Annotated in this window: 144 protein-coding genes, 4 tRNA genes, 4 pseudogenes and 1 riboswitch; of the genes and pseudogenes, 96 read left to right on the top strand and 56 right to left on the bottom strand. The window is 65.5% G+C overall.

The window, feature by feature from the left end; all coding sequences use genetic code 11:
• Positions 1–430 precede the first annotated feature (430 nt).
• Positions 431–934 (top strand): GNAT family N-acetyltransferase, encoded by a 504-nt coding sequence (locus tag EWV37_RS06210; RefSeq protein WP_129700496.1) that lies wholly within the window; start codon positions 431–433, stop codon positions 932–934.
• 24 nt (positions 935–958) lie between these two features.
• Here EWV37_RS06210 and EWV37_RS06215 read toward each other — a convergent pair whose 3' ends face one another.
• Complete coding sequence (locus EWV37_RS06215) at positions 959–1,387, bottom strand: arsenate reductase ArsC (protein ID WP_274543001.1); 429 nt, start codon at positions 1,385–1,387, stop codon at positions 959–961.
• A gap of 50 nt (positions 1,388–1,437) precedes the next feature.
• Between EWV37_RS06215 and EWV37_RS06220 the strand changes: the two genes are divergently transcribed.
• From EWV37_RS06220 to EWV37_RS06230, 3 genes are all read left to right on the top strand, one after another.
• Positions 1,438–1,815 carry an ArsR/SmtB family transcription factor gene (locus tag EWV37_RS06220; protein ID WP_238663098.1) on the top strand — a complete coding sequence of 126 codons (378 nt, stop codon included), beginning with the start codon at positions 1,438–1,440 and terminating at the stop codon, positions 1,813–1,815.
• Positions 1,816–1,880: 65 nt separating this feature from the next.
• Entirely contained in the window at positions 1,881–3,635 is a 1,755-nt protein-coding gene (locus EWV37_RS06225; RefSeq protein ID WP_095797306.1) for a dynamin family protein, read from the top strand.
• Positions 3,632–5,299 carry a GTPase gene (locus tag EWV37_RS06230; RefSeq protein ID WP_165189306.1) on the top strand — a complete coding sequence of 556 codons (1,668 nt, stop codon included), beginning with the start codon at positions 3,632–3,634 and terminating at the stop codon, positions 5,297–5,299. The genes EWV37_RS06225 and EWV37_RS06230 overlap by 4 nt, the downstream gene beginning before the upstream one ends.
• Positions 5,300–5,328: 29 nt before the next feature.
• Here the strand turns inward: EWV37_RS06230 and EWV37_RS06235 are convergent, their stop codons facing one another.
• Positions 5,329–6,027 carry a helix-turn-helix transcriptional regulator gene (locus EWV37_RS06235; protein ID WP_129700500.1) on the bottom strand — a complete coding sequence of 233 codons (699 nt, stop codon included), beginning with the start codon at positions 6,025–6,027 and terminating at the stop codon, positions 5,329–5,331.
• A gap of 73 nt (positions 6,028–6,100) precedes the next feature.
• Between EWV37_RS06235 and EWV37_RS06240 the strand changes: the two genes are divergently transcribed.
• Both EWV37_RS06240 and EWV37_RS15670 read left to right on the top strand, forming a co-directional pair.
• Positions 6,101–6,832 carry an alpha/beta fold hydrolase gene (locus EWV37_RS06240; protein ID WP_129700502.1) on the top strand — a complete coding sequence of 244 codons (732 nt, stop codon included), beginning with the start codon at positions 6,101–6,103 and terminating at the stop codon, positions 6,830–6,832.
• Positions 6,833–6,886: 54 nt separating this feature from the next.
• Positions 6,887–7,012, top strand: a pseudogene (locus tag EWV37_RS15670) (IS481 family transposase); the annotation flags it as partial.
• Here the strand turns inward: EWV37_RS15670 and EWV37_RS06245 are convergent.
• Positions 7,009–7,743 carry an IclR family transcriptional regulator gene (locus tag EWV37_RS06245; RefSeq protein ID WP_158222947.1) on the bottom strand — a complete coding sequence of 245 codons (735 nt, stop codon included), beginning with the start codon at positions 7,741–7,743 and terminating at the stop codon, positions 7,009–7,011. The pseudogene EWV37_RS15670 and the gene EWV37_RS06245 sit on opposite strands and share 4 nt — an antisense overlap.
• A gap of 235 nt (positions 7,744–7,978) precedes the next feature.
• Between EWV37_RS06245 and leuC the strand changes: the two genes are divergently transcribed.
• The 6 genes from leuC to EWV37_RS06275 all read left to right on the top strand — a co-directional run bounded on the left by leuC (position 7,979) and on the right by EWV37_RS06275 (position 14,628).
• Positions 7,979–9,445 (top strand): 3-isopropylmalate dehydratase large subunit, encoded by a 1,467-nt coding sequence (leuC, locus tag EWV37_RS06250; RefSeq protein ID WP_129700504.1) that lies wholly within the window; start codon positions 7,979–7,981, stop codon positions 9,443–9,445.
• A 62-nt stretch (positions 9,446–9,507) separates the two neighbouring features.
• Complete coding sequence (gene leuD, locus EWV37_RS06255; protein ID WP_129700506.1) at positions 9,508–10,107, top strand: 3-isopropylmalate dehydratase small subunit; 600 nt, start codon at positions 9,508–9,510, stop codon at positions 10,105–10,107.
• Between the two features lie 99 nt (positions 10,108–10,206).
• Complete coding sequence (gene murA, locus EWV37_RS06260) at positions 10,207–11,526, top strand: UDP-N-acetylglucosamine 1-carboxyvinyltransferase (protein ID WP_095798293.1); 1,320 nt, start codon at positions 10,207–10,209, stop codon at positions 11,524–11,526.
• Positions 11,527–11,582: 56 nt separating this feature from the next.
• Positions 11,583–12,326 carry a lysophospholipid acyltransferase family protein gene (locus tag EWV37_RS06265; RefSeq protein ID WP_129700508.1) on the top strand — a complete coding sequence of 248 codons (744 nt, stop codon included), beginning with the start codon at positions 11,583–11,585 and terminating at the stop codon, positions 12,324–12,326.
• Positions 12,323–13,468, top strand: a complete 1,146-nt coding sequence (locus tag EWV37_RS06270) for an NAD(P)H-dependent glycerol-3-phosphate dehydrogenase (protein ID WP_129700510.1) — start codon at positions 12,323–12,325, stop codon at positions 13,466–13,468. Before EWV37_RS06265 ends, EWV37_RS06270 begins: the two co-directional genes overlap by 4 nt.
• Entirely contained in the window at positions 13,468–14,628 is a 1,161-nt protein-coding gene (locus EWV37_RS06275) for a D-alanine--D-alanine ligase family protein (protein WP_129700670.1), read from the top strand. The genes EWV37_RS06270 and EWV37_RS06275 overlap by 1 nt, the downstream gene beginning before the upstream one ends.
• 38 nt (positions 14,629–14,666) lie before the next feature.
• On the opposite strand, the gene EWV37_RS06280 is transcribed toward EWV37_RS06275, so the two are convergent.
• Positions 14,667–15,203, bottom strand: coding sequence for a DUF3515 domain-containing protein (locus tag EWV37_RS06280; protein WP_095798290.1), 537 nt, complete (start codon positions 15,201–15,203; stop codon positions 14,667–14,669).
• Between the two features lie 71 nt (positions 15,204–15,274).
• Here EWV37_RS06280 and thiL point away from each other — a divergent pair, with 71 nt between their 5' ends.
• Genes thiL through rsmD form a run of 4 tightly spaced genes read left to right on the top strand, consistent with a single transcriptional unit; the run spans position 15,275 to position 20,169 of the window.
• Complete coding sequence (thiL, locus tag EWV37_RS06285; RefSeq protein WP_095798289.1) at positions 15,275–16,348, top strand: thiamine-phosphate kinase; 1,074 nt, start codon at positions 15,275–15,277, stop codon at positions 16,346–16,348.
• A 22-nt stretch (positions 16,349–16,370) separates the two neighbouring features.
• Positions 16,371–17,297, top strand: a complete 927-nt coding sequence (locus EWV37_RS06290) for a DAK2 domain-containing protein (RefSeq protein ID WP_129700512.1) — start codon at positions 16,371–16,373, stop codon at positions 17,295–17,297.
• Positions 17,294–19,561 carry an ATP-dependent DNA helicase RecG gene (locus EWV37_RS06295; RefSeq protein ID WP_193554303.1) on the top strand — a complete coding sequence of 756 codons (2,268 nt, stop codon included), beginning with the start codon at positions 17,294–17,296 and terminating at the stop codon, positions 19,559–19,561. Before EWV37_RS06290 ends, EWV37_RS06295 begins: the two co-directional genes overlap by 4 nt.
• Positions 19,558–20,169: a 16S rRNA (guanine(966)-N(2))-methyltransferase RsmD gene (gene rsmD, locus EWV37_RS06300; RefSeq protein WP_095798287.1), complete on the top strand. Its 612-nt coding sequence runs from the start codon at positions 19,558–19,560 to the stop codon at positions 20,167–20,169. Before EWV37_RS06295 ends, rsmD begins: the two co-directional genes overlap by 4 nt.
• Before the next feature lie 75 nt (positions 20,170–20,244).
• Here the strand turns inward: rsmD and EWV37_RS06305 are convergent, their stop codons facing one another.
• Complete coding sequence (locus EWV37_RS06305; protein WP_095798286.1) at positions 20,245–21,489, bottom strand: aminotransferase class I/II-fold pyridoxal phosphate-dependent enzyme; 1,245 nt, start codon at positions 21,487–21,489, stop codon at positions 20,245–20,247.
• Between the two features lie 145 nt (positions 21,490–21,634).
• Here EWV37_RS06305 and coaD point away from each other — a divergent pair, with 145 nt between their 5' ends.
• The 7 genes from coaD (at position 21,635) to EWV37_RS06340 (ending at position 26,295) form a co-directional block, all read left to right on the top strand.
• Complete coding sequence (gene coaD, locus EWV37_RS06310; protein WP_095798285.1) at positions 21,635–22,117, top strand: pantetheine-phosphate adenylyltransferase; 483 nt, start codon at positions 21,635–21,637, stop codon at positions 22,115–22,117.
• A gap of 153 nt (positions 22,118–22,270) precedes the next feature.
• Complete coding sequence (locus EWV37_RS06315; protein ID WP_129700514.1) at positions 22,271–22,864, top strand: YceD family protein; 594 nt, start codon at positions 22,271–22,273, stop codon at positions 22,862–22,864.
• Between the two features lie 2 nt (positions 22,865–22,866).
• Positions 22,867–23,070, top strand: coding sequence for a 50S ribosomal protein L32 (gene rpmF, locus EWV37_RS06320; RefSeq protein ID WP_031273047.1), 204 nt, complete (start codon positions 22,867–22,869; stop codon positions 23,068–23,070).
• A 2-nt stretch (positions 23,071–23,072) separates the two neighbouring features.
• Entirely contained in the window at positions 23,073–23,777 is a 705-nt protein-coding gene (gene rnc / locus EWV37_RS06325) for a ribonuclease III (RefSeq protein WP_095798283.1), read from the top strand.
• A 4-nt stretch (positions 23,778–23,781) separates the two neighbouring features.
• A complete protein-coding gene (mutM, locus tag EWV37_RS06330; protein ID WP_129700516.1) occupies positions 23,782–24,684 on the top strand; it encodes a bifunctional DNA-formamidopyrimidine glycosylase/DNA-(apurinic or apyrimidinic site) lyase in 903 nt (300 codons plus the stop codon).
• Between the two features lie 91 nt (positions 24,685–24,775).
• Positions 24,776–25,063 (top strand): helix-turn-helix domain-containing protein, encoded by a 288-nt coding sequence (locus EWV37_RS06335; protein ID WP_031273046.1) that lies wholly within the window; start codon positions 24,776–24,778, stop codon positions 25,061–25,063.
• Positions 25,060–26,295, top strand: coding sequence for a type II toxin-antitoxin system HipA family toxin (locus EWV37_RS06340; protein WP_129700518.1), 1,236 nt, complete (start codon positions 25,060–25,062; stop codon positions 26,293–26,295). Before EWV37_RS06335 ends, EWV37_RS06340 begins: the two co-directional genes overlap by 4 nt.
• 70 nt (positions 26,296–26,365) lie before the next feature.
• Here the strand turns inward: EWV37_RS06340 and EWV37_RS06345 are convergent, their stop codons facing one another.
• The 3 genes from EWV37_RS06345 to EWV37_RS06355 all read right to left on the bottom strand — a co-directional run bounded on the left by EWV37_RS06345 (position 26,366) and on the right by EWV37_RS06355 (position 31,500).
• Positions 26,366–27,553, bottom strand: coding sequence for an NAD-dependent epimerase/dehydratase family protein (locus tag EWV37_RS06345; RefSeq protein ID WP_256382231.1), 1,188 nt, complete (start codon positions 27,551–27,553; stop codon positions 26,366–26,368).
• 152 nt (positions 27,554–27,705) lie between these two features.
• A complete protein-coding gene (locus tag EWV37_RS06350) occupies positions 27,706–30,399 on the bottom strand; it encodes an alpha/beta fold hydrolase (RefSeq protein WP_095798281.1) in 2,694 nt (897 codons plus the stop codon).
• 75 nt (positions 30,400–30,474) lie between these two features.
• Entirely contained in the window at positions 30,475–31,500 is a 1,026-nt protein-coding gene (locus EWV37_RS06355; protein WP_095798280.1) for a 3-oxoacyl-ACP synthase III, read from the bottom strand.
• A 279-nt stretch (positions 31,501–31,779) separates the two neighbouring features.
• Between EWV37_RS06355 and smc the strand changes: the two genes are divergently transcribed.
• Positions 31,780–35,433, top strand: coding sequence for a chromosome segregation protein SMC (gene smc / locus EWV37_RS06360; protein ID WP_129700520.1), 3,654 nt, complete (start codon positions 31,780–31,782; stop codon positions 35,431–35,433).
• Between the two features lie 119 nt (positions 35,434–35,552).
• Here the strand turns inward: smc and EWV37_RS06365 are convergent, their stop codons facing one another.
• On the bottom strand, positions 35,553–36,884 hold the full coding sequence (locus tag EWV37_RS06365) for an MFS transporter (RefSeq protein WP_274543002.1): 1,332 nt from the start codon (positions 36,882–36,884) through the stop codon (positions 35,553–35,555).
• Positions 36,885–36,969: 85 nt separating this feature from the next.
• On the opposite strand from EWV37_RS06365, the gene ftsY reads away from it, so the two are divergent.
• From ftsY to EWV37_RS06485, 24 genes are all read left to right on the top strand, one after another.
• Positions 36,970–38,037, top strand: coding sequence for a signal recognition particle-docking protein FtsY (gene ftsY / locus EWV37_RS06370; protein ID WP_129700674.1), 1,068 nt, complete (start codon positions 36,970–36,972; stop codon positions 38,035–38,037).
• A gap of 273 nt (positions 38,038–38,310) precedes the next feature.
• On the top strand, positions 38,311–39,627 hold the full coding sequence (locus EWV37_RS06375; RefSeq protein WP_129700524.1) for an ammonium transporter: 1,317 nt from the start codon (positions 38,311–38,313) through the stop codon (positions 39,625–39,627).
• Positions 39,624–39,962, top strand: coding sequence for a P-II family nitrogen regulator (locus EWV37_RS06380; protein ID WP_095798276.1), 339 nt, complete (start codon positions 39,624–39,626; stop codon positions 39,960–39,962). Before EWV37_RS06375 ends, EWV37_RS06380 begins: the two co-directional genes overlap by 4 nt.
• Positions 39,963–40,117: 155 nt before the next feature.
• Positions 40,118–41,701: a signal recognition particle protein gene (gene ffh / locus EWV37_RS06385; RefSeq protein ID WP_129700526.1), complete on the top strand. Its 1,584-nt coding sequence runs from the start codon at positions 40,118–40,120 to the stop codon at positions 41,699–41,701.
• A gap of 7 nt (positions 41,702–41,708) precedes the next feature.
• Positions 41,709–42,203, top strand: coding sequence for an NUDIX domain-containing protein (locus tag EWV37_RS06390; protein WP_129700528.1), 495 nt, complete (start codon positions 41,709–41,711; stop codon positions 42,201–42,203).
• On the top strand, positions 42,200–43,081 hold the full coding sequence (locus tag EWV37_RS06395; RefSeq protein ID WP_095798273.1) for a hypothetical protein: 882 nt from the start codon (positions 42,200–42,202) through the stop codon (positions 43,079–43,081). Before EWV37_RS06390 ends, EWV37_RS06395 begins: the two co-directional genes overlap by 4 nt.
• Positions 43,081–44,466: a sensor histidine kinase gene (locus EWV37_RS06400; protein WP_129700529.1), complete on the top strand. Its 1,386-nt coding sequence runs from the start codon at positions 43,081–43,083 to the stop codon at positions 44,464–44,466. The genes EWV37_RS06395 and EWV37_RS06400 overlap by 1 nt, the downstream gene beginning before the upstream one ends.
• Complete coding sequence (locus EWV37_RS06405) at positions 44,463–45,182, top strand: response regulator transcription factor (RefSeq protein ID WP_129700531.1); 720 nt, start codon at positions 44,463–44,465, stop codon at positions 45,180–45,182. The genes EWV37_RS06400 and EWV37_RS06405 overlap by 4 nt, the downstream gene beginning before the upstream one ends.
• A gap of 235 nt (positions 45,183–45,417) precedes the next feature.
• Complete coding sequence (locus EWV37_RS06410; RefSeq protein WP_129700533.1) at positions 45,418–46,362, top strand: ABC transporter ATP-binding protein; 945 nt, start codon at positions 45,418–45,420, stop codon at positions 46,360–46,362.
• Positions 46,359–47,567 carry an ABC transporter permease gene (locus EWV37_RS06415; RefSeq protein WP_129700535.1) on the top strand — a complete coding sequence of 403 codons (1,209 nt, stop codon included), beginning with the start codon at positions 46,359–46,361 and terminating at the stop codon, positions 47,565–47,567. The genes EWV37_RS06410 and EWV37_RS06415 overlap by 4 nt, the downstream gene beginning before the upstream one ends.
• Positions 47,568–47,745: 178 nt before the next feature.
• Positions 47,746–48,210, top strand: coding sequence for a 30S ribosomal protein S16 (rpsP, locus tag EWV37_RS06420; RefSeq protein WP_129700537.1), 465 nt, complete (start codon positions 47,746–47,748; stop codon positions 48,208–48,210).
• Positions 48,211–48,212: 2 nt separating this feature from the next.
• The gene (locus EWV37_RS06425) at positions 48,213–48,458 is read left to right on the top strand and encodes an RNA-binding protein (protein ID WP_129700676.1); all 246 of its coding nucleotides are present in this window, start codon (positions 48,213–48,215) and stop codon (positions 48,456–48,458) included.
• 108 nt (positions 48,459–48,566) lie between these two features.
• On the top strand, positions 48,567–49,118 hold the full coding sequence (rimM, locus tag EWV37_RS06430; RefSeq protein WP_129700539.1) for a ribosome maturation factor RimM: 552 nt from the start codon (positions 48,567–48,569) through the stop codon (positions 49,116–49,118).
• A gap of 4 nt (positions 49,119–49,122) precedes the next feature.
• Positions 49,123–49,935, top strand: a complete 813-nt coding sequence (trmD, locus tag EWV37_RS06435) for a tRNA (guanosine(37)-N1)-methyltransferase TrmD (protein WP_129700541.1) — start codon at positions 49,123–49,125, stop codon at positions 49,933–49,935.
• Between the two features lie 199 nt (positions 49,936–50,134).
• Positions 50,135–50,497 (top strand): 50S ribosomal protein L19, encoded by a 363-nt coding sequence (gene rplS, locus EWV37_RS06440; protein ID WP_095798265.1) that lies wholly within the window; start codon positions 50,135–50,137, stop codon positions 50,495–50,497.
• Between the two features lie 11 nt (positions 50,498–50,508).
• Complete coding sequence (gene lepB / locus EWV37_RS06445) at positions 50,509–51,192, top strand: signal peptidase I (protein ID WP_129700543.1); 684 nt, start codon at positions 50,509–50,511, stop codon at positions 51,190–51,192.
• A 49-nt stretch (positions 51,193–51,241) separates the two neighbouring features.
• Positions 51,242–52,036 (top strand): signal peptidase I, encoded by a 795-nt coding sequence (lepB, locus tag EWV37_RS06450; protein WP_238663099.1) that lies wholly within the window; start codon positions 51,242–51,244, stop codon positions 52,034–52,036.
• 2 nt (positions 52,037–52,038) lie between these two features.
• On the top strand, positions 52,039–52,725 hold the full coding sequence (locus EWV37_RS06455; RefSeq protein ID WP_238663100.1) for a ribonuclease HII: 687 nt from the start codon (positions 52,039–52,041) through the stop codon (positions 52,723–52,725).
• Positions 52,726–52,827: 102 nt separating this feature from the next.
• Positions 52,828–53,244, top strand: coding sequence for a YraN family protein (locus EWV37_RS06460; RefSeq protein WP_238663101.1), 417 nt, complete (start codon positions 52,828–52,830; stop codon positions 53,242–53,244).
• Between the two features lie 155 nt (positions 53,245–53,399).
• Positions 53,400–54,347 (top strand): hypothetical protein, encoded by a 948-nt coding sequence (locus EWV37_RS06465; protein WP_129700545.1) that lies wholly within the window; start codon positions 53,400–53,402, stop codon positions 54,345–54,347.
• A 266-nt stretch (positions 54,348–54,613) separates the two neighbouring features.
• Positions 54,614–56,158, top strand: a complete 1,545-nt coding sequence (locus EWV37_RS06470; protein WP_129700547.1) for a YifB family Mg chelatase-like AAA ATPase — start codon at positions 54,614–54,616, stop codon at positions 56,156–56,158.
• A complete protein-coding gene (gene dprA / locus EWV37_RS06475; RefSeq protein ID WP_095798258.1) occupies positions 56,155–57,417 on the top strand; it encodes a DNA-processing protein DprA in 1,263 nt (420 codons plus the stop codon). The genes EWV37_RS06470 and dprA overlap by 4 nt, the downstream gene beginning before the upstream one ends.
• On the top strand, positions 57,392–58,363 hold the full coding sequence (locus EWV37_RS06480; RefSeq protein WP_129700549.1) for a tyrosine recombinase XerC: 972 nt from the start codon (positions 57,392–57,394) through the stop codon (positions 58,361–58,363). Before dprA ends, EWV37_RS06480 begins: the two co-directional genes overlap by 26 nt.
• A 211-nt stretch (positions 58,364–58,574) precedes the next feature.
• Positions 58,575–59,078 carry a DUF3145 domain-containing protein gene (locus EWV37_RS06485; RefSeq protein ID WP_129700551.1) on the top strand — a complete coding sequence of 168 codons (504 nt, stop codon included), beginning with the start codon at positions 58,575–58,577 and terminating at the stop codon, positions 59,076–59,078.
• 189 nt (positions 59,079–59,267) lie between these two features.
• On the opposite strand, the gene EWV37_RS06490 is transcribed toward EWV37_RS06485, so the two are convergent.
• The 6 genes from EWV37_RS06490 to aceE all read right to left on the bottom strand — a co-directional run bounded on the left by EWV37_RS06490 (position 59,268) and on the right by aceE (position 67,295).
• A complete protein-coding gene (locus tag EWV37_RS06490; protein ID WP_129700553.1) occupies positions 59,268–60,530 on the bottom strand; it encodes a beta-ketoacyl-[acyl-carrier-protein] synthase family protein in 1,263 nt (420 codons plus the stop codon).
• A 131-nt stretch (positions 60,531–60,661) separates the two neighbouring features.
• Positions 60,662–60,907 carry an acyl carrier protein gene (locus EWV37_RS06495; protein WP_016996935.1) on the bottom strand — a complete coding sequence of 82 codons (246 nt, stop codon included), beginning with the start codon at positions 60,905–60,907 and terminating at the stop codon, positions 60,662–60,664.
• Between the two features lie 152 nt (positions 60,908–61,059).
• On the bottom strand, positions 61,060–62,127 hold the full coding sequence (locus EWV37_RS06500; protein WP_129700555.1) for a beta-ketoacyl-ACP synthase III: 1,068 nt from the start codon (positions 62,125–62,127) through the stop codon (positions 61,060–61,062).
• A 63-nt stretch (positions 62,128–62,190) separates the two neighbouring features.
• Positions 62,191–63,102, bottom strand: a complete 912-nt coding sequence (locus EWV37_RS06505; protein ID WP_173674318.1) for an ACP S-malonyltransferase — start codon at positions 63,100–63,102, stop codon at positions 62,191–62,193.
• Positions 63,103–63,193: 91 nt separating this feature from the next.
• Positions 63,194–64,429, bottom strand: a complete 1,236-nt coding sequence (locus tag EWV37_RS06510) for a PucR family transcriptional regulator (RefSeq protein WP_129700557.1) — start codon at positions 64,427–64,429, stop codon at positions 63,194–63,196.
• 127 nt (positions 64,430–64,556) lie between these two features.
• A complete protein-coding gene (gene aceE, locus EWV37_RS06515) occupies positions 64,557–67,295 on the bottom strand; it encodes a pyruvate dehydrogenase (acetyl-transferring), homodimeric type (RefSeq protein WP_129700559.1) in 2,739 nt (912 codons plus the stop codon).
• Positions 67,296–67,628: 333 nt separating this feature from the next.
• On the opposite strand from aceE, the gene EWV37_RS06520 reads away from it, so the two are divergent.
• The 3 genes from EWV37_RS06520 to EWV37_RS06530 are packed head-to-tail and all read left to right on the top strand — an operon-like array spanning position 67,629 to position 69,464.
• Entirely contained in the window at positions 67,629–68,045 is a 417-nt protein-coding gene (locus EWV37_RS06520; RefSeq protein WP_095798250.1) for a DUF3052 domain-containing protein, read from the top strand.
• Between the two features lie 43 nt (positions 68,046–68,088).
• The gene (locus EWV37_RS06525) at positions 68,089–68,550 is read left to right on the top strand and encodes a peroxiredoxin (protein ID WP_129700560.1); all 462 of its coding nucleotides are present in this window, start codon (positions 68,089–68,091) and stop codon (positions 68,548–68,550) included.
• Positions 68,550–69,464 carry a Sir2 family NAD-dependent protein deacetylase gene (locus EWV37_RS06530; protein WP_095798248.1) on the top strand — a complete coding sequence of 305 codons (915 nt, stop codon included), beginning with the start codon at positions 68,550–68,552 and terminating at the stop codon, positions 69,462–69,464. The genes EWV37_RS06525 and EWV37_RS06530 overlap by 1 nt, the downstream gene beginning before the upstream one ends.
• 97 nt (positions 69,465–69,561) lie before the next feature.
• On the opposite strand, the gene ppgK is transcribed toward EWV37_RS06530, so the two are convergent.
• Entirely contained in the window at positions 69,562–70,398 is an 837-nt protein-coding gene (ppgK, locus tag EWV37_RS06535) for a polyphosphate--glucose phosphotransferase (RefSeq protein WP_129700562.1), read from the bottom strand.
• Positions 70,399–70,470: 72 nt separating this feature from the next.
• Positions 70,471–71,367, bottom strand: a complete 897-nt coding sequence (map, locus tag EWV37_RS06540) for a type I methionyl aminopeptidase (protein ID WP_129700564.1) — start codon at positions 71,365–71,367, stop codon at positions 70,471–70,473.
• A gap of 188 nt (positions 71,368–71,555) precedes the next feature.
• On the opposite strand from map, the gene EWV37_RS06545 reads away from it, so the two are divergent.
• Complete coding sequence (locus EWV37_RS06545; RefSeq protein WP_129700566.1) at positions 71,556–71,732, top strand: SPOR domain-containing protein; 177 nt, start codon at positions 71,556–71,558, stop codon at positions 71,730–71,732.
• Between the two features lie 65 nt (positions 71,733–71,797).
• On the opposite strand, the gene panB is transcribed toward EWV37_RS06545, so the two are convergent.
• A complete protein-coding gene (gene panB, locus EWV37_RS06550; RefSeq protein WP_129700568.1) occupies positions 71,798–72,652 on the bottom strand; it encodes a 3-methyl-2-oxobutanoate hydroxymethyltransferase in 855 nt (284 codons plus the stop codon).
• A gap of 166 nt (positions 72,653–72,818) precedes the next feature.
• Here panB and glnA point away from each other — a divergent pair, with 166 nt between their 5' ends.
• On the top strand, positions 72,819–74,162 hold the full coding sequence (gene glnA / locus EWV37_RS06555; RefSeq protein ID WP_095798244.1) for a type I glutamate--ammonia ligase: 1,344 nt from the start codon (positions 72,819–72,821) through the stop codon (positions 74,160–74,162).
• A gap of 11 nt (positions 74,163–74,173) precedes the next feature.
• The gene (locus EWV37_RS06560; protein WP_129700570.1) at positions 74,174–77,245 is read left to right on the top strand and encodes a bifunctional [glutamine synthetase] adenylyltransferase/[glutamine synthetase]-adenylyl-L-tyrosine phosphorylase; all 3,072 of its coding nucleotides are present in this window, start codon (positions 74,174–74,176) and stop codon (positions 77,243–77,245) included.
• Between the two features lie 789 nt (positions 77,246–78,034).
• Here EWV37_RS06560 and EWV37_RS06565 read toward each other — a convergent pair.
• Positions 78,035–78,110: transfer RNA gene (locus EWV37_RS06565), tRNA-Arg, on the bottom strand.
• Positions 78,111–78,409: 299 nt separating this feature from the next.
• On the opposite strand from EWV37_RS06565, the gene EWV37_RS06570 reads away from it, so the two are divergent.
• A complete protein-coding gene (locus EWV37_RS06570; RefSeq protein WP_095798243.1) occupies positions 78,410–79,015 on the top strand; it encodes a single-stranded DNA-binding protein in 606 nt (201 codons plus the stop codon).
• 146 nt (positions 79,016–79,161) lie between these two features.
• Complete coding sequence (ettA, locus tag EWV37_RS06575; protein ID WP_129700572.1) at positions 79,162–80,844, top strand: energy-dependent translational throttle protein EttA; 1,683 nt, start codon at positions 79,162–79,164, stop codon at positions 80,842–80,844.
• Between the two features lie 83 nt (positions 80,845–80,927).
• On the opposite strand, the gene EWV37_RS06580 is transcribed toward ettA, so the two are convergent.
• Genes EWV37_RS06580 through EWV37_RS06595 form a run of 4 tightly spaced genes read right to left on the bottom strand, consistent with a single transcriptional unit; the run spans position 80,928 to position 89,070 of the window.
• The gene (locus EWV37_RS06580; RefSeq protein WP_129700574.1) at positions 80,928–83,741 is read right to left on the bottom strand and encodes a GNAT family N-acetyltransferase; all 2,814 of its coding nucleotides are present in this window, start codon (positions 83,739–83,741) and stop codon (positions 80,928–80,930) included.
• Entirely contained in the window at positions 83,738–85,561 is a 1,824-nt protein-coding gene (locus EWV37_RS06585; protein ID WP_129700576.1) for an IucA/IucC family protein, read from the bottom strand. Before EWV37_RS06585 ends, EWV37_RS06580 begins: the two co-directional genes overlap by 4 nt.
• 36 nt (positions 85,562–85,597) lie before the next feature.
• The gene (locus EWV37_RS06590; RefSeq protein ID WP_129700578.1) at positions 85,598–87,604 is read right to left on the bottom strand and encodes a GNAT family N-acetyltransferase; all 2,007 of its coding nucleotides are present in this window, start codon (positions 87,602–87,604) and stop codon (positions 85,598–85,600) included.
• Positions 87,601–89,070, bottom strand: coding sequence for a pyridoxal phosphate-dependent decarboxylase family protein (locus EWV37_RS06595; RefSeq protein ID WP_129700580.1), 1,470 nt, complete (start codon positions 89,068–89,070; stop codon positions 87,601–87,603). The genes EWV37_RS06590 and EWV37_RS06595 overlap by 4 nt, the downstream gene beginning before the upstream one ends.
• Positions 89,071–89,200: 130 nt before the next feature.
• On the opposite strand from EWV37_RS06595, the gene EWV37_RS06600 reads away from it, so the two are divergent.
• Positions 89,201–89,986 (top strand): siderophore-interacting protein, encoded by a 786-nt coding sequence (locus tag EWV37_RS06600; RefSeq protein ID WP_129700582.1) that lies wholly within the window; start codon positions 89,201–89,203, stop codon positions 89,984–89,986.
• Entirely contained in the window at positions 89,983–91,239 is a 1,257-nt protein-coding gene (locus tag EWV37_RS06605) for an MFS transporter (protein WP_129700584.1), read from the top strand. Before EWV37_RS06600 ends, EWV37_RS06605 begins: the two co-directional genes overlap by 4 nt.
• A 75-nt stretch (positions 91,240–91,314) precedes the next feature.
• Here the strand turns inward: EWV37_RS06605 and EWV37_RS06610 are convergent, their stop codons facing one another.
• The gene (locus tag EWV37_RS06610) at positions 91,315–92,211 is read right to left on the bottom strand and encodes an acyl-CoA thioesterase (protein WP_129700586.1); all 897 of its coding nucleotides are present in this window, start codon (positions 92,209–92,211) and stop codon (positions 91,315–91,317) included.
• A 43-nt stretch (positions 92,212–92,254) separates the two neighbouring features.
• On the opposite strand from EWV37_RS06610, the gene EWV37_RS06615 reads away from it, so the two are divergent.
• Complete coding sequence (locus EWV37_RS06615) at positions 92,255–92,722, top strand: acyl-CoA thioesterase (protein WP_129700588.1); 468 nt, start codon at positions 92,255–92,257, stop codon at positions 92,720–92,722.
• Entirely contained in the window at positions 92,719–93,432 is a 714-nt protein-coding gene (locus tag EWV37_RS06620) for a DUF8185 domain-containing protein (RefSeq protein ID WP_129700590.1), read from the top strand. Before EWV37_RS06615 ends, EWV37_RS06620 begins: the two co-directional genes overlap by 4 nt.
• An 81-nt stretch (positions 93,433–93,513) precedes the next feature.
• On the opposite strand, the gene EWV37_RS06625 is transcribed toward EWV37_RS06620, so the two are convergent.
• Together EWV37_RS06625 and pepN are read right to left on the bottom strand one after the other, a co-directional pair.
• Entirely contained in the window at positions 93,514–93,945 is a 432-nt protein-coding gene (locus tag EWV37_RS06625) for a globin (protein ID WP_095798315.1), read from the bottom strand.
• A 101-nt stretch (positions 93,946–94,046) separates the two neighbouring features.
• Positions 94,047–96,623 (bottom strand): aminopeptidase N, encoded by a 2,577-nt coding sequence (pepN, locus tag EWV37_RS06630; protein ID WP_129700592.1) that lies wholly within the window; start codon positions 96,621–96,623, stop codon positions 94,047–94,049.
• A 228-nt stretch (positions 96,624–96,851) separates the two neighbouring features.
• Here pepN and EWV37_RS06635 point away from each other — a divergent pair, with 228 nt between their 5' ends.
• Both EWV37_RS06635 and EWV37_RS06640 read left to right on the top strand, forming a co-directional pair.
• Positions 96,852–97,364 (top strand): ribose-5-phosphate isomerase, encoded by a 513-nt coding sequence (locus EWV37_RS06635; protein WP_129700594.1) that lies wholly within the window; start codon positions 96,852–96,854, stop codon positions 97,362–97,364.
• Positions 97,365–97,366: 2 nt separating this feature from the next.
• A complete protein-coding gene (locus EWV37_RS06640; RefSeq protein ID WP_129700596.1) occupies positions 97,367–98,290 on the top strand; it encodes an Fpg/Nei family DNA glycosylase in 924 nt (307 codons plus the stop codon).
• A gap of 918 nt (positions 98,291–99,208) precedes the next feature.
• On the opposite strand, the gene EWV37_RS06645 is transcribed toward EWV37_RS06640, so the two are convergent.
• Positions 99,209–99,279: transfer RNA gene (locus EWV37_RS06645), tRNA-Gly, on the bottom strand.
• A gap of 181 nt (positions 99,280–99,460) precedes the next feature.
• Between EWV37_RS06645 and EWV37_RS06650 the strand changes: the two genes are divergently transcribed.
• From EWV37_RS06650 to EWV37_RS06675, 6 genes are all read left to right on the top strand, one after another.
• A tRNA-Pro gene (locus EWV37_RS06650) sits at positions 99,461–99,533 on the top strand.
• Between the two features lie 109 nt (positions 99,534–99,642).
• Complete coding sequence (gene tig / locus EWV37_RS06655; RefSeq protein WP_095798230.1) at positions 99,643–100,989, top strand: trigger factor; 1,347 nt, start codon at positions 99,643–99,645, stop codon at positions 100,987–100,989.
• A 290-nt stretch (positions 100,990–101,279) separates the two neighbouring features.
• A complete protein-coding gene (locus EWV37_RS06660; protein WP_095798314.1) occupies positions 101,280–101,882 on the top strand; it encodes an ATP-dependent Clp protease proteolytic subunit in 603 nt (200 codons plus the stop codon).
• Positions 101,883–101,929: 47 nt separating this feature from the next.
• Positions 101,930–102,589, top strand: a complete 660-nt coding sequence (locus EWV37_RS06665; protein WP_016996481.1) for an ATP-dependent Clp protease proteolytic subunit — start codon at positions 101,930–101,932, stop codon at positions 102,587–102,589.
• Between the two features lie 147 nt (positions 102,590–102,736).
• Positions 102,737–104,032, top strand: a complete 1,296-nt coding sequence (clpX, locus tag EWV37_RS06670) for an ATP-dependent Clp protease ATP-binding subunit ClpX (protein WP_095798228.1) — start codon at positions 102,737–102,739, stop codon at positions 104,030–104,032.
• 51 nt (positions 104,033–104,083) lie between these two features.
• On the top strand, positions 104,084–104,686 hold the full coding sequence (locus EWV37_RS06675; protein WP_129700598.1) for a mycothiol-dependent nitroreductase Rv2466c family protein: 603 nt from the start codon (positions 104,084–104,086) through the stop codon (positions 104,684–104,686).
• A gap of 190 nt (positions 104,687–104,876) precedes the next feature.
• Here the strand turns inward: EWV37_RS06675 and valS are convergent, their stop codons facing one another.
• Entirely contained in the window at positions 104,877–107,528 is a 2,652-nt protein-coding gene (gene valS, locus EWV37_RS06680) for a valine--tRNA ligase (protein WP_129700600.1), read from the bottom strand.
• Between the two features lie 50 nt (positions 107,529–107,578).
• On the opposite strand from valS, the gene EWV37_RS06685 reads away from it, so the two are divergent.
• From EWV37_RS06685 to ndk, 14 genes are all read left to right on the top strand, one after another.
• Complete coding sequence (locus EWV37_RS06685) at positions 107,579–107,947, top strand: DUF488 domain-containing protein (protein WP_095798225.1); 369 nt, start codon at positions 107,579–107,581, stop codon at positions 107,945–107,947.
• 64 nt (positions 107,948–108,011) lie between these two features.
• Positions 108,012–108,812 carry an SDR family oxidoreductase gene (locus tag EWV37_RS06690; protein ID WP_095798224.1) on the top strand — a complete coding sequence of 267 codons (801 nt, stop codon included), beginning with the start codon at positions 108,012–108,014 and terminating at the stop codon, positions 108,810–108,812.
• Between the two features lie 129 nt (positions 108,813–108,941).
• Positions 108,942–110,012, top strand: a complete 1,071-nt coding sequence (locus tag EWV37_RS06695) for an iron-siderophore ABC transporter substrate-binding protein (RefSeq protein WP_238663102.1) — start codon at positions 108,942–108,944, stop codon at positions 110,010–110,012.
• Between the two features lie 2 nt (positions 110,013–110,014).
• Positions 110,015–111,076 (top strand): FecCD family ABC transporter permease, encoded by a 1,062-nt coding sequence (locus EWV37_RS06700; RefSeq protein ID WP_238663104.1) that lies wholly within the window; start codon positions 110,015–110,017, stop codon positions 111,074–111,076.
• The gene (locus tag EWV37_RS06705; RefSeq protein WP_238663105.1) at positions 111,073–112,140 is read left to right on the top strand and encodes a FecCD family ABC transporter permease; all 1,068 of its coding nucleotides are present in this window, start codon (positions 111,073–111,075) and stop codon (positions 112,138–112,140) included. The genes EWV37_RS06700 and EWV37_RS06705 overlap by 4 nt, the downstream gene beginning before the upstream one ends.
• Positions 112,137–113,090 (top strand): ABC transporter ATP-binding protein, encoded by a 954-nt coding sequence (locus EWV37_RS06710; protein ID WP_129700602.1) that lies wholly within the window; start codon positions 112,137–112,139, stop codon positions 113,088–113,090. The genes EWV37_RS06705 and EWV37_RS06710 overlap by 4 nt, the downstream gene beginning before the upstream one ends.
• Positions 113,083–114,135 carry a siderophore-interacting protein gene (locus tag EWV37_RS06715; RefSeq protein ID WP_129700604.1) on the top strand — a complete coding sequence of 351 codons (1,053 nt, stop codon included), beginning with the start codon at positions 113,083–113,085 and terminating at the stop codon, positions 114,133–114,135. The genes EWV37_RS06710 and EWV37_RS06715 overlap by 8 nt, the downstream gene beginning before the upstream one ends.
• A 58-nt stretch (positions 114,136–114,193) precedes the next feature.
• Positions 114,194–115,651: a sensor histidine kinase gene (locus EWV37_RS06720; protein ID WP_095798221.1), complete on the top strand. Its 1,458-nt coding sequence runs from the start codon at positions 114,194–114,196 to the stop codon at positions 115,649–115,651.
• Between the two features lies 1 nt (position 115,652).
• On the top strand, positions 115,653–116,345 hold the full coding sequence (locus EWV37_RS06725) for a response regulator transcription factor (protein WP_129700606.1): 693 nt from the start codon (positions 115,653–115,655) through the stop codon (positions 116,343–116,345).
• An 86-nt stretch (positions 116,346–116,431) separates the two neighbouring features.
• The gene (locus tag EWV37_RS06730; RefSeq protein ID WP_129700608.1) at positions 116,432–116,917 is read left to right on the top strand and encodes a hypothetical protein; all 486 of its coding nucleotides are present in this window, start codon (positions 116,432–116,434) and stop codon (positions 116,915–116,917) included.
• A 285-nt stretch (positions 116,918–117,202) separates the two neighbouring features.
• A complete protein-coding gene (gene ileS / locus EWV37_RS06735) occupies positions 117,203–120,616 on the top strand; it encodes an isoleucine--tRNA ligase (protein ID WP_129700610.1) in 3,414 nt (1,137 codons plus the stop codon).
• Positions 120,616–121,986: a bifunctional folylpolyglutamate synthase/dihydrofolate synthase gene (locus tag EWV37_RS06740; protein WP_129700612.1), complete on the top strand. Its 1,371-nt coding sequence runs from the start codon at positions 120,616–120,618 to the stop codon at positions 121,984–121,986. The genes ileS and EWV37_RS06740 overlap by 1 nt, the downstream gene beginning before the upstream one ends.
• Positions 121,987–122,016: 30 nt before the next feature.
• Positions 122,017–122,466, top strand: coding sequence for a DUF4233 domain-containing protein (locus EWV37_RS06745; RefSeq protein ID WP_129700614.1), 450 nt, complete (start codon positions 122,017–122,019; stop codon positions 122,464–122,466).
• A 74-nt stretch (positions 122,467–122,540) separates the two neighbouring features.
• Positions 122,541–122,954, top strand: a complete 414-nt coding sequence (gene ndk / locus EWV37_RS06750; RefSeq protein WP_095798216.1) for a nucleoside-diphosphate kinase — start codon at positions 122,541–122,543, stop codon at positions 122,952–122,954.
• 1,042 nt (positions 122,955–123,996) lie between these two features.
• Here ndk and EWV37_RS06755 read toward each other — a convergent pair.
• Positions 123,997–124,605, bottom strand: coding sequence for a vitamin K epoxide reductase family protein (locus tag EWV37_RS06755; protein ID WP_238663106.1), 609 nt, complete (start codon positions 124,603–124,605; stop codon positions 123,997–123,999).
• 387 nt (positions 124,606–124,992) lie between these two features.
• Here EWV37_RS06755 and EWV37_RS06760 point away from each other — a divergent pair, with 387 nt between their 5' ends.
• From EWV37_RS06760 to EWV37_RS15675, 13 genes are all read left to right on the top strand, one after another.
• On the top strand, positions 124,993–128,469 hold the full coding sequence (locus EWV37_RS06760) for an Rne/Rng family ribonuclease (protein ID WP_129700616.1): 3,477 nt from the start codon (positions 124,993–124,995) through the stop codon (positions 128,467–128,469).
• Between the two features lie 79 nt (positions 128,470–128,548).
• Positions 128,549–128,643, top strand: a riboswitch (TPP riboswitch).
• Positions 128,631–130,169 carry a bifunctional hydroxymethylpyrimidine kinase/phosphomethylpyrimidine kinase gene (locus tag EWV37_RS06765; protein ID WP_129700618.1) on the top strand — a complete coding sequence of 513 codons (1,539 nt, stop codon included), beginning with the start codon at positions 128,631–128,633 and terminating at the stop codon, positions 130,167–130,169. Its footprint overlaps the riboswitch before it by 13 nt.
• Positions 130,170–130,380: 211 nt before the next feature.
• Positions 130,381–130,692, top strand: coding sequence for a 50S ribosomal protein L21 (gene rplU / locus EWV37_RS06770; protein ID WP_095798212.1), 312 nt, complete (start codon positions 130,381–130,383; stop codon positions 130,690–130,692).
• Between the two features lie 44 nt (positions 130,693–130,736).
• Positions 130,737–130,991 (top strand): 50S ribosomal protein L27, encoded by a 255-nt coding sequence (gene rpmA, locus EWV37_RS06775; protein WP_095798211.1) that lies wholly within the window; start codon positions 130,737–130,739, stop codon positions 130,989–130,991.
• Positions 130,992–131,154: 163 nt separating this feature from the next.
• On the top strand, positions 131,155–132,753 hold the full coding sequence (gene obgE / locus EWV37_RS06780; RefSeq protein ID WP_095798210.1) for a GTPase ObgE: 1,599 nt from the start codon (positions 131,155–131,157) through the stop codon (positions 132,751–132,753).
• Complete coding sequence (proB, locus tag EWV37_RS06785) at positions 132,746–134,017, top strand: glutamate 5-kinase (RefSeq protein ID WP_095798209.1); 1,272 nt, start codon at positions 132,746–132,748, stop codon at positions 134,015–134,017. The genes obgE and proB overlap by 8 nt, the downstream gene beginning before the upstream one ends.
• A 155-nt stretch (positions 134,018–134,172) precedes the next feature.
• Positions 134,173–135,405, top strand: coding sequence for a glutamate-5-semialdehyde dehydrogenase (locus EWV37_RS06790; RefSeq protein ID WP_371514752.1), 1,233 nt, complete (start codon positions 134,173–134,175; stop codon positions 135,403–135,405).
• 85 nt (positions 135,406–135,490) lie between these two features.
• Complete coding sequence (locus EWV37_RS06795) at positions 135,491–135,742, top strand: hypothetical protein (RefSeq protein WP_095798207.1); 252 nt, start codon at positions 135,491–135,493, stop codon at positions 135,740–135,742.
• A gap of 63 nt (positions 135,743–135,805) precedes the next feature.
• Positions 135,806–136,492 (top strand): nicotinate-nucleotide adenylyltransferase, encoded by a 687-nt coding sequence (gene nadD, locus EWV37_RS06800; RefSeq protein WP_380098535.1) that lies wholly within the window; start codon positions 135,806–135,808, stop codon positions 136,490–136,492.
• Positions 136,489–137,502 (top strand): hypothetical protein, encoded by a 1,014-nt coding sequence (locus EWV37_RS06805; protein ID WP_129700622.1) that lies wholly within the window; start codon positions 136,489–136,491, stop codon positions 137,500–137,502. The genes nadD and EWV37_RS06805 overlap by 4 nt, the downstream gene beginning before the upstream one ends.
• A gap of 31 nt (positions 137,503–137,533) precedes the next feature.
• Positions 137,534–137,950: a ribosome silencing factor gene (gene rsfS / locus EWV37_RS06810; RefSeq protein ID WP_129700624.1), complete on the top strand. Its 417-nt coding sequence runs from the start codon at positions 137,534–137,536 to the stop codon at positions 137,948–137,950.
• Positions 137,951–138,115: 165 nt separating this feature from the next.
• Positions 138,116–138,188 (top strand) — tRNA-Ala (locus EWV37_RS06815).
• Positions 138,189–138,222: 34 nt separating this feature from the next.
• Entirely contained in the window at positions 138,223–138,882 is a 660-nt protein-coding gene (locus EWV37_RS15675; RefSeq protein WP_238663108.1) for a hypothetical protein, read from the top strand.
• Here the strand turns inward: EWV37_RS15675 and EWV37_RS15850 are convergent.
• From EWV37_RS15850 to EWV37_RS06940, 24 genes and pseudogenes are all read right to left on the bottom strand, one after another.
• Positions 138,793–139,881, bottom strand: a pseudogene (locus EWV37_RS15850) (recombinase family protein); the annotation flags it as partial. The gene EWV37_RS15675 and the pseudogene EWV37_RS15850 sit on opposite strands and share 90 nt — an antisense overlap.
• Positions 139,882–140,241: 360 nt before the next feature.
• Positions 140,242–140,886, bottom strand: coding sequence for a hypothetical protein (locus EWV37_RS06830; protein WP_238663109.1), 645 nt, complete (start codon positions 140,884–140,886; stop codon positions 140,242–140,244).
• Positions 140,887–140,905: 19 nt separating this feature from the next.
• Complete coding sequence (locus tag EWV37_RS06835; RefSeq protein ID WP_129700626.1) at positions 140,906–141,373, bottom strand: single-stranded DNA-binding protein; 468 nt, start codon at positions 141,371–141,373, stop codon at positions 140,906–140,908.
• Positions 141,374–141,460: 87 nt separating this feature from the next.
• Positions 141,461–143,164, bottom strand: a pseudogene (locus tag EWV37_RS06840) (type IV secretory system conjugative DNA transfer family protein).
• 74 nt (positions 143,165–143,238) lie between these two features.
• Positions 143,239–143,807 (bottom strand): annotated as a pseudogene (locus EWV37_RS06845) (hypothetical protein).
• Positions 143,807–145,294, bottom strand: coding sequence for an ATP-binding protein (locus EWV37_RS06850; RefSeq protein ID WP_129700628.1), 1,488 nt, complete (start codon positions 145,292–145,294; stop codon positions 143,807–143,809). The pseudogene EWV37_RS06845 and the gene EWV37_RS06850 overlap by 1 nt, the downstream one beginning before the upstream one ends.
• On the bottom strand, positions 145,291–146,151 hold the full coding sequence (locus tag EWV37_RS06855) for a hypothetical protein (RefSeq protein ID WP_129700630.1): 861 nt from the start codon (positions 146,149–146,151) through the stop codon (positions 145,291–145,293). The genes EWV37_RS06850 and EWV37_RS06855 overlap by 4 nt, the downstream gene beginning before the upstream one ends.
• Before the next feature lie 104 nt (positions 146,152–146,255).
• Entirely contained in the window at positions 146,256–147,719 is a 1,464-nt protein-coding gene (locus EWV37_RS06860) for an SCO6880 family protein (RefSeq protein WP_129700632.1), read from the bottom strand.
• A gap of 7 nt (positions 147,720–147,726) precedes the next feature.
• A complete protein-coding gene (locus EWV37_RS06865; RefSeq protein WP_129700634.1) occupies positions 147,727–149,196 on the bottom strand; it encodes a conjugal transfer protein TrbL in 1,470 nt (489 codons plus the stop codon).
• Positions 149,197–149,233: 37 nt separating this feature from the next.
• On the bottom strand, positions 149,234–149,554 hold the full coding sequence (locus EWV37_RS06870) for a DUF6112 family protein (protein ID WP_129700636.1): 321 nt from the start codon (positions 149,552–149,554) through the stop codon (positions 149,234–149,236).
• Between the two features lie 134 nt (positions 149,555–149,688).
• On the bottom strand, positions 149,689–149,955 hold the full coding sequence (locus EWV37_RS06875) for a DUF6112 family protein (RefSeq protein WP_129700638.1): 267 nt from the start codon (positions 149,953–149,955) through the stop codon (positions 149,689–149,691).
• Between the two features lie 5 nt (positions 149,956–149,960).
• Positions 149,961–151,613 carry a M23 family metallopeptidase gene (locus EWV37_RS06880; protein ID WP_129700640.1) on the bottom strand — a complete coding sequence of 551 codons (1,653 nt, stop codon included), beginning with the start codon at positions 151,611–151,613 and terminating at the stop codon, positions 149,961–149,963.
• 19 nt (positions 151,614–151,632) lie between these two features.
• A complete protein-coding gene (locus tag EWV37_RS06885) occupies positions 151,633–152,325 on the bottom strand; it encodes a hypothetical protein (RefSeq protein ID WP_129700642.1) in 693 nt (230 codons plus the stop codon).
• 42 nt (positions 152,326–152,367) lie between these two features.
• On the bottom strand, positions 152,368–153,375 hold the full coding sequence (locus EWV37_RS06890; protein WP_129700644.1) for a ParB N-terminal domain-containing protein: 1,008 nt from the start codon (positions 153,373–153,375) through the stop codon (positions 152,368–152,370).
• Complete coding sequence (locus EWV37_RS06895; RefSeq protein ID WP_129700646.1) at positions 153,372–154,295, bottom strand: hypothetical protein; 924 nt, start codon at positions 154,293–154,295, stop codon at positions 153,372–153,374. The genes EWV37_RS06890 and EWV37_RS06895 overlap by 4 nt, the downstream gene beginning before the upstream one ends.
• 94 nt (positions 154,296–154,389) lie before the next feature.
• Positions 154,390–154,809, bottom strand: a complete 420-nt coding sequence (locus tag EWV37_RS06900; protein ID WP_129700648.1) for a hypothetical protein — start codon at positions 154,807–154,809, stop codon at positions 154,390–154,392.
• Positions 154,806–155,603, bottom strand: coding sequence for a DUF2637 domain-containing protein (locus EWV37_RS06905; RefSeq protein WP_129700650.1), 798 nt, complete (start codon positions 155,601–155,603; stop codon positions 154,806–154,808). Before EWV37_RS06905 ends, EWV37_RS06900 begins: the two co-directional genes overlap by 4 nt.
• Before the next feature lie 41 nt (positions 155,604–155,644).
• Entirely contained in the window at positions 155,645–156,592 is a 948-nt protein-coding gene (locus tag EWV37_RS06910; RefSeq protein WP_129700652.1) for a bifunctional DNA primase/polymerase, read from the bottom strand.
• Positions 156,589–157,683: an ArdC-like ssDNA-binding domain-containing protein gene (locus EWV37_RS06915; protein WP_129700654.1), complete on the bottom strand. Its 1,095-nt coding sequence runs from the start codon at positions 157,681–157,683 to the stop codon at positions 156,589–156,591. Before EWV37_RS06915 ends, EWV37_RS06910 begins: the two co-directional genes overlap by 4 nt.
• A gap of 205 nt (positions 157,684–157,888) precedes the next feature.
• Positions 157,889–158,779 carry a helix-turn-helix domain-containing protein gene (locus EWV37_RS06920; RefSeq protein WP_238663111.1) on the bottom strand — a complete coding sequence of 297 codons (891 nt, stop codon included), beginning with the start codon at positions 158,777–158,779 and terminating at the stop codon, positions 157,889–157,891.
• A gap of 242 nt (positions 158,780–159,021) precedes the next feature.
• On the bottom strand, positions 159,022–159,930 hold the full coding sequence (locus tag EWV37_RS06925) for an NADP-dependent oxidoreductase (RefSeq protein ID WP_129700658.1): 909 nt from the start codon (positions 159,928–159,930) through the stop codon (positions 159,022–159,024).
• 64 nt (positions 159,931–159,994) lie between these two features.
• A complete protein-coding gene (locus EWV37_RS06930) occupies positions 159,995–160,420 on the bottom strand; it encodes a cupin domain-containing protein (protein ID WP_123575383.1) in 426 nt (141 codons plus the stop codon).
• 126 nt (positions 160,421–160,546) lie between these two features.
• Positions 160,547–162,547 (bottom strand): heavy metal translocating P-type ATPase, encoded by a 2,001-nt coding sequence (locus EWV37_RS06935; RefSeq protein ID WP_129700660.1) that lies wholly within the window; start codon positions 162,545–162,547, stop codon positions 160,547–160,549.
• 88 nt (positions 162,548–162,635) lie between these two features.
• Positions 162,636–162,869 (bottom strand): heavy-metal-associated domain-containing protein, encoded by a 234-nt coding sequence (locus tag EWV37_RS06940; protein ID WP_071644956.1) that lies wholly within the window; start codon positions 162,867–162,869, stop codon positions 162,636–162,638.
• 161 nt (positions 162,870–163,030) lie between these two features.
• On the opposite strand from EWV37_RS06940, the gene EWV37_RS06945 reads away from it, so the two are divergent.
• Positions 163,031–163,714 (top strand): Crp/Fnr family transcriptional regulator, encoded by a 684-nt coding sequence (locus tag EWV37_RS06945; protein ID WP_094764235.1) that lies wholly within the window; start codon positions 163,031–163,033, stop codon positions 163,712–163,714.
• Between the two features lie 148 nt (positions 163,715–163,862).
• Here the strand turns inward: EWV37_RS06945 and fdxA are convergent, their stop codons facing one another.
• Genes fdxA through EWV37_RS06960 form a run of 3 tightly spaced genes read right to left on the bottom strand, consistent with a single transcriptional unit; the run spans position 163,863 to position 165,141 of the window.
• Positions 163,863–164,195 (bottom strand): ferredoxin, encoded by a 333-nt coding sequence (fdxA, locus tag EWV37_RS06950; protein ID WP_129700662.1) that lies wholly within the window; start codon positions 164,193–164,195, stop codon positions 163,863–163,865.
• Positions 164,196–164,230: 35 nt separating this feature from the next.
• On the bottom strand, positions 164,231–164,692 hold the full coding sequence (locus tag EWV37_RS06955) for a pyridoxamine 5'-phosphate oxidase family protein (RefSeq protein ID WP_129700664.1): 462 nt from the start codon (positions 164,690–164,692) through the stop codon (positions 164,231–164,233).
• Positions 164,692–165,141 carry a hypothetical protein gene (locus EWV37_RS06960; RefSeq protein ID WP_129700666.1) on the bottom strand — a complete coding sequence of 150 codons (450 nt, stop codon included), beginning with the start codon at positions 165,139–165,141 and terminating at the stop codon, positions 164,692–164,694. Before EWV37_RS06960 ends, EWV37_RS06955 begins: the two co-directional genes overlap by 1 nt.
• Positions 165,142–165,313: the final 172 nt, after the last annotated feature.

The following is a 165,313-nucleotide window of genomic DNA, read 5'->3' on the forward strand; positions in this document are numbered from 1 at the left end:
TGGGGATCGATCCTCTTCGGCATACTGTCCATCCTTCCGGACTCAAACAGTAGCGGCATCAAACCCGGGCCGGTTCAGGGTGTGTCATGGGTGGTTTCGGCCGCCCCAGCCGTGTTGGATGCGGGTTATAGGCCAGAAACGGGGTTATAGGCCAGAAACGTGGTGCTGGTTCGGGTGTGTCATGGGTTCTGCCCACATCTGAGGGGCCGTTGGAACCCTCTACAACACTTCAGGCGTCGTTAGAGCCTTTTTCGGCGACCGGGAGGGTTCTTACAGTGCACCAGGTGGGTCGGAGGGTTCTCGCGGCCCCCGGGATGTGGGTGACGCTGCCCGAGGAGGCGAGGAGGCGAGGAGGCGAGGAGGCGAGGAGGCGAGGAGCCGGCGTCGTCGGCTGGATGTACGATTTTCGGTCGGTTCATAGACTGATGGCATGATCTTTCGCGTTTCCGACCTCACCTCCGATGACCTCGAGGCGCTCACCGGCCTGATCATGGACGACGACGGGTACTCCATGCGCGTGTTCGGGCGGCCACCCAAGGCCGACGCCGCTCGAGACGTTCTCCACGCTCGGCCACCTAGTCTTGGCCCCGAGTCCAAGATCACCCTGGGGTTGTGGGACGATGACCGACTTATTGGGGTGGCAGATGCTGTGCGCGACTACCCGCAAGCACATGTCATGTACGTGGGTCTGCTTCAGGTGGCCCCCGACAGCCACGGCAAGGGGGCCGGGCGAGCCCTTCATGATGCTCTGGTGGACCAGGCACGGAACTCTTCCGGGATCGCCACACTCCGGCTGTCGATCGTGGCGACCAATGCGGAGGCCGCGGAAGGGTTTTGGCGCCGGCTCGGATACGAACCCACGCGTGAGGCCAAGGAATGGGTGCGTGAGGACGGCGTGATCACCACCGCCCACATCTATGAAAAGGCGGTGTGACTCGACCCGGCCATGATCAAACCGCTACGAAGATTCCGTACCAGTCGGCACCAGTTCGTCGATCAAGTGCTCGACCCGTGCCCGGATCTCATCACGAATGGGCCGGACGGCGTTGATGCCCTGACCTGCGGGATCGTCGAGCTGCCAGTCCTCATAGCGTTTGCCGGGGAAGATCGGGCAGGCATCTCCGCAGCCCATGGTGATGACCACGTCGGACTCCTTGACGGCTTCCGTGGTGAGGATTTTCGGCTGAGCCGCGCTCATGTCGATGCCTTCTTCCGCCATGGCGTCGACGGCAACAGGATTGACCGAATCTCCCGGTGCTGATCCGGCGGAGCGAACCTCCACTCTGCCTTGAGAGAGGTGTGACAGGTACGCGGCCGCCATCTGGGAGCGACCCGCGTTGTGGACGCACACGAACAGGACGCTGGGTTTCGAGGATTCAGTGCTCACGATCCCGAGATTACGGATCACATCGACACTCGTCAATGTAAGATGGACGAATGACCGCCACATCAGAGCCCTTGGACGTCGCCTCCTCTGCGTGCTGCACACCCACCCCGGAGAGCAGCGAATGCTGCTCGCTGTCCCAGGGCGTTTTGAGCGCCCAGGATGCTCAGCGAGTGGCCGGGGTGCTCAAGGCGCTCGCGGATCCCATGCGTTTGCGGCTGCTGTCCCACATGGCGGCGCAGGGTTGCGACAGCGTGTGCTCGTGCAACTTCACGGATGAGCTGGGCATCAGCCAGCCCACGGTCAGTCACCACATGAAAAAACTCGTGGACGCGGGGTTGATCACGCGCGAGCAACGGGGGAAATGGGCGCATTACAGTGTGGTCCCGCAAGCGTTTGCGGAGGTTCGCACGCTGCTCGACCTGCGCTGAGCCACGGTGCGTGGCGTTTCCCGTGATACGCCGCGCAAGCGCCTGAACACTGGCACAATGGCGGCGTGAGCACCGAAAACGCATCTGCCACTCCGCTGATCGAAGCGCTTGAGCAGACCCGAGACCTGTTGAGCTCCACCACGTTGCCCCTCGCCACGGCCAGTGCGCCGCAGCAGCGCGAGACCGTCGGCCGGGCCGTTGCCCAGCTTGACGACTACGTGCTGCCGCGCGTTCGTTCCCTGGACGCCCCGCTGCTCGCGGTGGTCGGCGGCTCCACCGGCGCGGGTAAATCCACGCTGGTCAACGCACTCGTGGGGCATCCGGTGACCCGTTCCGGTGCCATCCGCCCCACCACGCGCCGACCGCTCCTGATCCATCATCCCAACGACGCCGCTGCGTTCACTTCCCAGCGCGTCCTCCCGCACCTGGCGCGCGTCCGCGGCAAGCTCATGGATCCCACCGTCACGGCTCCTGCCCCCAACGACGGTGATCGTCCGGTCGAGGACACCGGCTCCCTGGTGTTGCTCGCTGACGAGAAGATCCCGCAGGGCCTCGCGGTGCTCGATGCTCCGGACGTCGACTCCGTCTCGGACGACAACCGGGCGCTTGCCGCTCAACTGCTCTCCGCGGCTGACCTGTGGCTGTTCGTCACGACCGCCAATCGCTATGCGGATGCGGTGCCGTGGCAATTGCTGCGCAATGCGGCCGGCCGCGACATCACCGTGGCCGTGGTGCTGGATCGTGTGCAGGCGGCGTCGGCGGTGGAAATCCAGGATGACCTGCGCCGGATGCTGAACCAGGAAGGCCTGTCGCACGCGCCCATTTTCGTGGTGGAGGAATCTCCGCTCAACGAACTGGGCATGCTGCCGCCACACGTGGTGGCACCGTTGCGGGGCTGGCTCGAAGAGCTCGGGGCCGACGCCCAAGCACGCTCGGATATTGCCGCGCGCACCCTGGGTGGAGCCGTGCGCGAACTCGCGGACACCACCGATCGCACCGCGGACGCGGTGGAGGGCCAACAGCGCACGGAGGATCATTTGCGCCGTGAGGTGACCACCGCCTTCGATGATGCGCTGGAGGCCATTATCGACTCGACCCGTGACGGCACTCTGCTGCGCGGGGAGGTGCTCGCGCGCTGGCAGGACTTCGTGGGAACCGGCGAGTTCTTCCGCAACCTGGAGGCCGGGATCGGGCGGGTGCGCGACCGGATCACCGCGTTCTTCAAGGGCGAGCCCGCCCCGGAGGTTCAGGTCGAAGAAGCCATTGAAACCGGACTCCAGGCGGTGATCGTCGAGCATACGGCCCGGGCATCGGAGCTGGCCGAGCGGCGCTGGCGTGATGAAACCTCGGGGCAGGTTTTGCTTGCGGGTCGCGACTTGTCCGCACTGCCGGAGAACTATCCCGAGACCGCGGCCGAACACATCCGTGCGTGGCAGTCGGATGTCATGCTCATGATCCAGCAAGAAGGTGCGGGTAAGCGCACGCAGGCCCGTGCCATGTCCCTGGGCGTCAACGCGCTGGCCGTGATCCTGATGATCGGCGTGTTCTCCATGACGGGTGGCCTCACGGGCCTGGAAGTCGGCATTGCCGGTGGCTCCGGCGTGGTCGGCACCAAGCTGCTCGAGGCGGTTTTCGGCGAGGACGCCGTACGACGCATGAGCCAGAAGGCCCGCGAGAACCTGGAAACCCGCATCAAGCACCTGTTGGATCAGCGGGCCAAAGCGTTCCTGGACCGCGTGGACGAACTGGGCGAACACCCCACCGCGGGCGAGTTGCGCTCCGCTGCCCAGCACATTCGCACGGCCGGTGAAGCCCTGTGAAACTTCGCAACAAACAACCCGAGATCACACTGTCCGACCGGATCAAGGGTCTCGCGGAAGCCACGGAATTGGCCGGGGGTCGCCTCGATCAGGATGCCGTGACGGCAGCCCGTGACGCACTGGATCGTGCGGGGGAGCGGCGGGCCCTGTCCGCCGATCACACCGTGGTCGGTTTCTTCGGGGCCACCGGTTCCGGCAAATCCACGCTGTTCAACGCGGTGGTTGGACAGGAGTTGGCGCGCACCGCTGCGCGCCGACCGACGACCTCTCAACCGCTCGCCGCCATTTGGGGTGACGAGGGTAGCGAAGCCCTGCTCGACTGGTTGGACGTCAGCGATCGCCACGTCGTGGGGCCGGCGCTGAGCATCAGCACCGGTAAGGGTCGCAAGGCCAGCACCACGAGTGGCGGACTGGTCCTGCTGGATCTGCCCGACTTCGACTCGGTCACTCGAGAACATCGGGAGATCGTGGACCGCATGGTCGGCCTGGTCGATGTGGTCGTCTGGGTGGTCGACCCGCAGAAGTACGCGGACGCCGTACTGCACCAGGATTTCGTGCAACCGCTGTCCCGCCACGGAGCGGTGACCATGGTGGTGCTCAACCAAGCCGACCGTTTGGCGCCGTCGGACCTGCCCAATGTGTTGGCCTCGCTGCGAGAACTGCTCGCCCAGGACGGACTGCCCACCTCGGGGCCCAGCACCCCGGTGGCCGTGTCCGCACTGGCCGGTGACGGTGTTCCCGAATTGCGTGAGCGCATCCACGGGATCGCCGCGCACCGGGCGGCCGCGGGACAGCGGCTCGAAGCGGACGTGGTTCACGCCGGGCAAATGCTCGCGGAAGCAGCCGGTGAAGGCGATCCGCGTGGCATCACGCGCGAGGCGAGTGAGCGTTTAACCGCGGGCCTCGTTCGGGCCGCCGGCGTGGACCTCATTGCCGACGCCGCCGCACGCTCCTATCGCTTGCGCGCGGGCAAACACACCGGCTGGATCGCCACGCGCTGGCTCGCGAAGTTCCGCAAGGACCCGCTCAAGCGGCTGCACATCGAAAGCCATGACAAGGGCTCGGACCCCTCGGTCCACCGCACCTCACTGCCTCCCATGAACGCCGCGCAGAAGGCCGCAGCGGATTCGGCGGTCCGTAACTACGCGGACGCCGTGTCCGAGGGCGCCGGGGCACCGTGGCGACGCAGCGTGCGCGTGGCCGCCCGCTCCCACGAATCGCGTCTTCCGGATGCGCTCGACCAGGCTGTGGCCCGCACCAAGTTCTCCGCACGCTCCGCGTCCTGGTGGTGGATCATTTTCGACGTGCTGCAGTGGATTGCGATGGCGATGACCGTTCTGGGACTGCTCTGGCTGCTGGGCCTGTTCGCCGCCGAATATTTCCAGATTCCGCTGCCCCCGCCACCCACGGTCGAAGGCTTCCCGCTTCCGGTGCCCACGCTCATGGTCATCACGGGCGTGGTGGTTGCGATCTTCTTGGCCATCACGGGCGGGGTGGTCGCCTCGATCGCCTCCCGCATGCGGGCCTCCCGACTACGACGCCGCCTGGGCGAGTCGGTGCGCGAGACCGCGCGCGAGCTCGTGGAGACCCCGGTGGAACGCGAACTCGAAGCGCATCGCCGCTTTGGAGACTCACTGGCCACGACCACGAGTCCCGTGGCCTAGGTGCTCATCGGAGAGGGGGACCGAGGCAGTCACTCGTCTCCGCCGTGCACTGGCCTGGTGTTCTCTGGAGGCTCTCCGACCTCGTGGACGGCATGGCCATTGCTGGCCGTCTTGGTGTCGCTTGCCCGTTCGATGCGTGATACGGCGAACCATCGCATCGCGTCGCGCAAACGGCACCACCCGACCAGGTACCACCTCCCACTCGCCGAAGCGAACAGCACCGGCTCGACGTCACGAATCGTCGTGTTGCCGTCTCGTGATGTGTAGCGGATACGAATCACCCGTTGCTCGGCCATCGCCTCCTCCACCGCTGACCTGACGGCGCGAGAGGAGGCGGGAAGCGCGTCGACCCAGATTCGGTTGGCCAGCTCGTATGCATGCGCTCGGGTCCTGGAGTCGAGGACGTCCATGATCTTCCGGATGCCGGCCGCAGCCAGATCCGCGTAGGGAGCGTCGGGCGCGGCAGACACAGCCGCCATGAGCGCCACGGCCTGAGACGAGGACAGGGTGACGGGAGGCAGCGACCCGCTTTTGGCCAGCCCATACCCACCGCCCGGGCCCGGACGAGACCAGATCGGCTCACCACTGTTCTCCAGGGCACTGAGGTCTCGTTTGACAGTCCGCACCGACACCTCGAACTCTCGCGCCAACCGCTCAGCGGTGACGCCCCGCGCGCCGCTGCGACGCAACATCTCGGACAGGGCATGAAGACGTTCGGATCGCCTCACAGCTCAGGCCTTGGCCAATTCATGCCATAAATAGTGACACACTCTTGTCCATCTGGGCTGGGAGGGTAGCCACATGACAACTACTAAGAGCAGTCCAACCATCGTTCTCATCGCCGGCCATTGGCTGGGAGCGTGGGCATGGGACGAAACCCTTGAACACCTCGAAGCCGCCGACATTCGTGCAGTCGCGATGACTCTGCCTGGTCTCGACGGAGACGACAACAACCGTGCGGCTAAGACTCTCGAGGACCAAGCAGCAGCGATCCGGGACGTCATCACTCGGCGAGGCGATCAGCCTGCGATTCTCGTCGCTCACAGCGGCGCCAACGCCCCCGTCAGCCTCGTCCTTGACCGGCACCCCGAGCTCGTCGCCCGGGTGATGTGGGTTGATTCCGGCCCCGTGGCGGACGGCACCGTCTTTGCCCCTGACTTCCCGGCTGAGCTCGATGAGCTACCTCTGCCGTCGTTCGATGCCCTCGGACAGCAGGCGAGTCTCGAAGGCTTGAGCGCCGAGGCCCTTGAGCGATTCCGGACGAGGGCTGTCCCGGAGCCTGCCTCAGTGCTCCGTCAACCCGTCGAGCTGGTGAACGAGTCCCGCCACGGCGTCCCCACGACCTTAGTGTGCTGCTCAATCTCGGGCGAGCAGGTAACGGAACTGGTCCAGGCAGGTCACCCCATGTTTGCCGAGGTCGCGAATCTCGAACACGTCGACATCATCGACCTCCCCACGGGACACTGGCCCATGTGGAGCCGACCGCGCGACCTCGCCGAAATCATCCGATCCGCGGCATCGCAGACCAGCTGAATTGCACTCGCGACCTGATGGGACCAGCCGATTCGGCTGGTCCCTTTTCGTTTCGAGGCCGAGCGCCGCGGTGAACTCGAGGGGCGGCTGCACTATGACAACCATCACCACCGCGATACTGCCTGCGAGAATCTGCCGCCGTACTCACGATTGACCAAAGCGTCCGGTGAGTACACCTAGGCGGCGCTCACCCGCACCGCCTCGGTTAGCTGACGGGCGGCCTGCACGACTACTTCCGCGTGCTTCTGTCCAGGCTGCTTGGACAGCCGTTCAATGGGACCGGAAATCGACACGGCCGCGATGACCCGCCCGGAAGGCCCGCGCACCGGCGCCGAGACCGAGGCGATGCCCGGCTCGCGCTCGCCGATCGACTGGGCCCAGCCGCGGCGTCGTACGCCGGCCAAGGTGGTGGCCGAGAAGCGAGCGTGCGCGAGGCCCTCGATCAATCGGGCGTGGTCCTCCCATGCGATCAGAACCTGCGCGGCGGAACCGGCCTTCATGGACAGTTGAGTGCCCACAGGAATCGTGTCGCGCAGGCCGATGGGGCGTTCGGCGGAGGCCACGCACACGCGCCATTCACCCTGACGACGGAACACCTGCGACGACTCCCCGGTGGCATCGCGCAGTTGGAGCAACACCGGTGCCGAGGCGGAGATGAGACGGTCCTCGCCCGCGGCCGATGCAAGCTCGACGACGCGCGAGCCCAGGACGAACCGGCCTTGGACATCACGTCCGACGAATCGGTGATGGGCCAAGGCCACCGCCAGTCGATGCACGGTGGGGCGGGCCAGACCCGTGGCCTCCACGAGATCCGCGAGCGAAGCGGGTCCGGCTTCGAGCGCGTCCAGAATGAGAGACGCCTTGTCGATGACACCCACCCCCGACGGCGAGAAGGACGACTCCACGGGCATGCCCGCACCCGTGCCCCGTCCGCCGAGCGGAGTTCCGAGGAGTGCGCCGGTGGGATCCATCGCATCAAGATTGTCCATGCTCTAAGACTGCCGTCTCACAATGCGAGAAGCAAGCGAGTACACTGGAACTGCTCGGCGTGTCCCGTGGACCATAGAGAAAACACGGTGCCGAGCGATCCACGCGAGGTACCCCGCGACCGGTTCACCGGCGCAGCCATGATCAGGAGAGGTTTAGATGTCAGAAACCACCGGAGCCCGCACCACTGCGCAGGATTCCAGCGCCACTCCGCGCACGCTCGCCGAGAAGGTCTGGACGGATCACCTGGTGCGCCAGGGCGAGAACGGCCAGCCCGACCTGATCTACATCGATCTTCACCTCGTCCACGAGGTCACCAGCCCCCAGGCCTTCGAGGGTCTGCGCCTGGCCGGCCGTGGCCTGCGTCGCCCCGATCTGACGATTGCAACCGAGGACCACAACACGCCCACCGAAGATATTTTCTCGACCATCAAGGACGAGACTTCCCGCAAGCAGATCGACACCCTGCGTGCCAACTGTGAAGAATTCGGTGTTCGACTGCACTCCCTGGGAGACGCGGAACAGGGCATCGTGCACGTGGTGGGACCGCAGCTGGGTCTGACCCAACCGGGCATGACCGTGGTGTGCGGTGACTCCCACACCTCGACCCACGGTGCGTTCGGCGCGCTGGCTTTCGGTATCGGCACCTCCGAGGTCGAGCACGTCATGGCCACCCAGACTCTGTCGTTGGCTCCGTTCAAGACCATGGCCATCACGGTGGAAGGCACGCTCAAGCCGGGCGTGACCTCCAAGGACATCATCCTGGCGGTGATTGCCAAGATCGGCACCGGTGGTGGTCAGGGTTACGTGCTGGAATTCCGGGGCTCGGCCATTCGGTCGCTGTCGATGGAAGCCCGCATGACCATTTGCAACATGTCGATCGAGGCCGGTGCCCGCGCGGGCATGATCGCTCCGGACCAGACCACGTTCGATTACGTCCAGGGCCGACCGCATGCGCCGCAGGGCGAGGACTGGGATGCCGCGGTCGAGTACTGGAAGACCCTGCACACCGATGAGGGCGCCGAGTTCGACAACGAGGTGTTCATCGACGCGGACGAGCTGGAACCGTTCGTCACGTGGGGCACCAACCCCGGCCAGGGTGTGCCGCTGTCCGAGCCCGTGCCCAACCCGGAGGACGCGGGGGACGACAACGCCAAGGACGCCGCCCGCCGCGCCCTGGAGTACATGGGCCTGGAAGCCGGGACTCCGATGAAGGAGATCCCCGTGGACACCGTATTCCTGGGGTCGTGCACCAACTCACGCATCGAGGACCTGCGGATCGCCGCGGACATTGTGAAGGGCCGGACCAAGGCCGAGAACGTGCGCATGATGGTGGTCCCCGGTTCCGCCAAGGTCCGCTTGCAGGCCGAGGCCGAGGGCCTGGATCAGGTGTTCAGGGACTTCGGTGCGGACTGGCGCTTTGCTGGTTGCTCCATGTGCCTGGGCATGAACCCGGATCAGCTGGCACCGGGGGAGCGCTGCGCCTCGACCTCCAACCGCAACTTCGAAGGACGCCAGGGTAAGGGTGGTCGCACCCACTTGGTCTCGCCCGTGGTCGCCGCCGCGACCGCCGTGCGCGGAACCCTCAGCGCGCCGTCGGACCTGGAATCCGTGCCCGCCGTCTAAATCGATTCTCGGCGCCCGGCCGGACCGGCAGGCGGCCCAGTAACTGTAGTAAGGACCTCACCATGGAGAAATTCATTACCCACCGCGGCACGGGTGTGCCGCTCAAGCAGTCGAACGTGGACACGGACCAGATCATCCCGGCCGTCTACCTCAAGCGCATCACCAAGACCGGCTTCGACGACGCGCTCTTCGCCGGTTGGCGGAAGAACCCTGACTTCGTGCTCAGCCAGGACGTCTACAAGGACGGTTCCGTGCTGGTCGCTGGGTCTGACTTCGGCACGGGTTCCTCCCGTGAGCACGCCGTGTGGGCGCTGCGCGACTACGGCTTCAACGTGGTGATTTCCTCCCGTTTCGCCGACATTTTCCGCGGTAACTCCGGCAAGCAGGGTCTGCTGGCGGCGCAGGTGGACCAGTCGGACGTGGAACTGCTGTGGAAGCTCATGGACGAACAGCCCGGCATCGAGATCGAGGTGGACCTCGAGTCCAAAACCATCACGTGCGACACCGTCACGGTCCCGTTCCAGATCGACGACTACACCCGGTGGCGTCTGATGGAAGGACTGGATGACATTGGTCTCACTCTTCAGCATGACGAAGACGTCAAGGCCTACGAAGACGGCCGACCGGCGTTCAAGCCCGTCACGCTCCCGGCAAAAAGCTGAGAACTCAGTGCGCTGATAAGTCTGTCGACTCGTTAGAATAGCCAGGTTCCGTACTGCGCTATGCGATGGAATGTTAGCTTCCCCCGAGATCGGTAGGTCATGAGTTCTTTACGAATCACCGGCGGAGTTCCGCTGTCAGGTCAGGTAACCGTCCGCGGAGCCAAGAACCTGGTTCCCAAGGCCATGGTCGCTGCGCTGCTCGGTTCCACACCGTCAGTTCTCGGCAACGTCCCCGAGATCAAGGACGTGTCCGTGGTGACCAACCTCCTTGGTCTGCACGGGGTCTCGGTCACTCGTGATGGCGCCGACGGCGTTCTCACCCTCGATCCGTCCAACGTCACCCAGGCGCGCCACGCGGACATCGACGCGCACGCGGGGGATTCTCGAATCCCGATCCTTTTGTGCGGCCCGCTGCTGCACGCGTTGGGTGAGGCGTTCATTCCCGACCTGGGTGGCTGCCGCATCGGTGACCGACCCATCAACTACCACCTGGAAGTGCTGCGCAACTTCGGTGCGCGTGTCGAGAAGCTGGAATCCGGCATCCGCATGAGTGCACCACACGGGTTGCAGGGCGCCAAGATCGATCTGCCCTACCCGTCCGTGGGCGCCACCGAACAGGTCCTGCTCACCGCGACCCGCGCCGAGGGTCACACCGAACTGCGGGGGGCCGCGACCGAACCCGAGATCATGGACCTGATCGCCATTCTGCAGAAGATGGGCGCGATCATCACGGTCCAGACCGACCGCGTGATCCGCATCGAGGGTGTTCCTGAGCTGCGCGGCTACAAGCACCGTGCCCTGCCGGACCGTATCGAGGCGGCGTCGTGGGGTTCCGCGGCACTGTCCACCGGCGGTGACATCTTTGTGGCCGGGGCCAAGCAGGCGGACATGATGGCCTTCCTCAACACCTACCGCAAGCTCGGTGGCGGCCTGGACATACAGGACGAGGGCATCCGCTTCTACCACCCGGGTGGCGATCTGAACCCGCTCATCGTGGAAACCAACGTGCACCCCGGATTCATGACCGACTGGCAGCAGCCCCTGGTGGTCGCTCTGACCCAGGCCAAGGGCGTGTCGATCGTGCACGAGACGGTCTACGAGAATCGTTTCGGTTTCACCCGCGCGCTCAACCGCATGGGTGCCGGAATCCAACTGCACCGCGAGTGCCTGGGGTCCGTGCCGTGCCGCTTCGGTCAACGCAACTTCCTGCACTCCGCCGTAATTTCCGGCCCCACGCCTCTGAAGGCCACGGACATCAACATCCCCGACTTGCGCGGTGGCTTCTCGCACCTGATCGCGGCCATGGCGGCGGACGGCGTTTCACACGTGACCGGTATCGAACTGATCAAACGAGGCTACGAGCACTTCACCGATAAGCTGGCGGGACTGGGCGCGGACTTCGATCTCGAAGAACGCTGAGCACCTGTCGGCCCAGCGAGTGTCTGTCACGAGCGGTGTAGGGAGAGAATGCTCGAGTGAGTAGAACGTCGCAGCGGTCCACGTACCGGGTCTTGGCGGGGATCGCCATTCCCCTCTACCGTTTGGTCGCCAAGATCTCCTGGAGGGGGACCGAGAACTTTCCGGACTCCGGGGGGTTCGTGGTCGCGGCCAATCACCTCACCGAGATCGACCCCATCACGGTGGCGTACCCGGTCTACAAGTCGGGCATCATGCCCAGGTTTCTGGCCAAGGAGTCCTTGTTCCGGGTCCCCGTCATTGGTCGGCTGCTCACCCACATCCGCATGGTTCCCGTGTATCGCGGGACCACGCGCGCCAAGGATTCGTTGGAAGCCGCGTTCATTGAGCTCAATGACGGTGGTGCCATCCTGGTGTATCCGGAAGGCACCGTGACTCGTGACCCCCGCATGTGGCCCATGCGCGCCCACACGGGAGCGTCGCGGCTGTCGCTGCAGGGCCAAGTTCCCGTGGTGCCCATGGCCCACTGGGGCGACCAGGAGGTGCTGTACCGGGACCCGCAGGGGAAACGGACCTTCAACCTGTTCCCGCCCAAGAAGGTCCGCGTGCTCATTGGGGAACCCCTCCTTCCGCAGGACCTCATGCGTCCCGGGAAACACTCCACGGATCAACCCACCGCGGATGACCTCAATTACGCGACCACCGTGATCATGGATCGCATCACCGATCTCCTGGCCGAGTTGCGTGCTGAAGTAGCGCCCGCGGACCGCTTCAACCCTCGCGTTCGCAAGGAATCCCGATGAACGCCTCTGCCGGCCGCCCGATCGACCGCGAGGCACCCCCGGAAGCCGCCGCGGCGTCGTCGTTGATCGCCCTGGCCGAGGAACCCAACGGGCCGAGCAAAGTCGCCGTGCTGGGCGCGGGTTCGTGGGGCACCACGTTCGCCAAGGTCCTCGCCGACGCCGCTCGCGACGCCGGTGCCGAACGCACCGTCCACTTGTGGGGCCGCAATCCCGAATCGATGGAGCGGATCCGCGAGACCGGCCGCAACGAGCGCTACGTGCCCGACATCCATCTGCCGAACCAGATTCATTTCTCCTCCGATCTGCGCGACACCCTGAGGGGGGCGCGTTTGGTCGTGGCCGCGATCCCGGCGCAGTCACTGCGCGCGCAACTGGCTGCGGTGGCCGAGCTGATCGACCCGGACGCTGTGGTGTTGTCACTGGCCAAGGGCCTGGAATCCGCGACCGGACTGCGCATGACCGAGGTGATTGCGCAGGCTCTGGCCGAGCACACCGAGAGCAGTCATGACGATTGGGCGCGCCGCTCGTGCGTGCTCTCGGGTCCGAACCTGGCCATGGAAATCGCGCGGGAAGAGCCCACCGCATCCGTGGTGGCGGCCCCGGAACTGACCACCGCCGCGTGGGTGGCCCGTTGCTGCGCCGCCCCGTACTTCCGTCCGTACACGAATACCGATGTCACCGGCACAGAGATCGGCGGCCTGGTGAAGAACGTGATCGCCCTGTGCGTCGGCATCTGTGACGGCCGCGGCTACGGCGACAATTCCAAGGCCTCCGTGATGACCCGTGGGCTGGCCGAAACCACCCGCCTGGCCCTGGCGCTGGGCGGTGACCTGACCACGCTGTCCGGGCTGTCCGGCATGGGAGACCTGGTCGCCACGTGTTCGTCTTCGCTGTCCAGGAACCACACGGCGGGTAAGCTGCTGGGTTCGGGACTGAGTATCGCTCAGGTCCAGGACGCCATGACCCAAACCGCGGAGGCCATCAGGTCGGCCCCCGCCGTGTTGGCTCTGGCCCAAGAACACGACGTGGAAATGCCCATCACGGAGGCTGTGGTGGGTGTGCTGCGCGGCGACATTCCGGTAGATCAGCTGGCACCCAAGCTGCTCGGCCGCGATCTCAAATCCGAAGGGAACAGCGCATGATGAACAGTGCGGACAACGCTCAAGCGACCGCGGAGGGGGCCGGTTCGGCCACGAAACCCTGCGTCGCCGTGGTGTTCGGGGGCCGTTCCTCCGAGCACTCGGTGTCCTTGATCACCGCGCGTTCGGTGCTGCGTGCCATTAACCGCGACCGGTGGGACGTGGTGAGCGTGGGCATCTCCACGGACGGCGCCTGGTTCCTGTACTCCCAGGACGAGTTGGAAGCACTTCTGGATCATCAGCCCCTGGCCACGTTGCCCGTGGGTGATCAGCGCGTCACCTTGCCGCTGCAGGTGGGGGAGAACGAGCTACTCGTCCACGACCTCAATTCCGAAGGCGGCACCATCACCCGGGGCCGCCACATCGACGCCGTGTTCCCGCTGCTGCACGGGCCCTTCGGTGAGGACGGAACCCTGCAGGGTCTGTTGGAGTTGGCCGACCTGCCGTACGTGGGCTGCGGTGTCTCGGCCTCTGCCATTGGCATGGACAAGCACTTCATGAAGGTCGCCTTCGAGGCCGCCGGACTGGAGGTCGGCCCGTACACGGTGGTGCACAACCGCGACTGGCTGACCAACTCGGAGCAGGTCCGGGAGAACGTGGCCGCGCTCGGGTTCCCGGTGTTCGTCAAACCCGCCCGCGCGGGTTCATCGTTCGGAATCACCCGCGTCGACAGGGCAGAGGACCTCGACGTCGCCATCGAGACAGCCCGCGAGCACGACCTCAAGCTCGTGATCGAGGCGGGGATCGAGGGCCGCGAAATCGAGTGTGCCGTGCTGGGCGGCCATGAGTGGTCCGCGCCGCGCGCGTCCCTGCCCGGCGAGATCGAGGTCCAGGGCCACGACTTCTACGACTTCGAGGCCAAGTACGTCGAGGACGACGGCGCTCGGCTGTCCTGCCCCGCGAATCTCCCGGGCGACGTGATCGAGACTCTGCGGGAGAAGGCCGTTCAGGCGTTCGATGCCATCGACGGTGAAGGTCTGTCGCGCTGCGATTTCTTCGTGACGCCCGATCACGGGGTGGTTATCAACGAGATCAACACGATGCCCGGCTTCACGCCCATTTCCATGTACCCGCGGATGTGGGCGGCGTCCGGACTGGAGTACCCGGACCTGATCGACGAGCTGATTTCGCTGGCTCTCGAACGTCCCGTGGGACTGCGCTAACTAGTCGTCGATTCGAACACCCCCTGGCCCGACTCGGGTTAGGGGGTGTTCTGCAAGTCCAGAGTGTCGGAGACGGACAGGCACGTGCTCTCCTGCGGGATCTGTGCCACGGCGCTGCCGGCCTCCACGATTGCGGTGGATGAGGGGACGCGACCGGTGTCGAAGAGCATTTCCACCGCGGGGGAGCGACCGTAACTGACGGCTCGCCACTGGTTTTCCTGGCCCTCGACCTCGGAGATGAGCCAGTCGACGCCGTTGACGTTGGTGCACGGGTCGGTGGTGGGTGCGGGCGGTTCCACACCGCAGCGCACGATCACGCCCGAGGGTTCGCCGTAGGCGGTGGTGCCCTGGCTCGTGGTGGCCCGCTGATCCAGGTCACCCATGGTCTCGGGCATGGCCAGCATGGCGGACGCGCACGCGGGGTCCGTATTGTGCGGTGCGCCTTCGACCGAGACGGGGGAGCCGCAACCGGTGAGCAACAATCCGCTCAGTGCCATGGTCGCCAGGGCCGCGCGGCGGGTGGAGATGTGGAGTCCGTGAGATCCGTCCTGGGAGCGCGCGCGGGAGAAGAACATGACCTCCACTGTAGACGTGCTGACCGGGTGGCTTCTGCGAACCAGGGTGTGCCGCTCGTTACGCTGAACCCATGACCGTTTCCCCCACACCGACCCCCGCAGCCACGGTGGAGCAGGTCTCCGAATCCGAGCTGCTGTCAGTGTTCCTGCCGCTGTCCAAAACCGCGTCCTCGTATGTCGAGGTGGGGCCTGGGGACGATTGCGCTGTGGTGGCGGTTCCGCAAGGGCGAGTCGTCATCACGACCGACACACAAGTGGTTGACCAGGATTTCCGGGTGCGCTGGCCCAACGGCTACGAAACCACGGGAGCGGATACCGCCCACAAATGCGCGGCGCAAAACCTTGCGGACATCGCCGCGATGGGCGCGGTTCCAACCTCCATGGTCGTGTCGATGACCTTGCCCGGGAACACCCCGGTGCAGTGGGTGCAGGACTTCGCCACCGGGCTGGCAGAAGCGTTCGACAGACTCGGTGCCACCGATTGTGCCCTGGTGGGCGGTGATTTGGGTCGCGGCCGTGAGTTGTCCGTGACCGCAACGGTGCTGGGCGTCATGGAGGATGGAAACCCAGTGCTGCGGTCGGGGGCCGGTGCCGGTGGGACGTTGGTGCACGTCGGCGCTCTCGGACTTGCTGCCGCGGGGCTCAGCGCTCTGGAGGCCCCGCCCGGCAGCGGCTGGGACCGGGTACCCGAGCACAATCGACGAGAACTCGAGCGCGCACAGTTGCGTCCCCTTGCACCGATTCTTACTGGGCCGAAAGCTGCCCGCGCCGGCGTGAGCGCCATGATCGACATCTCGGACGGACTGTTACGTGATGCGGGCCGTGTGGCGCGAGCGAGCGGCGTCGTCGTCGACCTGGACCCGGCTGCCCTGGAAGAGGCCGTGGCGCAGCTGGCGGAGGCCGGCAATGCCGCCGGTGTGGACCCGTGGCGCTGGGTGCTGACCGGGGGAGAGGACCACGGTTTGCTCGCTGTGCTTCCGCCCGGTGTTCAGGTTCCCCCGGGGATGCGTGCGATAGGCTCGTGTGCGCCCGCAGACCGCCGACCGGCGGATATCGGGGACACCGCCGTCACCATTGCCGGGCAGGATCCGGGCCAATGGCTCGGCTACGACGTGGGTGAAGGATGGGATCATTTTGAGCCATAAAGGAGGCTCTACGGTATCGGCCGTGCGCGATTGGTTGGACTGCGCGCACCGTGCTCTGGTCGAGCACACGGACGTCCTCAATGATCTCAATGTCTTTCCCGTGGCCGATTCCGATACCGGCGTCAATCTCAGCACCACGGTGGGCTACGCGACCGAGGCGGCCCAGCTGATCGAGGGCAACGACATTGGCGAGCTGCTGCAGCATGCCGGCCGTGCCGCCCTGGAACAGGCTCGAGGGAACTCCGGTGTGCTCGTGGCCCTGACGCTCACCGCCATGGGAACATCCCTCGAAGGTTCCACGCGCATGACGGCCGGTGAACTCCGAGATGCGTTTTCCGCCGCGCAGGTGCGTTGTTGGTCGGCACTCACCGATCCGGTGGACGGCACGTTGATTTCCGTCCTTGAGGCCGTGAGCAAGGTGTCTCTCCCGGAGAATTCCCAGGACGGCTCCAACCAACAACTCTCCGACTGGATGGACCTGGTCATCGCCCGCGGCAGCCACGCCGTGATCGAGACCGTGGACCAACTTCCGGTACTGCACGAACGCGGCACCGTGGATTCGGGTGCGCTCGGCATGTTGATCGTACTGGTCGAACTCAGGGCGGCCCTGACCGGTGACCTGACCCGGCACAATCCGGTCCCGGACATCATTCGCGACTACTCCGACCACACCGGGCACAAGGACAAACACGATTCCGTTGGCTTCGAGGTCATGTGCACGGTGGAGCTTTCCGCCCTGGACGCCGCCGAACTGCGCCACGAACTGGACAGTGCCGGGGACAGCGTCTTGGTCAGTGCAGTGAGTGAAACGGACAACGGCTACACGTGGCGCGTGCACGTGCACGTGGAAGATCCCGAGGAAGCACTGGAACTCATGCGCGCACGCGGCCAGGCGGTCAACGTGAGCGTGACGTCACTCGGTTCTGACGAGCCCCAGGTTTCTCCGTGACCACCGCGGCTCAGCCGGTCTCGGCCTTCGCCGGACTTCTGTACCAGCCACTGACCCGTTACATCCCGGGTAATTCCCCCACGAGCACGGTCAAGCTGCTCGAGAAGGATCTGGGCGTCACCACGGTGGGCGAGTTATTGGACTACGCGCCGCGCCGCTACATCCGTCGCGGCCACCTGCAACTGCTGGGCGACCTGGTCGCCGGGGAGCGCACGTCGTTCGTGGCCCGCGTGGAATCTTCGTCCACGCGGCGCATGCAGCGAGATCCGCGCCGCAGCCTGACGGACGTGATCGTTTCGGACGGCACCGGAGCCAGCCTCAAGATCACGTTCTTCAACGCGTACACGGCGCAAAAGGAACTGCCCGTGGGCACGCACGCCCTGTTCACCGGAAAACCCGAGCTCTACCGCGGGAACCTGTCCATGACGGGTGCAGACTACGCGGTGGTGGACACCCCGGACTCCGTCACGGACTTCACGTCCCAGTCCGGCGAGGTCTATCCGATCCCGGTGTATCCGGAGAGCGGCAAGCTCACCACCCCGCGCATCACGCGCGCCGTCCAGCAACTGCTGCTGACCGCGGATCTGGACTCACTGACCGATCCGATCCCGCACCACATCCTGGAACGCGAAAAACTCGTTGGCCTCGCACAGGCTTATCGTGACCTGCACCGCCCGGAGTCAGTGGACGCGTTCCAAAAGGCACAGGAGCGGTTCCGCTACCAAGAGGCCTTCGTACTCCAAACGGAACTCGCGCGGCGTCGTCATGAACACGCATCCCAACCCGTCGAGGAGCGCCCCGCCCGCGCGGACGGCCTGCTGTCCCGCTACGACGCCGCCCTGCCGTTCACCCTGACGGACGGCCAGCGAACGGTGGGCGAGCAGATCCAGGCCGAGCTGGCAGGCACCGCGCCCATGAACCGGCTGCTCCAGGGCGACGTGGGTTCCGGTAAGACCGTGGTGGCCCTGCGTGCGATGCTGCAGATCGTGGACACTGGCGGACAGGCGGCCATGCTGGCGCCCACCGAGGTGCTCGCCCAGCAGCACTACGACAAGATCGTGGCCTCACTCGGCCCTCTCGCCCGACCCGATCAGCTGGACGGCGATCCGGACGGCACCAAGGTCGTGTTGCTGACCGGCTCACTGCCCACCGCGGCCAAACGCGCCGCGTTGTTGGACATCGCGAGCGGTGCTGCCGGCATCGTGGTGGGCACACACGCGCTGATTCAGGAGAAGGTCCAGTTCGCCGATCTCGGCCTGGCGGTCGTGGACGAACAGCACCGTTTTGGCGTGGAACAGCGCGACGCCCTGCGTGACAAGGCAGGACACACGCCCCACACCCTGGTCATGACCGCGACGCCCATCCCGCGCACGGTGGCCATGACGGTCTTCGGCGACCTGGACGTCAGCACCCTGCGCGAGCTGCCCGGCGGCCGCCGCCCCATCCACACGCACGTGGTGGGCCTGGCCGAACACGGTCCCTCCTGGGAACGGCGCGTGTGGGCGCTCGCGGGCGAGCACATTTCGCGCGGCCGTCAGGTCTACGTGGTGGCGCCCAAGATCGGCGACGACGCCGCCCTCCCGCCCTTCGATTCCCTGCGAGACTCGTTGCTCGCGGCCCAGGAACAAGGCGCTGACGGGGACGGCCCCGAGCCGGCCACGGTCCAGTGGCTCGAGCGCCTGATCAGTGCGCAACCGGAGCTGCGGGATGCTCGGATCGCCGTGCTGCATGGCCGACAGGATCCGCTCGTGAAGACCGAAACGATGAACCGGTTCGCGGCTGGTGAGATCGACGTGCTGATCTCCACCACCGTAATTGAAGTGGGCGTGGACGTTGCCAACGCGTCACTCATGATCATGGTGGATCCCGAGCGGTTCGGAATTTCCCAGTTGCATCAGCTGCGCGGACGCATCGGCCGTGGCGAGCACGAAAGCACGTGCTTGTTGGTCACGCGCAGCCGTCCGGATCATCCGGGCCGGGAACGACTGGCCGCGGTCGCCTCCACCACGGACGGTTTCGAACTTGCAGAAGTGGACCTCAAACTGCGCCGCGAAGGCAACATCCTGGGGGCCTCGCAATCCGGGCGGAAGTCCGGCCTGCGCTGGATCAGCGCGCTACGCGATGAAGCCCTGGTCACCCGTGCCCGAGAGGACGCCGAAGTCGTCATTTCCGAAGACCCGCAATTGGCCCAGCACACAGAACTGCTCGCTGCCATCGGACGAGTGGTGGACGAGAACAGCCAAGCATTTTTGGAGCGCGGATGACACGCATCATTTCCGGGACCGCGGGCGGACTGCGCATCAAGTCAGTGCCCGGTTCGGCCACCCGCCCCACGACCGATCGCGTCAAGGAATCGCTGTTCGCACGCTTGGAGGCGTGGGGCATGTGCGAAGACTCCCGCGTGCTCGACCTCTTCGCCGGTTCCGGAGCCCTCGGTCTGGAGGCCGCGAGCCGGGGAGCACGAGAGGTGACCCTGGTGGAAAAGGCGGCCGGAGCGGCGTCGGTGTGCCGAGCGAACGCGCAAGTGCTTGCCGGTGCCCGACCGGATATCGAGATCACCACGGTGCAGTCCCCGGTGGCCACCTTTCTGGCCCGGCAGGGAAATCATCGTTGGGATCTGGTGTTGGTCGATCCGCCGTACCCGCTGCCCAACGAGGACCTGACCGCGCTACTGGCGCGACTGGTGGGGCACCTCGGCCCGGGGGCGGTCATTGTGGTGGAACGCTCCGCGCGCACCGAGGAACCGGTGTGGCCGGAGGGGCTGCAGCGGTTTGAACGCAGCGCCCACGGCGAGACCGTCCTGTGGTACGTGGAGGAGACCCCAAGTGAGGAGTCCGCCGCCGAGCATCCCGAGGACGCGGAATCCGCTTAGAGGCCGGTTGAGCAGTGCTCGTGGGGCGGAGGGTTCTCGTTTCCGAGCTTCCTCAGGGCTACATGGTTCTGGACCTCAGAGCGACAACGTGAGATCGGCCATCGCCTTGCGCAGCACGTCGGTGCGCTTGCAGAAAGCCAAACGAAGCCAGTCCGTGTAGAGATCCCGGTTGGCTTCACCCACGAACGCGGAGACGGGAATCCCGACCACGCCGGCGTTCTCGGCCCAGTGCTCGCCCAACTCACGGGCGTTACTCACGCCCGCCAGGGGGTAAAGATCGCTCACGTCGGTCACGGCGAAGAACGTGCCCTGCGGTTCCGGCGGGTTCAGCCCGGCCTCGCGCAGGCCGTTGATCAGGACGTCGCGGCGCGCGCGGTAATTGTCCAGCAGGTGCTCGTAGAACTCGGGCGGGAAGCCGACGGCCTCCGCAACGGCGTGCTGCAGGGGAGCGGCGGCGCTGTGGGACATGTAGGACTTCACCGCGGTCACGCCGCGGATCAGGTGCTCCGGACCGCTGACCCAGCCCACGCGCCAACCCGTGGCGGAGAACGTCTTGCCCGCCGATGACACGGTCAGGGTGCGCTCGAAGGCACCGGGCAGGGTGGCGATCGGGATGTGTTGCCCGTTGAAGCGCAAGTGTTCGTAGACCTCGTCGGTGACGATCACGGCGTCGAACTCGGTGGCCAACTCGACCAGCTGCGTGAGGAACTCGCGCGACGCCACGGTGCCCGTGGGGTTGTGCGGATCGTTGAGGATCACGGCGCGGGTGCGGGGCGAGAAGGCGGCGCGAACGTCGTCGGGATCGGGTGTGAACGCGGGCGGCAGCAGCGGAACCGGGACCGCCGTGGCGCCGGCGAAACGGACCACCGCGCCGTAGAGGTCGTAGTGGGGTTCGAACACGACCACCTCGTCTCCGGGCTCCAGGAAGGACAACAGGCTGGCCGTTAGTCCCTCGGTGGCACCGGCACTGACGATGATCTGGGACTCGGTGTCCAGCTCCTGGGCATAGAAGTGACGCTGGTGCTCGGCAATGGCGGTACGGAGCGCCGGGATGCCCTTGATGGGCGCGTACTGGTTGTGGCCGGCGGCCAGCGCCTCGGAGGCGGCGTCGACCATGCGTTCGGGTGCGGGGAAATCCGGGAAGCCCTGGCCAAGGTTCACGGCACCGGTGCGTTGGGCCAGCGCCGTCATTTCCTCGAAGACCGTGGAACGCAGCTGTCCGGACGCATCCAGGAGTCCGCCGCCGGCGGCCATGCGCTGCCAGGGTGTTTCGGCCGAGCCGGTGGTGGGGGACTGGGAACCAGAGGTGTGCGCTGTCATGGACTCAGTCTAGGGAAGGCACCTCGCCTGGCCGAGCTGCGCCGTCACGATTGCTGTGCGGCACGATGGCCGGGCGGTGGGGCTGCGGCGGGGCTGGTTGGTGCGCGAGCGCCGTCGGTGTGCTTCCGGCGGTTAGGGTGGAGGAATGCGACGCGCAATCTGCCCCGGCTCCTTCGACCCGATCCACCTGGGCCACGTGGCCGTGATCCGCCGCGCTTGTCGGCTCTTCGACGAGGTGATCGTGGCGGTGTCCACGAACCCCAACAAGAAGCACCGGTTCGACGAGCAAACGCGACTGCGGCTCGTGCGCGAGGTCTTCGCGGATGAACCGTCGGTGGTCGTGGAGCCGCTGGAATCCGGTTTGATCGCAGATTATGCAGCGAGCCGTAAGGCCGTGGCGCTGGTCAAGGGGCTGCGCAACGGTGCGGACTACGACTACGAACTGCCCATGGCCACCATGAATCGCACCCTCACCGGCGTGGAGACCGTGTTCATCCCGGGGGAGCCGTCGCTGTTGCATTTATCCTCTACGCTCGTGATGGAAGTCCACGGCCTGGACGGGGACGTCAGCGGGTTCGTCTCGCCCCAGGTATTGGACGCCATCAAGGAACGCGACCGAGCGTCATAGCCGCGTTCCGCCCCACCATTCATCGGCTCGCACCGAGCTTCGTCAGTCACCGCCCAACTTGGCGACGACGTCGCTCGGCGGGCCCCGCGTGGCCCGTCACCTTGGGTGCGTGCTACCATGATCTGTCGGCCCATGTCGTCAGCCAGGAGTTTCGTGAATAACCGCAATAGTTCAGCCCTTACGCACAGCGTCCGGGATCTCGAACACCGTCCGGGGACCATGCGAAACCTGGAGATTGAGGTTCCCGCGCCAAAGGACTTTGGCACGGAGGTCATAGGTTCGCCAGAAGGCGCGCCCATGGATCTGCAGCTTCGACTCGAATCCGTGCACGACGGTATTCTGGTATCCGGAACCGTCATAGTCAGTATTCACGGTGAGTGCAGCAGATGTCTCGATCCGATTGACTATGATTTACCGGTCGACGTACAAGAACTTTTCGTGTTCGATGCCTCTCCCGAAGGTGACGAGGACATCGAGGACGAGCAAGTGTATGAAGTGCGGGACGAGGAAATCGATCTCGAACCCATGCTTCGGGACGCAGTGATCATTCAGCTGCCGTTCCAACCGGTGTGCCGGGCTGACTGCCCGGGTCTGTGTGCCCAGTGCGGTGCGCGACTCGAGAAAGACCCGGATCACCACCACGAAGTGCTTGACCCACGTTGGTCCGCTCTGGGAGGGCTGTTGAGCAGCACTGACCAGGGTTCTGACACTTCGGACCAGACAACCGAGACGAGAGAAGAGAGATAGCCGTGGCTGTTCCCAAGCGGAAACTTTCCCGTGCGAATACCCGGATGCGCCGCTCCCAGTGGAAGGCTAACGCCCCCAAACTGGTGAAGACTGTCGAAAACGGCAAGGTGAGCTACAGCCTGCCGCACCAGGCTAAGGTCGTTTCCGATTCCGCCGGTACCCCCTTGTTCTACGAATACAAGGGACGCAAGGTAGCTGACGCGTAAGCGTGACTACCATGCCGGATCCCGGTGCATTGCTTGAGCGTCTCGGTGTCGATATCGACACCGAGACGCTTCGCATTGCGCTGACACATCGCTCCTACGCGTACGAACACGAGGGCGAGAAGCACAACGAACGTCTCGAGTTCCTGGGGGACGCGGTCCTTCAGCTGGCTGTGACGGACGAAATCTTTCACCGCTACGGCGACTGGAGTGAGAGCCAACTGGCCAAACTCCGTGCCTCCGTGGTTTCCTCACGCACTCTCGCGGACATTGCACGGTCCCTGGACCTCGGTCCGCACATTCGCCTGGGCAAGGGGGAGATCCGAACTCGGGGCAGCGAAAAGCCCTCGATCCTCGCGGACACCATGGAAGCCCTGATCGGTGCCACTTACGAGTCCGCCGGTGACAAACCAGCCCGGAACTTGGTGCTCCGCCTCATCATTCCGCTACTCGAAGACTCCCACGTGCTCCATGAGGGCCGTGACTGGAAGACCGAGATCAGCGAGCTCGCCGCCCACCACGGGCTGGGCCCCGTCCGCTACGACGTCGCTGGCACCGGTCCCGATCACGCGCGCCACTTCGAGGCGTCGGTGTCCCTGAACGGCAAGGTCATGGGCCACGGCGAAGGTACCTCTAAGAAGGCCTCCGAACGCTCGGCCGCTGCTGCGGCTTGCCAGGCCATCTACGACCGTTACGGACGCAAGGCCTAAGAACGTGCCCGAACTTCCCGAGGTCGAAGTAGTACGACGCGGCGTGGCCAACTGGGTGGTCGGCCGCACCATCGAACACGTCACCGTCAACGATGAGCGCTCCCTGCGCCGTCATGTGGCCGGGCCCCAGGACTTCATGGACCGGGTGACCGGTCTGACCGTCACGGACGCCCAGCGCCGCGGAAAATTCCTGTGGCTGCCAGTTAGAACTTCTGACGAAACCGAAGCGTCCCGAGCGCTGCTCGTGCATCTGGGGATGAGCGGTCAGCTCTTGGTGGCCTCCAGCGGCCAGCCCGCACCCCGCCACGAGCGGTTGCGCTTCGAACTGTCTTCGGCTGTGTCCGACGAGACGGGGGAATCTCTGCCGGAGCAGCTACGCTTCGTGGATCAGCGTATCTTCGGCGGCATGCTCCTCGACCCGCTGGTGCCCAGCCCACAGGGCGGGGACCCAGTGCCCGAACATGCTGCCCACATCGCGCTGGACCCCTTGGACCCCGCCTTCGATCCAGCTGTCTTCCACGCTTCTCTGCGGCGCAAGAAGACCGGTATCAAGCGCGCCCTGCTGGACCAGGGACTGATCTCCGGGATCGGCAATATCTACGCGGACGAAACCCTGTGGGCGGCTCAGGTGCACTGGGCTACCCGCACGGAGACTATTAGCGCTGCCACAACCGAGCGGCTGGTCCAGGCGTGCAAGGACGTGATGCGTCGCGCCCTGGACGCGGGCGGGACGAGTTTTGATTCTCTCTACGTCAACGTGAACGGTGAGTCCGGGTACTTCGCTCGCTCACTGAATGCCTACGGGCGGGCGGGGGAACCGTGCGACAGGTGTGGCGCGCCCATCGAGCGGGTCAAGTTCATGAACAGGTCGAGTTACTTCTGCCCGGAGTGCCAGCGTCAACAATAGTTGAAGGTGGTATGAAAAAAGTGTGACGATAGTGCTCGCCATAACGTTCAGATAAGCCTGTTAGGCTCGCCATAGCGAAGGGGTGGCCACCATGAACGGATATCGGATCGAACGCGAGTTGACCGAGTTCGGACAGCATGTGCGTGGCTGGCGCATGGTGCTCGGTCTTACCGCGCAGCAGGTCGCCGAGCGCGCCGGAATAACACGGGACACCCTGCGGAAGATCGAGGCCGGAGACCCCGGTGTGGGATTCGGCAATGTTGCACAGGTGCTGCGCGCCCTCGGTGTTCTCGATCAGGTCGTCAATGCCATCGACCCGCTCGGCAGTGACATTGGTCGTCTGCGCGCCGGCAACCTATCGAAGAAGCGTGCACGATGACCACCGTCGAGGTTTTTATGGACCGAGACGGGGACCCGATCCTGGTGGGGCAGGCGCACTTCACTCGACACCGCAGTCAGATTTCCACAACGTTCCTCTATGATCCGACGTATTTGGTCCATGGCGGGACCAGTATCGACCCCGCGCTGCCCCTTGTCTCTGGGGCCCAACATCAGGTCGGTCTCGTGCGGGCCTTTGCCGATAGCGCACCCGATCGCTGGGGTAGGAATCTCATCGAGAAGGCGGAGCGCGTTCGTGCCCGCAGGGAGCACCGATCGCTGCGCAGGCTGGACGATTTGGACTTCCTCCTGGGGGTCAGCGACGACACCCGCCAGGGTGCCCTGCGGTACCGGATTGACGGCGACGGATCATTTGTCGGTGAGCCGTCGCGCGTTCCTCAACTGATCGCCCTCCCAGAGCTGCTGAGTGCCTCTGACCGGCTCTCATCGGAGGACGATCCCAGTGCGGCGGTGAAGCAACTGCTCGAGACCGGTACAACCGGCTTGGGAGGCGCACGGCCCAAGGCATCCGTGCGTCTCGAAGACGGTGCGCTGGCTATTGCCAAATTTCCTCACTCAAGTGACCGGTGGGATATGATGGCCTGGGAAATGACAGCGCTCGATTTGTTGGAAGCCGTCGGAATTCGAACGCCCGCTCGGCGTCTGACTGCGGTGGGGGATCGAAACGTGCTTATTCTGCGACGGTTCGACCGCACTGACCATGGGCACAGGATTGGGTACATCAGTGCCATGACGGCACTTGGTGCCAATGACGGCGATCATCGCGATTACGCAGAGATCGCCGAGGCCATCCGAGATCTTTCACTCTCCCCGAAGAGTGACCACCGAGAGCTCTTCGACCGCGTCGTTGCATCGGTTGTTCTGGGCAACACGGACGATCATCTCCGCAACCACGGTTTTCTTGCCGATCACGGGTCTTGGACGCTCAGCCCCGCCTTCGACGTGAACCCTAACCCTGACCCGTGGCGGCCACGCGCAACGTCGATCATGGGGGCCGAGGCGCTCACCGATGAAGCCGATGCATTGCTACCGCTGGCCGAAGAGTGTGGCATACGCGTTCACCAGGCCCGGGAGCGGATTAGAAGTATGTTGTTGGTGATGACCGACTGGCGCGATGTTGCACGTAGGCATGACATTCGCGAGCAGGAAATCGGAACAATGGAAGAGTCTATCGACTCGCGCATCGCCGCGGTGTCTGCGGCGATGCGCTGAGCCTGACTACAGGGCTGGATCCGGGGGTCCCGCCTGACGCTGGCCCTGGGGCCGCTCAACCAGCCCCGGTCTATTCCGAACGAACGTTTTGCAAATCGTTCATCGTATCGCTGCGACCGCTGCCGGCGGCGTCCGCGGCGCGCTCGGCCCTGACGCGCTGATCGTCGGCAACCTCCAGGACCCGTTCCGCCGCCACCGAGCCGGTGTTGCGTTCCGGGCGCGGGTGGTCCTTGTAATGCTGGGACAGACGCTGCATGCCGTCGTCCAGGCTCACGGACGGCTTCCAATTGAGCAGCTCGTGAGTCTCCTTCTGATCGAACCAGTGCGCGGTAGACATCTGCTCGGCCAGGAATTCGGTCATGGGCGGCTCGGAATCGTGTCCGCGCAGCTTGGCCGGAATGTGGGGCCAGACCTTCTCGATGACCTTGCCCGCGACACGGGCGACCTTGCCGGGAACGGAGCGCGTGGGGGCATCCACTCCGGCGGCGGCGCACATGCGCGCGACCAGCTCACCCACGGGGCGGGGCTCACCGTTGGTCACCACAATGGCCTTGCCGTGGGTGAAGTCGATGCGCTCCAGGCAACGAGCAATCGCCTCGGAAGCGTTGTCGATGTAGGTCGTGTCGATCATGGCCGCACCGTGATCCAAGTTGGGCAGTCGACCAGCGGCTGCACGGTCCACGATCCGCTCCACGAGCTGGGTGTCACCCGGTCCCCACACGATGTGCGGGCGAATGGCTGCGACGCGCAGGCCGCGGCCATCGGTTTCAAGGGCGAGCAGCTCGGCGGCCGCCTTGGATCGGGCATAGTTGCCGCGGGCGGTGCGAGGGTTGGCGGGCTCCGCGCCCACACCCTCGATCGAGGTGCCGGCGTGCGCCACGGACGGCGAGGAGACGAACACGACGTTCTGCACGCCGAGTTCCTGCGCGACGGTCAGCAGCACGCGGGTGCCCGTGATGTTCACGTGCACGAAGTCTTCCCAGTCACCGGCGAACGAGACCTTGGCGGCCAGGTGCACCACGTCGTCCACGCCTTCGAGGGCCTTGGCCACGGCGTCAGGGTCGGTCACGGAGCCAAGTACCTCGTCCACGCCCTCGCGATTGGCCACGGCGGCGTGTCCGCGCTGGAACACGCGCACGCGCCAGCCCTTTTCGAGCAGGGTGCGAGCAACCTCGCCGCCCAGCATGCCGGAAGCACCGGTCACCAGAACGGTGCGGCCCTTGCCGGTCAGTTCGCCTTCGGTCGCGGTGGAGCCGATCTCGTCGCGGCGGGACGTGTTCGTCGATCCCGGGCCCGACGACGTCGCTGTCGTCGCCTTGGTCTCGCGGTCGCCCGTGACGTCCGCGGGGGTGTCCGCGCGGTGGCGGCCGGTGCGGGATACGGGGTCGGGGGTGATGTCTGGGGATTTGCTCACAGTGCGCTCATCTTTCCGCCGGAAAGTACGCGCTCAGCCCACTGGCTCAACGCGGCCCGATCAATCTTGGAATTGTGTCGGATATCGGTGGGGTGTTCGGGAATCACCATAACCGCGCTCGGGCGGATTCCGGTGGCGAATTCCACTGTGGATCGCACCCGATCCGCGAGGTCAGCCGGGGCAAGACCTGGTTTCTGGGGTGCGGGGTCGGTTTCGATCACGGCCACGGTGGTCTGCGAACCCTGCGGGCCCACTCCGACCAGTGCCGTGCGGCCCACACCCGGAACCGATTCGGCCGCGTGTTCGGCGGCCACCGGGGTGACCGGTCCGCGGGAGGTGTTGATCACGTGTGCCAGACGGCCCTCGACCCACAAACGTTCTTTGGCGTCGAAATGTCCGACGTCCCCGGTGCGGTGCCAGCCGGGTGTCTGGTCCGAGACTCGCTCGGTGATCCACAGCCGGTCGTAGTGATCCTTGGCGTGGGGAGCCCGGGCCACGATCTCACCGGTCACACCCGGTTCCGTGGTGATCTCTTCGGTCACATCACCGGCCGCGTTGAGCGGTAGGACGCCCAACTGAGCACCGTGCACGGGAGTACCCACGCACACACCGTTACCGGCACCGGGGAGGCTCATTTGGGCGTCCTCCCGTGCGGCTCGGATGACATCCAGGCTGACATCGGTGAGCGGCAGGGCCTCGGTCATACCGTACGGCGTGTGCAACTCGGCGGCGGGGAGCAATGTCTGGAGGCGCTCCAACAGTGCCTCCGGAATCGGGGCGCCGGCCGAGAGCATCAAGTTCACGCGGGACAGCGCATCGCGCTGCGCCGGCGCGAGTTCATCCGCCGTGGCCAGCACGTTGGAGATGGCCGCCGGTGAAGCGAAGATCGCGGTGGCGTCGATGGCCATGACGGCTTCGGCCAGTGCGCGTGCCGTGAGCGTCTTGGGCTGGGTCACGTCCATGTCCGGGGTGACCGAAGCGGCTCCCAGTGCGGGGCCCAGCAACGCGAACGGAGCGAATCCAGCCACTAGACCGGTCCCGGCCCGCAGCCCGTAGGTCACGCGAATGGCGTCGCGCATGCCCGCCATCTGACGGTGGGTGTACACCACACCCTTGGCGGGACCGGTGGAACCGGAAGTGAACAGCACGGCGGCCTCTGCATCGGGATCCACGAGCGGCAGTTCGCCGGTGTTCACGGTGGTGACAGAGTCCAAGAGTTCCGGAATGGTGTGCTCGACTCCTAGTGCCTTCTTGGTCACGGGGTCCAGGTTCGCGGCGGAGATCTTGCGTCCGGGCCAGCCGAGGGCCTTGGCTCCGACCAGGGCCTTGCGGATACCGATGAACCAGTCCGGGGAGGAACCCTTGAGCGCGCGGGTCAGACCCTTGCGTCCAAGCCCCTGGTCCGCGACCACGATGACGGCACCGATGCGCAGACACGAGTAGATCAGGGTGGTCAGCAGCGAACCCGGGGGAACCATGAGGTTCACACGATCACCGGGGCGCACACCGGTGCGCAACAGGGCGGCACCCAAGCGGTCGACCGCGGAGCTCAATTGCGCCCAGGACACCGTGCGTTCCACGTTCAGCTCGGGAGCGGTGCCGTCCACGGTTCCCGCAACGGGTCCCATGTCCACCACGGCTGGGGAATCGTCGCTGCGCCGGGCCTCGAGCTCGGCGAAGAACGGGGAGAAGTTGTCGGACGCATTCGCGCGCTTTTCGCGGTGCTGCTGGGTGATCGGGAGACCATCGCCGAAGTGCTCGTTGAGCCACGTGATGATGGGCGTTGCGATGTCGCGGGATTCACCGACCAGGTGCTTGGCACCCTCGAATCGGTGCACGTCCGCGTGGGGAGCTCGACGCAACAGGTCGTCCAGGTAGCGCTGCTGGAATACCGGGTCATTGGTGCCCCACAAAAGCAGCGTGGGAACCTCGCGCGCACTCATGCGACCGGCAATGCGCTCGTAGGCCGCGTGTGAGGGGTGATCCTCCGGTGCGGGGATATCCGCCACGAAATTGGCAATGGCCTGGCGGCGCTCGCGGGAACGGTACGGAGCTTTGAAAGCCTTCTTGACGTCGCTGCTCGGAGCGGGTTCGGCCAAGGCGAGCGTGGTGTCCAGGAAGGCGGTGGTCTGCTTGGTGAGCGGTTCATGCAACGCGGAGTTGAGGGCCACCTGCAGGGCGGTGGGGATGGGCTCCGAGTTGTCGTGGTGAACCGCGGTGTTGGTCAGGATGGTGGCCGCGTGGATGCCCGGATGTTCCTGCGCCCACCCCTGGGAAATCAATCCGCCCCAGTCGTGAGCCAGGGTGACCACGGGGACGTCCGCGGAATCAACGCCGAGTTCGGCGGTGAGGTCGCTCAGGTCCTGGACCCGGTCCTCCAAACGGCGGAACAACCCGGTGCGTTCGGAGAAACCCATGTCCAACTGGTCCACGGCAATTACGCGCCACGGCTGGTCGGAATCGGTCGCGGCTTCAAGCACGCTGCGCCACAGGTAGGACCACGTGGGATTACCGTGCACCGCCAGGATGATGCCGCGCGGTGACTTTGCGGCCTTCTCCAGGACGGGACCGTTATCCAACAGGTGCCAGCGGCGCTTGCGACCGGGCACGGGTTCCACGGCCGCGGTGGAAGCAACCGTGACGGTGGTGGACCATGCCGGATCGACACCCGGAAGGGACACGTCACTCATTGGCAAACGAGGGCCGGTCTGGATCGATCGAGAGGTTTTCTTGCTCACGGTTGAACTCCACTTTCTCTCAGGCGTTTACCAGGCCAATTCCATCAGGGTCGTGTTCAGACCGGACCCCACACCCAAACACAGCACACGGTCACCGCGCTGCAATTTCTCGGCTTCGAGAGCCAGGGTCATGGGCAGAGCGGCCGCCGCAACGTTGCCCCAGTAAGGGAACGTCAACGGCACACGATCGGGGTCGAGTCCCATGTCCGCAATGAGCTTGTTGGTGTGCGAATTGGACACCTGGTGGGTCACGTAGCTGTCCATGTTGAGCCAGTCCCAGCCGTCCCGTTCGGCTTCCTGCATGGCCGCGACCACGAGGCCCACACCGTGGTTGAGCAGCCCGGTGGCGTTGGTGAACATACCCTCGTCACCGCCGATGCACAGTTCGTGGAACTGGGTTCCGGCGCGCGTCACGGAGCCCACGATGCGGTGGGCGTCCGGGTGCTTGTCGGCCGGCCCCACCACGGCAGCGGCAGCACCGGAGCCCAGTGTCAGGGTGGCAAATTCCTCCACGACCTGCTCGCGGGTGATGCCGGGCTTCTTCAAACGCTCGATGGCTGCGCGGTGCCAGGGGGAGGGATCCTCACCATTGACGATCAAGGCGTACTCGATGGCTCCGGAGTCGATCATCGACGAGGCCACGGTCAGCGCATTGATGAAGCCCAGGCACGCGTTGGTGATGTCGAAGTTCAAAGCGGAGCTGGGCATGCCGAGCCGATGGTGAATGCCCACGGCCACGGCGGGTTCAAAATTGTCCCGGGTCACGGACGAGTTGATGAACAACCCGATCTGTTCGGGCTTGATACCGGACTGTTCCAGCGCTGCCTGCCCGGCTTCGGTGGCGCCGTCCGAGAAGTGGCGGCCCGGGGCCCACATGCGACGTTCTTGAATTCCAGCCAGGCGTTCGAGGAGTCCGCGCGGCAAGCGCAGGCGCTTGAACGTATCGGCGAGCTCATCATCGAACCGCGTTGAGGGGACCACCTCGTCTGCTTCCACCTTGGTAATGGACAGCACGGCTGCATTGCGGTTTCTAATGGTTGAGTTTCCGATCAACGTGGCGCTTTCGAGACAGGGCTCTCCCTGCGCCGTGACGAACCGAAAGGTGATTCATCGCCGTGGGCGCTCGAGCGAGCAGGCGGGCTGGACCGACTTAGTCTATCGACCAGGTTGAACCTTGCAGCCAGCGGTTCTCGGCCGTTTCTCTGCAGGCTGACTATTGACGAGTCCCAGAACCGCAGGCCCGCACGGGTACAGTGGTGTGGTTGCGCGGGCCCGCTCACCCCCGGACGAGGGCCGCGCGGTGGTGAACATCTCACGCTAGGAGCCGTAAACGTGCACTTGAAGACCCTCACCGTGCGCGGTTTCAAGTCTTTCGCTTCGGCAACCACCTTTAATTTCGAGCCCGGTGTGACCGCGGTGGTGGGCCCCAACGGCTCCGGCAAATCCAACGTGGTGGACGCACTCTCGTGGGTCATGGGCGAGCAGGGAGCCAAGTCACTGCGCGGCGGCAAGATGGAAGACGTCATCTTCGCCGGGACCTCGGGTCGTTCCGCACTCGGGCGCGCACACGTATCGCTGACCATCGACAACGCCGACGGCGCCCTGCCGATCGAATACAGCGAAGTCACCATTTCTCGCACGCTCTTCAGGACGGGCGGTTCCGAATACGCAATCAACGGCCGCTCGTGCCGCCTGCTGGACATCCAGGAACTACTCTCCGACTCGGGTCTGGGCCGCGAGATGCATGTGATCGTGGGGCAGGGTCAGCTGGACCGGATCCTGCAGGCCACTCCCGAGGACCGCCGAGGCTTCATCGAAGAGGCCTCGGGCATTCTGAAACACCGCCGCCGCAAGGAGAAGACGCTCCGCAAACTCGATTCCCTGCAGTCCAATTTGGACCGCCTGGAGGACCTGGTGGGGGAGATCCAGCGGCAGTTGACGCCCCTCGGACGGCAGGCACGCACCGCGCGCAAGGCCCAGCGCATCCAGTACGACGTGCGCGACGCCAAATCCCGTTTGCTCGCCGATGACGTGGTGCAGGCTCGCGCCGCGCTACAGACCGACAGTGCTTCCAGCGAGAGGACGCGAACCGAAAAGCAACGCCTGGAACAACTGGTGGACCAGATTGCGGCACGCTTGCAGGAGACCGAGGCCCAGGCCGCCCGCACGGCTCCAGTCCTCAATGCCGCCCGCTCGAGCTGGTATGAACTCAGTACCGTGCGTGATCAGTTCCGTGCGCTGTCCTCGCTGGCGGGGGAGCGGCGTCGGCTCCTGGGGTCCGCCGAACCGGAACAGGACACGGGCAAGGACGCGAATCGGCTGGAGGAACAGGCCGAGCGCAGCCGGGCTGAAGCCGCCGGGCTCGAAGAACGCGTTGTCGAATCCCGGGAGCACCTGGCGTCGGTGGAGACCGCCCGGCAGGAGGCCGAGGAGGTTGCACGGGCCGCCGAGCAGCGCACCGCTCAACTTGTGCGCGAGGCCGCAGACCGCCGCGCTGGGCAAGCCAAGTTGGCCGCCGCAGTGTCATCGGCGCGGTCCGGTTTGTCCTCCGCGGAAGCCGACATCGAGCGGCTGCGCGTTGAAATCAACGATGTCATTACCCGCTCCGAAGGCGCTCGCGGCGAGCACGCCCAACTCCACGAACGAGCCGAAACACTCCGCGCGGCCGCCGCGCGCAGTGCGGAACTCGCGGAACAGGCCCGCGAGAACGCCGATCAGGCGGAAACAGCGGCTCGCCAGGCCGAGGCCGAACGCCAGCGCGTGCTGCGCGAACACCATTCCGTGACCGTTCGCTTGGACACCCTGCAGCAGTCGATGCCGCAACCCGACGGTTCGCAGGCCGTCTCGGCGAGCCACGGAGATTCCGTGCTGGGTGCGGTCTCGGACGCGGTGCGCGTGGCCGAAGGCTGGGAACGTGCGGTGGGCGCCGCGTTGGGGCCGTGGTCCGAGGCGCTCGCGGTCCGTTCCCACACCCGTGCTGCGGACATCTTTTCCTCCCTGCGCTCCGAGGACCTCGGTCGCGTCAATGTCCTGGTCGCCTCCGGGGCCGACGGCGCTGGGGAGCCGACCGCATTGAACCTGCCTGACGGGGCGGTGCGGGCGGTCGAGGTGCTCTCCGGATCGCCTGACACCTCGAGCGATTCTGCGGCGCAAGCCATTCTCACCGCGGTGCGCGGATTGCTCGCCACCACGATCCTGGTTCCCGACGCCGCCGCGGCCGTCGCCGTGTTGGACGCGGCCTCGGAGGCGGGGACCACCGGCATTCGAGCGGTCACCACCAACGGTGACGTCTTCGGCGCTCATCGGGCCCAGGGCGGTGCCGCGGAGGCAGCCGGCAGTCTGGAGATTCACGCGCAGATCGACAAGGCCCGCACGGAATCCGCGCGCTGGTCACGTGAACTGGACACCGTCTCGGCCGCGGCGAAGTATGCCGAAGCCCTGCGGGTAGAGGCAACCACGAAGGCTCGCGAGGCCGGTGGCGTGGCACGTGATCAGCAGAAGGCCGCCTCGGAGGCCGCGAATGCGTTGAGCCGTGCTGAAGCTGTCTTGGCGTCCGCGGATGCGGAACTGCAGCGCCGTCGTGAGGCCGTGGCAACCGCGGAGCAGCGGCTGGGTGAGCGCGAGGCGCAACTTCAGGACGCGGTGGCCCGCGCCGAGGCCGTGGAGAGCGGCGATGAGGAAACCCTCGAGCGAGATCAGTTGGAAGCGGCGTCGGCGAAGGATCGTGCCGAGCGCGCGGCCCGTGAGGCGCGCGAAACCGAGACCCAAGCCCGACTGGCCCTGCGCGGGTTGGAAGAACAACACCGATCGGTCCAGTCCCGGGCACAGTCCCAGGCACGCGCCGCTCAGGCAGAGCGGGTAGCCCAGGCCGAGGCCGCGCGGCGCGCCGAACGGCGCCGCGTACAGGCCACCATTGCGCAGGCCGTGGTGCAGGCTTCGGACTACCTGCGGCTGCGCGCCGACGAGTCCGTGACCGAAGCTGCCCGGATCAGGGACGCGGCGGACGTGGAACGAGCCGGACTGGACGAGGCCGCCGGACGGCTGCGTGCGGAACGGGACGAGCTGGCCAAACAGCTCAACACCGTGACCGAACAACTGCACCGGGAAGAGCTCGACCTGGCCCAGCGGCAGGCCAAGCTGGAAGCGCTAGAGAAGTCCTCCCTCGAGGAACTCGGTATGACGCTCGACTACCTGGTGGACCGTTACGGCCCGCACCTGCCCGTGCCGGACGCCGATGACGTGTTGGAAGCCGCCCAGGACGCGGAGGAACGTGACGAGGTCCAAAACGTGGATCGCATGCCGACCATGACGGACCCGGGCGCACCGTTCCGTCGCGAGGAGCAAGAGACCCGGCTACGCCGCGCGGAGAAACAGCTCAAGGCACTGGGCAAGGTCAACCCGCTGGCGCTCGAAGAATTCGCCGCGCTGGAAGAACGCCACAGCTTCCTGGTCGAGCAGCTCGAGGACGTCAAGAACTCCCGCGCGGATCTGCGCAACATCATTCGGCAAGTCGACGAACACGTGGAACGCGTGTTCACCGAGGCCTACCAGGACACCGCCGAGCAATTCGTACAGGTCTTCGCGACCCTGTTCCCCGGAGGCGAGGGACGGCTGCGACTCACGGACCCGGACGACATGCTCACCACCGGCGTGGACGTGGAGGCACGACCGGCGGGCAAGAAGATCAAGCGGTTGTCCCTGCTGTCCGGTGGCGAGCGCTCGCTGACCGCACTGGCGTTGCTCGTGGCCATTTTCAAGGCCCGGCCCTCACCGTTCTACGTGATGGACGAGGTCGAGGCCGCCCTGGACGACCGCAACCTTGGCCGCCTGCTGACCATCTTCCAGCAGCTGCAGGAGAGCTCGCAGCTGATCATCGTGACGCACCAGAAGCGCACCATGGAGATCGCGGACGCCCTCTACGGAGTGTCGATGCGAGGGGACGGCGTCAGTCTGGTCGTGGGGCAGAAGCTCGCGGAACTGCGCTGACCCGCGGTGAACTGAAACGCGGTGGACTGGACCTTGTTACCCGAACTAGGCTCACCCACCTGCACTGGACCGACCTGGAGTCACCAGACCTGGGCGGAACCGACTCCCGCTGTCCCGGATCAGGCTCGCTGGTCCTGGCTGCCCGGGTTTTTGTTCTCGGGATTCTCTTCCGGGGGCAGGGTCTCTTTGGCGGGCAACCACGCGAGCGCGGCCAGCAGCATGAGGCCACCAGAGACACCGAAAGCCCACCCGAACCCGGCGGCGTCTGCCAACGCTCCGGCCAGGATGGGGCCCAGGATCTGACCGGCGTCCGCGCTCATCTGGTAGCGCGAGAGCACCTTGCCGCCGGCGCACTCCGGACCGATCACGTCCGCCACCGCGGCCTGCTGACCGGGGTTGAGGGTGCCGGACCCCATCCCGGAGATCAGGGACAGGATCACGAACAGGGGCACGGAAGACACCAGTCCCACACCGATGGTCGCCAGGGCACACACGACCAAACCGGTGAGGATGAGCGGTTTGCGGCCCAGCTTGTCGGTGAGTCGCCCGGTGAAAGTCAGAGCCAGTGCGTTGCCGGCCGCGAACACGGCCAGCGCCAGACCGGCGACCTGCGGACCCTCGCCCACCAACTGCACGGCCAACAGCGGGATCAGCGCAACGCGCACGCCGTAGGCGGTCCAGCCTGTCGCGAAACTGGAAACCAGGGCGGAACGGTAGGCACCGACCTCGAAGGCCTCGCGGAATTTCATGGGAGGCTGCGGATTCTTGGCCTTGCGGGCCGCCAAGGTTTCGTCCTTGAGCCGGAAATACACCACGGCGGAGGCAATCAACAGCGCCACGGCGTACACGATGAAGGGGGCCTGCATTCCGAATCCGGCCAACAGGCCGCCCACGACCGGTCCCAGAATGCCACCCAGCAGGAACGCGGTGGCGTAGTAACCAGAGATCCGCCCGCGCATCCTGGGCGGCGCCAATCGAACGATCAAGCCCATGGCCGAGACGGTGAACATGGTGGAACCGATACCGCCCAAGCCGCGGAACAGCAACAGCTGCCAATAGGTCTCGGCGAACGCCGTGGCCGCAGAGGACACAGCCACGACCAACAGGCCGATCAAATAGGTGGGCCGCTCACCCAGTTTGTTCACGACCGCGCCACTGGCCGGAGCGAACAGCAACCGGCACAGCGCGAAAGCACTCACCACGGCAGAGGCAGCGGCAACACCCACGCCGAAGCTCGAGGCGAACTGCGGCAGCACCGGAGCCACGATTCCGTATCCGATGGCGATCACGAACGCCGCCGCGATCAACACCTTGATCTGTGACGGAACCTTCTCTTTGGTGCGGTCCGAGCCACCGCCCGTGGAGTCGGCCGGGGGGACCGTGGGTTGTGGTCCGGTGGCGGGCAGATCGGAGGGATCGGTGGGCGTCGGATCTTCGTATGGGCGGGACACGTCGAACAGTTTATGGAACATTAGAAGAGTGACCACGACTCAATGGATTTGGATACTCGTTATAGCCGTCGTAGCGGTGGCGCTCATGGTGATCTTCGGCACCATGCTGCTCCGCAAGCCCAAGGCACCCAAGGGCGGCTACCAACAAACCAGGGACGTGGATGACGTCCCACCGGGCGAAGGCGACGTGCTCGTCGAGGAGCGCCCCACCACCACGCTGGAACGGCCCGAATCGGCCATGGGGCGTCTCGCCCGGTTGCGCGGTCGCCTGTCCAAGTCGAACAACGTGCTGGGCAAGGGGCTATTGGCTCTGCTGACCCGTGAGCGCATCGACCAGGACGTGTGGGACGAGATCGAGGACACGCTGCTGATGGCGGACCTCGGTACGGATGCATCCCTCGAACTGGTCGAGAACCTGCAGAAGCGCGTGCGCATCGAAGGCACTCAGGACCCTGCACACGTCAAGGCCATGCTGCGCGAAGAGCTGCTCAAGCTCGTGGATCCCACCATGGACCGCTCCATCAACTCGGTGGGCGCCCCGGGCAAGCCCGCGGTGGTTCTGGTCGTGGGAGTCAACGGGGTGGGCAAGACCACCACTGTGGGCAAGCTCGCTCGCGTTCTGGTGGCCGAGGACAAAGACGTGCTGTTAGGTGCAGCGGATACGTTCCGCGCAGCGGCTGCCGATCAGCTCGAGACCTGGGGCGCCCGGGTGGGCGTTGCCACGGTGCGTTCCGAACAGGAAGGCGCGGACCCGGCGTCGGTCGCCTTCGACGCGGTGCAGGCCGGTGTCGATCAGGAATCGGACGTGGTGCTCATCGACACCGCCGGTCGCCTGCAGAACAAGGCCGGTCTGATGGACCAGCTGGGCAAGATCAAGCGTGTGGTGACCAAGGCCGCCGAGGTGGACGAGGTCCTGCTCGTGATCGACGCGACCACCGGTCAGAACGGGATGACCCAGGCCAAGGTCTTCGCCGAGGCCGTGAACATCACCGGCATCGTGTTGACCAAGCTCGACGGCACCGCCAAGGGCGGCATCGTGGTCGCCATTCAGCGTGCGCTGGGCGTGCCGGTCAAGCTCATCGGCTTGGGCGAGGGTCCCGATGATCTCGCTCCCTTCGATGCCGAGCAGTTCGTGGACGCGCTGCTCGACTGAGGACGACGCCGCTGCGGTAGTTCTCGGCGCCCGCCCCGTTTCGGGGTGGGCGCCTTTTCGTGCCCGCGCTTGTCACGCGGATGTTCGTTCGGGCGGCGCCGCGTAACCGCGGGAGTTTGAACCGTGATCTGTAACACGGTTGTCACGAACCGTGGACAAATGAAACACGTGCGAAACCAACCCTGAACCACAACCGAAACACGCGCGCTCTTTACTCATTACCAACGGACAACCGTTGTACGGAACTTTGAGATTGAGACGAGGTGAGCTCGCGTGGAATTAACGGCGGGACACGTGTGGACTTTTGTGGCGGCGGGGCTGGTGTTCTTCATGACACCGGGGCTCGCGCTTTTCTACGGAGGCATGACCCGGGCCAAGGGTGTGCTGAACATGATGATGATGAGCTTCATCTCCATTGCGATCGTGGCCGTGGTGTGGGTGTTGTGGGGAGCGTCCATGTCTTCCGGAGACGCGATCCTGGGCGGACTGGTGGCTGATCCCACCGCCAGCTTCGGCCTGAACGGCCTGGTCGGATCCGAAGACCTGCTGGGCAGTGCCTTCGGCATCACCTTCGCGATCATCACCGTGGCGCTGATCTCCGGTGCGATTGCCGACCGCACCAAGTTCGGCAGCTGGGTCGTGTTCACCCTGGTGTGGATCACCGCGGTGTACTTCCCCCTGTCCTTCATGGTGTGGGGCGGTGGCCTGTGGTCCGAGGGCGGCGCCCTGGCGGAGATGTTCGGCGAACCCATCGACTTCGCGGGTGGCTTGGTGGTGCACATCAACGCCGGCGTGGCAGCACTCGTGCTGATCCTGCTCATCGGGGCCCGCAAGGGCTTCGGCCAGGACTCCGGCCAGCGACCCCACAATCTGCCCCTGGTGATGCTGGGCGCGGCGATCCTGTGGTTCGGGTGGTTCGGCTTCAACGTGGGTGCGGCTGCAACCGCTGAACAAGCGGCGTTGATCTGGACCAACACCCTGGTCGCACCTGCTGCCGCCATGCTGACCTGGTTGCTGACCGAGAAGATTCGCGATGGTCACGCGACCTCCCTGGGCGCAGCCTCCGGCGTGGTGGCCGGTCTGGTGGCCATCACGCCCGCGTGCGCCAACGTCTCACCACTGGGTGCGATCGCCCTGGCCGCGGTGGCCGGTGTGCTGTCCGCGCTCGCGGTCGGCATGAAGTACAAGATCGGCTTGGACGACTCACTGGACGTGATCGGCGTACACCTGGTCTCGGGCATCGTCGGTACCGTGGCGCTCGGTTTCCTGGCGATTCCGTCCGAGGGCGAGGCCGGACTGTTCTACGGTGGCGGCTGGGCGCTCATGGGTGCCCAAGTGACCTCCACCGTGTTCGCTGTGCTCTACACGGGTGTGCTCACGCTGATCATCGGAATGCTCATCAAGGTCACGATGGGTCTGCGTATCTCCAGCCAGGACGAAGTGGACGGCATCGACGTCACCCAGCACGCGGAATCCGCGTACTCCCTCAAGGACGAAGCGACCGGCTACTTCGCCGGAACCTCCCCGGCGCGCCCCCTCCCGGGTACCGCTGAGGCCCCCGTCCACGCCAAGGAAGGATCTTCCCTGTGAAACTCATCACCGCCGTTGTACGGCCCGACAAGTTCAGCGACGTCAAGGACGCACTGGAGGCCTTCGGAATCCAAGGAATGACAGTGCTGACCGTGCACGGCTACGGCAGGCAGCGCGGCCACACCGAGGTCTACCGCGGAGCCGAGTACACCGTGGACCTGTTGGAGAAGGTGCGCATCGAAACACTCGTGGCGGACGACATCGCCGCGGACGTGGTCAACGTGATCGTCTCTTCCGCCCACTCCGGATCCGCCGGTGACGGCAAGGTGTGGGTCACCTCGGTGGACGAGATGGTGCGCGTGCGCACCGGCGAACGTGGGGAGTCCGCGCTCTAGCGGCGCGGCGGCGTCGACAACCGAAGAAGAGCGAACGCACCGCGGGGCAAGCAAGGAGCCCCGCGGTGCGTTCGCCTCGTTCCGGGGACCGGGCTCGGCTTGATAACCTGGGACACTGACCCCATCCGTTGACCGACGAAAGCAGCGACTGCCCCGTGTTCAACTCACTGTCCGACCGGCTTACAGCGACCTTCAAGAACCTGCGCGGCAAGGGTAGGTTGTCCGAAGCGGATGTGGACGCCACCGTTCGGGAAATCCGGCGCGCCCTTCTCGAAGCGGACGTCGCCGTTCCCGTGGTCCGGGAATTCACGGCCATCATCAAGGAACGCGCTCTGGGTTCCGAGGTCTCCGAGGCGCTGAACCCCGGCCAGCAAGTGGTCAAGATCGTCAACGAGGAACTTCAGAACGTTCTGGGTGGCGAAACCCGTCGCATCAACCTGGCCAAATCCGGTCCCACCGTGATCATGCTGGCCGGTCTGCAGGGTGCCGGTAAGACCACCTTGGCGGGCAAGCTCGGTAAGTGGCTCACGGACCAGGGGCACAAGCCCGTTCTCGTGGCCTCTGACCTTCAGCGCCCCAACGCCGTGACCCAGCTCCAGGTGGTCGGTCAGCGCGCGGGCGTTCCGGTGTTCGCCCCCGAGCCCGGTGCCACCTCGGAATTCGACGACCCCACCGGTGATCCCGTGGCGGTTGCCCGCGACGGCGTGGCGCACGCGCGCGCCAAGCTCTACGACGTGGTCATCGTTGACACCGCCGGCCGCCTGGGCATCGATGAAGCCCTCATGCGCCAGGCCCGAGACATCCGCAACGCCGTGAACCCGGACGAAGTCCTTTTCGTCATCGACGCCATGGTCGGCCAGGACGCTGTCAACACCGCCAAGGCCTTCGACGACGGCGTGGACTTCACCGGCGTGGTGCTCTCCAAGCTCGACGGCGACGCCCGCGGCGGTGCCGCACTCTCCGTTCGCTCGGTCACGGGCAAGCCCATCATGTTCGCCTCCACGGGCGAGGGCGTGCGCGACTTCGAGCAGTTCCACCCGGACCGCATGGCCTCGCGCATCCTGGACATGGGTGACGTCCTCACGCTGATCGAGCAGGCAGAGAAGCAGTGGGACAAGACCGAGGCCGAGCGCATGGCCAAGAAGTTCACCGATCAGGAGGACTTCACCTTCGAGGACTTCCTCGCGCAAATGCAGCAGCTGCGCAAGATGGGCTCGATGAAGAAGATGCTGTCCATGATGCCCGGCGCAGCCGGTATGCGTGAGCAGCTCGAGAACTTCGACGAGCGCGAGATCGACCGTGTAGAAGCCATCGTGCGGTCCATGACCCCGCACGAGCGTGTGGCACCCAAGATCATCAACGGCTCACGCCGCGCCCGTATCGCCCGCGGTTCCGGCGTGTCCGTGTCCGAGGTCAACCAGCTCATGGAGCGTTTCGCCCAGGCACAGAAGATGATGAAGCGCCTGGCCCAGGGCAAGGGAGTTCCCGGTATGCCCGGGGGTATCCCCGGTATGGGTGGCGGCGCCGGAGGCGGCGCGGGTAAGAAGAGCAAGGCCAAGAAGAAGGGGGCCAAGGGCTCGCGTTCGGGTAACCCCGCCAAGCGCGCTCAGGAGAATGCCGCGATTGCCAGCGGTCAGAAGCCCGCGGCCAAGGGCAGTGCCTTTGGGGCACAGCAGGATCAGCCGGATCTGGAGTCCTTGAACCTTCCCAAGGGCTTTGAAAAATTCCTCAGAAAGTGAGTCGGTAGTGGGTTCATACCTTTCAGACCAAGAACTGCGAGAGTTCATCGGCACGCTCCCCATGCGACGGCTAGCGGCGTCGGCCGTCATTCGTGACGAGAACGGTCGCGTGCTCACGGTGGAACCCAACTACAAGTCCGAGTGGACCCTGCCCGGCGGCACGGTAGAGGCGGGGGAGGACCCCCGCAGCGCGTGCTTCCGCGAAGTGGTCGAGGAAGTAGGGCTGCACCTGCCCGAGGGTCGCATGCTGTTGATCATGCACGGACTCAACATGGGCATGTGGGGGGACTCGGTCGCATTCCTCTACGACGGCGGTCAGATTCCCTCCGACTCGCAGATCACGGTCCAGGAGGAAGAACTGCTGTCCTACCGCTGGGTTGCTCCGCAGGATCTGGAGACCGTGCTCTCGGCCGGCATGGCACAGCGAATCCGCGACGCACTGGAGGCCCTGGAGCAGGGCACCGTGGTCGAACACGTAATTGACGGAGGAAAGCGTTCATGACAGACCAACAACTCAATCGGGTGGCGGTCCTGGTGCACGCTGACGCGCCCGAATTGCCGTTCCTGGCCAACCTCCTGGACGCGAGTTTCACCGCGGTCACCCGCAACGGGTGGGCAGTGGTGCTGCCGGACGAGAACACCGATCCCGCATTCATCGCAGCCGTCCACCCGGGCGAGATGTGCATTGCGATCTCCTCAGACGGTGCCGAGCGCAGCCTCACCGTGTACTCGCGTACGGATCCTGACCGTGACGAAGAGGCAGAGCTCAACCATCAGATCGAGATGGGACGCATTGCGACGCTGCGCTGGGAAGCCGAGCACAGTGACATCGCCGACATCCTGGGCGGCGAGGGCGATTCTGCGTCGCAACCGCAGGTGAGCACGGACGTCGAACGGGACACCAAGGTCGCCGTGGAGGCCATCGCCTCGATCTGCTCCCTGGACGCCGCAGCAACCGCTCGTCTGGAAAACTACGCAGCCACGCCCAGCTCGGGCTTGCTGTTGGAATCGGTTCTGCAGCTGCTGGGCGTGCCGGTGGTGGCCGCGAAGCTGGTGGAATCCGAACGTTCCGTGGAAGACATGGACGACGCCCACCATTACGAGCCCAAGTCCCTCGGGTTGTCCTTGGTGGATGCCATGACCACCGAGCCCTCCGGCAATGATGTGGTCTCTCGGGTTCAGCGTGCGTACTTCCGCCACCCCGAGATCCTGTTGGCAGTGGGCGGTGCCGAACTGGTCGCGGGCTCCACGTTGGCCGCCCTCGCCCGTCGTGGTGGTCGAGGTTCGCGGGTTCTCGGAACGGCATCCGCGGTGCTGCTGGCCGACGCCGCGGGGCAGGCCGCACTGTGGGCGGCGGTGCGGGCGCGTAAGAAATCCTAGTGGCTCGGTTCCCCTGGGCCCGCGGGTGGGTTGCGGCGCTGTCGGATCCGGACGAACCGGATTGGCAGCGGCCGCGTCCCACATCCCACGAACTCGTCCGGGACGTGTGGTTGGCGGCGGCGGTGGCCGCCGCCTCCGTGCTTTCCTTGGCGCTGATCGAAAGCTACACGTCGTTCTCCTCAGACCAGCCCTGGTGGCTGGGCTATCTCGTGTCGGTCCTGATCGCTGTGCCGCTGGCCTTCCGGCGCCGCTACCCGGTGGCCGGGGTCTTGGCGGCCACGGCCGTGTTCGTGTGGGCCTATTACGTTGCGCCCCACGTCAACATTCAGTTGTTCTTCCAGATCGCGTCTTTCGCGAGCCTGTACTCGATGGTCGCTTGGGCCCGTTCCCGGCAGCTCGTGACCCTCATGGTGGTGGCGATCGCGGTCTTCACCGTGGGATGGCTCATGATCGACTGGACGATCACGAACTCCTACGCTGAACTTCTGGACGACATCGAGGAGACTTCCGGTCCGTTCTCACCCGCAGTGGGCATCATGGGGTACTCCGTGATCATGAACGTCGTCTACTTCGGCGGCGCCGTCATCATGGGCAGGGCCTCGTGGCGTCGTGCACTGGACCGCCGCAGGCTCCGCGAGCAGGCCTGGCGGATCGCCCAGCAGTCCGAGCAGCTGGCCAATCGTGCGGTGGTCGAGGAGCGGTTGCGCATTGCGCGCGAACTCCACGACGTGGTCGCTCATCACGTCTCCGCGATCGGAATCCAGGCCGGTGCTGCTCGCACCGTGATGACCAAGAACCCGGAGGCCGCGGCGGCCGCGCTGACGACCGTGGAAGCCTCCAGCAGGCAAGCTGTGACGGAAATGCGTGAGTTGTTAGGCGTGTTGCGCGCCGAGGACGGCAGCGTGCTGCCCTCCCAGTCCCGCACACCCGAACCGGGATTGAGTGAGCTGGACGATCTGGTGGCTTCCCACGCCAAACATGGACTGGCGGTCACGTTCAACACTTCACTGGAACAACCCGACGATCTCACCCAGCTGCCCGGCTCTCTTCAGCTGACCGTTTACCGGTGCCTGCAGGAGGCCCTGGCCAACGTCACGCGACACTCCACAGCCCGTGAAGCAACGGCCGTGGTCCGCACCGGATCCACAACGGTCGATGCCGAGGAACCTCGAACCGAAGCTTGGGTTGAACTGGAAGTCACCGATCACGGGCAGTCCAAGCCGGGCACGGAGGGTTCGGGGTTCGGACTCAAAGGCATCACCGAGCGTGCGCGGCTGTACAACGGCGTTACCGAGATCGGCCCACGCACGCCCGGCCCGGGCTGGCGCGTTCGCGTGCGCATTCCCCGTCCCCTCACCCGCGCTACCCAGGAGGTCACCCCGTGATCCAAGTTCTGTTGGCCGACGATCACGAGCTGGTGCGATCCGGTTTCGCGCTCATGCTCACCGTCGAAGAGAACGTTGAGGTGGTCGGGCAGGTCGCCAACGGCAAGGACGCCGTGGCCCAAGTGCTCGCCGAACCGGTGGACGTGGTGCTCATGGACGTCCAGATGCCCGTGATGGACGGCATTGAAGCCACGCGCTTGATCACTGAAGCCACGGACACCAAGGTCATCATCCTCACGACCTTCGACCGCGACGACTACCTCTTCGACGCGTTGCGCGCCGGGGCCAGCGGTTTCCTGCTCAAGAACGCCTCGCCGGAGGACCTTGTCGCGGCGGTCCTCGCGGTGGTCGATGGCCACGCACTCCTCGCGCCCGAGGCCACCCTGCGAGTGGTCCAGCAACTCGCCCAGCACGACGCCGTTCGGGGACCACGCGCGGAACCGGCCGGGCCCGCGGGCGGACTGACAGCGGCGTCGTCAACCGGAACTCCCGAGCGAACAGGAGAGCAACAGCGCATCATCGACTCGCTCACGGCTCGCGAGCGAGAGGTACTCACCCTCGCGGCGGAGGGGCTGTCCAACGGGGAGATCTGCGACACGTTGGTCGTGGGACAGGCCACGGTCAAGACCCACATCTCCAATGTGCTGGCCAAGGTGGGTGCCCGGGACCGCGTGCAAGCGGTGGTTTTCGCCTATCGATCAGGCATGGTGTCCTGACCCGTCACTGGTCCCACTGCGCCACGTCTGCCACGAGTCGACTGGCCCCCAAGCCGGCTCTCGTCCGGACGACAACCGGGACAGCGACACCCCACATACACCGCAGGGTGGAGCTCAAGTTCCGCCGCCGGGCTGATCTCTTCGACTGCCGGTCCTCCTAGGCTGGAATCAGCCAGCCGCGCCGCGTCGCGCACACGCTATGGCTGCGCGAACGGCATAGATCCGAGGAGGCAGCATGAGGTTGAAAGAACCGGGGGCCGCGTACAGCTCCGTCCACTACTCACCACCGCGCGCCGGCGGCACGCTGGAGGCGCTGAACCTGACGCGACGGTTCGGGGACCGGACAGTGGTGGACGAGGTGTCGTTTCGCGTGGAGCCCGGGCAGATGACGGGGTTCGTGGGCGCCAATGGTGCGGGCAAGACCACCACCATGCGAATGATTATGGGCGTACTCAACCAGCACGGCGGCACCGTGCTGTGGAACGGCCGACCGATTGACGCCCGCGCGCGCTCGCGGTTCGGGTACATGCCCGAGGAGCGAGGTCTGTACCCCAAGCAACGGATTGCCGATCAGCTGGGTTACCTGGGGCAACTCCACGGCATGGAACGCTCCCGGGCCCTCACGGAGGCCCACCGACTGCTGGACCGCTTCGGCCTGGGGGAGCGAGCCAAGGACCGGCTCGAGACACTGTCGCTGGGTAATCAGCAGCGCGTCCAGGTCGCCGCGGCCCTGCTTCACGATCCCGTGGCCCTGGTCCTGGACGAACCGTTCTCCGGGCTGGACCCGACCGCTGTCGATGCCACGGTGGGGCTGCTGCGCGAATACATGGCTCGCGGGGTACCGGTGCTGTTTTCCTCCCACCAACTGGATTTGATCGACCGACTGTGCGACGCGCTGGTGGTCCTGGACAGTGGCACGGTGCGCCTGGCCGGGCCCGTCGAGCAATTACGCGGTGCGCGGCCCGAACAATATCGGTTGGTGTGCACCGCTGATGCGGGCTGGACCCGTGGCCAACCCGGGGTGGAGGTCGTGGACCTCGACGGCAATACGGCCATCGTTACGCCGGCGGACGCGGAAGCCCGCAATCAGCTGACCAGACAAGCGGCGGACCGCGGAATGGTGGAATTCGCTCGGCTGCGTCCTTCGCTGGGAGATCTCTATCGGGAGGCCATCTCATGAGCCACGACACGACCACCACAGCGGCCGCAGAAGAGGAACAGACCACACAGGTGTCCGCCCCGTGGCTCACCGTCATGAATCGCGAGATCGGCGTCAAACTGCGGGACCGCGCTTTCGTGCTGTCCACTGTGCTCACGGTCCTGGGCATCATCGGACTCACCGCGTTCATGTTCTTCATGGGTGAGCGCACCACCAGCTACACCGTGGCCGCCACGGACCCGCAATCGGTCACGGTGGCGGAGGCGGCCCGGGACTCGGCCGAGGACAAGACCACGCTCGAGGTGCAATCCGCCTCGCCCGAGGAGGCTCGTGAGCTCCTGCAGAACGAAGACATCGATGCCGCCGTGTCGCGCAGTGACAACGAATGGGTCCTGACGGCCCGCAACTCCATGGATGCTTCCCTGAGCGGAATGCTCTCGGACGCAGCCAAGGACGTGACCGCGCAGCAGAACGCGGCGGACGCCGGAACCACCACGGAACAGCTGACGGCCGGTTCAGAGGTGCAGACGCGCACCCTCTCGGACGAACCGGATCGCGGCGTGGCGGCCAATGTACTGGGCTTCGTCTTCGCCATGCTGTTCTACACCGCCGCCATCATCTTCGGCATGGCCATTGCCAACTCGGTGCTCGAGGAGAAGCAGAACCGGGTCGTGGAGATCCTGGCCACCGCCATCCCGGTGCGCCACATCCTCTACGGCAAGGTGGCCGGTAACTGCCTGCTGGCATACGCGCAGATCATTCTGTACGGGGCCGTGGGGTTACTGGGCGTGAATCTGCTCGGCCGGGCGGAATCGATCGGGTGGATCCTGCAAGCCTCCGGATGGTTCATCGGGTTCTTCGTGGTGGGCTTTGCCGCCCAGGCGAGCATCTGGGCGGTGCTGGGTTCGCTGGCCTCTCGCACGGAGGACCTGCAGTCCAACACCGGCCCCATCATGTCCGTGTTGATCGCGGCCCTGCTCGTGGGGTTGTTCGCCAAGGGAACCTGGCTCACCGTGGCCTCCTACGTTCCGCTGGTTTCATCGGTGGCCATGCCCGTGCGGATGTTGACCGATACCGTGCAGTGGTGGGAACCGTGGCTCGCCCTGGGGCTGTGCGCCGTGTTCGGACTGATCATGTTCCGTGTGGGGGAGCGGGTCTACCAGCGCGCGGTGTTCCAGGGTGGTCAGGCGCTCACGTGGCGCAAGGCTCTCAGGCTCGAGAGGTAGACCACGTTCCATCTGCACTCACAGGTTTGACACGTGTGGCACAATAGACGGGTACTCGAACCGTGCGGACCCTCTCACCGCACGTGTGTCGCGTCCACAGGAAATCCCACCAAGGCCCGCCCCACGGGTGCAAGTGTGTGCATTTCCGACCACATTCGAAACAGGAGTAACCACTCAAGTGGCAGTTAAGATTCGTCTCAAGCGCATGGGTAAAATGCGCGATCCCCGTTACCGCGTTGTCATCGTCGACTCCCGCAAGAAGCGCGATGGTCGTGTCATCGAGGAGGTCGGCGTCTACCAGCCGACCGAGCACCCCTCTTACATCAACCTGGTTTCCGACCGGATCCAGTACTGGCTCGGCGTGGGCGCACAGCCCTCTGACGCCGTTGCAGCACTGCTGAAGATCACCGGTGACTGGCAGAAGTTCAAGGGTGAGCCCGGTGCCGAGGGTACCTATAAGGCCCCCGAGACCAAGGCTGAGTTCGTGGCACCCGACAAGGGTTCCGTGATCATCCCCGAGGCCATCACCCCCAAGGCTGACAAGGCCGAGGCTTCCGAGCAGGCCGAAGCGCCCGCCGAGGAAGCTTCCACCGAGGGTGCGGCTGAGGACTCCACGGAGGACAACGCCGAGAAGGCAGAGTGAGCATGCTCGCCGAGGCTCTGGAACACCTGGTTCGCGGCATTGTGGACAGCCCCGAGGACGTCACCGTTCGCTCACGCGAAGGACGCCGCGGGCAGATCCTCGAGGTTCGGGTTCACCCCGATGACCTCGGCCGCGTGATCGGGCGTTCCGGACGCACCGCCAAGGCCTTGCGCACCGTCGTGACGGCCCTGGCACCCGGCGAAATTGTGCGCGTAGACGTGGTCGATACCGACCGTCGTCGTCGCTAAAGACCGCGCGTACGTGAACGGCCCCTGTTTCCTGCAGTCGCGGGAGACGGGGGCCGTCATCATTTGGTAAAAACATCACACTGGTCCAGATCCGGCAAAGGAGATCTCATGAGCGTTCGGATTGCACGCATCGGAAAGCCCCACGGCGTGCGCGGGGAAGTCACGGTGCAACTGTTCACCGACGATCCCGAGTCGCGTTTCGCGCCCGGGTCGAGCCTGAGCGTCCAGTGGCCTCAGGGGCAGGCCGACGCCGCCGCGGGACTTCCCGAGACCCTCACGACCGCGGGTTTTCGCTGGAACAAAAAAGTGCTGATTGCCCGCTTCGAGGAGATCACCGACCGCAACCGTGCAGAAGAGATGCGCGGGGCACAGCTGTATGCCGAGGCCCACGAGGTGGAGCTCGAGGACGACGAATGGCACCAGGACGATCTGCTCGGTCTCATGGCCGTGGACACCACCCGGGACGATCGCGAGGTCGGAAAGGTCACCGCACTGATCTCCGGAGCGGCTCAGGACCTGTTGGAAATCGAAATCGTGGGGGAGCGGCGTCGTATTCTGATCCCGTTCGTCGAAGAAATCGTGCCGGAGGTGGATCTGGAAACCGGCCGCGTGCTGTTGACCCCGCCCGCCGGTCTGCTGGACCTGGGCTCGGAGGAGTAGCACCGTGCGCATCGATGTGCTGAGCATCTTCCCCGAGTACCTGGCGCCGTTGGAACTGTCATTGATCGGTAAGGCCATGACGGACGGCGTGTTGGACCTGTCCGTGACGGATCCACGGACCTTTGCCACGGACCGGCACCGCACCGTGGACGACACCCCGTACGGCGGTGGTGCCGGAATGGTGATGAAACCCGAACCGTGGGCACAGGCGCTCGAGTCCGTGACCGCGGCGTCGCCGTCGTCCCGGAAGCCCGTGCTGGTCGTGCCCTCGCCGGCCGGCGAAGTCTTCACCCAGGACGTCGCGTACGAACTGGCCGACGAGAAGCACCTGGTGTTCGCGTGCGGCCGCTATGAAGGAATCGACGAACGCTTCATCGACTGGGCCTCCGAACACGCCGTGGTGCGTCCCATGAGCCTGGGTGACTACGTGCTCAACGGGGGAGAAGTGGCCGTGCTGGCCATGGTCGAGGCCGTGACCCGGCTGATCCCCGGGGTGATCGGCAACCCGGAATCCCTCGCCGAAGAATCCCACACCGGCGGGCTGCTCGAATACCCCGTATACACCAAGCCGGCCATGTGGCGAGAGCGCGCCATCCCGGACATGCTGTTGTCCGGACACCACGGGAACATTGCCCGCTGGCGCCGTGACCAGCAACTGCACCGCACTGCTCAGCGCCGCCCGGACATGATCGAACAGCTCAACCCGGCGGACCTGAACAAGGCCGAACTGGCCATCCTGCGGGAGCACGGATTCCAGGTGGTCAACGGTTCGTTCCAGGTCTGTGCCCCTGCCCCCGCTGACGGTGCACAGGGCTAGCCGAAATATGGCATAATGGGTCGCTGTGCGTGAGTTGGGCACGCCCCTGCCGCAGGGGGGAGAGCGACCAACAACCACGCATTCGAAATCACCACACCGGCCCGATTTCGACATACTTCTGCGCGTTGGCTCAAACCTTCATGGCTGAGCCGCGCGGACCACACGCGATCGACCTGCGGCAGTCGCGAGGAGAAAAAGCATGAACCTTATCGATCAGCTTGATGCCAAGTCCCTGCGTAACGACATTCCGGATTTCCGCCCCGGCGACACCCTGAATGTCCACGTGAACATCATTGAAGGTAGCCGTTCGCGTGTTCAGGTCTTCAAGGGTTACGTCATGGGCCGCCAGGGCTCCGGCGTGCGCGAGACCTTCACCGTTCGCAAGGTCAGCTTCGGTGTTGGCGTGGAGCGTACCTTCCCGGTGCACTCCCCGATCATCGACAAGATCGAGCTCGTGAGCCGCGGTGATGTGCGTCGTGCCAAGCTCTACTACATGCGCGATCGCCACGGTAAGGCCGCTCGTATCCGCGAGAAGCGTGACTCGAGCGCTTCGAGCAAGTAAGCATTTTCCACGTGCATCTGCACTCGGAACGCACGGAGGGCCCGGCATCTGCCGGGTCCTCCGCTGTACGTGCACCCCTTTCTCCGCGGCGCTGGTGGCTGCGGGTCGTCACCCTTGCCGTACTGTCGGCTCTGCTCATCGCCGCCGTGGTACGTGCTTTCGTGGTGGATGTCTACTGGGTGGGTTCCAACTCGATGGAGCCCACGCTGCAGGGCGGGGATCGGGTGCTGGTCAGCAAGCTCGCCGACACGGATGAGCTGCAGCGCGGAGAACTCGTGGTTTTCGACGGCCGCGGTTCCCTGGACCCGTTGCATTCCACGGACCCCTGGTACACCCAGGCGGTCAACGGTGTGGGTCGCTGGCTGGGTCTGAACGGATCGTCCACCGCGTACGTGAAGCGTGTGATGGCGGTGCCCGGAGACTCCATCGAATGCTGTGATGCTCAGGGCAAGATCACGGTCGACGGCCAGCCTCTCGAGGAGGAGTATCTGTACGCTGACGTCCGGCCCTCGGACATTCCCTTTGCCGTGCACGTTCCCGCTGATCGCGTTTGGCTCATGGGGGACCACCGCAGTGAATCTGTGGATTCGCGTTCTCTGTTGGGTGCACCCGGCGGTGGGCTGATCCGCACGGAACGCATCATCGGAACCGCAGAACGGGTGTTGTGGCCCCTGGACCGAGCCCGGGACTTGTAGTCTGCCCATGGGTGCAGACACCCACCATGTCAGGAAGGAACACGGCGTAGTGACTGAAGAACGTCCATCAGATTCCGCGGGGGAGCAGCCGGAGCAGGAGCCGTTGCGGCCCCGCCGGTCCTCGCGTTCGTCCCGTTCCTTGGCCTCGCGGAGCGCCAAGAAGGCCAATTCGGCCTGGAGCTCCGTCAAGGAAATCCTGATCGTGGTGGTCCTGGCCATCCTGATCGCCTTCATCGTCAAGACCCTGTTCGTGCGGGGTTTCTACATTCCTTCCGGCTCCATGGAGAACACTCTGGAGTTGGATGACCGAATCTTCGTGAACGTCATGAGCGCCAATCTGGGGAACATCGACCGCGGCGACATCGTGGTCTTCGATGACACCAAGAACTGGCTCCCCTCCCAGCCGCAGGGTAGCGAGGGCCTGGGCGGAGCCATCCAGAGCGCCCTGTCCTTCGTGGGAATCCTCCCGGACAGCGGTGATCAGGCCCTCGTCAAACGCGTGATCGGTCAGGGCGGTGACCATGTGGTCTGCTGCGACGCTGACGGCAAGATCAGCGTGAACGGCACGCCGCTGGACGAGACCTACGTGTACCCGGGTGCCGTGCCGTCCGAGATCCCGTTCGACGTGATCGTTCCGGACAATCATTTCTTCGTGCTCGGCGATCATCGCAACGCCTCCGCCGACTCCCGCGTGCACCTGGCCAACAACAACGCGTTCATCCACAAGGAAGACATCATTGGCACCGCGTTCGTGATCGCATGGCCGCTGGATCGCTTCCAGATCTTGCACCACCCGGAACAGGTCTTCGCGGACGTTCCGGCCACCGGCTCTTCCGACGACTGATCGTGGGCTCACGAGTCACGAGTGATCCCGGCATCGATCTGGAGCGCGAACTCGCCGCGCAGGGTCTGCGGTACGTGGGCGGCATGGACGAGGTGGGTCGCGGCGCATTGGCCGGTCCCGCGAGCGTCGGGCTCGTGGTGTTCGACGCCGCCGCCCTCGATAGCGCCGATCCTTCCGTTTGGCACGGGGTACGGGATTCCAAGGCACTGACGGCCAAGCGCCGCGAAGCACTGGCCCCGGCCATCGATTCGTGGGCCGCAGCCTGCACCGTGGGCCACGCTCAACCCTTCGAAATCGACCGACTGGGAATCAGCGCCGCCCTTCGACTGGCCGGACTCAGGGCACTGGCCCAAGCGGCGTCGTCGGGGATCAGCGTGGACGGGCTGATCCTGGACGGGTCCTACAACTGGTTGCGCACCGAACCAGTGCTGGGCCAGGAAACCGACCCGTGGGGCGTGCCCGCGGTGGTGCGCACCCTGGTCAAGGCCGACGCCCACTGCGTCTCTGTGGCGGCCGCATCGATTGCCGCCAAGGTGGAGCGCGACGCAATCATGCGCAACTACGCGGGGGAGTACCCGGCGTACGGCTGGGAGTCGAACAAGGGCTACGGGAGTGCGGTCCACCGGGCCGCGATAGTGGAGCACGGCGCGACCCCGCTGCATCGGGTGAGTTGGAACTTGGGCATTTAGCTCCGTTCGGGTCGTGGCAATGTCCGGGTCAATCGAGCATGCGCACTCCACAGGCACACGTTAGCCATGTTCATGGGAGCGCTGGATCGTCACGATGGTTCCATGAGTATTTCTCGCGTGTCCCCAGCCGCTCCGGATCCGCCCGCGACCCACATCAGTACGGGCCGCTCCGGGGAAGATCTGATTGCCGATCTGCTGACCCGCGCCGGATGGCATGTGTTGGATCGCAACTGGCGAGCCACCCCAGCAGATCACCCGGTGCGCGGTGAATTGGACATCGTGGCGGAACGCGCGGGCGCGGTCACGATCTTCGAGGTCAAGACCCGAACAGGGTCCGGCTTCGGTCACCCGGCTGAGGCCGTGGGACCCGAGAAGCTGCAACGTCTCCATCGGTTGGCCCGCGCATGGGCTCGGGAACACGGTTGGTCAGAGATCCCCAGTGTGGACGTGGTGTCGGTGCACTGGCCGGCCGGGGATGCCCCGCGCGTCGAACACATGGGGTCGCTGAGCTGGCACTGATATCCAAAGGTCACAATTTGATGGACTCCCGGCGTGCTGAGTGACATCCGCAGCCCAACGTGCCACGGTAGGTCGGGGGTCGAGAACGGCACCCTGAACAGTCGATGATCAGTGGGGGTCGCTTGGTGACATTCTTTCTGCCACGCAGGCGCGCCATGGGTGTGTTGATAGCCGCGGGACTTTCCGTGTCCCTCCTGACCGGCTGTAACGACGGGGACGAGCAAGTCCCGGAGGAATCGCCGTCGGTCTCGGCCGAAACGTCGAGCGCCGGTCTGCGTGGCGGAACGTTCAATGCCCGTTTGCCCTCGGGCGCATCCGTGCGGATCACCCTCCCCGCAACGCCGCCGCCCGACGAGGATGTCGACAAGCTCCGCAAGGACGCCGGGGTAGAGCGAGCGTTGTACGCGAAAATCAGCATCGACAATCGGAACGGCCGTCAGCCGGTCTCCGTGAGCAGGCTGGTGTTGACCGCCGAGGACGGTTCCATTTACCGACTCGACGCTCTTCCCAAGGTAGCGCCCGAATGGACATCCGAGCGGGGCGATAACGGGGAATGGACGAATGCCGGTGGTGATCGGGTCTCCGAAGAAAAGGCACGGGACATCGACCGTCGCGCGGATGACACCGTGGCCAAGTACACCGGCGACGTGCCGGTGGGTGGCCGAGGCGATGAAATTCTGGTGGGAGACCTGAGTCGTTTGCCGGCGACGTTCGCGAGCATGGAACTGATTCCGTCCATGGGCGACTCCGAGGAACGAGCTGTCAGACCCAGCCCGGACAGCCGCAACGAACCTGCCGCGCCGCGCCCCGCGTCCCCGGCGGATCCAGCCGAACCGGAAGCTCCGGAGGAAGACCCCCCTCCGGGGGATCCGGGGGATGAGCCCACGGAAGAGGAACCTCCCGCCGATGGCGGCGGTTCCGAGTCGACCACCGATCCCGTTCCCGAAGAGCCCACGGATGCCCCTGCGCCGCCGCAGGAACCGGTGCCATCCGAACCCGGTACTCAGCCCACCACCGCGCCCGAGGCGGGAGCATCGGTGCCCCCTGTCGCGCCATCTGTTCCCGCTCAGGCGGTGGGGGAGCAGCAACCTGTGCAGCCGTGACGGCCTGAACTCCACTCACTGATGGACCTTTTAGTCGGCGGCTCACTGAGCTGGGCCTGTGGGCCATGGCTCGTTATCCATGGATTGCTGATTGCGTTCTCCGGTCGCCGTGCGGAGCCCACTCCAGAACTGCACAGCGGGCGGTAGGCTCTGTGCCGTGTGGGCCCGCGCCGTCATGGTGGTGTCATGCCCAGACACTCGCATTCACAGCTTGTTCGTCGCCCCCAGCGACACGTCCGCCGCCCGTACCTGCGAAGTGATGCGCGATGACCGGCTTCGCACGGACCAAGTCCGTGGCGTTGGTCGGGTTGGACGGTCACGTGGTTGACGTTGAGGCTGATATCGGCCAATCGTTGCCAGCCTTCAGCATCATCGGGCTCCCGGACCAGGCGGTGAACGAGTCACGGGAGCGTATTCGTGCGGCCGCGCGCAATGCCGGGATCAAGCTTCCCGCGCGGAAGATCACCGTCAACCTGTCGCCGGCCACGCTTCCCAAGCGCGGTTCACATTTCGACGTCGCTGTGGTCATGGCGGTGCTCACGGCGCACGGTGCCATTCGGGCTGCTTCAGACACTGTGTACCTCGCCGAACTGGGTTTGGACGGGTCATTGCGTCCCGTGCGGGGCGTGTTGCCCGCGGTGCACGCGGCGGTACTGCACGGGCATTCCACGGTTGTCGTAGCCAGGGAAAATTACGAAGAGGCGCGGCTGGTGTCCGGTGCCGAGGTCACCGCCGTCTCGCATTTGGCGGAACTGCTCGTGATGCACGGCGCCGACCCGCAGCTGTTGAACAGGGTGCCCGGGGGTAGCAAGTCACCGGACGGCTGCACGGACACGGCTGAGAATACGGAAGCTCCGGATCTTCGGGATGTGGTGGGGCAGATCGAAGGGCGGCAGGCGTTGGAAATCGCAGCCGCCGGGGGCCATCACCTGATGATGGTGGGACCACCGGGTGCCGGGAAGACAATGCTCGCCGAACGGCTGCCCGGAATCCTCCCGGATCTGGACGACCACCAGTCACTCGAGGTGACCTCGATCCATTCCCTGCGCGGTGACTCGCGCTGTTCCGAACTGATCCGCAGGCCACCCTTGCAGGCCCCCCACCACAGCATTACGACGCCCGCACTGTGTGGCGGGGGCAGTGGAATCCCTAGACCGGGCGCCATCTCACTGGCCCACCGGGGTGTGTTGTTCCTGGACGAAGCACCGGAGTTTGAACGGCGGGTGTTGGACACGCTCCGTCAGCCCCTCGAGTCCGGAACAGTGACCATTGCGCGCTCGCAGAACGTGTCCCGATATCCCGCCAAGTTCCAACTGGTTCTCGCTGCGAATCCGTGCCCGTGTGGTCAAGCAGAGGGAGTCGGGAATCGATGTACCTGTACCGCTCACCAAAGGCACCGGTATTTCAACAAGCTGTCCGGGCCACTTATCGACCGCGTGGACCTACAACTGCGGGTGCCCGCCGTGACCTATCACGAGCTGAACTCCGCGCGGGGTGAGCCTCCGGAGGACAGCGCGAGTGTGGCCGAACGGGTCGGTGCGGCAAGGGCTGCGCAACGCGAACGGTTAGCTCGCTACGGACTGCAGCTCAACAGCGATGTCCCCGGTTCTCTTCTGCGCAAAGCGTTGTCTCCCGAACGGCACACTGTTCAGTCACTGAAGAAAGCCATGGACAACCACACCCTGACCGCGCGCGGCTACATCCGGGTGCTCCGTGTCGCATGGACCCTCGCTGACTTGGCCGGTGCCGGATCTCCCAGCTCAGAGCACGTGCAACTCGCACTCTTCTTCAAGACCACGGTGACCTCATGAACCAGCCAATGGCAGACCACGAATCCCCCGCGACGTACAGCGATGAACTGCGCGGAGCCAGAACCCAACTCGCCCGCATGATCGAACCGGCCGATCGCGCGGGCATGGCCCTGTTGCACTGTCTGGGGCCCATCACCCTGCGGGACACCATCACCTCTCATCAGAGGCCGCCGGGGTGGCTGCTCCAAAAAGTCCAGACCGCAATGGCCACGTGGGGACTTCGCAGTAAGCCCGCCGACCTGGGGGACCGTTTCGAGGCCTGGCGCTCCCGACTGCCGGTGGTCGACCCTGACACGGATGCTCGCCATGCTCACTCCCTGGGCGCATGGGTGGTGATTCCGGAGGATCCTGACTGGCCCGAACCACTCGATGACCTGGGTCTGAACAGACCCATTGCGCTCTGGGGGCGCGGGGATCGCAGCAAACTCCCCGGTCTCGCGCACAGCGTGGCCGTGGTCGGATCTCGTAATGCTAGTGCTTACGGCGCGGCCGTAACTCGGGACATCACGCATCACGTCAGTGGCGAGGGGTGGTGCGTGATCTCGGGCGGGGCCTACGGGATCGATGCCGCCGCGCACTCCGCGGCGCTCACCGCGGGCACTGCGGAGCCACCCACGGTCGCAGTCCTAGCCTGCGGGGTGGACAGGTTCTATCCGAGCGCCAACGCGGGCCTGCTGAGTCGTATCGAGGAACACGGGATGCTGCTCAGCGAAGTTCCACTGGGTTGCTCACCCACGCGATATCGGTTTCTGCAACGTAATCGGCTCATCGCTGCGCTGTCCCGGGCCACGGTGGTCACGGAGGCCGCCTGGCGGTCCGGATCACTCAACACCGCTCACCACGCCGAATCCCTGTCGCGGGAGGTCGCGGCCGTACCCGGTGATGTCCTGAGCGGGGGTTCGGCCGGTTGTCACAAACTGATCAGAGAAGATCACGCCATCCTGGTCAACAACGGTGCCGAAGTCTTGGAACTGCTCGGCCCCCTCGGCAATGACGCAGCCCTGGGCATCCAGGCCGAGCAGGACGACGTGGCGCAGCGGCCCGAGGATTCGCTGGAGCCGCATTTGCTACGCCTCTACGACGCCCTGCCGCTGAGACAGGATGCCGATCCGTCCAATCTGTGCCGAGTGTCCGGGCTGTCACCGACGGAAGTCATGACCGGCTTGTCCACGTTGCGATCCCGGGGACTGGCAGCAGACTCCCTGTTGGGATGGCGCCGAGTAGGCTCGAAGAATGCCCCAGGAACATCCCGCGCATGAACCGGAACAGGACCACGAGACGGCAACGGCCCTCTCGGAGGAGATCGCGTTGTTTGCCCGGCACCTGCGACATGAGAAAGCCAGGAGCGAACACACCATCCGCTCGTACGTGGGGGACCTGGAGGAGTTGTCCGCATGGATGACGGCCCGCCGGCTCAAGGGACTCGAGGATCTTGACCGTGAATCCCTCCGAGGCTGGCTCGCGCAGCGGCATCAACGGGGATTGGCCCGCAGTTCGGTGTCACGGGGGATCGCTTCGGTTCACACGTTCTGTCGGTGGGCGGTGGACAACGGTCGGCTGGACCATGACCCGGCCGCGTCCGTGAAAGGGCCCAAAACAGGTCAACACCTCCCCGAGGTGGTCAACTCGACCGCGTTGTCCGACATGCTCGACGGCTTGGCCGCCGCGGCAGAACAACCCGCTGAGGATGATCGCTCCGCGGCTCTGGCGGCCCGGGATTGGGCGCTCGTCGAACTGCTTTACGCCACGGGGGCCCGCATCAGCGAAGTCGTCAACCTCAACGATTCGGACGTAGATCGAAGCATCAAAGTGATCACCGTGACCGGCAAGGGAAACAAGCAACGGAGAGTGCCCTTCGGCGACCGGGCAGAGCAGGCTCTGGAGGTGTGGCGGCGTCGTCGTGAGGTCGTGGCCACGGAGAAGTCGGGTGCCGCAATGTTCCTGGGTGCACGCGGCGGAAGAATCGACGCCCGGGTTGCGCGACGGGTGGTCGCCGATGCCCTGCAGGCCGTGCCGGACACGCACGCGAGCGGTCCGCACAGCCTCCGGCACAGCGCGGCCACGCACCTTCTGGACGGGGGAGCGGACCTGCGGAGCGTGCAGGAACTCCTGGGACATTCCACCGTGGCCACCACCCAGATCTACACCCACGTCTCGGTCGAACGTCTCAAGAATGCCTATGCTCAGGCGCATCCCAGAGCCTGACATGTTGGCGGCGCAACGGCTTTAGGTTGACCCGCACACGTCCCTCCTGAACAATGGGTGCCAGCAGCCACGCGAGTTGATCCACCGGCCTCGAATCCGCGAGAAGGACTCATGGTGGCTGTGAAACAACTAAATGTGTCTGCGGTGGTGAACCGAAGAACTCCGTGCAGGGCGTTGGGGAAGACGTACCTACATGACGGAGGAACAGGCTATGTCTTCACCAACCACCCGCGGTGTGCTGTATGTGCACTCCGCACCCCAGGCGCTGTGCCCCCACATCCAGTGGGCTCTGGAGTCCGTTTCGCGACAGCGAACGGATCTTGAGTGGACCCCTCAGAACGCCGAACCCGGTGCCATGCGCACCGAACTCGAGTGGTCCGGGGTCGCCGGTACAGGTGCCCTCTTGGCTTCCGCCCTGCGCACCCTGGGCCGCGTGCGCTTCGAGGTCACCGAGAACCCCAGCCGCGGCAACGATGGCTCGCGTTGGTCGTTCACGCCCGATTTGGGAATTTTCCATGCCACCACGGACGTAGCCGGCAATATCGTGGTCTGCGAGGACAGAATCCGCTACGCCTACGAGGCCGCCGCCGGAGATCCCACCCTGCTCCTCACGGAACTGTCGGTGGCCCTGGGTGAAGCCTGGGACGAGGAACTCGAACCGTTCCGCCACGCGGCCGAGGGCGCTCCCGTTCGCTGGTTGCACCGCGTCAGCTAGGACACGTTCACAGGAAACACGTCCCGCAGCGCCCGGAGACAACGCCTGAGTCGATGATGCTCGGGAGTTCCCGATGGTGCCCGCACCAGTAACGTACGTCAACGCCCCACGACAAAGAGCCCCGGCTCGCACCGCTTTCCGTCAGCGGTGCGAGCCGGGGCTCTTTGTTTCTCAGTCGGTAGCCGACTCCTAGACGGAGCGGAAGGCCGCCACGGAGTTGTGACCGCCAAAACCGAACGAGTTGGAAATGGCCACCATGTCACCCGAGGGCAAATCGCGGGCCGTGGTCACCACGTCCAGATCGATCTTCGGGTCCTGGTTGTCCAGGTTGATGGTGCACGGCGCAATCCGGTTCTTGAGCGCCAGGATGGTGAGCACACCTTCCACGGCACCGGAGCCACCCAGCAGGTGACCGGTCATGGACTTGGTGGCCGAGACAGCCATGCTGTCCACCTCGGAGCCGAACGCGGCGCGGAGGGCACCGGCCTCCGGGATGTCACCCACGGGCGTGGAGGTCGCGTGTGCGTTGACGTGCTTGATCTCGGAGGGCTCGAAACCACCTGAGACCATGGACTCCCGCAGTGCGCGCGCGGGGCCACCTTCGTCGCCGATGGCCGGGGAGGTGATGTGGTGCGCGTCCGCGCTGAGACCTGCACCGGCAAGCTCGGCATAGATCTTGGCGCCGCGGGCCTTGGCATGTTCCTCTGATTCCAGGATGCATGCTCCGGCGCCCTCGCCCATGACGAAGCCGTCACGGTCGAGGTCGAAGGGGCGCGATGCAGCCTGCGGATCGTCGTTGCGACGAGACAGGGCCTGCATCGAGTTGAAGGCCGCGATGGTCACGGGGTGGATCGCACTTTCTGCGCCGCCCACGATGACCACGTCCGCCTTGCCCTCGCGGATCAAGTTGAGACCCTGGTAGAAGGCCTCGGTGCCTGAGGCGCACGCCGACACCGGGGTGATGGCGCACGCACGGGCCTTGAACTCCATACTCACGGACGAGGCATTGCCGTTGGGCATGAGCATGGGAACGGTCATGGGCTTGACGCGGCGCGCACCCTTGGCCTGCATGGTGTCCCAAGCATCCAAGAGGGTCCACACGCCACCGATACCTGTGCCGAAGGCCACGCCCACGCGGGTGGGATCCAGTTCGTCGCTGGTGTCCGCGGTGTCGCCGGAGAAACCGGCATCGTTCCAGGCTTCACGTGCGGCAGCCACGGAAAACTGTCCTGAGGGGTCCAGACGTTTGGCCTGGACGCGGGAAACCACGTCTTCCGACGGGGCGGGGGCGGTCGCGCCGATGCGGACCGCCAAGTCGTATTGTTCGACCCAGTCATTTTCCAGGGCGTGAACACCGGAGACGCCCTTGAGAGCGTTGGCCCAGGTTTCCTGGACGTTTTCACCGATGGGGGTGATGGCTCCCAAGCCGGTGACAACTACTTTGCGGGACATTATCTGCACTTCCTCGTGTCCGGGATCGCATGGGTTCCGGAGGCTGGCGGTGGCCAGGGGTCCGGTAGACGAAGCGCGGCGTGCGGATGACCCGTGAAGGGCCGCCCAGCACGCCGCGCTTCATCGAAGGCTCAGGCCTGAGCGTTGTCGATGAAGTTGACGGCGTCCTCGACGGTCTTGAGGTTCTTGACCTCTTCGTCAGGAATGGTCACGTCGAACTTCTCCTCGGCGTTGACCACGATGGTCATCATCGAGATCGAGTCGATGTCGAGATCGTCGGTGAAGGACTTGTCGAGCTGGACAGCTTCGGTCTCCAGGCCGGTCTCTTCGTTCACGATTTCTGCCAGGCCGGCCAGGATTTCGTCTTTGCTCGCCATGGTGGCTTCCTTTCTCTGGGGTCGCATCACGCGACCTTGCTATTGAACGACGACGCTCTGGTGAGCTGTCGCTGTGGTTCGCACCGATTCAACCGGAACGATCCAAGAACATAAGGTGTGCGGTCTAACCCTACGACACCTCACTGGCGGGTTTAGGGCAGCAGCACCACTTGGGCGCCGTAAACCAGACCCGCACCGAAACCGATTTGCAACGAGGGCTTTCCGGACAGTTCCGGGTGCTCCGCGAGCAGGCGGTGTGTGGCCAAGGGGATGGATGCGGCAGAGGTGTTACCCGCGTCCGCAATGTCGCGGGCGATGATGACCGACTCGGGCAGCTTGAGCACCTTGGCCATCTGATCGATGATCCGCATGTTCGCCTGGTGGGGCACGAAAGCGGCCAATTCCTCGGGAGCCAAACCTGCGGCGTCGAGCGCTTCCTGAGCGACGCGCGCGCCTTCCCACGAGGCCCAACGGAAGACCGTCTGGCCGTCCTGGCGCAGCGTGGGCCACAGGGTGGCGTCCGGGCGCATTTCGCCGGTCTCCGGGTCCGTGAGGTCCTTGGAGAAGGTGCGTTCGCCGCCCTGCTCCACCGTCAGGATGTCGGTGAGCGGGTGAGTCATGCGAATGGCGTCCCACTTGGAACCGTCCGAACCCCAGACGGAGGGACCAATGCCGGGCTCGTCCGAGGGGCCAATGACCGCAGCTCCGGCGCCGTCGCCGAGCAGGAACGAAATGGAACGCTCACCGTTATCGATCACGTCCGAGAGCTTCTCGGCACCGATCACCAGAACGTTGGTGGCCGCACCGGAACGCACGAGCGCGTCCGCCTGGGCGATGCCGTAGCAGTAACCGGCGCAGGCCGCCGAGACGTCGTAGGCAGCCGCCGGGGTCGCACCAATGCGATCCGCGAGCTTGGCCGCCAACGAGGGCGTCATGTACGGGAACGTCACGGTCGAGACGATGATCGTGCTCAACTGCTCGCCCGTGAGGCCGGCGTTCTCCAGGGCTTCACGCGCGGCGTGCTCGGCCATCTCCAGCACGGAGACTTCCTTGGGAGCACGCTTTCGGGTGTGAATACCGGTGCGCTTGACGATCCACTCGTCCGAGGACTCGATCCACTTGCACACGTCGTCATTGGTGACCGTCACGGAAGGACGGTAGGCACCCATACCCAAGATCTTGGAATGGGCGTTCGGGGTGTTCTGCTTAATGGTCGCCACGAGAGGCTGACTCCTTACTTGGTGCAAATCCGTTGCGTGCTGCGCGATGGCGAGGCACCGTTGTCAGCTCAGAATACTCCGGACCGCTTCAAGATCTTCGGGTGTGTTAACCGCGGTTGCTTGTGCAGATTTCAGGCCACGCTTGGCCAGCCCCGCCAGAGTGCCGGCCGGCGGAAGCTCGATGAGCTGCTCCACGTCCAGCTCGGCCATGGTGTCCATGCAGGCGTCCCAGCGCACGGGGCGACAGACCTGCTCCACGAGGGATTCGAGAACGTCGGTTCCCGAGGCGATGACCGAGCCGTCGAAGTTGGTCAACAACGTGTGGGCGGGGTCCTGCGGGGACAGCTGCGGAGCCAGCTCACGCAGCGGTTCCAGCGCGGGAGCCATGTGCTCGGTGTGGAAGGCCCCGGCCACCTTGAGGGGGATCACCTTGGCGCGGGCCGGGGGATTCTCCTTCAACGCAGCCAACTGCTCCAGGGTGCCGGCCGCAACGACCTGGCCACCACCATTGGCGTTGGCGGGGGAGGTGCCGGCTGCTGCGATGGCCTCGGCGACGTCGTCGGCCTTGCCGCCGAGAACTGCGGCCATGCCCGTGGGCGTTGCCGCGGCGGCCTTGGCCATTTCGGTGGCGCGAACCCGGACGAATCGCATGGCGTCCGCCTCGCTCAGTACGCCCGACAGAGCGGCGGCGGTTATCTCGCCCACGGAGTGACCCGCGAAGACGATGTCATCGCGGTCCTTGTAGGAGCTGGCCAGCAGCCGTCCGGCGATGAGTCCTGCCGCCACGATGAGCGGCTGTGCGACGGCAGTGTCCTTGATCGTTTCCTCGTCCGCTTTGGTGCCGTAATGGGCGAGATCCAGCCCGGCGGCCTCGGACAGTTGCGCTACATGCTCTGGCACACCGTCCACGGTCAGCCATTCGCGGAGGAAACCTGGTTTCTGGGAGCCCTGACCCGGGCAAACTACGGCAATCACCATCCTATTTCACCAAATCGTGACCGGATCGGGGGTGTTCTCGGCCACCAAGTGGTGTGTGCTGCTTTGTGCGAGTCCTACAAACCCACCCCTATTGGGGCGAGTTCAGGCGACCCGCGACCATGGCACAGTGCAGCACGAAGGCATCTCTGGGGATCAAGGGGTCCCACCCGGTGATGTCGCAGACCCTGCGCAGCCGATAGCGCACGGTGTTGGCGTGGACGAACAGTTCGCGAGACGTGGCCTCGAGAGAATTACCCACACTGAAGTAGGTGCTGAGGGTGTCCACCAGTCCGGTAGAGGAGCTGGACAGCGGTTCCCACACGGCGTCGACCATCGCTCGCAGGGCCAGTGGATCGCCGGACATGGCGCGTTCGGGCCACACGTCCTCGGAGTCCACCGGCCTCGGGGCCTGGGGCCACGCCGACGTCGCTCGGAACCCTGCCGACGCGCGGTCGGCGGAGTATTTCGCATCGAACACCGTGTCGACGGCGGGGCCGAAGACCACGGTCCCCTCACCGAACACGGACGCGAGTCTGGGAAGAGCGCGTCGGGGGTCCTCGACGTCACCCAGGACGAGCACCAGGCGATCGGTCTGGATCGAGACCAAGCACTCCGCGGCATGGCGGGTCGCGGAACGGCGGATCTTGTCCACACTGCCCGGCCCGGTGGTGGCCGGTGCCGTACCCACCATGACTGTGACCTGACCCTGATCCGTCCACCCGAGCGCGGCGACCCGGGAACGAAGGGAGTCGGAGCGGTCCCCGCGCAGGATCCCGTCCACCACGAGTGACTCCAACCGGGCGTCCCACGAGCCGCGGTTCTCGGCGGCCTTGGCATAGACGTCCGCGGCGGCAAAGGCGACTTCACGCGAGAAGCGCAGCACGGCCTCGCGCAATGCGCTCTCGTCACTGGGCTGCGCGAGCTCGGGAACTTTTTCCTCCACGACGTCCACCACAATGCGCAGGACCTGCAGCGCGTTCTGCAGGGAAATGGAACGGGTGAGTTCGGTGGGCGCCTGCTTGAAGACTTCCGTGAGCACCCAGACCGGCTCTTGCGGGTCCTCGTACCAGCGCACGAAGGAGGAGATACCGCGCTGAGCCAGGAGCCCGAGCTCGGAGCGTTCATCGGCGCGCAGCTGGGAGAACCACGGCAACGTAGTGCTCAGCCGTTGGACGGCCACGGTGGAAACCTGGCCCAGATTGGCCTTGAGATTGTCCAGGGTGCGCGGATGGGGGCTTCCGGCAGGTCGATTACGCAGGGGCCACGTCACACGTCGAGAGGAGCGTTGTCGTGCGGGAGCCGTGCCCTTGGAATCGGAAGCCATGGAATGAGGTTAGTGCATCCAAAACCCTGACGCCCGCCCACGGTTTCGTGAGCGGGCGTCAGGGTCGATTCCGGGTGACGGTTACCGGGAGCGTGTCCCGGGAACCGTCACCGTGCGGTCGGCGAGATCAGGCCTCGCCGCCGGCGTTGCCGGAGGTACCGGCGTTCGGGTTGAGCAGGTCGTACTTGTCGATCGCCTGGGCCGGAGCGGACCAGTCGACCTCACCGCGCTTGGCCAGCATCTCCAGAGTGCGCACCACCATCGAGTGAGCGTCGATGTTGAAGAAGCGACGAGCGCCGGCGCGGGTGTCAGAGAATCCGAACCCGTCCGCACCCAGGGATGCCCAGTCGTTGGGCACGTACTGCCGGATCATGTCCGGCAGGTCCGAGGCGAAGTCGCTCGTGGCGACGACGGGACCGGTGGCACCCGCCAGAGCCTGGGCCACGTACGGGGTGCGGGCACCCTCGTTGGGGTTGAGGAACGCTTCTTCCTCGGCGGCCTGCGCGTCGCGACGCAGGTTGATCCACGAGGTTACCGACCACACATCGGCGGAAACACCCCAGTCCTCCGCGAGGATCTTCTGAGCTTCGATGGCCCACGGCACACCCACACCGGAGGCGAGCAACTGCGCACGGGGACCCTCGTTCTCGGCCGGCTTGAGCAGGTAGATGCCCTTGACGATGCCCTCGACATCCACGTTCTCCGGCTCGGCAGGCTGGTGGATGGGCTCGTTGTACACCGTGAGGTAGTACATGACGTTGTGGTCCTCGTCGGCCGTGCCGTACATCTGCTCGATGCCGCGCTTGATGATGTGCGCGATTTCGTAGCCGTAGGCGGGGTCGTAGTGGATCACGGCGGGGTTGGTCGCGGCCAACAAGGGCGAGTGGCCGTCCATGTGCTGGAGACCTTCACCGGCCAGCGTGGTGCGACCGGCGGTCGCGCCGATGATGAAGCCACGCGCCAACTGGTCCGCTGCGGCCCAGAACACGTCACCGGTGCGCTGAAAGCCGAACATCGAGTAGAAGATGTAGAACGGGATCATCGGTTCGCCCTGGGTGGCGTAGGAGGTGCCCGCCGCGGTGAACGCGGCCACTGCGCCGTCCTCGTTGATACCCGGGTGCAGGATGACGCCCTGCTCGGACTCCTTGTAGGCCAGCATCAGTTCGCGGTCCACGGACAGGTAGTTCTGCCCGTTCGGGTTGTAGATCTTGGACGTCGGGAAGAACGAGTCCATACCGAACGTACGGGCTTCGTCGGGCACGATCGGCACGATGCGCTGACCGAAGTCCTTCTCACGCATCAGATCCTTGAGGATGCGCACGAACGCCATGGTGGTCGCGGCGAGCTGCTTACCGGAGCCCTTCTTCGCGGACTTGAACGCCTTGTCCGAGGGAAGGGTGATCTCCTTCTGCTCGTGCGGGCGGTCGGGGGTGAAGCCACCCAGTTCCTTACGCCGCTCGAGCATGTACTTGATCTCCGGCGAATCGGCACCCGGGTGGTAGTACGGCGCCCCGTACAGATCCTTTTCGAGCTCTTCGTCGCTGATCGGGATGCGCATGCGATCGCGGAAGGCCTTGAGGTCGTCCAGGGTCAACTTCTTCATCTGGTGCGTTGCGTTACGCGCCTCGAAGTGCGATCCCAGTCCGTAACCCTTGATGGCCTGGGCCAGAATCACCGTGGGCTGGCCCTTGTGCTCCAGTGCTGCCTTATACGCGGCATAGACCTTGTTGTAGTCGTGAGCGCCGCGCTTCAGGTTCCAGATCTCGTCATCGGAGAGATCGGCCACCAATTCCTTGGTCTCCGGGGACTTGCCGAAGAAGTGATCGCGCACGAATCCACCGGACTCGGCCTTGTACGTCTGGTAATCACCATCGAGCGTTTCGTTCATGATCCGAACGAGGTCGCCGGTCTTGTCCTTCTCAAGCAGGGAATCCCACTCGCGGCCCCACACGACCTTGATGACGTTCCAGCCCGCGCCACGGAAGAACGCTTCGAGCTCCTGGATGATCTTGCCGTTACCGCGCACCGGGCCGTCGAGTCGCTGCAGGTTGCAGTTGACCACGAACGTGAGATTGTCCAACTTGTCGTTGGCGGCCACCTGCAGCAGACCGCGGCTCTCTGGCTCGTCCATCTCGCCGTCGCCCAAGAAGGCCCACACGTGCTGGTCGGAGGTGTCCTTGATGCCGCGGTTGTGCAGGTAGCGGTTGAACTGCGCCTGATAAATGGCGTTCATCGGACCGATACCCATGGATACGGTGGGGAACTGCCAGAAATCGGGGAGGCACCGCGGGTGCGGGTACGAGGGCAGCCCCTCGGGAGCCTTGGTCTTCTCCTGGCGGAAGGCATCCAGCTGTTCCTCGGTCAGGCGCCCTTCCAAGTAGGCGCGAGCGTAGTTACCGGGGGAGGAGTGGCCCTGCCAGAAGATCTGGTCACCACCACCCGGGTGCTCGGGTCCGCGGAAGAAGTGGTTCAAGCCCACTTCGTAGAGGGTGGCCACGCCGGCGTAGGAGGAAATATGGCCACCCACCCCGATTTCGGGGCGCTGCGCGCGGTGGACCATCACGGCGGCGTTCCAGCGAATGAACGCGCGGTACCGGCGCTCGATCTCCTCGTCGCCGGGGAATTCCGGTTCCTGGTCCACGGGAATGGTGTTCACGTAGTCCGAGGTAGTCACCATGGGCACACCGACCGAATGCGCACCCGCGTACTGCAACATGGCGCGCATGATGTACTGCGCGCGTTCGGTGCCCTGAGTCTCGATCAGACCCTTGAAGGATTCGATCCACTCTTGGGTTTCCTCGGAGTTGGCGTCCTCCAGATTATTGGTCAAGCCACTGAGAATGTGGTGGTTGCTGGATGAAGACACTTCAACCTCTCTATCATCGGCTCCGTGAATCGGGGGTGGCCCGGCGAGGAGCGTCATCGGTGCCCGCTGTGGGACGTACCGCTTTGCTCTATATCGTGTCATAAATGGTCAGTGATCATACCGGCAGGCTCTGGTTCCGCGCGTCACATAGAAGTCGTCACAACAATTTGAATCCGCGCTTTCCATGCGGTGGAGCTTGAACGAGACTCGAATCCGGTGTTGTCTTGTATCGCACCGTTTATATGTTCGGTCCGGCACCCGTCGGCCACGACATCCGTCAGTGCATCGGCACTGTGGGCGGTTGCACGTCTACATCGAGAAGGAGTATATACGGTGAGCGAGGCAAAGGCCCCCGACGAGTCCGCGGTGGACCAGCTCAATTTTAAGGACGGCGACTACGTCCAGGAGTTCGGTTACGACGACGACGTCGACGCTCAGTTGCGGGACCAGATCGAAGCCACCATCGGCTCTGAGCTGTTCGATGACGAGGCCCAGGAAGTGGTGGACGCCGTCATTCTGTGGTGGCGCGACGGCGACGGAGACCTGGTGGACGAACTCGTGGACGTCCAGACGACCCTTGACGAGGGCGGTGTGGTCTGGCTGCTGACCCCCAAGGCCGGCCGCGAAGGCCACGTTTCCCCGGCCGACGTGCAAGATGCTGCCCCCACCGCGGGGTTGCACGTGACCACCACCGCGCGGGTTTCCGCGGACTGGTCCGTCACCCGGTTGGCACCCAAGCGCAATTTCTGACCATGTGCGCGATCACCCACCAGCCACGCCAGGAGCTGCTCCCATGATCTCCGTCGGGTCTTCCGCACCGGATTTCACCCTGCCCAACCAGCGCGGCACCGCGGTGACGCTCTCACAGCTGCGCGGCAACCCCGCGGTGTTGATCTTCTTCCCGTTCGCGTTCTCACCCGTGTGCACCAGTGAGCTGTGCTATCTGCAGGACCACCCCGAAGTGTTCGAGATGAGCAACGCCAAGGTGCTGGGGATCTCCACCGACAGTTCTTTCACCCTGGACGCTTTCGCACGCCAGGAATCCTATGACTTCGAGTTGCTGTCGGATTTCTGGCCCCACGGTGATGTCAGCCGGCGCTTCGGCGTTCTGTCCGAGGACGGCGGTTACGCCAAGCGGCAGACGTTTGTCCTTGATTCCCAGGGCGTGATCGTGGACGCTTTCGAGTCCGAGGTCACGGAACCCCGGCAATTGGAGCGCCTCGAACAGGCGCTGGCCCAACTCGAGCAGCACTGATGCCCGTTCGGGTGATTCGCGCCGGCTACGGGGCGCCCCTGGACGCGACACAGTTTCCGGATCCTCATGCCCTCGATGCCGCCGCTGGACTGCCAGCGGCGGTTTCCGCGTTGTCGGGACGGCGGTTGGCGGTCCTCACGGGCGCGGGCGTCAGCACCGATTCCGGTATCCCGGACTATCGGGGCCCCGGGGCGAAACCACGAACGCCCATGACCTACCAGCAATTTATGGGCTCGAAACGGATGCGTCGTCATTACTGGGCGCGTAACCAGTTCGGATGGCACTTCGTCGCCCAGGCTAAACCTTCCGAGGCGCACGCGGCCCTGGCGGAATTGGAACACCGGGGCTCGCTCTGCGGAATCATCACCCAGAACATCGACCGGTTGCATCAAAAAGCCGGATGTATCGACGTCCTGGACCTGCACGGCACCCATCAACGGGTGATCTGCACCCGTTGCCGCTCCACCATTCCCCGTGCGGTGTTGTCGGATCGCTTGGATGCGTTGAATCCCGGGTTCTACGACGACGTCGCCACGCGCCACGACATCGAATACGCGCCGGACGCGGACGCCACCATTGAACACACCGAGCACTTCAACATCCTGGACTGCCCGGTGTGCAGCGGGATCCTCAAACCCGACGTGGTGTTCTTCGGCGAGAACGCGCCGGCGGAGCGGGTGCGTTACGCAAAACTGGTGGTCGACAGGGCCGAGGCACTTCTTGTCGCGGGCACGTCATTGACAGTCAATTCCGGCAAACGGTATGTGCGTCGGGCGGTGAGCAACGGGATTCCCGTGGTCATCGTCAATCACGGGGTCACGGGCTCCGATCACCTGGCCACGGTCAAGGTGGACGCGTTCGTGGGCGGGTTCCTGCGATCGCTCACAGATGAACTGCTCCGTGGTGTTGATTGAATCGCCAGAGCTACATAAACTAGAACACGAAGATCCCGTTGGGACTGCGGAGGGGAAGCCGCGGTACCAACGGGATTCTTTGCGTTCGGGGTTCGTGCTACTTCTTCTCGGGGTCGATCACTGCCTTGGCCGCCTGTGCATCACGGCACTGCTGGGCCCACAGGGCAGCACCCACGATTCCCGCGTTATTGCGCAGTGAGGCAATCTCTACCGGGGTCTTCAGGTCCAGGTACGGCACGAACTTCTCGGAGTTCTTGGACACACCGCCGCCAATGATGAACAGGGACGGGGAGAACAGGAACTCCACGTGGGAGAAATACCGCTGCAGTCGCTTCTTGGCCCATTTCTTCCATGGTAGATCCTCGCGTTCGCGAGCCGCCGCCGATGCCTGGGTCTCGGCGTCGTGGCCGTCGATTTCCAGGTGGCCTAGCTCGGCGTTGGGAACCAGCTGGCCGTTGAGGATCATTGCGGATCCGACGCCGGTGCCCAGGGTGATGACCATGACCAAACCGGTCTTGTCGCGGCCCGCGCCGTAGTACGCCTCCGCCAACCCGGCGCCGTCGGCGTCATTGAGAGCCTCCACTTCACGGCCCAGGGTTTCGGTCATGAGCGCATCCACGTTGGTGTTGATCCATGACTTGTCCACGTTGGCGGCCGAGAGCGCCACGCCGTCCTTGATGATGGCCGGGAACACGATGCCCACGTGCGAGTCCGGAGCCGGGGCGTCGGGGCGGGACTGCAGTTCGTCCACGATCTGCTTGACCACGGTGGCCACGGCCTCCGGGGTGGCCGGCTTGGGCGTGGGGATGCGGAACCGGTCGCCCACGAGCTCCCCGGTCCTGAGATCGACGATCCCGCCCTTGGTGCCGGTACCGCCGATATCAACTCCGATGCCGAGCGTCGAAGGGGCCTTCGAAGGGTTGGTGGGGCTCATGAACGGTCCTCTCGGTTCACGGTGAAACCAGGTGGTCAGGGGCAGTGTTCTACCCCCGAATGTGCGGTTAGTTTACGGCAGGGTGAGTACGTCCACGCCGTCTTCTGTCACAGCCATGGTGTGTTCGAACTGGGCGGTGCGACGCTTGTCGGAAGTGGTGATGGTCCAATCGTCGTCCCACTGGTCCCACGCGATCGATCCGAGGGTCAGCATGGGCTCGATCGTGAAGATCATGCCCGGCTTCATCTCGGTGCTGTAGCCGGGGGCGGCGTCGTAATGCGGGATGATCAGCCCGGAGTGGAACTCGCGCCCTACGCCGTGACCGGTGAAGTCGCGGACCACGCCGTAGTTGAAACGCTTGGCGTACTTCTCGATGACCCGACCGATCACGTTGATCTCGCGACCCGGGCGAACGGCCTTGATCGCGCGGTTGGTGGCTTCGCGGGTGCGTTCCACCAGGAGCCGGGAGTCCTCGTCCACGTCGCCCACCAGGAAGGTTGCGTTGGTGTCGCCGTGCATTCCGTTCTTGTACGCGGTGACATCCAGGTTCACGATGTCCCCGTCCTCGAGCACGGTGGAGTCGGGGATCCCGTGACAGATGACCTCGTTGAGGGACGTGCAGATGGACTTGCGGAAACCGCGATAGTCCAGGCACGACGGGTAGGCGCCGTGATCGCACATGTACTCGTGGGCGATGCTGTCGAGTTCATCGGTGGTGACACCGGGTTGTGCCGCGGCACCGGCCAGTTCGAGGGCGCGGGCCGCAATGCGACCGGCTTCGCGGACCAGCTCGATCTCCTCCGGGGTGTACATGTTGGAGTCATTGCCTTCATTGGCATCCATACGGCCCACATATTCGGGGCGAGTGATCGAGGCGGGGACCGTCCGTGAGGGTCCGATGATCCCCGGTTTGAGGTCCCCGACGGGAGCGGTGGATCCGGGAGCTGGGGCCAGGTTGTGCGATGTCACGGTGGGTCGTTGCCTCCAACGGGTTGAAACGAAGGGCAGCTGCCGGGCGGTATGCGGGCACTGCGCGGGTCTTGGCACTAGCCTAATCCTTAGACGCTCGGAGCAGAGCCGGGCAGAGGTCCAGGGTTTCACGTCCCGTGGATTGAACCGTCGAAGGGCGCGCAGCGCCGTGAGAGTGAGGGAATGTCATGGCTGAGTACTGGTACAACCTGTACACCAAGCAGGTCGAGGAGGGGCCCAAGGACGACTATCGCAAGCTCATGGGGCCGTATGCCACTCGTGAGGAAGCTTCGCGTGCGCTGAAGACTGCCGCGGAGAACACCAAGCGCTGGGACGATGAGGACGCCGCCTACAAGGGCGAGTAAGACACCTCGAACATGCACATGGCCCGGACGTCAACGTCCGGGCCATTGCCGTGTCTGGATCGAGGTCAGCCGCGGAAGCTGTGCTCCTCAGCGGGGAACGTGCCGGACTTCACCTCGGCCACGTAGCTGCCCACGGCGTCACCGATGGTCTCGGACAGCTGAGCGTACTGCTTGACGAATCGCGGCATGCGTCCGGTCCTCAGCCCCAACATGTCTTGCCACACGAGCACCTGACCCGTGGTGGAGTTGCCGGCACCGATGCCCACGGTGGGAATCGAGAGGATGTCCTCGACCTCCTCCGCGGCGTCCGCGGAGACCATTTCCAGGACCACGGCGAAGGCCCCGGCCGCCTGCACGGCTTGAGCATCGGCAATCAGCTTGGCGGCGGCGTCGCCCTTGCCCTGGACCCGGTAGCCCCCCAGCGCGTGTTCGGACTGGGGCGTGAATCCCACGTGGCCCATCACGGGAATGCCCGCCCGCACCACCGCGGCCACGTGGTGGGCCAGTTCCTCACCGGCCTCAAGTTTCACGGCGTGGGCGCCGGTTTCCTTCATGATGCGCACCGAGGTGCGAACCGCTTGTTCGGGGGATTCCTCGTAGGAACCGAAGGGCAGATCCACGACCACAAGAGCGCGCTGAGCTGCGCGAGCCACGGCGGCGGCCAAGGGGATCATCTGGTCGACGGTGACCGGGATGGTGGTTTCGTAACCCAGCACGTTGTTACCTGCGGAGTCTCCCACGAGCAGGACGTCCACGCCGGCGCCGTCGAAAATGGCTGCCGTCAGGGAGTCGTAGCTGGTGAGCATTGCGAATTTCTCACCCTGCGCCTTGGCACGCTGCAAATGCACCGTGCGCACGCGGGTCACCTCACTCAGCGAGGGGGTCGTCGAGGCCTGGTCTGACTGGGGCGTAGCGGTCATTGCTCCAGGGTACCGCCGACGACGCCGCACGCCCCGGGAGCCCGTGCGTCGCGTCTGCGTGTGGGTACCTGCCGTTAGAGTTGGGGTAGCGGCTCACCTGTGACGGGGACGTCACGGTGCCGCGACCACATCCGCAACACGGTCGAGATACCCGAGGTGGCTCCACATGGATCGGCAGCAAGAATTCGTTTTGCGAACCATTGAGGATCGTGACGTGCGATTCGTGCGTCTGTGGTTCACGGATGTCGTGGGAACGTTGAAGTCTGTCGCGCTGGCCCCCGCCGAGGTCGAAGCCGCGTTCGATGAGGGCTTGGGTTTCGACGGCTCGTCGATCGAGGGACTCTCACGCGTCTACGAATCCGACATGCTGCTGCAGCCGGACCCCTCCACGTTCCAGTTGCTGCCGTGGCGCGGGGACGATGAACCCACCTCCCGTATGTTCTGCGACCTCAAGACCCCTGACGGTGAGCCCTCCGCCTCCGATCCGCGTGGCGTGCTCCGGCGAGTCCTGAACAAGGCCGCGGACATGGGCTTCACGTGTTACACCGCCCCGGAGATCGAGTTCTACCTGCTGCGATCCTCGGAGCTGGATCCCAAGACCGGTGAACCCACCCCCGTGGACTACGAAGGCTATTTCGATCACGTTCCCGGCGGCGTTGTACAGGATTTCCGCCGCACCGCGGTGAATATGCTCGAGTCCGTGGGGATCTCTGTGGAGTTCTCCCACCACGAGGCCGGGCCCGGCCAGAACGAAATCGACCTGCGCTACGCGGATGCGCTGCAGACCGCGGACAACATCATGACGTTCCGCACGATCGTCAAAGAAGTGGCGTTGTCCCAGGGCATCTACGCGACCTTCATGCCTAAACCGTTCTCCCGCCAGCCCGGTTCGGGCATGCACACCCACTTCTCCCTCTTCGAGGGTGACACCAACGCGTTCTACGAGGCCGGCGCGGAGTTCCGACTGTCCAAGACCGGCCGGCACTTCATCGCCGGCTTGTTACGCCACGCACCCGAGTTCACCTCCGTGACCAACCAGTTCGTGAACTCCTACAAGCGACTCTGGGCCGGTGACGAAGCACCGTCCTACATGTCCTGGGGACACAACAACCGCTCGGCCCTGGTGCGCGTACCGCTGTACAAGCCGGACAAGGTGCAGTCCTCCCGCATCGAGTACCGCGGCATCGACTCCGCGACCAACCCGTACCTGTCTTACGCCGCGCTACTGGGTGCCGGTCTCAAAGGCATCGAGAACGAGTACGAGCTGCCGCCGGTTGAAATGGACGACGTCTTCGCCATGAGCAGTGCCGAACGCCGTGCAGTGGGCCACCAGCCGTTGCCCACGAGCCTGCACGAAGCCATCCGCCAGACCGAGGAATCGGAATTCATGGCGGAGCTGCTGGGCGAGCAGGTCTTCGACTACTTCCTGCGGAACAAGCGCCGGGATTGGGACAACTACCGGGTGGAGGTCAGCCCCTACGAGCTGCGTACCAACCTAGGAATCCTGTAGGCGTGGGGGCCATGGGGGCAACGGAAGGAACTGCCAAGGAACGCGCGGAGAAGATCTCGGCCAAGCGGCTGATCTCCATCGGGTTCGCGGACGTCACCAACGCCAGGCGCTGGCTGGGCTTCCGTGAACTCGACGACGTCGATCTGGAGCTGCTGCTCGACGGGCTGGCCCATGCCGCGTCACCGGATGCGGCGTTGCAGTTGATCGTGCGTTTGATCGAACAGCATCCGGAGATCGTCAAGCGGGTTAACGGTGATCCGCGGAAGTCCGAAACCATGTTCCGGCTGTTGGGTGCCTCCGAAGCCCTCGGTGAATTCTTGCTGCGGGCCCCGCACAACCTGGATCTGCTGGATATCGAACCCCAGGACAAACCCGGTCATGACAACGCGGACGTCTTCCGGGACGCCCTACTGGAATCGGTCGGCGCGGATCCCGAGTCCGAAATTCCCACCGCCACCGAAACCGGCGCAGAAGCCTACAAGGCGCTGCGGGTCGCGTACCGGCGGGGCATCACCAAGGTGACCATTCGCGACGTCGGCGCGCTGGATCCCGTGGACTACATGCCGTCCGTGGGCCGACAGCTCGCAGATCTGGCCGGAGCCGCCATAGAGGCGGGTTTGGCCGTGGCCCGCGCGGAGGCCAATGAACAATGGGATCAATCCCTGGTTGATCAGGTGCGCTTGGCCGTGATCGGAATGGGCAAGTGTGGTGCCCGCGAGCTGAACTATATTTCCGACGTGGACGTGGTGTACGTCGTCGACGTCAAGGCCGCTGACCAGGGCGAGGCGCCGGACGAACAGCTGGCTACGGAGATTGCCACGAGTCTGGCCTCCGGCATGGCACGCGCAATCATGACGTCCGGTCCGGAGCCGGCGCTGTGGGAAGTGGACGCCAACCTCCGGCCCGAGGGCAAGGACGGGCCACTCGTCCGCACGCTGGATTCGCACGTGCGCTACTACAAGCGCTGGGCCAAGTCGTGGGAGTTCCAAGCATTACTCAAGGCCCGAGCCATTGCCGGCGACAGCGAGCTGGGGGACCGCTACGAGGACGCCATTGCACCGTTCGTGTGGTCCTCTGCCGAGCGCGAGGGATTCGTGGAATCCGTCCAAGCCATGAGGCGCAGGGTCACGGACAATATCCCGGAAGCGGATCGGGACCGCCAGATCAAGCTTGGCCCGGGTGGTTTGCGCGATGTCGAATTCACCGTGCAGTTGCTGCAGCTCGTGCACGGTCGCAGCGATGAAACCGTGCGCACCAAGGCCACCACCGATTCGCTCGTGGCGCTCTCCGCCGGTGGGTACATTTCCCGCAGCGACGGTGAGGAATTCCACCGCAGCTACCGGTGGCTGCGCCTGCTCGAGCATCGCATCCAACTGTTCCGGATGCGCCGTACCCACCTCATGCCGCGGGACGAACGGGAACTGTCCGTGGTCGCGCGCTCCGTGGATGGCGCGGGGGAGAACCGTCACCCGACGGGCAAGGTACTCACGGAGGACTGGACCAAGGTCAAACGCACCGTGCGCACCATGCACGAGCGGATTTTCTACCGCCCCATGCTGGCTGCGCTGGCCAACGCACCCACGGATACGACGCTCACCACCGAATCCGCGCTGGACCGCTTGGCGGCCCTGGGTTATCAGGACACCAAGGCGGCCATGCGTCACATCGAGGCGCTGTCCCGTGGGGTCAGCCGACGTGCGGAGATCCTACGAACTCTGCTGCCGGTGTTGTTGGACTGGATCGCGCAGGGTGTGGACCCGGACGCCGGTCTGCTCAACTTCCGGAAAATCTCCGAGGCCATGGGCAACACCCCATGGTTCCTGCGCCTGCTGCGCGACTCGAACGCCGCAGCCGAGCGACTGTGCCAGATCCTGTCCAGCTCCCGGTACGTCTCGGACCTGCTGGAAACCTCGCCGCAGGCAATTGCCTGGCTGGGTGATGATCCGCAGTTGCGACCGCGCGCCCTGGATGAACTCGCCAAGGAAATGCGCACCCAGTTGCAACGGCACCCCGAGCCCGAGGAGGCCATTCGCGCCATCCGGCAAATTCGACGCCGCGAACAGTTGCGCATTGCGCTCGCGGACACCAGCGGTTTGGCTTCGGTCGAATCGGTCGTGACCGGGCTGTCCAACGTGGATCAGGCCACCGTGATGGGGGCTCTGTACATTGCGCAGCGAGAGCTCTGCGAGGGCGATGACAAGGAGAACCTGGCCGATCTGATGGTCGTGGCCATGGGTCGTCAAGGTGGCCGGGAGATCGGATACGGGTCGGATGCGGACGTGATGTACGCCTTCGAGCCGCGCGACGGAGCCGAATCCAGCGATGCACGTTCCCAGGCCGAGAAGATTTTCGCGCGCATGGTGCAGCTGCTCAAGATGCCGTGCAAGCCGCCCATCATTGCCGAGCGCACGTTGGAGATCGACAACGATCTGCGGCCCGAGGGCAAGCAGGGTCCCATGGCTCGCTCGGTGGAGTCCTTCGCCCAGTACTACGACCGGTGGGGTCAGACCTGGGAGTTCCAGGCGCTCACGCGGGCTCGATACATGGCGGGCAACGAGGACGTCGCCACGGCGCTCGTTCGAGTGTTCGACCGTTTCCGGTATCCGGCGGATTTCACCGACCGTCAGCTCATCGACGTGCGCCGCATGAAGGCCCGCGTGGAGAGTGAACGCATGCCGCGCGGTGCAGACCCCAATCGCCAGCTGAAGCTCGGTCGTGGCGGGCTCTCGGATGTCGAGTGGCTGGTTCAACTGCTGCAGTTGCAGCACGGTCACAAGGTCGAGGGCCTGCGCACCACATCGACCCTGGCTGCGCTGGAAGCTGCGGTCGAGGCCGATCTCTTGGCACCCCAGGACGCCCAGGTGCTCAAGAGCGCGTGGACACTGGCGACGGCCATCAGAAACGGCAACGTATTGCGCTCGGGCCGTTCCTCGGACTCCGTGCCGTCGCGTCGTGTGGACCTGGAAGCCGTGGCCCGGTGGATCGGGTACGAACCCGGTTCGGCATCACAGCTGGAAGAGGATTACCTACGGATCACCCGGCAGTCCCGCACCGTGTTCGAGCGGGTGTTCTACGGGCACTAGGCGTGTGCTCTCTTGGCATTGCGATTGCGATTGCCATTGACGTTGGGATTGGCATGGGCAGTCGCATTGGCAATAGGCGTGGACACTCGCAGAGGCAAGAGGCAAGAGGCAAGAGGCAAGAGGCAAGAGGCAAGAGGCGATGAGGTCTGTGGCAACGTAGCGCGCGCACGCCGGGGGCTGATAGAACCATCTGCAACACCTGAGGGGCCGGTGGAACCCTTCCCACTGGGAAAAAGGGTTCCACCGGCCCCTCAGACGTATCTGCAGGATTTTTCGGCGCTTGGCGGCCGGAGGTGCCGACACGAGTCGACGGTGAGACCCTGGCCCGGGCAGCCGGTGCATTTCGGTCGACGGTAGGACCCGGGCCGAAGACATCGGTGCAAACTGATCGACAATAAAGCCTCAACTCTTTCGATTCTTGGCTCCACGGTCAATCAGAATGCGTGGGATCAGTCATCGTGGTTTCGGCGTCGATCAGAATGCGGGGGATCAGTCATCGTGGTCCCGACGTCGATCAGAATGCAGACACGCGGCTCGGGCAGCGGAATCGCAGGGTGGGTGACACCCGGGGGACCTGGACCCAGATAGCTGGCAAAAGACAGAAGACACAAGACAAAGGACAGAGTCCGAAACGCACTGGGCACTGAGCACGAGGTGCGAGGCATTGGGCTCGGGTCCGGACGCACGCTAGGCGTTACCAGGACCGCCAACCACATCTGGGGGGCCGTTGGAACCCTTCCCACTGGGAAAAAAGGTTCCAACGGCCCCTCAGATGTATCGGCAGGTTTTTGGCGCCCCGAGAGGGAATCGAACCCCCGACCAAGAGATTAGAAGGCTCCTGCTCTATCCACTGAGCTACCGAGGCGGAGCGCGTGAAGCGCCAATACAGTGTAGCAACGCTTGGGCCGCTGGCTCACGTCAGAGACCGGCTCGGACCATGTCGTTGGGCGGTTATGTCCTGGCCTGGGGACATCAGCCACGGCGCTTGCACTGCACAGCTGGCGCCCAAGAGCTCCATCACCCCGTTCATCCACATTTGGGGGATCTGCTGGATCGGCAGCGCATCACGAGAGGCACGGTGGAGACACCCCTCATTTCTGGGGCACCGGTTCCGTCCTCGCCGTTCCACGAGCCGCGGGGATGGCTCACCCGAAGGAGCATCCCATGCCTGAGCACATCACCCTCCGAGGATTCGTCGGCAAAGACCCCGAGTCCCATCTGTTCGACGACGGCACCGTTGCCGCGCGCTTCCGCTTGGCCACCACCACACGCCGTTTCGACGCGGAGAAGAACACGTGGGTGGATATCAGCACCAACTGGTATTCCGTACGGTGCTTCCGCGGATTGGCCATGCACGTGATGAACAGCGTGCGCTGCGGGCAACCGGTCATCGTGACCGGAAAGCTTCAGATTCAGGAATGGATGTCGGACAACGGCCCGCGCACCACCGTGCAGGTCGACGCCACAGCCATCGGCCATGACCTCAACTTCGGTACGGCCAACTTCTCCCGCATTGGTGGTCAGGGCCAACGTCCGCATAATGCAGCCGGCGGAGCAGATGAAGCCACCCAGGATGAAATCGGCGCCAAGATCGCGGGACTCGAGGACAACGAGCGACTGGACGCGCACGGTCACGGAGAAATCATCCAATCCGATCCCGACGACACCTTCACACCCTTGAGTGATCTGACCCAGGGCCTGGACGCCGATGAGGACTCCGTGGAGGAGGATTCCGAGGAGCGCACCCCGGTCGGAGTGGGGAGCGACTGAAAACGAACCACCCAAGACATCCGCCGCGCGTTACCGGGGCCCACGTGTGACCCCGGTAACGCAACGGAGCGGCGTCGTCGGGGGAGCTGCGCGCTGGGAGCTGAACGTGGCTGGAAGAGGCGCGCGGGCGCGGTAGCCTGGAGGGTATGGCGGAATTCATTTACACCATGTCCAAAGCCCGCAAGAAAGTGGGCGACAAAGTCATTCTGGACGATGTCACCATGTCGTTCTACCCCGGCGCCAAGATCGGCGTTGTGGGTCCCAACGGTGCTGGTAAATCGACCATCCTGAAGATCATGGCTGGCATCGACCAGCCCTCCAACGGCGAGGCGCGGCTGACCCCCGGTTACTCCGTGGGCATCCTGCTGCAGGAGCCGCCGCTGAACGAAGAGAAGACCGTTCTGGGCAACGTCGAGGAAGGCGTTGGCGAGATCAAGGGCAAGCTCGATCGCTTCAACGAGATCTCCGCCGAAATGGCCGAGCCCGACGCTGACTTCGACGCGCTCATGGAAGAAATGGGCAAGCTCCAGGAAGAGATCGACGCCGCGAACGCGTGGGACCTCGACTCCCAGCTCGAGCAGGCCATGGATGCGCTGCGCTGCCCGCCGCCCGAAACGGACGTGAAGGTCCTTTCCGGTGGTGAGCGTCGTCGTGTCGCGCTGTGCAAGCTGCTGCTGCAGAAGCCCGACCTGCTGCTCCTCGATGAGCCCACCAACCACCTGGACGCAGAGTCCGTGCTGTGGCTCGAGCAGCACCTGGCTGCTTACCACGGTGCCGTCCTGGCCGTGACCCACGACCGGTACTTCCTGGATCACGTGGCCGAGTGGATCTGTGAGGTCGACCGCGGTCGCCTGTACCCCTACGAGGGCAACTACTCCACCTACCTGGACACCAAGGCCAAGCGCATGGAAGTCCAGGGCAAGAAGGACGCCAAGCAGGCCAAGCGTCTGAAGGAAGAACTCGACTGGGTGCGCTCCAACGCCAAGGGTCGTCAGGCCAAGTCCAAGGCGCGTCTGGCGCGCTACGAGGAAATGGCCTCGGAAGCCGAGAAGACCCGCAAGTTGGACTTCGAGGAAATCCAGATCCCGCCGGGACCCCGCCTGGGCAACCTGGTGATCGAGGCCGAGGACCTGGAGAAGGGCTTCGGCGATCGATCGCTCATCAAGGATCTCTCGTTCTCCCTGCCGCGCAACGGCATCGTGGGTGTGATCGGCCCCAACGGTGTCGGTAAGTCCACGCTGTTCAAGACCATCGTGGGCCTGGAACCGCTCGACGACGGCGATCTCAAGGTGGGCGACTCGGTCCAGATCTCCTACGTTGACCAGAACCGCGAGAATCTCGACCCGGAGAAGACCCTGTGGGAGGTCGTGTCGGACGGCCTGGACTACATCAACGTGGGCAAGGTCGAAATGCCGTCCCGCGCGTACGTCTCCGCGTTCGGCTTCAAGGGCCCGGATCAGCAGAAGAAGGCCGGTGTGCTCTCCGGTGGTGAGCGCAACCGCCTCAACCTGGCGCTGACCCTCAAGCAGGGCGGCAACCTGTTGCTGCTGGATGAGCCCACCAACGACCTGGATGTGGAAACCCTCGGTTCCCTGGAGAACGCGTTGCTGGAATTCCCCGGCTGCGCCGTGGTGGTCTCTCACGATCGTTGGTTCCTGGACCGCGTGGCCACTCACATCCTCGCCTGGGAAGGTACCGAGGAGAACCCGGACAACTGGTACTGGTTCGAGGGCAACTTCGAATCCTACGAGGAGAACAAGATGGAGCGTCTCGGCCCGGAGGCCGCACGTCCCCGTCGCCTCACCCACCGTCGCCTCACTCGCGACTAAGGGCGAGCACCAGTTCGACGACGCCGCCCCGGCACCTTTCGCACGAAAGGTGCCGGGGCGGCGTCGTCGTTCTTGCGGGTGTTCTAGGGCAGCGTGAAGAACGCGAGCCGCCCGGACTTGTGGGGAAGGTCGATGACCGGGCCGAGGGTGAATCCGATGGCCTGCAGTCGCGCGAGCGCGAGGTCGTTGGACGCATCGGGTTCCGCCACGATCCGGCGCGTGCGGCCCTGCTTGATGATTTCGCATTGGATCAGTGCGCTGATCGCGTCGGTCATGCCGGGGACCCGGTTCCGGACCGGCGCCAGGAGCACGTGAATTCCCAGATCTCCCGGCTCCACCGTGTAGAACGCGCCGGTGATGTCAGCGTGCGGTTCGTAGGTCTGGAACAGTCCGAGCGGTCGTTGGTTGAGTTCGATGAGCCACGCGTGGTGCGTGGTCGTGGTGGAAAGGAACGCGTAGAGGTCGCGGACCTGCTCGAACGTGAGATCGTTCATGCCCCAGAACCGGGCACGTTCCTCCTGGACCCATGAGTAGATCAATTCGCAGTCCCGGGCGGCATCCACCGGGCGCAGCGAGAGGTGACCGCTCACCACATCGTTCACATCCTGGGCGGAACCGACCACGGGCACGAAGGGCCGCCCCACCGCCGCGAGACCGTCCGACAGCCTTCCGAGGTGCAGGGGCGCATCGGTCGGCTCGAGTCCGCCGGCGGGAACCCAGGGAAGGGCGTGGTCCATTTCGCCCGCGGCCCAGCGAAGTACCGGCGCGGACCCGAGTGAGCCACGATCCACGGGGTCCGGTGTGATCCACCACGACGCCGCCGGGTCGGCCAGATCCCACAACACCCTGGCCGCCGGGACACGGGCACACGCCGGACCCCAGCCGGGGATGGTTCCCGCGGACAGTAGACAATCGGTGTCTCCACCGACCGGAACAGCAGTGAAGGGTGGAAGGTCCGGGTGGGCGCGGTGGGGTGCGAAGGCGTGCAAAAGACCCCAACTCGGCTGGTTCTCAACCGAGCGACTACCGGCGGTGTCCATTGCTTCGGGGTGTTCGGCCGCCACACTGTCCAAGGCCCTGACGGCCGCGACTCGCGGATCAAAGCCAACCCGTTGACCGCGCACCACGATGCTCTCCAGCGCCAGTCCCACCCGAGCCACCGGGTCGAGGAACGGTTGCCACAGGGCGGGTAGTCGGCTGGAGGCAAGCAGCGGTGTGAGGACCTCCGAGGCGGCCAGTTCCCGGGCGAAGGTATCACGCCACCGAGCAAACAGCGCCGCGACTTCGGAATCGGCGGACATGTCGCCGTCCCAGGCCAATAACCAGTCGCGGAGAGTCTTCGCGACAGGTCCGCGGTCTCCCAAAAGCTGCGCCAACAGCCCCGGCCAAGTGCCCAGGTGGGTGTCCACTTGCGCGGCCAGCAGATCCTCATGGCTCACGACGCCACGCTCCGCAATGGCTTGCTCGAGCAGCTGGGTTGCCCGTCGCGCTCGGTGCGGGGGAGCGCAGCCGAGCCTCGCCGCGGACTCATGCTCATCGGCCGGCCGCTGATTGGCCCTGACCATAACGTGGTCGAGATGCTCGCCACGAGAGCCACGAGAGCCACGAGAGCCACGAGAGCCACGAGAGCCACAAGAGCCACGTGCATGAGTGGCCCCGGACGGCTCCCGGGATCCAACGGAACCAAAGGCACCCACAGGCGCGGCGGCGTCGTCGTTGCACGGCGCAGGCAGGTAGCTGCCCGCGACCGTGTGTAGGCACGCGCCGGTGCGGTCGGCGGCGATCACATCGTTGACGGGGACCACCCAGCCCTGCCACGCGGCCGCAACGTCCGCCACGGATATCGCGCCCAATAGTTCCCGACATGCAGAAACGGCTCGTTCGGGCGCGCACGGTACAGCCGGGCGAACTACGAGAACCCGGGCGCACTCGCCCTCGGCAAGCGCGAGAAGCCGTTGCTCGGCGCCGGCGTCCCCGGGGAGCACAAACCCGCCCGAGCACCGGCGCACCCAGCGCGTCTGGGTGCCGCAATGCGCTGACCTCAGATCGACGGCGCGCTCATCCAAAGACTCGCCGGTATCCACCGCGACGAGCCCGTCGGTACGGCGTTGCACCGTCACCTCACACAGGGTTTCGGTGGTGGTCATGGCCGCGGTGATCGCCCAGGCGGCGGACTCGGTGCGTCCGAAATGCGGCACGCCGGGCAGTCCCACGAGCGCCAGGCCGCGGACCCGCAGACCGGGAGCCGAGAAACACACGGGCTGGTACGGTCCGGATTCCTCGACCACGCGGTGGGGATCCGCGGCGATCAACGGCGCTCCTGACACCGAGAGGTCCGCGGGCACGAGCCACGCATTGGAACCGGAACCGCGTGGAGTTTCCGCATCGAGCACGGGCCCCCACTCGTCACCCAGCGTGGTTCGTACCCGGTGCCGCCATACCTGCTCCGGCAGTGAACCGGACAGCAGATGCGCATCAAGGTGCACGGCCAGAGGCGTCCACGGCTGCCACGGTCGCGGTTCCAGATCGGCCAACCCGAGCTCCAGCGCTTCCGGGCACTCGGCCCATGCGGACCCGATCGAGCCGTTGACCCCGTCCGCGTAGGCCGCGAGAAATTGCTGGTCCTCCGTGCCAGCGGCCTTCCACCACCGCAGTGCCGTGAGCTCGATCTCCATGGCCAGGGACAGGTGATCGGCGTCCACCTGATCGGGGCCCAACAGTTCCGCCGATCGCCCTTCCGCCCGACGCCGCAGTACCTCCAGCTGCCACGGCCGATCCACCGCTGTGATCGCCCCGTGGCCCGTGGCCAAGCTCTTGAGGTCCGAACCTTGGACGTGGGGCACACCGGCCGGGTCGCGGAACACCCGCCACCCGGCTCCTGACAGTTCTGGTGTCATGGGGTGCCACCCACTCGGGCCGTCCGGTAGCGCGCCAAGGGGTTCTCCAAACGACCCGCGAGGGCCAATGACCCGGCCGGATCCGTGAGGTCCACCATGTGCTGCGGATTGCGAAGCTGCAACCGGTTGAGGCACGAATGCACAAAGCGGTCTCGGAACAAGTCCAGCTCACGCCAGTGGCCGGGAAAACGATCGCGGTGCTCATCCAGGACCTCTGCGGCCAGTGACCAGAACTCGGGTTCTGGCAGCAGCCCGTGGCCATCCAGGAGCACGGCCAGGTGACGCAACACGCCGTCGACGACGTCCGTATGAATGGACAACTCGCGCGTCTCGGGCGGAACCACCGTGCGAATCCGCTCAAGCTCCTCGGGCACCGGGCGGTCACTGAGCACGGCGAGTTCCTCGCCCAGGTCCTTCCAGAACACTCCGACCGGGAATCCGTTGCGTAGCCGCAGAATCACGTTCTCGCCGTGTGGCATGAGCGCTATGTCGTGGGCCAGCAGCAGGTGCGAGACCGGCACGAGGTACACGTTCAGGAGGGCTCGAACCCAGTCGTGAGCGGTGGCCCCCGAACGCTCGATCCAGGCCCCGATCAACGTGCCACCGAACGGATCGGTGTGCAGCACCCCGGCCAGGCTGGCCGCGTGTTCGTCGATGCGCAGCAGCGAAATCGTCGATTCCCGCCACAGCGCCGCGAGCTGTTTCGTGTGATCGGAAGAGACTCCCGATCGGTGATGCGCATCCCCGGTCCACCCGACCGACGATCGTTCTCGCAGCACCCGGATCCCGGATTCCATCAGAAACGGGTCCGAGGTCACGGTCTGGTGCAGCCAGTCGCTGATCGCGGGCATGGTGCGCATGTACGCAGGGGAGAGCCCGCGCAAAAACCCCATGCTGTGCACGCCCAGCGCGGTCTTGGCGTAGTCCCGAGAGGGGTCGTCCACGTCCAGGAACGTGCGCAACGATTGCTGGGCCCGCCAGCCGTGCGCGCTCGGACCGGCCAGGATCAGGTCGTGCCGCAGTACGTCGGGAAGCATTCCCGGCAGGATGCGATGTTCCCACTGCCACGGGTGCACGGGGATCGGCGTGTACTCACGGGGATTTTCACCCGCGGCGCGCACCGCGCGGTCGACCTGTTCCTGTTCGGTCGGCAGCAGGTGCAGATCGAGGTGTTCGCGCTCGGTCAGTTCGCTCGACAGGGACACGGTGCACAAGGATTTACGAGCCGCGAGCCACACGAGCCGCGTGGGGTTTGCAGCCTCTGGGGACCACGCCTCCTGTTCGTTCGCGCCCATGCCCACGCGCCCGGAACTGGCGACGAAACCTGGGTGTCCCCGGTCCAGGTACCGCTCCACCTCGGCCAGCGGGCTATGAGCCAGTTCCCACGACGACGGCGCCAGGCCGGCCCGTCGGCGGGCCATCGTGAGCATGGTGGCCGAGAGATCCTCCAGGTACAGCGGAAGAACGGCGTCCGCGATACCCAGCGTGCTGCGCAGGTCCAGGATGGCCTGCTGCGGGTCCCGGTTCTCACCGGCGGGCAGCCGCCGAATCGATTCCGGTTCAACCTCCCAGTGGTTCAGGGGATGTCGAGTTGCCCGGAACCACCACCGGATGCGCCCACTGTCATCGCTGACGGACCAGCCGTCGCCATCGGGTTGGGGGCTGAGCATGCGTTCGTGGGTGAATTCGGAGAACAATTTGGCCAGCACGGCTCGGTGCAGAGCGTCCGTTGCCGCAGCGGTGAGTTCCGGCGGGGCCGTGGGCGTGACCCACGGATCGACAGGTGACGTAATGCTGTCGGTTGTGTGATCGAAAGTCATGAGAATCCTTGGTGTGTCGAGGTCAGTACGACGGGTTCAGATCGATGAGTCCAGGACGGCGGGCCGCTGCTCGGCGGGTTCCCATCGCGTGGTGTTCGCTCCGCCGACGTCGCGCCAAGAGTTTTGGGACGCAAGCGGCCGTTCCAGCACGGACAGACACGCTGTCTTGTCCGGGAGGACCACGTGCTCCAGCTCCCGGAATCCCGCTTTGCGGTTGACCGCTCGCACCGCGTGATTGTGTACATCGGGTTCCACGAGCACTCGCTGAACCACCGGGTCCGCCCACAGCAGGTCCAGGGCGGCGGCCATGACCGCGCCGGTCGTGCCACTCACCGGTTCGGAGGTGGGTGCCAGGAACAGGTGCAGTCCGGCGTCTCCGTCGCGCACGGGGAACACCTCAGTCAACGGACTGCATGCCGGGTCGTAGGTTTCTACGAGCGCCAACGGGTGACCATTTTCGTGGACCAACCACGCTGTTTCCGAGGGGGCTTCGGCCATGCGGCGATACTCGGTGGCCACTGCTTGCTGCGATGCGTCCACCAGGTGCCACGCGGCCGCGCGCGGCTGGCTCAACCAGTCATGCAGCACCGGAAGGTCACGGTCGACGGCCACATGCCGGAACTCGAAGCGCCGCCACTGGCACTCGGTCGTGAACCGAATATCGTCACCATTACCGACGGCACCGGGCGCCCCGTCCAGACACGGCACTGGTCGCGCTTGGGGGAGCCTCCCGAAGCTCTGGAAGGTGGTGCGCTCCTCGGTTCTGTACTGCTTCGAGCCAACGATGCGATTGAGGATGTGGGCGTTGCGCAGCGGTCCCATTCCCAGGTCGGGAGCGGTGAGAGCGTGAGTGTGTTCACCGTGGTTGAGCACGTGCACGGTGCCGTCCGCGCTGGCGCGGTGGTAGCGGTCCGGCGAAATGCGACCTGCAGAATCCAGGAACAGCTGGTCCCGCGCCTCTTCCAGCCACGGCAGTGAGGACGGGGCGTACCCGGTGCCGGCCACCACGGCGTCCGTGATCGTCTCCCGCTCGTGGCCGTTCTCGGTGTTCCGCCAGGACAGCAGCACTCTGCCATCGTGGGATTGTGACCGGGTCAGTTCCGTGGCGGCGAGCAACCGAACCGGAGCGTGCGAACCGGAGTTACGGCGCACGTACAACGCCTCGTGCAACTCACTGATGGTCTCGTCGGAAATGCCCCGGTGCAGTTGTGGTTGGCAGGCATTGACACGATCGCGCGTCTGCTCCGGCAGGGCGCGGAAATGATCCAGGTACTCGGGCGAGGTGAGTTCCAAGCTCAGCTTGGAGTACTCCATGGGGAAGAAACGCGGAGACCGAGTGATCCAGTCGACCGCGGGTCCGTCCTCGGTGTTGAGAAGGTCCAGCACGACCTCCGCCGCCGACTGACCGGAACCCACGACGGTCACGTGGTTCTCGGCGGCCAGGCGCTCGCGATGGGTCAGGTACTCGCCGGCGTGCACGGCAGCCCGGCCGACGCCGTCGAGCTGAGGAGGCACCGTGGCACTGGTTCCGGTGCCGATCACCAGGTGACGGGTCCACCACGTGGTGGGCCCGTCCGGCCCATCAGAAGTCACTCGCCACGGGTCCCCGGTGGCAGATCGGGTGACGGCCACGACGTTCTGGCCCCAGTGCAGTCCGCGCACGTTATGGGCGGCCCAGCGGCAGTAGTCGTTGTACTCGCGGCGCAATGGGTAGAAGGATTCGCGCACGTAGAACGGGTAGAGCTTGCCCGTCTCCTTGAGCCAGGCCAAGAACGAGAACCGCGAAGTGGGGTCCGCCATGGTGACCAGGTCGGCAAGGAACGGAACCTGCAGGGTCGCTCGGTCGAAGAGCAGACCGGGGTGCCAGTTGAATTCTGGTGCCCGGTCCAGGAACGCGACCGACAGGTTGTCGAGTGGGTCCGCGAGACACGCGAGACCCAGGCCGAACGGCCCGATACCAACGCACAGCATATCGAGCGGTTCGTCTTCCGCTCCGTGAGTCGTCGCAGTCGGTGTGGCGGGAGAACAATGCTGCGAAGTCATACCGCGGCCTCCCGGTAGGTGGCGGAGGGTGCGAGCAGGGATTGGCCGGCGCGGTGGATGAGTGTCATGACGCTCATGACGTCCGCATGGGTTGCCTCAGGATTGAGCAGCGTGATCTTCAGGCACGGGCGGCCCTCGATCACGGTTTCGGCAATCGTGGCGTGGCCCGATTCCCACACCCGGCGCCTGATCGCGCGGACCAGGTCGTCCGGCGGGGTGCCGTCCGATGGGAGCCAGCGGAACAACACGGTGCTCAATGAAGGACGGCACACGAGTTCGAAGCGCGGGTCTTGTTCCAAGGTGTCCGCGACCTGCTGGGCCAACTCGATGACCTGATCGAGCATGTCCCCGATCACCTCGGCACCCAGAGTGCGCAGGGTGAGCCAGATCTTGAGCGCGTCGAAGCGGCGCGTGGTCTGCAGCGAACGGTCCACCTGATTGGGCTCGGGGGTGTCCGCGGGGTTGAGATATGCCGCGTGGTGGGTGCAGTGCCGCAGCGTACGGCCCTCCCGAACCATCACCACCGAGCAGCTCACCGGTTGGAACCACGTCTTGTGGAAGTCGATGGTCACCGAATCCGCGTGCTGGATGCCCGCGAGCTTTCCGCGATGACGGGTACTGGCGAGCAACCCTCCGCCGTAGGCCCCGTCCACGTGCAACCACACCTTGTGGGTGCGGCACAGCGCGGCAATCTCATCGAGCGGATCCACCACACCGCGGTCCGTGGTACCGGCCGTGGCGACCACGGCCAGCGCAGTGAGACCTTGCTGTTCGAGACCGTTGACCAACTCGTTCAGCGCGGCAACGCACATGCGGCCGTCCGCGTCGACGGGAACGGTGACCACGGCGTCGTCGTCGAGACCCAGGATGCGCGCGGCCGTGACCACCGAGAAATGACTCTCGGCGCTCGCCAGGATCCGCAGCCGGGCCGCGCGGACGGGGCGGGGAGCCGCTCCGGGAATCCGCCCGCTCGCCTCCAGCGATTCGTCCCGGGCCAGCATGAGCGCCTGCAAATTGGACGTGGTGCCGCCGGGGGTGAACATTCCGTCCGCCTCGCGGGGGAATCCGATCTGCTCTGCGGTCCACGCCAGAATTTTTCGTTCGATCAACGTTGCTCCCTTGGACTGGTCCCACGTATCCATCGAGGTGTTGACGGTCGCGGCCAGTGCGTCGGCAGCGACGGCCGGAAGGGCCACGGGACAGTTCAGGTGGGCGATGGCCTGGGGGTGGTGGAACCACACGGCGTGCTGCAACCACAACCGGTCGATCTCGTCGATGGCGGAATCCAAATCGCGCAGGTGTTCGTTGAGGTCAACCCGGTCGAACATGCTGCGCAGCTGGTCATGGTCGGCCGGACTGTGGGGGATGTCGGCTGCGGCCAACCGGGCGGCGCCGGCGGCGGTGGCCGTGGTGACGGCCCGCATGAGGTGAGGGACGGTTGAGCCATTCAGCAACGGTGAGCTCATGAAAGTGCGTCTTCCCGTAGGGGTCAAAAACATGAATTAGGGCATACGACTATGCTCTAATATCGAGTAGGTTAGGCTAACCTAACATTGCTTGTGTGATCCGTCGAACACGAACTAAAGGAGTCCACGAATGCCCGAATGGGAGCATTTGGTGATTCGAGCCCTGGGCTCAACGGAGACGGAACTGACCGTCCTGCGCCGCCGTCACGTCAGTCCCACTTACGTCCGGATCCAGGTGGCCGACGGTGGCTTACTCACCCGCTGGCCACCGTTTCCCTCCATGTGGCTGCGGTTGTGGTTCGACGACAACGGCCGCTCGCACCAACGGGCCTTCACGGTCGTGGACCCGGAACCGGCGGAGGGTAAATTCTGGCTCGAATTCGCGCTGCACGAGGGTGTGGCCTCGGACTGGGCCCGAACGTGCGTGGCCGGTGACACCATCGGCGCGTCCTTGCTCGGCAGTGCGCCACCGTGGGAACTGAAGAAGCGCGCTCGACGTCGCGCGGCGCCGTCGTCCACCGCGGCCGCTCCGGCCATGACGCTGGACGCACCGTGGCCGGGACGCACGATCATCGTGGGTGACCCCGCGAGCCTGCCGGCGGTCAATTCCATGCTCGAACACCTGGGCGACCAATCGGCCGAGGTGTGGCTCGAACACATGGATCCCAGGGATCACTTGCTGCCCGTGACCAGCGGCCCGCAGCACCGGGTGCGCTGGGTACACCGGGACGACAACGGTCCCGGAATTGCGGAAGCTCTCACCGAACACTGGGATCAGGAGCCTCCCACGGAACGGGACCGCGTGTGGATCGCGGTCGAGGCGGCCGCGAACCGCCAGCTGACGTCGACTCTGCGAACCCGCTTCGAGCTCCCCAAGAACAATGTTTGCGCTACCGCCTATTGGAGGCACGCATGAGCACAGCTCTCTCGGGTGACCGCACGGCACCCGCTTCGACCGCGCACCGGAGTTTTTGGATCCTGCTGTGGGCCCTGTACACGACCCAGTTCATCGGGGCGTCGTTCCTGTCCACCGGATTGACGGGCATCCTGCGCGACGGGGGAGCGGACCTCTCGACGCTCGGCTTGTTACAACTGCTCGGACTGGTCTGGCCCCTCAAATTCCTCTGGGCTCCGCTGCTGGACCGCTGGTCACCGCGCGCGGCGTCCGGTCACTACCGCACGTGGTTACTGATCCTGCAGTCGCTCATGGTGTTGAGTCTGCTGGGGCTCGCCCTGGTCGCCGATCCGGTGCAGGGCCTGGGCACCGTGGTGATTCTGGCCGGTGCCTTCGTGCTGTTCTCCGCCACCCAGGACATTGCCGCGGACGCGCTGTCCGTGCGGGGGCTGGATTCGGCCCAGCACGACAAGGGTGCGGGCATTCAAGTTGCCGCCAGTTATCTGGGAACCCTTGTGGGCGGTGGCCTTGCGCTGCTCGTGTACGACCTGTGGGGATGGCGCGCGGCAGTCCTGACCCTCGTATTCTTCACCGCGCTGGCCCTGGCCACGGTGGCGCGCTATGTGGAGCCGCCGCGCGCACCGAGGTCCAGCTCGCGGATCACGTTCAAGGACATGTTCGGTGTCCTGTCCCAGCCGGGTGCGCGCACCTGGGCTCTCGTGGCCGTTCCCTTGATCGCCCTAGGGTCTGGTGCACTGTGGTCCCTGGTCACTCCCGCCCTTGTGGATGCGGGCTGGTCGCTGACCCGGATCGGCGTGGTCACCTCGGTCGTGGCCTCGGTGCCCGCGCTGGCCGCGGCCCTTGCGGGCGGGCGCATGTGCCGCCGCTGGGGTAGGGCCACAACCATGCTCCTGGGTGCGGGTATCCAGCTCATCGGCGGACTCAGTTTCATCCCGGTCATCACCACACTGTGGCCCGTGGGCGGTGGGTTGGAACTGGTCTTCGGCGTACTGGGAACCTCGTGCGTTCTGGCCGGCTACACGATCATGAACACGGGGATCTATGCGGTTAATCTCGGCCTGGCGCGCACCGAGAATCCCGGCGGTGACTTCACGTTGCTGACCTCCATCAGCATGCTCGGTGGCACCGTGGGAGCGTGGGCCGGGCTCACCATCGCGGCCTACAGCAACTACGGGGTCGCCCTCGCGGTCGGTCTTGCCTGCGCCGGCCTGGGGATCGCGGTGAGTCGCCGCGGCGTGCGGCTCGCACGCTGAGCACACGTTCCCTGCCCGGCACCAACGCCGACGGCGCCCGCTCACGCGAGCGGGCGCCGTCGGCGTGTGTGGTCGCTACTCCGAGTGGAACTCGGGAAGGCGCATCATGCCTTCCTGGGCGGTCGTGGCGATCAGCATGCCGTCCTGGGTGAACATGCGGCCCACGCCCAGCCCGCGAGCCGAGGACGCGCTCGGGGAGGCCTGGACGTAGAGGATCCATTCGTCCGCGCGGGCGTCACGGTGCCACCACATCGCGTGGTCCAGAGACGCCACGTTGAGGCCGGGTTCGACCCAGGACTTGCCGTGACGACGCAGCACGGGTTCGAGCATCGTGTAGTCCGAGGCGTAGGCCAGGGCCGCGCGATGGATGTTGGGGTCGTCGGGCAAGGGCGCGAGAGCCTTGATCCACACCGCGTTGTACGCCTCGTTGGTGCCGCGCCACGGCAGGAACAGCGGCTCGGTCACGTATCGCATGTCGAAGGGCCGCTCGAACGCGGTGGCCCGGGCCTCCGGAAGGTCGATGCTGCCCAGCAGGTCGCGCAGCGTGGGCAGCGTCTCCGGATCCGGCACGTTGAGCGGCATCTCGTCCTGGTGGTCCAGGCCGCCGGAGGTGGCTTGGAACGACGCAATCATGGACAGGATCGTCTTACCGTCCTGATACGCGTGGATTCGGCGAGCGGAGAACGAACGCCCGTCGCGAACCCGCTCCACACCAAAGGTGATCGGGAAGTTCACGTCCCCGGGGCGCAGAAAGTACGCGTGCATCGAGTGGATCGCGCGGTCCTCGGGAACCGTGCGGATCGCCGCCATCGCGGCCTGGGCCAGCACCTGCCCGCCATAGACACGGTTACGCATGCTGGTGATCGTCTGACCGACGAAAATGTCCTCGAGGGTTCTTGCCCCTCCACCGTCCGCCAGGTCCAACATCTGGAGCAGGGCTTTCACGGGTTCCTTCTGGGGATCAACACTCATGGCCACCACTCTAGTGCTGACGCTGATGTGATCTGATGGGGACATGACTTCCATAACCATCCCCATTCAAATGCGTTTCTCGGACATGGACGCCTACGGTCACATCAACAACGTGATCATGGTGCGTTTCTTCGAGGACGCCCGCGTGCGCTTGACCTCCTCACCGATCAAGGCGGACGCCGATCACGGCATCCCGGAGGACACTACGTTCCGTGAGTCGATCGGTGAGATCCGCACCGTGGTGGTGCACCAGAACATCGACTACAAGGAACAGCTGTTCTACCGTCACGAACCTGTGTACGTGAAGACCTGGATCTCCAAGGTGGGCGGCTCGTCCTTCACGATTTCTTACCGTTTGCAGGAAGAGGACGGCTCTTCTGTTTACGCGGAGGGTGAATCCGTGATGGTCTTAATGGACCCGGAGACGGGCAAAAGTCAGAAACTGTCGGAGGATCACAAGGCTCTCTTGGACGCCCTGGCAGATGAGGTCAAGGAGCTCGACGAACGATGACACACCCTGGGGGCGCTCAGACTCCCGGTATTTCACTGGCCGGGCCCGCGGAAGCTTCCGATCTGGCCACCCTGCTGAGCCGTGCGCGCAGCCTTGACGCCAACGCCGCCGTGCGACTCCAAGGCTTCGGCCATGCCCTGGCCACGTGGGTTCCGGTGATTTACCCCACCACCATTCTGGACCCTTCACCCGTGGTGCTCGGGCTGCGTGCCGTGTCTCTGGCTCATCCCACGGACCTCGACCTCACGGTTCCGGCATCGGCCATCCTCGACCGGTTGGCGCGCTTCTCGCTCTCCGATCCCGCGCTCAAGAGTGAACCGGTACATATCAGCGCGCCGCCGCAGGAAGTCGCAGCGCCGTGGGCCGGGATGGTGGCCCCGCGCGGTGGCTGGACCAAGCGCGGTGTGGTCTCCGCCCATCACGTGCGCGATGTTGCGCGCGCCGGAATCCAGAAGGTCGCGGACGCCGTCCCCACCGATTCGGGGGCCGCGGTCGTGACCAAGGTGCGGTCCCAGATCTGGGGTGCCAGTTCCGGTTGGGGTCCCATGGAGGTCCCGGACATCCCGGACGGTGCCGCTTTCGGGTTGGACGTGCTCGGTTTCATTCCACCCTCGGAGTTCGAGGTGGCCGTGGCCGCCGAAGAATCCGGGCAGTGGCTCCGACTCAGCACGGACGCAGGCCACGTGGTGGTCAAGAACGGTCAGCGCTGAATACTTTCGCGGACACAACAGCAGGGCCGGTGTACGTGCACCGGCCCTGCTGTTGTGGTCCGTTCAGCTAGCTCGACGCGCTCAGCCCGGTCGGTTCACCATGGCGTGAGCCGCGCGGTCGAAGTAGTCCCACATGATGCCGTCGTGCAGCGGGGACAACTCCAGCGTGTCCATCGCCGCGCGCATGTGCTTGAGCCACGTCTCGCGCGCCCACGTGTCGACCGGGAACGGCGCGTGCCGCATGCGCAGGCGGGGATGCCCCCGTTCCTCCGAGTAGGTTGTAGGCCCGCCCCAGTACTGCTCCAGGAACATCCGCAGGCGGCGCTCGGCCGGCCCCAGATCCTCCTCCGGGTACAGGGCCTTGAAATCCTCGTCCTCCGCCACGCGCAGGTAGAACTCGTGTGTGAGTTTTGCGAACGTTTCGTGCCCGCCCACCTGGGCGTAGAACGAGTCCGACGACGCCGCCTCGGCCGCCTCGCGCGCGTCGCCCACCTGCTGCGGGGGTTGCGTCATGGGCTCCGCCGCGGACCTCGAACCCACAGCGCCCAGGGTGAACGTGCGGCGACCTTCGGGCGGGCCGGCCTGGGGGTTCAGGTGAGGTTGTTCGGGTGTGCTCATGCGGTGGTGTTCTCCTGTCCTGCTGCGGCGGCGTCCACGGCCTGGGCCTCCACGGCGCGGCGGATGGCGTCTTGACGTTCCAGGACGATACGGCGCAGGCCGTTGTGCTGACCGGCCAACTGATCGAGGAAGCGCTGAGCGTCGTCGACGGTTGCCTGTGCGGCCAGGCGCGGGAACAGGCCGGCCGCGATCTGTTGGGACAACTCGTGCGTGCGGGTGATCCACACGTCGGTGACCGATTCGAAATACTTGTCCGCGTATGGAGCCACGAGTTCCTGATCATGCACACGGAAGAACCCCGCGATGGCCGCTTGTTGTTGCGAGTTGGGTAGCGAGCCGTCCACCACGATCTGCTGCCACGCGGCGGCCTTGGCCTCGGGCGTGGGGATCGCGGCGCGCGCGGTGGCCGCGGCAATCGCGCCGGTCTCCGTGTTGTCCTCAGCCAGGGCGGCGTCGATCTCGGTCTCACCGCGGCGACCTGCGGCCACCAGAGCGGTCAGCACGACCCAGCGGGTGTCGGTGTCCATGTCCACGCCGGAGGGGATGTTCTCGCCGCGGTCGAAGGCTTCGAGCTGATCGAACTGTGCCGCCGCGACAGCCCGGCGGGCGAAGGCACGGAAGAACTGCCACTGGTGATCCGAACCCGGGGCAGAGGCCTCGACCAGGTCCCAGATCGTGGCTGCGGCGGCGGCGCGGATCTCGTCCGCGTCCTTCGGAGCCAGGTAGTAGTCGAGCACGGTGTCGAGCTGACGGAGCTGAACTTGCACAGCGGTGGAATCCGTCTCGCGGCCGATGTTGGCCAACACCAACTGGACGTACGCGCGGGCGGGGGACACGCCGTCGTGCACGGCATCCCAGGCCGCACCCCACACGAGCGAGCGGGGCAGAGACTCTTCGAAGTCACCCAGGTGATTGGTCGCAGTGTCCTGCGAGCACTCGTCCAGGCGGATCTTGGCGTAGGCCAGATCGTCGTCGTTGAGCAGCACGAGGTCCGGGCGTTCGCGGCCCACGAGCTCGGGCACCTCGGTGCGCTCGCCGTCCACGTCCAGTTCCACACGGTGGGTGCGCACCAGACTGTTGGCGGCGTCGTCGTGATCGTAGAAGCCGACCGCCAAACGGTGCGGGCGGAGGGTGGGGTGGCCCTCCTGGCCGATCTGCTCGATCGCGAAGGAGGTAATCACACCGTCCTGGTCCGCCTCAACGTGCGGAATCAAGGTGTTGACGCCGGCCGTCTCGAGCCAGCGTTCGGTCCAGTCGGTGAGGTCGCGACCGCTCGCGGCCTCGAGCTCAACCATGAGGTCCGAGAGCTCGGTATTGGCCCACGCGTGCTTGCCGAAGTAGGCGTTGAGGCCGGCCATGAATTCTTCCTGACCCACCCACGCGACCAGCTGCTTGAGCACGGACGCGCCCTTGGCGTAGGTGATGCCGTCGAAGTTGACCAGCACGTCTTCGAGATCGCGGATCTCCGCCTTGATGGGGTGTGTGGTGGGCAACTGATCCTGCTCGTAACCCCAGGACTTCTCACCGGCCACGAACGTGGTCCACGCGTTGGTGTACTTGGTGTTCTGGGCGCACGCGAGCGTGGACATGTATTCCGCGAAGGATTCGTTGAGCCACAGGTCGTTCCACCAGCGCATGGTTACCAGGTCGCCGAACCACATGTGGGCGAGCTCGTGGAGCACGGTGATCGCGCGGCGTTCCACGCGCGCCTGGGACGGCTTGGAGCGGAAGATGTACTGCTCCACGAACGTCACTGCGCCGGCATTCTCCATGGCACCGGCATTGAACTGCGGGACGAACAGTTGGTCGTACTTCTCGAACGGGTACGGCACACCGAACTGCGCCTCGAAGAACTCGAAGCCCTGCTTAGTGACTTCGAACATCTCGTCCGCGTCCACGAACTCGGACAGAGACTTGCGCGAGTACAGGCCCAGGTCAATGGTGCGGCCGTCCGACGAGGTCAGTGAATCGGTGATCGATTCGTACGGACCAGCGATCAACGCGGTGATGTAGCAGGACATCACGGGAGTGGGGGAGAACTCCCACCGTGCCACACCCTCGCGGACTGGTGTGGGCTCCGGGGTGGGCTGATTGGAAACCACGGCCCAGTGATCCGGGGCAGTCACGTCAAAGCGGAACGTGGCCTTCAGATCCGGCTGCTCGAATACAGGGAACATGCGGCGGGCATCGGCCACCTCGAACTGGGAGTAGAGGTACACCTCGCCGTCCACCGGGTCCACGAAGCGGTGCAGGCCCTCGCCGGTGTTCATGTAAAACATGCGAGATTCCACGACCAGCTCGTTGGCTTCCGCGAGATCGGGCAGCTGGATGCGCACGCCGTCACTGACCTCGGCGGGGTCCAGCTGCTTCCCGTTGAGCGTGACCGACTCGACGGACGCGGTGATCGCATCGATGAACGTGCTCGCCCCGGGAGTGGCCGAAAAGCGGACCGTGGTGCGGGCTGCGAATGTCTCCGGATTATCGGTGAGATCCAGGACCACTTCATAGGAATCGACCGAAACAGTCTCCGCCCGTTGGACGGCTTCTTCTCGGGTTAAATTGATTCCGGGCACGTGAGTGATCCTCTCCTCGACTGCTGGGGGTAGGCGCGCTCCTGGCGCGCGAGCATTTAGCCATTATGGCAGTCTGCGGCCAGGATCACACCGGAACTAGCTATGATCCCTCTGATCAGCGGGTTCTGGGGGCGCTCACGGTACGGTGGTGGATGTCAGATTGCCCTCCGCGGTCACCCGGGAAAACACCCGTTCGGTGCCGCACCTGATCCAGGAGAATCCCCGCTCATGCGCGTGCACATCGCCACCGACCACGCCGGTCTCGAACTGTCCCAGTACTTCATCGAGCAGTTGTCCGCCGCCGGTTACGACATGGTCGATCACGGTCCCGAAGAGTACGACGCCGCGGATGACTACCCCGCCTTCTGCATCCACGCCGCCCGCGCCGTGAAGGAAGACCGTAATCAGGGTCTGGATTCCCTGGGCATCGTGCTCGGCGGTTCCGGCAACGGCGAGCAGATGGCCGCCAACAAGGTCGAGGGCATTCGCGCGGCACTGGCCTGGAACCTGGACACCGCCAAGCTCGCCCGCGACCACAACAACGCGCAGGTCGTGGCCATCGGTGGTCGTCAGCACTCCAAGGAAGAAGCACTCGACATCGTCAAGGCCTTCCTCGCGGAGGAATTCACCGGTGAAGACCGTCACGAACGCCGCATCGCTCAGCTGGGCGAATACGAGACCACCGGTGACATCAAGGGCAAGCTCGACCAGGTCACCGCCCGCCCCGTCGCCCAGAACTGACCGTGCCCGAAGGTCATTCCATTCATCGACTGGCTCGCCAGCTCGACGACGTTTTCGCGGGACAGTCCCTGCGTGTCTCCAGCCCGCAGGGACGTTTCGCGCAGGGCGCGGCACAGCTCGACGGCCGTGTCCTCACGGGTTCCCGGGCGCACGGCAAGCACCTCTTCATGAGTTTTGCCGCGCCGTCCGACGCCGCCGACCTTCTCATTCTGCGCTCGCACCTCGGCATTTACGGCGCGTGGAGTTTCGCCGGCGACGAGACGTTTCAAGCGGCGTCGTCGATCGGTGCGCCCCGCAAGGTGGGGGAGCAGGAAGCCAGGTCCTCGGCCGAGACATCCGTCCAGTACGACGACGCCGGGCTGGTCGTTCCCGACGCCCCCGTCGGTGCCGTGCGCGCCCGGTTGGTGGGGAAACACGGGTGGGCCGATCTGCGCGGTCCTGCACTGTGCACCGTGGAAACTCCCGAGGAAGCCGCGGTCGCGGAGGCCAAGTTGGGTCCGGACCCGCTCGACCCCGAGGCGGACCCCGAGCCGTTCATCGCCAAGGCGGGGAAGAGCAAACGTCCCATCGCCGTGTTGCTCATGGAGCAGAACGTGGTGGCAGGGATCGGCAACATCTTTCGCGCGGAGTCTCTGTTCCGCCGCGGGGTTGATCCGTTCCTTCCGGGTGCCTCCCTGAGCCGCGAAGACCTCCTGGGATTGTGGGATGAAAATGTTGCCCTCATGAACATCGGTGCGCGAGTGGGTCGCATCATCACCACCGACCCCGTGGACCGCCCCGGCATCTCCGAGGCCGAAGCCTGGCCCCACCACGGCAATTACGTGTACCACCGTCACGGCCAACCGTGCCTGCACTGCGGCACCACGATTCTGCGGCAGGACCTCAACGGCCGCGCCCTTTACTGGTGCCCGGAGTGCCAGAAGTAGCGGATTCCCCGCATTCTGAGCGCCGACCGGCATCCTTTGTGTGGCGCTAGGGTCATCCTGAGCACCCCGAAAGTACTGGCTCCGCCTCTGGTGCGCCGGTAGAACTCTCCTGTGCACCCTGGAAGGTCGGGCTCCGCCTCCGGCGCGCCGGTAGAACCTTCCTGTGCACCTCAGGCGCCGTTAGAACCTTTCTCGGGCCCGCCGAGGGTTCTAACAACCCCTCACGTGTGCGCCGTGGTCCGAGTGCCACCTCAGAAGAGGAGTTTGGTTGGAGATGGGCCGCCCGATGTGGCGAGGTCCGGGGCAGGCGTCAGGCGAAGACGGCCAGGGGTGGTTTTTCGTGGGGCGCCCTAGCCCATGGCACCCGGTGACATTTGGGGCAGAGGATCGCGGCAAAACCCGCCCTCCAGGTGTTTGCCTCTACCCCTAATGTTCTGGCCCGCAGAACTCTGCCTCAGAATGTTCTGGCCCGCAGAACTCTGCCTCAGAATGTTCTGGCCCGCAGAACTCTGCCTCAGATATTGGCAGCTCGAGACGTAGGGGTGAGGGATACGCACTCGGAGGCCCCAACACGCGGTCTTGCGCGTGAATCACCTCGGCACCCCGACACTTCGCCCCCTCGACCGCCGACGACGCTGTCTCACGTTGGTTTCGGCGGGTCGCCGCACGTTCTGTGGGCCGGTAAAACCCGCGTGTGCACCTAGTGTTTCGTTGGAACCCTTTCTGGTCCCGCCAAGGGTTCTAACGACCCCTCACGCGTGCCCTGCGGTTCTAACGGCGCTTCATGTGCGGTGGCGAGAGTGCCCTTCCACGGCGGGGTTTTGTAGGCCAAAGGTGGGTGGCGCAGAGAGCAGAGACTGTTGCGGGAACGCACAGCGGCCCTGCACTGAATCAGTGCGGGGCCGCTGTGGATATCTGAGGGGGTGACGGGAATCGAACCCGCGTAGCCAGTTTGGAAGACTGGGGCTCTACCATTGAGCTACACCCCCGGGGACACCGAAAGATTACACGAGGCGTTCGGTGCTCGCCAATTGAGAGTCAATTCAGCGGCAGCACAGGCGGAATTTCAGCTCAGCGGCATATGGCACGCTAGACTTGCACGATGTTGGTGTGTCCAAGGTCTTTTCTATGCCCGCGGACGGACATCAATGCACGGATATACACCGACAACGGGGTGTAGCGCAGTGGCTAGCGCGCCTGCTTTGGGAGCAGGAGATCGCAGGTTCGAGTCCTGTCACCCCGACGTCTGAGCGCCAACCCGCCATCAAATGGCAGGGGAGCGCTCGTTGACCGACCGGGCCAAACCTGGCCCGTGAGAACTGTTCATCCACGACCCCAGGAGTACAACGGAAGTGAAGAGCGCCGTCGAGAAACTCAACCCCACCGAGGCGAAGATCACCGTTGAGATCCCTTACGCCGATCTCAAGCCGTTTGTCGCAGAGACGTACAAGCAGCTGGCCGATCAGATTCAGATCCCCGGATTCCGCAAGGGTAAGGTCCCCTCGAAGCTCATCGACCAGCGCGTTGGCTTCGACTTCGTGATCGAGAACGCCCTGAACGAGGGCCTCAATGACTTCTACCAGCAGGCACTCGCCGAGAACGAGCTGACCCCGCTGTCCCAGCCGCAGGTTGAGGTCCTGGCCAAGCCGGAGTCCGACAACCGCGAAGCTGACACCAAGGTCGAGATCAACGTGGCCATCCGCCCCGAGATCGAGCTGCCCGACTACAAGGGCCTCAAGGTCGAGGTCGAGGCCCGTGAGGCAACGACCGAGGACGAGCAGAAGGCACTGGACGAGCTGCGTGCCCGTTTCGGCACCCTCAAGTCCGTGGACCGCCCCGCTGCCGAGGGTGACCACGTGACCCTGGACCTGCAGGCTCTGGTCGACGGCGAAGAGGTAGACGCCGCCAACGACCTGTCCTACGAGGTGGGCTCCGGAACCATGCTCGAGGGCATGGACGAGGCCGTCACCGGTCTCTCCGCAGACGAGGACGCCACCTTCGAGACCAAGTTGGCCGGCGGCGAGCACTCCGGTGCAGACGCCACCGTCAAGGTGAAGGTCACCGCCGTCAAGGAGCGCGAGCTGCCCGAGGCCGACGACGAGTTCGCTCAGTTGGCTTCCGAGTTCGACACCATTGACGAGCTCAAGGAAGACCTCAAGAAGCAGGCTTCCGAGTCCGCCGTGGTCGAACAGGGCATCGAGGCCCGTGACAAGGTCCTGGACAAGCTCGTTGAGCTCATCGAGGTCCCGGTTCCCGAAAAGGTCATCGAGGACCAACTGTCACAGCACTTCGATTCGCCGGAGGCCCAGGCTTCCGCCGAGCCCGATCACGACACCGAAGAGCACCGCGCCGAGGTTCGCGCGAACGCCGAGACCGCTTTCCGCAACGAGATCATCCTCGATGCCGTGGCCGAGGCCGAAGAGGTCGGCGTGGAGCAGTCCGAGCTGATCGACTACATCATCAACATGTCCCAGCAGTACGGCATGGATCCCAACCAGTTCGCTCAGATGCTGGACGGTTCCGGCCAGGCCGGCATGATGGTGGGCGAGGTTCGCCGCCGTAAGGCTCTCGCCAAGGTTCTCGAGTACGCGACGGTCACCGACTCCAAGGGCAACGAGGTGGACCTGTCCGCTTTCGTCGGCTCCGACGACGAGGACGAGGCTGCCACCGAAGAAGCAGTCGAGACCGAAGCCAAGTAAGCATCCATGAGCCCGCTATTCGCGGGCACACAGTGGCTCAGAACGACGCCGCAGGGGGCCTTCCACGCGAAGGTTGCCTGCGGCGTCGTCGTGCGTCGTGGACCATGCGCCAGCAGCGAACAATGGGCCTGAGCCCGCGAAACGGCGCGGGTACGGCACTACGCTGCTGAGACAGAAAGTGTTCATGGGTTGCTGTGCGCCCGGCGCGCGCAACCCCGCCCAGAAGAAAGAGGCATTCCATGACCTCCACTCCCATCCAGCCGTACGGTGCCGCACCGGTCACTCCGCGCATGGAGGACGGGGCGCCCAACGGCCAGGACGATTACGTCTACAACCGTTTGCTCAAGGAACGCATCATCTGGCTCGGTTCCGAGGTGCGTGACACCAACGCCAACCTGATCTGCTCGCAGATGCTGTTGCTCTCCGCGGAGGATCCCGAGGCGGACATCTTCCTGTACATCAACTCCCCGGGTGGCTCCGTAACTGCGGGCATGGCCATTTACGACACCATGCAGTTGATCCCCAATGACGTAGTCACCGTGGCCACCGGCCTGGCAGCCTCCATGGGCCAGTTCCTGCTGTCCTCCGGCACCAAGGGCAAGCGCTACGCGACCCCGAACGCCCGCATCCTCATGCACCAGCCCTCCGGCGGCATGGGCGGCACCGCATCCGACATCCGCGTGCAGGCCGAGCTCATCCTGTCCATGAAGAAGCGCCTGGCGGAGTTGACCGCAGAGCAGACCGGCCAGGACCTCGAGACCATCCTTCGCGACAACGACCGCGACAACTGGTTCGACGCCGAGCGCGCCCTGGAATACGGATTCTTCGACCACATCGCGCAGTCCGCCGGCAACGTGACCGGTGGCGGCGGAACCATGCGGGAATCCAAGTAACCAGCCGTAGCTGTCACGAACCACTTCAAGAATTTCAGGACGGACCAATGAATTTGCCTCACGCCACTGCACCGCAGTTGCCCACCAGCCGCTACGTGATTCCGGATTTCGAAGAGCGCACGCCTTACGGCTACCGCCGTCAGAACCCGTACACCAAGCTGTTCGAAGACCGCATCATCTTCCTGGGTGTTCAAGTGGACGACACTTCCGCTGACGACATCATGTCGCAGCTGCTGGTGCTCGAGTCCCAGGACCCGGATCGCGACATCACCATGTACATCAACTCCCCGGGCGGATCGTTCACGGCTATGACGGCCATTTACGACACCATGCAGTACATCCGCCCCGAGATCCAGACCGTGTGCCTGGGCCAGGCCGCGTCCGCAGCCTCCGTGCTGCTGGCCGGTGGCACCCCGGGTAAGCGGCTGGCACTGCCCAACGCTCGCGTGCTGATCCACCAGCCCGCGATGGAGGGTCAGGGCGGCGGTCAGGCTTCGGACATCGAGATCCAGGCCAACGAGATCATGCGCATGCGTACCTGGTTGGAAGAGACCATGGCGCTGCACACCAACAAGTCCGCCGAGGAGATCAATCGCGACATCGAGCGCGACAAGATTCTCACCGCTAAGGATGCGCTGGAGTACGGCATCATTGACCAGGTCTTGGAATCTCGTAAGATCAACAAGCCTGTCACCGTCACCCAGTAAGACGAGTAGGCTGAGCGGCGTCGCGGGAGAGTTTTTTCCGGCGACGCCGCTGCGCGTCACGTACCGGTGTCGAGCTTTGGTGCACCTTCCGCCCTCGCCTAAAGTGGTGCCGAGGGCAAACGTCTAGATGAACTGTGAGGATTGGCTATGGCGCGCATCGGAGAGAGCGTTGACCTGCTCAAATGCTCCTTCTGCGGTAAGAGCCAGAAGCAGGTGCGCAAGCTCATTGCCGGGCCCCGCGTGTACATCTGCGACGAGTGCATCGAGCTGTGCAACGAAATCATCGAAGAAGAGCTCACCGAGGTCGAAGAAACCGACCAGGTGGAACTTCCGCGCCCGCAGCAGATCCACGATCACTTGCAGGAGTACGTGATCGGTCAGGACACCGCGAAGCGCGCGTTGTCGGTGGCCGTGTACAACCATTACAAGCGCATTCGCGCAGGGGTCTCCGGGCAGACCCTCTCGATTGCTGGTTCTGACGGCAACGAAGAAGACATCGAAGTGGCCAAGTCCAATATTTTGTTGGTGGGTCCCACCGGATCCGGCAAGACCTATCTGGCACAGTCTTTGGCTCGTAAGCTGGATGTACCGTTCGCCGTGGCCGATGCCACTTCCCTCACCGAGGCCGGATACGTAGGTGAAGACGTTGAAAATATTCTCCTCAAACTTATTCAAGCTGCCGATTTCGATATCAAGAAAGCGGAGCAAGGGATTATTTACATCGACGAGATCGACAAGATTTCGCGTAAATCTGAGAACCCCTCGATCACGCGGGACGTATCGGGTGAAGGGGTCCAGCAAGCGCTCCTGAAGATCCTCGAAGGGACCGTGGCATCGGTTCCCCCGCAGGGCGGGCGCAAGCACCCCCAGCAGGAGTTCTTGCACATCGACACCACCAATGTGCTGTTCATCGTGGCCGGTGCCTTTGCCGGGCTCGACGAGATCGTTCAGCAGCGCACGGGCAAGAAGGGCATCGGCTTCGGTGCCGCTATCCGCGACACCTCCGATGTCGATCTCACCGGTCAGGTGCGCCCGGAGGACCTGCTGAAGTTCGGTCTGATCCCCGAGTTCATCGGCCGCCTCCCGGTCGTGACCACACTGTCCAAACTGTCGGTTTCGGACATGGTCCGGATCCTTACCGAGCCCAAGAATGCCTTGGTCAAGCAGTACCGCAAGCTCTTCCAGCTCGACGGCGTGGAACTCACCTTCGATCCGCAGGCCCTGGAAGCCATTGCCGAACTGGCGATCGAGCGGGGCACGGGCGCCCGCGGTCTGCGCGCCATCCTGGAAGACATCCTCATGCCGGTCATGTTCGACCTGCCCAGCCGTGACGACGTCGCGGCGGTACTGGTCACCGCGGATTCCGTGGCGAAACTGAGCGACCCCGAGGTCTTTACGCACGAGATGATCGAAGCGGAGCGGCGTCGTCATAAGTCCGCGTGACGCGTGAGCACCCCCTGAAAGCAACGCACCCGTCTGTCGAAAGGTAACCGTATGTCTGAGAAGCAGCACGTCGATTTCTGGTTCGATCCGTTGTGCCCGTGGGCCTGGATGACCTCCCGCTGGATGGAAGAGGTCACCAAGATCCGCGACGTTGAGGTGAACTGGCGCATTATCTCGCTGGGTATTCTCAACGAGAACAACCCGGACAATCACCACCAGGGCCACATCGAGTCCATGTGGATGGTGCGCGTGATCGAGGCGGCGGCGCAGAAGCACGGTGACGAATACTACAAGAAGCTCTACGACGCCATGGGCACCCGCCGTCACCCGGGCGGCATGGAGGACGAGCTGGAGATCATCCAGGAGTCCCTCGCGGAGGTCGGCCTGCCCGCTGAGCTGGCCGACGCCAAGGACTCCGAGGATTACGACGCCGCGATCCGCGCCTCAACCGAGGCCGCCCAGGCCGTGGCCGGCCAAGACATCGGCACCCCGTGCATCGCAGTGAACGGAGTGGGCTTCTTCGGCCCCGTGTTCACCCCGGCACCCAAGGGTGAGGAAGCCGGTAAGGTCTGGGACGGTGCACTCGCACTGGCCTCGTACCCCGGTTTCTACGAGATCAAGCGCGGCCGCGAGAAGGGCCCGGACTTCAGCTGAGTCAGCTCGGTCGCTGAGAGGGCTCCAGCTGATGCGCGGACCTCGGACATTCCAGTCCGCAAAAGTGCACCTAGCAGGTCCAGAACTGCACTTTCACGGACCAGGATGTTGGCCTCATATCCCATAGCTGATTAGACAACGGCGGGTGCTCCCCTAGGGGAGCACCCGCCGTTGTCATATAACCGTGCGGCTACACCTCGACCGCAGCTTCCAGCTCCACATCGCTGACGGTCAACTCACCGTCGGCATCCGTGAGCGTGAGGTCTGCGGCGTTGCCTGCGGCCTTGAGGTCGTCCAGACCCGCGCGCAGCTGCTCGAGCTGGGCGGCAGGACCGGAGACGGTGGCCGAGGTGACGGCCGTGCGCTGCTTGACCTTGGCCTCGGACTTGGACTTACGCAGACCGGACAGGGCCTCGCCCACCACGGTGAGCACCTCCGGATCGCCCTGCTGGGCCAGTCCGGCGAAACCGTCGGTCACGGGCCAGGACGCACGGTGCACCGAATCGGAACGCCACCAGGACCAGACCTCTTCGGTGGCGAAGGGGATGAACGGTGCGAACAGGCGCAACATGGTGTCCAGCGTGGTGGCCAGGGCCGCGTGCACGGACGCCTGGGCCGCTTCACCGCGCGAACCGTAGGCGCGGTCCTTGACCAGCTCCACGTAGTCGTCGGTGAAGGTCCAGAAGAAGGACTCGATGAGCTGCAACGCGCGGGCGTACTCGTATTCCTGGAACGCGGTGGTCGCACGGGTGACCACGTCCGCCAGCTGAGCGAGCAGCGATCGGTCCAGGCCGTTGATGACCACGGACTCATCCGTGCCGGAACCCAGGACGGAAGCCTCGGTGACGCCCTGCGCCAACACGAACTTGGACGCGTTGAGCAGCTTGATCGCCAAGCGGCGGCCGATCTTCATTTGGCCTTCGTCGTACGCGGTGTCCGCACCCAGACGGGCCGATGCCGCCCAGTAACGGACCGCATCCGAACCGTACTTCTCGAGCACGTCGGTCGGGACCACCACGTTGCCCTTGGACTTGGACATCTTCTTGCGGTCCGGGTCCAGGATCCAGCCGGACAGCGCCGTGTGCTGCCACGGCACGGTCTGGGCCAGGGTCTCGGCGCGCACCACGGTCGAGAACAGCCAGGTGCGGATGATGTCGTGGCCCTGCGGACGCAGATCCATGGGGAACGTGTTGGCGTGCAGCTTCTCGTCAACGGCCCAACCGGTTGCAATCTGAGGCGTGAGCGATGAGGTGGCCCAGGTGTCCAGGACATCCGGGTCAGCCATGAAGCCGCCGGGCTGATCGCGCTGTTCCTCGGTGTAGCCGGGAGCGACATCGGCCGTGGGATCCACGGGCAGCTGATCCTCGGACGGCAGCACGGGGTTGTCGTAGTCCGGCTCGCCGGACTCGTCCAGCGGGTACCAGACCGGGAACGGCACACCGAAGAAGCGTTGGCGGGAGATCAGCCAGTCACCGTTGAGGCCCTCGATCCAGTTCTCGTAGCGAGAGCGCATGAAGGTGGGGTGCCACGAGATCTCACGGCCACGTTCGATCAGCACCTCGCGGCGCTCCGCATCACGACCACCGTTGCGGATGTACCACTGGCGGGACGTGACGACCTCGAGGGGCTTGTCACCCTTCTCGTAGAAGTTCACCGGGTGCATGATCTTCTTGGGCTCACCCTCCAGGTCACCGGAGGCCTCGAGCAGTTCCACCACGGCCTTCTGCGCGGAGAACACGGTCTTGCCGGCGACCTGCGCGTAGTTCTCGGCCGGGGCGCCGTCGGCGATCCATTCCGGCTGCTCCGCGAGGAAACGGCCGTCGCGGCCGATCAGCGCACGCGTGGGGAGATTGAGTTCGCGCCACCAGGTGACGTCGGTGAGGTCACCGAACGTACAGATCATGGCGATACCCGAACCCTTGTCCGGCTTGGCGAGCGGGTGGGCCTTGACCTCGACCTCCACGTCGAACAGGGGAGAGCGCACGGTGGTGCCGAACAGCGGCTGGTAACGCTCGTCGTCCGGGTGGGCCACCAGGGCCACGCACGCGGGCAGCAGCTCGGGACGGGTGGTCTCGATGAAGACCTTCTCGCCGTCCGGTCGGTGGAAGGAGACGCGGTGGTAGGCGCCCTCGCGTTCGCGGTCCTCGAGTTCGGCCTGGGCAACCGCGGTGCGGAAGGTGACGTCCCACATGGTGGGAGCCTCGGCCATGTAGGCGTTACCGGCTTCGAAGTCCTTCAGGAATGCGAGCTGGGAGACCTTGCGGGAGTGAGCGTCAATGGTGCGGTAGGTACGGTTCCAGTCCACGGACAGACCCAGTGTGGAGAAGAGGTGCTCGAAGACCTTCTCGTCCTCCACAGCGAGCTCTTCACACAGTTCGATGAAGTTCTGGCGGGAGACCACGTCCCAGTCGCGCTGGTTCTTGGCCGGCTTTTCCGGGGGGCGGTAACCCTCGATGTAGGGCTTGCCGGGTTCGCAGCGCACGCCGTAGTAGTTCTGCACGCGGCGCTCGGTGGGCAAGCCGTTGTCGTCCCAGCCCAGCGGGTAGAACACGTTCTTGCCGCTCATCCGCTGGTAGCGGGCGATCACGTCCGTCTGCGTGTAGGAGAACATGTGTCCCACGTGCAGGGAGCCGGAGGCCGTGGGAGGGGGAGTGTCGATCGAGTAGACGGACTCACGAGTGGTGTCCTCGTCGAAGGCGTAGGTGCCGTTCTCGCGCCACTGCGCGGAGTACTTGTCCTCCAGACCCTCCAGGGCCGGCTTGTCGGGAACGTTCACCGCGGTGGTGGACGCAGCGCTGTCACTGAAATTGGGCGTGTCTGTACCCTCAAGATTTTGTGCCATGTGCCCCAGTCTCTCATGCAATCCGGCCCCAACCGGCCTAGCGTGGGGTCATGGCACAGTTGCAGATCAAGCGCGTTCGTGAGGACAGGTCCCCGGACGACGGCGCTCGCATCCTGGTCGACAGATTGTGGCCTCGCGGGGTGAGCAAGGACCACGCGGCCCTGGATCACTGGTTCAAGGAGCTCGCACCCACGGACGACCTCAGGAAGTGGTTCGGCCACGATCCCGAGAAGTTCGAGGAGTTCACCAAGCGGTACCGGAAAGCACTGGATGAGGACGCGTCCGGTCAGGTGGCGGAACTTCAGCAGGCACTGAGAGGCGTGGAGAAAGCGACCCTGCTCTATGACGCCCACGACGAGGAACACAACAACGCCGTGGTGCTCCTGGGGTGGTTGCGCGACCACCGCAGCGGCTTCTGAAACATACTAATCAAGTTCGATTAGGTATTTATCTTGAAACAATAAGTTGACTACGGTGGTGAGTATGACTCAGAACACAGACACCACTTACGCAAACCCCAAGCCCGCAGGCAATGGCAAGGTTGCCGTGGTGACCGGCGCCTCGACCGGTATCGGTGAGGCCACCGTGGAACGGCTGCGCAACAGCGGCTGGACCGTCTATGCCGTGGCACGCCGTGCGGACCGCCTCGAGGATCTCGCCCAGCGCACCGGTGCTATCGCTGCGCCGACCGATATCACTGACGCCGCTCAGGTCGATGCCCTGCGCGACAAGGTGCTCTCCGAGCAGAAAACCGTGGATGCCGTACTCAATATTTCCGGCGGTGCCCGCGGCACCGACAAGATTCTTGACGCCAAGGATGAGGACTGGGACTGGATGTTCCAGGTCAACGTGATGGGCACCCTGCGCGTGACTCGCGCATTCCTGCCCGCCCTGCGCGAGAACGGTGAGGGCACCGTGGTCAACCTGACCTCGTTGGCCGCCTTCCGTGCCTACGAGGGCGGTGCCGGTTACAACGCAGCCAAGTACGCGGAGCGCTCCATGACCGAAGCCCTGCGCCTTGAAGAGGCCGAGCACAATGTGCGCGTGGTCGAGGTGGCACCGGGCCTGGTGCACACTCCAGAGTTCTCCCTCATGCGTCTCGGCGGCGACCAAGAAGCCGCGGACAAGGTCTACGCCGGTGTGGAGAAGCCGCTCACGGGCGCGGATGTGGCTGAGGTGCTCGCCTTCGCTGTTGAGCTGCCGCACCACGTGAACATCGACACGCTCACCGTGAAGCCGGTCGCCCAGGCGGCCATTCACAAGATGATTCGCAAGGAATCCTGACACTCATCGAGTACTGAGCGGGCCCCGCCGAAAAATTTTTCGGCGGGGCCCGCACTCATCTTGTCAGAAGCCGCTCGAATAAATTAGGTTAGCCTAACCTGATCTAATTGGACTGTTCGAGGAGCCACAGTGCCCGCATCTTCACCTTCATCTCCCACACCCGCCGTGACCCGACGCCGCCTGCTCGGCTCCGGTCTGGCGCTCGCCTCGCTCGTTGGCCTGGCCGCGTGTTCCACCGGTTCACGCGGTGGGGAGGGCGAGAATACCGGCGGCGCAGCGGCGCAGTCGAGTGCTACCGACAGCTTCCCCGTGGAGGTGAAGCACGCCCTGGGCACCACCACAGTGGACGCCGAACCCCAGCGCGTGGTGGCCATCGGCGGCAGCAACAACCAGGACTTCGTGACTGCGCTGGGCGTGGTGCCCGTGGGCGTGGCCACGGTGGCCTGGGGTGGTAACGCCAACGGTTCGACCGATTGGTTCGACCAGGCTGTGACCGACCTGGGCGGCGAGAAGCCCCAGCAGTTCGATGAGGCGGACGGAACCAACTTCACCGCCGTGGCCGAGCTGACCCCGGACCTGATCGTGGCCGTGAACTCGGGCATTACGCAGGAGGACTACGAGCGCCTCTCCAAGATCGCCCCCGTGGTCGCGTATCCCACGGGCCCGTGGGTGAGTTCGTGGCAGGACCAGCAGCGCGCGGTGGCCAAGGCGCTGGGTCGTTCCCAGGCCGGCGACGACCTGATCAAGGAGACCGAAGATCTGCTGTCGCAGCGCGGTGAGGATCTGGGCGACGCTGCCGGCAAGACCTTCATCTACGGTGACACCACGCAGAAGCTCGGCTTCTACGGCCCGGGCGATGCCCGCCCCCGTTTCTTCGAGGCGATCGGCCTGGAACTGGCACCCGTGGTCAAGGAGAACGTGACCGAGGACGAGTTCTGGCGCGAGTGGCCCGAGGAGCGCGCGGACGAACTCAAGAGCGACCTGTACATCAGCGTGGCCGAGGACGAGGCCGCCGCCGAGAAGTTCAAGAACGACCCCATGCTGCGCACCATTCCCGCGGTCGCTGCGGGTCACTCGATCTTCACGACCAACAAAACTGACGTCGTCTCCACCCTGGCGCCTTCACCGCTGTCCTTGCCCCACGCCGTGGACGTTTACGTTCCCGCCGTTCGTGACGCCCTGGGGTCGCAGTCCTCGTGAACGTGAGCGCCACCCGGACCGAGGCGGTGCCTCGCACGGTCACGATGCGACGACGACACTTGTCGTGGCCGGTCCTGCTCGGCTGTCTACTGGTGGCGCTCGCGGTGTCCGTGGCCGTGGGGACCCGCCCGGTGGACCTGGCCGTCACGTGGTCGGTGCTGCCGCACGCCGTGATGGGAGATACCCAGTCGGTCTCCGGAGTACCCGCGCTCGACGCCGCCGTGGTCGAGTCCCGTGTATGGCGCACCGCGGCCGGCGTGCTCACGGGCGCGGCGCTCGCCGTGGCCGGAGCGCTCCTGCAGGGTGCCACGCGCAACCCGCTGGGCGATCCCGGAATCCTGGGACTCACCGCGGGTGCCGCGTGCGCCGTGGTCACGGGTGCCGTGCTGGGCGGACTCGTTTCGCCCGGTTCTCAGCTGTGGCTGGCGGCCCTCGGTTCCGCGGTGGCCATGCTGCTCGTGTATGGGCTGGCCACGGCGGCCAAGGGTGGCGCCCGTCCCGTAACCCTTGCGCTGACGGGTGCCGCGATCTCCGCGGGGTTGGGGGCGCTCACGAGCGCCATGCTGCTCACAGACCAGGCGACTTTCAACTCGTTCCGCACGTGGCAGGTGGGTGACCTGTCCCGGCCGGACGGCACGTTCCTACTGTTGGCGGCGCCCGTGATTCTGGTGGGTCTGGTCTTGGCCTGGCCGCTGGGCGGCTCCCTGGATACCCTCAGTCTGGGCGACGCGCTGGGTCGCGGCCTGGGCGCCCATCCCGCGCTGATTCGTTTGCTCGCCGGTGTGGCGGTGGTGCTGTTGGCCGGCACCGCCACCGCGTTGGCCGGCCCGCTCGTGTTCTGCGGTTTGCTCGTGCCCCACGCCGTGCGCGCGTTCGTCGGGGTGTCCTATCGCCGCGTGATTCCCGCGTGCATACTGGCCGGTCCCGTGGTGGTCCTGCTCGCTGACACCGTAGCGCGCGTTGCGCTCCCGGATCGTGAACTGCAGGTGGGTATCGCCCTGGTGATCATCGGTGCGCCCGCGCTCGTGGCCATCGTGCGCCGCAAGGGGGTGGTGACGGCGTGAGCCAGACACTGACCACCCGCCCCGTTGCAGCTCAGCCCGCCCGGACCACGGTCGAGAAGGTCCACGACGGACGACGCCGCACTAATCGCAAGCTGCGCAGGGTCACCCTCGGGTTGTGCATGGCTCTACTGGTGTGTTCTTTCGCCCGCATCGCCCTGGGCAAGTACGTGGTGGCGGTTCCGGATCTGATCTCGGTGCTCGCCGGAAGCTACGACGGTCCCGCCAATTACATCGTGTGGGACGTGACCCTGCCGCGCACCGTGCTGGGCATCCTCACGGGTGTCTGTTTCGGACTCGGTGGACACCTGTTTCAACGGGTACTGCGCAACCCGCTGGCCTCCCCGGACATCATGGGCGTCTCCTTCGGGGCGGGTCTGGCCGCGGTCGTGGCCATCACCTTGGGCGGCCTTTCGGGTGCCGCCGTGACGGTCAGTTCCCTGGCCGGAGCCTTCCTGCTCATGGCCGCGGTGATCCTCGCCGCCGGTGGCACCCGGGCAAATATCGGACGCTTGGTGCTCACCGGTGTTGCCGCCGGATCACTGACCACGGCCGGTATCAACGGCGTGCTCACGCGTTCCGATATCTACGCGGCCCAAGACGCTCTGCAGTGGCTGACCGGCTCGTTGAACTCCGCGCGGTGGAGCGACATCGCCCTCGTGGGAATTTCGCTGCTCGTTCTGCTGCCACTGTGCGCACTGTTGGCACCCTCCGTGGATGCCATGGGCACAGGCGATCAACTGGCCTCCGGGCTCGGTGTCCGTGTGCTCCCGGTACGACTCACCGCCCTCGCCCTCGCCGTGGTGTTCGTGGCCGTGGCCGCATCCGTGGTGGGACCGGTGGCCTTCGTTGCCTTCATGGCCGCGCCCATCGCCCGGGGCCTCACCGGCGGTGCCGGTCTGGCTCACCATGCGGCCCTCGTGGGGGCACTGCTGATGGTTGTCTCCGACTACATCGCCGCCGAGGCCCTGCCCGGGATCGCCCTACCCGTGGGCGTTGTGACGGCCGCCGCCGGCGCACCCGTTCTGTTGTGGCTGCTGACCGGTCGCGGAAAGGCTGAATCATGAAACTCTCCGAGCACTCGTCGATCGACGCGCCGGATTTGACCGAAGGGGCACCCTTGACCGCACGGCCCACCTCTTCCACGGCGCAGGGCACGGCCGCGCCGGAGGCAATGTCGTTGCGGATCCGTAACCTCACGGCGGACTACGGTGCGGGGCCCGTCCTGAGCGAGATCTCCCTGGACATCCCACGCGGCGCCATCACCGTTCTGGTCGGTGCCAACGGCTGTGGCAAGTCCACGCTCCTCAAGACCATTGCGCGCCAGCTCAAGCCCACCCACGGCGAGGTGCTGCTGGACGGCGAGGACACAGGAACCTGGTCGCGCACCCAGTTCGCCCGGCGCGTCGGCTTCCTCCCGCAGGATCCGGTGGCCCCGGAGGGCGTCACCGTGCTCGACCTGATCTCGCGTGGTCGTCACCCGCACCGGGGTGCGTTCGGGCGTTGGCGTCCCACTGATGATCAGGCCATCGCGGAAGCGGTGGAACTGACCGGATTGGAGAGCTATCTGGACCGTCAGGTCACCGAGCTCTCGGGCGGCCAACGCCAGCGCGTGTGGATTGCCCTGGCCTTGGCTCAACAGACGAACGTGCTGCTGTTGGACGAACCCACCACATACTTGGACATCGCCCATCAGGTGGAGGTCCTGGACATCCTGTCGGACCTGCAACGACAGCGCGGGATCACCCTGGTCATGGTGCTGCACGAACTGAACATGGCCGCCCGCTACGCGGACCAGTTGGTGGCCATCAAAGATGGGGTAGTGCTGGCCGCGGGTACCGCGGAGGAGGTCATGACCGATCACACCGTCAGCGAGGTCTTCGGAATGCCCGCCCGGGTCCTGCACGATCCCGAATCCGACGCCCGACTGGTGGTTCCGTCGCGAACCCGCCGAGCGGCGTCGTCGACACCCGAGATCCACGAACCGAACGCAACCGAGAAAGGGACGAATGACTGAGATCCAAGCCGTCATGACCCGCGTGACCCGCACCGAGATGGTGGGGGAGCACCTGGTCCGGGTGAGTGTGGCCGGGGACGAACTCTGGACCCTGCCGTGGGGCGAATCCGGTCCCGGGCCTCGGGCGGACGCGTACTTCAAGTTGCTGATCCCCGCGCCGGGACGTGACCACGAGCGCATTGACACGTCGGACATGTCCCGGTGGCGGCAGGAGTTCCTGTCACGCCCCGAGGACGAGCGCGGCTGGATCCGCACCTATACCCTCCGGGACGCACGCGTGCTGACCGGCGGGCACGGGGATGTCGCGGAAGCCGTTCCCGAGATGGACATCGACGTGGTGGTGCACGAGGACGAAGTGCACGGAGGACTGGGCCCCGGCGCGCGCTGGGGCTCCGAACTGGCCCCCGGCGACACGGTGCAATTGATGGTGCCCTCGGCCAGTGGTGCGTGGTGGGCCGGCTGGGACGAGCACCGAGCGCGGAACAATCGGGTGGTCATAGCCGCAGACGAAACGGCGCTACCGGCGGCCGCCGCCATCGTCGACTGCGTGGATCGGTCCATCTCGCTGCGAGATGATTCCGTGCACGCGACCGGTGCAGCACAATCCCTGCACGTAGCCGTGGAAGTCCCCGTGCACGGTGACGCGACAATGCCCGCCGGACCGGCCGCGTTGTCACGCGGGGTAATGACCGACGGGGACATCCGGGTCACCCTCGAGAGCGGCACCGAATTGACCTGGACGTGGCTTGCTCGCGGTGAAACAGCTGCTCGCAACGAGCTCCTGGAGTCCTGGCTCAGCCGACAACTCGAGGGCCGGGAAGGAACGGCGCGCCACGCGGCGTCGTCGGCGGTCGACGAACGAGAGGATGACACCGGCGACTTCGTGTGGGCCACCGCGGATGCCACCGGGGCCGGTCCGTACTGGTTCTTGGCCGCGGAATCCTCCGCCGTGAAATCGTTGCGGCGCATGTGTGTGGCACACGGGGTTCAGAAAACTGACATATCGTTCATGGGGTACTGGAAACGGGGACGCGCCACGGAGTAACCGCTGTCCGGCGGTCGGATGCGCCCTGCCCTCGGCATCGATGCATCGGAAGGTGACAGTGAACGGCCCATTCAGCAAGGACCTGTCTGCGCGGTCCGTGCGCGTTCGCATCCTGTCCACGATGCTCGCGTTCATGGCCGGTGGGCTGTTGATCGCCGGATTCGTCAGCTACTACGTGCAGTTCACCGTCCTGGAGGACCGGGTGAACACCGAGCTGTTGCAAGAGGTCGACGAGTTCCAACGGATTGCCGAACTGCGCCAGTCGGACGTGGGCGATGAGGAAAGCACCGAGGACCTGATGCGCGCCGCCATCCAGAGCGCGGTGCCCGGCGAACACGAGGCATTCCTCGCGTTCCTCGACGACAAGCCCCAGTTCAAACCCCAGGAACAGGCCTTCGAACTCGGTAACCCGGAGACGGTTGAGCAGATCTTGGCCGCGCACGAACCCGGGCAGACGATCTTCACTGAGGTCATGGTGGACGGGGAGGCGGTTCCTGCGGCCATCGCCTCCGTGGAACTGTACAGCGACGAGACACCCGGCATCTTCGTGGCAGCGAACAAGATTCAGAGCCAGCGAGAACAGATCTGGATCTCGGCCATCACCTACACGGTCGTCAGCCTGGCCACGTTGCTCGCCTCCGCGCTGGTGGGCCTGGTCGTGACGGGCAAGCTCATGCGCCCCATTGGCGACCTGCGCGATGCCACCCGCGAGATCACGATCTACGACCTCGAGCGTCGCGTTCCCGACCCCGGCACCCGGGACGACGTCGCCGCGCTCGCTCAGAACTTCAATCGCATGCTCGAACGCATCCAAGAGGGTTACGCGCATCAGCGCCAGTTCATGTCCGACGTCTCCCATGAATTGCGGACACCCCTGACCATTGTTCGGGGCACGCTGGAAACCACCGACCCCGAAGATCCCGCCGATGTGACGGAGGGGCACGAGATCGCCTTGGACGAGCTCGATCGGATGAACAGCTTGGTGACGGACCTGTCCACGCTGGCGAAGACCGGGCGGCCGGACTTCGTGAAGTTCAAGGACGTCAACATGGCGGAGTTCGCCCGCAATGCGTTCTCCCGCATCGAGCACCTGGGCCCGCGGGAGTGGTTGCTCGATTCCGGTACGGACGTGGTGGCCCAAGCGGACGAGGATCGTTTGACGCAGGCCGTGGTGCAGCTGGCCGCCAATGCGGTGCGCTACAGCGAACCCGACACCAAGATCGAGCTCAAGGTCCAGCACATGACGCTGTCCGGTCAATCCATGATCATGGTGGGAGTCCGTGACGAAGGAATCGGCATTGCCGGGGCGGATCAGGCCCGGATCTTCGAACGGTTCGCCCGGGTCTCCGAGAGCGGCGGTGAATCCGGTTCCGGTCTGGGACTGGCCATCGTCAAGGCCATTGCCGAGGCCCACGGCGGCTCGGTCAGTCTCACGTCCAGGCCGGGTCACGGTTCGACGTTCACCATGATTTTCCCTCAGGACAACACCCACGTGACCGATCCCAAGGAGCGCTGACATGCGAATTCTGATTGCCGAGGACGAGCCCCGGATCTCGCGTTTCGTGGCCCGCGGCCTCAAGGCCCACGGTTACACACCCACGGTGGTGGAGGACGGCATCACCGCCCTGGACTACGCGAGCAGCGGGGAGTTCGACCTCTTGGTCCTGGACGTGGGACTGCCGCGCATGGACGGTTTCGCGGTGCTGAGGGCATTGCGGGACATGGGCGCGGAGATCCCCGTGCTCATGTGCACCGCCCGCGATTCGGTCGAGGACACCGTGCACGGCCTGGAAGGCGGTGCCGACGATTACCTGGCCAAACCCTTCCGCTTCGAGGAACTGCTGGCCCGCATCAAATTGCGAGCGCGTGAACGCACCGGTGGCACCACACAGCCCACGCAGGAAATCCTTGAACTCGGTGATCTGAGTTTGAACCTCCGCACGCGTGTGGCCACGGTGGGCACCGGCGCGCAGAAGCGTGAAGTGGAGCTGTCCAGCCGCGAGTACGCTCTGTTGGCGCTGTTCCTGGAGCACCCGAATCAGGTCTTGACCCAGGAGATCATCCTGTCGCGGGTGTGGGGTTACGACTACGACGGTGCGTCGAACGTGGTGGTGGTCTACCTGCGCTACCTGCGGAAGAAGATGGGTGCGGATCGGTTCATCACCGTGCGCGGCGCGGGCTACAAGCTGGTGGACCCGCGCGAATCATAGGCCTGTGCGCCCCAATCGGGGTGATTATGAGAGTTTCCTCATATCCGGTTCACGGTGGTTTCATCGACCCGCGTCAGACTTGAAGCATGAAAACGCTTCGGAACGCCGCAATCCTGACGGCACTTGGGGCAACGGCCACCGCCATCGTCATCATGCCCATGGACTCCAACGAGGCCACGCCCGTTCCCGGTGTTGTGGTGACCCCGCAGACCGCGCCCAACGCTTCACCGACCTCGACGGGGAGTCAGAGCGCGGCGCCGTCGGCCTCGCCCTCGGACACGGCCGCTCCCGACCGTTCCGACAAGGCTGACAAGGCCGCCGAGGACAAGAAGAAGGACGACGACGCCGCTCCCGCGCCCGAGCGCGCGGCCCCGGCCCAAGCGCCCGCCCCCGCGCCTCCCGCGCCGATCGAGCGCCCGGCGGCACCCGCGCCGCCTCCGGCTCCCGTGGCTCCCGCTCCCGCCCCGGCACCGCAGGCTCCCGTGTCCGTGCCCCAGGCGCCGGCTCTGAGCAGTGTGTGCGAATGGGATGACGACGAATGGGAGTGCGACGACGATTGGGATGACGACTGAGTCCCCGGTGGGGTTAGAATGGCGCGGTGCACTGTGTGTACACGGACTGTGAACCGGCCATCACCGGGGAGTCTTCGGAAGAACGGATCAAGCCTTCGGGTGGGTCTCAGTAGAACCGAGCGGGTGGGCCCGTGACAGCCTGCGAATGAGCGGCTCGCGGCGTCGTCGTCCCCGGCAAGGGACGAACCGACGCGAGTAAGCGAGGTGGTACCGCGCCACCGGCGTACTCCGTACGCCCGAGCGTCCTCGCATCCTGAATTTACTGACGTCTCAGGATGGAGCACCGTGACTGATTCACCCGTTTACCCCAAGGTAAGCACCGACCCCACCGCCCTAGGCGTGCCGTCCGCCCCGCGTTTCCCGCAGGTCGAGGAACGCGTTCTCGACTACTGGAAGACCGACGACACCTTCCAGGCGAGCATCGACCAGCGCGAACGGGGCCAGGACGGTTCCAACGAATTCGTTTTCTACGACGGCCCTCCCTTCGCCAACGGACTGCCCCACTACGGGCACCTGCTGACCGGCTACGTCAAGGACCTCGTCGCCCGCTACCAGACCCAGCAGGGTCGCCGCGTGGAACGCCGGTTCGGCTGGGACACCCACGGTCTGCCGGCCGAACTCGAGGCAATGAAGCAGTTGGGTATGACCGATAAGCAAGAAATCGAAACGATGGGCGTCGACAAGTTCAACGATGCCTGCCGCGCCTCCGTCATGAAGTACGCCACCGAGTGGCAGGACTACGTGACGCGCCAGGCCCGCTGGGTCGATTTCGACAACGACTACAAGACGCTCAACGTCGAGTACATGGAATCGGTCATGGCCGCGTTCAAGTCCCTCAGCGACAAGGGACTGATCTACTCCGGTTACCGGGTGCTGCCGTACTGCTGGAAGGACGAGACGCCCCTGTCCAACCACGAGTTGCGCATGGACGACGACGTCTACAAGGACCGCCAGGACACCACGGTCACCGTGGGCTTCGAGATCCTCGACGACGCCGCGTGGGCCGTCCAGCCCGACGTCGTCTCCCAGCTCGCAGGGGCCCGCGCCCTGGCCTGGACCACCACGCCCTGGACCCTGCCCACCAACGAAGCGCTCGCCGTCGGCCCGGACATCGACTACGTGCTGGTCAACGGCGGGGGAGACCTGGCCGGGCGTCGCTACCTGATCGCCTCCGACCTGCTCGCCGGTTATGCCAAGGACCTGGGCTTCGGAGACGCCGAGGACCCGGCAGCGGCCGCCCACGATGCCGTGACCGCCCACTTCACCGGATCCCAGCTGGAAGGTGTGCGCTACCGCCCGTTGTGGGACTACTTCACGGACGCCGAGCGCTTCGGCACCGGCACCGCGTGGCAGATCCTCGTGGCCGATTACGTCACCACCACCGACGGCACCGGACTGGTCCACCAGTCCCCGGCCTACGGTGAGGACGACCAGAACGTGTGCGCCCGCTACGACATCCCCGTGGTGCTCTCGGTGGATGAGGCCGGCGTGTTCTACGACTTCTTCCAGGACGAGTCCTTGGCCGCCGGGGCACCCCTGGCCGGTATCGCCGGGCACAACGTGTTCGACAAGGAAGTGGCCCGCACCGTGATCCGGGACCTGCGTGCCCAGGACGCGCTCGTGCGCGAATCCAGCTACGTGCACTCCTACCCGCACTGCTGGCGCTGCCGCAACCCCTTGATCTACCGTGCGGTGTCCTCGTGGTTCGTCAAGGTCACGGACATCAAGGACCGCATGGTCGAGCTCAACCAGGAGATCAACTGGATCCCGGACAACGTCAAGGACGGCCAGTTCGGAAAGTGGCTCGAGAACGCTCGCGACTGGTCGATCTCGCGCAACCGTTACTGGGGTTCGCCCATCCCGGTGTGGGAGTCCAGCGACCCCAATTACCCGCGCCGCGACGTCTACGGCTCGCTAGCGGAGATCGAGCGGGACTTCGGCACGCTTCCGCGCAACGCCGAGGGTGAGGTGGACCTGCACCGCCCGTGGGTCGACGATCTCACCCGCCCCAACCCGGACGACCCCACCGGCCAGTCCGTGATGCGTCGCGTTCCCGAGATCCTGGACGTGTGGTTCGACTCCGGTTCCATGCCCTACGCCCAGGTGCACTACCCCATGGAGAACCGGGAGTGGTTCGAGACCCACAACCCGGCCGATTTCATCGTGGAGTACATCGGTCAGACCCGCGGCTGGTTCTACCTGCTCCACGTGCTGGCCACCGCGCTGTTCGACCGCCCGGCCTTCCGCAACGTGATCTCGCACGGCATCGTGCTGGGCTCGGACGGGCAGAAGATGTCCAAGTCCCTGCGCAACTACCCTGACGTCAACGAGGTCTTCGACCGCGACGGCGCGGACGCTATGCGCTGGTTCCTGATGTCCTCACCCATCCTGCGCGGCGGCAACCTGGTCGTGACCGAGCAGGGTATCCGCGAGGGCGTGCGTCAGATGATGTTGCCACTGTGGAACGTCTACCACTTCTTCGGTCTGTACACGAACGCCGCCAAGGGTGGCTCCGGGTACGAGGCGCAGCTGCGCTACCAGGCCGAGAACGTCATGGACCGCTACATCCTGGCCGAGACCGGACGGTTGGTCTCCGAGACCAAGCAGCAATTCGACGATTATGACATCTGGTCCGCCGCCGAAACCCTGCGCTCCTACATGGACACGCTCACCAACTGGTACGTGCGCCGTTCCCGCGAGCGGTTCTTCGACGAGGACACCCAGGCCTTCGACGTGCTCTACACCTGTCTGGAGACCGTGTGCCGCGTGGCCGCGCCCCTGTTGCCCCTGGTCACTGAGGAAATCTGGCGTGGCTTGACCGGCGGCCGTTCGGTGCACCTGACGGACTGGCCGGACGCGTCCCTGTTCCCACAGGACGAGGACCTCATGACGCTCATGAACCGCACGCGCGCCATCTGTTCGTCCGGTTCCGCGTTGCGTAAGGCCCACAACTTGCGCGTGCGCCAGCCGCTGGCCGGTCTTACCGTGGCGGTTCCCGAGGGCCAACGCCTCACCGGAACGTTCGAGTCCATCATTGCGGACGAGCTCAACCTCAAGTCCGTCACGCTGCTCGACTCCGCAGAGGTTTCGCCCGCGGACTTCGGCATTTCGCAGCAGCTCAAGGTCAACGCCCGCGCCGCGGGCCCGCGCCTGGGCAAGCAGGTCCAGCAGGTCATCAAGGCCGCCAAGTCCGGTGACTGGTCGGTCTCCGAGGACGGCGCCGTCACGGCCGGCTCGATTCTCTTGGAAACGGGCGAGTACGAATTGGCCACGGTCGTCGACGACGCCGCGGAAACCTCGGCGCGCGCCGTCACCGTGCCGCCCGAGGGCGGTTTCCTGGTGCTCGACACCGAACTGACCGACGAGCTGCGCGGTGAGGGGATTGCTCGTGATCTGATTCGAGAGGTTCAACAATTTCGGCGAATCAGAAAATTCAATGTTTCTGACCGAATAATCTTGCGATTGGGGGCCACCTCGGAATTCCAGAACCTGATTGAGCCGCATCTCGGATTGATAGGCAAGTCCACCCTCGCTCGCGACATTGAGTTTGGACCCGCGCCGACCCAAGAAGATATTGGGCTGCACTCATCTGAAATTTCCGGAGATAATGCTGCCGCGACGGCCCTATCGACCACTGGCCATGCCGTCAAACTTGCCTCCGGGGACCATGTAAATATCTATGCATCGGTGGTCAGCTGATGACTGAAGCCTGGAACCTGTCCACTCCTCAGAGTGTGGAGGAGGTCTACGCGGAACTCCTGGACCGTGCGCCGGAGAACAAGATGGAGCCGCGCCTGGATGCGGTGCAGCGCGCCGTCGACATTCTGGGTAATCCCGAGAAGAGCGCGCCGGTCATCCATATCACCGGGACCAACGGCAAGACCTCGACCGCGCGCATGGTCGAGTCCCTCCTGCTCGCTCACGATCTCCGGGTGGGCCGCTACACGAGCCCGCATCTCGAGAAGGTCACCGAGCGCATCAGCCTGGACGGCCAGCCCGTTACGGACGAAACGTTCGTGCGCATCTACGGGGAGATCGCCCCGTACCTTCAGCTCGTGGACACCGAGCTTTCGGAACGAGGGGAACCGAGGCTTACGTTCTTCGAGGTACTGACCGTTCTGGCATTCGCGGTCTTCGCGGATGAGCCCGTGGACGTCATGGTCCTGGAAGTGGGAATCGGTGGCAGCTGGGACGCGACCAACGTGGCGGACGCGGCGGTCTCCATCGTGACGCCCGTGGACCTGGACCACACCGAAATGCTGGGGGACACCCTGCAGGACATCGCCTTGGAGAAGGCAGGCATCATCAAGCCGGGTGGCTTCCTGATCTCCGCTGCACAGGATCCTGTGGTGGCCCAGATCCTGCTGGAACGCGCTCAAGAAATTGGGGCACAGTTCCGCTTCGAGGGTGTCGAGTTCGGCGTGCGCGGTCGCACCATCGCCGTGGGCGGACAGATCATTGCCGTCCAGGGCTTGGCGGCGGAGTACATCGACCTGATGCTGCCCTTGTTCGGCGAGCACCAGGCGGAGAACGCTGCGCTGGCCATTGCCGCGGTGGAGGCACTGCTGGGCGGGGGAGACAAGCCCCTCAACCAGGAGTTGTTGGTCACGGGGTTGGGTGCAGTGACGTCGCCCGGCAGGCTGGAGTTGGCCCGCAAGGCACCCCCGGTGTTGCTGGACGCCGCCCACAACCCGCACGGACTGAAGGCCTCGGCCCGGGCCGTCCGGGAATCGTTCACGTTCGCCAAACTCAACCTGGTGGTCGGGATCCTGCGCGAGAAGGATGTGGAGACCATGTTGCGCACGCTCGCCGAGGAGTACAGCGAGTACGAGCTGGAACTGTGGTGCAGCCACTCCCGGTCCCCGCGGGCCATCGCGCCCGAAGAACTGGCCGAGATTGCGGCGGACATGGGTTTCGACGAGGACATGGTGCACGCCCAGGACCGCCTGGACGACGCCATCGCCTCCGCCATCCAGGACGCCGCCGACCGTCAGGAGTTCGACGGCGCGGTACTGATCACCGGCTCCGTCACCGTGGTGGGTGAAGCCCGTGCGCTGCTCGGACTCTGACAACCGCCGGAACCTGGGGAGGGACTGAGCATGGCAAAAATGACCAAGGCCCAGCGCGAATGGCGCCCGGGACAGAAGAAACCGCGCCGTTCGATTAAGGCGATGTTCGCCGTGTCCGTCCTGTCGATCGAGGCGTTCATCGTCTTCTTCGCGACCTTGGCGGCCTTCGGAATTCTGGCCCGTGATTGGGGCACCACTCAGCAGTGGCTGCTGGTGGGCGGCGGGGTGCTCCTCACGCTCGTGTTCCTGCTCGCGTGCGGCATGGTGCGCCGACCGGGCGGTTACGTGCTCGGTTGGGTGCTGCAACTGGTGCTCATCGCCACGGGCTTCCTGCTTCCCGCCATGTTCGTGATCGGTGCGCTGTGCGCCCTGGCCTGGTGGTACGCGGTGGCCAAGGGCACCACCATCGACCGTGAGAACCGGGAGCGCGATCGGCTCCAGGAACAGTGGGAAGCCGAGCATCCGCAAGATCGTGCGTGAGTACCCGGGCCATGGTGCCCGGCCGGTAGGCTGGTCGCGGTACCTCTGACGAGAACAATTTCAAGGAGATGTAGATGACGGAACGCACCCTGGTGCTGGTGAAGCCGGACGGCGTCGAGCGCGGCCTGACCGGACAGATCCTGGCCCGTATCGAGGCCAAGGGCTACAAGATCGTGGAGCTCAAGCTCGTGCAGGCCACGCGTGACATCCTCGAAAAGCACTACGAGGAACACCAGGGCAAGCCCTTCTTCGAACCGCTGGTCGAGTTCATGGGATCCGGTCCCGTGGTCGCCGCTGTGGTCGAGGGCAACCGTGTGATCGAAGGTTTCCGCAGCCTGGCCGGTTCCACCGAACCCACCACTGCGCCTCCCGGCACCATCCGAGGCGACCTCGGCCGCGACTGGGGCGAGAAGGTGCAGAAGAACCTCGTGCACGGCTCGGATTCTCCCGAGTCGGCTGACCGCGAGATCGGCATCTGGTTCGCCTGATCGGGTGACCTGCTGAACCGACGACGGCGGGGTGGGACTGGAAATCCAGTCTCACCCCGCCGTCGTCGTCATTGGGCGAGCCGACCCGCCAGCCAGTAGTGGGTGGGTTGCGGGGTCGTGGGCCATGGATCTCACCGTAATTGTGGCCGGACCCGGTTAGCGGGGATCGGGGTGGGCCGCGCTCTGGGCGATCCAATGCACTCGAGTGCCGCCGGGACATATCTGGCAGAGTGTCACGCCGTGAAGTGCGCTTTCGAAACGGACTTCTACCCGGATTGTCACCGGGTACGATCCTCCGCCCGAGATGTAACTCCCATTACGAACCTGCGCCACCAATGTCGACCGAGCGCGAACCTGTGCCTTGAGTGTCACCCCGGGTACGAAATTCCGCACGAGGTATGGCACTCGTTACGAACCCGTGCCCCTAATGTCGATAGGGTGCCAGCCTGTGCCTTGAGTGTCACCCGGTGGACGAACCCGTGCCCCTAATGTGCACGGAGGGTTGCCGTGATCAAACCCGCCAGCGGCGCCGCTGAGTCATCACGGGCCTCAGGATCGGCGCCAAATGATGACGGCGCCTTTCAAGACCCTCAGAATGACCCGCATGCTGTGTTTGGTTGGAGCCCTAGATCGCACCTGGTGTGTCGGTGGAGCCCTTGAAGGCCTTCTACGAGGTCCCATCGGCACCTGAGATGACATGGCTGGTCCTAAAGGCGCCTCACGTGTCCGCCGATGGCGCAATCGGTGCGAAGTTCAGCAGGGACGCGGCTCTCGCAATCACCCACATGCTGTGTTTGGTTAGAGCCCTAGAGTGCACCTGGTGTGCCGGTGGAGCCCTTGAAGGCCTTCTACGAGGTCCCATCGGCACCTGAGATGACATGGCTGGTCCTAAAGGCGCCTCACATGTCCGCCAATGACGCAATCGGTGCGAAGTTCCACGGGGTCACAACTGTCTTCCTCAAGGGGCACCGGGATGGGCACGGTCCGATCGGTAACCCTTGACCACCACTGCCGAAAGCTCACGGGTTCAGGCAGATCACGGTTAGACGAAAATTACCGTGGAGAAGCGGATGGCAATGATGCCGAAAGCAATCACCAGGAGGCCGATGGCGATCAGCCAGGCCCATGCGGTCGAGTGACCCGCATTGATCATGCGGGCGCCGAACATCCCAGCGCGGGCATTCCGGGCCGTGGTGTGAACCAACAGGATGGTTTGTGCGCACCACACGATCATGCAGTACAGGCACAGGGTGTTGATCTCGAACGTGGTCTGCCACCACAACCACAGGGTGAACACCGAACCGGCGAGGATTCCCACCCAGATGAGCCACCAGTACCAGTTGGCAAAGCGGGCCCCGGCCAACACCGCCAAAGCGAGGGCAATTACAACCGCGTAGGCCACGATGCCGATGAACGGATTGGGGAAGCCGAACAGCTCGGCCTGCGGGGTGCGCATCACGGTGCCACATGAGAGCCACGCGTTGATGTCACAGCTGGTGCGGTGGCCGGCGTCGGCATAGATGGCCAGGCGTTCCATCACCAGGGTCGCGGAGGCCCCGAAGCCGATGATCGACAGGATCAGGGCGAGGATTCCCCAACCTCGGTCCGAGGAAGTGCTGGGCTGACGGTCCATGGTGTTTGTTGAGCTCACAGGCCGATGCTAATCGACCCGACACCTTGGGCGATGTGGTCTGCCGCACACGTCAATCCTGGGGTGCGTGTACGTCCTGTGAGATACTTGGCAACGGTCGGTTCCCAGCCGTACACGGGAACCGGTCCGGCAGGACCTCCGATAAAAAATGGATGGACCCGCGGCTCTCAACAGATCGAGCGCGTCCGTCCGAAAAAAGTTCGCGACCCTGAAGGGTCAAGCGACTCGGACATCCGCCGGCTTGCCAGTAGCGCTCTAGTCAGTCAGCGCACTCGGTAAGTACCACAATGACTTCCGGCGGCCGCGTGGATTTTCCACCGGTTCGACCGACCGAGCACACCTCGGACCCGAGTGCGGACGGTGTTCCGAGCAGGAGTACAACCTCACATGGAATCCGAACAGGACAACGCGGAACAGACGACACAGGACCAGGCAGCTACCGCGGAACAGCAGACCCCCGCCGAAACTTCGGTGGCGGAAACCCCCGCGGAACAGCCCGTTCTTGAGCAAACCCCGACCGAACCCCAGGTAGACACCCAGGTTGACGACGAGCCCGAAATGCTCCCGCAGCCCGCCGGCACTGACGTGGCCGACGACTCGGCCGACTCCCAGGCTGACGCGCCGTCGCAGACTGAGACGCCTCAGACCGAAACGCCGGATGCCGAAACGGTAGCCCCCGAGACGGATCAACCTGCTGACGCAAGCGAGAACACCTCGGTCGAGTCGACCGATGCGCAGCAGGCCTTGACGGACGAATCAGCGGAATCGCAGGTCGAGTCCGAGACAATCGAGGAGTCGGCTGCCGACACGTCGCCCAGCAGCGAGACCACTGGGCCGGAAAACTCAAAGGTTGAGACCACTGAGTCGGAAAACTCACAGGCTGAGACCACCGAGGCTGACGCCACTGACGCCATTGAGGCTCAGACCCCGGGTACTCAGGACGCCGAGGTCACCGAAGCCGCCGGCCAAGAAACCTCCGAGCAGACCAACAACCACGAGACCGAAACCGAGACCTCCGAATCCGAGGCCTCTGAAACCGAACCGTCCTTCGGTCTGGGCGCCGGCCTGATGTTCCACGCACCGGATCCGGATGAGATCCGCGCTGCCGCGGAGGCCGCGGCCGCTCGTCAGCGCGAGGCCGCCAAGGAACGCGATAACCAGCGTCGCCAGTCGCGCCAGCAGGACGACGATGATGCGGACGAGGACGATTCTTCGGGCAATGTGACGAGCCGTCGCAGGCGCCGTCGTCGCCGCGGTGACGTGGACATGGAACTCGTGGACGAGGCCGACGGCACCGTCACCCGCGTCCGGGCCCCGCGCGTGTCCGAGAGCGGTGCCGGTGAGGTGACCGGTCTGAAGGGTTCCACGCGGCTGGAAGCCAAGAAGCAGCGGCGTCGTGAATCGCGCCAGTCCGGGCGTCGCCGCCACGTGATCACCGAGGCAGAGTTCCTGGCACGGCGCGAATCGGTCGAGCGCAAGATGCTCGTGCGTCAGAAGGAGGACCGGATCCAGATCGGTGTCCTTGAGGACGGCGTGCTGGCCGAGCACTTCGTGTCCCATACCCAGCAGGATTCGCTGATCGGCAACGTGTACGTGGGCAAGGTGCAGAACGTGCTGCCTTCCATGGAAGCGGCGTTCGTCGACATCGGCCGGGGCCGCAACGCCGTGCTGTATGCGGGCGAGGTCGACTGGGACGCTGCCGAGCTGGGCAACAAGCCCCGCAAGATCGAGAACGCACTCAAGTCCGGAGACTCCGTCCTGGTGCAGGTCACCAAGGACCCCGTGGGCCACAAGGGCGCTCGCCTGACCAGCCAGGTCTCCCTGCCGGGCCGCTACCTCGTGTACGTGCCGGGTGGTTCCATGACCGGTATTTCCCGCAAGCTCCCGGACGTGGAGCGACAGCGCCTCAAGAAGATTCTGAAGGACCGCTTACCCGAGGGTGCGGGCGTGATCGTGCGCACCGCAGCGGAAGGCGCGTCCGAAGAGGAACTCACCAACGACATCAACCGGTTGCGCTCGCAGTGGGAACAAATTCAGGAGAAGGCAGGGTCCACCAAGACCCTGGCCCCGGAGATGCTCTACGCGGAGCCGGATCTGACCATCAAGACCGTGCGCGACGTCTTCAACGAGGACTTCACCGCCATGGTCGTCCAGGGCGAGCAGGCCTGGGACAACATCGAGGCCTACGTGACCTACGTGGCCCCGGACCTGTTGGACCGCCTGCAGCAATGGACCGAGGATACGGACCTGTTCGAATCCTTCCGCGTGGAGGAGCAGATCCAGAAGGCCCTGGACCGCAAGGTCTATCTGCCCTCCGGCGGTTCCCTGGTGATCGACCGCACCGAGGCCATGACCGTGGTGGACGTCAACACCGGTAAGTTCACCGGCTCCGGCGGCAACCTGGAGGAGACGGTCACCAAGAACAACCTGGAAGCTGCCGAGGAGATCGTCCGCCAGCTGCGGTTGCGCGATATCGGCGGCATCATCGTGGTCGACTTCATCGACATGGTGCTCGAGTCCAACCGCGAACTCGTGCTGCGTCGCCTGGTCGAGTGCCTGGGCCGAGACCGCACCAAGCATCAGGTCGCCGAGGTGACCTCCTTGGGTCTCGTGCAGATGACGCGTAAGCGCATGGGCACCGGCCTACTCGAGGTCTTCTCGGAGCCCTGCGAGGCGTGCGCCGGCCGCGGCGCGATCGTGCACGACCACCCGCTCAAGGGTCGCGCGGGGGATTCCGCCCCGGATCACCGTAATAACCGCAACGAGCGCAAGCGCTCCAAGCACAAGCAGCAGCACCAGGGTGGCCAGCAGAGCAACCAGCAGGACAAGCCCAAGAACTCCGGTAACGGCGGCAACAACGGATCGGACAACGGCAACGAGGGCAACGACCAGGAGTCCAAGGCCCGCGCGGAAGCCGCACGCAACGCGCTGGCCAGTATCGCTGCAGCTTCCCAGCACGACGACGACGCCGCCTCGGGTCACCAGGGCGGCGACCAGTCCGGCGAACGCTCCGGTGGTAAGGAACAGACGCCGGATCAGGGCAAGGATCAGTCTGGTTCCCAGGACCACGGTGATCAGGACGGCGATCGTCGCCGCAAGAAGCGTCGCGGCAAGCGCAGCCGCGGCCGCGCTCAGTCGGGCCAGGACAGCCAGGGCAACGATTCGCAGTCGAAGGATGCCTCGGATTCGGACGGCCAGGATCGTGACCGGGGTTCGGAGGACAAGGGCGAGAACCAGTCCTCGAGCCTGACCATTCACGGTGAGGTCATCGAGCTGCCGCACGGCGGTGGTTCCCCGGAGGACCAGCCGGAGAGCGGTCAGCAGTCGCTGACGCTGGACTCGTTGACGGCAGCGTTCACGGAAGCGCCCGCGCAGGACTCTTCCCAGGAACAGCCCACGCGAGGTAATCGCCGGAGCCGTTCCCGCCGTGCCCAGCGCGGAGCTACGCATGAATCCCGACAGAGGAGCGAGCAGTCCACGGCGGAATCCGCTGAGACTGCAGACTCCTCCAAGCAGTCCGGCTCAGAGCAGAAGTCCGGTGCGCCTGCACAGTCTTCGTCAGGACAGTCAGCGGGGGCTTCTGCTCCGAAGCAGGCGGCGTCACGTCAGGGCGCGGCACCCGCCGCCACCACGGAGACCAAGCCGGCCACGCGGCGTCGTTCGCGCCGTGCTTCCGCACCCACGGCCGCACCGGGAACGGCGAGCGTGCAGAAGCACGAGCCGGTCAGCTCCACGGGCACCGTGAAGCGGTTCACCGCCGACGCGTCCAAGCAGGACGCGCCCAAGTCCTCCTCGCAACCCACCGTGGTGGGCGTGGGCGTGAAGGCCGCGAACATGAAGATGACCGGCGGTTCCAAGGACTGACACCGGGCACCAGCTCCGGGATATGACATGCCACAGGGCCGCGGGGGATGAGAACCCGCGGCCCTGTGGCATGATGTGTATCACTGACACGGGGTGCCGCACGAGCGGCTGAGATGACACCCGTTGAACCTGATCTAGCTCGTACTAGCGAAGGGAATGTCGTGACTACTGCGCATTCTGATTCTTTGACCGTGCCCCGCGTGCTCACGATTGCCGGGACGGATCCGACCGGTGGTGCCGGCCAGGCCGCCGATCTGAAATCCATTGCCGCGATGGGCGGTTACGGCATGAATGTGATCACCGCGGTGGTCGCCCAGAACACCACCGGCGTGATCGACATCCACACCCCGCCCGTGCACATCCTGCGTTCCCAGCTAGAAGCCGTCAGCTCCGACGTCACCCTGGATGCCGTCAAGGTGGGCATGCTCGGATCGGTCGAGGTGATCGACACCGTCCGCGACTGGTTGGCCGCTGTGAAACCTCCGGTGACCGTGGTGGACCCCGTGATGGTGGCCACCGCCGGCGGCCGCTTGCTGCGGGCTGAGGCCGAGACGGCACTCATGTCATTGTTGCCCCTGGCCGATCTGATCACCCCCAACCTCCTGGAGCTCGCGGTGCTGGCCGATGCCCCCACCGCAACCACGTGGAGTGAGGCGCTAGAACAAGGACGATTCGTAGCCGAGAGGTTCGGCGCACGTGTGCTCGTCAAGGGCGGTCACCTGCCCGGGTCACGAACTCCCGACGCGCTGCTCGAACCGGGCCGCACCGAGCCGGTCGTGACGTTCGACGATCCTCGGGTGGCGACCTCCAACACTCATGGCACCGGGTGTTCGCTGTCCTCCGCCATTGCCACGGTGGTGGCCCGCACGGGGGGCTGGGCGGGGGCGGTGCGTACGGCACGCGCGTGGCTGCGCGGTGCGCTGGCACACGCGGACAGCCTGCACGTGGGGCACGGCAACGGTCCGGTGCACCACTTCCATCACGTCCAGGCCACCTTGCAGGACAGCCAGTCCTGTGAACGCTTCACGGATTCCCTGTGGCGCGACTGCGCGGGTGTGCGTGGTGACATCAACGAGTTGGAGTTCATCACCCAATTGGCGGACGGTTCGCTGCCGTTCGAGACGTTCGAGTGGTACATGGATCAGGACATGCAGTACCTGGACGTGTACTCCCGGGCCCTGGCTGCGTTGGCCGCCGCGGCGCCGTCGGAGACCGAACGAGAATTCTTCGCCGGGGGAGCGGCCGAGGTCGTCACCGTGGAGTCCGCCCTCCACCGCGCTCGACTGGGTGACGCCGAGCCCCTGCCGCCCTCCGAGGTGACCCGCACCTACACGGACTTCCTGTTGGCGGCCACGGGCAGTGAGCCCTACGCCGTGGGTGCTGCCGCAGTACTCCCGTGTTACTGGCTCTACGCGGCCGTGGGGAGCGCGCTCACCCAGAAGGCTCGTGTTGCCGGGCTGGACCCGCACCCGTACGGGGATTGGCTGGCCACCTACGACGCCCCCGATTTCCAACTGGCCACCGAACGCGCCCGCGATATCGTGGATCGTGCCGCCAGCGCCGCGGATCCTGTGACCCGGCAGCGCATGCGGGACGCGTTCATGCGTGCGTGCGAGCTGGAACTGCGGTTCTTCGCGGAGCCCGTTCGACGCGCCGAGACGCGCCCGTTTGCCGTAGCTTCCACGCATCGGGTAGTCTAGATTTTCGGTGCCGGGTACCGACGTGCGTGTGGTCAGTTAATTCCACCCCGTCAGGCGGCACATTCGGGTTCACCTCCTGTTCGATGCGAAAGCCACGCGAGGCGCGGTCAGTTCTGACCGCCGCGACGTGATGTCTCGACATTCGTGGTCCTCCAGGTGTGTTCCCGTCCTTACACGTAGTCCATAGATGTCGAGAGAAGTGAGTTCCCAAGTGGTGTACGCGATTGTCCGCGCAGGCGGCCGCCAGGAGAAGGTTTCCGTTGGAGACCTCGTGACCCTTGACCGCGTCGCCGGCGAGGCAGGCAGCACCATTCAGCTTCCTGCACTGCTGCTGGTCGATGGGGACAAGGTCACCTCCGATGCCAAGACCCTGGCCAACGTCAAGGTCACTGCCGAGATCATTGAAGACCTTCGCGGTCCCAAGATCTCGATCATGAAGTACAAGAACAAGACCGGGTACAAGAAGCGTCAGGGCTTCCGCGCCGAGCTGACGACCGTCAAGGTCACCGGCATCGACGCCTGAGTCACCCCGTCCCGTCAATTTTTAAACGAAGGTAGGCACACACCATGGCACATAAGAAGGGCGCGAGCTCCACTCGCAACGGTCGTGACTCGAACGCTCAGTACCTGGGCGTGAAGCGTTTCGGCGGTCAGACCGTCAGCGCCGGTGAGATCCTGGTTCGCCAGCGCGGCACCCACTTCCACCCGGGCCTGAACGTCGGCCGCGGCAAGGACGACACCCTGTTCGCCCTGTCCGCCGGTGCCGTCGAGTTCGGCACCCGCCGCGGTCGTCGCGTGGTCAACATCCAGATCGCCGAGTAATTATCTTTCGGACCCCAGGGTCCACCCGCTTTCCACTGGTATCCCGTGGACGGCGACCACTAAAGGGTGGGCGCGATACGCGCTCACCCTTTAGTCTTTACAACTAGAGGTGTTCGCTGTGCATTCGCGGCAGCGTAGGCACCGAGGACTTTAAAGGAGCCCCGTGGCCAGTTTTGTCGATCGAGTCATCGTGCACGCTACTGGCGGCAATGGCGGTCACGGTTGCGTGTCCATTCGCCGTGAGAAGTTCAAGCCGCTCGGTGGACCTGACGGCGGCAACGGTGGAGATGGCGGTTCCGTGATTCTTCGCGTGGACGGCCAGTCCACCACGCTGCTGGGTTTCCACCATTCACCCCACCAGAAGGCTCCCAATGGTGAGCCCGGCAAGGGTGATCTTCGCCACGGGTTCAAGGGGCAGGATTTGATTCTGTCCGTTCCCGATGGAACGGTGGTGAAGGATCGCCAGGGGAACGTGCTGGCGGACCTGCTGGGCGAAGGTACAGAGTACGTGATCGCCAGCGGTGGTCACGGCGGTCTGGGAAACGCCGCACTGTCGTCCCAGAAGCGCAAGGCTCCCGGCTTCGCTCTGCTGGGTACACCCGGTGCGGAGCAAGAGGTCGAACTCGAGCTGAAGTCCATTGCGGACATCGCGCTGGTGGGTTTCCCCTCCGCCGGTAAGTCGAGTTTGATCGCCGCCATGAGCGCGGCCCGTCCCAAGATCGCGGACTACCCCTTCACCACATTGGTTCCCAACTTGGGTGTGGTGCAGGCCGGTGACACGCGGTTCACCGTGGCGGACGTTCCCGGTCTGATTCCCGGAGCCTCCCAGGGTAAGGGATTGGGACTGGAATTCCTGCGCCATGTGGAGCGCTGCGCGGCACTCGTGCACGTGATCGACTGCGCCACGCTGGAGCCCGGACGTGATCCGCTCACGGACCTGGACGCGTTGGAGGCCGAGCTGGCCCACTACGCCCAGGACATTCAGGACGACGCCCAGGACACCGTGCCGTTGACCGAGCGCCCCCGCATGGTGGTACTGAACAAGATCGACGTACCGGAGGCCCGTGAGCTCGCGGACTTCATCCGCCCGGATCTCGAGAAGCGCGGTTACCGCGTGTTCGAGGTCTCCACGGCTTCCCACGAGGGCTTGCGGCAATTGGCCTTCGCGATGGCGGAGCTCGTGGCGGAGTCCCGCACGGAGAATGCACCCGAGGACGCCGACGAGCAGACCCGAGTGGTCCGTCCCGAACCGGTGCGCAACCGCCGTGGAGAGCATCGCAAGGGCTTCAGCATCTCCCGCGATGATCGCGGCGGAGAGCCGCTGTGGCACGTGCGCGGTGAGAAGCCCGAACGTTGGGTGCAGCAGACAGATTTCAACAATGACGAAGCCGTGGGGTATCTCGCGGACCGTTTCGCCAAGCTGGGTATCGAGGACGAACTGTTCCGTACCGGTGCCCGTCCCGGTGATGCAGTGTTGATTGGCCCTGAAGACAATGGCGTGGTCTTCGATTGGGAACCCACCATGGTGGGAGGCGCGGAGCTGTTGGGCGGCCCGCGCGGTACGGACTTGCGGTTGGACGAAACGAACCGTCCCACGCGTCGTGAGAAGCGCGAACAGTTCTACGACCGCATGGACGCGAAGGCGGAGGCTCGCGCCGAGCTCGAAGCCGAACGCAAGGCAGGTGTCTGGACCGAGTCCGTGGACCAGGCACGCAGCCGCCAAACTGATCAGCGTCGAAAGGATCTCCCCGAGCATGAGTGAAAAAACGACCACCGAAAAGATTGACGTCGCAGCTGTCGAACAGGATGCGGCCAAGTCGGCCATGCAGTTGAGCACGGAGAACCGCGGAAAGAACCGCCGGTCTCCGATCACCGAACGCGCCCAGCTGCCCCAGGCACGACGCGTGGTAGTCAAGGTGGGATCGTCTTCGCTGACCTCAGTCGAGAACTCCATTGACGAGAACGCGCTCCGCAGCATTGTGGACGCACTCGGCGGCGCGAAGGCTCGCGGCACGGACGTCATTTTCGTGTCCTCGGGTGCCATCACCGCCGGCCTGTCACCATTGGGCCTCGCCAAGCGCCCCAAGGATCTCTCCACCAAGCAGGCCGCGGCCTCCGTGGGTCAGGGCCTGTTGATCTCGCGCTACACCGATTACTTTGCCCGTTACGGCATCACTGTGGGCCAGGTGCTCGTGACGGCGGAAGACCTCATGCGTCATTCGCAGTACAAGAACGCGCACCGCCAGATAGAGCGTCTGCTGGACCTGGGCATTCTGCCCATCGTCAACGAGAACGACGCCGTGGCCACTCACGAGATCAAGTTCGGTGACAACGACCGCATAGCAGCGCTGGTGGCGCACCTGATCAAGGCCGATGCGCTGTTGCTGCTCTCCGACGTGGACGCCCTCTACACCAAGCCGCCCAAGGACGGCGGCGAACGCATCGCACGCATCGACGACCCGATCGCTGACCTCGAGGGCGTGGAGATCGGTTCCGTGGGTCGCGTGGGCGTTGGCTCCGGCGGCATGGTGACCAAGGTGCAGGCGGCGCGTATCGCGGCGGCGTCGGGCATCCCCGCCCTGGTGACCTCGGCGGGCAACATCAACGAGGCGCTGGCCGGCGAAGACGTGGGAACCTGGTTCTCCACCACCGGCGGTCGTCGCAACGTGCGTTTGCTCTGGCTGGCGCACCTCGCCGACATCAAGGGCACGCTGACTCTCGACGACGGCGCTGTGGAAGCCATCCGCGGTCGCCGCTCCTTGCTGGCCGCGGGCGTCAACGCCGTCACCGGCAAGTTCACGGCGGGTGACCCCGTGTCCATGGTCGACAAGGAGGGCGACGAGGTTGCCCACGGTCTGATCAACTACGGCTCGGACGAAGTGCCCGGCATGCTGGGTAAGCGCACCGATGAGCTGGGAGACGAGTTCGGTGAGGAATTCGCCCGCGAGTTGATCCACGTGGACAACCTGGTCACGCTGCGTCCGCGTTCCGCCAAGACCAAGCTCAAGCAGAACCCCGCAAAGTAACCCGGGCAGAAATTTACGAGAAGTACGCTGATGCAGGCGCCTCCCAAGGGCGCCGCACCGACCAACATCCAGGAGGACTCTTGGCCGAGAAAGACACTTCAGGACTGACCGCACAAGAAACGTTTGGCGAAGACCCCGTGGTGGGCGTCGGCCTCATGGCCGACGACGCGCGCCAGGCTGCTCGAGGACTCGCACGAGCTCCCCGAGCGTGGAAGGACCGTGCGCTGCTGCTCATGGCTCAGCGCATCGAAGAGCGATCCGACGTCATTCTCGAGGCGAACGGCAAGGATCTGGAGCGCGGACGAAAGAACGACACGTCGCCGGCGCTCCTGGACCGTCTCAAGCTCGATGCCGCCCGCATCAAGGGACTCGCCGACTCGCTGCGTGAACTGGCTGCGTTGCCCGATCCGGTGGGTACGATCGTGCGCGGCCAAATCCTGCCCAACGGCCTGCGGATGCGTCAGATGCGCGTGCCCATGGGCGTGGTCGGCGTCATTTACGAGGCTCGCCCCAACGTGACCGTGGACATTGCAGGCATCGCCGTGAAGTCCGGCAATGCCGCCATGCTGCGCGGTGGCTCCGCCGCACTCGAGTCCAACCGTGCACTCGTTGGTATCCTGCGCGACGCACTGACCGATGCTAAGCTCCCCGTGGACAGCGTGCAGACCGTGGATGACTACGGTCGCGACGGCGCCAACGCTCTGATGGGTGCTCGCGGCAAGGTGGACGTGTTGATCCCGCGCGGCGGTCGAGGACTGATCCAGTCCGTGGTCAAGAACGCCACCGTGCCGGTCATCGAAACCGGTGAGGGCAACGTGCACGTGTTCATCGACGAGTCCGCCACCCCGCAGATGGCCGAGAAGATCGCCGTGAACTCCAAGACGCACCGCACCTCCACGTGCAACTCCGCGGAGACCCTGCTGCTGCACTCCAAGGCTGAAGCCAGCAAGCAGGTACTGGCGGCCCTCGACAAGGCCGGCGTGAAACTACACGTGGACGAGCGTGCGGCACAGTTGCTGCCCCCGGGTTCGGACCACCTGCAGGCCACGGAGGAGGACTGGGAAACCGAGTACCTGGGCATGGAAATGGCCGTGAATGTCGTGGACTCCCTGGACGAGGCGCTTGAGCACATCGCCAAATACTCGACCGGTCACACCGAGTGCATCGTGACCAACGATCTGACCAACTCGGAGCGCTTTGTCGCGGAAATCGAGTCGGCGGCCGTGATGGTCAACGCCTCGACGCGATTCACCGACGGTGGTCAGCTGGGTCTGGGAGCCGAGATCGGCATCTCGACTCAGAAGATGCACGCGCGCGGCCCCATGGGCTTGGAAGAGCTGACCACCACCAAGTGGGTTGTCCAGGGTGACGGCCACGTGCGCTCCTGACAAGTACCATGTAATCAACCGCCCCCGGGCGGATCGCACTGTTGACACCGGAACCGCCCGGTAGCAGAAGGGAAACCGCACAGACATGTTGCACCTGTTGAACAACGCCGCTCTGTCCGCCGAAGAAGGCGGACACCATGTGGTGAACGAACTGCCCATCCCCACGGAGATGTTCGGCGTGATCGCGTTCATCTTGTTCATCCTCATGTTGATCGCCACGGTTTCCTTCTCTCCTCGCGGCAAGAGCCCGGAGATCGGCCAATACGAGGACCCGTCGGAACTGCCCGCCAACGAGCGTGCAATGATCAACGACCTCAATTCACCGCGTCAGCACTGAGCCGTCGGTAATTCTGACTGCGTGAATCCGATCGATTCTTCAGCCGTGGCTGAAGGCACCGAATTGCACATCCCACCGCGCCAGCCGGGTAAAACCCGGCTGGGCGTGATGGGTGGCACCTTCGACCCCATCCACCACGGTCACCTTGTGGCGGCGTCCGAGGTCGCTTCGGTCTTCGACCTGGACGAAGTGGTCTTCGTGCCCACCGGTCAGCCGTGGCAGAAGGCCGGTAAACAGGTCTCGGACGCCGAACACCGCTATTTGATGACGGTGGTCGCGACCGCCTCCAACCCTCGCTTTACGGTGTCCCGTGTGGACATCGACCGCGATGGCCCCACGTACACCATTGACACGCTGCGCGATCTGTCGCGGCAACGGCCGGATGCGCAACTGTTCTTCATCACCGGTGCGGATGTCATGGGGGAGATCCTCACATGGAAGGGCACGGACGAGCTCTGGAACCTGGCGCACTTCGTGGGTGTCACTCGCCCGGGGCATGAACTGGCCGCGCCGGTGGGATCATCCAGCGTGTCCCTGTTGAACGTTCCCGCCATGGCGATCTCGTCCACGGACTGCCGCGCTCGTGTCGAAGAGGGTAGCCCCGTGTGGTACCTGGTGCCGGACGGTGTGGTGCAGTACATCAACAAGTACGGTCTCTATGTCCAGGAGAAGCACACTTCGACCACCTCGCTGGCGGTCGAACGCGACGCCCCGAACGGACATCAGGAAACCAGCAGGAGCATGTCGTGAGTGAGCCTCGTTCCGAGAAGAACAATCCCGAGACTTCCGGGGATCCGCAGGAGCCAGTCTCGTCCGGGGCGGAGCACTCCGAGTCCAGCAACAACCAGGAGGATTCCACGGTCGCGCCGTGGACGTCCGAGGTTCCTCAAGTTCCCGGTCCTGCGCCCATGATCGAGTTGGACGGCCCCGTAGACTCGGGCCCCGTCAAGCCTCTGGGGCCCCGTCGACTGGCCAGGTTGCAACGTGAAATGGCCGCTCACGCCCAGGAGATTCAGGAAGCGGAGCAGGCCAACGCGGGTGAAGTGGACCAGGACCTGCTCATGAAGCAGCAACGGTTCGCGGAACTTGCTCTGCGCGCCGCGGCGGCCAACGAACAGGATCGGAAGGACGCTGAGGCGGCCCTGCGAGCCGCTGAATCCGAGTCTGCAGTCGGTGCCGACGGGGAAACCTCTCGGTCTGCCGAACAGGACACCATTACGGTCTCGTTCCCGCAGTCTTCGCCCACGGGATCATCCCTGGCCGCAAACCCCTTGACGGTGGACCCGGGTCAGTTCCCGAGCTCGCCGCTCGCTGCGACCTCCGGACCGCACACCGTGTCGATCAATCTGGTTCCGGCTGCTCCTACCCGGGCCCACGACAAAACTGCCGCCGTCACCGACGAGCCCTCCGAGGAATGGACCGCGAACCGACCTGAGGAACGGCACGAACCCGCACGAACGGCGTCGTCCTCTCAGAACCGTGGGACCGTCCGTACAACCGCAGCCGAACCCAAGACCGAGGCCCAGCGCGAGTCTGACGTCGAGGTGCCGTCCACAGCCACTCCCGGGGCACCCGAACCGGTGCCCGCGGAGACCGTCAGTGCGCCCGGCACACCGGTTCGCGCCGTGGACTCTGAAGGTTTGAACCTGCTGGACCCCAAGGACTACAAGCAGCGATCCGGAGCTCTGGTTCCGCTGCTCGTGTTGCTATTCCTGGTCATTGCCGCACTCATCGCGGTGCTCATTATCTTTGTGCTCTAAATCTTTAGTCTCTGAAAGGACTCACCCCTCTGTGACTGCATTTCCCGAATCTGTCGAGATCATTCGCACTGCGGCCCTGGCCGCGGATGAGAAGAAGGCCGAGAACATCGTGGCGTTCGACGTCAGCGATTCCCTGGCCATTACCGACGCGTTCATGGTCGCCTCTGCCCCGAACGAGCGACAGGTCTCGGCCGTGGTCGATGCCATTGAGGACAAGCTCATCGTGGAGCACAAGGTCAAGCCGCTGCGCCGCGAAGGCCGGGGAGAAGGCCGCTGGGTGCTCCTGGATTTCGGTGACATCGTGATCCACGTGCTCCACGACGAGGACCGCGCTTTCTACGCTCTCGAGCGGCTCTGGGGGGACAGCCCCAAGATCTCGCTGAACCTTCCCGAGCGGGTTTCCGCACCTGACGCCGACGCCGCTCAAGGAACCTCCCACGCCGAATAACGGCACGGTTTCCGGGCGGCCACACGTATGCAAACTCGATTTGCACGGCGGCTAAATGACTGTCTAGGATAAATGCGTTGCCCACGGGGAACACCGCGGAAAACGGACGAACAACCGGCAACGGTTGGGTGTACGGACTGTGGTAAAGTCTTCGAGGTAAAGCACGGGGCTATGGCGCAGCTGGTAGCGCACCTGCATGGCATGCAGGGGGTCAGGGGTTCGAGTCCCCTTAGCTCCACATAAGTTGAGAAGATCGAAACCTGCCCCGTCTGATGACGGGGCAGTTTCGTGTTCGGGCCGGGATCGTCTGCGGTGCTGCTGCTGCCGGACGCGAGGACGCTGGCGGCAGGCTCTACCGGGACAAACGTGGTGTTCTCGTCCTCGTCCACGATGATCTGCTTGAACAGGGCACGGTTCAGGATGCGGCGTTCAGAAGGTTCGCACTTGCTGTAGAGGTCGCCGAGATCGGTGAGGATGTCGGTGATCTGGTCGAGGCCTCCGCGAGCGCTAGTGTACGTGGTGGCAAGGCTGTCGAGCCTTTTGGTTATCTGATCGAGGCTGGCGCGGATGCGGTCTTGTTCGCTCTTGAGCAGGTCAAGCGGGATCGCGTCGGCGTAGTGGGCTTGGACGAGCTTGAGTCGTTCGGCTTCGAGCTTGTCGCGCTGGTTGGTCAGCAGGGCGCGTTCGTCGTCGCTGCAGGCTTCGAGCTGGTCGAACACCTGGTGCAGCACCGCCCGGACGTGCTTTGCCTCATCCTCGGTGAGGCCGTTGCTGCTGTATGTTGTTTCGATGCGCTTTTCGAGTCGGCTGGCAAGGATCGCCGAGCGGGTGCAGCCGTTCCTTTTCCGGCGCCGGCCAGAGCAGGTGAAGTATTCGTAGCGGTCGCCTTGCTTGTCCCGGGGCCGTTCGATCATGAGCTTGGCGCCGCATGAGCAGTACAGGCTGCCCTTGAGGTAGTGGTCGTACTTCTGCGGTCGTTCCCTAACGGCATTCTTCGCGCCGAGCTGGGTCTGCACTCGTAGCCAGGTCTCGGGGTCGACGAGCGGGGTGTGCGCACCGTCGTAGGTGATGCCGCGGAAGGTGACGGTGCCCTGGTAGTAGAGGTTGGTCAGGATCTTGTGCAGCCCGGTCGTCGTGACCGGCTTGGCCGGCTGGGCAGGTGTGGGCCGGGTGGTCAGGCCGCGGGCCTCCAGTTCGCGCGCGAGGGATGAAAGTGACCAATCGCCGGTGGCGTAAGCGGTGAACGCGAACCGGATCAGGTCCGTCCGCCCGGGGTCGAGTTCGACGTCTCGGACCTCGCGGCCTTTGGCATCGGTGCTGCGCACGTTGAGGTAGCCCAGCGGGACCTTGGTCGGGGTACCGCCGATGGTGGCCTTTTGGACCATGCCCTTGACGACTTCCTGGGCGAGGTTGAGGGAGTAGAACTCGGCCATCGAGGCGAGGATGCCGTGCATGAGCATCCCGGAGGGGGACTCGTCGATGTTCTCGGTGACCGAGACGAGGGTGATGTTCGCCCCGCGCAGCGTGGTGTGGATGATCGCGTCATCGAGCCGGTTGCGGGCCAGCCGGTCGACCTTGTTGATGATGCAGTACCGCACCGGGTTCGCGGCGATGTAGTCAAGCATCTCCTGTAACGCCCGCCGATGGGCGGTCTTGGCGGACTCGCCGGGTTCGATGAACTCCTTGACGATGACCGCGCCGAGCTGCTCGGCCTTACGCTCGGCGGCTTCGCGCTGTGCAGGGATGGACAGGCCTTCTTCGAGGCCGTTGCGGGTGGCTTGGTCCTTGGTGGGGACCCGCAGGTAGGAGATCGCCGGAACCAGCCCGCCCGGTAGCTCCTCGCCGGCCGGAGCCGGCTTCCGAGTTGCCCCCGCGGCGAGGGTTCGCAGCGCTGCGAGGTCGATGCCGGAGGGTAGGTCGATGAGTGTCATCGGGGTGACCGCCTTTCAGGTGCCCAACCCCGTGGGGGTGGGCGTCTGGGGCGTCGGGTGGCGGTCACGTCAGGATGCGAGAAGAACACCCCCGGATCAGGGGCTTAGGGATTGGGTGCCAGCGACGCCATGATCGTCGTGTTCAGTATCGATTCTACCGCTGTGGGTGAGTAGACCGCGAAGGTAGTCGCCGGTACGGCCGGTCCCGGTGTCCTCGCCGGCTGCGCGCAGGGCGAGGCGGATGAGGACTTCCGCGAGTTTCTCCGCGTCGACCTCCTCGTGCCGTTCATAGCGGACCCGGACTGGCCGGTCTGCGTCCGGTCGGTCGGCCTTGCGGTGGTAGGAGCGCACCATCACCGTTCACCGTTCCCGCTGCTGGTTCCCGCGGGGGTCTCGGAGTTCGCCGGTGGCCTGGTCGATGGTGGCGAAGAATGCGTCCTCGGCGTCCTGGCGTTGCCGGACCTGGTCTACGACGAAGTCGACGAACTCCTGGTCCCGGTCTTCGATGAGGACGTCTTCGACCGGTGGGGCGGGCTCTTCGCCGGGCCAGGTGGTCTGCCGTGTGGGGCGGTCGCGGTCCAGGCGGGTACCGCAAGCGGCGACCCAGTCCCGCAGCCGCTGACGGGCGTCGGCGAAGTCGCGGTGCCAGCCGATGGGTGCGGAGCCGTTCTGTTCGGGGTCGTAAGCGCATAGCCAGTGCAGGTGCAGTGCAGATAGTTCCCAGAGCAGTTCCGGGTGGTGGTGCCAGAACGGCGGGATCACTGCAGCGGCTAGCCCGTAGGTGTGACGCAGCCAGTCAACCCACCGGTTCAGTTCCAGCCATTCCTGCTCCAGGTCGTGGGCGGAGAGCAGGTTCCAGTTGATCGGGTGCGGCGGCCCGCCCAGGGCCACACCGCCGAGGTCGTCGTCCAGGTCGTCCAGGCCGTCCAGGCCGTCCAGGTCGTCGAGGTCGAGTTCGTCGGGGTCGACGTCGCCAGGATCAGGTCGTGATGTCTGCTCGTTCATCGTCTGGGGCCTCTCCGGTTCAGTGGCCCAGGACCGGCGTGTCGGCGGCCGGTCGGGTTTGTGGAGCGTCGAAGGGGTGGTTCTGTTCGCGGGTCGGGCCCTCGCGCTCTGCGGTGACGCCGGCGCGGCGGGGCGTGCGGTCGACGTCGTACCGGGTGCGGGCGGTGTCGTGGCCGATCTTCTTGGCGACGAACTCTTCGCCGTCGATGTGCTGTCCGGCTCGTTCGTAGCTGTAGTCGTGGGCGTAGCCTTCGGCGACGAAGTTGTCGCCTTTGGCGAACCGCTCGTGGGCGCGTTCGGCGGTGGCCCGGTACATGACGAGGTTGCCGAAGGTCGGCTCCCCCTTGGTGAAAGATCCGTCCTGTTCGCGCCGGTAGTTCTCCTGCCCGAAACGGGCGTACAAGCGTGCCTCGCCGCGCTCGGTGTAGGTCAGCTGTGGGTCGGTGGCGATGAACCCGGAGATGGACTGTTGTGTGCGGATAGCCATCGGACTATTCCTTCCTGACATGGGCCGCGTCCCCGTGAGTCGGGGCCGCTCCTGTCAGGCAGGTGCACACACCACCCCAGCACCGGATCAGGAAGCAGGGCGTTGGAGGAGGGCTTCGATCCCGGCCCGGTCGGCCTTCAACCTGGCCGCGTCTGTCCGGGACGGCCAGGCGCGTAGATCGGTCACGATCGGGGGTGCCGAGCGCAGCAGAGTGACGCCGGTGCCGAACGGCAATGTCCTGATCCGGTCCGGTGGCAGGATCGCGACGCGGCGGATGGAGCGTTGGTTGGATCGGGTGCCGTGATCGCCGAGGGTTACGGAGTCGGTGTACTCGTCGCGTTCGCCGATGAGAGTCGAGAGGTCTTGGAGGTCTCGGGAGTTGGAGGCGCCGCCGAGGATGATCTTCACGATGCTGGCGTCCCAGATCGCTCCGGCGGCGTTGTCATTCCACTTGTTCCGTGCCTGCGCCAACGACTGCAACACTGGGAGGGTGGTGATGCCGGTGCCGCCGCCCTCGGCCATCAGGGTCGGCAGGCTCGGGAGGGGTGCGAGGTTGCCGATCTCGTCCAGTGCGAGCAGCAGGGGCGGGTCGAGTCGTGCGCCGGGTGAGCGTGCGGCGATGCGGCGGGCGGTTTCGATGAGGTCTTCGACGAACGCGGCGACCAGGGCGGCGGATGCTCCGGCGCCGGCACCGGTGGCGAGTAGGTAGAGGGTTCCGCGCTCGTGGATGAAACGCTCGGGGTCGAAGCCCTCACCCGGTCCTGGTGAGACGGCGTCGAGGACGCGCGGGTCTGCCAGCGCTCCGAGGGCCAGCGCTACGCCCTGCCAGATCGAATCCCTCGTTTTGGGGTCGGAGTCAATCATTGCCCCGAGCGAGTCCGCCCACCCGGTCGACGCCTGCGCCGAGTTCGACAGGATGGCCACGGCTTCGGCGGCCGCGGAGGGGTCGAGGGTCCACCGGAATAGCTCTGCCGGCGGCCGCTAGTCGAGGGCGGCGGCGTGCAGGAGGGCTTGGAGTGCGGTGCGGGTTTTGCCTTCCCAGAATCCGCCGGATTCGACCCCGCCCGCGGACAGGCCAGTGGCCCCGGCGAGGCCGGTGGCGCGGATCATCGCCGTCAGCGGGTTTTCACAGCCGCGTACCGGTGACCAGCGCAGTCCGGCGGGGATGCCTTCGGCGAGGTGTTGGGGGTCGAACACCGCCACCGGGCCGAGACGCTGGCGGGCGCGGAGGGTGGCGGTGAGGTTGTCCGGGCGGGTACTGGTGGTGACGACGGCGCCGGGTGCGTCGAGGATCGCCGGGATCACGATGTGCAGGCCCTTGCCGGAGCGGGGTGGGCCGATGAGCAGGATCGAGTCCTCCACGCTCGCCCACACTTGCCGGCCCTTGGAGGTGCCGATCCGGTAGCCGACATCCGCCGGCTCTGGGTTCTCCAGTGATGGGCGCAGTGTTCCGGCGCGGCGCAGGAGCGCCTTGGCTGAGGCGGTCTGGGTGACGTCGTGGCTGGTGGCGGTGCCGGCCAGGCGGCGCGGGTCGGTCTCGGCCGTATGGGCATGTCGGCGCAGCCGGACCCACACCCACCCGATGCCGGTGGCGAGGCCAGCGAGCAGGGCCACGGTGATACTCCAGTACGCCACCGGGTTCAGTGCGTCGGCGTCGAGGGCTGCCGCCGGGTCGGCAGGGTTGAACAACACCCCGAGCCCGGCGGCTGGGCCAGCCTCGGGCTGGGGGGTGCCGGTGAGGAGCGCGGCGACGGACCCGGAGGCGCGCAGGAGGAGCGCGACGCCGAACATGCCAATCAGGCCGATGAGGGCGGCGTTGGTCAGCTCATCGCCGAAGGAGCCGGCCTGCCGCTGCTGGGAAGCATTCACGGTAGCCGCCGCACGTGCGTGGTGCCGGAGACACGACCGAACAGCACACGACCTCGCCCGTTCCCGTGCGCAGCAGGGACGCGAGCTGGCTCGTGTCGAGAAGAGTGCGGGCCGATCCGGTGCCGGTGGCGTCGGTGTGGGAGACGATGACCGCGATGGCCACGTCCTCGCCGGGCACGAATCCGTCTGCGGTGATCTCGGCCAGTACCGGTCTCTGGGTGCCCTTGTCCTTGGCGTGCTTGCCGCGCGGGTCCTCAGGTTCGGTCTCCGGCGGTTCAGGTGGGGGGCGGCGCCGGCCGCGGACGATGTCGGTGAAGACACTCCCATCGGCCTCGCGGACCTCGATACGCACCGTGATCGTCCGGTCGGCGGTGATGGCATCGAGCAGAGTGCCGAAGGTGTCCCGGGTCCACGCCTGGCCCTGCGATGGTGGAGGGAAGTCGGTGCCGTCGACGGTGACGTCCAGGACGCCGGTCTCGGTGACGGTGATGATCACGTGCGGCAGCAGGACCGGGGTGTCTTCCGGTCCCTGCCCGGCGGCACGGTGTGGGGGTTTGCGGGTCATTACTTCACCCCCGAGGTGAGCCGGGAGCTGGTGTCAAACAGCTCCAGCTCGGCCGGATGCAGCTGGTGCTGGGTGACGAAGGCCCGGTCTTTGATCCGCCAGAGCCCCTGCCCGACACCCAGGGTCGGCAGGAGTTTCTGCTCGGTACCGGTCAGCCCGAGTGCTTGGGCGGTGAGGCCGAGCTGATCGGACTCTTGGCGGTAGACGATCCGAGTCTCGGCGTTCGCGAGGAGGCTGTTGGCCAGGGAGCGCATGGCGGAACCGGCGTCGCCGACGTTGTCCAAGTCGGAGAGCTTGTGGAAGATCAGCATGTTCGCGATCCCGTAATGCCGCGCCAATCTCCAGTGGGCGTCCATCCGCCTGAGCAGGGCCGGGTGGGACAACAGCCGCCAGGCTTCGTCGTAGATCACCCACCGTTGGCCACCGGCCGGGTCCAGCAGCTCGGACTCCATCCATGCACTGGAGCAGGTCATCAGCACCGAGATGAGCGTGGAGTTCTCCGTCACCCGGGACAGGTCCAGGGAGATCATTGGCAACGACGGGTCGAAGGTCACCGTGGAGGGTCCGTCGAAGAGGCCTTGGAGATCGCCGGCGACCAGGCGGCGCAGGGCGTGGCCGACGAGCCTGCCGTCCTCGGCCAACCGTCCGTCCGCGTTTTCGTTGGGGGTGAGGATGCGCTCGACGACCGTCGGCAGGATCGGCACGCTGTTCTCCCGTACCGTCTCGGTCAGCGCGATGTCGATCGCCGTGTGCTCCAACGGCGTCAACCCGCGGGCCAGGACGGTCTCGGCCAGCGCGCCGATGAGATCCCGGCGCCGCGAGGCGACCGTGATGGCCCATTGCGCATCCGAGAGCCCCGATGGGCGGTGGCCCTCATCGAGCGGGTTGAGTCTTGTGTTGAGGCCGTGGCCCAGGACGATGGCGCGTCCGCCGACCGCCTCCGCGACGGCAGTATGCTCACCCTTCGGGTCGCCGGGGACGTAGACCCTTCTGCCGAAGGGCAAGCTGCGCGTGTAGAAGGACTTCGCCAAGGAGGACTTGCCGGAGCCGACGATCCCGGCGAGGACGACGTTGGGGGCGGTGATGACCCCACGGGCGTAGAGGACCCAGGGGTCGTAGACGAAGCTTCCGCCGGAGTAGAGGTCTTGGCCGACGAATACCCCGTCGGCGCCGAGCCCGCCTTCGGCGACGAACGGATACGCCCCGGCGAGGGTCGCGGACGTGTCCTGATGCTGGACCAGCCGGAACCTGCCTGGGGTGCGCAGCGTCGCCGGCCCGGGTTCACCCGCGGCGGGTAGGTACCTGGTGGCTTTGCGTTCGGCGCGTTCGGCATCGGCTTTGGCCTTCGCCGCAGTCTGCTCGGCGCGGCGCTGTTCGGCTTGGAGACGGGCGGCCGCAGCGCGGCGCTGCTTGCGCAGCCGGCGTCTCTCCGTCGCGGGTGCGACCAGCACCGAGGTGTGCAGCTGTTCGGGCTCGCGCGCGTTCACAGCGACAGCCCCCGCCCGGCCGATTCCGACGATCGGGCAGGGCTGGCGAACCAGTCCTGCTCCGCCACGAGAGATGTCCGCAGCGACCGCTCCGGCGTGGATTTCCTCGTGGGACGGACGGTGTTCGTGTCGAGAGGACCGACGCCCGCGGTGGTCTCGCGGGCGGACACCACGTCGGCATCGTCCAATGCCAGCTCGGGTGGGACTGTGTGCTGGCGGAGCAGGCTGACATGCCCCATTGCCGGGTTGTAGGTCAACGCGTAGTCACCCTCGGTCACGACCCGGTCCAGTGCACCGGCCGGGGGCGCATCGTAGACGTAGCCGTTCTCCAGCGCGGCGTCGGTGGTCTCGTCCCCGAAATCCCATTGGGCGAGGTGGGTGATGGCGGAGTCGGGGCCGTCGCGGTCGATCAGGTCCAGCACCTGGTCGGCCTCCACGCCATGTAAGAACAGCACGGAGACCCACCGCCGTGCGGCGCCCTCAGTGAGCGGCTCGTGGGAGATGGCGGGTTCAGGGTGCCAGGCGATCCGTCCCGAATGGGAGAACGCGGCGTCGAGGCGGTCATGGACCTGATCGAGCAGGATGCCGGCCTGATGTAATTCGTCGGCGGCAGCCAAGGCGTTTTGTGAGCCGGCGACGTGATTGCCGTCGTCATCGTGAGCCCGGTCGCGATGGGTCAGGTGTGTGTTCGCGAGCTGGTCGAGTACCTGCCGCAGCGAGCGGACTCCGGCGGCCAGGTCACCGAACACCTGGTACGTGTCGGCCGGGTCGTCGAAGACCCGACTGGCGTGGGCGAGACCTCGCAGTGCTTCGGATGCTTCAGCGGCGTCCTTGAGCGGGTCGTCGTAGGTGGGCATGACAGTTCTCCTGTGACGAGAGCGGATCGGCCACCGAGGGCCGGGGTCGCCTGTCAGGTGCACGCACGCCGACACAGTGGTGGGTGCTCGTGCCGCGGGCTGGGTCAGATGCGGCGGCACAGCGGCAGCGCGGCGGCGGTGAATGCCGCGGCCTGCTGGCCAACCAGCAGCCGGGTCTCACACGAGGCTTGGATGGCGGACTGCTCGACCGCCGCCACGGCGGCGTCGAGTTCGTCGACGGTGGGTGCGGAGACACTGATGAGGCCGGTGTAGCGCAGCACGCCGTGGCCGGCGGTGAGGTCGGCTTCCTGCTGGAGGACGTCGTGGTATTCGGCGGTGTGGGCCGCGTCTTCGATCTGTCGGATCTTGGCGCGTTGGGCGGCGTCACTGATGTGTTCGACCTTCTTCTTGCGGATGTCCCGGGCCGCTTGGTCGGAGCGCATCGGGGTGCACAGCAGCGAAAATGAGCGCTGGATGCCGGTGGAGAGCAGCACCGGGGACAGGAACCCGGGGTAGACCATCGACCGTGGCCACTCGCTGATCCATAGCACCGCGTGGTGGGCGGAGTCGGTGCGCAGCCTGGTCCAGGATTCGTTGACGGCGACGGGGCCGGCGGTGGCGAGGTTCTGCCCGAGTTCGCCGTGGCGCGCTAGAGTCGCGGCGATCGCGGGGTCGTAGGCCGAACGCAGGATGACGGCGATCTGTCCGGGGGTCAGCCACCCGTGCGGCGTCAGGTCGGCCGAGCGCAGTGCGGCGGTGAGGGTGGACATCTCCTGGCGCAGCACGGCGGCGGCACCGCGGATGCCGCCACCGGCGGTCCTGATCTGCCGTGCGGCGGTCTTCATGTCCAGCGACAGGGACAGGGTGGTGGCGTGGCGTTCCCCGGCGGGGCCGGCTCGTTCGATGAGTTCGGCGTAGGTGGTGGCCGCCCAGGTGTCGTCGTCGGTGCCGTGGGTGGCCCACCATTCGGCTAGGCCGGTGCCGGAGTCGGGCAGGGTGCGCTCCAGTACCTGGAGGGTCGCGATCTGCCCGGAGCGGCACACGGTGGCCAGGACGCGGCCCCAGGAGGTGACGCGGCGTTCCTGCTCGCCGGGATCGAGGAGCACGAACGCGGGATGGGTCACCTCGCACACCACGGTGAGGGTCTGTTCGTGGGGGTCGTGGATCATCCCAGCGCTGGTGGCGGGGTCGGCGTACTCCCGCAGTCGGGCCATGTCCCCGGGCAGCGCCAGTGTGCCCGCGGGGCGTGGGGCAACGATGCGGCGTCGGTAGAGGAGTTGCCCGCCGGTGGTGCGCCAGAGCCACCAGCAGGTGACCGGCAGCCATTCCACGGCCGGGCGCCCGGCGACAGGTATCCAGGTCAGCGCGGCGGCGAGCACCCAGACCGGCGCGGTGTAGGCCAGCAGGATGCCCCCGCCGGCATAGAGCGCGACCACGACGGAGAGCACGCCGGTGGCGAGGGTGATGAGCTGGGAGAGCGAGAGGCCGAGGAGGATGCCGCGACGGGTCAGGCGGGAGAACTTGACCGGCACCAGCTCCGTCGATGACTCCTTCTGCTTCGAGGTCATGGTCGCCTCACTCCTTCCCCATGGGTTTCGGTGCCGGCGGTGGTGGCTGCTTTGGCGGGCGTGGCTCCGGTTGCGAGGGACCCGGCGAGGGTGCCTTGGGTGCCGGCGTGGACGGCGGCTTGGGCTTGGGAGTCGACGGTGGGGGAACTTGTCCTGGTGGCGGGGTGGTGCCGGCCTGTCCGGCAGCATCCGCAGCGGTCTCGCCCTGGCCGCCGAGGGCGGAACCGGCCTTGGGTCCGGCGGTGGCGGCGTCCTTGGCGACCTTCGCGGCGATCACTGCCGCTGCGGCCGGACCAGCCGCCGCAGCGCCTGCACCTGCCCCTGCTCCTGAACCGGCCGTGCCGCTGGCACCAGCGCCTGCGCCGGCGGACCCGCTACCTGCGGCGCCGGCTTTCCCTCCGCCTGCGCCGGCGGTGCTTCCCGTGGCCTGGGGTGTGAAGGTCTTCGCCTGCGGCGGTGTCTTCCCACCGTCGCCGCTCCCACCATCACTGCCGCTACTGCTGTTGCCGCCGTCAAGGACCTTCTGCGGTCCCTCACCGGCCGGTTTGGACGGTGTCGGGACGGGCCGGTTGAGGGCGTTCTTCGCGTCCTGCTCCGACCCGATGGCGTGGTACATGTCGAAGCCCACGAAGGACAGGAATTTGTAGGTCAGGTACGGGGCGAACGCGGCCATCGCCATGAGCACGATGCCAGCGATGGGATCGCTGATCGAGGACAGGTCGCCATCGATCGGCGCGGCCACCTGAGTGACGGCGACGAGGAACATCACGACCAGGACCAGCTTGGAGCAGATCAGCGCGATGACGAACATCGCCCACTTGCCGATCCATCCCCGCGTGGCATCCCAGGACGCTCCGGAGAACGCCAAGGGTGCCAGCACGATCGTCACCAGCAGTAACGCTTTCCGCACGAGCAGGGAGAGCCACACGATCGCGGCCGCGCTGATGGCCAGGCCGGCGAGGAAGATCGTGATGATCGCTCCCACTCCGGGGGCGGCGATGTTGATCCCGACCAGTCCTGCGGCCAGCAGGGTGATCTTGTCGCTCATGGACTCGGTGGTTTCTCCGGCGGCCTGGATGATGCCGATGCAGAGCTGATCGACGATCTCCAGCAGCACTGCCGTCAAGGTGATGACGACGAAGCTGCCGAGCACGGACTTCACCAACCCGAGCGCAGCCCTGCCCAGGGCGGTGGGGTCGCGGCGGATGAGTCCGGTGATGAGTTGGAGGCAGAAGAAGATCAGCATCACGAACACCGCGATGCCGAACAGGATGTTGTAGACGAGCACGTACTCCGGCCTGGTGACGTCGACCAAGGTGGTGGTGTCGAACACCGCCCAGACGGCTTCGAACAGCCAGCCGGCGGCAGCGCCCATGGCTTGGGCGAGCCAGTCGAACGGGGCCGCGACCAGCGAGGCGGCTGCTTCGCCGGCGGTGTCGCACACGGTCGAGATGATGGGGACGTCGCACACACCCACCGGGAATCACTCCTCAGATCGAGTTGAAGCGGTGGGGTCAGACCTGTTGGCCGACGTCCCAGAAGAAGTTGATCAGCGTCACCGACGCGCCGCAGATCACCGCGGCCCCGCAGGACACGAGGACGCCGACCTTCCCCCGGCCAGCCAGGTGCGGGTTCGATGAGTTCGCGCCGAAGCCCCACACGATCGCCGAGATGATCAGCGCGAGCACGGACAGGATCAGGCCGATGGTCATCACCGCGCCGACGATGGTGCGCAGCTGGGCGATGCCGGGGAGACCGGAATCGTTGGGGTCGATGTTGATGTCCATCGGCACCAGTGCGGGTGCGGCCAGGACGGCGGTGATGAGATCGAACACGGTGGTCTCCTGACGAATGGACCCGCCATGAGGGCGGGGAACGCGGATGGGTTCGTCGGTCAGGTGCACTGCCCGCCCCACAGTCCTCCGAACGCAGAGCTGCACGACGCGAGGGTTCGCGGACTCGCGCACGGTCAGAGTTGCTGGCCGAGGTCGATGAGCCAGTTCAGCCAGGCCACTCCACCGCCGGCCAGGACCGCGGCACCCAGCGCCGTCCAGGCGCCGATGCGCGCCTTCGTGGCGGCGGCGTGGTGGCCGTTGGAGGTGGCGAGTGCCCAGATGATGGCGGAGACGATCAGCATCAGCACCGCGATCACGAGGACGAAGGTGAGCAGCGCACCGATCACTTCGCGCAGCTCGCCGATCCCACCAAGGCCGTCAAAGTCCGGGAACACATCCACGCCGCTCAGCTCCCGACTGTGACGTGGAGGTGGTCGTAGTGGCCGCCGGTGACATCGCCCGGGTCGTGCATGCCGCCGCCGGTGTAGTCGCGCCAGCCTTCGCCGTCGCGGGCAAGGGACCAGATCTTGCCCTGCCAGATGAGGTACTCGACCCCGAGGGTTTCGGCGTGGGTCTTCATCCAGTTGGTGATGTCCCAGCCGGCTTCGAGCTGTGCCGGGGTCGGGTGGTGGCCGATGGCGTTGCCGAAGGTGATGTCGCAGGCCCTTCCCAGGGGATGTTCGGAGGTGCTGCCGGGCCGGGGTGAGTAGCAGGCCCAGGATGTTTCGGGGAATGCTGCGGTGCCCTGCTGGTAGAGGTCGAGCAGCCGGGCGGTGATCTGCCCATCCGTCGTGGGGTCATCGACCGTCCGGTTCGGGTCTCCGTCGACCGGGTCCGGGTCCGCACCCGGTGTGCTGGTGTCTGGGGCGCAGCCGGCGGGTGCGCCGGTTTCGGGTTCGGGCAGGTCGGCGGCGTCGTGCGCGTTGAGCCAGGCGGCGGGGTCGGTGTACTTGCCGTCGGTGCCGCCGGTACGGACCTCGAAGTGCAGATGCGGGCCGGTGCTGTTGCCCGAGGAGCCCACATCGCCGATGTGCTGCCCTGCAGTCACCCGGTCGCCAGCGGCGACGTGGATGCCGGTCTCCCACATGTGCCGGTACGCCGTCGCCACCGTCTGCCCGTTGAGGGTGTGTTCGATGACGATCAGGCCGCCATTGCCACCGGAGAACTCGGTGACGGTGACGGTGCCATCGGCCGCCGCGAGGATCGCAGCGCCGTCCGGGGCGGCAAAGTCGGTGCCGGTATGGGTCGAGTTCTCCCCGGTGATCGGATGGACCCGCGGCCCGAACTCGGAGGTGAGCACCCACGTGCCCTCCGGTAGTGGGAACACCACTCGCGATGACTCCGCGACCGCCTGCACTGCTGGAACCATGTCGCCGGTCGCCGCGCCCGTGGTGGTGGCGGTGCCAGTGGTGGCACCGGTGAGCGTGCTGAGGATGGTCTCGGCGACCGGCTCGTAGTTGCGGTACCGGTCGGGGTAGGCGGAGACTTCGACGGCTTGGGCGGCTTCGCCCTTGTCCATCTGTTCCCAGCCGGGAATGTCCAACAGGCCACGGGGTGAGGGGTGGTTGGGGCCGGTGGGTCCGCCGAAGAACGCCTGCGCCTGGTAGCCGGGGTCCATCAGCTCGGCGACGGTGCCCCAGCCGGATTGCGGGCGCATCTGGAACAAGCCGAGGGAGTCGTTGTCGGAGCCGTCGCCGTCGTTGGGATAGTCCGCCGATTCCGGGTAGGCACTGGTGTTGGACAGCATCCGCAGGGTGGACTCGGTCAGCGAGGCCATCAGCGCAATCTGGAGTCCATCGCGGGTGACCCCGTCGATGCTCGTGCCGGTTTCGATGATTGTCGCCGCATGCGTGAGCTGCTCCCGGTTCAGCGTGAACGTTTCGTCGTTGGCGGTGGTGACCTCCAGTTCGTCGGGGACGTCACCGACTGTGACCCCTGTGCCGGTTACGGAGCAGGAGGCCGAGGCGGCTGGGTTCATCACTACCCCGATCCCGACCAAGACGAGCGATGGCGCCAGGAACACCAGCGCGAGAGCGGCGACGGCGAGCTTCTTCACCACGAGACAGTCACCCCCGGACCTATCGGAGGGGGTTGTCGAGCTGGGAGAGCCGCAGCAGGTGGCAGGTGTCATAGGTGGACGCGCAGACGAGGAACACGGTGAACGCCACCGGATGCTCGGAGGTGACGGTCTCGTCGTTCCAGGTGCCGGTGCGGTGGCGGGTGCCCTCGATCGTGTAGGCGATGGTGCCCTCGGCGAGCTGGCCCGGTTGTGCCTGTTCGAGGGCCGCATCCCAGGCGTCTGGGACGTACACCCGGTCGATGCTCAGGTGCTGGGCGGTGGCGTAGTGGCGCAGCTCGATCCAGGCGTCCCGGTTGGGCAGGTAGGTGGCGATGTCGGCGGCGAGTCCGGCCTGCTCGGCACCCGAGGGGTCGCCGACGGCGAGGACGACCGAGGTGTAGTCCAGGGGCATGAACCCGCTGGCCGTGTCCCAGGCGAACAGCGCCGTCGCGACGTTGCGGGCGAAGGTCTCCGGATCAGCCGAGGCCGACACGCTCGGCAGACGCGGTGTCGCGGTCGATGCTGGATCGCTGGGTGCGGTCACAGCTGGTCCAGGCCCGGAGTCGCGATTGGCGTCCTCGTTGGCGGTGGGTGGTCCGGCGAGGAGGCCGTACACGCCGACACCGGCCAACACCAGGACCGCCACGAGCGCGGCGAGCACGGCGATTATCCGGTGGCGGGACCGAGCGTCGGAGAGGTCGGGAGTCTTCATGCCCGGTAGGTGCACCACGAGCACCCGCAATCAACCGAATGCTCAGAGGGCGCGCAGGTGCCCCCGTGCGGGCGGGGTCTCGTGGCCTGCCCGGCGGTCGCGGGCGGTACGCAGTTCCTCGGCGAACCTACTGGTGCCCTCGACGGCGGTCAGGAAGGACTCGATCTGCTCATCGGTGAGTTCGGCAGCGAGCTGCTCGGCGTCGTAGTGGGTCCACCAGTTGGCCAGTTCGGTCCAGGTCAGCACGAACGCCCGCACCGGATACGGCACTGGCGCAGCAACATCGTCGGATGGCGGGGCGGGACGGGGGGTGCGCTTCTTCGCTGTCGCGCTCTTGGCGCGGGCGAGCGCGTCGGCGGCAAGCTGGTGCAGATCCGCCTCGCGGTGGTTCTTGGCCGTCTCGGCGAGATCGTCGATGTGCCGGTAGATCGGATCGACGGCGGCACCGGCGTCGATCCGCTCCAGCTCGCCGGCCACGTATTGGCGTAGCTCGGCCGGCTGGGCGGTGTCGTCGGCAAGTTGCTGGAGGTAGCTGATCTTGTCCAGCGTGGTGTGGGACGCACCGCCTGGGATCATCGCCGCCGCCTGCTCCCGGGCCTTCCCGCCAGGTGACGGTGGTGCACAATTTGCACCACCGTCACTTCCCGGCTGATTCGCCGCACTGAACCGGGCCGCGGCCTGCCGGCGGGCGGCGTCCTCGGCCATCAGCGCTTTCAGCTCCCGGTAGAGGGCGGCGGCCTCGGTCTGGGTCAGGGGTTTGTGCAGGACGTTGTCGTCCTGCTCGGCCAAGAGGTGTCCGAGCCGGTCGGAGATTCCCGAGCGGACCCACACGTTGACGCTCTTCCATCCGAGCTGTTTGATTGCCGAGAGCCTTCTGGCCCCGCAGACGAGCACGCCGTCGGGGGTGAGGGTGATGGGCTGGAGGAGGCCGTCGCGGTCGATGGAGGCGGCGAGTGCGTCGATGTCGCCCAGCTCGGTGCGGTGCCGGCGCCCGACGCGGATCGAGGCGACGCTGCGCTCCAGCTCGATGAACCCTGCCGGGGCACTCACCGTGACCCACCCCCGGCGGAGGCATCACTGTCAACGTCACGGTCATCGCGGCCGTGGTGGTGGGTGGGTGCGGCGAGAGAGAGCGCGAGGACGAGGTCGTCGTCACGCAGCAGCACCGACAGGGTCTCGCCGATCAGCAGCCGCAACAGCACACCGCGTCCGGTACCGGTGGCGGCGTAGGCGGGATGGGGGTTGCCCAGCAGCGCCTTCAACAGTGCCGTCCACGAGTGGCCGGGGATGTCGAGTAGGGCTCGGGCGTGCTTGTCCCGCCGCAGCGCCTCGTAGGCGGCCTGCCGGGTGCCGACCCGGGTCAGCGCCGCGCATACGTGATCCACCGAGGCCCGGGCCGTGTCGGCAGGCCAGTCCAGGAGCGTGAACAGGGCGATCGCATCCTCGACCGCCGAACTGGCAGACGTGTACGCGCGGGCCAACACCACGGGCTCCCCGGCCGCGGATTCGTCCGGCGTGTGGTCGGTGACCTGGAACGCCGGGTGGTAGTCGGCCAGCGGCGTCTCGCGGTCGGAGAAGCGTTCGGGGTCGTGGAACGCCGAGACGTGCGGGCGGCGGGCCTGGTGGACTGAGCACAGCCGCCCTTGGGCGCGTTCCTCGGCGATGCAGGTGATCCGCACCGCGTGCGTGATCACCGCCCACGGGTCGTGGGCCTCGCGGGTCGCCCGGGTGCGCATCACATCGAATGCCGCCGAGGCGGCCTCCCACGGGTCCAGCCCGTGCTTGCGCGCCAATGGCTTGTACTTCTCCGCGGTGAAGCCCATCAGCTCGGCGGCGGTGGGGTCGCGTGTCCAGGCGCCCGGTCCGGCGTGGTGGAGCCGGTGCAGCAGGGCGCGCAGGCCTTCACCGGTTGTGAAGTCCTTGCCAACGGCAGATGGTGTGTGATGAACGGGGTCGGTGTGTGGGGCCATGGTCGGGGCACCTCCTGACCAGCAGGTGCACGCGCCGTCCCCAGCCCCGCTGGGGGTCCTCGTTGGCGCATGCATCGCTGATCACCGGCCCCTGTCAGCTCATCCCGACCCCGGGCCGCGCCGGAGGGGCCTGACCCACGGGGCCGCGGCCGAATGCGGACAGCGGCGGCAACCGCCGCACCCGCTCACCCAGGTGGCGGGCACCAGTGGTGAGCGGGGTGCGGGTGCGGCGGGCCAGTTCGACCTCGAAATCGATGCCCCGCCCCGCCAGCGCTGACCCTTGGCGGGCCAGAAGGTCCGTGGGCCGCACCCACTCCACACCGCGCACCCGTCGCGCATCCGCTGCGGGCTTCGACGTCCCGGTGGCGCGTCGACGGGCGACCTCCGCCGCCCGTACCGCCTCCGGAGCCTCATGCTGCTCCACAGGCTCGGATGCCGTGCGTTCTGTCTCCGGCTCGGGTGCCCGCTCGTCGGTGTCGGGCCGTCGCCGGTCGTGGTCGTGTTCGCGGCTCATGGTGTCCTCGCCTCCTCGACATCGGTGTGTTTGGTGTTGTCGGGAAGGTGCGCACCGGTGAACCAGCGGCCCACCGTGGAGGGATGCACGTCCAACTCGCGGGCGATCTTCTTGTTCGACCACCCCTGCCCCCGCAGCTCCGCTGCACGGGCACGCCGACCAATCGGGACCGTTCCGGAGCCGACCGTCAGCTCAGGAGTGCCCACCGCAGGTGCCTGCATCGTGCCGGGTGCTGTGAGTGATTTGCTCTCATTCGGGGTCGGCGGCGCGGCAACCTCGGCACCGGCTGAGGCCGCCGCTGCTGGCTCCGGCGCCGGTATCCCGACGGTTCCGGACTTCTCGACGACCAGGGATTCGATCGTGGATGCGGGCTCCTCGGCTGACATCGCTTCGTTGGTGGACACCCGCTCCTCGGTGAAGGGTTGCGGGCGGGTGAGGATGACGGTCAGATGGGTGATCGCCAGCAGCACCACCGGCGGCACCGCAGCCACCGCGGCAGCCAGGACTCCGGGCACGTCGGCATCGGCGCCGACGACGGCGTGAAGCGCGTTGGCGGTCACCGACACGGCGGCGCCGCCGATCAACAGCGTCCACGGATACCACGCCGTCTCGTGCCCGGCCAGGGCCACGACGGCGACGGTGGCCACGACGATAATGCCGTCGACGATCAGTGGCCACGCCCACGCCTGCGAGCCGCCGACCCCCGAGCGCGCGGCAAGGTCGGCCAACGCGGTGAACGACAACCAGAACGCGCCAGCGGCGATGAACACCGTCCCGGCCACCGCGGTCACCACCGCCCAGCGCCGGCTCCTCTGCCCGGACGCGGGGAGGGCACTCATGACAGCCCCCGCACCGGAGCCGACGACGCTTCGGACGCGTCCCGACCGAACCAGGCGGCCGCCTCCGGTGCGCCATCCCGCACCGGCGACGACAACAAGCGCGACTCGGGTTGGGCGGTGCGGTAGGCCGAGCGGACGGTCACGTTGATCTCCCGCTCACCCAGCCCGGCTTGGGATGCCGCTGCCGAGAGGACGTCGAGCGCCTCCGGGGCCGGGACACCGTTCTCAGCGAGCCGGCAGGCAGCCCAGAACAGGCCGCGATTCCGTTCACCCTCGCCGCGGGCGGCGACCCATGCCGCCAATCGTGACACGTCCGCGGACCGCTCAACACCCTGGCCTGACGTGCGCGGGGGTGTGGGGCGGGGGTCGAGGAAGTCCCTCAGCCGGTCTGAGTCGAGGCCCGACACCGGCCCGGTGCTGATCCGCCGCACCCGGTAACCGGCCGCTTGCTCGCCTGTGGATACCGTCGAGGGCGGGACGATGATGTAGCCGCCGTCACCGCGAAAGTCGATCCCCGCGCGCGCGGCCTGCCAGGACCGCTGTCCCTGCTCCGTGGTGGCCGGGTAGTAGGCGTGCATCCCGCCTGACGGCGTTGTGTTGAGGAGCTGCCAGCCGGTGACGAGCCCGGCACGGTGAGCGCGCTCGAACGCCAGGTAGCCGTCGACAGGGCCGTGGACATCGACATCCACGACCACAATTCCCGAAGCGGCACCGGTGGGAACGGCGAGGTTCGCCTCCGGGTGTGTCCGCCACCATGCCTGCACCTGGCGGGGGTTGGTGGTGGCATCGTGGAAGCCACGCGGGGTGAGCGGGCGCTTGCCGCCGGGCAGGCACGGGAACACCGGCACCCCCGCAGCGGCCAGGTCCCGCGCCACGGCCCAGACCGGCCGCTGCTCGGTCATCCTCGCCAGGACGCTCACGGCGGCGTCGGGGGAGGCCATCACAACCCCTGCCGCTGGATCGCTGGCGTGGCCGATGCCATCTGCGCCTCGGGTTCCGGGAACGGCTCGACCCGCCGCGGCTCGCGTGCCGCGTGTCCGTGTTGCGGGGTGTCGCGGTCCAGGCCGGGCGGGGTGCCATTGGCGACCTGGACCGTGTCGAGCTGATCGAGGATTGCCAGGGCAGTCTTGCGGACCCGCTCACCGGTTGCCTTGACAATCTCGACGGGCTCTTTGCCATCGACCCGTGCCGCCCAGGTCGACACGTAGGGGATCGTGTACCCGGAGGTGTCCATACCATGGGCGGCCCCGATCATCAGCGCCGCCGACTCGGCCTCCACCTCCCCGATCCCACGATGCTGGCGCGCGTCCTCCTGATCGGGACCATGCAGCAGGACATGGCCCAGTTCGTGGGCGAGCGTCTTGACCTGCGCGGCCGGGTCCATGTTCTCCCGGACCGCGACCGTCTTCGCCGTGTAGTCCGTTACGCCGTTGGCGCCGTGGATCATCCCCTCGTGCGGCACCCACAGCACGGTGAACCCGCGCTCCTCAACCAGCCCGGCCAGGCCATCCCACAACCCGACCGGTGCTTCGCCTTCCAGCAGCTTCGGCGCGGGCGGTTCCGGGATCGGGTCACCGGCAGTCTGGGAGGCGTCCCACACGTAGGCGGGCTTGGCGGTGATCATCTTCGAGCGCACGACCTCACCGGGGCGGGGCTTTTCGCCCTTGCCGAGCCGCCTCCACGACTCCGGATCAGACGGTGTGGCGGTGGCGAAGCGGCCGGTGACCGGGGCGAGGATCATGTACCCCGACTGGCCCTTCTCCACCTGTCGGCCGAGGCCCTGCCACTGCCGGTAGCCCGCGACATACGACGGCATCGGATCGGGTACCCGGCCCGCCTCGTAGGCGCCAGCGTGCTGTGCCCAGATCAACAGGGTGTTCGAGAACGATCGCGCCCTAAACCGTGCCGCAAACGCGAGCGCCCGCCGCCAATCCTCGCCGGAGACGAGCTGTTCGACCGCAGAGGTGAGCCGCTCGTGCAGCTCGTCGAGCTTCGCCTCCCGCTGTTCCCGGGTGCTCTCCCGTGTCGTGGCCATCGCCGATGTCTCCTCCCGCTACCCTGAGTACCGGGCCGGAAGTGGGCTCGGTGACCATCAGGTACGCCGGGAACACCAGCGGGTCGAGACGGCCAGCGACAGCAAGCCCAGTGCCGTGGCCGTCAGGAACAGCGGCGTGCCTGACGTACCCTCCGGGATAACAGTCAGCGCCCGGCCGCGGACGCTGCAGGTCTCATTGACGTCCCTATGGACGACACGGTTGTCCGTTTCCCGGCCAACCCGTGCCCGTCACGTGCATGGTCCGGTAGCGGCGCGGGGTCAGGCCGGTGCACTCGACGAACGCCTCGCTGGCCCGGCTGCGGCTACGCCACCCCACCTGGTGTGCCGCCTCGCTGACACTCACGTTGGTCTCACGCAGCAGGCGCGCCATCTCCGCCACCCGCAGCATCTTCAGATAGGCCAGCGGTGTCTTGCCGTACGTGTCGGCGAAGACCCGGACCAGCTGCTTCGGAGACAGATGCACCATGCCAGCCAGACTGGGTAGGGTCCAGGACTCGGCGATTGCTCCGTGCAGTGCCTCCCGGGCCTGCATCGCTTCGTTCCGCATCGGAGCAAACCGCCGATCCCGCGGCAGAGTGGGCCGAGTGCGGGCCCGTTGGGTCGGAGACAGCCGCACCTGGGATACGCGGACGAACGGGGCGACCACGTCGATAATCGCGAACCACAACGCCTGCATCCGGTAGAAGTGCGCTCCGAACCCGCCATCGATACTCAGCACCACGAGTTCATCCAGCCAGGGCATCAGCATCCCGGTCCGGTCCTCGCCCAGCCGCAGCGCCTGAGCCGGTTCCGTGTAGATCGTCTCCACCAGTCCCTGGGCATCGAGCCGGTCCTGGAGCAGACCGGCATGCTGCCAGAACACCTGGTCCACCAGGTAGTCGGTGTCCAGGTAGACCGTGGTGACGGTGATGTGGCCCTCCGGTTCGCTGCCACACAAGACATTCGCGCTCAGGACCACCACATCGCCCGCGCCGACGGGCTTCTGCCCGAACTCACTGAACAGGATCGCCGAACCCGATCGGACCACGATCACCTTCACGCAGTCATAGGCCACCGGGCCCACCGGGGAATGCACGGTCCGGGTCCGAGCAAGGATCGGAGAAAACCGGCGACGACTGGCACCCCCAGGGGGTGCGGCGTTGCTCTCGGCCGCGGGCGATCCCATCAGCCGCCCTCCCCTCCAGTGCGGCTGACATCATCACGTGCCAGGGACGAGGTTCGCGCCCTCGTCAGCGACGACGCAGATCGGGCCATGATGGACGCGTTGCGTAAGGGCATCCGCAGTACGCAACTCGCCCCCACGCCCGGCATGGCTGATCAGCCTTCGGGAACCACGACGACCTTGCCGCCGGCGTGCCCGGTCTCCACGGCTGCGATCGCCTGACCTGCGTCATTGAGGTCGTACTGGGTGTCCGCATGGGGGTCGACCAGCCCGTACTGGATCACCTCGGTGATCTTCCCCATGGCCTCAGTCGTACGTGCCAAGCCCCGGCCGCCCAGTTCGACCGCGGCGTCCGGATCGGCCGCGGAGATAATCCGCCCCGGATCGGCCACCAGATCGGCGACGGCACGCAGCGCGTCACCGCCGACGAGATCGACGATCAGGTCGACGCTGGAAGCGACTTCTCGCACGCGATCGGCCACGCCCGAACCGGATCCGATGAAGGCCGCACCGGTGGACTCGACCAGTTCCCGCTTGGCCACGTCGGCCACGCCGAGGACCGTGAACTCGTGTACCCGGCCGATCTGCGCGGCCATCAGCCCCACCCCGCCGCCGGCGCCCAACAAGAGCAGGGTCTGGCCTGGTTCCAGTTCGATTTGGTGGGTGGCGTCATAGGCGGTGGCTGCGGCCACCGGAATGGTGGCGGCGTCGATGAAGGAGATCTCCTCGGGCTTGGCCACAGTGGTGGAGGCGCTCAAGAGCGTGTGCTCGGCCAGTCCGCCCTGCCCGGGCGCCACCAGGCCGAGCACCTCATCGCCCACCGCGAAGCCTTCGGTCCCGCCGCCCACCGCGATGACCACGCCGGCGGCTTCACGGCCCATCGGCGCCGGCAACGACCAGGCACGACCCAGCCGGCCCTCGCGCATCTTCCAGTCGGCCGGATTCACACCGGCGGCCCGGACCTCGATGGCCAGTTCCCCGGGTCCAGGCTCCGGAATAGGCCGGTCGATCAGCTGCTGGGTTTCGGGTCCGCCGTAGTCGGTGAAGACGTAGACCTTGGACATGAATGCGATCTCCTTCTGATCTGAGTGGTGTGTCTTAGTGCTCTAGATAACGTGACGATGGGGGTCAGAGCCGAGGGGGTTCGTCCTCACCGGCGGCTTCGGCGGCGTCGGCTTCCTCCCGGGTCGCGAAGGCGGCGCCGGCAGCATGCTCCGGTGGGCTGTAGATGGTGTAGAGCACCAGCGGCTCGTCGCCGGTGTTGCGGAAGTTGTGCCGGGCTCCGGCCGGTACCGCGCATTGGTCACCGGCATCGATGGGGTGGGTGTGGCCGTTGAGATCGGCTTCGCCGGTGCCGGAGACGAAGGTCAGGATCTGGTCGGTGTGCTCGTGGACCTCGTCGCCGATCTGGCCGCCGGGCGGGATGGTCATCACCACGATCTGGGCGTGTTCACCGGTCCACAGCACTTTCCGGAAGTCGGGGTTGTCCCGGGCCACGTCCGCGATGGTGAAATGCTCGACGTTGTCTCCCAGGGTGAAGTTCTTTCCGTTCATGATTGCTCTCCTCCAGTTGCGTTTTTCGTTTTCGGTGTTCGGGTCGTTGTTGTGAATTTGTCGGTGTGTCCCGCGCCGGGAGCGGTAGCGGCTGGGTACCTGTTTGCCGCTTACGCGGATTCGATGTCAGGCGTTGACCTGTTGCGCCGCTGTTCCGGTGGTCCTCTCGCTCTTCGGCATCGTGGTGGAGCCGCGGGCGTTGCGCAGTAGTCGCATCGCGTTGGCGATGACCACCAGTACGGAGGCTTCGTGGACGAGCATGCCGATCGACATGGTCACTCCGCCGGCGAAGACGCCGGCCAGCAGCAGCACCACGGTGATCAGGGCGATCGCGATGTTCTGCCGCATGACGGACACGGTCCGCTTGGCCAATCCGATAGCTTCCGGCAGCTTGAGCAGGTTGTCGCCCATCAGGGCGATGTCCGCGGTCTCCACGGCTACGGCCGAGCCGGCCGCCCCCATCGCCACGCCGATGTTCGCGGTGGCCAGGGCCGGGGCGTCGTTGACGCCGTCGCCGACCATGGCGATCGTGTGGCCCTCTTGCTGCAGCTGCGCGACCACGTCCAGCTTGTCCTCGGGAAGCAGGGAGGCGTGGATCTCGTCGATCCCGGTGGCTTTCCCGATGGCCTCGGCCACCAGCCGGGTGTCACCGGTGAGCATGACCACCTTCTCCACGCCGGCCCGGTGCAGGCGGGCGACCATCTCGGGTGCATCCTGTCGGACCTGATCGGCGACGGCGACGACGCCGATCACCTTGTCATCGACCGCCACGATCATCGGCGTCTTGCCCTCGGCGGCCAGCGATTCCGCCGCCTGGGCGGCGCTGCCGTCATCGACAACGCCGTACTGGAGTAGTAGCGGCGGGTTACCGATCAGCACCCGCCGACCGTCGACATCGGACACGATGCCCTTGCCGGGGACCGGGGTGACCGTGCCGGGGATGCCGTGCGGGCTTACTCCCTCGGCCTGGGCGGTGTCCAGGATGGGACGGGCCAGCGGGTGTTCGGAGCCGGCCTCAGCGGCGGCAGCCCAGCGCAGCACCTCGCTGCGCTCCAACGCCGAGTCCAGGACGACGACGTCGGTCAGCTGCGGGCGTCCCTCGGTCAGGGTGCCGGTCTTGTCCACGGCAACCGCGGAGATCTTCGCCGAGGTCTCCAGGAATTCGCCGCCCTTGATCAGGATGCCGTTGCGGGCGGCGCGGCCGATGCCGGCCACGATCGCGACCGGGATGGAGATCACCAGGGCGCCGGGACAGCCGATGACCAGCAGAGTCAGGGCCAGCACCACGTCGCCGGAGATCAGTCCGGCCGCCAGGGCCAGCACCATCACCGCTGGGGTGTACCAGCCGGAGAAGCGATCGATGAACGCCTGGGTGCGGGCCTTGGCGTCCTGGGCCTCCTCGACCCGGTGAATGATCCGGGCCAGGGTGGTATCGGCACCGATGCCGGTGGCCAGCACCTGCAGGAACCCACCGCGGGAGACGGTGCCGGCGAAGACCTGGCCGCCTTTGACCTTCTCCACCGGGATCGACTCGCCGGTGATCGAGGCCTCATCGATGGCGCCGGTGCCCGAGACGACTTGACCGTCGACGGGGACCTTCGCGCCGTTCTTGACCAGCACGATCTCGCCCATTCTCACCTGCCCGGCAGGGACCTCCTGTTGCTCACCCTCGCGCACGATGATCGCGGAATCCGGGGCGACAGCGACCAGTTCGGCCAGTGCCGAGCGCGTCTTGTTCAAGGTGGCAGCTTCCAGGGCGTGGCCGATGGCGAACAGGAACGTCACCGCCGCGGCCTCCCAGAAGTTGCCGATGATGACCGCGCCGATCGCCGCAACCGACACCAGCAGGTCGATGCCGATGACCTTGGCGGTCAGCGCGCGAACCGCCTTGAGTACGATCCCGTAGCCGGCGACGGCGGCCGCGGCGATCATGAAGACATCCCCGAGGGTGAAGGCCGCGCTGGCATGCGCGGCGTGGGCGCCGGCGTCCAGCCACCACTGCGGGCTGACGGCGAGGTTGGCGACACCCCCGCCCAGCCACTGGAGGGCGAACGAGATGATGATGAGCACGCCGGACACGACGGGAACGGACCAGTTCCCATAGACCCATTTCTGGAGCCTGTTCACTTTCGGGTACGACCTTTCTGCGTCTTGAGCCGGCGTACCGGCAGGATGAAGGGGGAAATGTGAGCGGGCCCTGTGGGGCCCGCTGGCGTTAGAAGGCCGCGGGCGTGGCCTTGTAGCCGGCCTTCACGACGGCGGCAACAAGGTCATCCACCGAAACGCGCTCGGCGTCGTGGTCGATCTCGATGCGGGCGGAGGCGAAGTGGACCTTCACGTTCTCGACACCCTTGAGGCGGCCGACCTGCTTCTCGATCTTGGCCACGCAGGAGGGGCAGGAAAAACCTTCCGCGCGGAGGATGGTGTGGGTTGTGGTCGCGGTGGTCATTGTGGAATCCTTCCGTCTTGGTGTTTCTTACTGACACCTTCACCGTAGGTTCGCCGTGCCGCGAACTCCTTGACATAGATCAAGTTCGCGGGGCTCCTCCCCGAGCGCCGCTGGCCCGTCCGTTACGGTCGCGTCGGGTCGGCGTGGGATAAAGTGTTGTCATGCCCGAGGATGACTTGTGCGTCACCCGCGTCCCGATCTTCCAAGGCCTCACCCGTCAGGAACAGTTGCGTGTTGCGGACTTTGCCCGCCCGGTACTCGCCGAAAAGGGGGAGATCGTCTATGCGCCCGGACAGCCGGTCTCGCGCCTGCTGGTGATGCACAGTGGACAGCTCAAGGTCAGCCACGCGGCCGCCAATGGTCAGGAGCAGATCCTGCGAACGGTGACCGACGGTGATGTTGTGGGTGAACGTGCCTTCCTGACGGGCCACCGTCCGAACGATCTCGCCGTCGCGCTGGAAGAGAGCAGGATGTGCGTGTTCGACCATGCCGACCTTGCAGTCCTACTTCGTGACTACCCCGACATCAGTCAGCGGATGCTGCGGACGCTCTCCGACCGCCTCTCTTCCGTCGAGCGACTGCTGGCCGCCATCACCTCCAGCGATGTCAATGCCCGTGTCGCGGCCTACCTCCTGGACCTACCTGGCACCATGCGGGACGGAGCGGCCACGGTGAGACTTCCGATGGCGAAACAGGAAATCGCGGCGTACCTCGGCACGACGCCGGAGACCCTGAGTCGACGCCTTGCCGCGCTCTCTGCCTCCGGCCTTATCGAATTGCACGGGCGCCGGGAGGTCACGATTCTCGATATCGATGCGCTTGAACACGTAGCCACACCTCGATAGTCCGGTGCCGCTGCGGCGTGGCGGCCTCCTGGGCAGTATCCGGTGCAACTCGAACCCGCCCTTGACCTTCTTGCAGTGGCGTCACCTGTGTGGGCTGCTCCCTACGAGCTTCCCCCGGCACGGGCGCAAAGCGGGCGAAGGGGCCGACCTAAAGGCCGATATCTTGGTTTTGCGGTGGCAATGCCGCAACCAGGGGGTGGTCCCGGCCGGTGTTGCCGAGCTTGACGGCACCACCCGGTGAACCGAGTTCGTCGAAGAATTCGACATTGGCCTTGTAATACTCTGCCCATTGGTCCGGGACGTCGTCCTCGTAATAGATGGCCTCAACCGGGCAGACCGGCTCGCAGGCGCCACAGTCGACACACTCGTCTGGATGAATGTACAGCGACCGCTCTCCTTCATAGATGCAGTCGACCGGGCATTCTTCGACGCAGGCCTTGTCCTTGACGTCCACACAGGGTTGGGCGATTACGTAGGTCATGGGTCACTCTCCATGGGGTTTGCTGGAAGGACGTGCTATTCCGGCGATGCACGTCTGACGTCCGATAGCGGCGTTCGCCATATGTCAGGGTCGGCCACGGGGAAACGGCGGCCGGTGATCAGGTCGGGGTGGATGCGAATGAACCGCTTCTTCTCACCGGCCTGCCACGGAAAGAGCGGAAGGTCCACGGTGTCCATCAGGTCGTGAACCTGGCTGATTGCGCCGGCGCGGCCCTTCGCCACGACACTCCATGCTTTGGAGGTGGGTGGGTCGTATCCGTCGACTTCCAGGGCGACCGGGGCGTCGGATAGCGCGCCGAAGACTTTCGTGCCCTCCCGGGACCGGAAAACTAGGGTCCCGTGATCCACCGCATAATTGAGGGGGAAAATATCGGGATGGTCCTCCACCCATACGGCAAGCCGGCCGACGGTGGTCGCGCGCAGCAGCGCCCAGCACGCGTTGATCGGGAGTTCCTCTACATCCTGATTCGAATCCATCACCGCACCGTCTTTCCCGAAATCTTGCGTCGAGCCTGTCGGCTAGTGAGTTCTTCCACGAGCAGACCCAAGGCGCTGCCGAGCATGAAAACATCCCGAGCGATGCCCATTCCTGCCGGCGCAGGACGGATTCCGTCCTCCCGCGTCATCCCCGGCGTCTTCATATACACCCGCATCAGGGCCCCCGAGAACCCGGCCAGACCGGCCGCAGCCGCCCACGTGGGCACTACCGGTGCGAGCAAAGCCGCACCCAGGAGGATCTCACCACCCGATAGCAGCTTCCCGAAAAGCACCGGGTCGACTCTCTTGAGCACAGGAAACGCGTTGGCCGCCTGGTCCCGCAGACCGGTCGCCCCCTCCACATCCAGTGAACGCTTCGTGAATCCGGTGTTGAGGATGAACAGCCCACAAGCAGCACGGGGAGGGATATGGTGCAGGTGCGCCGACATGAGATCCTCCCTCGTCGTGGTACGACTCCGATTTCGTTTATTCGACCCTACGTCCGGGCACCCGGGCGGATACATGATGTGCATCATCCTCGGTGGGGTCTGTCCGTTAAACGGTGTGTGGGGTCCGGCGGTTCTCATTAGTGAGTGGTTCTTTCGAACCGTCCGGCGAAGG

Origin of the sequence: Kocuria carniphila (assembly GCF_004136555.1) — a bacterium.
Classification (GTDB): domain Bacteria; phylum Actinomycetota; class Actinomycetes; order Actinomycetales; family Micrococcaceae; genus Kocuria; species Kocuria carniphila.

Excerpts from the sequence above, each read along its gene's own strand:
- ndk (WP_095798216.1), top strand. The coding sequence starts at position 122,541 with ATGACGGAACGCACCCTGGTGCTGGTGAAGCCGGACGGCGTCGAGCGC.
- EWV37_RS06900 (WP_129700648.1), bottom strand. The coding sequence starts at position 154,809 with ATGAGCCGCGAACACGACCACGACCGGCGACGGCCCGACACCGACGAG.
- EWV37_RS06715 (WP_129700604.1), top strand. The coding sequence starts at position 113,083 with ATGACTGAGATCCAAGCCGTCATGACCCGCGTGACCCGCACCGAGATG.
- proB (WP_095798209.1), top strand. The coding sequence starts at position 132,746 with ATGAGTGAAAAAACGACCACCGAAAAGATTGACGTCGCAGCTGTCGAA.
- EWV37_RS06395 (WP_095798273.1), top strand. The coding sequence starts at position 42,200 with ATGACAGACCAACAACTCAATCGGGTGGCGGTCCTGGTGCACGCTGAC.
- EWV37_RS06605 (WP_129700584.1), top strand. The coding sequence starts at position 89,983 with ATGAGCACAGCTCTCTCGGGTGACCGCACGGCACCCGCTTCGACCGCG.
- EWV37_RS06665 (WP_016996481.1), top strand. The coding sequence starts at position 101,930 with ATGAATTTGCCTCACGCCACTGCACCGCAGTTGCCCACCAGCCGCTAC.
- EWV37_RS06945 (WP_094764235.1), top strand. The coding sequence starts at position 163,031 with ATGCCCGAGGATGACTTGTGCGTCACCCGCGTCCCGATCTTCCAAGGC.
- EWV37_RS06495 (WP_016996935.1), bottom strand. The coding sequence starts at position 60,907 with ATGGCGAGCAAAGACGAAATCCTGGCCGGCCTGGCAGAAATCGTGAAC.
- EWV37_RS06460 (WP_238663101.1), top strand. The coding sequence starts at position 52,828 with ATGAGTATTTCTCGCGTGTCCCCAGCCGCTCCGGATCCGCCCGCGACC.
- EWV37_RS06745 (WP_129700614.1), top strand. The coding sequence starts at position 122,017 with ATGGCAAAAATGACCAAGGCCCAGCGCGAATGGCGCCCGGGACAGAAG.
- EWV37_RS06600 (WP_129700582.1), top strand. The coding sequence starts at position 89,201 with ATGCCCGAATGGGAGCATTTGGTGATTCGAGCCCTGGGCTCAACGGAG.
- thiL (WP_095798289.1), top strand. The coding sequence starts at position 15,275 with ATGACCGTTTCCCCCACACCGACCCCCGCAGCCACGGTGGAGCAGGTC.
- EWV37_RS06855 (WP_129700630.1), bottom strand. The coding sequence starts at position 146,151 with ATGCCCACCTACGACGACCCGCTCAAGGACGCCGCTGAAGCATCCGAA.
- rplS (WP_095798265.1), top strand. The coding sequence starts at position 50,135 with ATGAACCTTATCGATCAGCTTGATGCCAAGTCCCTGCGTAACGACATT.
- EWV37_RS06570 (WP_095798243.1), top strand. The coding sequence starts at position 78,410 with ATGCCTGAGCACATCACCCTCCGAGGATTCGTCGGCAAAGACCCCGAG.
- EWV37_RS06510 (WP_129700557.1), bottom strand. The coding sequence starts at position 64,429 with ATGGCTTCCGATTCCAAGGGCACGGCTCCCGCACGACAACGCTCCTCT.
- leuD (WP_129700506.1), top strand. The coding sequence starts at position 9,508 with ATGGAGAAATTCATTACCCACCGCGGCACGGGTGTGCCGCTCAAGCAG.
- EWV37_RS06270 (WP_129700510.1), top strand. The coding sequence starts at position 12,323 with ATGAACGCCTCTGCCGGCCGCCCGATCGACCGCGAGGCACCCCCGGAA.
- EWV37_RS06660 (WP_095798314.1), top strand. The coding sequence starts at position 101,280 with ATGGAGGACGGGGCGCCCAACGGCCAGGACGATTACGTCTACAACCGT.
- EWV37_RS06465 (WP_129700545.1), top strand. The coding sequence starts at position 53,400 with ATGGGTGTGTTGATAGCCGCGGGACTTTCCGTGTCCCTCCTGACCGGC.
- ettA (WP_129700572.1), top strand. The coding sequence starts at position 79,162 with ATGGCGGAATTCATTTACACCATGTCCAAAGCCCGCAAGAAAGTGGGC.
- EWV37_RS06895 (WP_129700646.1), bottom strand. The coding sequence starts at position 154,295 with ATGGCCCCACACACCGACCCCGTTCATCACACACCATCTGCCGTTGGC.
- EWV37_RS06350 (WP_095798281.1), bottom strand. The coding sequence starts at position 30,399 with ATGAGTGACGTGTCCCTTCCGGGTGTCGATCCGGCATGGTCCACCACC.
- EWV37_RS06525 (WP_129700560.1), top strand. The coding sequence starts at position 68,089 with ATGATCTCCGTCGGGTCTTCCGCACCGGATTTCACCCTGCCCAACCAG.
- EWV37_RS06830 (WP_238663109.1), bottom strand. The coding sequence starts at position 140,886 with ATGAACGAGCAGACATCACGACCTGATCCTGGCGACGTCGACCCCGAC.
- EWV37_RS06615 (WP_129700588.1), top strand. The coding sequence starts at position 92,255 with ATGACTTCCATAACCATCCCCATTCAAATGCGTTTCTCGGACATGGAC.
- coaD (WP_095798285.1), top strand. The coding sequence starts at position 21,635 with ATGCGACGCGCAATCTGCCCCGGCTCCTTCGACCCGATCCACCTGGGC.
- dprA (WP_095798258.1), top strand. The coding sequence starts at position 56,155 with ATGAACCAGCCAATGGCAGACCACGAATCCCCCGCGACGTACAGCGAT.
- EWV37_RS06725 (WP_129700606.1), top strand. The coding sequence starts at position 115,653 with ATGCGAATTCTGATTGCCGAGGACGAGCCCCGGATCTCGCGTTTCGTG.
- EWV37_RS06925 (WP_129700658.1), bottom strand. The coding sequence starts at position 159,930 with ATGTCCAAGGTCTACGTCTTCACCGACTACGGCGGACCCGAAACCCAG.
- EWV37_RS06620 (WP_129700590.1), top strand. The coding sequence starts at position 92,719 with ATGACACACCCTGGGGGCGCTCAGACTCCCGGTATTTCACTGGCCGGG.
- EWV37_RS06625 (WP_095798315.1), bottom strand. The coding sequence starts at position 93,945 with ATGACGCAACCCCCGCAGCAGGTGGGCGACGCGCGCGAGGCGGCCGAG.
- EWV37_RS06610 (WP_129700586.1), bottom strand. The coding sequence starts at position 92,211 with ATGAGTGTTGATCCCCAGAAGGAACCCGTGAAAGCCCTGCTCCAGATG.
- EWV37_RS06685 (WP_095798225.1), top strand. The coding sequence starts at position 107,579 with ATGGCACAGTTGCAGATCAAGCGCGTTCGTGAGGACAGGTCCCCGGAC.
- rpmA (WP_095798211.1), top strand. The coding sequence starts at position 130,737 with ATGGCACATAAGAAGGGCGCGAGCTCCACTCGCAACGGTCGTGACTCG.
- EWV37_RS06305 (WP_095798286.1), bottom strand. The coding sequence starts at position 21,489 with ATGACAGCGCACACCTCTGGTTCCCAGTCCCCCACCACCGGCTCGGCC.
- EWV37_RS06580 (WP_129700574.1), bottom strand. The coding sequence starts at position 83,741 with ATGACACCAGAACTGTCAGGAGCCGGGTGGCGGGTGTTCCGCGACCCG.
- murA (WP_095798293.1), top strand. The coding sequence starts at position 10,207 with ATGAGTTCTTTACGAATCACCGGCGGAGTTCCGCTGTCAGGTCAGGTA.
- EWV37_RS06415 (WP_129700535.1), top strand. The coding sequence starts at position 46,359 with ATGAGCCACGACACGACCACCACAGCGGCCGCAGAAGAGGAACAGACC.
- EWV37_RS06480 (WP_129700549.1), top strand. The coding sequence starts at position 57,392 with ATGCCCCAGGAACATCCCGCGCATGAACCGGAACAGGACCACGAGACG.
- EWV37_RS06545 (WP_129700566.1), top strand. The coding sequence starts at position 71,556 with ATGGCTGAGTACTGGTACAACCTGTACACCAAGCAGGTCGAGGAGGGG.
- EWV37_RS06710 (WP_129700602.1), top strand. The coding sequence starts at position 112,137 with ATGAAACTCTCCGAGCACTCGTCGATCGACGCGCCGGATTTGACCGAA.
- EWV37_RS06930 (WP_123575383.1), bottom strand. The coding sequence starts at position 160,420 with ATGAACGGAAAGAACTTCACCCTGGGAGACAACGTCGAGCATTTCACC.
- EWV37_RS06335 (WP_031273046.1), top strand. The coding sequence starts at position 24,776 with ATGAACGGATATCGGATCGAACGCGAGTTGACCGAGTTCGGACAGCAT.
- ftsY (WP_129700674.1), top strand. The coding sequence starts at position 36,970 with ATGGTGATCTTCGGCACCATGCTGCTCCGCAAGCCCAAGGCACCCAAG.
- EWV37_RS06220 (WP_238663098.1), top strand. The coding sequence starts at position 1,438 with ATGACCGCCACATCAGAGCCCTTGGACGTCGCCTCCTCTGCGTGCTGC.
- EWV37_RS06955 (WP_129700664.1), bottom strand. The coding sequence starts at position 164,692 with ATGGATTCGAATCAGGATGTAGAGGAACTCCCGATCAACGCGTGCTGG.
- EWV37_RS06490 (WP_129700553.1), bottom strand. The coding sequence starts at position 60,530 with ATGTCCCGCAAAGTAGTTGTCACCGGCTTGGGAGCCATCACCCCCATC.
- EWV37_RS06790 (WP_371514752.1), top strand. The coding sequence starts at position 134,173 with ATGGCCGACGACGCGCGCCAGGCTGCTCGAGGACTCGCACGAGCTCCC.
- EWV37_RS06585 (WP_129700576.1), bottom strand. The coding sequence starts at position 85,561 with ATGACTTTCGATCACACAACCGACAGCATTACGTCACCTGTCGATCCG.
- EWV37_RS06915 (WP_129700654.1), bottom strand. The coding sequence starts at position 157,683 with ATGGCCACGACACGGGAGAGCACCCGGGAACAGCGGGAGGCGAAGCTC.
- clpX (WP_095798228.1), top strand. The coding sequence starts at position 102,737 with ATGGCGCGCATCGGAGAGAGCGTTGACCTGCTCAAATGCTCCTTCTGC.
- EWV37_RS06795 (WP_095798207.1), top strand. The coding sequence starts at position 135,491 with ATGTTGCACCTGTTGAACAACGCCGCTCTGTCCGCCGAAGAAGGCGGA.
- EWV37_RS06340 (WP_129700518.1), top strand. The coding sequence starts at position 25,060 with ATGACCACCGTCGAGGTTTTTATGGACCGAGACGGGGACCCGATCCTG.
- EWV37_RS06410 (WP_129700533.1), top strand. The coding sequence starts at position 45,418 with ATGAGGTTGAAAGAACCGGGGGCCGCGTACAGCTCCGTCCACTACTCA.
- EWV37_RS06425 (WP_129700676.1), top strand. The coding sequence starts at position 48,213 with ATGCTCGCCGAGGCTCTGGAACACCTGGTTCGCGGCATTGTGGACAGC.
- EWV37_RS06530 (WP_095798248.1), top strand. The coding sequence starts at position 68,550 with ATGCCCGTTCGGGTGATTCGCGCCGGCTACGGGGCGCCCCTGGACGCG.
- EWV37_RS06885 (WP_129700642.1), bottom strand. The coding sequence starts at position 152,325 with ATGAAGACTCCCGACCTCTCCGACGCTCGGTCCCGCCACCGGATAATC.
- EWV37_RS06280 (WP_095798290.1), bottom strand. The coding sequence starts at position 15,203 with ATGTTCTTCTCCCGCGCGCGCTCCCAGGACGGATCTCACGGACTCCAC.
- ppgK (WP_129700562.1), bottom strand. The coding sequence starts at position 70,398 with ATGAGCCCCACCAACCCTTCGAAGGCCCCTTCGACGCTCGGCATCGGA.
- rsmD (WP_095798287.1), top strand. The coding sequence starts at position 19,558 with ATGACACGCATCATTTCCGGGACCGCGGGCGGACTGCGCATCAAGTCA.
- EWV37_RS06730 (WP_129700608.1), top strand. The coding sequence starts at position 116,432 with ATGAAAACGCTTCGGAACGCCGCAATCCTGACGGCACTTGGGGCAACG.
- EWV37_RS15675 (WP_238663108.1), top strand. The coding sequence starts at position 138,223 with ATGACGGGGCAGTTTCGTGTTCGGGCCGGGATCGTCTGCGGTGCTGCT.
- EWV37_RS06860 (WP_129700632.1), bottom strand. The coding sequence starts at position 147,719 with ATGACCTCGAAGCAGAAGGAGTCATCGACGGAGCTGGTGCCGGTCAAG.
- valS (WP_129700600.1), bottom strand. The coding sequence starts at position 107,528 with ATGGCACAAAATCTTGAGGGTACAGACACGCCCAATTTCAGTGACAGC.
- EWV37_RS06560 (WP_129700570.1), top strand. The coding sequence starts at position 74,174 with ATGGGGGCAACGGAAGGAACTGCCAAGGAACGCGCGGAGAAGATCTCG.
- EWV37_RS06940 (WP_071644956.1), bottom strand. The coding sequence starts at position 162,869 with ATGACCACCGCGACCACAACCCACACCATCCTCCGCGCGGAAGGTTTT.
- glnA (WP_095798244.1), top strand. The coding sequence starts at position 72,819 with ATGGATCGGCAGCAAGAATTCGTTTTGCGAACCATTGAGGATCGTGAC.
- EWV37_RS06740 (WP_129700612.1), top strand. The coding sequence starts at position 120,616 with ATGACTGAAGCCTGGAACCTGTCCACTCCTCAGAGTGTGGAGGAGGTC.
- EWV37_RS06470 (WP_129700547.1), top strand. The coding sequence starts at position 54,614 with ATGACCGGCTTCGCACGGACCAAGTCCGTGGCGTTGGTCGGGTTGGAC.
- rimM (WP_129700539.1), top strand. The coding sequence starts at position 48,567 with ATGAGCGTTCGGATTGCACGCATCGGAAAGCCCCACGGCGTGCGCGGG.
- EWV37_RS06595 (WP_129700580.1), bottom strand. The coding sequence starts at position 89,070 with ATGAGCTCACCGTTGCTGAATGGCTCAACCGTCCCTCACCTCATGCGG.
- EWV37_RS06835 (WP_129700626.1), bottom strand. The coding sequence starts at position 141,373 with ATGGCTATCCGCACACAACAGTCCATCTCCGGGTTCATCGCCACCGAC.
- EWV37_RS06675 (WP_129700598.1), top strand. The coding sequence starts at position 104,084 with ATGTCTGAGAAGCAGCACGTCGATTTCTGGTTCGATCCGTTGTGCCCG.
- EWV37_RS06240 (WP_129700502.1), top strand. The coding sequence starts at position 6,101 with ATGACAACTACTAAGAGCAGTCCAACCATCGTTCTCATCGCCGGCCAT.
- leuC (WP_129700504.1), top strand. The coding sequence starts at position 7,979 with ATGTCAGAAACCACCGGAGCCCGCACCACTGCGCAGGATTCCAGCGCC.
- fdxA (WP_129700662.1), bottom strand. The coding sequence starts at position 164,195 with ATGACCTACGTAATCGCCCAACCCTGTGTGGACGTCAAGGACAAGGCC.
- EWV37_RS06485 (WP_129700551.1), top strand. The coding sequence starts at position 58,575 with ATGTCTTCACCAACCACCCGCGGTGTGCTGTATGTGCACTCCGCACCC.
- EWV37_RS06760 (WP_129700616.1), top strand. The coding sequence starts at position 124,993 with ATGGAATCCGAACAGGACAACGCGGAACAGACGACACAGGACCAGGCA.
- EWV37_RS06690 (WP_095798224.1), top strand. The coding sequence starts at position 108,012 with ATGACTCAGAACACAGACACCACTTACGCAAACCCCAAGCCCGCAGGC.
- EWV37_RS06275 (WP_129700670.1), top strand. The coding sequence starts at position 13,468 with ATGAACAGTGCGGACAACGCTCAAGCGACCGCGGAGGGGGCCGGTTCG.
- EWV37_RS06590 (WP_129700578.1), bottom strand. The coding sequence starts at position 87,604 with ATGACTTCGCAGCATTGTTCTCCCGCCACACCGACTGCGACGACTCAC.
- panB (WP_129700568.1), bottom strand. The coding sequence starts at position 72,652 with ATGACCGCTACGCCCCAGTCAGACCAGGCCTCGACGACCCCCTCGCTG.
- EWV37_RS06245 (WP_158222947.1), bottom strand. The coding sequence starts at position 7,743 with ATGCCCGTGGAGTCGTCCTTCTCGCCGTCGGGGGTGGGTGTCATCGAC.
- EWV37_RS06210 (WP_129700496.1), top strand. The coding sequence starts at position 431 with ATGATCTTTCGCGTTTCCGACCTCACCTCCGATGACCTCGAGGCGCTC.
- EWV37_RS06635 (WP_129700594.1), top strand. The coding sequence starts at position 96,852 with ATGCGCGTGCACATCGCCACCGACCACGCCGGTCTCGAACTGTCCCAG.
- EWV37_RS06960 (WP_129700666.1), bottom strand. The coding sequence starts at position 165,141 with ATGTCGGCGCACCTGCACCATATCCCTCCCCGTGCTGCTTGTGGGCTG.